Here is a 228,244-nt window from a genome sequence, read left to right on the forward strand (position 1 = left end):
GTCTTGGTACTTGCCGGCCCCCGTGCCCACCGCCCACGTGCCGCTGTAGCTGAAGCGGCTGTCGTCGTAGGTGGTCTGCGTCGGGTCCACCGGGCCGGGCGGCGGAGTGGTCTGGCCGGGGATGACATAGGCCTTGGTCATCGTCATCACCGGCGAGCCGGGGCCGTCGGCGCCGCCGCTGTAAGGGCTGCAGCCGTTGTCCGGCGTCGGTGACCAGCCCCAGTACTGCACCCCGGCCGCACCACGCGCCAGATAGGCGTCGTATTTTTGTTTCAGCGCATCCGCACGCGCCTGCGCGCTCATGCACTGCGACAAGCCGATGCCGGTCTCGCCGATGTACAAGGGCTTGTCGAGCGCCTGCATCTTGCCGATCACCGCGGTGAAATGGGGCGACACGATGGTGCGGCTGTCCTGGTAGGCATAGTCGTACTCGTGCACGCTCGCCACGTCGATGTTGGGCCCGCTGTGCACATAGCTGAAGTCGCTGGTGCCGTACACATACTGGGCCTGCGAGCCGGACGACACCAAGTGGTTCGGGTCGAGCGACTTGATCAACGCCGCGGTCTCGTCGAAGAAGGTTTTCATCACGCCGTCGGTCACCGCGGCGGTCAAGCCTTTCGGCTCGTTGGCGATCTCCCACATCGCAATCGCTGGCGAGTCCTTGTACTTGGGCACCACCGTCCTGATCCAGTCGAAGTAGGCGCCGCGGTAGCCACTGCGATACCACTCGTCGGTCTTCAGCGTGCCCTCGCCGCCGCTGCGGCCGTCGGTGTCGCCGCAAAAGCCGGCGCCATCGGTCAGCGCGAAGATGACCTTCTGGCCATACTTTTCGGCCGTCCTCACGACGCGCTCCACCCCCTCCTCGCCGAGCGAGCGGAAGGCCCAGGTGCGCGTGGTGCTCTGCGGGCGCAGCGACGAGAAATACGCATCCATGATGGCCTGGCTGTCGGGTGCGCCGGTGCGGCAGCCGGTCAAGCCGAAGGCGTTCACGCCGACAAACAGGTAGGGCCGGCCGTCGAGCATCAGCGTCTTGCCCTGGCGGTAGACGAAGCCGGGGCGGGCGGCGGCAGGCGACACGTCCGCTGCCGCTTGAAGGCGCCCATGCTGCGCGGCACCGTCCGCTGCGCCCTGTTGCTGCTGCGGGTCGTGCTGCTGCGAGGCAGCCGTTGCATGGCTTCGGTCATCGCCGCCGCCACAGGCGCCGAGCAGAGACAACATCATGAGAGCCGCGGTACGCCGCACGGCGAGCAATGGGTAGCGTTTCAACGGATAGACCTCCAAGAGATGACGGACGAGCGCGGCCGCTAGTCACCAGACGCCGGGACACCACGCCCCAAGCCGCCTGCGAGCAAGGCAGGGCACTTTACGTTGCCGTTCTTGCACGGCTGCTACGAGGCTCCGTAGGCTCGGTAACTCTTGGTTCTCGCGTGCAAGGCCGCTCGCGGCCCTAAGTGCGCGCTTCCATAACCTTTCGCCCATGCGAGATGTGTTCCATCGCGGCCGACACTTCGGGTTGCATCCACCCCCCGTTGTTGCACATGTTCACCGTGACATGGCCTCACTGCCGCGGGCGTCGGCCCCACCCCCTTGAGGGGGGTCGGCTTGACCCCTCCTCACTTGCCTCTAAGGTGTACAGGAGCAACCGCGGGCGCGGCCCTCGATGCGTTAAGCGCTGTCGGAGCGGAGGCGCCTCGCGGTCAGCGGTCTCAACCCTAAGAAGACAGTTCACGTTGGAACAATTAAGAGGAGCTCGAATGGCGAACATGGCAGCGGCACCCGATGGCAGCGAGGTCGCACGCTTGATCCGCGTGCTCGGCACATTGCAGCCGTTCTCGTATGCCAAGGTGAAGAGCCCGCCTGAGGCTTGGTTGGCGCGCTGGTTCACACGGCTGCTGGTCATCGGCGTGGTGGTCCTGGCCCTCGTCGCTGTCATGGCGCTGGTGCACCAGTACCGCAAGCTGCCGCCGGCCGCGATTCAGGTCGCCCTTGTCGCCGTGGCCGTCAGCCAGATCGCCGCCATCCTCGCGCTGTTCGCGCAAACAGGGTCTGGCGCGTGCAGCTTGCTCCATCCGCACCGCCGCCGCAGCGAGTTGCTGGAGCAGGCGTACCAGCACGACCATCAAAACGCTTTGTCGCTGCAGCAGTTCTCCGCCGCCGCCCTCGACGAGGCAGACCCCTGGCTGGAGAAGACGATGAAGCGGCTCGAACGCCGACCGGTGCGGTTCTTCGGCAGCTCCGACCAGCTGGCCTACCAGCGTGATGTGCTGGCTGCGGCACGTGCTTTGAAGCGGGCCTCGGCGCCGCTTGCCCCTGTTGGCATCAGAGGAGGTATCGCGCGAACGCTACCCGCTGCCGCGCTGCATTGCCCCCACTGGAACGCCGCGGCCTGACGGCCTGCCTCTTCCACGACCTGCGTGGCGATGAGAGGGAGGCAGCGGCTCACTGCCCCACCGGCGCCCCGTTGTCATCCCACACATTCCCCGACGCCTGCCACGGCCCATACAACACCATCGCACCGTACTTGGGGTAGCGCTCCCCGGTGGTCGGTGTCACGCCGCGTCCGAAGCGGTTGTTGACCACCCGGTTGTGGGTGCCGGTGCCGGCATCGGCGTTGATCACCCAGCCGCCGCCATACAGCCAGTTGCCCGAGATCAACCAGTTCGAGTTCGGCCCGCGCTCGATGCCCACCTGCAGCGAACTGCTGGGCGACCCGCCGTGGCCCCGGCCGCGGTCCACGATGTCGATGAAGTTGCCGCGCACCGTCACGTTGCTGCCGTTGCCGATCGTCTGCACACCGTCGGCATGGTCGCCGTTGCCCAGGTAGAGGTCGTGGATCCACGACGCTTCCAGCAGCACGTTCTGCTCGGCTTTGACGCCGTCGGCGGTGCCATGGATGTTGACGCGGCGCGCGGTGTAGTTGCCGAACGCAATGCCCGACGTGGCCTTGCCAGCCGACGAGCTGCCGTCGATCTCGCTGTCTTCGATGGTCAGGCTGGCGTTGTCGAACAACCGCACCGGGTAGTAAGAACCGCAGCGGATGCGGGTGCGGCGGATGACCACGCGCGGCGCCTTGACGTTGACACATCCCACCACGTCCAACCCGGTGATCACCTGGCCGGGGATGGTGAGCTGCAGCGGGCCGCTGGGGCGCAGCACGGTGCCGGCGGGCACGCCGGTGTTGTGGGGCCCGGGCCGTGCCAGGGACTGGGGCAGTTCGCGCAGGGACGCCGAGTCATCGGGTGCGCGGGTGCTGGGCGATGCTGCACCGCCGTCGGTGGCGGTGTCGCCGCTCGTGCCACTGTCGCCACCACCCCCACAGCCAGTGGTGACCGCGACCGCCAGGCACCACAGCACGGGCGACCGGCTCGGGCCTCGCGGCGTGGGAAGGCCGTGGGCCGACACGGCAGCAGGCAGGCTCTCAAACGCAGGCTTCATGGCAGTGCTCCTCATCGGGGTGATGGAGCATCACCTTGAGCCGCCGGCACCCGCCTGGCAACCCGGGTGAGCCGGCAACAGGGTGACCGCGCCGCCGTCCGGCGCCAAGGCGCACGTCCGGCTCGAGCCCGCCCTCGCCGCCTACGTTGACACGGCCGGCCGCAGCATCTCGATGTGCGGGATGCCGTCTTCCAGATACGGCTCGCCGACTGGCTGATATCCGAACGCGCAGTAAAACGCCTGCAAATGCGTTTGTGCGCTGATGCGGTTGGCGTGCCCTGGCCACAACCGGTCTAGCCCTGCGACTGCCTCGGCCACCAAGCGCCGCCCCAAGCCCAGGCCGCGCGCCGCAGCGTCGGTCACCACACGCCCGATCGACGGCTCGGCGTATTTGAGGCCCGGGTCGACCACCCGCAAATAGGCCAGCAGCCGCCCCGCCTCGTCACGCCCCAGCAAATGCCAGGCATGCTGATCGAGGCCGTCGGCATCAAGGTAAGGCCCCTGCTCGAGGATGAACACGCGCTGCCGGAGCGCCAGCACGTCGTACAGACCCTGCAAGCTCATGTCGTCGAAACGTTGCCACTGCCAGTGCAGCTGAAGGGGTTGAGCGCCCGGCGTGGTGGTGCCAGCGGCGCAGGGGGTGCGGGGATCGGGGGCGGTCATGCGGCGTGATACAGCTAGCCTGAGGAACCCAAAGCCGGGCGCTGCTGCGGCGCGGCCCTGGGGCCCGTCGCCGGCACAAGCCGCCTCGCCTTGGTTAAGACCTGAACGATACAAGAAAGCCGGCGTCCCTGGGCGGTGTCGCCCGCATGGACGTGACGACGGCCAAGACCAACCACACCGCGCCGTCGGTCTACGAATCCCTCGGCTGGGTACGCGACGAGGTGTTCTTTGCCTACAGCAAGCGAGTCGAGCCGAGCCGAACCTGACCAGCCACGCCGACCCCCAATGAAAACGGGAGCCTTGCGGCCCCCGTCGTGCTTCTCGTCTCAAGCCGCCCATCGGGCGGCTTTCCGTCTTACATCCGCAGCATCACCGGCTCCAGACCCAGCGTGATCTGGCGCGGGTTCGGCAGGATGCTCACCTTGCCTTGCAGCGTTTCGGCCCGGGTCACCTTCCAGCCCGGCAGCTGCACGCGCTGGCCTTCGACCGTCGACCACAGCACGTACCGGCTGTCGGTGCCGCGGGTCAGCTTGAACACGTAGATCTGCTTGTTCATCACGTAGGCGTCGGTCATGCGGGCACCGCGCATCCAGCGCACCATCGCAGCGTAGGCATTGCCGGCTTCGGTCTGGGTCTTGAAGTCGGATTCGACCAGCTTGGCCAGCGGCTCGCTGCTTTCCCAGATGTGGTAGTTGAAGTTGCTGACACCCTTGGCCCACATCATCATCAGCGCACGGGCCGTGGTCGAACGGATCTGCTTCTGGCTCGGCACGAAGCTGCTGCAGGTGGTCGTCAGCGCATCGCAACCGGGGGCGCCTTCGGTGTTCCACAGCGGCTTGTTGTCCACGCCGTAGGCCTTCATCAGATGGCGCACGTTGCTGATCAGCGGCACCAGGCCCTCAGGCGAGGCGTTGAAGTACCAGTGGTAGCCGATCACGTCCACGTGCTGGCCGCCGCCGGCCGCGAGGAAGTTGTTCAGGAAGTTCATGCCCTGGCCGCTGGTGACGCCGGGCGACACCAGCTTGTTGGCGGGGTCGGCGGCCTTCAGCTCTTCGTGCGCGATGCGGGCCAGCTTGACCATGTCCTGGATGCTGCCGTTGAAGTGCGGCTGGAAGTCAGGCTCGTTCCACAGCTCCCAGTACTGGATCTTGCCGGCGTAGCGGCGGGCCAGCGTCCGCACGTAGTTGCGCCAGTCGTCGAAGTTGGTCGGCACACCCGACGCGCCGTAGCCGTACAGGCCCTTCTCACCGGGGGTGCGGGACGCCCAGGTCGGGGTCTGGCCCAGCGTGTACAGGATGCTGGCCTTGGGGTCGTTGCGCTTGACGTAGTCGACGTACATGTCCAGGCGCTTGCCACCGTGGCCGGCCGTCCAGGTCCACACACCGCGGCTGGGTTCCAGGTCGCGCCAGGTGGTGCCGGTGTTCCACAGCCGCACCACGTGGTGGCCCAGCTGGGGGTAGTTCTGGTGACGGCCCAGCTTGTTGATGTGCATGCCGAACAGCGTGTCGGGGATCGGCGCGGTGCTGAACGGGGCCAGCTCGTTGTGCTCCAGCTGTTCGATCTTGACCTCGTCGATCCACAGCAGCGCGTCGGGCGTCGTCGTCGAGACGCGCAGCGTGCCGGCGACGTCGGCCGGGTAGGTGCCGGTGATCTCAACCTTCTGCCAGGTGGAGTTGACCTGGATGGTCTTGGTGCCGAAGGCGTCCCACGGCGGGGCCTCGCGACGCATCTGCACCGTCACTTGGGCCGGCTGGTGGCTGCGGACGTACAGCGTCGAGCGATAGGTCTTGCCCTTGCCGAAGGCATAGGGGTAGGTCAGGTGGGTCTTGGCGGTGTCGTGGCCGACGACGAAGAGCTGCGAAGCACCGCCGCGGAACACGTATTGGCTGCGGGTTTCACGCTGCAGCTTCCAGCTGGGGGCGCCAACGCCCCAGTAGTTGATCTTCCAGCCCGGCGCGGTGGCGGCGAAGGTGGTTTCCATCGACGACGAAGCGAGCACGGTGGTCTTGACCGCGCGGCCGCCGGATTCGGGCAAGGCCACGGTGGCGCTGGCCGCGGTCAGCATCTCGGTGGTCGCCGCCACTTCGGGCAGGGCGAGTTCAGGGCGCACGGCAAACGCGGAGGCGCGGCCGAACGATTCGGGGTCTTCGGACGAGAACACGGCCGGCTGGTCGGCCGCTTCACGCGACTCGTAGGCCGACAGGTCGGCGCTGTCGTCCGATTCGGGCGACTCGATCGCCTCCAGGGCCGCAGAGGGCTCGTACGACTCGGCCGCTTGCGCGGCCTCGGAGACCGCGGCCACCGACACTTCGGTGCTGCTAGCCGCTTGATCAGCAGTTTGGCCTTCGTCGCCACCGCCGCCACAGGCGGTCAACACAGCGGCGCACAAGGCGGAGAGAACGGGAACCCAACGTTGGGTGGTAGCAAACATCTTTTTGATTCCTGAGGAGCGTTTCGGGTGCTGCCCGGCGCGCGGTCATACGACCTCAGCACGCTGAGCGAGCAGTCGGAAAGCGGGGAGACGCATCTCAGGCGGCGATGGCATCGAAGCGAGTTCGATGCGACGTGGAACGTGGTGTCCTGCCTGTGCCCCACAAGGCGGGCGGCGACAGACTGGCGTCTGTGCGTTGTTAGCCCGTTGCGATAGGGAGAATTCTGGGCCCTCAGGCGGCCCAGAAACATCGGTGCGTCTCGGGGAAGAATGTCAGGACGAGGCTAGGCCGTGTCAGGTTTTTTTGGACATGACGACACAGGCAGAGGCTGAGGCCCGACGTATTGACAGCGCGCTTTTTGGCGGTAGATGCGCACAGATGCAGGCCTGAAGACGAAAGAGCATGTAACAGAGGCGCCTTGCTGAGGCGCCGCCGGCGGGCATCAGACGATGCGGCAGGGCATGCAGTTGGCGCGGCCCGCGTCCTCTTCGTGCAGCCGCGCCTTGACGCGGTCGGCGAACTGGTCGAGCGGGCTTACCAGCACATGGAAGCGCTCGTAAGGATCGGCGGCGTCCTGCTCGCTGCGCTTGCCTTTGAAGCGGCCATCGGCCAGCCAGAGATCGGGCTGGCTCAGGTCCATCTTCTCGTAGTTCCCGCCGCTGCCGGCCGGTGGATGGATACAACCGTTGTTGCTGCCGACCGCAAAGCCGTTGCCCAGGCTGACCATCGAGTGGCGCGAGTGCGGTGGTTGGTGGGCCGCCGTGGGCGCCTCGAAGCTGATCGCGAAGCCGGGCGGCAGGTTTTTGAAGTCGGTGGCGCTCGTAATGCGGGGGCTGTTGGCCGGCACCAGGTCACGCGCCTCGCTCTTGAAGCGGCCGTCGTGGCCCGGCAGCGATTGGTAGCGGTTCAGCTCGTTGCGGGTCAGCAGCCCGGCCGCCACCGTCATGTTGCGCGTGGCCTGCTTGCATTCGAGCGCGCCCTCCACCAGCGCGGCCTGGCCCTGCCGCACTCGCGCCTGGCCTCGCGCGTCAGGGGCCTCGCGCCGTTCGCCGACCGGGTTGTTCGGCGCGGCTTGGGACATCGCGATGTCATCGGCCAGCTGGGCGAGTCGCTGGCGGGCCTGGGCCGCGGCCGGCGGCTCGCCTTGTGTAAGGGCCTGCCAGGTGGCGGGCGGGGTGGTGGTGGCCATCGTGGTGGAAACCGGGTTTCCACCGGCAAGCGCAGAGGGCCCCGCCGCCGTCGAAACACCCGGCAACTGCCCGAGGCGCGGCGGCACGTCGAGCGCACCGGGCGACGCCGGGCGCCCAGGGGGCCGCGGCAAGCTCGCCATCGCGTGCTCGGATTGCGATGACCTGGGTCGTATGCCGCCGGGCGCGCCCTGCATTCCGTCCAAGGCGGAGCCCGCGCCTTCGTGCGTGCGCTGGCGTGCAATGGTGCTGGAGGTGGGGGCGGTGGAGTTCCAGGCCTTCATGACGTGATGAGGTGAGAGCGGTCGTCGTCGAGGGCTTCCAGCCCTCACCCTGCCGGCACGCGCTCAACGCGCGCCGCAGCGGCGCGGGTCTGCAAAAAGTCAGCCGGCGAGGCGGCCGCGCTTGGAGGTCCAGCATGCCGGCCGCGGCGCCGGGCCGGCGTCGCAAAACGGTCGTTGGCGTATGGCAATGCGAAGTGTCGCGCCCGGCCCCGGGCAGGGGCTCCAGCGGCGCGCGACGTCACCGCGCGTGGGCCAGCTCACCGTTGGTCTGCCGCTGCGTCGTCGCCGCCGCGACCTCGGTGCTCAACCAGTCCAGAAAGGCCCGCACCGGCGGATGCCGCTCGCGGCCCGGCACGCACAGCGCGTGGTAGCTCGCCCCCGGCACGCTGATGTCGGGGCGGCACGGCTGCAGCAATCCGACCGCGACGCTTTCCGACACGAGCAATGAGCTGAGCAGCGCCAGGCCCTGCCCGGCGATGGCGGCCTGCAGGGCGAAGCTCTCGTCTTCGTAATCGAGCAGGCGCACATGCTCGAGCCAGTCGACCCCCGCCGCCTCGCCCCATGCGGCCCACGCCTGCTGGTACAGCACCGAACCCGGCCAGCTCACGCTGATCAAGGTCGACGGCCGCCGGCCCGCCTGGCGTTGCAGCAGCGCCGGGGCACCATAGACGCTGAAGCGCTCCTGCAGCAGGCGCTGGCGGTGCAAGCTGGGTTCGTCGCCGCCGCCGTAGCGCAACACCAAGTCGATGCTGGCATCACGGTGCAGGTCGATGACCTGGCATTGCGGGTCGAGCCGCACGTTGATGTCGGGGTGGGCCGCATAAAACCGGCCGAGGCGAGGGATCAGCCACAGCGAGGCAAATGACGGTGTGGTGGACACCGTCAGCTGCCCGGCGCTGGGCCGGGGGCGCAACTGCCCCACGGTCTGCGCAATGTCGAGCAGCGCGGCATGGGTGCTGTCGAACAAGCGCTGGCCGCACTCGGTCAAGCGGACCTTGCGCGGCAGTCGCTCGAACAGCGGCACGCCCAGCCAGTGCTCGAGCGACTTGATCTGGTGCGACACCGCCGTCGGCGTCACCGCCAGTTCTTCGGCGGCCGCCTTGAAGCTCTGCAGGCGGGCCGATGCCTCGAAGGTGCGCAATGCGGTCATCGGCAGGTTTTCGAACATGGGGCGTCACATGAGTTCAATTCATCTTAGCTGACCAAATCTCGTTTGAGACAGGTCGCTCGCCTTCCTAGAGTAGCCGCTTGTCGTCAAGGAAGGAGAGTTTGAGATGAATCGGGTTCTGCTGGTTCATGGCAGTCCGCGCGGCGGACGTTCGCACTCGCGACGTTTGGCCGAAGCGTTCGTGCAGCGCTATCTCGACACCCATGCGGGTGCCACGGTGTGTCGACGTGAAGTGGGCCGGGCCACGGTGCCGGCCCTCACCGAAGCCTGGGTGGCCGCTGCTTTTCATCCGACGCCGGTGGCCCGCCCCTTGCACATGCAGGCCGACCTGGCGGTGAGCGACGAACTGGTCGACGAACTGCTGGGCCATGACCGGCTGGTGATCTCCACGCCGATGTACAACTTCGGCGTGCCCAGCGGGCTCAAGGCCTGGGTCGACCAGGTGGTGCGACCCCACCGCACTGTCAATGCCGTGAGGCAGAACGACGCGGTGACCTACCACCCCCTCGTGCACGGCATGCGCGCCCTGATCGTGACCACGCGCGGCGGCCACGGTTTCGGGCCGGGCGGCGACTACGAGTCGGCGAACCATGCCGACCGCTGGTTGCGCACGGCGCTCGGCTTCATCGGCATCGACGATGTGCAGGTGATCGCCGCCGAACGCGATGAAGACAGCCCCGAGGTGTTCGCCGTCGAGTACCGCATGGCCGAGGCGGAGCTGCAAGCGCTCGCCGGCACGTGGTAGGCCGCGAAGGCCAGGGGCTGACTCAGGTCGGCATCGCCTGCCAGACGCTGGAACGCGGCGCCTTGTAACGCGTGATGCACGCGTACGGGATCGGGGTCAGGAACGACACTTCGTCGCCCCGGCTCGAGATCGCCAGGGTCTGCGACGCGTCGATGGTGTCGCCGTCGAGCACCACAAGGGGGTTGATCGGCGACGTGCATTCCAGCGAAGGCGGGTTGGACGTCAGCACATTCCGAGTTGTCAGCGTGTTGAGCGAGGGGAACGTCATCTCGTAGATGTAGCCGTCGGCGTAACCGCCGCACTCCTCGGTCAGGTCGGTCGAGATGTGCACCGTGCTGCGGTTCTTCTCGATCTTGACCTGGCGCACCAGGTCGATCAAGGACATGGCCGCGTTGCTGCCGTTGATGGCATCCTGCAGGCCCTTGGCCTGACGCGGCAGGTCGACGCTGTCACGCGTGCCCATGAAACGCTTCAGCAGGGTACGCGCCTGCTCGGCGCTCAACGACGCCCAGGCCGTGAAACCATTGCGCAGCTCTTGCGGGGGACGGGTGTCGCCGCGGTAAAACTTGTAGCCGCCGGGCGCTGCCGCGGCCACCTCCGACGCGGCCTCGCCCAACGCGGGCTTGGCCACCAGCTTTGGCGGTTTGATCGGCACCGGCGGCTTGACCCGTTCGGGCACGACGGGTGCGGGCGCACCGAGGCGCGCGGGTTGGCCGGGCAGCGTGCTTGGGAGCACGGTGCCGGTGCCGCGCTCGCATTTCAAGCACTTGCGGCCGGAACCCGCCGGGCCGGGGCACCAGGCGGCATTGTTGGGACAGGGCATGAGGAAAACTCCTTGCAGCTTCTGATGATGTGACCGATGTCTGTGTGAGGAAACTCGCACACAGGCAGCGCCTGACCGCAGCCATCGGCCACCCGAAATGGTGGGTGTGGGCGCCGCGCCCACGCGGTTGCGCCCCGGCAATGCCGAGGTTCGCTCGGTGCGCAAATGCCGCACGCAAAGGGCGCGAAGGTGGCGACCATAGAAGCGAAGCGCGCGCGGCGGTACCCCTAACTTGTCGGTGCGCGCCGCCGCAACGCCCCCCTAACTCTTGGGAAGGAGTGCACGCGACGTCTGTCGTACGCTCGCGCGGCATGCGCGGCCGGCTTTGCGTCGGGCCGCCACACACTACAGACAGTCAGCCGCGAACAGGCGTTGCCGTCACCCACACGTCCGGCGCGAGACCTGGGTGCGCAGCACCGCCGGCCGGGGGGAACAGACCAATATGAATCAGAACCACGAGGGACACCCCGGGCGTCGCACCCGGCCCGCCACCACCTTGCTGCTGGCGCTGCTGGGCGGCCTCGGCCTGGCCAGCCTTGCCAGCTGCGGCGGCGGGGGCGGCAGCAACGAACGCGACAGCGGCCCCGAGCAGACCTACCTGAGCGTCGAAGCACAAGACGCCGACGGCGACACCTTGCGCTATCAATGGCGCGTGACCGGCGGCACGGTGGACAACCGCAACGCCAAAGAGACGGTCTGGACGCTGCCCGACGGCCCGGGGCTGCATTTCGCCTACGTCAGCGTGTCGGACGGCAAGGGCGGCCATGTCGAGCAGCAATACGCCGTGGCCAGCGACGCGCTCGACACCCCCGCCCCCACCCGCGCCCCGGTGCAACACGTGGCCCCGGCGGTGGCGGAGGTCGACGGCGGCACAGTGCGGCTCACCTTCCAGTCGGCCGACGCGACGCTGTTCACGCCGCCGCAAGGGGGTGCCGCGGCACGCCGTGCCGTCTACCTGCCCGACGTGCAGGTGGAGGTGCTCGACGCGTCCAACACCCAGGTGTATGCCGGTGCCAGCGACATCGGTGGCGAGCTGGGCCTGCCGCGCCTGGCGCAAGGCCAGACCTACCGCATCCAGTGCACCAGCACGCCGGGCACCGCCTTGCGCCGCTGTGGCGAGGTGACGCCCGGCGCCGGGTCGACCGCGCTCACGCTCGACCCCGCTGTGCCCGACAGCCGCAACCTGCGCCTTTACGGCCACGTGGCGCTGGCCGACGGCAGCGTGTGCGGCGTGCAGAACGAGTTCTTCGGCGTGCAATCGGCCGCCACCGTGCAGCTGCTGCAGCTCGACGGTGCGGCGCTGACGCCGCCCTTGCGCGTCAACCGCTATGGCGACTACGCGCTCGACGCGGCGGTGCCGCTCAACGGCAAGCTGCAGCTGCGCGTGGCCTGCGAGGGTGTGGTGCGCACACTCGACGTGCCGGCGCCCCGCAACGGCGGCTACCTCGCCAGCCAGCCGGTGGAGCTGTCGTATGCCGTGCCCAACACGCGGCCGCGCATCCGCAAGATGGTGGCCAACGGGCCCGACGGCAACGTGCGCGGCCAGATGATCGAGCCCGAGTCTGGCGCGTCGTCGAACGGCCTGCCGGGCAGCGAGCAGTTCCTGACCTACAAGGGCAAGGACACCAAGCTGAGCAGCTGCATGTACTACCGCTCGATTGGCGCGGTGGGCGGCTGCGACGCGCAGGGCAATTTGCAACAACCCATCTCGCTCGACGACTGGAAGCGCCAGCACAAGTTCAAGCCCTATGCCGCCGGCAACACCGAGGTCGAGGCCGTCTACATCAACAAGATGGACCTGAACCTGGTGCGCCGCATGGTGGCCACCGACGTCGCGGCCGACCACAAGGCCTTCTACGTCTGCAACCACCCGGGGCCGGAGGGCCGCACGCAACGCGAGGTGGAGGACGTGATCGCCACCGCGCTGGACGACGAGAAGCAGGTGGCCTGCGTCGCGATGGAGTGGTCGGTGACGCCGGGCACAAATGGCGATCGGCCGTTCACCAAGTTCCTGACCTTCGGGCCGGACGGCGCGCTGATGGCCTCGGTCAATCTCGACGGCCGCGGTGAAAAATACCTGCCGGGCGCCTGCGTGGCCTGCCATGGCGGCACGCAGTACAGCGGGCGCTTCCCCGAGAAGGGCAACCCCTCGCCCAACCTCGGCTCCAACTTCCTGCCCTTCGACACCGCCAACTATCTGTTCTCGACCAAGGGCGGGCTGACCGAGGCGGCGCAGAGCGACGCGCTGCACCGGCTCAATCAACTGGTAAAAGCCACCTCCCCGGCGCCGGCCACCGTCGCGCTGATTGACCACTGGTATGCCGGCGGCGGCACCACGCTGAACAAGGCGTATGTGCCCGACGTGTGGCTGCAGGCCGATGCGCAGCCGGCCACGGCTGGCGCGGCGACCTTCTACCGTGAGGTGATCGCCACCTCGTGCCGCACCTGCCACACGGCGATGCGCGAACCCTTCGACTGGGACTCGCGGCTGCCGCGCCCGGTCGGCGCGCCGCCGCTGCGCCATGTCTGCGGCGGCTCGGCCGACCTCGCGCTCAACGCCTCGATGCCCAATGCGCTGATCTCGCACGACCGCCTGCTGGACCGGGCGCGCAGCGACGCCAACCTGGCCGCGCTGATGCGCACCTTCCTCGGCTGCGAGGCACCGGCGGCCGACCCCGTTTATCCGAAACGCTGACACCTCACCGATCGACTGCCCCTCGCGCCGCCCAGCGTGCGGCGTCGGGCTGCAAGGAGTGTTGAATGAAGATCCGCCTGCCCAGACGTTTTTGCCTGGTCTCCCTCGCCGTGTCGCTGGCGCTGCTCGGCGCCTGCAGCAACGTCGGCCCGTCGGCCCCTGCCGTGACGGCGCCGCGCGCGGCCACGGCCCCGGCCCCCGTCGCCGCGGCCACGGCCAGCACCACCACCCCCACCAGCGTGCCACCGCTGCCGGAGGTCGCGTTGCCCGCCGACGCCCAACAACTGCCCGACGACAAGCTGCAGCCGGTCCGCTTCGAAGACGCGGTGGCGCGTGCGGGCGAGCAGCTGTTCCGTGAAGCCAAGCTGCGACTGGGCGGTGAGCAACGCACGCTGGTGATCGACCCGTTGATCGACGCCAACACCGGCGCGCAGACCACCAGCACGGTGCGCATGGGCGAGCAACTCGAGACCCTCGCCAAGTCGGGCAAGCCGGGCTGGCAGGTGCAGCCGCTGACGCGCAAGGCGCTGGCCACGCAGCCGCTGCTGCTGATCGGCACGGTGACGCCGATCAACACGCGCCGCAGCATCGACACGCAGCCCGACGCCTTCCGCATCTGGGTCACGTTGATCGACCTGCGCACCAAGCAGGTCATCGCCAAGCGGCTCGACCGCGCCAGCGTCGACAGCGTGAACGCCGAACCGGTTTCCTACTTCCGCGACAGCCCGACCTGGCACAAGGACAAGACGGTGCAGGGCTACATCAACTCGTGCCAGGTCAACACGCGCGTGGGTGACCTGGCCGACCCGGAGTACCTGGCCCGCCTGCCGGCCGCCGCAGTGCTGAACGAGGCCACGCTGGCCTACGGCCAGGGCGACATCCCGACCGCCAACGGTCTCTACAAGGAAGCCCGCACGCTGGCCGAACCGGGCGACCTGCGGGTGCTCAACGGCCTCTACCTGACCAGCTGGAAGCTGGGCCAGCGTGAAGCCGCCAAGGAGGCCTTCAACAGCCTGGTGGCGTCGGGCCTGGAGTCGAAGCGGCTGCCGATCAAGCTGCTGTTCCAGCCGGGCCGCACCAGCTTCATCGAGGTGGGCGACCTGATGCAGCAATACGAGGTGTGGCTGAGTTCGCTGTCGAGCACGGCCGGCGCGGTGCCGGCCTGCATCAACGTGGTGGGGCACACCAGCCGCACCGGCAGCGCACGTGTCAACGAAGAGCTGTCGCGCCGGCGGGCGGAGCAGGTGGTGCGGCTGCTGGAACAGCGCAACCGCAGCCTCGGAGCCCGGCTGAGCGCCAAGGGCGTGGGCTCGCGCGAGGCGCTGGTGGGCCTGGGCACCGACGATCTGCGCGATGCGCTCGACCGGCGGGTCGAGTTCCGCGTGGTCGATTGCGTGTGAGCAGAGGTCGGGGCGGGCCTGGTCGGGACTAAAAAGCCGCGGACCATCACGAGAGTCGAACCGACCCACACAAACCCATAAACAAACGGGCGCAACGATGAAGGCGGGAGGGGTGCACATGGGTGCCGAAGCATCAACGGTGGCGACAGGCGTCACCAGGGGCGCCCTGTGGCGCAAGGTCCGCGGTATGCGCGCCGGGCTGGCTGCGGCGGTGGCGCTCGCGGCTCAGGCGCTGGCGCCGCAGACGGCCCTCGCGCAGGCGGTGACGCTGCCGGACACGGCCTACAGGGCCAAGTGCATAGCGTGCCACGAGTATCCGGTCCGCGTGCTGAGCACGGGGGCGAGCCCGCTCGGCTACGGCAAGATCATCGGCAACGCCAAGATCGACGGCACGGTCGCGCAGATGCGCACCGCGATGCCGGCCGCCTACGCCTACAACCTGAGCCCGGAAGCGATCAGCGACGCGGAAGTGGCGCAGGTACAGTCGTTCCTGCGCATGGTGCGCGACCTGGTGGTGATCCCATCGGTGCCGGCCTTCCCGACCACCGTGGCCGGCACGACCAGCGGAGCCCCAGGCACTATCACGATCGCCAATGCGCGGGCCGCCGCGGTGCCCTACAGCTATAGCGTCACCGGCGCGAATGCCGGCGACTTCTCGGTGTCGGCCTCGTGCACCGGGGGCTCGGTGCCGGCCGACAACACCGACACGCCTTGCACGCTGACCGTGCAGTTCTCACCCAGCGCGGCGGGCGTCAGCGGCACGCGCAGTGCCACCCTGGTGCTGAGCTTCACCGGCACCAGCGGCGACCCGACACCGCCGACGCGCAACATTCCGCTGCAAGGCGACGCGCAGGTGCTGGCACCGCAGTTCAGCATCTCACCCACCGGCCTGACCTTCTCGGCGGTGGCGGGGGCCAGCACCACCGGCACCGCCACCATCACCAACGGCGGCAATGCCAACCTGGTGCTCGGCACGCTGAGTTTCAGCGGCGCGCAGGCCAGCGACTACTCGTTCGGCGCCGGCAACCAATGTGTGGCATCGGGTGTGTTGACGCCGGGCAGCAACTGCCAACTGGTGGTGCAGTTCGCCCCCCCGGCGGCCGGTGCCCGCAACGCCAGCCTCAGCATCACCCACAACGCCAGCGGCAGCCCGCAGGTGCTGACGCTGGCGGGCACCGCGACGCCGGCGCCGCAGCCCGCGATCGAACTGAGCGTGGCGTCGGTCGCGTTCGGCGACACCCAGCTGGGCAGCACGGCACAACGCTCGTTCACGGTGCGCAACAGCGGCCAGGCACCGCTCGGCTTCACCAGCTTCACGCTCGGTGGTGCGGCGGCCGGCGACTACACGCGCGGCGGCACCTGCACGACGGGCACGCCGCTGGCGGTCGGGGCCACCTGCAGCGTGACCCTCAGCTTCACGCCGGGCGCGCTCGGCTCGCGCTCCGCCACGTTGTCGATCGCCTCGAACGCGAGCAACGGCACCGCCAGCGTGCCGCTGAGCGGGTCGGGCGTGCCGGTGCCGGCTCCGGCCGTCAGCCTGTCGGCCGGCAGCCTCGACTTCGGCTCGCAGACCGTGGGGGGGATCTACCCGGCACGCAGCGTGACGCTGACCAACAGCGGCAACCAACCACTGGTGTTGACGTCGCTGGCGGCCAGCGGGGCCGGCTTTGCGCTGACCACCGGGTCGCCCTGCCCGGCGACACTGGCCGCGGGCGCGAGCTGCACCGTGTCGGTCGGCTTCACGCCCACCGCGGCCGGCACCGATTACGCCGGCGCCATCGACATCGTCAGCAACGCGCCGGGGTCGCCCCATCGTGTGGCGCTGGCCGGGCGCGGCACGGTGGACGCAGTGCCGGCGCTGGTGTGGTCGCCCGCGGTGGCCCGCATGAGTTTCGGCGACGTGTCGGTGGGCACGGTGTCGGCGGTGCAGTCCGCCACGCTGACCAACCAGGGCCCGGGCGGCGCGGTGCTGCACATCGCCAATGCGGTGGGTGTCGGCGCGTCGAGCTATTCGGTGACGCTGGCCGGTTGCACCGTCGGCCAAGTGATCTTCCAGGGCCAGAGCTGCCAGGTGAACGTGCAGTTCACACCCGACGGTGCCGGCGAGAAGACCGCGACGGTGCAGGTGGCCAGCTCGGGCAGCCACCCGCCGACCTTGACGCTGCAAGGCACCGGCCTGGCGGCACCGGGCGCCGGCCTGGCCGTGTCGGCCACCGCAGTGAGTTTCAGCGGCACACAACAGGGCAGCCGGTCGCTACCGTCGGAGCTGACGCTGAGCAGCCGCGGCACCGGCAGCCTGCGGGTGACCGGGCTCGAGGTGCAAGGCCCCTACAACGTGCAGAACAAGTCGTGCCCCACCCTGCCCTTCACGCTGCCGCCCGGCAGCGAATGCACGCTGAGCATCACCTTCGAACCCACCGGCACCGGCGCGGCCGGCGGTGTGCTGAGCATCACCAGCGACGCCAGTGCGACACCCCAACAGGTGACGTTGAGCGGCGAAGGCACGCCGGCCGCCGACACCTCGGGCGGCGGTTGCTCGCTGGTCGAGGGGGACACGCTGGTCGACCCGACCCTGTGGGCACTGCTGCTGGCAGCCGGCGGCGTGCTGGTTTGGCGCCGGCGCGAAGGAGCGGCCGACGCCCGCGCGTCGCGGCACGGCGGAGCGCGGACGTGATCGCACGCAGCCACGACTGGAGCGCTCCGTATGGCAGGGCCGCGGCTGCGCTGCTGCGTGCCAAGCCGCACGTGATGCAAGGCCGGCCGGGCCCGCGGCCGGCGTGGCCGGCCGCTGCTGCTGCGGCGGCGGTGTTGCTGGTCGCGATGACAGCCGCCTGGTCGACCGGGCAGCCGCCCTTGCGCGCGGCGTTGCTGGTCGCACTCGTGCCGCTGGCCGAGGAGATCGTGTTCCGCCGCGGTTTGCAGGAGACGCTGCTGCGCCGGGGAGCGTCGCCGATGGGGGCCAACCTGCTCACGGTGTTCGCCTTCGGCGCCGCCCATGCGGCGGTGCGCGGCGACCTCGCCGGTGCTGCCGTGGCGTTGCCGGCCTTGTGGATCGGCGCGCTCTATGGCCGCACCCGCCGCGTGGCCCCCTGCGCCGTGCTGCATGGCGGCCTCAACGCGCTGTGGCTGGCCGCGCCCGCCCTGCTCGCCCACGTCCCGGCGCTCGGCTGATGACCATGGGCATCCCACATCTTTCCATCCGGAGGGCCGTCTTCGTGCCTCATTTGTCCCGATCCGTTTGCGCCGCGTTGTGCGCATTGAGCCTGGCAGCCTTCAGCGGCGGCGCGCAGGCCCAGACCGATGTGTCGTTCCACGGTGTGCTCGATTTCTCTTACGGGCGCTTCGAACCCAGCGGCACGATCCGCGAGCACCGCTACAACAGCAATTCGATGACGGCCACCCATGTGGGCATGACCGCGAAGCACGGCTTCGACGGCGGCTGGACGCCGGGGGTGACGCTCGAGACCTTTGTGCGGTTGGAGAAGCTGCGCACCGGCCGCACCAACGACGACCCCTTCTTCTCGCGCAATGCCTACGCCTTTCTGGGCAGCGACTACGGCACGCTGCGCCTGGGCCGCCAGTTGACGCCGCTGTTCGACAGCACCACCCGCTTCAACGCGCTGGCCAACTCGGTGTCGTTCTCGCCGGCGGTGCGGCATCTGTTCGGCAGCGGCGCGCTGGAAGGTGCACAAGGCGACTTCTATTGGAACCGCGCGGTCGGCTATGTGTCGCCCAACCTCGACGGCCTGGTGGCCAACGTGATGTATGCGCGCGGCCCGTCCGAGCTGAAGGGCGATTACAGCGGCGGCAGCCTGGTGTACTCGCGCGGGCTGTGGGCGGTGTCGCTGGCGGCGCAGGACGTGCGGGTGCGTGACGACATCGACGATGGCATCGATGAACAGGTGTGGCAGTTGGGGGCGGCCTACAACTTCGGCTTCGCCAAGCTGTTCGGCCTGTACACGCAGACCCGCGACCGCGAACTGGAAGTGCGCAGCAAGATCGCCTCGACCGGCTTGTCGGTGCCGGTCGGGCCGGGCAGCGTGCTGGCGCAGGTGGCCTACACCACCGCCGAGGGGCCGGCCGTCGATCGCAAGCACACGACCACCAGCGCGGCTTACCTGTACGCCTATTCGAGCCTGACCGATTTGTATGTGGTGGGCATGGACGACCGCGTGCGAGGGCAGACCAAGGGGCAGTCGGTGGCGTTGGGGGTGCGGACGCGGTTTTGAGCGGCACGCCGTCCGGCGAACCGGGCAGCGTCGAGCCGCTCCTGCCGGTCGGCCGTTGACGGTTGTGGCGGGTCCCCGGAGGCAGTCATGCTGCAGGCGGTGCGCGAGCGTCGATTCCGTTCCATTTTCAGACACTTCCGAGCAATTACGTACGTACGTATAATTCGTCCGTAATCGTGGAGGATCCGATGGACCCGGCTTTGCCCTTCGTCTACCGGCGCACTGAGCTCGCCAAGGTCTACTGTGCCGCACTCGAGGGACGCGGCGTGCTCGACTTCACGTCCGGCCTCTTCCTGGCCGCGCCCCGACGCACCGGCAAGTCGACGTTTCTGCGGGAAGACCTGATCCCCGAGATGCGCGGCCTTGGCTGGGAACCGGTGTACGTCGATCTCTGGTCTGATCGCGCCCGCGACCCGGCGGAATTGATCACGGCCGCCGTGCGCGGGGCGCTCACGCGCCATGACGGGCCGGTGCTGAAAGCTGCGAAACGTGTCGGCCTCGACCGCCTGAACGTCATGGGCACTCTCTCGCTGGATCTTGCCAAGGTCGGCCAACCCGGCGGAGCCACCTTGGCCGACGCGTTGGAGCGCCTGCACCAGCAATCCGGCAAGCCTATCGCGCTGCTGATCGACGAGGCCCAGCACGCCTTGTCGACGGAGGCGGGCACGCAGACCATGTTCGCCCTCAAGGCGGCACGTGATCGCCTCAACCAGGGCACCGGAACCCGCGGCCTGCATCTGGTGATGACAGGCTCCAACCGCGACAAACTGGCCCATCTGGTGCTGCGCAAGAGCGAGCCGTTCTACGGCGCCGGCATCACGCGCTTTCCCTTGCTCGACCGCGGCTTCGTGGAAGCCTACGCGCAGTGGTTGAACCAGCAGTTCGCTGCGGGCATGCAGTTCGAGGTGGACGCCTTGGAGCGCGCGTTCGAGCTGGTGGGGCGCCGCCCCGAGATGCTCAAGCAGGTGGTCGGCGAAAGCGTGTCAGAGTTCGGCGGGGCCGCCGCGCTCTCGGCACAGGTCGCCTCCAACGCAAAGGAACTGCAGCGGCGTGCATGGCGCGATTTCGAGTCGGTGTACAACGGACTGCCGGACACGCAGAAAGCCGTCTTGGACGGTGTCGCCCGTTTGTCGCCGGACTACGAACCCTTTTCCGAGGACGCGCACCAGGCCTACCAAGCCGTGATGGGCAAGCGGCTGGCCGCGTCGACCGTGCAGGCCGCCCTCGACGCGCTGCGCGAAAAAGAGCTGTTGTGGCGTGCCGGGCGAGGCGCGTATGCCTTCGAGGACGACGGGCTGCGGGCTTGGTATCTGGAACAGCACCGGTCGCCTCCGCACATCGAAGGGCCCAGCGAAGGCTGACCTTCAAAGTGAGCGTCCTCTAACCGCGACCCGTCGCGAAAGGCCGATGGCCGACGTGTGCGGCAACCGCCGCACGACGAAGGCGGGCAGAAGCGCGTGGACCAAATCGCATCCATTCGTGGCACGGGTAAGACTTCGTTGCGGACCGCGTGGGATGTCGTCGCAACGCGGTCGGCGCGCGTTGAACGGTCGAACCTCTCCATGCAGCCTGAACGGGCCAAGATGACCACCTCCAACAGACGACGTTTTCTCTCGCTGTGCGCCGCCGGCGCGCTGTCCCTGTCATTGGCCGCGTGCGGCGGCGGCGGCGGTGACGACGACCATCATCACGACGACCCCGACGAGTCGCCCGTCTTCTATGCCGGCACCACGCTGGTGGTCGACGGGGTGAGCTATCCGCAGGAGCCGGCGCCGCCCTACAGCTACTTCGCTGGCACGGTGGTCGTCGAGGTCGACCATGAAGACGAGGACATCGCCGCCGACACGCTCGACTGGCTCGGCCTGCGGGTGCTCGAATACGACGACACAAACGGCCTGTGGGTCGTGGAGGTGCGGCAGGGCTTCGAGGTGCAATGGGCCCGCGCCCTCGCCGAACAGGACGGCATCCGCGAGGCCTACCTGAACGGCGCGCACTACCGCGCCCAGGCGGCCGCGAAACGCGCAGCGGCGAAGCGACTGGCGACCTGATCCGGCTGGGACCCGTCGCGGAACCTGTCCGCGACGGCCTCCTGTAAGGACACCTACCTCAACCGCCGGGCCCATCGAGGCCGGCGGTTCACACCTTATCGCCAGGGACGCAGCCGGTAGATGCCGTTGTCGCGGTCGGCGCTGAAGTAGACCGTGCCGTCGGCCGCCACGGCCACGCCGGTCGGCAGGTACGGTGCCGGCATACCGGGGCCGGGTTCGAACCCGATCGGCAGGTTCTCGGCCACACTGCGCTTGGCCCCGCTGACGGGGTCGATCTCGGTCAGGCGGCGGGCTGCCGTCTCGGCGACGATGAAGCTGCCCCACGGCGTTTGCGCCACCCCTTCGGGCATCGCCAAGCCGCTCGCCACCACCGTCTTCGCACCATCGGCGAGGTTCACACGCGTCAGCGTGCCGGCCGCCTCGGTCAGGTAGGCCGCGCCGTCCCGGCCGAGCAGCAGTTGCACCGGGCCCTGCAGTCCGGACACCACGACGCGGCGTTGCTGATAGTCGGAGCCGCTCATCTGCGTCAACGTGCCGGTGCCCAGTTCGACCACCAAAAGGCTGCCGTCGGGCAACACCACTGCGTCGGAAGGCGCCTTGAGTTTGTGGATCAGCGCCTTGGTCTTGTAGTTGGTGCGGTCGATCACGTGCACGGTGCCGGTGAACCAGGAGGTCAGCACGAACTGCTGGGCGGACAGCCCCAGCGAGAACGGGTACTCGAGGTCGGACGACTGCATGCGGAAGATGTCGCTGACGGCGCCGGTCATCAGGTCGACCTTGCGGAAGGCGAACAGGTCCGTCACGTAGAGGCTGTCGCCGTCGATCTCGAGGCCTCCGGGCACGGCCACCTTGCCGCTGGTCAGGGTGCGCAGCTGGCCGGTGGTGGGCTGGTAGGCCTGCACCGAGTTGTCAGCCATGTTGGCCACGTAGATGGTGCCGTCGGGCGCGATGGCGAGGTTGTCGACCGCCTTGTTGAGCTGCTGCACCACGGTCTTGCGGCCGGTCGTGAGGTCGACCGACGCCAGCTGGCCGTGGTAGGTGTCGACCACCCACAGCTTGCCCTTGCCGTCGAGGTTGGCCGCGGCCGGCACGGTGAACTCGCGGTTGATCGGCGTCACCTTGCCGTCGGCCGGGTCGAGCTTGACCACCTGGCCCTTGAACCACAGCGGCCCATACAGCAGGCCATCGGGGCCGACCTCGAAGCCGTTGAAACCGCCGACGTCCTTGGCGATCAGGCGAGGCGGCTTCTGGCCGGCCACGTCGATCTCCCACACCGCGTCGCCCAGAAACACCTGGCTCGCATAGAGCTTGCCGTTGCGTGGGTCGAAGGCAAGCGAGTTGAGGCCGGGCAGGCCGGAGGCCAGCACGCGGATCGGCGCGTCGTCGCGTTCGCGGTAGTGCAGCGCGCCTTGCAGATAGGCCGTCCAGGCCAGCTCGCCCTTGGGGCCGACGGCGATGTCGTCGGCCTGGCCCTGCGGTGCGCCGATGAAGACCTTGGCGGCGCCCGTGTTGCGGTCCACTTCCCAGATCGCATTGCCGACCACACTGCCGGCCAGCAGCCGCCCCTGGGCGTCGACCGCCAGGCCATGCACCCCCTTGAAGGCGGACGGCGCCACGAGCACTTCGGGTGTCGACCAGCCGTTGGGCCGGGAGGGGGGCGTGACGCTGCAGGCGCCGAGGCCGATTGCCAGCACCATCGCGGCCAGCAGGCCCGCACGTCGCCGGGGTGTCGTGGTCATGTCGTCTCCTGAGTTGAGGGGGCGGACCTGAATCTATGCGCCGAAAGACCGCTTACTGTCACCCACGTGACAAGCCCGGGGAAGCCCTAATCGGGTGGCGTGACGGGTGCGCAGCTTGCGACGTCGCGCCCTAGCCGGTCGAGCCCAGCATGGTGGCGGTGTGCGAGCCGTAGGCGCCACACGGCTTCGTGCGGGCTGTAGATGAACCGGTCGCCTTCCTGGCACAGGGCGAACACAATGGGGTGATCGACCTGCTCTGGACCATCGAGCGTGACGACGGGCAAGCGGCATGGCGCTTCAGCACCCCCTGCAACCTGATGCGCGGAGCCCTGGAGGTTGGGACGCCCAGGGCCGGCCGCGGCACGACAAGGAGACATGATGGACGACGCCGACCTGCAGAACTTCCAACCGCTGGACCGCGGCCGCATCAACCTGCTCGACCCGCTCGAGGTCCGCTATTGGTGCCGGCAGTTCGACTGCAAGCCCGAAGAGCTGAAAAAAGCCGTGGCGCTGGTCGGCGACCATGCGGCGGACGTGCGCGAGCACCTGAGCAAGTGACCGCGCTGTCGCCGCCACCCCCTGGCCGCTAAGCACGGGCCGGCGCGGTACGAGCAGTGCCCGCGACCCGCCCTGCCTCTCCTTCACCCCGATCACTCCCCGCGCGGCAACGCCGGCCCCCACCCCCCCACGTGTACCCACCAGATGGGGATGTGCCGGCGCCTGAAAAGGTCCACAGTGGTGCCGACGAACAGCCGAGCCGGCGCCCGACGGGCACGGCCCCCGGCACCTCCGGGCACAGAAGAACCCGGGCTCGCACCGCGGCCACCGACCGACAGTGGGCGAACGCCATCGCGTTGCCTGCGGGACGTGGTGAGGCCGCGTTGACGGCGTCGGCCCACCCTCGCGGCCCGCTGCTGCACCCGTTGCACTCGAACGAACCGCCAGGAGGTCGACCATGCCCCATCCCAACGCCATCGTCTCGGTGCCGCGCCGACTCGAGCCCACGCTCGACCAGGCGCCCGCCGACCTGCTGCGGCAAGCCCGCGGCCTCGCCGTCGAACTCGACGACGGCCGGCTGGTGCGCCTCGACCCGCGCAACCCGCGCTCACCCGGGTTTGCCCAGGTGCTCGACGGCTTGAGCCGGCAGCGGCTGCCAGCGTATCTGGAGCTGGACCCGGAAACCGGCAGCCTGGTGCGCCTGCTGATCCCCCATTACACCCGCGTGCAGGCGCTGCGCGACATCGGCGGCGGGTCGCTGGCCGTGGAACTCGAGCGTTCGCATGGTCGCCACCTGCTGGACCGCCATCACCCCGATTTCGCCTCGATGGAGGCGCTGCTGCTCGACGCGCTGGCAGACCGGTCTGCATTGGTCGTCACCGAAGACGATGCCCACCACATCCTCGACGTGCGCCGTGTCGCGCCCGGCCCGGACCAGACACCCTGGCCGAGCCTCAAGCCCGAGTGGCCGCCGCGTCGGCGAGAGCCGCTGGGCTGGCTGGACCGGCTTTGGCACCGCATCCGCCACTGGCTGATCTGGCGACGCTGGTGGTGGTGGTGGCGGTGCCTCTCCCCGAGGCGCGCACAGGAGGTGTTCGACCGCCTGGCGGCCACCACCTGCAACCCCTTGTCGGTGCCGCCGCCGTGCATCCCTTTTCTGTATCCCGACGACGGCTGCTGGGGCCGGGCGCATGAGATGTGCCGGCTGATGCTGGACATCGGCTTGTCGCCGCGCAAGGTGTGGATCGAGGGCAACCTGCGGGCGAGCACCCGCAACAACCCGAACTGCCAGGTGTTCTGGGGCTGGCATGTGGCCCCGACGCTGTGCGTGCGACGCGGCGGGTTCTGGTGGTTCCGCACGCGCCGCCTGGTGTTCGACCCGGCCCTCTTCACGACGCCGGTCACGCAGGAGACATGGAAGAGCGCACAGGGCGACCCCGGGTCAACCCTGACGGCGAGCGACGCCGAGATTTTCTACCTGTGGGGTATGGTGACCGACCCGAGTTATGTCGAGACCCAGGCGGTGCTGGCGACCTACCGGCTGCAGCTGCAGAACCGCTCGCTGACACAGGGGCCGCCGCCGTACGCACACTGTGGCTGAAGGGGAAGGCGGCGGCCGACCCGGCCTGGCCTGGCCGGCGCGTCGCAAAGCTCTGAAAGCTGCCGCCGGGAGGCGGGGGGTTCAGGCGGAGGGCTGCTGCCGCTGCAGTGTCAGGCCTCGCATCGGCACCCGCATCGCGCCGTCCGGCAGCAGGTCGACGTGCTCGCCGGTGGCCAGCTTGTATTCGGCCTCGCCAGTCGGCTCCCAGTGTTCGTTGCCGTCGGCCAGGCTGGGGTCGCGCACTAGGTGTTCGTAGCCGAGCACCTTGTACTGGGCGCCGTCGCTGCCTTCGGCGGTGAAGGTTTCGAGCAGGTGCAGCTTCTTGTCCATGGGATCTCCTCAGAGTTGAAGCAATCGAGATGAAGCGGGCCCGCGGGATCGCCTGGCCTCGGTCGATTCTGCGGCCTCACCCGCCGCGGCGCGGGCCCAGCCCCTGCCCTGCCCGGGGATTTGACGGGGCGGCGAGACCGCCCGTAGGTGCGCATGGTCAGTCGCGCAAACGCATCGAGCTCACCTGCCCGCTGCGCAGGTCGTAGCTGCACTCGAAACGGAACGGCCGCACCGCCCGCGCCGTGTGGTACTGGCCCGCGCCGCGCACGCCCACCTCGTCGTCGGAGACGCGGAACTCCTCGACCTCTCCGTCGAACAGTTCGACCCGGTCGACCCGGCCCCGCTCGTTGGCGATCGTCACGCTCAGCGCCTGGGTGCAGGCGGGCGTGGCGGGCGTCGGACCTGCTTCGCGCCCCCACCCGGGTGCCGGGAGAGGCGCGCGGTGCGCCTCGCGGTGGCGCCCGCTCACACGGCGGGCCGACGAGAGCGTGTCGTTGAGGCCATAAGGGCGCAGCGTCGGGTAGCTACCGGGCGACAACTCGATGCAGGTGCCGCTGTAGCCGGCGTCGCTGCACAGCTGCCACACACCACGGCGCACCACCACGGACGACACCTCGTCGTTCAAGCCGAAACGGTTGAGATCAGGCTCCCGGCTGTCGAGGCCGATGCTGCGGCCCTGGAAATCGGCGTGGCGGAACAGCACCAGGTCGCCGTTACGGTCGCCATGTCCGCGGTCGCCGCCGTGTCCAGCGGCGGGCCGGAGCGACGAGACGCGATCGTTGAAGTGCATCGGGTCCAGCGACGGATAACGGCCGGGGCCGAGCACGATGCAGGGGCCGTCGAAGCGGGCGTGGGTGCACAGCTCCCAATGGCCGCGCCGCACGATGACCGACGAGACGATGTCGTTGAAGCCGCGCGGGTGGAAGTCGCCGAGGGAACCGCTGGCCTGCAGCTGGCGTCCCTGGAAGTCGTCATGCTCGAACATGACGATGTCGGACGCCGAGGCGCCGTGGGCGGCGGCCATGCCGGCCAAGAGGCCTAGGGCGGCCCTGATCCATCGCTGCATAAAGAGTTCGCTTCCCTGATCGTGCGTGCGTGATTGTGGCGGAGCCGGGTCACGCCACGGCGACCCGCCGCCAGCACGGCCGCACACGTCTTCCGTACCGGACCCCACCCGGGTTCAACGCACGAAAACGAAAAACCGCATACCGCGCGGAGGCGGTATGCGGTGGAAGGGCCGGCGCCCCAGGGAGCGCCGGCGGTGGAGCTAAGCGGTATGCCGGCTCAGCGGGCCTTGCCGTTCTTCCACGCTTGCAGCAGCGTGTCGTAGGCGATCGTCTGGCCCTTCGGCTTTTCGTTCTCGAGCTTCTTCCAGGGCGCGCCCTTGTCGCTCAGGAACTTGGCCGGGTCGCCCTTCGGGTTCAGCTTCGGTGCGCAAGCGGCCATGCCGGCGCGCTCGAGGCGAGCCATCACCTGGTCCATCTCGTTGGCCAGGTTGTCCATCGCGGCCTGCGGCGTCTTCTCGCCGGTCACCGCGGTGGCCACGTTCTTCCACCACAGCTGGGCCAGCTTGGGGTAGTCGGGGACGTTGGTGCCGGTCGGCGTCCAGGCCACGCGGGCCGGGCTGCGGTAGAACTCGATCAGGCCGCCGTACTTGGGCGCGTTCTTGGTGAAGTACTCGTGACGGATGTCGCTGTCGCGGATGAAGGTCAGACCGTGGATCGACTTCTTCAGCGACACGCTCTTGCTGGTCACGAACTGGGCGTACAGCCAGGCAGCGGCGGTGCGGTTGGCGTCATGGTCCTTGAAGAAGGTCCACGAGCCGACGTCCTGGTAGCCGTTCTGCATGCCCTCTTTCCAGTACGGGCCGTTGGGGCCGGGCGCCATGCGCCACTTCGGCGTGCCGTCGGCATTGACGACCGGCAGGCCGGCCTTGGTCATGTCGGCGGTGAAGGCGGTGTACCAGAAGATCTGCTGGGCGATCTGGCCTTGCGCGGGCACCGGGCCGGATTCACCGAAGGTCATGCCCATGGCTTCCTTGGGCGCGTACTTCTTCATCCAGTCGATGTACTTGGTCAGCGCATAGACCGCCGCCGGCGAGTTGGTCGCGCCACCCCGCTCGACCGAGGCGCCCACCGGCGTGCACTTGTCGGCTGCGACGCGGATGCCCCACTCGTCGACCGGCATGCCGTTCGGGATGCCCTTGTCAGCAGTACCGGCCATCGACAGCCAGGCGTCGGTGAAACGCCAGCCCAGCGACGGGTCCTTCTTGCCGTAGTCCATGTGACCGTAGATCGGCTTGCCGTCGATCTGCTTCACGTCGTTGGTGAAGAACTCGGCGATGTCTTCATAGGCCGACCAGTTCAGCGGCACGCCCAGCTCGTAGCCGTACTTGGCCTTGAACTTCTCTTTCAGGTCGGCGCGCGCGAACAGGTCGGCGCGGAACCAGTAGAGGTTGGCGAACTGCTGGTCGGGCAGCTGGTAGAGCTTCTTGTCGGGCGCCGTCGTGAAGCTGGTGCCGATGAAGTCCTTCAGGTCGAGACCCGGGTTGGTGTAGTCCTTGCCGGCGCCGTTCATGTAGTCGGTCAGGGCCAGGATCTTGCCGTAGCGGTAGTGCGTGCCGATCAGGTCGGAGTCGGAGATCCAGCCGTCGTAGATCGAGCGGCCCGACTGCATCGAGGTCTGCAGCTTCTCGACCACGTCGCCTTCCTGGATCAGGTCGTGCTTGACCTTGATGCCGGTGATCTCGGTGAAGGCCTTGGCCAGGGTCTTGGCCTCGTACTCGTGCGTGGTGATGGTTTCGGACACGACCGAAACTTCCTTGACGCCGGCGGCTTGCAGCTTCTTGGCGGCTTCGATGAACCACTTCATCTCGGCCATCTGCTGCTCTTTGCTGAGGCTCGACGGCTGGAACTCGCTGTCGATCCACTTCTTGGCCTCGGGCTCACCGGCCCAGGCGCTCTGGCCGATCGCCAAAGCGGCTGCGGCAAACGCCACGGCACTCATGCGCTGCTTCATCAGGGTCTCCTCATTGCTCTTCTTCCCGGGTGCACTAGAACACAGGCCGCGGGAAGCACCGGCCCGAATTCTGAATATCGGTTCGACGACAGCTGCTGATCAGCCCTTGCGCATGATCAGCGCGAGCAGCAGCACCGAGACGACGAAGCTGATCCACACCGAGGGCTCTTGCTCGAGGGAGAACCAGCTGACCATCTTCTCGCCCAGGCCGACCCACGCGAGGTTGACATAGGCCGCAGTGAGCAGCCCGATGAAAAGGCGGTCGCCGCGCGTCGTCTCCATCGGCAGAAAACCTTTGCGGGTGTCGGTCGGGGACTTCAGCTCCCAGACCGTCATGCCGATCAGCATCAACACGATGCAGCTGAAGAATACGGCGACGGGCGTCGTCCAGACCATCCAGGCAAACATCTATAGCTCCTTCTTCACTCAAACGCCAGACAGTTCACGATGCCGATCAAACACGGCCCATCGCGAAACCCTTCGCGATGTAGTGACGCACAAACCAGATCACGATGGCGCCCGGCACGATGGTGAGCACCCCGGCCGCGGCCAGCAAGGCCCAGTCCATGCCCGAAGCCGACACCGTGCGCGTCATCGTCGCGACGATGGGCTTGGCGTTGACGCTCGTCAGCGTGCGCGCCAGCAGCAACTCGACCCAGCTGAACATGAAGCAGAAGAACGCGGCCACACCCACGCCCGCCTTGATCAGGGGCAAGAAGATCTTGAAGAAGAACTTCGGGAACGAATAGCCGTCGATGTAGGCCGTCTCGTCGATCTCGCGCGGGATGCCGCTCATGAAACCTTCCAGAATCCACACCGCCAGCGGCACGTTGAACACCAGGTGCGCCAGCGCCACCGCGAGGTGCGTGTCCATCAGGTTCAGCGTCGTGTAGAGCTGGAAGAACGGCAGCAGGAACACCGCGGGCGGTGTCATGCGGTTGGTCAACAGCCAGAAGAACACCTGGTGGTCGCCGAGGAAGCGGAAGCGCGAGAACGCATAGGCCGCCGGCAGCGCCACGGTGATCGAGATCACGGTGTTGATCGCGACGTAGATCAGCGAGTTGATATAGCCGTCGTACCACGACGGGTCGGTCAGGATGGTGCGGTAGTTGTCGAGCGTGGCCGCCTGCGGCCACAGCGAGAACCCGCCCAGGATCTCGGTGTTGGTCTTGAACGACATGTTGACCATCCAGTAGATCGGCAGGATGGCAAACAACAGGTAGGCGATCAGGAACAGCGACCGCTTCTGGAAGCGCTTCTTAACCATGGGAACCCTCGGCTTGGTCGACGGTGCCAAGACGCTGCATCCAGGTGTAGAGGATGAAGCTGACCAGCAGGATGATGAGGAAGTAGATCAGCGAGAACGCCGCCGCCGGGCCGAGGTCGAACTGGCCGACCGCCTTTTGCGTCAGGTACTGGCTGAGGAAGGTGGTGGCATTGCCGGGGCCGCCGCCGGTGAGCACGAAGGGCTCGGTGTAGATCATGAAGCTGTCCATGAAGCGCAGCAGCACCGCGATCATCAGCACGCCGCGCATCTTGGGCAGCTGGATGTAGCGGAACACCGCCAACTTGGATGCGCCGTCGATGCGGGCGGCCTGGTAGTAAGCGTCGGGGATCGAGCGCAGGCCGGCATAGGCGAGCAGTGCGACCAGCGGCGTCCAGTGCCACACGTCCATGATCAGGACGGTCAGCCAGGCGTGGGTGGCGTTGCCGGTGTAGCTGTAGTCGATGCCGAAGCGGGCCAGCGTGGCGCCCAGCAGGCCGATATCGGTGCGGCCGTAGATCTGCCAGATGGTGCCGACGACGTTCCAGGGGATCAGCAGCGACAGGGCCACCAGCACCAGCACCGCGGACGCCTTCCAGCCTTGTGCCGGCATGGTCAGCGCCAACGCGATGCCGAGCGGAATCTCCACCGCCAGCACCGCCAGCGAGAAGGTCAGCTGGCGCCACAGCGCCGCGTGCAGCTCCTCGTCGCGCATCACCATCGCGAACCATTCGGTGCCGACGAACACGCGCCGCTCGGGCGAGATGATGTCCTGCACCGAATAGTTGACGACGGTCATCAGCGGCAGGATGGCCGAGAAGGCCACGCAGATGAACACGGGCAGCACCAGCAGCCACGCTTTTTGATTGATCGGTTTCATGCTTGACTCGTCTCAGTGACCAGGATCGCGAGCAAACGGCTCATGCAATGCGCTCCTCGTTCTTGTAGAAGCAGGTGTGCGCGCCCACCACCGACCACCATTCGGTGGCGCCCACTTGCGGCGCCGCATGGTCAGGGCTCAAGCGCGCCTTCAACACCGGCGCGCCCTCGCCCTGGCCCACGCGGCCGGTCACCAGCCAGTAGGTGCCGATGTCCTGCACCTGGGTCACGTGCACCGGCAAGGCATGGTCGGCTTCAGGCGTGGCCGGCACGACGTATTCGGGACGCACGCCGAGCGTGATGTCCGGCGCCTGCTGCAGCGCGGCGACCTTGTCGATCGGCAGCGACAGCAAACGCGAGCCGATCTGCAGCTTGTTGTTGTGCACGCTGCCCTTCAGGAAGTTCATGCCGGGCGAGCCGATGAAGTTGCCGACGAAGGTGTGCGCGGGCCGCTCGAACAACTCGTCGGCCGAGCCCACCTGCACCGCGCGGCCACGCGTCATCACCACCACCTCGTCGGCGAAGGTGAGCGCCTCGACCTGGTCGTGCGTCACGTAGACCAGCGTCAGCTTCAGCTCGTGGTGGATCTGCTTGAGCTTGCGCCGCAGCTGCCACTTCAGGTGCGGGTCGATCACGGTCAGCGGCTCGTCGAACAGCACCGCCGACACGTCTTCACGCACCAGGCCGCGGCCCAGCGAGATCTTCTGCTTCGCGTCGGCCGACAGGCCGGCGGCACGCTGGTTGAGCTGGCCGCTCATCTCGAGCATTTCGGCGATCTTGCCGACACGCTGCTTGATCTTGTCTTCGGGCACACGCCGGTTGCGCAGCGGGAAGGCGAGGTTCTCGGCCACCGTCATGGTGTCGTAGATGACCGGGAACTGGAACACCTGGGCGATGTTGCGCTCCTGCGGACTGAGCTTGGTCATGTCGCGGCCGTCGAACTGGACGCTGCCGTGCGACGGTTGCAGCAGGCCGGAGATGATGTTCAGCAGCGTGGTCTTGCCGCAGCCGGACGGCCCCAGCAGCGCATAGGCGCCGCCGTCGCGGAAGGTCATCTTGAGTGGCAGCAGCGCATAGTCTTCGTCGCGCTGCGGGTTGGGGCGGTAGGCGTGGGCGAGGTCGAGGTCGATGCGGGCCATGTCAGCGGACTCCTGCAGCAGGCTGCGCGGCGCGGGAGGGCGCCAGCAGCAGACGACCGAGGTCGTCGAACACATACACCTGGGTGGGGTGCAGGTAGAGCGTGAGCGATGCACCGAGATCGAAGTAGTGCACGCCAGTGAGCTGGGCCACCAGCTCGCCGACCGGCGTGTCGACGTGCACGAAGGTGTCCGACCCCGAGATCTCGGCCAGCTCGACCTTGCCGGGCAGCGCCACGTCGCCGTCGCGGCGGGTCTCGCGCAAGGCGCTCGCGCGCACGCCCAGCGTCAGCTTGCGCGACCCGGTGCTGGGCAGCGGCACCGACACCTGCACGCCGGCGGGCAGCTGCACACCCAGCGACATCGCTTCGCCTTCGATGAGGTTCATCGGCGGGTCGCTGAAGGCACGCGCGACGCGGATCGACTGGGGCCGGTGGAACACCTCCGCGGTGGGGCCGTACTGCAGCAGCTCGCCGGCGTCCATCACGGCGGTGTAGCCGCCCAGCAGCAGCGCTTCGGTCGGTTCGGTGGTGGCGTAGACAACGGTCGAGTCACCGGTGGCGAACAGCTGCGACAGCTCTTCACGCAGCTCTTCGCGCAGCTTGTAGTCGAGGTTGACCAGGGGCTCGTCGAGCAGCATCAGGGGTGCCCGCTTGGCCAGCGCGCGGGCCAGCGCGACACGCTGCTGCTGGCCACCCGACAGCTCCGACGGCAAACGCTGCAGGAACTGCGCGATGTGCAGCTTCTCGGCCAGCTCCTTGACGCGAGCCTCGACGCCCGATTCATTGCGCAGCCGCAGCGGCGAGGCGATGTTGTCGAACACCTTCATCGACGGGTAGTTGATGAACTGCTGGTACACCATCGCGACGTTACGCTGGCGCACCGGCATGCCGGTCACGTCCTTGCCGTCGACGCGCACGATGCCCTTGCTGGGGGTGTCGAGCCCGGCCATCAGGCGCATCAACGTCGTCTTGCCGGCCTGGGTGGCACCGAGCAGCACGGTGACGGCACCGGGCTGCAGGGCCAGGTCCATCGGGTACAGGTGGGTCTGGGCGCCGACCTGTTTCTCGATGCGTTCAAGCATCAGTTGCATGTGATCTCCATCATCGTCTTCTCGTTCGTGCCCACAGGTGCGGTCTAACGTCTAGCGCATCGAGGCCAGCGTGGCGGGCTCGGTCGGCGCCGAGCCGCGCTCGAACCAGGTCGCCACCGCCTGACGCTGTTCGGGGGTCATGTGCAGCCCGAGCTTGGTGCGCCGCCACAGCACGTCGTCGGCCGAGCCGGCCCATTCGTGGTTGCAGAGGTAGCGCAGCTCGGCCTCGCGCAGGTGGGGCGCGACCTCTTCGCCCAGGTCGGACAGCTGCTGCGCGCGGCCCAGCACCAGGTCGACACGGCTGCCGTAGTTGCGCGCCAGGCGGCGCCGCAACGCCGGCGGCAGCCAGGGATGCCGGTCGGCCAGCGACTGGTCGAAACGCTCGAAGTCGGTGTCGGGCCGCTGGGCCGCGCCGATGTAGCTGCTCAGATCGCCACCGGGCAGGTGCTGGCCGCTCGTCCACGCGCCACCCTGGTGGCCGAGCGCCGGGCACAGGCGGTCGGCGGCTTCTTCGGCCAGCTTGCGGAAGGTGGTGATCTTGCCGCCCCACACCGACAGCAGCGGCGCTTCGCTGGTGTCGAGGTCGAGCAGGTAGTCGCGCGTGACGGCGGACGGGTCGCCCGATGCGTCGTCGAGCAGCGGGCGCACGCCGGCGTAGGTCCACACCACGTCGGCGCGGGTCACCGGCTTGGCGAAGTAGCGGCTGGCCTGTTCGCACAGATAGGCGATTTCGCTGTCGTCGATGCGGGCCTCGCCGATCGCGCCTTTGTGCTCGACATCGGTGGTGCCGATGAGCGTGTAATCCTGCTCATAGGGGATGGCGAAAATGATGCGCTTGTCGGGGTTCTGGAAGATGTAGGCCATCGGATGGTCGAACATCTTCTTCACGACGATATGGCTGCCTTTGACGAGGCGCAGACCCTTGGTGTCGCGCTGGTGTGCATGCTCGCGCAGGAACTGGCCCGCCCAGGGGCCCGCGGCGTTCACCACGGCACGCGCCGAGACCGTCACCGTCTCGCCGTCGCGCGACTGCAGCGTTGCATGCCAGCCGGTGGCGCTGCGACGCGCCTCGATGCAGCGCGTGCGCGTGTAGATGCGAGCGCCTCGCTGCTGCGCGTCGAGGGCGTTCAGCACCACCAGCCGGGCATCGTCGACCCAGCCGTCGGAGTAGACGAAGCCCTTGGTGTAGAACGGCTTCAGCGGTTGCCCCGCCTCGTGGTGGCGCAGGTTCACCGTGGTGGACGCCGGCAGCACCTCGCGCTTGGCCAGGTGGTCGTAGAGGAACAGGCCGGCGCGGATCATCCACACCGGGCGCAGCGAACGGTCGTGCGGCATCACGAACCGCAACGGCCACATGATGTGCGGCGCGCTGCGCAGCAGCACCTCGCGCTCGATCAAGGCCTTGCGCACCAGCGAGAACTCGTAGTACTCGAGGTAGCGCAGCCCGCCGTGGATCAGCTTGGTCGACGACGACGACGTGTGCTGCGCGAGGTCGTCCTTCTCGCACATCACGACGCGCAGGCCGCGGCCCGCCAGGTCGCGTGCGATGCCGGCGCCGTTGATGCCGCCACCGACGACGAGGACGTCGCAGCTGGTTTCGCGGCCGAGCGCCGACACCACAGGTGCCACGCCGGGCCGGCCTGCGGAAGACGTCGGGCCTTGGCGGCCGTGGTTGCCAGCGAGAGGCTCGCTCACCGCATGTCTCCTGTCATGTTGAGGGGTGACGCCGACGCTGCGTTCGCAGATCCGGGCCTGTAAGCTGTCGCAGGCTTCGTTCGCGATGTTCGCTTTCGTTCGTTTGCGTCCTTCTTTTTTCGTTTTATCGCAGAAACGAAACGAAAGCAACGCATCGCTAACCCTAATTCGTTTTCGTATCGCTTCGCTTATGGTTCGCGGCACCGAAAAACGAAAATTCCCCTTCAACCGATCGATCCCGGCGCCTTCACCGTGAGCGCCCACACACCCTATGACGCCCAACCCTCGCCAAGCCCAGTTACTCGAAGCCGTGCGTGCGCAAGGTGCGCTGTCGGTCGAAAGCCTGGCCGAGCGCTTCGGCGTCACGCTGCAAACCGTGCGCCGGGACGTCAAGCTGCTGTCGGAGGCCGGCCTGCTCGCGCGCTTTCACGGCGGGGTCAGGCTGCCCAGCTCGACCGTCGAGAACATTGCCTACCGGCAGCGCCAGACGCTCAACGCCGACGCCAAGCAGCGCATCGCCCGTGCAGTGGCAAAGGCGGTGCCCGAAGGCTGCTCGCTGATCCTCAACATCGGCACCACCACCGAAGCGGTCGCGCATGAGCTGATGCGCCACCGCGGCCTGCGCGTGATCACCAACAACCTCAACGTCGCGGCGATCCTGAGCGACAACCCGGATTGCGAGGTGATCGTCGCCGGCGGTGTGGTGCGCGCGCGCGACCGCGGCATCGTCGGCGAGGCGACGGTCGATTTCATCCGCCAGTTCAAGGTCGACATCGGCCTGATCGGCATCTCCGGCATCGAAGCCGACGGCACGCTGCGCGACTTCGACTACCGCGAAGTGAAGGTGTCGCGGGCCATCATGGAGCATTCGCGCGAGATCTGGCTGGCGGTCGATCACAGCAAGTTCAACCGGCCGGCCATGGTGGAGCTAGGCCACATCGGCCAGCTCGACATGCTGTTCACCGACGCGCCGCCCCCCGAGCCCTACCCCCGCTTGTTGGCCGAAGCCGGGGTGCAATGCGAGGTCGCGACCTGACCTGCCCCTGCCCGACCGCACAAGGAGCCACCCCATGACCTATTTGCTCGCCCTCGACCAGGGCACCTCCAGTTCGCGCAGCATCGTGTTCGACGCCGAAGGCAACATCGTTGCGATGGCGCAGCGCGAGTTTCGCCAGATCTATCCGCAGCCCGGCTGGGTGGAGCATGACCCGCGCGAGATCTGGAGCACGCAGCTGGCCACCGCCCGCGAGGTGCTGGGCAAGGCGGGGCTGCAGGCCAGTCAGATGGCGGCGCTGGGCATCACCAACCAGCGCGAGACCACACTGCTGTGGAACCGCAAGACCGGCGAGCCGGTCTACAACGCCATCGTCTGGCAGGACCGGCGCGCCGAGCCGCTGTGCACCCAGCTGCGCGAGCAGGGGCTCGAGCCCACCGTGCGCGCCAAGACCGGCCTCGTCATCGACGCGTATTTCTCGGGCACCAAGATCCAGTGGATCCTCGACAACGTGCCCGGCGTGCGAGCTGCGGCCGAGCGCGGCGAGCTGGCCTTCGGCACGGTGGATTCATGGCTGGTGTGGCAGCTCACCGGCGGCCGGCTGCATGTCACCGACGTCACCAACGCCTCGCGTTCGATGCTGTTCAACATCCATCGCAACGAGTGGGACGACGAGCTGCTGGACGCCTTGCGCATCCCGCGTTCGCTGCTGCCCGAGGTGCACCCGTCCTCGCACGTCTATGGCGAAACCGACGCGGGTGTGCTGGGCGCCTCGCTCAAGATCGGCGGCATCGCCGGCGACCAGCAGAGCGCGCTGTTCGGCCAGGCGTGCTTCCGCGCGGGTCTGGCCAAGAACACCTACGGCACTGGCTGCTTCATGCTGATGCACACCGGCGACCAGGGCGAGCCGTCGACCAACGGCCTGATCACCACTGCCGCGGCGCAGTGCAACGCAACCCCGCAATACGCGCACGAAGGCAGTGTCTTCATCGGCGGCGCCGTGGTGCAGTGGCTGCGCGACGGGCTGCGCGCGATCAAGGGCTCGGGCGAGGTGCAGGGGCTGGCCGAATCGGTGCCCGACTCGGGCGGCGTGATGTTCGTGCCGGCCTTCACCGGCCTCGGCGCGCCTTACTGGAAACCCAAGGCCAGCGGCGCCATCGTCGGCCTGACCCGCGGCAGCAGCGTCGCCCATATCGCCCGCGCGGCGCTCGAGTCCATCGCGTTCCAGAGCGCCGCGCTGCTGCAGGCGATGAGCCGCGATGCGCAGGCAGCCGGCGGCGCGGCGGTGGCCGAGTTGCGGGTCGACGGCGGTGCCTGCGTCAACAACCTGCTGATGCAGTTCCAGGCTGATCTGCTGGGCGTGCCGGTGGTGCGGCCCAAGGTCATCGAGACCACCGCGCTCGGCGCCGCGTACCTCGCGGGCCTGAGCTGCGGTGTCTACAAGGGCGTCGACGAGCTGTCGGCGCAGTGGCAGGTGGAGCGCCGCTTCATGCCCACCATGCCGCGCAGCCGCGCCGCAGAGCTGATGCAGCGCTGGGAGCATGCGGTGCGCCAGGCCACCCTCGAATAAACCAGCCGCCGGGCCGCGCCGGCACCGCGGCGCGGCGGCGCCGCCAGCGTCCGACGACTCCGCCATCAGAGCCGAGCAGAACAAGACAGCCGCGAAGCAAGACGGCCCGGGAGGACACGAGCACGCCCCGTCAGAAAGGCGGGGCGATGGCGCGTCGCGGACGACGCGCCCGATCGATGTCTAACGAGGAGAGGTTCATGAAGCAGTACTTGAGCGCCGCCGCCCTGGCCGCGCTGACCCTGGGCGCACCCGCGGTGCAGGCCGGCGAAGCCGAAGCGAAGAAGTGGATCGACACGGAGTTCCAGCCTTCCAGCCTCAATCCCAAGCAGCAGCTGATGGAGATGCAGTGGTTCATCGGCGCGGCGCAGAAGCTGCAGGCGCGTGGCATCAAGGAGGTGCACGTGGTGTCCGAGACCATCGCGACCCACGAGTACGAAGCCAAGACGCTGGCGCGTGCCTTCGAGGAGATCACCGGCATCAAGGTCAAGCACGACCTGATCCAGGAAGGCGACGTGGTCGAAAAGCTCCAGGCGTCGATGCAGTCGGGCAAATCGATCTACGACGGCTGGGTGTCGGACTCCGACCTGATCGGCACCCACTACCGCTATGGCGCCGTGATGCCGTTGAGCGACTACATGGACGGCGCCGGGCGCGAGTTCACCAACCCATGGCTGGACCTGACGGACTTCATCGGCACCCGCTTCACCCGTGCGCCGGACGGCAAGCTCTACCAGCTGCCCGACCAGCAGTTCGCCAACCTGTACTGGTTTCGGGCCGACCTGTTCGCGCGCGCCGACCTGAAGGAGAAGTTCAAGGCCAAGTACGGCTATGAACTGGGCGTGCCGTTGAACTGGTCGGCCTATGAAGACATCGCCGAGTTCTTCACCAACGACGTGAAGCAGATCGACGGCAAGCCGATCTACGGCCATATGGACTACGGCAAGAAAGACCCGTCGCTGGGCTGGCGTTTCACCGACGCGTGGCTGTCGATGGCCGGCACCGCCGACAAGGGGCTGCCCAACGGTTCGCCGATCGACGAGTGGGGCATTCGCGTCGCGATGGACCGTTGCACGCCGGTGGGCGCCTCGGTCGAGCGGGGCGGCGCGACCAATTCGCCGGCCGCCGTCTATGCGCTGACCAAATACATCGACTGGATGAAGAAGTATGCGCCGCGGGAAGCCACGGGCATGACCTTCGGCGAAGCCGGCCCGGTGCCCGCACAAGGCCAGATCGCGCAGCAGGTGTTCTGGTACACCGCCTTCACGGCCGACATGACCAAGCCGGGCCTGCCGGTGGTCAATGCCGACGGCACACCCAAGTGGCGCATGGCCCCCTCCCCGCACGGTGCCTACTGGAAGCCGGGCATGCAGAACGGCTACCAGGACGTCGGGGCGTGGACCTTTTTGAAGCAGCACCATCCCGACCGCACCGCGGCGGCCTGGCTGTATGCCCAGTTCGTGACCAGCAAGACGGTGTCGCTGAAGAAGTCGATCAAGGGCGTGACCTTCATCCGCGAGAGCGACATCCGCCACGACTACTTCACGCAGAACGCGGCCAAGTACGGGGGCCTGATCGAGTTTTACCGCAGCCCGGCACGGGTGGCGTGGACGCCGACCGGCACCAACGTGCCCGACTACCCCAAGCTGGCGCAGCTGTGGTGGAAGAACATCGCCACCGCCGTCAGCGGCGAGGTGACGCCGCAGGCGGCGATGGACACGCTGGCCGACGAGATGGACCAGGTGATGGCCCGCCTCGAGCGCGCCGGCATGGCGAATTGCCCGCCCAAGCTCAATCCGCGGCACGACGCGGTCCACCGCCTGGTGACCTACGCCGCACCGTGGAAGAAACTGGCGAACGAGAAGCCGGCGGGCGAGACCATCGGCTATGACCAGCTGCTGCAGGCGTGGAAGGCCGGGCGGGCGCGTTGACACCGGGCCGGCGCGGTGACGTGCGGTGCAAGGCCGCCGTCCCGGCCAGGACGAGGCGATCCACCTATAGAAACAGCCTGTGCCGCCTCCCGCAAGCACTGGCAAGGACGTTCGCGGGGCCGCGATTCGGCTGGCGGCACCCCCCTCTCGGCACTTTCGTGCCGAACTTGATAGGCGATCCCCCCACTGTCTCGCGGGCGACATTCGGCCGATACCGTCTCAGTAGTTTCGGAAGCCGGCGCGCGGATCGCGCGCCGGGATGTGTTGCGACGGCCCTCGTGCCGTCACGCAAGTCGACTCTGGAGGGTCGCATGAAGTGGTTCAACCGCATGTCGGTCGGGTCTCGCCTGACCATCGGCTTCGGCCTCGCCGTGGCGCTGCTGGTGGCCGTCGCCGCGGGCGCCTGGGGTGTGCTCAACTCGGTCAAGTCGGGTGTCGACGTCATCGTCAAGGAAAACAACCGCAAGACGGAACTGGCCTACCGCATGCGCGGCGAGCTGGAGACGGTGGCACGTGCGGTGCGCAACGTCATCATCTCGCGCAACCAGGAGGTGCAGGCGGCGCAGCAGGCGGTGCGCACCGAGGCGATGAAGAAGTTCGACGCCGCCTATGAAGAACTGGGCCAGCTGCTGGTGAGCGAGGAAGAGCGCAAGACCTACGCGGCCATCGACGAGTTCCGCAAACAGGTGCTGCCGCTGGTTCAGGAAGCGCTGGACCAGGCCTTGTCGGGACAGAAGGAAACCGCCGGTGAAACCTTGCTCGACAAGGTGCAGGGCCCGCAGACGCAGTGGTTCGATGCGCTGGCCACGATGATCGCGCTGCAGGCGGCCGACACGCAGCACAGTGTCGAAGGGGTCAACCGCGGCTATACCGCGGCCACCGTGGGCCTGCTGATCGGCGTGGCGCTGGCGGTGTCGCTGAGCACGACGCTGGCGCTGCTGATCGCGGCGTCGCTGATGCGCCAGCTCGGCGGCGAGCCCGAATACGCCCGCGCCGTGGTGCGCCAGATGGCGTCGGGCGACCTCAGCGGCACCATCACCCTGCGCTCCGGCGACACGCGCAGCCTGCTGTTCGCGATGAAAGAAATGCAAACCAGCCTGCGCGAAGTGGTGGAAGGCATCCAGGGGGCTGCCGAATCGGTGTCGACCGCCAGCGGCGAAATCGCGCAAGGCAACCACGACCTGAGCAGCCGCACCGAAATGCAGGCGAGCAACCTGCAGCAGACCTCGGCGTCGATGATGCAGCTGACCGGCACGGTGCAGAACAACACCGCCTCGGCCCGCCAGGCCACCCAGTTGGCCGACACCGCCTCGGGTGTGGCGGCCAAGGGCGGCCAGGTGGTCGGCGAAGTGGTGCACCGGATGGAAGAGATCCGCAGCTCCAGCCAGAAGATCACCGAGATCATTTCGGTGATCGACGCGATCGCCTTCCAGACCAACATCCTGGCGTTGAACGCCGCGGTCGAAGCGGCCCGCGCCGGCGAACAGGGCCGCGGTTTTGCAGTGGTGGCCGGCGAGGTGCGCAGTCTGGCCCAGCGCAGTGCCGAGGCCGCCAAAGAGATCAAGACGCTGATTTCCGACAGCGTCGAAAAGGTCGAGGGCGGCAGCCGGCTGGTGCAGGATGCCGGCACCACGATGTCGGAGATCGTCGACCAGGTGAAACACGTGGCGACGCTGATCGGCGAGATCAACCGTGCGTCGGTCGAACAGGAAAGCGGCATCACGCAGATCGGCAAGGCCGTCGAGCAACTCGACCACATGACGCAGCAGAACGCGGCACTGGTCGAGCAAAGCGCGGCAGCCGCCGAGAGCCTGCGCGAGCAAGCCGGCAAGCTGACCAAGACGGTCGGGGTGTTCCGCCTGGCCGCCTGACGTCCACCCGATGCGGCACGGGGGCGCTCCCAACAGGGCGCCCCCGTTTGCGTTTGGACCGCGCGGATGACGCGGCGGCTCGCGCAAGAACAAGACGAACCAGGGCTGACAGCCTCCTGCCACCACGGTGTCAGGAGGCTGTCGTCACCATGGGCTGCTGTTTCACTTCTACAGGAGAGCCTTCATGGAACAAAACATCCGTCACGCAGCGAACTGGTTCGAGATCCCTGTGCAAGACCTGCCGCGTGCCCAGCGCTTTTACGAGACCTTGCTCGGACACCCGCTGCGGCTCGAACAACTCGGGGCCTACAGCCTTGCCGTGTTCCCGAGCGATGCCGCGGGCGCGGGGGGCTGTTTGCTGCACGGTGGCGAGACACCCGCGCCGTCGACGCAAGGCACGCTGGTGTACCTGAACGCGATGCCGTCGCTCGACACCGTGGTGGCACGGGTCGAGGCGGCCGGCGGGAAGGTGAGCATGCCGCGCGTCGACCTCCCCGGCGATTTGGGCTGCTTTGCACATGTGCTGGACACCGAGGGCAACCGCATCGGTCTGCACGCGCTCGCCTGAGACGCCCGATTCTGGCGGTAGCATCGCGTATCGGCAGGTGAGGCTCACCCCGAGCCTCCCGCCGTTGCCGTTGCCACTGCCGAATGGGGCCAAGCCTTGCTGTTCTTCTGCGCCCTGGATCATGCCCTGCTCTCAGCGCCCGTCCTGCTTCGGCACCGGCGGGGCTGCGCCGGACCCCGAACGAAGGACTCGCGTGATGCGTCGCGCTGAACGCCTGTTCGAGCTGGTGCAGTTGATCCGCAGCCGCAGGCTCAGCACAGCGGCGTGGCTGGCCGAGCGGCTCGAGGTGTCCGAGCGCACCGTCTATCGCGACATCGTCGACCTGCAATCGCAAGGTGTGCCGATCGAAGGCGAGGCGGGCGTGGGCTACCGCATGCACGCGGGCTTCGACCTGCCGCCCCTGATGTTCACCAGCCTCGAAGCCCAGGCGATGGCCGCCGCCGTGCGGCTTGCGCAAGGTTGGCTCGACCCGGCACTGGCGCGCCAGGCCGAGACTGCGCTCGGCAAGATCATGTCGGTGCTGCCGGCGGCCGCACGCGTGGCCGCCGAAAGCCTGGCCCTCTATGCGCCGCAGGTGGGCGACCCGGCCACGCTCGAACGCCTCGCGCGCCTGCGCGAGGCCATCGAGGCGCGCATCAAGCTGCGCCTGGGCTACGAAGACCTGCGTGGCCAGCACAGCGAGCGGGTGGTGCGGCCGCTCGGCTGCTTCTACTGGGGCAAGGTGTGGACGCTGGGCGCATGGTGTGAGGTGCGGGCCGACTTCCGCAACTTCCGGGTCGACCGCATCCGGCAGATCACGCCGCTCAACGAACGCTACCAGGACGAACCCGGCAAGACACTGGCCGACCTGTTCCGTCAGGCCGAAGCCGAGATGGCCGAGCGCGATCGCGACATCGACGCTTGAGCGCTGCCCGAAGGCGCTTATCGCGCAGCGTGTCGCACGGCGGTTCTCCATGCGCGCCTGTCGCCCTGCAGCAGACCGAGTGCGACCGGCGACGCCCGGGCGGGCAGATGCGCCACTACGGTCACGAGCCCGTCAAGGCTGCCAGGCTGTACCTGGCCATGCGGTGGGCTATGTTGGATCGAAACATCAAGCAGCAAACAGCACAAGGCTGCAGCAGCTGTCGCAGGGTTGCCGCAGAGTTTCAGCAGATCGATGTGCGCAAGGGCCCGGGTCTGGAGCGCTGGAGGGTCGGGCGGCGTGACGCCGCTCCTGCCCCCCGCGCCCTGCGTGCGTGACCCGGTGCGGGCCTTTCCCACCGGTCTCTAGGAGACGCGCCATGACCATTGCGCCGCCCTTGCACTGGACTGCCCGGCCGCGCTGCGCCCCCTCTCGGCTGCCCCCGGCCGACGTTCAACCTCGGCAGTTCAAGCCCTACACCCGACACACCATTCACACCGCCCCCCAATGGCAAGGCCTGCCCGAGGCACTGCGCGAGGCCACGCAGGTGGTGTCGCGAGTGCTGCCGCTGCGCACCAATGCGCATGTGCTGGACGAGTTGATCGACTGGCAGCGCGTGCCCGACGACCCCATCTACCGGCTCACCTTTCCACATGCCGACATGCTGGCGGCGGAAGACTACCGCCGGCTGCGCGACCTGGTGCTGGTGCGTCGCGACGACGCTGCCATCGAACGTGAGGTGCGACGCCTGCGGCTTGCCATGAACCCGCATCCGGGCGGACAGATGAGCCACAACGTGCCCTTGCTGGACGGCAATCCCCTGGCCGGCGTACAGCACAAATACCACGACACGGTGCTGTTCTTTCCCACTGCCGGACAGACCTGCCACGCCTATTGCAGCTACTGCTTCCGCTGGGCTCAGTTCATCGGCGATCGTACGCAGCGCTTCGGCGCCGCCGACACCTCTGCGCTGGTGCGCTATCTGCAACTTCACCGTGAGGTCAGCGACGTGCTGGTCACCGGGGGCGACCCGCTGGTGATGGGGGCGCAGGCGCTGGCCACCTGTCTCGAGCCGCTGTTGGTGCCCGAACTTTCGCATGTGCAGAACATTCGCATCGGCACCAAGGCCCTGGCCTACTGGCCGCAGCGTTTTTTGTTCGATGCCGACGCCGATGCGCTGCTGCGCTTGTTCGGGCGCATCACCGCGGCCGGCCGCCATCTCGCGCTGATGGTGCACTTCAGCCATCCGGTGGAGCTGCGCCATCCGCTCACGCAGCAGGCGGTGCGGCGCTTGGCGAACACCGGCCTGACGATGCGACTGCAGGCGCCGCTGGTGCGCCATGTCAACGACGATGCGGCGGTGTGGGTGGAGCTGTGGAACGAAGCGGTGCGGCTCGGCATGGTGCCCTACTACCTGTTCATCGAACGCGACACCGGCGCGCACGATTACTTCTGCGTGCCACTGGCGCGGGCTTGCGATCTGTTCTCGGCGGCCTACCGCTCGGTCTCGGGCTTGGCGCGCACGGTGCGTGGGCCGGTGATGAGCACCTTCGAAGGCAAGGTGGTCATCGATGGTGTCGTCACCCTGGGGCCGGAGCGGGTGTTCGCGCTGCAGCTGCTGCGCGCCAGAAATCCGGACTGGGTGCGCCGCCCTTTCTACGCACGCTTCGACCCGCACGCCACCTGGTTCGACGAGTTGCTGCCGGCCTTCGACGCACCCCACTTCTTCTTCCAGCGTGTCGACGACGCCCACCGGCGCGCGCCGATGATTCCCATCACGCCTGTGCGGCACGGCCCCTCTGACGGCGGCTCGACAGCACCGGCCTGTCCCTAGGAGCGATCATGCAGGTCTTCATCGACGGCGCTTTCTATGGCGAAGACGACGCCAAGGTATCGATCTTCGATCACGGTTTCCTGTACGGCAACGGTGTGTTCACGACGCTGATGGCGATCGACGACATGCTGTGTTTCGTCGACGACCATCTCGACCGTCTGTTCGAGTCGGCCCGGCTGGTGCGCATCCCGATACCGTGGTCACGCGATCAGGTGCGCCACTGGCTCTATCAGACGCACGAGCGCAACCTCGAGCTGGCCGGTCGCAAACGCATCCGCCTCAACATCTCACGCGGGGTCGGGCCCGAGATCACGCTCGAACACGGGCGCTACTGCCGGCCGGTGCTCAGCATCATCGTTTCGCGCTACCCACAGCTTGCCCCCGAGGTCGCCGCGCGCGGCATGAGTGTGTGCTGCATCGAGGCGGAGCGGGTGCTGCCCAAGGCGAAGAGCTTCAACTTTCTGCCCAGCGTGCTGGCTTATGAAGAGGCGCGCGAGCGCGGCTACGACGATGCGCTGTTCGTCGACCGACACGGCGAGGTGACCGAAGCCACCAGCGGCAATGTGTTCTGCTTCCTCTCCGGCCGGCTGCGTACCCCGGCGCGCATGATGCTCGAAGGCGTGACACGCAAGCACGTGCTGGGTCTGGCGCGTGCCTCGGGACTGCCAGTGGTCGAAGCGGCGCTGAGCAGAACCGAGCTGGAGCGGGCCGACGAGATGTTCGTCACCGGCACCACCAAGCCGGTCGTGCCGGTGACCCGACTCGACGGCCGCCCGGTGGGACGCGGCCGCCCGGGCGCGTGCACGTTGGCCTTGCACGACCTGCTGACGCGCGAGATGGTGCGCCGCCACACGTGCGCGGCGTCGGCCACCGCGGCCGAAGACGGCCTGGACGCGTGGAGCCTGTGGCACACCCAGGGGGGCGCGGCGGTGTTCCCGGTGCCCTGCCGGCCAAGCTGAGCGGGCTCGAGGGAGCGGCCGGCCCGGGCGGGGTCGCTACACTCGATGGCGATCCAATCCAGGGCCACGCGCCCGCTGCCGGCATGCCTGTTCCTCACCTGCTCCTCGCGCTCGCCGTCGTGTTCGTCTGGGGTACCAACTTCGTCGTCATCAAGGTCGGCCTGGCCGAGTGGCCGCCGTTCTGGTTCGCCACGTTGCGCTTCGTGCTGTCGGCCTTCCCCTTCGTGCTGTTCGTCCAGCGGCCTGCGGTGGCCTGGGGCACGCTGGCGGCCTTCGGTGTGCTGCTGGGGGTGGGCCAGTTCGGGCTGCTCTTCTATGCCATGCGCACCGACATTTCGCCCGGCCTCGCGTCGCTGGTGATCCAGACGCAGGTGTTCTTCACCATCGGCCTGGCCCTGTTGCTCAGGGGCGAACGCGTGAAGCGGGCGCAGGCCGTCGCGCTGGGGTTTGCGGTGGCCGGCATGGTGCTGATCGCCGTGCGCATGGATGCGACCGTCACCGTCTCGGGCCTGGCCCTGGTGTTGTTGGCCGCGTTCTGCTGGGCCGGTGCCAACCTGGTGGCCAAGTCGGCCGGACGTGTCGACATGCTCGCCTTCATGGTCTGGTCCAGCGTGTTCGCGGTGCCGCCGCTGGCCGCCCTGAGCCTCGTCTTCGACGGCCCCGCCGCAATGCTGCAGTCCCTGCAGCAGGCCAGCGCGGTCGCCTGGGGCGCCGTGCTGTGGCAGGCGCTCGGCAACACGCTGTTCGGCTATGGCGTTTGGAACTGGCTGCTGGCGCGGCACCCGGCCGCCACGGTGACACCCTGCGCACTGCTGGTGCCGGTGTTCGGCATGGCGGCCTCGGCCTGGTGGTTGTCCGAAGCGCTGCCAGGCTGGAAACTCGGTGCCGCCGCCTTGGTGATGGCCGGGCTGGCGCTCAATGTGCTCGCCAGTCGTTGGACGCTGTCGCGGCCGGTCTCCTCGTCATGAGACTCGCGTTCCGTGCCCCGGTAGCGCCGCTTGGACGGTGGGTGCAAGCGCTGTGGCTGTACCAGGGCGACGGCAGCGTCGCCGCTGGCAGCCACTGGCGCGAACACGTGCTGCCGGACCGCGGGGTGCAGATCATCATCGACTTCGCGGCCGGCGGGCCCAGCCCCTCGGTGCCTGAAGGCGCCTTGGCGATCGGCCTGCAGACGTGCGCGTCACAGGTCGAGTTCCAGGCCGAGATGGTGCTGGCCGGCGTGCAGTTCCACCCCGGTGCCGCCGCGCCGTTTTTCGGCCTGCCGATCAGCGAACTGGCCGACCAGGAAGTGCCCTTGCGCCTGCTGTGGGGCGCCGGCATCGACGACCTGCGCGAACGCCTGCACCTCGCAGGCGGCGATGCTCAGCGTTTCGACGTGCTCGAACAGGCGCTGGCATACCAGTGGCGCTGCCGGGCCGGTGTGCGACACGCGCCCCGCCCGGCTCACCCCGCGGTCGCCTTTGCGCTGTCGGCATGGCGGCCAGAAGCGCTCGAGACGGACCTGCACTGGCCTTCGGTGGCAGAGCTGGTGGAGCGCAGCGGCTTGAGCGCGCGGCGTTTCATCGACGTGTTCTGTGCCGAGGTGGGGCAGACGCCCAAGCGCTACAGCCGGCTGTGCCGCTTCCAGGCCGCGGTGGCGCGCCTGCACGGCCAGCCCGATCTCGAGGCGACATCCCTCGCGCTGCACTGCGGCTACTACGACCAGGCGCACTTCATCCACGACTTCCGCGCCTTCGCGGGCTTCACGCCGGGGGACTACCGGGCGCGCCGTACCGCGCAGGCGAACCATGTGTCGGCACTGGGCTGAGGAGCGCCTGCTAGCGATGGTACTGGGCGTCGCTCCGACGCTCGTATGCAGGTCGCAGAGCGGAAGCGGTTGTAGCCCCGGAAGCGAACAGTACGTTTTGGCATACAAGCCTTAGTTGGCTTATTTTTAAGTTTATGGCAGGATAGGCTGTCCCATTACTGCTTCCCCGAGGTAATCCGATGACCGCCACGACACATCGGCGGGCCAGCCCGCGTCTCCCCTCAGCCCTCTTGCCCGCGGACGCTGCGGAGGAGCGGCCCAGCAAGTCGGCACCCGTCACGAGGACGAGTCCCTTCGAACTCGTTCGGCAGTTGCAAGCGCTCGAGGCCGAGCGCGCGTCGTTGGAGAAGGCCGTCATCGATGGGCTGGCTGCGGTCGACCCACAGTTTCTAGCGAAGGTCGAAGGGCAAGCCATTGGCGCGGAGCTTGCGGCCGAGCAGGCCCGCTACCGTGCGCAACTGACGGCAGATCTGATACGTGGGCTGGTGGACGTCGCGGTCGAGGCGGGGCTCCTCAGGCTCAAGCTGGAACAGACGGCGCAGAGCGTGACAGCACCGCCGAAGGAGCCCTACCTGGTAGAGGCGGATACCGATTCCCGCGCTGCGCTGTCGGCGAGCGATTTGGGCCGTGCGCTGGGTGGCTTGAGCGACGAAACCGTGAGGCAGCGGGAGCGCGCCGGCGAGTTGTTCTCCATCTTGCGTCCGGGGCGCAAGCGTGGCCGCGAGTATCCGGCGTTTCAGGCGTGGACCGGGATCGCCGGAGAGCCACTGAACAGGGTGTTGGCCGCACTGGGCCGGCCCAACGGGCCGAGCGCCTATCTGTTCTTCACGTCGCCCATCGACTTGTTGGGTGGGCTGACGCCGATCGAGGCGCTGCTGGGCCGCCTGCCCCTCGCACGCGATCTCGAGCCCGAAGCAGCGGACTTGCTCGGGCGGACGGCTGAGGAGCGGCTGAGCTCAGTTTTACGCGCAGCCGAAGCCGAAGCGGCAACCGGTGCGGCATGACGCCCTTCGCCTTTTCCGGGCGAGAGCTTGAGCTGGAGCTGCTCGAGCCGGGCAGCACGCTGGTGCGACTGTTCCGGCATCCTGGCGGCGAATGGGAGCCACCGCCGGCACGGTCACGCCTGCTGCGCGTCGACCCGCCTGACGGGCAGCAGGATGCGTACGCGGTGCTCTACACCGGCGAGACGTTGCTGACGGTTGCGATCGAGTGCGGGGTGCTCCGCGCGGACCTGCGCGACCGGTATTCGTGGCACATGCCCAAGGCGCGCGAGTACCGGGTCGTGCGCTATCGCGTCGGTGCCCCGGTTGTCTTCATTCCAATCGACGGACGCAACCGGCGCACGCTCGGCCTGGCGGGAAGCCAGCGCGAGTTTCTCGGCTACGCGCCGTACCGCGCAGTGGCCCACGAGCTGCATCATCGCTATGGTGCGGCGGTGCACGGATTGAGTTGGGAGAGTTTTCACCGCAACCAGCCGGGGCGCGTCTATGCCCTTTGGCATGAGCACAAGGCAACGGTGGAACTGAAGATCATTTCGCCCCCGCCCTACGAGCTGCTGATCGACGATGGTGAGTGGATCGCTTTCATCGAGAACACGCCGGACATCGAGGGTGTCGACGATCTGCCCTCGACGTAGACGAACGGGGCGAGAACACCTCGCCGCCCTCAGGTCCGCCCCTCCCCTTCACTTTTCTACAAGACCGCGCCGCCTCGCGGTCGAACAATTGGGCCACCCTTGCCTATGGAAGGACCCGAAATGAGCCACACCCCTGCCGATTTCCGCCCGCCCGGCTACACCGCCGTGTCCCCCTATTTGCTGGTCGAAGACGCCCCCGCGCTGATCGACTTCCTCACCTCGGCGCTGGGCGCGACGCTCGTGGCGCGCCACGACGCACCCGAGGGCGGCATCATGCATGCGTCGATGCGGCTGCACGACGCGATGATCGAGGTGTCGGATGCCTGCCCCGCATGGCCCTCACGCCAGGCGGCGGTGCATGTCTACGTGTCCGACGTCGACGCCGCCTGCCGGCGTGCCGTGCAGGCCGGGGCGACGCTGCTGCAGCCGGTGGAAGACAAGCCTTATGGCGAGCGCGCGTGTGCGCTGCAGGACCGCTGGGGCAACCACTGGTATGTGGCCACCGCGTTGCCGGTGCAGCCCGTGCGTGACACGCCTGCCTGACACGCCGCGTAGCGGTACGCGCCTCAGCCGGCGAAGCGCCCCGCCCAATGTTGCGCGAGCGGCGTCACCGCCCTGGCCCCATGGCGTTCGCCGAGCAAGGCGCGCCCCATGCCCCGATGGCCACCGCGCGCCGCCGCGGCGAGCAGCGTCTGGTCGATCAGATCACGCTGCGCGTGACTGCCGCCGATACGTTGCGACTGCGACCGTGCCTTCAGCAAAGTCTCCAGTGCCTGCGTGTCGTCGCCCTGCGCATGCTGCAGCAGCCCGCGCTGCAAGGTGAGGCCCACCGCGGCGGCCTCGTCGCGTTCACGCAAGCCGGCAGCCTGCCACTCGGCCGTGCCGCGCTCGACCTGCGCCAGCCAGGCTCGCGCCTGGTCGACCCGGTCGGCGCCGAGCAACGCCAGCATCACGTGCAGGTCGTTGAAGGGCGACCAGCCCGAATGTTCGGGCGCCGTGTCCCAGCCGCTCGCCAGCGTGGTGAAGCGTGGACCGGTGTCGACGCCGAGCAGGTGCAGACGCCACAGCAAGGCCGTGGCGTCGAGTCGCTGCAAGGCGATCTGCACCGCGTCGCCGCTCAGGTGTTCGTCGTACAGCCGCAAGGCCCCTTCGGTGTCGAGCCGCTCGAGCCGGAACAGCCCGAGATGCCACCACAGGTGGCCAGCGAAACCGCTGCCCTGCGACCATGCGGCCTGGTGCTGGCGCAGCCAGGCCGCACCTTCGTCGTAGCGGCCCTGCATCTCCATCACATGCGCCACCGCATGCACCGCCCACGGCACCACCACGCCGTGCGCGAGCGCACGCCGGCCGTGGTCTTCGGCCTCGCGGTGCAGGTGGTCTTCTTCGAAGCCGAACGCGAGCATGCCCAGCAGATAGGGATAGAGCGGGTCGTCTTCGGACCATTGCGGCAGCACCCGCGCGACGCGGCGCCGCAACTCGTAGGCGTCGCCGCGGTGGAAGTCGAACAAATGGGCCCAGATCAGGGCCAACCCGTCGCAGGGCCATCTGCGCAGCACCGTGTCCCAGCAGCGGCAAGCGCCTTCCCAGTCGCCTCGCCAGCCGAGCTGCACGCCCTGCAGCAGCAAACGCTCGCGTTCGTGTGCCGTGCCGGCCCGCTGTTCGGCAGCGGCGATCGCCGCTGCCGCATCGGCCTGCCAGCGGCGCTCGGTGAGGGTCAGCCAGAAGCCGGCCTTCATGATGTGCGGCAAGGCCCAGCCGGGGTCGCTGGCCGCAGCGGCGTCGAGGTCGGGCTGGGGGTCGCCGAAGAAGGAGATCAACCGCCACAAGGCGCGCTCGGCGTGTTCGAGCGCGACCGGCGACGTGGTGCTGGTCGGGTTGCCGCGAACGTCGTGCATCACGGCCTCACCTCGGCACCGTGGGCCACGGCCGCTGCGCCGGCCGCATCTGCTCCCAGGCATGCGCCATCTGCAGCACCCCCAGATCGTCGAAGCGCCGACCTGCGATCTGCAGCCCGATCGGCAGGCCCTCGCGGGTGTAGCCGCAGTTGATCGAGGCCGCCGGCTGCTCGCTCATGTTGTAGGCCAGCGTGAAGGCGATGTGGTCGAACGGGCGTGTCACGTCGTTGGTGGGGCACGGCAGTTCGGCCGCGAAGGCGGCCATCGGCGCGGTCGGCGACAGCACGTAGTCGTAAGGCTGCGTGGCGGCGACGGTGACGGCGCGCAGATGGAGCGTCTGGCTGTAGCCCTCGTACATCGCTTCGCCGCTCTGCCCGGCCCCGCCATCGGCCCACGCGCGGATGAACGGCAGGACGCGCTCACGGCGCTCGGGTGGCAGCTTGCGCATCTCGATGTGAAAGCGCGTGCGCCAGAACAAGTCCACCCCTTCGATCATGCGGCGCTCCGCCCACGGCGACACCGGTTCGACGATGGCGCCGGCCGCTTCGAAGGCGCGCGCCGCGGCCAACACCGCGTCGCGTACCTCGGGCTGCACCGGTGTGCCCCAGCCGGCGTCCATCAACAGCCCCAGCCGCAAGCCCTTGAGGTCGCGCGCGAGCTGCTGCCACTCGATGGCCTGGTAGGGCAGGCTCATGTGATCGCGCGGGTCGGGGCGCGACAGCGGGCCCATCATCAACGCGGCATCGGCGACGGTGCGAGTGAGCGGGCCTGCGACGCGAGCGGGGTACGGCGGGTCGATGGGGATGCGGCCGAGGCTGGGCTTGAGCCCGAACAGGCCACACCAGCCGGCCGGCAGCCGGATCGAGCCGCCGATGTCGGTGCCCAGGTGCAAGGGGCCGTAGCCCGCGGCCGCGGCGGCCGCGGAACCGGAGCTGGAGCCGCCCGGGTTCTTGCTCAGGTCCCAGGGGTTGCGGGTCAGCGGGTGAAAGCTGGACAGGCCGGACGACAGCATGCCGTAGTCGGGCATCGTGGTCTTGCCGAGCAACACCACGCCGGCCTCGCGCAAGCGGGCTGCCGGCGGCGCGTCCTGCGCCGCGGGCACCAGCTCGGTGGCGGCGGTGCCGAGCGGCACCGGCACACCGCGTGTGGCGATGTTCTCTTTCAGCATCGTCGGCACACCGTCGAGTGCACCGACCGGCTCGCCGCGCATCCAGCGCTGTTCCGATTGCCGCGCTGCCGCGAGGGCGGCCTCGGGGTCGAGCGCGTAGCAGGCCTGCAGCCGCGGCTCCCAGGCTTCGATGTGCGCCAGCACGGCCTGCGTCACCTCCACCGGTGAGACCACACGCTGCTGGTACAGCGCCAACAGCTCGCAGGCGCTCAAGTTGTGCAGTTCGTTCATGCTCGACCTTTCCACCCTGACACCGTCCGTGGCCGACGCACCGGGCCTCATTGCCACGACACCGACGCCATGTCGTTGACGAAGATCGGCGAGCTGGCCCACAAGCCTTTGAGGCGCTTCTGGCTGACGACGATCTGCGGCAGCTCGAACATGAACAGGTTGGCGGCGTCTTCGGCCAGAAACCGTTGGGCGTCGCCGATCAGTTGCAGGCGCTGCTTGGGGTTGATGCTGGCGTTGTACTGCTCCATCAACTTCCGGAAGCCCGGCGAGTCATAGCCGAAGTAGTACTGCGGGTTGGTGTAGATCATGATGTCGAGCGGCTCGACGTGGCTGATGATGGTCAGGTCGAAGTTGCCCTTGAAGGCCCCCGACAGCCATTGCGCCCATTCGACGTTCTCGATCTTGGCGTGGATGCCGACCTTGGCCAACTGCGCGGCCACCACCTCACCGCTGCGCCTGGCGTACTGGGGCGGCGGCAAGGTCAGCGTCACGTTGAGCGGCGTGCTCACGCCGGCTTCCTTCAGCAGGGCCCGGGCCTTCTCCGGGTTGTGCGGGTAGACGCCGGTCAGGTCCAGATAGCCGAGGTCGCTCGGCACCATGTGGCTGCCGATGGGCCGGCCATAGCCGTTCATCGCACCTTCGATGATGGCCTTGCGGTCGATCGCGTGCGACATCGCACGGCGCACGCGCACGTCGTTGAACGGCTTGCGGCGGTGGTTGATGCTGACGATGGTCTTGCCGTTGGAGCCGCCCACCGTGACGTTGAAGCGCGGGTCGCGCCGGAACTGCTCGACGCTCTCGAAGGCCTGAAAGCGCGGGATGGCGTCGACGTCGCCGGCCATCAGCGCCGCCACCTGGGCCGCGCCGTCGTTGATGAAGCGGAACTGCACCTTCTTCAGCTTGACGCTCTGCGGCGCGCGAAAGCCGCTCCAGGCGCTGAGCATCACGGCCGAGCCTTTGGCCCAGCTGTCGAACTTGAAGGGACCGGTGCCGATCGGGCGGGTCGCGGTGGTCGGCGCGCTCTTGGGGTCGAGGATCACCGCAGTGTTCTCGCCGAGCCGGAACAGCATCGTGCCGTCGGGCTGGTTCAAGGTCAGGATCACCGTGTGCGGGTCGGGCGTGTCGACGCGCGCGATGTTGTCGAACACCGCCTTCTTGGCCTTGTTGGTGCTGCCCTCGGCCTTGGCGCGCTCGAAGCTGAACTTCACGTCCGAGGCGTCGAAGGCCTCGCCGTCGTGGAACTTGACGCCCCGGCGCAGCTTGAAGGTGTAGCTCTTGCCGTCGGGCTCGACGTGCCAGCTCTCGGCCAGCAGCGGTGTGACGCTGCCGTCGGGCTGGATCTTGGTCAAGCCCTCCAGCACGTTGTAGTGGACGACCTCGCCGATCGCGGCGGCGGCGCCGGTGGTCGGGTCGAGCCCGGGCGGCTCGAGCGTGATGGCGAGCACCGCCGAGGTCTTGCCCGGCTGCGCCCCGGCCCCGCCGCAAGCGGCGAGCACGGCCAAGGCGACACACCAGACGCGTGACTGCTGGCAGACGGTCATGTCGAGACTCCTCCTGGTACGACAACCCGGGCCCGCCCCGGGTTCACGCGGCTCATTGCACCACGATTTCAGGGTGGATTTGCGCTGGCCGCCGCATGGGCCCGGCGCCGCCGGCCGGGTTCCACCCGCGGCACCGCGTCGAGCAAGGCCTGCGTGTAGGGATGGGCCGCCTGCTGGAACAATCGCGCTGGCGTGCCGCGTTCGACCACCCGGCCGCGCTGCATCACGATCACCTCGTCGCACAGGTGCTCGACCACCGCCAGGTCGTGGCTGATGAACAGCAGGCTGAGCCGCAGCTGGCGCTGCAGGTCTTGCAACAGGTTGAGCACCTGCGCCTGCACCGAGACGTCGAGCGCGCTGACCGGCTCGTCGGCCACCAGCAGACGCGGCCGCGTGACGATGGCGCGGGCGATCGCGATACGCTGACGCTGCCCGCCCGAGAATTCGTGCGGGTACTTCTCGACGTCGCTGGCGCGCAGGCCGACGGCATCGAGTGCGTCGGCCACGCGCTGCCGTGCCTCCTGCGACGCGAGCGGCCCCAGCGCCCGCAGCGGTTCGGCGACGATACGGCCGACACGGTGGCGTGGGTCGAGCGAACCGTAGGGGTCCTGGAACACCATCTGGAAATCGCGCCGCGCCCGCCGCAGCAGCGCCGGCGGCAGGCGCTGCAGGTCTTGCCCGAGCAGGCAGACCCGGCCGGCGCTGGGCGCTTCGAGCGCCATCACGAGGCGCGCCAGCGTCGACTTGCCCGAGCCCGATTCGCCCACGACACCCAGGCTCCCGCCCTCCTGCAGCTCGAAGCTGACGTCGTCGAGCGCCTGCACGACCGGCGCGGGGCCCCACCAGCGGCTGCGCGGCAGGCGGTAGTGGCGGCTGAGGTGGGACACCTGCAGCAGCGGCGGCCCCGGAGGGGACGTTGTCGCGCCGGGTGCAGCGGGTCTGGAGAGGCTCATACCCGGGCCGCTCCTTCCTTGTCAGCGCCGCTGCCCATGGGCAGCACCTCCGGCAGCCGGATACAACGTGCCCGGTGCTCGGGACCCACCTCGATCGGCGGCGGCAGCTGGGCCTGGCAGGCGTCGATCGCGTAGGGGCAGCGGTCGGAATAGGGGCAGCCGGGCGGCAGGTCGATCAGTTCCGGCACGCGCCCCGGTATCGCGTCCAGCCGATGGCCGCGCCCGCGGCCCAGGCGCGGGCGGGCCGCGAACAGGCCTTGCGTGTAGGGGTGGGCGAGGCGGGCGAAGACCTCGTCGGTCGGGCCCGATTCGACGATGTGCCCGCCGTACATCACCAGCATGCGCTCGGCGTATTCGGCCACCACGCCAAGGTCGTGCGAGATCAACAGCAAGGCCATGCCGGTGTCGTCGACCAGGTCGGCCAGCAGCTCGAGGATCTCGCGTTGCAGCCGCACGTCGAGGGCGGTGGTGGGTTCGTCGGCGATCAGCAGGTCGGGGCCGCAGGCCAGCGCCATGGCGATCATCACACGCTGGCGTTGGCCGCCCGACAGCTGGTGGGGATAGGCGTCGAGCCGGCGCCCGGCGTCGTCGAGATGCACACGCTCGAGCAGACGCTGCGCCTCGGCGCGTGCATCACGCTCGCCGAGGCCGCGGTGCAGCCGCAAGGGCTCGGCCACCTGGCGGCCGATCGGGTGCAAGGGGTTGAGCGCGGTCATCGGCTCCTGGAACACCATCGCGATGCGGTCGCCGCGCAACCGGCACCAGTCGTCCTCCGACTGGCCCAGCAGGTCTTGCCCGTCGAACACGATGCGGCCGGCCGCCTTGGCGGTGTCGGGCAGCAGCCCCATCAGCGCCAACGCGGTGAGCGATTTGCCGCTGCCCGATTCGCCGATCAGCCCGACCGTGTCGCCACGTTCGAGCGTGAAGTCGAGGCCCGCGAGCGCGACCGCCGGGCCACGCGCCGTCTGGAGCGTGACGCGGAGGTTTTCGACCTGCAGCAACGGCACCGCCCTCACCTCGCGCGCGCCAGCTTGGGGTCGAGCAGGTCGCGCAGACCGTCGCCCATCAGGTTGAGGCCCAGCACCGACAGCACGATGGCCAGGCCCGGCCAGATCGCCAGTTGCGGCGCCTGGAACATCTGCGCCTGCGCCTCGTTGAGCATGCGCCCCCACGACGGCTGCGGCGGCTGGGTGCCGAGCCCCAGGTAGGACAAGGCGGCCTCCGCCAGGATCGCGGTGGCGAACTGGATGGTGGCCTGCACGATCAGGGCCGCCGCGATGTTGGGCAGCACATGGTCGAGTGTGATGCGCAGCCCGCCCTTGCCGCAGGCGCGCGCGGCCAGCACGTACTCGCGCGCCCACACCACCCGTGCCGAGCCGCGCGTGACGCGGGCGAACACCGGCACGTTGAACAGCCCGATGGCGACGATGGCGGTCAGCAGCCCGGGGCCGTAGACGGCCGTCAGCATCAACGCCGACAACAAGGCCGGGAAGGCAAAGGCCAGGTCGGAAAAGCGCATCACGCATTCGTCCACCCAGCCCCGCGGGCGGCCGCGAGCGCGCCGAGCGCGACACCGGCCAGCACGCCGATGCCGACCGCGACCACCCCCGCCACCAGCGAGTTCTGCGCGCCCACCAGCAGCAAGGTGCCGATGTCGCGCCCCAGGCCGTCGGTGCCCAGCCAATGTGCCGCCGACGGGCCCTGCAGCTTCTGCGGCACGTCGATCTCGAGCGGCGGATACGGGGTCCAGACCAGCGACACCAGCGCCGCGGCCAGCATCGCCAGCACCAGCACGGCACCGATGACAAAACCGGGGTGCGCAGCGGCACGGCGCCAGAAACCGTCGGCGCGCGCGCCCGTGGTGCGCAGGGCCACAGCGGCGGATTGCGGCGCGCTCGGCTCAGCCACGGGCGCCCTTCAAGCGCGGGTCGATCACGGCATACAGCACATCGACCGCGAAGTTGATCAACACCACGGCGGCGGCCAGCAACATGATGACGTTGCGCACCACGATCAGGTCGCGATTGCTGATGGCCTGGAACACCAGCCGGCCCAGGCCGGGCAGGTAGAACACGTTCTCGACCACGATGGTGCCGGTCAGCAGATTGCCGAACTGCAGGCCCATGATGGTCAGCACCGGGATCATCGCGTTGCGCAACACATGCCGCCACAGCGTCGCGTGCCGGCTCAAGCCCTTGGCCCGTGCGGTGCGCACGAAGTCCTCGCGCAACACCTCGAGCACCGCCGAGCGCGTCACGCGGGTCAGCACCGCCGCCTGCACCACCGCCAGCGACACGGCTGGCAGCAGCAGCGCCTTCAGGCCGGCGCCGATACCCCCGCCGTCCTCGGCGGACCAGCCGGGGAAGCCGCCAGCCGAGAACCACTGCAGCTTCACCGAGAACAGCAGGATCAGCAGGATGGCAAACCAGAAATTGGGCACCGCGATGCCGAGCTGGCTCACCGCCATCACACCCAGGTCGGCCGGGCGCCGGTGGCGCGCGGCGGCATAGACCCCGAAGCCGAGGGCGAGCACGGTGGTGAGCGCCATCGCCATCAACGCCAGCGGCAAGCTCACCACCAGGCGCTCGGCCAGCAGGTCGGCCACCGGCGTGTCGTAGGCATGGCTGATGCCGAGGTCACCGCGCAGCAGGCCCACCACCCACTGCCCATAACGCTCGAGCACCGGGCGGTCGAGCCCGAGTTGCCGCCCCAGCGCCTCGACCGCCTCGGGCTCGGCAGTGGGGCCCAGCATCACCTGAGCGGCGTTGCCGGGCAGCACTTCGAGCACGCCGAAGATCAGGGCCGACGCGCACACCAGCGTGGCGACGAAGCTGAGGCAGCGCTTGACGAGAAACACCAGCATCGCAACAGCAGGCGGCGCCGGCCAGCACGGCCCGACGCCGCCGACCGGCCCTCAGGCCAACACGGCGGCCATCGCGACCGCGACCGGCTCGACGTTGTGCTGGTTCAGCCCGGCCACGCACATGCGGCCCGAGCGCACCAGGTAGACGGCGTGCTCCTCGCGCAGCCGGTCGACCTGCTCGGCACTCAGCCCGGTGTAGCTGAACATGCCGCGCTGGGTGAGGAAGTAGTCGAGCCGGCGCCCGGGCAGCTTGGCGCTGAGCACCGCGTGCAGGCGCTCGCGCATCTGCTTGATGCGCTCCCGCATGGCCCCCAGCTCGGCTTCCCAGCTGGCCCGCAGCGCGGGCGTCTGCAGCACGCGCGCGACGATCTGGCCGCCGTGGGTGGGCGGGCTGGAGTAGTTGCGCCGCACGGCCGCCTTGAGTTGGCCGAGCACCCGCTCGGCCTGCGCCGCGTCGGGGCACACCACGCTCAGGCCGCCGCAGCGCTCGCCATAAAGCGAGAAACTCTTGGAGAAGGAGTTGGCGACGAAAAAGCTGACGCCGGCCTCGGCGAGCGACCGCACCGCATGCGCGTCTTCGGCGATGCCGTCGCCGAAGCCCTGGTAGGCGATGTCGAGATAGGGGATCAGACGGCGCTCGCGGATCACCGGGATCAGCTCGGCCCACTGCTCGCGCGTCAGGTCCACGCCGGTGGGGTTGTGGCAGCAGGCGTGCAGCAACACGATGCTTTGCGCCGGCAGTGACTTGAGTGCGGTCAGCATCTGGTCGAACTTCAGGCCGCCGGTCTCGGCGTCGTAGTACGGATAGGTGTTGACCTTGAAACCGGCGCCTTCGAACATCGCGCGGTGGTTGTCCCAGGTCGGGTCGCTCACCCACACCTGCGACCCGCCGAAATAGCGCTGCAGGAAATCGCCACCGACCTTGAGGCCGCCCGAGCCGCCCAGCGTCTGCAGGGTCGCGATGCGGCCGCTCTTGACGGCCTCGTGGTCGGCGCCGAACAGCAGCTGCTGCACCGCGGTGCGGTAGTTGGCCGCGCCTTCCATCGGCTGGTAGGGCCGCTCGCCGAGTTGTTGCAGCAGTGTGGTTTCGGCTTCGCGCACCGCGCTCATCACCGGCAGCCGCCCGGCGTCGTCGAAATAGATGCCGATGCTCAGATTGACTTTGTTCGGGCGGGGATCCTTCTGGAAGTTCTCGTTCAGGGTCAGGATCGGGTCGCCGGCGTAGGCGTCGACATGCTGGAACATCGGGGGTCCTTGGGCGCAAAGGAAGAAGAAGCGACCATTATCGGGCGCCCGGCGAGCGCCGTCTTGTACGCGCCGGGCCTGGCCCGGCTCGGTCGACCGCACCGCGGCGCCGCTCGACGCCGGCACGACCTCAGCCCGCAGCGCCGAGGGCTTTTTCGATGTCGGCCTTGAGCGACTTGGGCGAGTCGGTCGGGGCGTAACGCTTGCGCACCTGACCGTCGCGGCCGACCAGAAACTTGGTGAAGTTCCATTTGATCGCGCGGGTGCCCAGCAGTCCCCGGGCTTCTTCGGTCAGCCAGCGGTAGAGCGGATGGGCTTGCGGGCCATTGACCTCGACCTTGCTCATCATCGGAAAGCTGACGCCGTAGTTGAGCGAGCAGAACGACGAGATGTCGCTGTCGCTACCCGGGTCCTGGGAGCCGAACTGGTTGCAGGGAAAGCCGACCACGACCAGCCCGCGCGGCCGGTATTCGGCCCACAGTTCCTCCAGACCAGCGAACTGGGGCGTGAAGCCGCACTTGCTCGCCGTGTTGACGATCAACAGGACCTTGCCTTCGTAATCACGCAAGGCCACCGGTTTGCCGTCGATGCCGACGGCGTCGAAGTCGTACACACTGTTCATCAAATGACCTCCGTGCTTCGCACTGCGGTGCGAGCGCTCCCTCAAGGTGGAGCCCGATGTTATCGCCCGGCGCTATCCGGGTCCCGACCGCTCCGCCTGTTCGCGCTTGCGCTGTCGCACGCGCATCCATCCCCGAGGTGCGGGCTTGACGCCCAGCGACTGCCCCTGCAAACATGCTGTTACGTCGGCTTCAGGGGGAAACAGCGCCCCCGAGGCAATAACAGGCAGGGAGCGGCCCCGAACCGGGCACGAGACAAAGAGGGTCAGGCCCCTGCCAGGAGCCAGCATCGGCGCGCTGGGTCGGCGAGCGGCAGGGAGCATTTCATGAGCATCCGTTACCGGGTGGCGGTCCAGGGTTTCAGCAGTTTCGAGCGGGCCACGTTCGAGGCGTTTTTTCGCCTGGCCGCGCGGCGCTCGCCTGCCTATGACTACGTCGCCGAACTGACGGGCTGCGACTATGTGGTGGCCGATGCCGATGCGCCCGAGACCCAACCGGCGGTGGTGGCGGCAGGCAAATGGGAGCGCGCCCTGTTCGTCGGCGCCGCGCAGGTGAACGCCGCCCTGGCGCAACTGCCCCGGCCCATCAATCTGATGCAGTTGCTGCGAGCCCTGGACGACATCGTGCGCCGCGACACGCCCGAGTCACCGCCGCCCGAAACGCCGGCACACGATCCCCTCTCGGCACCGTTGTTCGGCCACAGCCTGCGACGCGTACCGGCTCTGGGCAGGCCTTCCGACTTCCAGTCCAGTTCGAACTTCAGCAATGCGGTGTTGGTCGAAGGCGACGAGAAGTTCGAGCACATCCTGGTGGTCGATGACAACGATCTGGCCCTCCGTTTCATACAGTCACGCCTGAAACGATTTGGCTTTAAGGTGCATCTGGCGCGCAGCGGTGACGAGGCGATGCAGCGGCTCGACGAGCAGCCTTTCGATTTCGTCTTCCTCGATGTGATGACCGACGACATGGACGGCTACCACATCTGCCGCAACATCAAGCGGCGCCGCCCCGCGAACGGGCAGCAGGTGCCGGTGGTGGTGCTGCTGGGCAGCCGGGCCAATGCCATCGACAAGATCCGCGGCGCACTGGCGGGTTGCGACGCCTATCTGGCCAAGCCGCTGGTCGAGGACGAACTGGTGCGGGTGATCGGCAGCCACCATGAGGTGTTCCAGCGGGCTTTCGACAGCACGATGGCAAGCATCGCCGCCACCCGCCCCACCCCGGATGCCTGACGGGCGGCCCGGCGGCGGCGGCCGACGCGCGAAGGCACGCCGCTGAAACGCTTCTGATACATCTCGCCCCCTCGGGCAGGGGGCAGGGCCCGCGGCACGTGGCTCCCGGGGGCTTGGCACGCTCCGCGCGCGCCTACACTGCGCACTCCATCGAGACCCGAGACCTCGCCGTGCAGCCCGACGCGACCCCATCCCACCCTGGCCTTCACGAACCGACGGCCCTTGCCCAGGGCGTCACCTGCGGCCCATGGTGGCTGGCCTTTCCGTTCAGCTGGGCGCGCAGTGTCGTCGACGACTTCGAACTGACCGAGGTGCCCCACGCCCCGCCCTGGCTGGCAGGGGCTGCGAACGTCGACGGCCGGGTGATCCCGGTGTTCGACCTGGTGCGCTACCTCGACCCGACGCAGCCCCCGCCCACCGGGCCCGGCGCCCTGCTGCTGGTGGGCGGCGAAGGTGAGCACAGTGCGGCCATCCTGTTTCGCGGCCTGCCGGCGACCGCCCGGCCGATGGCCGGCCTGGCGCCGCCGGACACGCCGGCGGGCCTGGCTGAGTTCGTGATCGGGGCCGCGACGGACAACCGAGGCCAGGCCTGGGCGTTGGTCGATGCCGACGCCCTGATGGAAGCACTTTCCGCCGAACTGGCCCTCGCGTGAGCGCACAGCCGGGGGCCGCAGCGCCTCGCCGCGCCGCGAGCCTGCGTCGCAAGCTGCTGATCGGCGGCGCAGGGCTCGCCTTGTTCGGAGCGGTGGCAGGCGCCGTCGGCGTCTGGCAGGCCGCGCGCGCGACCGCGCAGGTCACCACCACCCAGGTCTTGCAGCAGCAGCTGGAACTGCAGCGCGACCAGCACCGGCAGGCGGTGCAGCGTGAGGTCATGCACCGGCTCGCCGGCCTGCGGCTGTTGGCGGGCCAGCGGGGCACGATCGACGCCCTCAAGCAGTTCAAGGCAGCCCTCCAGACGATGAACGCGCGGCCCGCCGGCGACCTCGACGCCGCCGCGGCCGTCGCCCCGATGGACGAAGAAATGCAGGCCTGGCTGGCGCAGCAGTTCCAGCCGGAGTGGCGGCGCCACAACCTCGCGCCGCTGCCGCCGCCGATCACCCTGCTGGGCCAGCGCTCGCCCCTCACCGCCGAACTGCAGCAGGACTTCATCGTCCGCAATCCCCAGCCGCCCGGCCACAAGCACCACCTGGTCTACCCCGACGCGCCGACGCCGTACGGGCAGGCGCATGCGCTGCACCAGCGGGCCTTCGACAAAGCGCGCACCCAGCTGGCCGTGCAGGACCTGCTGCTGATCGACACCGAGACCGACCGCATCGTCTACAGCGTTGCCAAAGACCTCGACTTCGCGGTCGGCCTCCAGGACACACCGCTGGCCGGCACGCCGCTGGCCGCCGTCTACGCCCAGGTGCGCCGGGCCAAGTCAGCCGACGCGCTGGCGCTGTCGGACGCGGCGGCCTACCTGCCGGCGGCCAACCGCATCGTGGTGTTCGCGGCCGTGCCGCTCTACGAGGGCGATCAGCAGATCGGCGTGCTGGCCTGGCGCGCCGGCATCGAGGACCTGACGGCGCCGCTCGCGCAGGCGACGGCGAGCGCCGGCGACACCTACCTCGTCGGGGCCGACAAGCGGCTGCGCAGCGACCCGCTGGCCCTGCGTGCCGACAAGGCCGGCTTTCTGGCCCGTCACGGCAGCGGGCTGAACGAAGCCGACCGCCAGCTGGTGCTGCACCGGGGCAGCGGGGTCGGCCAGTTGCCGCTCGACTCCCCTGCGGCCAACGCGGCGCTGGCGGGCCACACCGGCACCCTGGTACAGCCGCACATAGGCGCACCGGTGCCGGCCGCCTATGCCCCACTGCAATTGGAAGGGTTGCGCTGGGCCGTCATCACCGCGGCGCGACAAGCCGCGGCCGCGCCGCCGCTGCTGCCGTCGCAGCTCGGGCCGGTGGCGCTCGCCGCCTTGTTGTGCCTGCTGACCGGCGCCCTGGTCGGGGCCTTCGGGCTGCACGGCGTGCTGCGTCGGCTGGCGGCGCTGCGCGCGGCCCTTGCACGTGTCGAGGGTGGCGACCTGAAGGTGCGCACCCGGATGGCGCCCGACGACGAGGTCGGCGCACTCGGGCACCGCCTCGACCGTGTGCTCGACACCCGTGTCGCGCCGCTCGCCGTCGCGGCCCGCCAACACGACGCCCAAGGGGACGCGGCCGTGCACCTGCTGCAGACGCTGTTCCAGATGGCCAACAAAGATTTGAGCGTGCGCGCCGCCGAAAGCGCGGACCAGATCGGCTCGTTGGCGGCGGCCATCAACCAGCTCGGCGACGACATGAGCGCGACGCTGGCCGAGGTGCGCCAAGTGGCGCGCCGGCTGCACGAGGCGAGCGTGTCGGGCCGGCAACAAGCCGCGCGCGTCAGCGCCGCCACGCAGGACCAACGGGCGGCGCTGCAGGCCCTGGCCGGCCTGCTCCAGCGGGCCGCTGATCAGGTCGCGCAAATGGCGCTGCTCTCGACCCGCAGCCGCGAGGCCGCCACGCAGACCGCCAACGCGGCCGAAGCGGCCTGGCGAGCGGTCGACCTGGCGGTCGAGGGCAGCGAAGCCCTGCGCGGGGCGGGCGTCGAGCTGGAGAAGCGCTTCAAGCGGCTCGCCGAACGCAGCAGCGACACCACCGGCGCGGTCAACCTGATCACCTCGATCGCCGAGCGCACCCGGGTGCTGGCATCGAACGCGGCCGGGCCGGCCGCCGCCGCCGGCTCGGCCGGACAGGGGTTGGCGCAGGTGGCCGAAGCGGTGCAGCAACTGGCCGACGTGTCGCGCGACAGCGCGCGGCGGGTCCGCGTGCTGGTGCAGGCGGTGCAGGTGGAGACCGGCGACACGTTGCAGAGCATGAACCGGCTGATCGCCCAGATCGCCCGTCAGTCGGAACAGGCGCGTTTGGCAGGCACCGAGATGGCGGCCAGCCGTGAGACTACCCACCAGCTCGCCGCCCTGGTGCAGCAGATCGCCGCCTTCTCGGACCCACAGACCGCACTGGCCCGCGCGCTGCGCTCGAGTGTCGACCAGCTCGACCGCGGTTCGGCCCAGACCCTCGCCGCCAGCGAGCAACAAACCGCCTCGACCGCCCAGCTGGTCGAGCTGGCACGCCGGCTTTCGGAAGCCGTCGGCCCGTTCAAACTACCCGCGCCAGAGGAAGACTAGCCGTGACGACGCCGCTCAAGGAACTGTTGCAGGTGCTGCAGGAAGAGTTCACGCTGGCCGCGCCGGAGATCGACTCGGCCCTGATGCAGTGGCTGAGCATCGAGAGCAGCGGGCCGCAGCAGGCCGACAAGGCCGCCGCCGGTTATGCCCGCCTGGCCCAGGTCGCGCGCATGATCCAGCTCGAAGGCCTGGCCATCGTGCTGGAGCTGCTGCGCGATTGCGCGCCGGTGTTTGCCACCCTGGAAGGCGAAGACCTGCATGAAGCCTTGGGTTGGCTGCTGCGCTGGCACGGCCCGGTGGCCGGATATGTCGAACTGCCGGCCGAAAACGAGGCCGTGCGCGACCTCAACCGCTACATGGCCGAAGGCCCGCTGGGCCTGACCTTCGAGCAGCAGGACGAGTTGCAGAAGCTGCTGCGCAAGCCCCCCACGGTGCCGGCCGAGATGGAGGCCCACGCCCCCACCACCGCCCCTCAGCCGCTGGACGACCACGAGGTGTCGCTCGAGGTGCCCGACGACGTCGACCCGACGCTGCTCGATGCCTTCCTCGATGACGCGCCCGCGCAACTGCACGCCCTCACCGCCGGCGTGCGCGCCTTGTCCCACGGGCATGCGGAGCTGAGCGCGTTGCGGCAGGCGGCCCGCGCCGCCCACACCCTCAAGGGCAGCGCCCGTGTGGTCGGCATCCGCGGCATCGGGCGCCTGGCCCAGCGGCTCGCAGTGCTGCTCGACCATGCGGTGGACCGGCGCGGCGAGGTGCCGGTGGCGATGGCCCGCGACCTCGACCAGGGCGCGGCCTGTCTCGACCAGATGCTGCACGCGCTGCGCGGCCACGACGCCGCCCCCGACGAAGCGCTGGCATCGCTGGAGCGGCTCGGCGACTGGCTGCGCGCGGTGGATCAAGGCGGTGTCGAGCGGCTGGCGCTCGACACGCTGCCTTCGGCCCTCGGCGCGCCCGACCCGGCCACGGCGGCCCGGCCGGCGACGCCGGCGGCGGCCTCATCCTCGGCGGCCGCGCACTCGCAGCCGCCCAACCCCGCCCTCGCCACCTTGCGCATCGGCGTCGACCGGCTCGATCGTCTGGTGCACCAGGCGGCGCAGTCGTTGGTGTCGCACGCGCGGCTGGAAGAACATCTGCGCGTGATCGAAGACCGGCTCGAACAGCTGGAAGCCAGCAACGGCCAGCTGCGGCACCGGCTGCACCAGCTCGACGCGGTGCTCGACACCCACGCTGCGGCGGGCGGGAATGCAGCCGGCGGCATAACCCCGGGCGGGGTCGAGCCGCTTGCCGAGTTGCGCGCCGAACTGCGCGCCCTGTCGCGTTTTGCCACCGAGATGGGCGCCGACGAGCAGGAACACGGCCGCGCGGCCCGCGAGGAGATGCAGACCGCGTTGCAGACCTTGCGCCAGCAAGGCCAGACGCTGGTGGGCCAGCACCGCGAACTGATGGCGGCGCGCCTGGTGCCGGCCCGGCCGCTGGTGGCGCGCTTGCGCCGCGCGGTCGTGCAGACCGCCGCGGCCACCGGCAAGCAGGCCCATCTCGACGTGACCGGCGAGCAGGTACTGGTCGACGCCGACGTGCTCGAACGGCTGGCCGAGCCGTTGCTGCAACTGCTGCGCAACGCCGTCGACCACGGCATCGAGGCGCCGGCCGAACGCGCCGCTCGCGGCAAACCCCGCGCCGGCACGCTGCTGCTGCGCTTCACGCGCGAACAGCAGCTGCTGCGGGTCGAATGCCGTGACGACGGGCGTGGCCTCGACCTCGAGGCGATCCGCCGCCGGGCGCTGGACATGGGCTTGATCGACGCCGAGGCGTCGCTGGCCCCCGACGCGCTGGCCCGTTTGATCCTGCTGCCCGGCTTTTCGACCACCGCCGAGGTGACCGACCTGTCCGGCCGCGGCGCCGGGCTCGACCTGGTGGCCGACCAGCTGCGGGCGATGAAGGGCCGTCTCGAGATCGACAGCCAGCCGGGTCGAGGCACTAACTTCACGCTGCAGGTGCCGGCCAGCACCGGCCTGCAGCAGGCGCTGATCGTGCAGGTCGAGCAGCAGTCCTACGCCTTGCCCAGCGATTCGGTGGTGCTGGCCCTGCCGGCCGGCCAAGGCGCGGTGGCGATGACGGCCGCCGGCCCCGTGTTCCGCCACGCGGGGCGTGAATGGCCCTACCGCCAGCTGGCGCAGTGGCTGGGCGTGGCCGTCGGCGAGGCGGAAGACGGTTCGAAGCCGGTGGTGCTGGCGCGCGGCGCGCACGGCGAAGTGGCGCTGGAAGTCGACCGCCTCGACGGCACACGCGAGCTGTTGCTGCAGGACATCGGGCGCTTGCTGCGCCGGGTGCAGGGTATTGCCGGCGGCGCGTTCCGGCCCGACGGCCGGGTGCTGTTCCTGCTCGACATCGAGGCCCTCGAACGTGCCGCCGAGTCGCCAGTGCGCCGCGAAGCGGCGGCCCAGCTGCGCCAGCGGCTGAAGGTGCCGCGCCGCCATGTGCTGGTGGTCGACGACGCCATCTCGGTGCGCAAGACCATCGCCCAGCTGCTGCGCGGCGCCGGCTTCGAGGTGTCGACCGCACGCGACGGCTTCGACGCGCTCGACGTGCTGGTGCGACGCAAGGCCGACATCGTGCTGACCGACCTCGAGATGCCCAACCTCGACGGCCTGGAGCTGACGCGGCGGCTGCGCGAGTCGCGCCTGTGGAAGGGGCTGCCGGTGATGATGATCACGTCGCGCGCCACCCATCGGCACCTGCGCAACGCACAAGAGGCCGGGGTCGACGTGTTTTTGACCAAACCCTATGCCGACGACGAACTGCTGGCCGAAGTGCGCCGTTTGCTGCCGGCGCAGGCGGCCCGCTAACCGGCCCGCCAACCGGCCCGCCAACCCACGCGCCTCCCGGCGCTAACCGGGGCGCCGGCGCCCGCGCCCCCAGCGCGCCGGGCCGACCGCCGCCAGCAAGGCGGCGCCGACGATCAGCAGCGCCCCCAGCAGTGTCCGGCCGTCGGGCGCGGCGCCGCCCACGGCGATCGACGAGGCCGACGCGAACACGACTTCGGTGAGCATCACCACCGACGTGACGGACGCCGGCAGCCGCGCCGCGCCATATTGATACGCCAGGTTGGACAGCATGAAGGCGCCGGCCATCGCGACGGCCACCCAGGCCCAGCCGGCCTGCAGCGCCGGCGGCCACGGCGCCACACCGCCGGCCGACAGGGCGCTGGCGAGGACACCGGCGACCAGCACACAGCCGAACAGCATCGCGACCGCACGCCCTTCCTCCTGGGTGCGGGGCGCCAGCCGCCGCAGCATCACGCTGTTGAACGCGAACGCGAAACCGCCGAACAGCCCGAGCCAGTCGGCCAGCCCGCGCGGCAGCGGCCACGCCGCCCCTTCAGGCTTCAGCACGATGGCCGCGCCGGCCAGCGCGAGCCCCACGCGCAGCAGCGTGTGGGGCGTGAAATGCTCGTGCAGCACCACGCGGGCCAGCAGCACGCTCCACAGCGGCATCAGGTAGAACAACAGCACCACCCGGACCACATCGCCGATGCTGACCGCCCAGTTGAAGGCGGCGTTGGTGGCGCCCGAACCGAGCGCGAGCAGCCACAAGGCGGGCTGTCGCACGATCTGGGCCGCCGCGCCCGGCCGCCAGGCCAGGATCGCCAGCGCAGCCAGCCCATACACCACCACGGTCGCCCACAGCGGGTGCAGACCGTGGCCTTGCAAGACGCGGAACGGCCACCACGACAGCCCCCACACCAGCGCGTTCAGCAGCAGCGCGAGGACGGGCCACGGGGAGGTGGCGGCAGGCAGGACGGATGTGGCGGACATCACGACTTTCTCGGCCGGTCACGGCAACCCGCGGCGGGGACCGGACGGCGGGGGAGCGGGCGGGTCAGTGGTGGTCGGTGCGGGCCAGCGTCATCAGCTGCTCGACTTCTTCGGCGTGCTGGACGACGTTGTGCTCGTGCCAACGCTTGATCAGCCACATGATGCCGGCCACCACCAGGCCGAACAGCGTGATCGCGCCGAAGGCCGACAGCCCCAGCTTGGTCATGCCGCTGTAGAAAGCGCCCAGGCCCAGGATGCAGGCCTGTTCGTTGAAGTTCTGCACCGCGATCGAACGGCCGGCGCCCATCAGGTTGTGGCCGCGGTGCTGCAGCAGCGCGTTCATCGGCACCACCAGGTAGCCGCCGAGCGCGCCCAGCAGGATCAGGAAGGGGGCCGCCACCCAGACGTTGTGGATGAAATTCATCGCGATCACGAGCACGCCCATCGCGATGCCCAGCGGCATCACCCGGGTGGCCATGTGCAGCCGCACCTGCATCGACGCGACCACCGCACCAACCGCCGTGCCGACCGCGACCACGCCGACCAGCGCCGAGGCCGAGGTGGTGCCGTAGCCGAGGGCCGCGGCGGCCCAGGCCAGCACGATGTAGCGCAAATTGCCGGACACGCCCCAGAACAGCGTGGTGGTGGCCAGCGAGATCTGGCCCAGCTTGTCGCGCCACAGGCGGCGGTTGCAGGTGCGGAAGTCGCGCACCAGTTCGATCAAGGTGCCGGGCAGCGGCTGCAGCGGGGCTTCAGTGCGTGGGATGTAAAGATTGAACAGCGCTGCGACGACATACAGCACGATCAAGGCCGCAATCGCGCCTTCGGAGGCCGTGTTGATGCCGGTTTCGAAGCCCGGCACGTCGAGCGACAGCAGGTGGGGCGAGATCACCGGGCCGACCAGTTGGCCGCCGAGCAGCACGCCCAGGATGATGGACGCGATCGTGAGGCCTTCGATCCAGCCGTTCGCCTTGACCAGCTGCGATGGCGGCAGCAGCTCGGTCAGGATGCCGTATTTGGCCGGCGAGTACGCCGCGGCGCCCAGGCCCACGATGGCGTAGGACATCAGCGGATGGGTGCCGAACAGCATCATCAAACAGCCCCCGACCTTGATCGTGTTCGAGATGAACATGACCTTGCCTTTGGGGATGCAGTCGGCGAAGGCGCCGACGAAGGGGGCCAGCACCACATAGAACAGCGCGAACATCGGCACCAGCGCGGCACGCTGCCATTCGCCCGCGCCGCTGGTGCGCAGCAACTCGACGGCGGCGACGAAAAGCGCGTTGTCGGCCAGCGAGCTGAAGAACTGCGCCGACATGATGGTGTAGAAGCCTTTTTTCATTCAGTCACTGCTCGCACGCGGCTTCTCACGAGTGCCGTCAAGGTCCAGGCGGCTGCCCCCGGCGCCGGCTCTGCGCCTGCCCGCGCAGCGCGCCCGGGTTTATAGCACGCCCCCCGGGGCTCTCGCCGGCGGCGGGGGGCCCCCGAAGGGGGTGCGGTCAGACGGCGCGAGAACCGAAAAAGCCTCGGCAAAGCGGCTGGCACAATCATTTGATGCCGCGTCCGATACAAGCCCTGATCCATTCCGCCGCACTGGCCGACAACTTGCGCGTGGCACGCGCTGCCGCCCCGGATGCAAAGGTCTGGGCGATCGTGAAAGCCAATGCCTATGGCCATGGCATCGAGCGTGCCTACCCCGGGCTGCAGGGTGCCGACGGGTTCGCGCTGCTCGACCTGGCGGAGGCCGAAAAGGTGCGGGCGTTGGGCTGGCGCGGGCCGATCCTGTTGCTGGAAGGCGTGTTCGAGCCGCGCGACCTGGAGCTGTGCTCGCGCCTGAACCTGTGGCACGTCGTGCACCACGACGCGCAGATCGACTGGATCGCGACCCACAAGACCACGTGGCCGCATCGGGTGTTCCTGAAGCTCAATTCGGGCATGAACCGGCTCGGCTTCACGCCGGCGGCGTTCCGGCATGCCTGGATGCGGCTCAGCGGGCTGACGCAGGTGGACGACATTTCGCTGATGACGCACTTCGCCGACGCCGACGGCCCGCGCGGCATCGAGCACCAGCTGGCGGTGTTCGAGGCCGCCACCGAGGGCCTGCCGGGGGAACGCTCGCTCGCCAACAGCGCGGCGACGCTGATCCATGCCCGCACGCGCGCCGCCGTGCGCGGTGATTGGGTCCGGCCCGGCATTGCCGTGTACGGCTCGTCACCCGACTTCCCGCACCACGACATCGCCCACTGGGGGCTGCACCCGACGATGACCTTGCGTTCCAGGCTGATCGCGGTGCAGACGCTGGAGGCCGGGGCGACGGTGGGTTACGGCAGCGTGTTCCGCGCCGAGGCGCCGATGCGGGTCGGCGTGGTGGCGTGCGGCTATGCCGACGGTTACCCGCGGCACTGTCCCAACGGCACGCCGGTGCTGGTCGACGGAGTGCGCACCCGCCTGGTCGGGCGGGTCTCGATGGACATGATCACCGTCGACCTGACGCCGGTGCCGACCGCCGCGGTGGGCAGCGAAGTGACGCTGTGGGGCCAGGGCCCGAGCGGTGCCGTGCTGCCGATCGACGAAGTGGCGCGCGCGGCGGGCACCATCGGGTACGAACTGATGTGCGCGTTGGCACCCCGCGTCCCGGTCACCTCCGACGCGCCGGGTGACTGAAAGCGTCCCCGCGCCGCTGTCGCGGCCCGCGCCTCCCCGGCGCCTCAGATCGACGGTACCGGCGCGCGGGCGTCACGGTCGGTGCTGCTGTCGTGCCGCGTCCCTTTGCCGCCCGCGGCCGGGCCGCCTTGCGCCAGCTGCGTGACGATCTGGCCCAGCTTGCGCAAGGCAGCGTCGATCCGGGGTGACCACGGGTCGCCGTATTGCAGCCGGATGAAATGGTCGAAGCGGCGGCTGCAGCTGAAGGCGGCCCCGGGCGCGACGCCGATGTGTTCCAGCCGCGCCAGCATGAAGACCTCGCGCGAATCGACATGCCGGGGCAACTCGATCCACAGCATCAGCCCGCCCTGCGGCAGGCTCAAACGGCAGCCGGGCGGGAAATAGCGGGCCACCGCGTCGGCCATCTGGTGGGCCTGGGTCTTCAGCGCCGCCCGCAGCTTGCGCAAATGGTGGTCGTAGCCGCCGTCGCGGATGAACTGCGCCAGCACCTCCTGCTGCAGCATCGGGCAGGCGACCGACGTGCGCACCTTGAGCGTCTGCGTCTTCAAGAAGTGCCGCCCGGGGGCCACCCAGCCGATGCGGTAGCCGGGTGCGACGGTCTTGGTGAAGGCCGAGCACAGCACCACATCGCCCTCGGTGTCGAAGCTTTTCAGCACCGGCGGGCGCTGGTCACCGAAATACAGCTCGCCGTAGATGTCGCTCTCGATCAGCGTGATCTTGCGTTCGGCCATCATCCGCACCAGCCGCCGCTTGTGGCCGATCGGCATCAGGCTGCCCATCGGGTTGGGGAAATTCGGCATCAACACGCAGGCCTTCACGGCACCCGGCTGCTGCGTCGCGAAGTCGAGCGCCTCGAGCGAGATGCCGTGGCGCGGATGGCTCGGGATCTCGAGCGCCCGCATGCCCAGGCTCTCGATCGATTGCAGCAGGTGGAAATAGGTGGGCGACTCCAGCACGATGGTGTCGCCCGGCGACGCCACCGACTTCAGCGCCAGGTAAACAGCCTCCATGCCGCCATTGGTGATGACAATCTCGTCGGGCCGCAGGTGCACGCCCGAGCCCACGGCGCGCCGCGCGATCTCCTGCCGCAGCGCGGTGCTGCCGGCCATCTGGTATTTGGACGCGTATTCGGGGTGACGCCGGTTCACGCCGGCCAGCAGGCTCTGCAGCTTGGCCTCGGGCAGCAGCGCGCGGGCCGGTGCGGCGTTGAACGAGGGCGCTGCGAGCGGGTCGTCGACCATCAGCAAAAAGTCGTGCAGCACCTGGTCCATGCTGACGAAGGACGCCGCTTCGATGCTGAGGTCGACCTGGGGCTCGGGCATCGCCGGCGGGCGCGCGGTGACGAAATAGCCCGACTTGGGCTTCGCCAGCACCAACCCGCGGTTTTCGAGGCAGCGGTAGGCCTGCAAGGCCGTCGTCATGCTGACGGCGTGCTGCTGGCTGAGCTGGCGCACCGACGGCAGCCGGTCACCCGGGCGCAACGCGCCGCTGGTCACCGCACGCTCGATCTCGCTGGCAATGCGGTGATAGAGCGGCAGGGCAGACACGGGCGGGGCGGGGGGGCCGTCGGGCGCGTGAGCGGAGTCCATGCGGCATTGTGTGCGCCGCAGCGGGGCCATGACAGGTACAGAGGTGCCGATCTGTCGCCAGTACAGACACCAAAGTCGCCGTCTGTGCTGCTCCTTTTTGCAACGCGCTGCGTCTTTGCGGCGCGGCCGCCGGCTCGAATACTGCCGACATCCCCCGCCCACCTCGGAGAGCCGCGATGTCCACGCCCACGCCCAAGTCCCCGGTTTTGCTGCAACTCAAGGCCGGGCAGCACGTGCGCTGGCAGCCGGCCCGGGCCGCCACCGTGCAGGTGGTGGGCGGGCGCATCTGGCTCACACAGGCCAACGATCCGTACGACCACTTCGTCGACGCCGGTCAGAGCCTGAGGCTGCAGCCCGGTGTCGCCACCGTGCTCGGCGCGGAAGTCGACGCCCAGGTGTCGGTGGCCATGCAGCCCTCGCGCTTCGCACGCCTGGGCCAGTTGGCCGCGAGCCTGGCGCGCGCCGCGCGTCGTTCGACCCCAAGACGTGACGAAGCTGGCAGTCCGGCCGTGTCGCGGTGAAACGGCGCCGCCGCGCGCTGCGGGGCCGGGCCACAATCGGGCCCGTCGTGTTTCCTGGCGCCGCATCGGCCGCCACCCGCCCATGGACCTGCCCAGCCACCAACTTTCGATGACCGTCCTGATGACGCCCGACATGGCCAACTTCTCGGGCAACGTCCACGGCGGCACCATCCTCAAGCTGCTCGACCAGGTGGCGTATGCCTGCGCCGCGCGGTATGCCGGCCGTTACGTCGTCACGCTGTCGGTCGACCAGGTGATGTTCCGGCAGCCGATCCACGTCGGCGAGCTGGTGACGTTCCTGGCCTCGATCAATCACACCGGGACCTCGTCGATGGAGGTCGGCATCAAGGTGGTGGCCGAAAACATCCGCCAGCAGGTGGTGCGGCACGCCAACAGCTGCTTCTTCACGATGGTGGCCGTCGACGACGAAGGCAAACCCACGCCGGTGCCGCCGCTGCAACCCACCACGCCGGACGAAAAGCGCCGCAACGAAGCCGCCAGGGTTCGCAAGCAGCTGCGCCAGGAACTGGAGCAGCGCTACCAGGGCATCCGCTCGCAAGGGTGACGCCGGCGGCGCGGGCCGCCAGGGTCATGGCCGACAATCGCGCCATGGCCAAAGAAAAGACGCTCTACACCTGCTCCGAATGCGGCGGCACCAGCCCCAAATGGCTGGGCAAATGCCCGCAGTGCGGCGCCTGGAACACGCTCGAGGAGACCGTGGCCGAGAGTGGCACCCGACACCGTTTCCAGGCGCTGGCCAAGTCGGCGCCGGTCACCTCGCTGGCCGAGATCGAAGCGGTCGACGTCGCGCGCATGCCCACCGGCATCGACGAGCTGGACCGGGTGCTGGGCGGCGGCCTGGTGCCGGGCGGCGTGGTGCTGATCGGGGGCGATCCGGGCATCGGCAAGTCGACCTTGCTGCTGCAGGCGCTCGATGCGCTGTCGCAGCAGATGAAGGCGCTCTACGTGACCGGCGAAGAATCCGGCGCCCAGGTGGCGCTGCGCTCGCGCCGTCTCGGCCTCGACGGCTCCAAGGTGCTCGTGCAGGCGGAGATCCAGCTCGAGAAAATCCTGGCGACCATCGAAGCCGAGCGGCCGGCCGTGGCCGTGATCGACTCGATCCAGACCGTTTATTCCGAGCAGCTCACCTCGGCGCCCGGTTCGGTGGCCCAGGTGCGCGAGTGCTCGGCCCAGCTGACGCGTACCGCCAAGGCCACCGGCTGCTCGATGGTGCTGGTCGGCCACGTGACCAAGGAGGGCTCGCTCGCCGGGCCGCGCGTGCTGGAGCACATCGTCGACACCGTGCTGTACTTCGAGGGCGACACCCACAGCGCCTTCCGGCTGGTGCGCGCCTTCAAGAACCGGTTCGGCGCGGTCAACGAGATCGGCGTGTTCGCGATGACCGAGCGCGGCCTGAAGGGCGTGGCCAACCCGAGCGCCATCTTTTTGTCGACCCACGGCGAACCGGTGCCCGGCTCGTGCGTGCTGGTCACGCTGGAAGGCACGCGCCCGATGCTGGTCGAGGTGCAGGCACTGGTCGACAGCTCGCCCATCCCCAGCCCGCGCCGACTCAGCGTCGGCCTGGAGCAGAACCGGCTGGCGATGCTGCTGGCCGTGATGCACCGGCACGCCGGCATCGCCTGTTTCGACCAGGACGTGTTCGTCAATGCGGTCGGCGGCGTGCGCATCAGCGAGCCGGCCGCCGACCTGGCGGTGATGCTGGCGATCCAGAGTTCGCTGCGGGGCAAGCCGCTGCCGCGCGGTTTTCTGACCTTCGGCGAGGTGGGGCTGGCCGGCGAGGTGCGACCGGCGCCGCGTGGCCAGGAGCGCTTGAAAGAAGCGGCCAAGCTCGGCTTCTCGGTCGCCGTGGTGCCCAAGGCCAACCTGCCCAAGAAGCCCATCGAAGGGTTGGAGATCCACCCGGTCGAGCGGGTGGAGCAGGCCATCGACCTGGTCCGCACGCTGGGCGGCTAGGGCCGCGCGGGCATCCGCCTGTTGCGGCGTCGCATAAGGTTCTGCGCTGGCGCCCTCTCGTGTGGAACGGCCGCAGCCCCTACACTGCCGGCCATGAGTGCCGCCTTCGCCCATACACCCGAGCCGCCCTATTACGCGGTGATCTTCACGAGCCAACGCACCGAGACCGACGCCGGCTACGGCGACATGGCCGACCGCATGATGCAGCTGGCCGTCGACCAGCCCGGCTATCTCGGGGTCGAGAGCGCACGCGGTGCCGACGGTTTGGGCATCACCGTGTCGTACTGGCGTACGCTGGAAGACATCGCCGCCTGGAAGGCCCACACCGAGCACCTCGAGGCCCAGCGCCTCGGCCACCGGCAGTGGTATGCGGCCTTCGAGTTGCGCGTGGCCAAGGTCGAGAGTGCACGGCGCAAGGCCCCCGGCTGAAGCAGCCGGCCCGCAGGCGGCTGCTTCAGCCGAGATCGTCTGCCCTCCAGAAGGAAACGCCATGCTGATCGCCGCCCTCTCCGACATCCACGGCAACCTGCCGGCGCTCGAAGCCGTGCTGGACGACGTGACAAAGGCTGGGGTCGACGTCATCGTCAACCTCGGCGACATCGTGTCGGGCCCGCTGTGGCCTTGTGAAACCGCCGACCGCCTGATCGCACTCGGCTGGCCGACGATCCGTGGCAACCACGAGCGGCAGGTGCTGCGGCCGCTCGCCGGCATGGGCGCGTCGGACCGGCACGCCGCCGAGCGCCTGAACGCGTCGCAACGCGACTGGCTGGCGGCGCTGCCGGCGACGCTGCAACTGAGCGCCGAGGTGTTCTGTTGCCATGGCACGCCGGGCAGCGACCTGCAGTACTTCCTGGAAACGGTCTGCTCCGACTTCGGGCAGCACGGGTCGCGCGGCGTGCGTGCGGCGACGCAGGCCGAGGTGGCGACGCGGGCACGCGACGCCGCGGCCGAGCTGATCCTGTGCGGTCACACCCACATGCCCCGCGGCATGCGGCTCGACGACGGACGGCTGGTCGTCAACCCCGGCAGCGTCGGCCTGCCGGCCTACGACGACGGCCACCCGCATCGGCATCTGATGGAGACCGGCAGCCCGCACGCGCGTTATGCGCTGCTCGAGAAAAGCAGCCGCGGCTGGTCGGTGCAGTGGCGCGCCGTGGCCTACGACTGGGACGCCGCCGCCCGCCAGGCCGAGGCCAACGGCTTCGGGCACTGGGCCGACGCGCTGCGCACCGGCCGGGTGGGTCGGCTGGACGCGGACGTGCCGGCGCGCTGAGGGGACGCGGCGGGCAGCGACCCCGCCGCCCGCTCAACGGCTGGCGGTCGTCGCGGCCTTCGGATCGCCGAAACGGCTGCGCAGTTCACGCGCGATGCGTTGCGCCACCGCACCCACACCGACCTGAAAGCCCTCGGCCACTTCCTCCCGGTTGGCGATCATCGCGTCAAAGGTGGCGTAGCGGTACTTCGGGGCGCTCGGCAAGCTCCAGTACTGCTCGCCGCGGGCGTCCGCGCCGTAGTAATAGGTCTCGTGCAACAGCGGATCGTCGACCGCCTTCGCGTCGACGAGGTAGGCCGACACGTTCACCTGCGGCAGGTAGTTCGCCGAAAAGGCGGAGGAGTACATGCCCACATACTCGAACCACACATGCAGGATCGGCTTGGACGCCGGCAGCGTCGTGTAGTCGATCGCGCTGGGATCGTCCGCGGGCGGCGCCGGCGCGTCGAGCATCTCGACCTCGTAGCCCTGCGCGGTCAGCTCGTTCACCAGCACGCGGCGCATTTCCGGGCCCATCGCCTGACGGGTTTGCTCCATCGCGCTCGAGAAGGACTGGGTCTTCAGACGGTTGTCGATCGCGGTGACCCAGTGCGGCAAGGCCAGATTGCGGTTGCCACTGTAGAGCCCGGCCGGGCTGAGCACCGGCAGCAGCGCCACCTGCTGGACGGTGCGAACCGGCTCTGCCGGGGCTGCCTCGGCCGGCGCGCCGCCGGGGGAAGAGGCACAGCCGGACAGCACAACTGCCAGCGCGAGACAGGGAAAGGATGCGAGAGAAGACAGGTACTTCACGGGACAACTTCAGGTGGGAGACGGTGCCCGCGCGCCAGCGCGGAGGAAAACCAGGGACCAGGGACCAGGGACCAGGGACCAGGGACCAGCGGCAAGCGGCTCTGCCCGGCCCGCGGCTCCCTCGTCTTGGGTCGCCAGCCTAGTCCGCGTAACTGAACGCATCAATCCCCGATTTCCGGGCCCTCCCGCGCTCGATTCGCTGGCGGGGGCGCCAAAGATTCGGGCCGGAGGCGTTTCGGGTCCGCAGGCCGTTGCGGTCAACCACAATCTTCCGACCCGTCGCACCCCCTACCATCGCCGCATGAACCCTTGGATTGGATGGACCCTGGCCCTCGCCGCGCTCATGATCGGCTGGCGCACACAAGGCTGGCCCGGCGTGCTGCTGGCCGCCAGCATGGTGGTGTTCTGGCTGTTGCTGCAGTTCAACAAGGCGGTGCGCGTGATGCGCCAGGCCGGCAGCGCGCCGATCGGCTACATCGACAGCGCCGTGATGCTCAACGCCCGGCTGGAGCGCGGCATGCGCATGCTGCAGTTGGTGCTGATCACGCGCAGCCTCGGCGACAAGCTGGGGGACCAGCCCGAGCGGTACCGGTGGACCGACCCCGGCGGCTCGCACGTGACGGTCGAAGTGCGGCGCGGCCGGGTGGTCGAGTGGGCGCTGGAGCGCCCTGCTGCCCCGGGCGAGTCGACCTGAACCGTCGCCGCGGCCGCCACCGCGGCCCGTGCTTCGCCTCCCCCCTGCTCACCCGTGCGCGGCGGCGCCCCACCCATCGCCGCCCCGTCGCCGCCCCCCGCGGCCGCCACCGCTGCCCGCGCTCGCTACCAGGCGCTGCCGTCCGCGCCGCCCCCTTGGCCGGCTCCCGATAAACCCTCGGTCCCTGCCCTGGACCTTCCCAAACCATTGACGCTTCCTTATCACCAGCCTACATTTCCCTCCGCTGGTGAAAGCGCTTTCATTCGCGCTGCCAAGACCGGTGTACTGATGGAGGAGACAAGATGAACCTGCCTTTGCGCCCGCTGCTGGGTGTTGCCCTGGTGAGTTGCGCCGCCGGCGCTTTTGCTCAGCAGACCTTGACCGTGGCCTCGTTCCCGAGCTTCGACGAGCACGTCAAGGCCGCCATCCCGCTGTTCAAGAAGGTGCGGCCGGATGTGGAAATCAAGCTGGTGTCCCTGCAGTTCGGCGACTACCACAACGCGATGACCACTGCGCTCGCCACCGGCCAGAACTTGCCCGACGTGATGGGCATCGAGATCGGCTTCGTCGGCAAGTTTGCCGAATCGGGCGGGCTGGAAGACCTGGCCAAGCCGCCTTACAACGCGCTCCAGTACCGCGACCAGTTCTTCAAATTCACCTTCCCGCAGGCGATGAACAAGGGCGGTGGCCTGGCCGCCATGCCGGCCGACGTGGGCCCGGGCGCGCTGTTCTACCGCAAGGACCTGCTGGACAAGGCCGGCGTCACCGAAGCCCAGGTCACGCAGTCGTGGGAGAGCTTCATCGAGGCCGGCAAGCAGGTCAAGGCCAAGACCGGCGCCTACATGATCCCGCATGCCAACGCGCTGATGGGCATCTACATCCGGTCCAACCTGAAGGACGGTGAAGGTGTGTACTTCGGCAAGAACAACACCGTGCTGGTGAACACGCCACGCTTCGAAAAGGCCTTCCAGCTGGCCAAGCAGGCGCGCGTGGCCGGCATCGATGGCCGCGTGACGGCCTGGACCAACGAATGGGCCGAGAGCTTCAAGCGCGGCAGCGTCGCCACCGAAATGATGGGCGGTTGGCTGGCCGGCCACCTGGCCAACTGGCTGGCACCGGACACCAAGGGCCAGTGGCGTTCAGCCAACCTGCCCAACGGCGCTTATGCCGCCTGGGGCGGATCGTTCTATGCCATCCCGAAGAAGATCGGTGACGACAAGAAGAAGCTCGCCTGGGAGTTCATCAAGTTCATGACCTTGAACAAGGAGATGCAGATCGAGGCGCTGCGCAAGGTCGACTCCTTCCCGTCGCTGATCGCCGCCACCACCGACCCCTTCATCGACCAGCCGATCGAGTTCCTGGGCGGCCAGAAAGCGCGTCAGCAGTGGCGCACCAGCGCGACCAAGATCCCGGCCATCGAGGTCCACAAGCTCGATCCGATCGCCAACGAAGTGATCACGGCCGAACTGGACAAGGTGCTGCAGCAGAACAAGGACATCAAGAAGGCCTTGGCCGACGCGCAGCAGGCAATCCAGCGGCGTATCCGCTGACGCGCGAGCCGCAGCGGCAGCCCTTCGCGGCCGCCCTGCGCCCTGAGACGAGGGGTGGGCCAGGCCCACCCCTCGTCGTTTTTGCTCGGTCCGTGCGGCCTTGCGCATTCCGGCCCGGCATGACATAAGGCCGGACCACGGCGCCGCGCCAGGCGGTGCGGCGGCGCGAGAGCGCCCACAAACGTAAAATCGCCGGCTTCAAGACCCAATAGACTGAGGAGTCCCATCATGTCGATGGACGATCGCGACGGAAAGATTTGGATGGACGGCACCCTGGTGGACTGGCGCGACGCCAAGATCCATGTGCTGTCGCACACCCTGCACTATGGCTGCGGCGCCTTCGAAGGCGTGCGGGCCTACAAGACGGCCAAGGGCACCGCGATCTTCCGGCTGCGCGAGCACACCCAGCGTTTGTTCGACAGCGCCAAGATCCTGCGCATGAAGATCCCCTTCAGCTTCGAGCAAGTGATGGAGGCGCAGCGTGAAGTCGTGCGCGCCAACCAGCTCGAGAGCTGCTACCTGCGCCCGCTCACCTGGATCGGCTCCGAAAAGCTCGGCGTCAGCCCCAAGGGCAACAAGATCCACCTGATGATCGCGGCCTGGGCCTGGGGCGCCTACCTAGGTGAAGAGGGCCTGCAGCGCGGCATCCGTGTCAAGACCTCGAGCTACACCCGCCATCACGTCAACATCACGATGACGCAGGCCAAGTCGGTGAGCAACTACACCAACTCGATCCTGGCCAACATGGAAGCCACCGACGACGGCTACGACGAGGCACTGCTGCTCGACAGCGCCGGCTTCGTCAGCGAAGGCGCCGGCGAGAACCTGTTCGTGATCAAGAACGGCGTGGTCTACACGCCCGACCTGTCGGCCGGCGCGCTGAACGGCATCACGCGCAACACCATCTTCGCGATCTGCGCGGACCTGGGGATCAAGATCGTCGAAAAGCGCATCACCCGCGACGAGGTGTACATCTGTGACGAGGCCTTCTTCACCGGCACCGCGGCCGAAGTCACGCCGATCCGCGAACTCGACCGTTTGCCCATCGGCGCCGGCCAGCGTGGGCCGATCACCGAGAAAATCCAGTCCGCCTTCTTCGACATCGTCAACGGCCGCAACGCGAAGTACGCGGAGTGGCTGACCCTGGTCTGAGTCCCCAAGAGGCCCCCCGATGAGCGAATTCGTCAAGTCCGTCGTCGAAGTCACCGCCCAGGACCTCCAAGGCCCTGGCGTCGTCTTCTGCCCCAACCCGAAAATGCCGCTGTGGAGCAACCACCCGCGGGTGTTCCTCGACGTGGCCGCCGAAGGCTCGGCGCGCTGCCCCTATTGCGGCACGCTCTACCAGCTGAAGGCCGGCGAAAAGGTGCACGGACATTGAAGCCGCCACGCCGCCCCGCCCTGCTGCCGAGCGCGCCAACGCGTCGAGTGACGCAGGGACGGGCGACGTGAGCTTCTCGCGCATCAAGCTGCTGCTGCTGTCGCTGCGCGACCTGATCCCCGCCGCCGCCCCCTTCATCGTGCTGGCGGTGGCCCTGATGGCCGTCGCCTACTGGGTGCTCGACCCGACGCCACCGAAGAAGCTGGTGATGGCCACCGGCACCGAGCAAGGTGCTTACGAGGTGCTGGGCCGGCGTTACCGCGACCTGCTGGCGCCTTACGGCATCACGGTCGAGCTGCGGCCGTCGGCCGGGTCGGGCGACAACCTCGCGTCGCTGCAGCGCGACGACTCCGGCGTCGACATCGCCTTCGTGCAGGGCGGTACGGTGCGCCGGCAACCGGGCCAGGAGGCGCTGCCCGACCTCGGGCTGGTGTCGCTCGGCAGCCTGTTCTACGAGCCGGTGTGGCTGTTCTACCGCGAGGACAGCGCCAAGCGCTTGCTGCGCCGGCCGCGCTTGCAGTCGCTCAGCGAACTCAAGGGATGGCGCTTCAACGCCGGCTCGCCGGGCAGCGGCGTGCAGCTGCTGGCGGCCGAACTGCTCGAACTCAACCGCATCGACCCGCAAGAGCTGAAGCTCGCCCACCTGCCCAACACGCCGGCGGTGGTCGAGTTGCTCGAAGGCCGCAGCGACGCGATGCTGTTCGTGTCGGCGCCCGATTCGCCGCTGATCCAGATGCTGCTGCAAACGCCGGGCATCCGGCTTTTCAGCTTCTCGCAGTCGCAGGCCTATGCGCGCAAGCTGCCGCATCTGTCGGCCGTGACGTTGCCGCGCGGGGTGGTCGATCTCGGCCACAACCTGCCGGCCGAAGACGTGCAGCTGATCGCCCCCACTGCCACCTTGATGGCGCGCGAGGGGCTGCACCCGGCGTTGATCCAGCTGCTGATGCAGGCCGCCACGCACATCCACGGCGAAGCCGGTTGGTTCGCGCGCGCTGGCGAATTTCCGAACGCGCTGAACACCGACCTGCCGGTGGCGGCCGAGTCGCAACGCTACCTGCGCAACGGCGCACCGTGGCTGCAGCGCTACCTGCCGTTCTGGGTCTCCAACCTGATCGACCGCATGTGGGTGGCGCTGCTGTCCATCGTCGCGGCGCTGATCCCGCTGTCACGGCTGGTGCCGCCGCTGTACGAGTTTCGGGTGCGCTCGCGGGTGTTCCGCTGGTATGCGCGGCTGCGCGAGGTGGAAGAGGGGCTGGAGCGACCGGACGCCGACACCGACGTGTTGCTGCAGAAGCTCGACGACGTCGAGGCGCACGCGCTGCGCATCAGCCTGCCGCTGTCGTATGCCGACGAGTTGTACGCGCTGCGCCAACACATCGATCTGGTGCGCGGCAAGCTGCAGCTCACCCGGGCGCGCCAGCGTGGCGAAGGGGCGCCGGCCGGCTCGGTGGTGGGCTGACCGCACCACCGCCCCGGCACCGGCGGCCTTCGTCAGGGTGATACCGTGGCCTGGCCCAGCACGTTGCCACTTTCGGCGTCGCGCACCTCGACGCTCTGCCAACCGCCGGCCGGCAGCACGGCAAACACGCAGGGGCGCGACAAGGCGGTCGCCGCATAACCGCCGGGTGCCGGGCGTGTCACCTTCACCGGCATCACCAGCGTGTCGCCGCGCCGGGTGAGCGTGGTGCCGGCGACACTCACCTGGTAGCCCAGCGTGGGCTGGGTGTCCATCACATACGCCACCACCCGCTGCTGCGGCCAGCGCAACGCCCGTCCCCAGCCGGTGTCCCCGGCGGCGCCGGCCCCCTGGCGCCAGCTCTGCGCGTTGCTGAACAGGCTCACCGGGCTGCTCGGCTCATTCAACGGGCACTGTCGATACGGGTACTGCGCGGTGACCGGGACGGTGGTGTTTTCGGTGCGGCCCACCTTCGCGCCGGCACCGGCGCCGCCCGCGCCGCCGATGCTGCCGGGCGTCTCGCAGCCCGTCAGCACCACCGCAGCGGCAACGCCGGCCAATAGTGCTGCGGTATGCCGGGCCGCGCGCGGCGAAGCAGAGGGCCTCGTGCGGGATCCAAAGCTGCGGGACATGTCAGGCTCCTTCATGATCTGATCGAAATGCATGCGGCGCTTTATACGCGAGCCGCCACGGCCGGCGCCGCGACGCCACGCCACGGGTGTGTCGGCGGGTTACGCCCGGGTGGGGGGCTGCTGCCGCTGCCACCATCCTTACAATTCGCGCTACTGAAAGCAGCTCATGAACCCGTCGCAAGAATTCATCCTGACCCTGTCGTGCAAGGACGCCAAAGGCATCGTCTACGCCGTCTCCGGCCTGCTCTACCAGGCAGGCTGCAACATCATCGACTCGCAGCAGTTCGGCGATGTGCAGGACCCCGACGGCACCGGCCTGTTTTTCATGCGGGTGCATTTCGAGGCGCCGCCTCACCTGGCCGACGCGGCCACGCTCGACCGCTTGTTCGTCAACGTCAGCCAGCAGTTCGGCATGGAGGCGAAGTTCCATTCGCTGGCGCGCCGCCCGCGCCTGCTGATCATGGTCAGCAAGCACGGCCACTGTTTGAACGACCTGATGTTCCGCTGGCGCTCGGGGCAGTTGCCGGTGGACATCCCGGCGATCGTCTCCAACCATCCCGACTTCGCCGAACTGGCCGCCAGCTACGGTGTGCCCTTCCACCACCTGCCCTTGCCGACCGGCGCGTCGGCCGAGGCCAAGCGGGCACAGGAGCAGGAGGTCGAACGCTTGTTCGAGCAGCACGACATCGACCTGGTGGTGCTGGCGCGCTACATGCAGATCCTGAGCCCGGAGTTCTGCCGCTTTCTGCGCGGGCGCGCGATCAACATCCACCACAGCTTCCTGCCAAGCTTCAAGGGCGCCAAGCCGTACTACCAGGCGCACGAGCGCGGCGTGAAGCTGATTGGCGCGACGGCGCACTATGTCACGGCCGACCTGGACGAAGGGCCGATCATCGAGCAGGATGTCGAGCGCGTCGACCATTCGCTGAGCCCGGAAGACTTCACCGCTGTGGGCCGCGACGTCGAATGTGTCGTGCTGGCCCGCGCCGTGCGCTGGCATGTCGAACACCGGGTGTTGATGAACGGCCCCAAGACGGTCGTCTTCACCTGAGTTTGGGGGCTCGGCGAGCCGCCCCTGCCTCGAAGCGAGGCGGGCGGCCCCTGCCACGCGCCCTGCTTCAACCCGCCTCTTCGTGACATCAGGAACCCGCCATGTCCAAACCTGTCGCCCTGCTCGCCTCGCCCGACGACATCGAAGCGCAGTTCTATGAAGCGCTGCAGCAGGGCGACGTCGACAAGCTGATGGCCGTCTGGTCGGACGACGACGAGATCGTTTGCGTGCACCCGGGCGGCCCGCGCCTGGTCGGTGCGGCCGCCATTCGGACCGCCTTCGAAGAGATGTTCGCCAACGCCCGCGTGCAGGCACGCGCCGACAAGGTGCGCCGCGTGCAGACCCTGACCACCGCGGTGCACAGCGTGCTGGAGCAAGTCGAGGTGGCCACCTCCGACGGCGTGCGCACCGCGTGGGTGGTGGCCACCAACGTCTATGTCAAAACCCCGCTCGGCTGGCGCATGGTGTGCCACCACGCCAGCCCCGGCACCACGCGCGAACTGCAGGACGTGGCCAATGCGCCCGCGCTGCTGCACTGACACCGGCCGGGGGTTGCGGCGATGCTGAGCTACCGCGCGCCACGCTGGTTGAGCGGCTCCGGCCCGGTCGGCGGCAACGTCCAGACCATCTGGCCGGCCCTGTTCTCACGGCGCTTTCTCGGCCCGCCGCCGGCCTATTCGCGAGAACGCTGGCCCACGCCCGACGGTGATTTCGTCGACGTCGACCGGCTGCGCTACGACACCGCGCACGCGCCGGCCCCCGATGCGCCGCTGCTGGTGATGTTCCACGGCCTGGAAGGCTCGTCGCGCAGCCACTATGCCGAGGCGTTCGCGCATTTTGCCGACCGCCACCGCTGGCACTACGCGGTGCCGCACTTCCGCGGCTGTTCCGGCGAGTTGAACCTGGCGCCGCGCGCCTACCACTCGGGCGACTATGAAGAGGTCGGCTGGATCCTGGCGCGGCTGCGCACGGCCCACAGCGGGCCGATGCTGGCGGTGGGCGTCTCGCTCGGCGGCAACGCCTTGCTGCGCTGGGCGGAAGAGGCGGGCGACACGGCAGTTCCGGTCGTCAAGGCGGTCGCTGCGGTGAGTTCGCCGCTCGACCTGGCCGCCGGCGGCATGGCCATCGGGCGGGGCTTCAACCGGCTGGTCTACAGCCGCATGTTCCTCAACAGCCTGAAGCCGAAAGCCTTGCGCATGCTCGCCCGCCACCCCGGGCTGTTCGACCGCGAGCGCCTGTTGGCCGCCTCGGACCTGTACGAGTTCGACAATGTGTTCACAGCGCCCCTGCACGGCTTCAAGGACACCGACGACTACTGGGCGCGCGCCTCCAGCAAGCCGCATCTGCACCGCATCCGCGTGCCGGCCCTGGTGCTCAACGCGCTCAACGATCCCTTCGTCCCGGCCGACAGCCTGCCACGGCCCGACCAGGTGGGGTCGATGGTGACCTTGTGGCAGCCCAGGCACGGCGGCCACGTCGGCTTCCCCTCCGGCAGCTGGCCAGGACACGTCTTGACACTGCCCGAACAGGTGCTGAGCTGGATGCGCAACCGGCTTTGAGCGAGCATTGCGGTTTGCAGTGAACGAGGAAGTCTCGATGGACGACATCGTCAAGGCCGCGCTGAAGAAATGGCCCAACGTGCCGGCATGCCACGGCTGGCTGGCCCTCGACGCACGTGGCGACTGGTACATGCGCGACGACCGCATCCAGGCGGCCGGCCCCTTCCCCGAGGTGAAGGGCAGCCGCATCACCCACGACAAGCTGAAAGACTTCATCCACCGCAACTATGCGGCCGACGAACAAGGGGCCTGGTTCTTCCAGAACGGCCCGCAGCGCGTCTACGTCGAACTCGAAGCCGCGCCCTACGTCTGGCGGCTGCAAGCCGACCCGAGCGGCCCGGTCGTCATCTGGGCCCACACTGGCACGCCGGCGCACTTCGAATCGGCGGTGCTCGATGAACATGGGCGCTTGTTTCTGCACACCGACCTCGGCTTCGGTGTCGTGCACAGCCTCGACATGGAGGCGGCCGCGCAGGCGGTGGAAACCGGCTTGTGGCCGCTGCAGGAGCTGCGCTTTGCCGAACTGCCCGGCCGCTTCGGCTACCGTCTCAGCCCGCAGCGCGATCTGGCGCCCGGCTGAGCCTCAACGCTGCACTTCATTGCCGCGCGTCGACGTCTTGCATCGGGCCTCTGCGCACCCATGAAAAAGGCCGGTCTCGAGACCGGCCTCTTCGCTTCAGATGGAAGCTTCAGCTGAGAAGCACAACGCTCACTTCGACGCGCTCACTTCGAGGCGTTCACCATGTAGGTGACGACTTCCTTGATGTCGGCGTCGCTGGCGCTCATCGCGCCACCCTTCGGCGGCATCGCGCCCTTGCCCTTGATGGCGCTGGCGGTCAGCGCGTCCAGGCCTTGCGCGAGGCGCGGCGCCCAGCCGGCCTTGTCGCCGACCTTCGGCGCACCGGCGACACCGGCCCCATGGCAGACCTGGCACGCCTGCGCGTAGAGAGCCGGCACGGCCGCAGCGGCGGCAGGCGCGGCGGCGGCCGAGGTGACCGGCGCCGAAGCGGCCGCCTGGGTCCCCATGTTGGCGGCGGCCACTGCGGCGGCCGCGTTCTGGGCCGCCTGGTTGTCCTGAGGGGTCGAGCCCGTGGCGGTTGTCGCGGTGGTGGGCGCCGCCTCCGCGGTCGGTGCAGCCGCCGGGGCCTTGGGCTCTTCGAACTTGCCGCCCGAGCCGTTGGCCATGTAGACCACCGCACGGCCGATCTCGAGATCGCTGAAGTCGCCGCCGCCTTGCGGGCCCATGGCGCCCTTGCCCTTCAACGCCGACTGCAGCAGCGTGTCGTAGCCCTTGGGCAGGCGGTCGGACCACGCGGCGGCATCGCCGAGCTTCGGCGCACCCGCAGCACCGGTCGTGTGGCAGGCCGAGCACTGGGCCTTGAACACGTCTTCGCCACTCTTCAGCGTGGCGGGGTTGGACAGGTCTTTCAGCTCCACGGTGCCCACCGGCTGGATGCGCCGCGCGACCGACTCTTCGCTGAAGGCGTCGCTGCCGGCGCCGGCCCGCTTGTCGGCGACCACGAAGGTGACCAGCAGCAGGATGACGACGATGGGGATCAGAAACGAGAAGACGACGGCGACGATGAGTTGCTTGGGCGTCTTGATCGGGCCCTCGTGCGGACTGTCGTGATCGTCGTGGGCGTTTCGTTGTTCGCTCATGGGCTCTATCCTCGACTGCGGGAGCTTGTGTTGGGGGGGCGATCGTCGCGGTGCAAAACCTTGGGATTATACGGGCCGCCCCCTCCCGCCCCGAGCCCCGAGCGGGCCGTGAAGCGCAGCACTTGGCGAAGATCGGACGATGAACTTCTGAAGTGCGGTTAACATACGCATCTTTGCGCCCGTAGCTCAGTGGATAGAGTATTGGCCTCCGAAGCCAAGGGTCGCTGGTTCGATCCCAGCCGGGCGCGCCATCTTCAGCAGCCGCAGCAGACACCGTCGTCGTCCGTCCTGTCCACCGGGCAGCGCACCGGACCCAGGTCGTCGCGCTGCGCTCGCGGCGTCGATGGCCGGCGTCTCTTGCCTGCCGTCTCTTGCCTTCCCTTCCATGTCTTGCCGTCGCTGAGGGCCGCGCTCCGGGGCCCGACTTCCAGCTGGCGCCCCCTCCCCGCTGCCGTGCTCCGCCGCCCGATCGACGGCCGGCCAGCTTTCACCATCGGTAACTTCGAGCCGACGGCCGGCACGACTACCATTTGACGACCCGGACCCGCCCGACCCGATCGCGCTGCCCGGCTGCCGCCCCCGCAGCTCGCGTGATACAAGGCCTGCCTGCGGTCCTGCGCACCACCCGCGCGAACAGGCGACAGCCCGCTGCCGCGCCGCATCCGGCGCACGGCGTCCGCGCACCGGCAAGCCGAGCATCGCCACACGAGAGGCATCGATGATGTGCACGATCGACGACGTAACCTCCGACCCGGCGGCCGAGAACGACAGCCCGCCGCTCGCGCCGCCACCCGGCCCGCCGGCCGCGTCGACACCCGGCCCGGTCACCCAGCTGTTGCAAAGCTGGTCGGGCGGCGACCCGCGTGCCCTCGACCGACTGCTGCCGATGGTGTACGACGAGTTGCGCCGCCTGGCCCGGCGCCATCTGCGTCACGAGCGCGAAGGACACACGTTGGGCGGCACCGGGCTGGTTCACGAGGCCTATATCCGTCTGGCGCAACTCGGTCCGGTGCAGTGCGATTCGCGCGCCCAGTTCTTCGGCTGTGCCTCGGTGCTGATGCGCCACATCCTCGTCGATCACGCGCGCGCCCGGCGTGCTGCCAAGCGCGGCGGCGGGGTGCCGGTACAGAGCCTCGACGTGCTGCAGGACGAAGCCGACACCGGCCTGCCCTCTGCGCTGCGCCTAGCGGCAGCCGACAGCGGTGACGAGGCGCTCGACCTGCTCGCGCTCGACCAGGCCCTCAAACGCCTCGAGTCGCTCGACCCGCGCCAGAGCCGGGTGGTCGAGTTGCGCTTCTTCGGTGGGCTGAGCGTCACCGAAACGGCCGAGGCGATGCAGATTTCCGAGGCCACCGTGAAGCGCGAGTGGGCGACTGCCCGCGCCTGGCTGCTGCGCGAGCTGGGCCGCACCAACGTCGACCGTCAGCCGCCTGGCCGATCGTCCGGCCGCACCTGAGATCACGCCCGGCGTCCCCTGCTGCGTGAGCCCCCCACCATGTCGTTTTCGCTTTCCGATCTTTCGGACGGGACGCAGCGGCTGACCGCGGCGTTCGACGCCGCCGGGGCCCACGCCCGGCGATCCCGGGCAGAAGGAGGCGACGGCATGGACGCGCGACGCTGGCAGCAGGTCAAGGGCCTGCTCGCCCACTGCCTGGAATTGCCGCTGACCGAGCGCAGCGAAGCGGTCGAGCGGCTCAGCGGCGACGACGACTGGTTGCGCCAGGAACTGGCGTCGCTGCTGGCCGCGGCCACCGCGGACGATGACCGCCTCGATGCGATGCCGGCGACGCGCGCGCTCGAAGCCCTCGACGCCTTCCGGCGGCCGGGCTGGGTCGGCCGGCACCTGGGGCGCTGGCGCATCCTGGCCCCGATCGCCACCGGTGGCATGGGCGAGGTCTACCGTGCCGAACGCGCCGACGGCCAGTACGAGCAGCAGGTGGCGGTCAAGCTGATGCGACCCGACCTGCCGCCCGACTTGCTGCTCGAGCGGTTCAAGGCCGAACGGCAGATCCTCGCCGGCCTCGACCATCCCAACCTGGCCAAGCTGCTCGACGGCGGCGTCACCGACGACGGCCTGCCCTATTTCGTGATGGAGCTGGTGCACGGCGAGTCGTTGCTGGCCTACTGCGACCGGCTGCGGCTGTCGCTGCACGAGCGGCTGCACCTGTTTCGCGCGGTGTGCAAGGTGGTGCACTACGCGCATCAGCAGGGTGTGGTGCACCGCGACCTGAAGCCGAGCAACCTGCTGGTCACACGCGACGGCACCGTGAAGCTGGTGGACTTCGGCATCGCCAAGCAGACCTCGGCGTCGACCGGCCGCGGCGCCGAACACACGGCGACCCTGCAGCGTGCGCTGACGCCCGAGTTCGCCAGCCCAGAGCAGATGAGAGGCGAAAGCGCCACGCCGGCCAGCGACATCTATTCGCTGGGTGTCGTGCTGTACCGCCTGCTTGCGCACACCAGCCCCTACGGCAAGGCTTGCGAAGACCGCTACGCCTTGACGCGCGCCATCTGCGACCTCGAGCCCGTGCCCCCCAGCCAGGCGGTGGCGGACGAGACTCCCGACGCCCGCGGGCTGCGGCGTCAGCTGAAGGGCGACCTCGATGCCGTGGCGCTGATGGCGCTGCGCAAACAGCCGTCACGCCGCTACGCCTGCGCCGAGGCGATGGCAGACGACTTGTTCCGTCACCTCGAAGGGCTGCCGGTGGCCGCGCGCCGCGGCGCGTGGAGCTACCGCGCAGGCCGCTTCGTGTTGCGCCACCGGGCCGTCCTGGTGGCGGCGCTGTTCGCCAACCTGGCCCTGGTGGCCGGCACCATGGTCGCCAGCTACGCCGCCTACGAGGCGCACCAGCAGCGCCAGCGCGCCGAGCGACATTTCGCCAATGTGCGACAGCTCGCCAACATGCTGATGCTCGATGTGCACAAGGCCGTCGAGACCCTGCCCGGCGCCACCCGCGCACGCGAACTGATCGTCCGCAACGCCCTCACCTACCTGCAGCAGCTGGACGACGAAGCGCGGGGTGACCCGGCCCTGCAGCTCGAACTCGCCGCCGGCTACCGCAACATCGGCGACATCCAGGGTGTGGTGTTCAGCCCCACGCCGGCCGACGGCCCCGGCGCCTTGGCCAGCTACGACCGTGCCCTCTCGCTGGTGCAAGCCCTGGCGGACGGACAGGCCGCGGCCGACACGCCGCAGCAGCAACAGCAGGGTGTGGCCGAGCAGGCCAGGCTGCACCAGCGCCGGGCCGCGGTGCTGGCGTCGCTCGGCCGGTTTGCGCAGGCCGAGGCGGCCGCCCGAGCCGGCATTGCCGCCGCCGAGCGGCTGCAACCTTCGGCGGCCATCGGCAGCGACGCCCTGGCCCGGTTGCTCGCCGCCCAACATGCCCAATTGGCACAGGTGCACCGACTGGCCGGCGACACCACCGCCTTCCTGGAAAGCTCTGACACGGCAGCCGCGCAGTTCGAGGCTGTGCTCATGCGCCAGCCGGACGACATCGAGGCCTTGCTGAGCCTGTCCGGTGTTCACGGCGAGCGTGGGGCCCACTTGCTCGAACGCAATACCTCCCCCGAAAGCGCCCGGCTGGCGCTGGAGGCCATCCGCAAGGCCATTGCGGTGCAGCAGGTGGCCGACGAGAAGCGTCCCAACCAGAAGCTGCTGGCGCGCAACCTGGCGGCGCTGCACAACAACGCCGGCGTGGCACTGATGCGTTTGCAGCGCCCGCGCGACGCCGAGGCGGAGCACCGCCACGCGATCGCATGGCTGGCCCCGCTCGTGGCTCGAGACCCGGGCGATGCGGCGCTGCGCATCGAAGCGGGCGCGGCGTCGGCCCTGCTCAGCGATGCGCTGTTGGCGCTCGACGACGTCGGCGGCAGTGTCGCGGCGGCACGCGCCGCGGTGGACGATTTCGAGGCCCTGCCCGCCGCGACCCGCGCGGGTGTGCTCAGCGAGCACACCTGGGGGCTCGGCCACTACCGGCTGGCCAAGGCGCTGCAGGTGCGTGCTGCGCGCCCGGGCCTCTCGGCCGCAACCGCCCGCGACGATGCCGAAGGCGCATGCCGCCACTACCGCCTCAGCCTGGCCTTGCTCGAGGCCCACCGGCCGGGCCTGCCTGGCACCGGCAGCGCGACCGTCGTCACGCCGCAAACCGTTCGCGAGGCCCTGCAGAACTGCCCGCCCTGAAGGCCGTAAGGGGCGGCGCGGCCGGCTGCCGTGACGTATGTGACCGATCTGACGCGGCGGTATCCAACTGCAACGTCGCGAGCTGCGCCGGATCATTTCTACGCTTGAGTCGACATGGGCAACGTGATGCGACAAGAGCTGGGTGGGGCGGCAGCCATGTGGTACGACGCGGTGATGCCGCGCGCGGCGAACGGGGCGTCGCACGAGCGGTCGGCCCCGTTGCCCCGCGCTGCGCCGGCCTCGGCGCCGCCGGCGGTGATGCTGCACGACGAGCCGCCAGCGCGCCGCTTGCCGACCCGTGCGACGCCCGGCCACCCCTCGCTGCTGACCGCACTGATGGGGTCGGAGAGCCCCGCCGAACGGCAACGTACGGTGAGCGCGCTGGTTCGCACGCTGGGCTTCGAATGGCTCGGCTATTGGCGGATCACCCAGGTGGCCGACCAGGCGGTGGTGCCGCTGTCTTTCTGCACCACCTACGCCGACCGCACCTGGGCCGAACGCTACTTCGCGCAGGCCTACCACGAGATCGACCCGCGCCTTCAGCTGGCGCTGCGGTCCAGCCTGCCTGCCGTCTGGGCCCTCGACCAGTTGCAGGCCCAGGCGAACGGCGACCTGCAGGGCTCGCGGCTGCGCCGGTTCGTCGCCGACTTGGCCGCCACCGGCATGCGCTCGGGCGTGATGTTCGCGTTGCCGGTCGGCTCCAGCACCGAACGCCACGTTGTCAGCCTGCTGTCAGCCACCCCGGGAAACAGCTGGATCGGCGACGGGCTGCTCGGCCAGGTGTTGACGCTGGCCTTGTGCCTGCACGAGTTCTACACACGCTACAGCGCCCTGCCCCAGGTCGAGCCAGGTGGCACGCCGCGGCTCACACCGATCCAGCGCGAGATCCTCGCCTGCGTCTCACAAGGGCTGGGCGACAAAGAAATTGCGTCGCGCCTCGACCTGACACTGCACAACGTCGACTACCACATGCGGCAGCTCCGGCGCCGGTTCTCGGTGCGCAACCGCGTGCAGCTGATGCAGGCGGCGCAGAGCCTCGACTTGCGGTAGTTGTCCTGTCTCAGAAATACGCGGCACAGCCTGTGCCGCAACAGCGCGACCCTGCGCCACACGCTGCGGCCTGCACGGCCGGTTGCTGACGTCGGCCGGGTGGCGCCGTTCTCAGCGCCTCCCGGTCGGCCGTGAAACGCACGCGGGTTCAGGTCTCCTGCACCGCCTGCATCGCCGCCTTCACCAACTGCACGCGATTGCGCACCGAGAACCGGCGTCGCAGCTGCCGCATGTGGTAGTCCACCGTGTGGGCCGACAACTGCAGTTGGTAGGCGATCTCCTTGTCGCTCTGCCCCTGGATCAGAAAGTTCAGGATGTGCTGCTGCATCGGCGGCATCTCGGCACGCAGCCCCGCGTGGGTCTCAGGCAGGCGGCGGTGCTGCGACAGGTATTCGTGCACGCTCAGGGCCAGCGTCAAGGCCTGCCCGAGCACGCTGTCCATGATCCAGCGCCGGTTGGGCGCGCTCGACATCAGGCTGATCACCGTGCGCTCCTGCACCCGGGTCGGCGACGCGAGGCTGAAGAACACGCCGCTGCCTATGCCGCAGTCGGCCAGTTCGTCGAGAAAGCGGCGCTTGCGCCCCGCCATCGGCCCGCGGCCGTCGGACGCTTTCAGGTCATCGAGGTCCCAGACCAGCGGCAGGCTGGAGCAGGGCGCGTCGTGGTGGCGCGTGTCGAGGTCGTGGTAGCGCTGAGAAAAGTAGCGCTGGGTCCACTCGGGATGGGCATAGCTGGTGAAGAAGGTGAGCGGGGTCGCCTTGCCGTGCTGCTGCGCCACGCTGCCGTAGCCCAACCAGGCGAAACCGATCGCATGCAGCATGCCGCGCACCAGACGCTGCCGTTCTTCGCCGGTGCGGGCGGCGATCAAGTCGTTGACAACGCTCGGCATGCGAGGGCGCGGGCCGGCCTCGCCCGACGTCTCGAGGTCGTCTTCGCTATACAGCAGCGGCATGCCGGGGCCTTGCCAACCGGGGCCGGCGGTGGCAGAGCCGAGCGGGCCCGCATCGAACTCCGTGTGCCCCACGGAGTCTGCAAGAGTAAGGGTCATGATGATGAACTTTGATTGAAAACCGAAACGCGCTGCGATACGACCGACACCCCGTGGTCCGCCAGACTCAGGCTGACAGGAGCGCCGCAGCCGAGGGGTTGCTTCACGTCGGCCGAAACCACGAAGATCTCGCCCAGCAGGCTGCCCAGCGTGTACTCCATCACAGGGCCTACATATGTCTGCTTGATGACATGCGCGGGCAGGCCGGTGTGGGCCGCCGGACCGATCACCCAGGCCTCGGGCCGCACCGCCACTTTCACCGGCCCCGGTGACAAGGGCTGCGGCGTGGCCACGCTCAAGGTGCCGAGCCGCACGCGCCCGTCGTCGTCGCACACCGCGTCGAACAACATCGCCTCGCCCATGAAGCCGGCAACGAACTCGGACGTCGGCGCCTCGTAGAGCTGCCGCGGCGTGCCGCTCTGCGCAATGACACCCTGATCCATCACGATGATCTGGTCGCTCACCGCGAGCGCCTCGCTCTGGTCGTGCGTGACATAGGCCACCGTCAGCCCGAGCCGCTGCTGCAGTGCACGGATCTCCTCGCGCATCGAGCGGCGCAAGCGTGCGTCGAGGTTGGACAGCGGCTCGTCGAACAGCAGCACGGCCGGCTCCAGTGCCAACGCCCGGGCCAGTGCCACCCGCTGCTGCTGGCCGCCCGACAGCTCGCTCGGCATGCGGTCGTCGAGGCCGCGCAGGCCCACCGTTTCCAGCATCAGTGCCGCCTTCTCGCGCGCTTGCTGCACGGACTGGCCCGACATGCGCAAACCGTAGCACACGTTCTCGATCACTTTCATGTGTGGAAACAACGCGTAGCTCTGAAACACCAGGCTGACATTGCGCTGCGCCGGGCCGAGCGCGGTCACGTCGACACCGTCGATGAAGACGCGGCCGTGTGTCGGGCTCTCCAGCCCCGCGATCAGACGCAAGGTGGTGGTCTTGCCACAGCCCGATGGCCCGAGCAGCGTGGTCAGCGTGCCCTTGGGCACGCCGAAGCTCAGGTTGTCGACCACCAGCGGCGCGTCCGGCGCCTTGCCGTAGCGCTTGGAGACATTGCGAAATTCGATGCCGTACATGGTTGCGTGGGTCTCTCGATGAGCGGAAAACGGTGCGGCTCAGAGCGGTTGCGCCGGCGCCAGCCGAGGTGGTGGCGCCCGCGATGAGGACGGTGCCCCGGCCGAGCGGCGGCCGAGCTGGCGATCGCCCACCGAGCTGTGGATGGCGGCCGTCGCCAAGGCCATCAGGACGATCAGCGCGGTGCTGTAAGCCAGTGCCACGCCGTAGTCACCCTGCCCGACGCGGCCGATGATGAAGGTGGTGGCGAGTTCGGTCTCGGCGGTGACCAGGAAGATCACGGCCGACACGGTGGTCATCGCCCGCACGAAGCTGTAGATGAGCGAGGCGGCGACCGCGGGCTTCAGCAGCGGCAGCACCACGCCCCACAGGGTGCGCGCGGTCGACGCGCCCAGCATCAGCGAGGCCTCGTCGAGCGATTTGTCGAGTTGGCGGAACGCCGCCGCGCCGGCCCGCACGCCCACCGGCAGGTTGCGGAACATGAAACACGCGACGATGATGAGGCCGGTGCCGGTCAGCTCGAACGGTGGCACGTTGAAGGCGAGGATGTAGCTGACACCGAGCACCGTGCCCGGGATCGCGAAGGCCAGCAGCGCCGAAAACTCGAACAGGCCTTGCCCGCGGAACTGCACACGTGCCAGCAGCCACGCGATCAACAGCCCGACACCGGCGGTGACCGGCGCGGCCAGCGCGGCCAGCTTCACCGTCGTGAACAAGGAGTCCCAGGCCACGCCGGTCCAGTGCCAGCCGGCCGGCGTGACTTCGACACCGAAGGCAGTGCGAAAGTGCGCCAGCGTGAGGCTGTGGTCGCGCCCCCAGGTCTGCACGAAACCGCCGCTGAAGGCGAACAAATAGACCACCAGCGTGAAGGCGAGCCACGGCGTCGCCACTGCCAGCGCCAGCCGGCGCACGCGGCGCGGCAGCCGCATCGCGATGCCCGCATCGCCTTTGCCCGACACGGTGGTGAACTGCCGGCCTTTGAGCAGGCCGCGCTGCAGTGCGAACACCGCCAGCGCGAACAACGTCAACACCCACGCCAGCGCCGCGGCACGGCCCTGGTCGAACTGGGCGCCGACGATGGCGAAGAAGATCTCGGTCGACAACACCGAGAACTGCCCGCCGACGACGATGGGGTTGCCGAAGTCGGCGATGCTCTCGATGAAGCCGACCAGAAACGCATTCGCCAGGCCCGGCAGCATCAGCGGAAAGGTGACGTGGCGGAAGGTGCGCTCGTCGCTCGCGCGCAGCGTGCGCGACGCTTCTTCGAGCGACGGGCTGATGCCTTGCACCACACCGCGCACGATCAGGAAGGCGATCGGCGTGAACGCGAACGACTGTGCCAGCCAGACGCCGAAGCCGCCGTAGAACCAGCGGCTGGGCTCCACACCGAACGCCCATTCGAGGGCCTGGTTCACCAGCCCGGCCCGCCCGAACAGCAGGATCAGCCCCAGGCCGACGACGAAGGGCGGTGTGATGATGGGCAGCGGCGCCAGGAGGCGCAGCACCCAGCGCAAGCGCGAGTGGCTGCGGTCCTCGATCAGCGCCAGCAGCGTGCCGAGCAGTGTGGTGCTCAGGCCGGTCGCGATGCCGAGGAAAAGCGTGTTCCAGGCCACGCCGCAGCGGACCTCGGAGGTCCAGCAGCCCAGGCCCCAGATGCGGGCATCGGCGATGCGCGCCCAGGCCGCCGCCGGGTCCCACTGTCCCTGCGCGTCGAGCAACGCCGTCGCCAGCACCCGTGCCACCGGAAAGGCGACGAAGACCAGCAGCAGCGAAGCGCTGGCCACCACCGCGGCCGACACGAACAGGTCGCCCCGGAACGCGCCCAGGCGCGCGAGCCCGAAGGCGCCCAGCATCAGCAGGGCCGTGAGGGTCAGCACGGCACCCCAGCCGAAGCCGGGCTGGGTGGCACTCGTGGCACCCCACCACGCGGCCAGCGCCGCCACGCCGTGGTCGGCCAACCCGATCGCCGCGCCTTGCGCCAGCACCGCCACCACACCGAAGACGGCGCAGGCGGACAGGGCCAGCCCTTGCCGGCGCGACGGTGCCATCGTGCCGCAGCCGAGCGCGGCCAACAGCGCCAGGCCGCCCCACAGCAACCAGTGGCGACGGTGCAGCAGCACCTGCGCCAGGCCCGATGAACTGTCGTGGCCGCCCAGCAGCTCACCCAGCCCCTGCAAGCCGAGCAGGCCGTCCGGCAAGGCGTACCAGGGCAGCAGCGTGTAGGCGGCGAGCCCCAGTGCGGCCCAGGTCCACAAGACGCGGTTGTGTCGCGTGTCCATCGGTGTGTCCGTGCCTCAACGTGCCAGCGAGTTGACCTCGCGCTCCCAGCGCTCGATCAAGCGCTTGCGCTCGGCCGAACGTCCGTACTTGGCGTGGTCGTAAGGAATGAACTTGATCTGCCGGAAGTCGGGAATGCGCGGGTCCAGCGGCGTCTGACGATGTGAGGGCAGCTGGAACTGCTTGGCCGCCACCCCCAGTTGCTGGGCCGCCGGCGACAACGCCCATTCGTAGAACTTCTTGGCGTTGTCGAGGTTGCGCGCGCCCTTGACGATGGACATCGAGCCGATCTCGGCACCGGTGCCTTCACAAGGGGTGACGGTGGCGATCGGAAAGCCCTGCATCTGCTCGCCCGGCGCATCGTGGACAAAACTGATCGACACCGCGGTTTCGCCTCGCGCCGCGGCCTTGATGGGGCCGGCGCCGGAGCGGGCGTACTGGCTGATGTTGCGGTGCAGCCCCTTCAAATAGGCGTAGGCGGCGTCTTCGCCCATCAACTGCACGATGGTCGCGATCATCGTGTAGGCCGTCCCCGAACTCGCCGGGTTGGCCGCCTGTACCTCACCCCGCAGGGCCGGCGACAGCAGGTCTTTCCAGCACTTCGGCGGCGGCAGTTTCTTCTTGGCCAGCAGCTCGGTGTTGTAGGCAAAGCCCAGTGGCCCGGAGTAGAGGCCCACCGTACGCCAGCCCGATTGCTGCGCCTGCCGCTGGGCCCAGTCGTGCAGCTGCGGCAGCGTGGGCGACTTGTGTTCGAGCGTCAGCCCCTGCTCGGCCGCCTGCAGATGCGGGTCGCCGGTGCCACCGAACCACACATCGGTCTTGGGATTGGCCCGTTCGGCGATCAGCTGTGCCAATGCCTCGCCGGTGCCACGCTTGAGCAGGTTGACCTTGATGCCCGAGGTGCGCGCGAAGGTGGTGCTGATCAACGAGCACCACTCGTCCTGCACCGAACACAGCAGGTTGAGCTGGCCGGCCGCGGCCGCCGGCCCGTGCCAGGCCAGGCCACCGGCCAGCGCCAGGAAAACAGCAGAAGGAAGGAGCAGATGACGCATCGCGCAGCGTGTCGTATGAACAGCCAGGAGGATGCCGCGCCCGCCCGGCCGCAACGCCGGAGGGCGCCACGGCAGGTCGAGCCTGCGGCTGGAAAAACGGGGTGAGGTGCTACGGGCGGGCTCAGGGGCCCTGTCCCCAGGCCACCACCGCGTCGACGCCGATCACCTTGTCGTCCTCGACACGGTTGTAAAGGTTCATCGAGGCGCCCATCGCGTCGGCGATCTGGCGGCAGATCGACAACCCCAGACCCACGCCGCCCTTGGCGGCCGAGAACGGCTGGAACAAGCGCGGGCGCACCTGGTCGTCCACCCCCGGGCCTTCGTCCCACACCACCAGTTCGACCCGCGGGCCATAGGCACGCAGGACGATGCCCAAGCGTCCATTGGGCGGCGTGTGGTGGATGGCGTTGGCAAGCAGGTTGCGGACCAGCTCGCCCAACATCACGGCATCGGCCGGCGCCTGGCACGGTTCGCCCTCGAGCGCGAAGTCGAGCCGCTTGGCGGCGATCAAGGGTGACAGCTCCATCACCGCGTCGCGCGCGGCCAGCCGCAGATCGACGGCCTGCAGCTCACCGGCCCGCTTGATCTGCTCCAGCTTGGTCAGGCTGAGCAGCTGGTGCACCAGGCCGGCCGCACGGTCCACCGTGTGCAGCATCTGGGGCAGCACCTCGGCGGCTGGCGCGTCACCTGCGATGGCCGACTGCAGCTGCGTGCGCAGCACCGACATCGGTGTGCGCAGCTGGTGCGACGCGTCGGCCAGAAACCGCCGTTGCTGGTCCACCCATTCGCGCTGGCGCCGGTGCAACTGCTGCATACGCTCCACCGCCGGGCGCAACTCGGACGGGCCGTCATAGTCGCGCGGCTCGTCATGCTGGCCGCCGCCCAGCGCCACGCGTGCGCGCGCGAGCCAGCGCAAGGCAATCGCCACGCAGCCGATCACGAGCAGCGACATCGCGCCCGCCAGCGTATAGAGCCAGGCCAGGGTGTTCAGCGGCAGGTCGCGCCAGCCGGCCCAGCGCCGGCTCACCGGCTCGGCCGCCTGCACCAGCCGCAAGGTCTCGCCCGCCTCGCCCGGGACATGACGGGCCGCGGCCGCCACGCGCACCAGCGTGCCGCCGAGATGTCCGAAATACAGCTGCGGCACGCCAGCGGGCGACAAGGTGTCGCGCCACGGGAAAGCGGCGAGGCCCGGCTCGCCGGCCAGCCAGTCACCGTTCATCGTGCTCACCCGGTGGTAGGTCGGTGGTTGCAGGCCGGCGGGCGCAGGCAAACCCGCCAGCGGCACGCGCGACAGCGCCGCCTGCAGTCGCCGGTCTTGCGCCTCGGCGAGTTGCAGAGAAGTGTGCACATACAGTGCTGCCGTCATCAGCGCGACGATCAGCCACAGCCCACCCAGCAGCCCGACCAGCAGGAAGCTGCGCAGCGAGGCCGTGCGGAAGCGGCGTGTGCACCATGACCGCCTCACCGCGCACCGGAGCGCTGGGCCGCGCTGCTGCTCTCGTCGCACAGCAGATAGCCAACGCCGCGCAAGGTCAGGATCTCGGCGCTGGCACCCTGCAGCTTCTTGCGCAGCCGGTGCACCAGCACCTCGACCGCGTCGGGCTGGGCCGCATCATCGGCGCCGAACACCGCAAGGCGCAGCTCTTCCTTGGGCACCACATGGTCGACGCGCGACATCAATCGCTTGAGCAGCTCGCTTTCGCGCGGCGACAGGTCGAGCGGGCTCTGGTCGCGGTAGAAGGCCCGCGAGGTGGCCTCGTAGCGCACCTGGCCGCAACGCAGGTCACCGTCACGGCCGAGGCGGCGTGTCAGCGCGCGCAACCGCGCCACCAGTTCGTCGAGGTCGAAGGGTTTGGCGAGGTAATCGTCCGCGCCGGCTTCCAGGCCGACGATGCGCTCGCTGACGGCGCCGCGCGCGGTCAGCACCAGCACCGGCGTCTGATTGCCGTCGGCCCGCAGCCGCTGCAGCAGTTCCAGGCCGTCGAGCCGCGGCAGCGTCAGGTCGAGCACGACCACGTCGAAGCTGTTCTTGCGGGCCGCTGTCAAGGCCTCCAGGCCATCGCCGCAGCACAGGACTTCGAAGCCGCGCGTGCTGAGGCTGTGCCCCAGCACCCCGGCCAAATCGAAATCGTCCTCCACCAGCAGCAGCTTCATGCCTGCATGCTGCCACCGAGCATTTTGTTGCAAGGCCGGGCTTGCACGGACGGACGGCGAAAGCCAAACGAAAGGAGCCGTCGCTAAGAGCGGTGCGGGGCACCGTGACGGCTCATCGCAATCGTTTCATAACGCAGCCGCCGATGCAAGCTGTTGCGGTGCCCCGGCACAGGACCGGCTCAGGTCATGGCGGGGGTCCGATGTTGAGCCGGGTGCCGTTGTTCAAGGCATCGGGGTCGTCCAGCCGGGTCGGATGCACATAGCCGTCCATCTGCGATCGCTTGTATTGCGGGTTGAGGTTGAACAGCTGGTCGAGCGCCTGGTTGTAGCCGATGTCGTCGCGCCGCGCCTTGGCCTCGGCAATGCGCGTGAAGCTCGAGCGCGACTCGATGGCGCCGTCCACCGTCCAGTACTCGTCCTTGGGCGGCGGCCGCACTGGTTCGTCGTCGGGTCCGTCGGTCCGCGGCGGCTCGGGTTCGGGCTCCGTGCTCGGCGGGACGGTGGGCGTCGGTGTCGCCGAAGGTGTGGGGGTGGGCACGCTGCCCGACGGCGTGGGGGTCGGCCCGCCTCCGGGCCCGGCCGGCGGCTTGGGCTCCTTCTCGTCGCCGCTGTTGAGGGCGACATACAGGTTCAGCAGCGGCACCGTGGTGCCGGTCAGCAGCATGCGGATGCGACGGCGGTTGGCGGCGCCCTCGACGGTGGGGTCGAGCTTGAGCGCGCTGAACAGGTTGTCGGTGCGCGGCAAGCGGTTGGCGAGCGGCAGCCGGTCGAGCGACCAATTCAGGCCCTTCGCGGCGCTCTCGCCATAGCGGGTCGGCACTGCGTCGAGCAGTTGGTTGTAGCCGCGGCCCAGCCGGCGCCCCACCCCCAGGAAGCCGTTCCCGTCGTCCAGCGCGCGGGGGGCCATGCGCAACCCGTAGATCGTGCCGGTGCCCTGCTGTGCCCGCAGCCAGCCGCCGTTGGACACCAGGCCGTGGTAGGCCGTGATGGCTGCCAGGTACGGGTGGCCCGTGACCGCGCCGAGGGTGGCCATCGCGCCGTAACGGTACATGCTCGCGAGCGCCATGAAGTCGCCCGCGGTGTTCATCGACTTGGCCGCCAGCACACTCTCTTCTTTGGCCGCCTTGCGCATGGTGGCCGCATCTTTGGACTCCAGGGCCGTGTTCAGGGCGGTGACCCGGTCCTGGGCCTGCTGACGGCGCAGCAGCACGTGCTTCGAGAAGGTGCGGTTCTCCAGCGGCGGGGTCGTGCCCTCGGCCTCGGCGCGCACACGCGCCTGCGCATCCGCTTCGATCGAAAGGCGCGCCTTGTCGCGCACGCCCGCTGGTATGGCCCGCTCCAGCCCGCCCCACCAGTTCTTGTCGAGCCCCTGCATGCGATCGCGGCGCTGCTCGAGATACCGCACCACCTGCTCCTGCGTGACCTTCGCAGTGTCGGAGGTGTCGGAGAACCGGGTGCGGGTCATCAGGCCCTTGAGATAGCTCCACTGGATCGCGATGTTGGGCACGTTGCCGACCACCTCGCCGGACAGCCCGATGGTCTTCAACACATCCTTGGGTCCGGCGACGCTCGCGCCGACGATGAACTTGTAGGTCGCCGCGATGCCGGTGTTGGTGGCGAAGCCGAGGGCGCCGTACTTGAACAAGCGGCCGATGCGCGAGTCCATGTGCATGGTGCTGCCCAGCGCCCCCTGCACGCCCTTGGTGTCGATCAGATTGCCGGACGTGCGCACCGCGTCGCGTGCGCTCGTATAGGCGAGTTCGGCCTCGCGGGCCGCCACCGCACGCTGTTGCAGCTCGGGGCTGAGCCGGCGCAGCGCCGCCTCGGCATCCTTGACGCGACGCGGCAGCCGGGCCGGCAGCGGGTCGGCCAGCTGGATCATGTCCTGCACCTGGCGCGGCAAGCCCGCGTCCCAGTGCAGCCGTTGGCCGGTGAAGGCGGCGTCGATCACGGCCCGGTGCGGTTCCAGCGCGGCAACACGCTCAGGGTCGGCCGCGGCGTCGCGCAGGTGCTGCCGCACGGCGTCGGGCAGGTCGTGCCAGCGCTCGTGGGCCAGGCGGGTGCGGTGGGCGTCGACCGCCTGCGCCAGCGCCCGGTCGGTGGTCCGGCGCACGCCGGGGCCGCGCGGCACGCCGGCGTCCTGCAGCACCGCCTGCACCAGGTGGCCGTCGCGCAATGTGCCCATCGGCAGCGGGGCACCGGTCTTGAGTTCGGCCTCGCTCTGCAAGCGGATGCCATAGCGGCGCTGCAGCGGCCCCGGTAAGCTGGCGGCATCGGCCTGCTGGCGATAGACCGCGCTGGCCTCGCCGAAGCGGTACAGCTCCTGGATGGCCGGCTCCAGCTTCTTGTTCACCTCATCGGGTGACAGGCCGTAGCGACGGCGATGCTGCGCCATGTGCCGCAGCTGCTGCACCGCCGCGTCGGGCTGCCCGGTGCGCGCCAGCTCCAGCGCGTTCTCGAGGCCGCGTTTGCCGCGGAAGTAGGCGGCCCGCGTGCCGACACCGCGCACCTGGCTGACGAAGGCCTGCCCCGGCCCGCCCGTCACATGGTCGAAGGGCGCGCCGCGCGAGATGGCCGTGAAGCCGAGCGGGATGTCCCAGCCGGCCAGCTTGTTGGCGAGCGAAGCCGATTGCAGTGAGGCCACGCCGAGCAGCGCGTTGGTGGGGCCGCCCGCCACCCGTTCCCAGGCGGCACGCCAGCGGCCGCCGCGGGGCGTGCCCGCCGGGTCGGCGCCGGCCGGTGGCGCCGGGGGACCTTCGGGCGGCGGCACGACACCGCCGCCGCTGCGCACGTTGACGGTCTCACCCTCATCGCCGCGCGTGGTGCGCTGCGGCGCGGCCGGGACTGTCGGCGCCTCGTCGCCCACGACGACCGGCGCCCTGCGACCCGCCGACACCGAGGTGTCGCCGCCCGGTGCCCGGGTGCCGGCCGGCTCGATCGACAAGCCGGGTCGGAAGCGTGCATAGACCGGCGGGCCCAACACCGGGATGTCGTCGTAGACCACACGACCACCGCTGCGGATCTCGACGATGGGCAGCGAATGCAAGGGCTTCGCTTCCATCACGCCGCCGTTGTAGGAGGAGCCGGCGTCCAGCAGACTGAGGCCGTGCACGTAGTTGGGCGCATCAGGGCCCGGCGAGTGGCCCCTCGACCGCACCGATTGGGTCGCGGCGTAGACATCGGTGCCGAGCAGCGTCGCGAGCTGTTGTGCGAACGGCACCGCACCGTCGCCGCTCAGGCACGACAGCAGGAACACCGGCTGGCCGTGATAGCCGTCGTGTTCCGAAATCAGCCGTGCGAGGTCCGCCGGCGCGAGCGGCTGGCCATCGGGCCCCTCGACCCGACCTTCGAGGCCGTGCCCGTCCACCGCGAACACACCTTCGGGCAGCGGCACTTCCTCGCGCGTGGGCGAGCCGTCGGGGCGGCGCGGTCGCTCCCCGGGCGCAAACAGATCGAGATCGGCGACCCGGCGACGGAACACGTTGACGCCCATCTCACTGCGGCCCGGCGCCGTGTTCAGCAGGTCGATACGCTGGCCGTTCTCGGTGCGGATCAGCGGCAGCGCCGGGTCGTAGCCCTGGGGATACGCCACCCGCAGCGGCTGGCCGGTGGGCGTGATGGAGGCCACCCGGGCCGGCCCGCCGCTGCTGGGCACGTCGAGGCCGACGGTGGCGAGCACGGCGGACGGGGGCACGCTGCCGTCGGGCGCTATGGCCGAGTCGAGCACGATGGCGATCTCGTCGCGTGCGGTGTTCATGCCTTCCGGCTGTGCCGCTGCCCTGGCCTCGTCGAGGCTGGCATAGCGGTGCGGGCGCACGTGCCCAAAACTGCCTTGCCGCTCGGCCTGCGCATACACCGCAGCACGACGCTGCGGCGAGGCGGCGTCGAACGCCGGCCGCAGGCCTTGGCGCGCGACGTTCGGCAGCAGGCCGGTCACGTCGTCATAGGCCTTGGGGTAGAGGTAGTAGCTGGCCCCTTCGAGCTGCCCACCGGCGCGGTAGAGCGTCAGCAGCAGATCGGCCACTGCCGTATCGCCGACACGGTCGGCCGGCACCGACCAGCTGGTCGATGCCGCACTCGGCTCGTCCGTGCCCACGTTGCGGCCGGCGGCGGTGGGCGGCACGCCGTCCGGGCTGCCACCCGGTACGACCCGCGGTCTGCGGGCGGTGGAGGTGGGGCCGGTGGCCGCCGGTCCCGCCCGCAGCGTCGTCGGTGTCGCTGCCGGCGCGCGCGGTGCCGAGGCGGCGGTGCGCGGTGCGCCGGACCTGGCTTCCGGGACGACCCACCCGGTATGCGGCTTCGCACCCGCCACCGTGCCGGCCGGCAGCTTGCCCTCGCTTTCCCACATCCGAGCGGTGCGCAGTTCCACCGGCACGCCGCCGATGTCGATCGCCTTGCGCTCGGCAAAACCGCCGATGTGGCGCTGCTCGATGCTCACGTTGTCGAGCTGGTTGGAATAGGCGTCCTGCAACGCCAGGTGCTCGGGGGCTGCGGTGGCACCGCTGCCCAGCGACCAGTTGCTGGTGAGGTGGCCCGATTCGACATAGTCGCCGCCGATCAGGTTGTGGTGCTCGCGGGTGGGCGGCACCAGGAAGCGCATGCCCTTGCCGCTCGGCTTGGGCTCGATCAGGAAGCGCAGCAGGTGCGCGGGGTCGCGCGCGATCTCGCGCAAGGCCCAGCCGCGGAAACGTCGGCGCGCCGGCGTGGTGGGGTTGGACGGCGCACTCGAGGCGGGGGCCGCGGTGTGGGACCCGGAGCCCGCCGGCGAGCCGCCGGCTGTGCTGCCGGGGCGGCCCCCGGTGCGGGTGGTCGTGACCAGTTCACCGGACCAGATGTCGGCCGCGGGCGCGACCCGGAACGGCGCCAGCACATCGGGAACCGGCTCTGCCACAACGCTTTGGCGCGGGGATGCCGCTGGCTCACCAGCGGTGACACGCGGCGGCTGGGCGGCATCGGCAGGCGCCGTACTGCGGGGGGCGCCGGTGCGGGTCGGCGACTGCGGGTCTGTATGCGACAACGGCACGACGCGCGGCGGCGCGCCGCCGTCGCGTGCTGCGATGGAAGTCGGCAAGCCGGTCTGCGGGTCGACGGTGCCGGTCGTGCGCCCACCGGCCGGCACACCTTCGCCCGGCGCGCCAGGCTGGCGTGCGTTCCACGCCGTCTTGATCGTCTGGTGGGTGCGCACATAACCGCGCGCGAACACCGGCGAGGCGAACCCCGCCGCGTTCAGGCCCAACATGCCCAGCTGCTGGTTGCGCTCGGCCGGGGTCATGTGGTCCCAGTTCTCGAGCAGATAACGCCCACCCTCTTCGAAGGCATAGACGCTGCCGACCGCCAACGGGCGGCCCAGGCTCCGCGCCATCGTCTCGGCCGTGCCCGCGGCGCTCGCCGAGCGGTCGAGCAGCTGTTTGGCCTCGGCCAGGTGGCGCGCCTTGCCGGCCTCGTCGCCCACCCGGGCCGCGTCATCGGCCGCCTTCAGCGCGCGGTTCGCGCGCACGCCGAGCAAGGCCACCCGGGACGAACTGCCCACCACCGGCACGCTCAGCGCCGACAGGCCGAGGTTGAGCCAATCGAGGCGGGCCTGGGTGCTGGTCAACGGGTTGATGTCCTGCCCGTGGCTGTACTGCTTGTGCAGGCTCTCGGCCGAGGTGGCGATGCCGTAGCCGGCGGCCATCAGCGTCAGCGAGCCGGCCGCGAGCATCACGCCCGGCGCCGACAAGGTGCCGAGCGAGCCGACCGTCAGCACCACGCCGGCCACCAACCCGACACCGCCGACGATCAGGTCGAGCTTGGTTTCGCGGCGGAAGGTCTCCCAGCCGGTTTCGGTGCGGGCGTCGCCGACGAACAGCTTGACGTTGCCTTGGTCGTCGAGCGTGAAGTTGCCGTCTTCCGGCATCACGAGGTTGACACCTTCGACCGGCAGGTGGTTGTTGGCGCGGTAGTCGTCGAGGTCGTCGTACTCCCAGCCCTGTTCGTCGACATATTTGACCTGGCCGGGCTTGCCCTGCTGCTCGACCTCGAACAAGGCCGTCTTGACGATACCGCCCTGGTCGCTGTCGAGGCCGTAGACCACCGGCAACACCGTCACGCGCGCCTTGTCGCCGCCGGTCTCGATGATCTGGTCCACCGTCTTGCGCAGCACCTCCTTCTGCTCGTGGCTCAGGTTGGTGAACAGCGGCTGGGTGCGGCGCAGTTCGGCGTTGTGAGTCGGGGTGCCGGGGTCGAGCGGCCGGCTGGGCTGCCAGCCGAGCGCGAGCGCCACCTCGTTCTCGAGGTGGGTGCGCCCGGCCATCTGCATCGGCTCGCTGCCGTACTGCACATAGTGCTGGTTGATGACCGACTGCGCCATCACCTGCGGGTTCTGCATGAACAGCCGGTACAAGGCCCGCCGGTCGTCGTACTGGTCGGGCCTGAGGTTGTCGGACAGGAATTGCTGTTCGCGCGCCGCGGCGGTCTCGTTGCTCGCCACCTGGTAGCGTTTGGCGTCGTCGACCTTGCCGCGGGCCTGCTGCAGCGCGGCCCAGGTGTCGCTGCTGGTTTCGGCCAGCCCCGGATGTTCGCGTTTCCAGCGGTCGTGGGCGGCCTGCTTCAGGCCCAGGTCGCGCTCGGCCGACTGCGTGTGGTGCTGGTTGCGTGTATCGAGCCAGGTGGCGCGGGCGGTGATGGCCTTGTTGCGCAACTCCTCGGCGTGCTCACGCGGCGGCTTTGCGTAGCACATCGTCTGCGGGCGGCCGGCCCGCTCGTTGGCCTCGTAGAGTTGGCGGGCGCGGTTGGCCTCTTGCCATTCGAGGGCCGCCTGCACGGCGGCCTGCTCGTTGCGGGCGATCGTCTCCTCCGCGATGGCGTCGTCGAGCGCGTTTTTCAGTTGGGTGCGGTCGCCGGTGCCGTTGTCGTAGTTGCGCTGGGCCTGCTTGCGCAACTCGCCGAGGTCGAGCACCCGCTGGTCGACCGTCTGCTTGCGCTGCGTCAGGTCTTCGCCCAGGCGCAAGGTCGGCACCGGCTTGCCGTCGGGGCCGATCAGCGGTTGGGTGTTCTCGGGCGGCGGGCCGTCGGCCGCCGCCGCGCGCAAATCGTCCTCGACCTGTTTGCGGGCCGCACCGGCGCGCGCCAGCCGGCCATCCGAGCCGCCGGCGGTCTCCCACAGCCGAGCGGTCGCCGGGTGCATCTTGTAGCGCCCCTCCTGCACCACGTAGTTGGTGGTCAGGTCGGACTGGCGGCCGAGCACCTCCGAGTCTTTCTTGAAGGTGACGTACCACGTGTCGCAGACCCGCTCGACCTTCACATCGTCCGGCGAGATGCCGCGGGGCAAACCTTGCGCGCTGACCTTGCCGTTGGCGTCGGGCACGATGTTCCAGGTCGGGTCGTAGCCGTCCGGGTAGATGTCCATCGTCACGCCGTCGCCGTAGCGGCTGCCGCTGCGCTTCTCGGTGAACATCGACAGCTGCGGCTTGGCGAAGCCGGTGCGGTCGTACTGGTGGCGGGCCGCCAGTGCATCGCGGTCGGCGTCGATCAGCTCGAGCTGGGTCTCGTAGTCGCGCACCTTCAGCTGCAGGGCGTCGCGCTGGTTCAGTGCCAGCCGGCGTTCGTCTTCGGTGGCCTGGCTGCCCGGTGCCGTCAACCGGGTCACCGTCTCGTCCTGCGTGCGCAGCTGCTTGCGTGCGTCGGGCAGCAGCTTCTCGCGCATCTCCTTTTCTTGCTCGGGCGCGAGCTTGGGCCGCAGGTCCTCGGCCTTGCGCTGCGCGTCGCGCGCCTCGGTGCGCAGCGTGTCGATCTGCTTGGCATCGACCGGCTTGCCGCTGGCTTGGTCGCGCTCGGCATTGCGCAACGCCTGCATCGCTTTCAACGCATCGGCATCGGCCTGCGCGCTGCGCTGCTGCTGCAGGGCCCGGCCCAGTTCCTCGGGCGTGGTGGTGCTGGCCACGACCGGGCCGATGAAACCCGGCGGCCGCTGGGTCGAGAGGCCACGGTAGGCGGCGTCGACCGCGGCATTGGCGTCGGCCAGACGCTTGTTGATGCCGTCGGCATCGCCGAGGTAGCGCGAGGCGTCGAGCTTCGGGCCGCTGCCATCGGCACCGCCCAGCAGGTCTTCCTTCACGCCCTCCAGCACCTTGCCGGCGTTGGTCACGTCGGTGCGGGCGGCCTCGCGTTTGTCGTGTGCGGCCCACCAGCGGGCGGTGATGGGGTCCAGCTCCTGCTTGCCGTCGTCGGTGACGTAGTAGTACTTGTCGCCCTGCCGCTCGACGTGCTTGCCCTCTTCGCTGCCGGGGGTGGCCCAGAAGGCGGGGTCGTAGCCGTCGGGCTTGACGGTCTTGGTCTCGGTCTCGTTGCCGCGCCGCTCGGTGACAGTGTAGGGGGCCGGCCGGCTGCCCGACTCGGCTCGCCACGCGGCTTCGGCATCGGTGTATTCGGTCTCGCTGTCGCGCAGCTCCAGCTGCGCCTTCGCGTCGTCACGCAGCGCATGCAGCAGCCGCTGGGCGTCACGCGCGTCGTCGAGGGCCAGGCCGGCATCGGCGATCTTCTTCGCATCGCCACCGGCCAGCGCCTGCTGGTATTGGTCGGCCAACTGACCGACCTCGAGGTCGGCCACCTTGGCGTTGTAGTCGGCATTGACCCAACCGAGCACGTTGGTCTTCGGGTTGGTCGGGTCGTTGGGGTCACTGCGGCCGTAGGCCTTGACCAGCCCATCGAGCTTGGCCTCGGCCTGGTTGGCCAGGCCCCGCAGCCGCGCCGCCTCGGCGTCGGCCTGCTGGCGGGCGGTGGCGACGGTGTCGTTGCCGGCCGGGCCGGCGCCGAAACTGGCGGCGTAACGCTCGGCTTCGTCGGCCTTGGCGTCGGCGTCCTTCGCCGCCTGGGTCGCATCGGCCACCTGCTGCTTGCCGGTCTGGTTGACGTTGTACTGCTCGCTGCGCAGCTGCCGTGCCCCCGGGCTTTCGGCGAGCACGGCGTCGCGGCGTTGGTCGACGTGGGCGCCGAGCGCCGCGGGGTCGAACTCGCCGCCGCGGTCGACCGCCTGCTTGATCTTGTCGGCCTCGCTGCGGATCGCCGCGTTGGGGTCACGTCCTTCGGCCTGGGCCTTGAGGGCGGCGTTGCGCATGTCCTGCTGCGCCGCGTCGAGCCACTCGTTCACCGCGGTGTTGAGGGCGTCCTTCTGCTGCTGCGTGGGCTCGCGGCCCTGGGCCTGCGCGTCGAACACCGGCTTGGCGGCCGCGTGTGCCTTGTCGAGCAGTGTTTGCGTGCCCGCGCTCGGCGGGGCTTGCACGGGCGGTTGGCCCGGCACCGAGACCGGCTCGTACAGCGCAACGGTCTGGCGGGCCGCATTCACCTCGTTGGTCGCGGCGCGGGTGGCCTCGGACGGGTCGCCGGGGGAGCGTCGCTGGCGGACGTCGTCCAGCTTCGCGTCGGCCAGCGTCTTTTCTTTCTCGGCCAGGTTGGCCTTGGCGTCCTGCTTCAGGGCGTCCAGCTCGGCGGCCTTGGCCTCCTTGCTCAACCGGGCCGCCTCGTCGGCATCCGCCTTGGCCTTGGTCTTGGCGGCCTGCGCCTCGGCCGCCTCGGCGGCCTTGCGCGCTTCGTCGGCCTTGCGTTGCGCCTCGGCCGCGAGACGTCGCGCTTCCGCCGCCCGGCGCTGTGCTTCTTCCGCCGCTTTGCGTGCGGCTTCCTCGGCGGCACGGCGCGCCGCTTCCGCCGCGGCGAGCGCGGCAGCACGGTCCTGTGCCGCTTGGTTGGGCACACAAGAGTTGACGGGTCCTGTCATGGTGGTTTCCTGTGGCCGCCGGGCGGCGGCGTCGGTGTCTGCGGGCCCCTTTTTTGCGGACGCATCACGCCACTCCTTCGGAAGCCGGCTCGTGCGGGCGGCCGTCCAACGGACCCGGCGCCATGATGCGGGGGCTGCGTGTCTGGTTCGTGTCGGACCAGTCCTTCACTTCGCCTTCCCAGCCGTCCTTCAGCACGCCGGGGCCGGCGTCCTGGAAGGTGCGGAAGTAGTCCTGCAACGAGGTGGTGTTCTGCTCCAGCGCCGACGGCTGCGACAGCTCGTAGATGGCGAGCCCCGCGGCGGTCAACACGAAACCGGCGATGAAGAAGGGGCCGGCCGCGGCGCTGCCGCCGGCGAGGATGCCGAGTTCGGCCAGGCCGCCGGCCGTGAAGGCGACCGCGCCCAACGCCTCGGCACTGCCGGCGATGATGAAGCCGGTGTTGTCGGTCTTGATGCCCTGCTGGATCGTCTGGTAGGCGAAGTAGCCCGACAAGGGGCCGGCCGCCACGTCCAGCAGCGCAATCGCACCCTTCAACGGCACGCCGACGTAGCGCATGCCCCGGCCGGCATCGGACGCGGTGTGCGCGGCGCCGGGCGGACGCGACAAGGTGCCGAGCACCGCGGCGTCGCCGACCTTGCTGGCCGCCGACAAGCCGCGGCTATAGCCGGTCGGGGCCTGGCCATAGGTTTCGTTGAGCAGCTTTCCGTACACCTCGAAGCGATCGCCGCCGCGCACCGGGTTGCCCGACGTATGGGTGTTGGCGATCCGCTCGCTGATGAATTCGGCACTCTGCGCGCCGAAGCCTGCCGTCTTCAAGGCCTGCTGCACGGCCTTCGCGTCCGACAGGTCGACACCGACCAGGGCCTTCGACTGTTTGGCGATCGACTCGCCCAGCGGCGTGGTGCCCAGCTCGCCGGTCGTCATCGAGAGGAAGCCGAGCCGGGCGTCGGCGCTGTGCTTCAACGACGTGATCTCGGCCGGCGTCAACTTGAGGTCGCCGGCGGCCTGGCTGATCTTTTGCGCCAGCTTGTCGTTGTCGTAGACGATGCCGGCGAAGCGTGTGCGTTTGGCGTTCAGGTTGTCGTTGAGGGCTTTCTTGACGGCGGCCGGGTCGCTCAGGTCGACACCCTTGAGCGCGTCGCTCATCTCGCCCATGGTCGGCCGCAGCGACTCCCGCACGTCCGAGATCACGTCGGCGAAGTCGCCCTTGTAGAGGCCGATCGCCTTGGCCAGCGGCGACTCCGCCGGCACCTTGGACTGGGCGCGCGCCACCACGCGCAGGTAGTGCTCGCCATAGCTGAGGCCGATGTCGAGATGGTTGAGCGTGACCATCCACGTGTCCACGTCGCCCTGCATCAGCTTCTGCCGGAACTCGGCACTGTCGAGCTTGTCGTTGGCGACGCCGGCGTTGATCAGGCCCGCGAACGACGCCCAGCCGCCGGCCTTGTTGATGTTCTGCACGCGGGTCCAGGTGGTCTTGGCCTCGTCCGCCGTGATCTCGCCGGCGCTCTGCTGCCGCTGGATCTCTTTTTCGATCTGCTGGAGGTCGCCGGTGTTGCCGCCCTGGGCATCGACCTTCTTGACCAGCTTGAACAAGTCGCCGGCCGCCTTCCAGTTCTCGGCGTCGGTGCCGGCCAGCAGGCCGGTGGTGCGTATCGACCAGCGCAGCACGTTCCAGGCGGTGTAGGTGGCGGCCTGCCCCTTGTCGTCGTCGGTCTCGCTCGGCCGCACATCGGCGTAGGTGGTCTCGAAGATGCGGTTGCCGAGCTGGTCGGCGGTGCGCGTCGCGATGCCCGCATCGAAGGCCTGGATGTTGAGCAGGTCCTTGTGCACCTGGTCGTTCACCTGGTCGGACGGCAGCGACTCCAGGTACTTGAGGTAGTCGGGCGACGTCATGTAGTCGGCATACCGCTGCGCGATCGACTGCGGCGAGGTCTTGGCGTCGAGGCTGCCGTTCACCGCCTTCGTGAAGTCGTCGCTGCCCAAGGTGGCAAGCGCCGGGTTGGCCTTGGGGGGTGGTTGCTTGTGGTCCAGCGTCAGGCCGGGCACGTCGTCGAGCGAGCCGCGCATCGCGGTGGCGTTCTGCAGCGCTTTCCAGGCGTCCACGGCCGATTGCGGCGCGTCCTTCTTCAACGTGACGTACTGCGGCGGGTTCTGCGTGTACTTGGGGTCATACTGGTCGTTCCCTTCGAGCTTGACCTTGCGCACTTCCAGGTAGGGCGCGGCGGCCGCGGCGTACTGCTTCGCCTGGCGGTCCGAGATGCCCAACAACTCGTAGGTCTGGCCGATCACGTCGGCCCGCTGTTGCTCGTTCAGCTCGGGGTGGTCCGCGGCCAGCTTGGCGTCGAGCTTGGCCAGCGACACTTCATCGGGCTGGAGGGCCGGGAAGGCGGTGAAGCCGTTCTGGCCGCCGGACTGTCCGGCCCGTTGCTTCAGGTCCCCGAGCACCTGGTAGCTCAGGTCGCGCGTGATCGGGTCGACCACCGGCGCGCTGCCGGGCACGCTCTTCTGCACGTTCTGCAGCCACTGGCCGTCCGGCTTGCCGAAGAGGGGGTAGCCGCCGGCGGTGGGGCCGGCGGGCGGGGCGTAGCCGGGCACGGCCACGGTGGCGATCAGCGAGTTGCCCCGCGAGATGTCGCCCGCGGTGAAGCTGGGGCCACCCTGGCTGACCGGCAGGCCACCCGACCACAGCGGCCCGGTGCCGCCCAGGTCGCTCTGCTTGTAGGCCGGGTAGGCATTGCCTTCTCCGTGCGTGAGCCCTGCCCACAGCACGTTGCGGTTGTCCGACCCAGCGCCCTGGTTGGGAAAGAACTTCGGGAACTGCGCGTTCAGCTCCTTCTGGTAGTCGGCCGCCAACCGCTGCGCGAACTCGGGCTTGCCGGACAGCTTCTGCAGCTCGCTCGCCACCTTCTGCTTGTCGATGATGCCGCCGGTGACGACATCGACCGGCATGTCCTCGCGGTAGTTCTTGTCGTCCAGCTGCACGCCATTCTGGGTCGCGCCCTGCGCCCTCAGCAGCATCGCGAAGCGCCGCTGGTCGGAGCCGGCCGGCGCGTTCGCGTACTGCTCCAGCAGGCTGGCCATCGTGGCCTCGTGCAGCGTCTTGCCGTCGACCTTGTTGTGGTTGACGTCGAAGGCCGTCGGCAGGTCGGGTGCGCGCGGGCGCGCCACGGCCGGTGCTTCCAGTGCGTCGGGCTGCACGCGCAGCCACTCGTTCACTTCCAGCCCGTCGGCGTCGCGCTTGTGCGCCACGGGCGCCGGGCTGCCCGGCAGGCCGTTGGCGGTGGCCGGGTCGAACTGCGGGTTCAGGGCCAGCACCTGGTCACGCGTCAGGTGGTGGCGCCGGGCGAAGTCCTCGAGGCCTTCACCCCCGCGCACCTGGCCGAACTCGCGGTGGTCGATCGGCTGGGTCAGGACCGGCTGTTCCGGGTTTTCGTAGAAGGCCACCGACGCCCTCGCCTGCTCGACCTCGGTCTGCGCGGTGCGGGTGGCTTGCGACGGCACCGTCGGGCCGCGTCGCGTCAGGTCGTCGAGCTTGCTCTGCGCGAGCTTCTGCTCTTTCTCCTTCAGCACGGCCTGGGCCTGCAGCTTGGCGGCGGCCAGCTCCTTGTCGCGCGCCACGCCCTCGAGCCGTGTCGCCTCGGTCTGGTCTTCGGGCTTGCCGGTGTCGCGCGCCTTGTCGGCGGCCGCCTTGGCGTTCTTGCGTGCCAGCTCGGCCTGTTCGCGCGCCTGTTCGGCCTTGCGGCGTGCTTCTTCGGCTTGCCGCCGCGCCTCGGCTGCCGCGGCACGTGCGGCTTCCAGCGCCGCATTCAACTTCGCTGCCGGATCGCTCGGGTTGTGCAAGGGGGAGCCGGGGCCTACGGTCGGTGCTGTCATGGGTACTCCTGGTGGGCGGCGGCACAGCGAGATCGCCACGGCGCCGAAGTCGTGAAGGCTTTTATTGCAGCGGTGTGACGACCGCCGTGCAACCACGACTTCTCGGAATACCCGCGCCCTGCCCCCCGGGCTGCGAAGGCCACTAATCATGACCTTGTGCCCAGCGCAGCAGCTTGGCCACCGGCGCATACAAGGGTCTGGGAATGGCCTGGTCGACCGGCACCTCGTCGTGCAGGCGCTCGGCCAAGGCCGGCTCGAACTCCATCGGGATCAGCGCTTCGGCGGCGAGACGGCGGATCTGTGCCGCCACTTCCCCTTCGCCGCGCGCGATCACGCGCGGCAAATCGTGCTCGCCGAGGTATTGCAGCGCCACGGCGGCGCGTGCCGAGTGGATCACCGCGGACGCCATGCGCACGCGATCCGCCAGGCTGAAGTAAACCGCCTCGAAGTGGGCCGAGCGGCGGCGGCTGGCGTTGATCGGGTCGCCCTCGACTTCCTTGTGCTCCTGGCGCAGCTCTTCGATCGACATGCGCTGCTGCTTCATGAACTCGTAGTACTCGTGCGCGTAATCGACCATCGCCATCACGGCGTAGATCACCGCGGCCCAGGCGAAGCTGATGCCGATCATCTGCGCGCCGGCCATCAGGATGACCGAAGGCCGCGCATAGCCGAGCTTGAGCGAGGAATCGACGAACAGACGCACCACCACGAACATCAAGACGGCCAGCAGTGTCGTCTTGAGCACCATCTTGAGCAGGTTGACCAAATTGCGCGTCGAGAAGATGCGCTTCAGGCCTTCGGCCGGGTTCAAGCGCTTGGCGTCGGGCTTCAGGCGCTCCCACGCCGCCACGCCGCCGACCTGGAACAGCGAGCCGAGGATGCCGGCGATGGCGGCCACCAGCGTGATCGGCGCGGCGCCCCACACCAGCGTCTCGCCGGTGTGCAGCAGCAGTTCAGCAAAACGTTCGTCGGGCCGGGTCAGCAGCTCGGTGCTGGTGGCGTGCAGCCACAGCTCGTGCAGCAAGCCGAAATAGAACGCGCCGCCCAGCCACACACACGCGAGCACCACGATGAACACCACCGTCGACGCGACATCCGAGCTGAACACCACTTCGCCCCGCTTGCGCGCGTCGCGCAGGCGTTTGGGGCTGGGTTTCTGGTTCTTCTCGGACATCGCCGCTACAAGGCCGACCGCAAAAAGTCGAGCACGCCGTTCTCGGGCCGCAAAAAGCTTTGCAGCGACTCGTACACGAAGAACAGGAACAGCAGCATCATCAAATGCGCCAGCAGGCTCTTCAGCGGCTGCGAGAACACGAACACGTTGAGCTGCGGCGCGACGCGGCTGATCAGGCCCATGCCCAGCTCGACCAGCATCAGCACGAACACCACCGGAGCCGCCAGCTTGACGATCCACAGGAACAGCGTGTCGCCCTGGCGGATCGCGAACTGCTCCAGCACGAAGCCGACGTCGGGGAAGAACGAGCCGACCGGCCACAGGCGGTAGGAGTCGACCACCACGCCGAGCATCGCGAGCAGCCCGCCCGCGGCCACGAACAGCGTGATCACCATCCACCCAAGGAACTCGCCGGTGGGGCCGTTCTCATGCCCGGCCACCGGGTCGAAGAACGAGGCGTTGCCCGAGCCGGTCTGGAAGTCGATCAAGTCGCCGACGCTCTGGATGGCCCAGATGAAGATGCCAAAGCTCAGGCCGAGCAGCAAACCGATCAGGGCCTCCTTGCCGGCGATCAGCACCCAGGTGCCGACCGAGACGCTGGGCATCTCGCCCGCGACCGGCGAGATGAAGATCGCCAGGATCAGCAGCAGCCCGTTGCGGACGATGCCGGTGATCATGCCGCCCGACAGAAACGGCACCACCGCGAACACCGCGAACAAGCGCGGCATCGTCAACGCCACCGAGGCGAACAGGCGTTCGGCGGCGGCCAGCTCGAGACTGGATTCCATGGCGCTGCCCGCTACACCTTGCGCCGCGCGGCCCACGCCTGCGCCGCCACGTCTTCGGCCACGTCGTCCAGCCGGGCCTCCTGCAGCCGGCGCTGCTCGGACTGGCAGCGGCGGTGCATCTGCTGCGCCTTTTCGACATCGCCGCTTGCCGCCCGCAGCTGGCGCCGGCTGGCGTCGAGCACCTGCTGGCGCTGCAGGTGTGCGGCCTGTGCACGCGCCGCGCCACGGCCGGCTTCGACGATGCGGGCATCGAGTGCGCCACTCCAGGCGCCCGCGTGGCGCAACTCGGCCACGCTGCAATGGCCGTCTTGCAAGGCCCCGGCGGTGGCCTGCCAGTGCTGCGCCTTGGCCGCCATCTCCTGTTGCAGCCGGGCTTGCGCCTGGCGTGCGTCGGCCAGGCTGCGCTCGGCGGCTTCACGGTCGCGTGCGACGGTCTCCATCGCGGTGCGCTTCTGGCGCTCACGCACGTCGATCAGGCGTTTCCAGTCGATGTCCATCGCGGCCTCAAGACTCGAAACGCGCGAGCCGCGCCAGCGTCTGCTCGAACGGCTCGCGCACGCCCGGCGGCTGCGACAGGAATTCGAGCATCGCCGGGCGCAAGGCGATGGCACGGTCGGCCAGCGCGTCGCTGCCGGCGCGGTATTCGCCGATCTGCACCAGCAGCTCCAGCTCCTGGTATTTGGCGAGCAGGCTGCGGAACCGGGCGGCCGCGCTGCGGTGGCGCTCGTCGGCCACCAACGGCATCACACGGCTGATGCTGGCCAGGATGTCGATCGCCGGGTACTGGTTGGCGGCGGCGATCTTGCGTGACAGCACCACGTGGCCATCGAGGATGGAGCGCACCTCCTCGGCAATCGGGTCGTTGTCTTCGTCACCCTCGGTCAGCACCGAATAGACGGCGGTGATCGAACCGGTCTTGCCCTGCCCCGCCCGTTCGAGCAGCTGCGGCAGCATCGAAAAGATCGACGGCGGGTAGCTGCGCCGCGTCGGCGGCTCGCCGCTGGCCAGGCCGATCTCGCGCTGCGCACGGGCGAACCGTGTCAGCGAATCGACCAGCAGCAACACCTGCTTGCCCTGGTCGCGGAACTGCTCGGCGATGGTGGTCGCCACATAGGCCGACTTGATGCGCTCCATCGGCGGCCGGTCGGAGGTCGACACCACCATGACCGTCTTGGCCAGCCCTTCGGCGCCCAGGTTGTGCTCGATGAATTCCTTCACCTCGCGCCCGCGTTCGCCGATCAGCGCGATCACGTTGACGTCGGCGGTCGAGCCGCGCGCGAGCATGCCGAGCAAGGTGCTCTTGCCGATGCCCGGCGGCGAGAAGACGCCGAGACGCTGGCCTTCGCCCAGCGTCAGCAGGCCGTCGAGCGCGCGGATGCCGGTGACCAGCGGCCGCTCGATCATGCGGCGTGCCAACGGCGCCACCGGCTCGCGGTGCACCGGCAGCAGCGTGTGCGGCGGCAAGGGACCGCGCTCGTCGATGGGCCGGCCCATCGCGTCGAGCACACGGCCGAGCAGCTGCGCGCCGACCGGGCAAGTGTGGCCGCGGCCGGTGGGCAGCACCTCGGTGAGGGCCGAGATGCCGGTGGTGGGACCGAGTGGCGTGAGGATGGCGGTGTTGTGCTGGAAGCCGACCACCTCGGCCAGCAGCGGGGCTTCGCCGGGCGTGACCAGCTCGCACAGCTCGCCGACGTGGGCCTGGATGCCCGTTGCGTGGATCAGCAGCCCCACCGCCTGGCTGACCCGCCCGCGCATGCCCACCGGCGTGATGCGGCCGAACGCTTGCTCCAAGTCGGCGGCGATGCCCAGGGCGGCGTCGGACAGCCTGGCTTCGCTGGAGGTGGTCAGCGGCTCGAACTTCATTCGGCGGCTTTCGCGGGCGGTTGTTGCGCCATGCCGCTGCGCTCCACCGCGCGGCGGAAGGCTTCGAGCTGCGCCTCGACGCCGATCTCGAGCGTGCCCGACGCGGTCTGCACCACACAGGCGCCTTCCTGCAGCGACGGGTCGCTCGACAGCGACAGATTCATGCCCCAATGGGCCTCCTCGCGCAGTGTGGTCAGCACTTGGCGCATCGCCGCTTCCTGTGCGGGCGCGACCCGCACCGTGATGAAGGGCTCGGTGCGCAGCAGCGATTCGACCCGCAGCAAGGCCGCCTCGAACAGCTGGCGCGGATCGGCATCCGCGATGAACTGGCTGACGGCCTTGACGACCAGGTGGGCCATCGTGGAGCGCAACGATTGCAGCTGCCGCTCGGCGGCGATGCTCTCGGACACCAGCTGCTCGGCGTATTCGGCCTTGGCGCGCCGCAGCCCTTCTTCATAACCGGCACGCTGTGCCTCCTCGGCCTGCGAGGTGGCCTGCTGCACGATACGGCGGGCCTCGTTGCGAGCGGCACCGACCACCGCGGACGCGTCGAGCAGCGCCGAGTACTCGGCCTCCTTGAGCACCTTACGTTCGCTCAACAGCTGCAGGTTCTCGGTGGTGATCAGAAAAGCCAGTCCCATTGCGGCACCCTCTCAGGAACGATACAGAGCAGCAGCAGCTCGACGAGTTGTTGCTGCTGTTGGGCTTGCAACGCGGGCGCCGGCAGCAGCGAGACACGCCGGGGCAGCTTGTGCTGCAGACGCTGCAGCACCGCCTCGCCTTCCGACGCCACCAGGCTGCGCAACAGACGGTAGCCCCGGTTGACGATGACACGGCCGGCCGCGATCGGCCGCTCCTGCAGCGAGGTGCTGCTCATCTTGAGCGCGGTGAGCTGGGGCACCCGCTCGAGGACGAACTCGACCGCGTCGTCGTCGTAGCGGCGCGCCTGGCGCCGCAGCTGGTGGGCCAGGCCACCGCGCACCCGCAGCAGCGGCAGGTGGGCGCACAGGCCGCAATAGGCGGCCAGCCGGCGCAGCGACGCCGCGTCGAGCAGCACCAGCCGTTTCAGCCGCGAATCGAAGTTGTAGTCGACACCCTCGGGCTGGCGACGGCGCAGCAGTTCCGCCAGCACCGCCTGCCCGCCCGGGCCGTAGCGCTGCACCCGCCGGTGGCGCACCGGCCAGCTGGTGGGCAACCAGCTCGGATGCAGATCGAGTTCGGGGTGCAGGTTGAAACGCGTGACGAGGCGCACCAGGTCCATCGGGCCCGGTGCTGCGGGGGCCACGGCAGAAAGGGCCGGTGTCGCGCTGACCATGGGGCCCGCCTCAGCGGCGCATCACCTGCCGGCGCATCCAGGTGCGCCAGTCGAGGCCTTGCCGGCGCAGCAGGCCGGGCAGCACGGCCAGTGCGGCGGCGCCCAGCAGCAGCACGACCAGCACGATCACGCCGGTCTGTGTGGGCAACCCACCGAACAGCTGCGGTGCGGCACCGGCCGCGGGAGTGTTGCCGTCGACGACGGGCTTGCGCGCCTCGAACAAGGACAGCGACACCTGGTCATGCGTCAGGCCCTCGATGCTGTGGGCCACCATGTCCTTGACGGCCGGCGCCAGCAATCGCAGGTCGACGTCGGGACGGTGCTTGATGAAAACGGCGGCCGACGAGGGGCGGATCTTGTCGCTGAGCGGGTCGTTGGCGGGGATCACCACATGCACGCGGGCCGACACCACACCGTCGACGGTGCGCAGCGTCTGCGACAGTTCCTGCGACACCGCGTAGATGTAGCGCATGCGCTCTTCCGACGGCGTCGACACCAGGCCTTGCTTCTGGAACACGTCGCCCATGCTCACATAGCGGTCGTGCGGCAGGCCTTGGGCGCGCAGCACGTCGAGTGCGGTCGCCAATCGGCTCTCGTCGACCAGCACCTGCCAGCTGTTGCCTTCGACGCGCTCCTTGCTGGCGGCGATACCTTCGACCGACAACGCCGCGACGATCTCGTTGGCCTCTTGTTCGTTGAGGCTGGAATACAGGCCGACCTTGCAGCCGCTCAGCAACAGCGCCAGCACCAGGGCCGGGCCGAAGCGCCGCCAGGACGCGAGACGAAAGGCAAACAGGGCGCGTGTCACGGCAACCTCACTGCTGGTTCTTCAGCAAGGTGCCGAAGAGACTGGTGGCGGCACTGGCGAGGCCGGTGGAGATGTGCAGCTTGGCGAACATCGTGTGGGCCTGCATCGAATGGTCGGTCAGCACGAACATGGTCTTGACCGGGTCGGACAGGTCGATCGACTCGAGCATGCTGCGCCGCATTTCTTCATAGGAGCGGACGTTGCCGCTGAACTGCGCGGCGACGGCCTTGGCGGCATCGCCCAGCGCACTCGGGCCGGTGTTCGCCGACACCGGTGTCGTCGGCACACCTTGCATCATGTTGGCGAACAACTGCGTTTCCGCCGGATCGAAGCGCGTGGCCGGGGCCTGCGCGGCGCCATTCGTGGCGGCGATTTCAGCTGGCTTGGCGGCCAGCGAGGCGGCATCGGTCATGGTTCACCTCCACTTTGCGGTACAGGCCCGCGAGCGCGCGCCCGGTGCCTGAAAAAACGGGACATACATCATCAAAGGAAAAAAGCCGCGCGGCGCGGCCGCACCGCGCGGGCCTTGGGTCACGACGACTTGGCCGCTTGACGGATGTCGTTGCCGGTGGACTTGGCCACCTCGCCGCCGGCGGCGTTGGCGCCGTTGACGGTGTGGGCCGTCGAGGCCACGCCCTGGATGCTGGTGGACGCGGCCATGCTGGCTGCCATCAGACGGGCGTTGTCCGCCGCGGCTTGGTTCATCTTGTCGATCGAGCCATCAACTGAGCCTGCCATGTTTCTCTCCTGGTAGATATCAAGTGAATCTTGTGCCGCAGCGTGCGGCACACCGGGTCCCCGGCGCCGAAGGCGCCAAGGGGTTCCACGTACGGGCTTCGCCCGTACGTGAAATCTCGACAGACGCACCGGCGTCCAAGCCGTTGCGTGTTGCGTTCGGGTTCGTGTTCATCTCATCATTTCGCCTGCTGCCCGCTGCCCTGCGGCGGCTGGCCCACCACCAGGCCATCGGGCTCGATGCGCTTGATCTCGGCGCCCGAGCGCAGCACCGAGCCTTCGTAGTAGCGGCTGCCGTTGGACAGCTGGATGTGGCGCATGCCGTTGCCGTCGTCGGTGATGCTCACCATGCGGCCCGGCAACACGTTCTGCCACGCGTTCCACTGCATCTGCGCTTCCTTGTCGGACGCGGGCTTGGGGCGGTAGACGACACGGTCGGACACCAGCACGGTCGGGTGCAGGTCTTCGCCGAGGCGGCGGATCTTCTGGCGCACCGCTTCGTCTTCGACCGTGCCCGAGACCACCAGCCGGCCCTGGCCGGCATAGGTGACCGCGATGCCCGGGTCGCTGACGTAGCGGCGGGCCTGCTCGATCATGTCTTCGGCCGCATGCACGTTGACGCTCACCTGGCGGCCGAACGGCGCCATCGCCTGCTGCAGCGCCTGGCGCCGCTGGCGCGACTCGACATAGCCCTTGACGCTGAACATGCCGCCCGGCGCCGCGATCACTTCCACCTCCGGGAAGGGCTTGAGCGCGGCCTCCACCTGGGCCAGGTCGACGCTGGTACCACCGCCACGTTGGCCGTCACCGACCCCGCCCAGGCCCAGCGCGCCGAGTGCGATCACGGCCAGCAGCACCAGCACGCCGGCGACCCAGCGGTCGAGGCGTTGCGGCCTCGGGCCGGCAGTCGACACGGGCGTAGCGCTGTCACCCGGCTGCACCGCCTCGGGCGGCGCGAACATCGAGTCCTCATGCTCCTGCACGGGGTAGCTGCGGTCGAGCTGGAAGTCGATCTGCCCGAGCGACACGACGTCGCCGGCGACCACGCTCTTGCGCTGCAGCTTCATCTCCTCGCCGTTGAGCCGGGCCGACGCCGTGCCCACCCGCTGCATCGACACCACCAGCTCGCCGACCGTGAACACCAGATGGCGCGGCAGCACGTCGCCGCCGGGCAGCATCACCTCGCAATCACCGCCCGAGCCGAGCACGTTGACGCCAGGCTTGAGCGCGATCGTGCGGCCCTTCACCGCGCCGCTCAAGAATCGCAAACACCAGCCGGGTGAGGATGCGGCGTGCATGCTCAGTTTCCTCCGGGTGAGGTCGGCGCCCGTGCCGGTGCCGGTACCGGGGTCAGCTGCACGGGGGCCTGCTGCGCCGGGGCCAGCTGCGAGGTCGGCCCAGGGGTGGGAGCCGGCGTCGTGGCGGGCGCCGGGACCGCCGAGGTCGGGATCACCAGCCGCGGCGTCAACAGGTAAAACCGCTCCATGTTGGCCTGCTTCTTTTCGTTGTACTTGAACAGGTTGCCGACGATGGGCAGGTCGGACAGCACCGGCACACCCGAGGTCGCATTGACCTTTTCTTCCGACGAGTAGCCGGCGATCAGCAGGCTGTTGCCTTCGTCGACCAGCGCCTGCGTGTTGACGGTGCGGCGGCGCACGATGGGGATGCGGTCGACGATCTCGTTGCTGAGGTTGCCGTCGACGATGTCGATCGACAGCATCACGCCGCGGCCGTTGCGTTCGTCGACCACCAGCGGCGTGACCCGCACCGCGGTGCCGGCGGTGATGCTGAACAGGCTGGCATCCTGGAAACCGTCGACCCGCACGAAGAACTCGCTCAGGTTCTCGAGCACGGCCTCGGTGTTGTCCAGCGTCATCACCTTGGGCCGCGCGACGAAGTTGGCGTCGCCCTTGGTCTGCAGTGCGTTGACTCGCGCGAGCAGGTAGTTGCGCACGTCGTTGCCGATGGCCGCGGTGAACACGCCGCCCAGCGGCATGGTCGGCACACCGTTCGGGCCGGTCGAGACGATCTGGCCGCCTTCGCTGGTGGCGCCGTTCCAGGTCAGCGGCGGGCGGTCGCCGCGGCCGATCTGCGCATCGCCATGGCGGCCATGCAAACGCCAGTCGACACCCAGGCTGGTGAGCGTGTCGGTGCTGATGTCCATGATCGTCACTTCGATCTCGATCAGGCGCGGGCGCACGTCCATCGACTGGATCAGCCGCTCGTACTGGGCCATCTTGTCGGGCAGGTCGCGCACCAGCACGGCGTTCATGCGCGAGTCGGCCTGGAACTGCGGCAGCTCGCCGGCGTTGCCGAAGCTCGGCAGGCCATTGCCGTCGTCCGCATTGACGCTCGGCATTTCAACCTTGGGCGCGTTGACGGTCTCACCGGTGCTGAGTTGCAGCTGCCGGCTCGGCCCGACGCGAAACGGCGCGCTCGCGCCCCGGCCACCACCGCCCTGCTGGCTGCCACCCTTGCCATAGAGGCTGCGCAGCACGTTGGCGACACCGGGCACCACGGTTTCCTTGCCCGAGCGCGTGATCTTCAGGTCGGCCGCCCAGGCATACCGCAACGGGAACATGCGGATCTCGGCACCTTCTGACTGGGCCGCCCGCTGGTTCTGGTCGACCAGCTTGACCGCCTGGCGCACCATCTCGACATAACGGCGCGGGCCCGACACATAGAGGCTGCCCTGTTTCTCGCTGATCGAGAACGGATAGCGGTCGTCGGCGATGCGCATCCGCACCAGCGTCTCGGCGATCGCGGTGGCCTTGCTGCCGGCGATCGACAGCACTTCGCTCTTGGCCTCGCTGGCCAGGTCGATGAACAAGAAGGCGCCGTCGTAGTACCAGGTCAGCCCGTTGGTCGAGCACACGCTGTTCAGGATGGTCAGGGCCGGCCCGCTGAACTTGCCGCTGATGACACCCGCCACCTTGGGGTCGACCACGGCGGTGGTGCCTTGCGACGCCGCCAGCTCGCGCAGGAAGTCGGGCAACGGCTTCTCGTTCGCGATGATCTGGAACGGCCGGCCGCGCCACGGCAGCTCGGCCGCCTGGGCGTGGACGGCCAGCAGCAACAGCCCGGCCCACAGGCCGAGCAGCAGCACCAGCCACTGGCGTTGAACGGAAGGCAGAGGCCGGGCGGCCGGGCGGGTGCTCATGGCAACGTCGTCAAGGTGTGGAAGGCGCGTTCGGCGAACCGCATCACGTCGCGCCCCATCCAGCCGGCGGTGGCGATGATGGCGATCATCACGGCGATCAAACGGATCGACTGGCCGATGCTCTGGTCCTGGATTTGCGTCACGGCTTGCAGCACCGAGACGATGAGCGCGGTGAGCGTCGCCACCAGCACGATGGGCAGCGCCACCCACAGCACGATCAGCAAACCTTCGCGTGTGATGTCGAGGATGTTCTGCGGCGTCATGTACTTCTTCGGAGAGGCAGATTTGCGTTCATTGCGCCTGCGGATTGGTGACCCAGCCGACCGGCTGCAGCGCGACGTCTTCGTCGAGCTCCTGGTAGGACAGCACCGGCAGCTGCGGCGCGACCGGCTCGATGAGCGTCTTGACATAGCGGCGCACATCGGAGGAAACGATGGTGACGACACGGCCGGTGGTGGCACCGAGGATGCGGCGCACCTGTTCGCGGATGTCCTGGCTGACCGCCGGGCTCAGCAGCAACAGGTTGCCGCGTGGTGAACGTTCGACGGCCTTCTCGATGCGGGTGATCAGGCTGGACTCGAACAGGACGGCCTCCAGCTGGCGGTTCGCGCCGACGTAGCGGCTGGTGATGTAGCGGCCCATGTCGATGCGCACCAGCTCGGTCAGCGCAATGCCGTCCTGCTCCTTGGGCGCCCAGATCGCCAGGCTCTCGAAGATGGCGTGCAGGTTGCGGATCGGAATGCCTTCTTGCAGCAAGCGGCGCAACACTTCGGCGATACGCTGCGGGGTCGCGACCCGCGACACCTCGGCCGCCAGTTCGGGTGCGTCGCGCTGCACCACGTGCAGCAGCTTCTGCACCTCCTGCAGGCCGATCAACTGCTTGACGTTGCGTCGCACCGTGTGGTCGACATGCTGCCCCACGACGTCCTCGCAGGTCCATGCGCGGGCATTGGGGGGCACGTTCGGCACCCACACCACCCGAGTGAAGGGGCCGAAGGGTTCGGCGACTTCCGCGCCCGCGGGCGCCGCGGCGGCCTCGGCCGGATCGAGCAGCTGCCACCCCGGGCGCAAACGTCCCTCGGCGACGGCCACGTCCTGCACCAGCAGTTGGTACTGGTGTTCGGCCAGGCCGTCGGCATACCGCACCTGCAGCCGCGGGAACACCGGGCCGAGGTCGCTTTCGACGGCCAGCTTGACCGCGCTCAACTGCTGGTCGAGCGCATAACGGTCGATCCCGCCGCGCAGGCTGGCCGACAGCCGCACGGCGAGCGGCGCGGCAATCGCGGCGTCCTGTTCGTTCTCGGCGTCTTCGTCGGTGCCGCGGGCGCCGTGCGAGATCCAGGCCGGCGTACGGCGCTGCTGCCGCATCCGGTGCGTGGCGAGCCCGGCGAACAGGATCACGCCGGCCAGCAGCGCGAACACCCACTTGGGAAAGCCCGGCACGAGCAGAAAGCTCGCGACCGCGAGGCCGGCGATGAACAGCGCGCGCGGATGGGCCAGCAGCTGCTGGCCGATCTGGCCCGCCAGCTGCCGCTCGCGACCTTCGCCGGCGCTGACGCGGGTGATCACGATGCCGGCGGCGATCGACACCAGCAGCGAGGGGATCTGCGACACCATGCCGTCGCCGACGGTGAGGATGGCGTAGCGTTGCAACGCGCCGGCGACGCTCATGCCGTGCATCAGCGAGCCGATCGCGACCCCGGCCAAGATATTAACAAGTGCAATGATGATGCCGGCGATGGCGTCACCCTTGACGAATTTCATCGCCCCGTCCATCGCGCCGTGCAGCTGGCACTCCTGCTCGAGCACCTGGCGCCGCTTCTGGGCCTGCTGCGACGACAACGCACCGGCGCGCACGTCGGCGTCGATGCTCATCTGCTTGCCCGGCATCGCGTCGAGCGCGAAGCGCGCCGCGACCTCGGCGACCCGCTCGGAGCCCTTGGCGATCACGATGAACTGCACGATCGCGATGATCAGGAACACCACGCCGCCGACCACCACGTTGTTGCCGACGATCAGCTTGCCGAAGGTGTCGATGATGTGGCCGGCGTTGGCCTGCAGCAGGATCAGCTTGGTCGATGCGATGTTGAGCGCGAGGCGGAACAGCGTCGTGAACAGCAGCAGCGACGGGAAGGTGGACAGCGACAGCGCCGACGGCACGTACATCGCGACGATCAGCAGCACCAGGCTGATCGCGAGGTTGGTGGCGATCAGCAGATCGAGCAGCGGCGTCGGCAGCGGCAGCACGAACAGCGCGACGATGGCCACCAGCAATGCGGCCAACAGCAGGTCGTTGTGACGCCCTGCCGTGCCGAGCAGATCGCGTACGCCGGAGCCGTACTGGAAAGGTCGCGCCTGAGTGGCCATGGATGTTGGGGTAGGAGCCGAAACTCGTGCTGAAGCAGCCATGGCCGCATGAAGCGGCACCAGGGCCATGATGCGGCGGACTTTAAGTCTCGCGCCAGACGCGGAGCAACCACGAGTTCTCGTAGCGCGATGCACCGTTTGCCGAAGGCATGACTACGGTTTTGCGTACTTCCTTGCCAGACGCTCTTTCGATACGCTGCCCCAGCCGCAGAAGACACGGCAAGCATGGCTCTCCATTTGTGAGAGCCGTGACAGGACCACACAAATACAAATACCGACACTCCATCATTGCGTGGCACACCGAGCTTGTGAATGTTGACGCCTCCTGACCAGGCCGTGACGGAGCTGGGCGCGTCGAGCGTGCTGCCGCGCGCCGACGCCGCCGCTGCACGCGCACTCAACCGCTTGTATGGCGCGTCGCCGTCGTTCAGCTTCGAGGTACGCGGCCGCCGCCATACGCTGCGGTGGCACGCCGAAAAGAACGCCCTCGAGCGCAGCCCGCTCGACCTCTATCGCTTCAGGTTCGGCTCTCATGCGGGCCAGCTCGGACTGGACGCGCCCAGCGTGTCGGCCTTGCTGGACGAGCGCCGTGTCGACCTGCTGCCGCGCGAGCTGCGCTACCTGCTGCTGGCCGATGCGCTGCAGGGCGCCGTCGATGCGGCGGAACGTGCCCTGCGGCTGCACTTTGAATGGACACCGCCCGAGGATGACGCCGCGGTGGAGCCCTGCGACCCATTGCGCGCGGCGTTCTTCGTCGCCACACCCGCCGACGGCGGTGTACCGCTGCGCGGCTACCTGCAGTTCGAGGCCGGTGCGTCGTTCGACACCCTGGTGCCGACACTGCAACCAGAGGGTGCACCGGCCACGCGCGCCTTCGACCGGCTGCGCATGCCGGTCAACTTCCGTCTCGGCCACACCCAGATCACGCTGCGCGAGGTCGGCAGCATCCGGCCGGGCGACATCATCGGCATCGAGTCTTGGGCCTCGTCAGGGGCCGCGCTCGTCGTCACCGCCGAGTTGGGCGGCGCCGGGGGCCGCGAACTCGTCGGGCTCGCCGAAGGCTCGCGCATCACGCTCACGCAATCGAGAGACCGCACCATGAACCGAGACACCGCTGCACCCGCCGGCCCTGCCGACGACACCGCCAACCTGCCGATCGACCGGCTCGACGCGCTCGAGGTCAGCCTGCGCTTCGAGGTCGGCGACTTGTCGCTGTCGCTCGGCGAGCTTCGAGCCATCCGGGCCGGCCATGTGTTCGACCTGGGGCAGCCGCTGAACCGCAGCCCGGTGCGCATCCTGGCGCACGGCAATGTGCTCGGCAAAGGGTATCTGGTGGCGGTGGGCGACCGGCTCGGCGTGCGGGTGTCCGAATTCGCGCCGGGCGAGATCTGATGAACATGGCGGCGGTCAACGCGCGCGCCATGACCGCGCACGTGCCAGCGCACGCCACGACACACGAGGGAGACTGAAATGCAAGGAGGCTTGCCGGAACCGCTCACGCTGGTCGCCCTCATCGTCGCGTTCGGCCTGGCGCCTTTCGTCGCGCTGATGGTGACCAGCTACACCAAGCTCGTCATCGTGTTCGGCCTGTTACGCACGGCGCTGGGCCTGCAGCAGACGCCGCCGAACATGGTGCTCAACGGCATCGCCATCATCTTGTCGATCTACATCATGGCGCCCGTCGGCATGGACGTGGGCGATGCCTTGCGCGGGCGCCAGTTCGGCGAGAAGGGCGAGGGGCTCAACGACATCATGGCGGTGATCGACGCCGCCAAGGTGCCGGTGAAGGAGTTCTTGCAGAAGCACACACAAGAACGCGAACGCCAGTTTTTCCTGAAGTCGGCCGGCAACATCTGGCCCAAGGAACGGGCGGACAAGCTGCAGGCGGACGACTTCATGGTGCTGGTGCCGAGCTTCACGCTCAGTGAACTGACACGCGCCTTCCAGATCGGCTTCGTGATCTACCTGGTGTTCGTGGTGGTCGACCTGATCGTCGCGACAGTGCTGCTGGCGCTGGGCATGTCGATGATCTCGCCCACCACCATTTCGCTGCCGTTCAAGTTGCTGCTGTTCGTGATGCTCGATGGCTGGACGCGCTTGGTGCACGGGCTGGTGTTGTCCTACCGCTGACGCGCGGTGCCGGCGTCGCAACCGCGGGCCACAGCGGTAAAGGACGTTGCCGAACGTGAACGCTCGCGTCGCCGGCACCGAGGCCGCGGCACCTGGAACGGCGCGGCTTCGCCGCCGGCGCCACCACCGTCCGGGGGTGATGGGTCCACCCCAGGGGGGTGATGCGTCCACCCAACGGTGGCGTTGAAGCCAGGCGTGGGGGTCGGCTACCCTCGCGCCATGTTTGCCTTGTCTGCTCCCCTCCCGACCGCGCCGCGTCCGGTGCTGCGTCGCCTGGTGTGCGCCCTCACCGTCGGCACGGCCGTCGTGCTGGTGGGCTGCGCCTCCAAACCCGGCGCGCCGCGTCCTGACGACGACGGGCCGGGCCGCCCGCCGGCCGCGGTGGGGAACGTCCCCGACGCCGAGCCGCGCATCGAACCGCTGGCCCGCGGCAGCAACCGTCCTTACACGGTGCTCGGACGCTCCTATGTGCCCACCACCGCCGACCAGTCGTATCGGCAGCGCGGCATCGCCTCGTGGTACGGCCGCAAGTTCCACGGCCGGCGCACCTCGAGCGGCGAAACCTACGACATGTATGCGATGACGGCGGCGCACCCGACGTTGCCCATCCCGAGCTATGCGCGGGTGCGCCATGTCGCGTCCGGGCGTGAGGTGATCGTGCGCATCAACGACCGCGGGCCCTTTCACGGCAACCGCATCCTCGACCTGAGCTATGCGGCCGCCGCCAAGCTCGGCATCGTGCGCCGCGGCAGTGCCGAGGTGGAGGTCGAACGTATCACCCACGACGAGATCCGCGCCGGCACCTGGCGGCGCTCACCCGGCGACGAGGCTGCCGTGGTGCGGGTGGCCGAAGACGAAACCCGCAGCAGCACGGCCGCGCCCGAACGGTCGAGCCCCCGTGAAGATCGGCTCGACGCGCCGGCAGCGCCCGCCCCTCGCAGCGAACCCGCGCCGGGCACCTCGCCCGACGTGTCGACGCCTACGGCGGGAGCAGCGGTCGCGCCAGCCGAGGTGACGCCGGCCCTGGCCGCGACGGCGCCGGCGGCACCTGCCGTCGCAGCGCTCGCGCCGCCCGCGGCGACCGATGCCGCCACCGCCCGCAGCAGCCAGGCAGCCCCCGAGGGCTTCTGGGTGCAGCTGGGCGTGTTCCGCCAGCGGGCTGGCGCGGAGAGTTTCCACCGCCGGGTCAGCGACGAGCTGGACTGGTTGCGCCCGCTGCTGGCCATCTTCGACGACGCGTCGATGTTCCGCCTGCAGGCCGGCCCCTACCCGAGCCGCGCCGAAGCCGCATCGACGGCCTTGCGACTGCAAGACGCCTTGAAACTGGTGCCGGTGGTGGTCGAGCGCTGAGAGCGCAGGTGCGGGGGCGGCGCTGCCGGCGCCATCGCGCGGCGGCCGGCGCTCAGTCGTCCGACTGCTTCAACGCCAGCGCCCGCTCGTAGAGCGCGTTGCGCGGCGCGCCGGTGACCTGGGCTGCCAGGGCCACCGCTTGTTTCATCGGCAGGGCCTCGACCAGGGCGCGCAGCACGGGCTCCGCCTGGCCGAGCGCGTCGGCCGGCGCCGCGCCGCCGGGGCGCGCATGCAGCACCAGCACGAACTCGCCCTTGCGCCGCATCGGGTCGCCGTCGAGCCAGCCGGGCAGCTCGGCCGCCGGCAAGGTGGTGACACTTTCGAACTGCTTGGTCAGCTCCCGACACACCGTGACCGGGCGAGTGCCGCAGGCAGCCGCCAGCGCCCGGCCGAGCGCCTCGATGCGGTGCGGCGCTTCGAACACGACCTGCGCCTCGGCACGCCCGGCGATCTCACGCAGGGCCTGCTCGAGTTCGCGCGGCTTGGCCGGCAGGAAACCGACAAACCGGAAGCCGCCCGGCTCGGTGTCGCCCGCCACGCTCAGCGCGGCGGTGGCGCTGCTGACGCCCGGCACCGCGACGACCCGCCAGCCGGCCTCGCGTACCGCCGCCACCAGTCGCGCTCCCGGGTCGGACACCGCCGGCGTGCCGGCGTCGCTGACATAGGCCACCCGCTCACCGGACGCAAGGCGCGCCAACACACCTTGCGCCGCCTCGCGCTCGTTGTGTTCGTGCACGGCCAGCAGCGGGCGCTCGATCCCGTAGTGGCGCAGCAGCCCGGCGGTGTGGCGGGTGTCTTCGCAGGCCACGGCGTCGACCAGGCCGAGCACGTGCAGCGCGCGCAACGTGATGTCTGCCAGGTTGCCGATCGGCGTCGCGACGACATACAAGGCGCTGGCGGGATAGTGCTGGCCGCCGGCCGCCTGGGCCGCCGCCTGAAGCAAGGACAAAGCCTCGATGGTCACGACGAAGGGCAATCCGAAGAAGAAGCTGGGGGACGCGGCCGAGACGCGAGCGCTTGCTCACTTGTGCCAGGCCGGGCTGGTGATGGTGCGGCGCAATTATCGCGTGGCGCTCGGCCCCCACCGCCCCGCCGGCGAAGTCGACCTGATCCTGCGCGAGCGCGACGGCACGCTGGTGTTCGTCGAAGTGCGGCAGCGCGCGAACCTGCGCCACGGCGGCGCCGCGGCGAGCGTGACGGCGGCCAAGCGCGGGCGTATCGTGCTCGCGGCGCGCCATTTCCTGGCGCCGCTCGCCTCGCCGCCGCCGTGCCGCTTCGACGTGGTCGCGATCGACGGCGAGCACCTGGAGTGGCTCAAGGGGGCCTTCGACGCCGGCTGATCCAGCCCGATCGCCCCTGATACCGCACGGGGGCGCGAATTGTGCCGGGTCCGGAACCGATTCGGCGGCCGAGAATCCCATTACGGTGACTTATCATCAGCGGCCATGCTGGAACAACGTATTCAACAACAGTTTTTCGAAAGCGCCGACCTGAAATACCAGGCGGCCGACCTGCTCGCGCGGCCGATCGCCGATGCGGTGCAGGCGGTGCTGGGCTGTTTGACAGCCGGTGGCAAGGTGCTCGCTTGCGGCAACGGCGGTTCGGCCAGCGACGCGCAGCACTTCGCCGCCGAGTTCGTCGGCCGCTTCGAACGTGAGCGCCCGGGCCTTGCCGCCATCGCGCTGACCACCGACACCTCCATCCTGACCGCGATCGGCAACGACTACGACTTCGGCCAGGTGTTCTCGAAGCAGGTGCAGGCGCTGGGCCAGCCGGGCGACGTGCTGATCGCGATGTCGACCAGCGGCAATTCCGCCAACGTGCTGGCGGCGGTGCAGGCCGCGCACGACAAGGAAATGACGGTGGTGGCCCTGACCGGGCGGGGCGGCGGCAAGATGAAGGATCTGCTGGCCGAGACCGACGTGCACATCTGCGTGCCGCACGAGCGCACCGCCCGCATCCAGGAAGTTCACATTCTGGCGCTGCACTGCCTGTGCGACGCCATCGACACGCAATTGCTCGGAGAACAGGACCACGCATGAGCCCAAAGGGCCACCCCCACTGCACTGAGACGGCACAGACCGCCCCTCAAATTCCCCCCTCCCCCCGTGTTTCGTTGCGGCTGCGCGCCTGGCAGCGCCCAGTGCTGGCCGCTGTGGCAGCCGCCTCGCTTGCCACCGCTTTGGCCGGCTGCGCCCCGCTGATCGTCGGCGGCGCGATGGTCGGCGGCATGATGCTGGCGATCGACCGCCGCACCTCCGGCGCCCAGATCGAAGACCAGACCATCGAGTTGAAGGCCGTGAACCGCATCCGCGACGCCGTCGGCGAGCGTGCGCATGTCAACGTCACGAGCTACAACCGCATGCTGCTGCTGACCGGTGAAGCACCGACCGAGCAGGACCGCCAGGCGATCGAGCAGACGGTGTCGCGGGTCGAGAACGTGCGCTCGCTCGTCAACGAGGTGGCGGTGACGCCCAACAGTTCGCTCAGCTCGCGCTCGAACGACGTGATCCTGGCCGGCAAGGTCAAGGCCACGCTGGTCGACGCGCGCGACCTGCAGGCCAACGCCTTCAAGGTGATCACCGAACGCGGCACCGTCTACCTGATGGGCCGGGTGACCGAGCGCGAAGCCAACCGCGGCGCCGAAGTTGCGCGCAGCGTGGCCGGCGTGCAGCGGGTCGTCAAGGTGTTCGAGATCCTGACCGAAGACGAACTCGCCCGCATCGTGCCAGCCTCGTCGTCGAACAAGGGCGCCACGCAGGGCACCACGCAGGGCGGCGCGGCCCAGTGAACGGGGCCGCCCGTTCGGGCGCTCCTCGCTGAAAAAGGCTCCCACGGGAGCCTTTTTTGTTGTGCTGACAATACCCGCGCGGCGAGCGCGGCCGCACCCCGCCCAGCAGATCTGGCAGGTCGCACTCGCGGGGCCAGACACTCTCAGGCCTCACGCCGTGCTGCAGCATCAAGTTGCAGATACACATTCATGCGTCATGACAATGGCGCCGAGTTGCCTGACCGTGTATCAACCTCACGATGCCCCTCGCCGACCTACCGTCTCGCCCGCAGCCCGTAGCTGCCCTGACCACCGCTGAGAAAGCGCGGCCGACTGGCCCCGCGCGGCCTTCGCAGCGCCACGTCACCACTGCTGTTTGCTGGCTTGCGCTGTTGCACCCGACACCTGCGTGGAGCCAAGGGTCCGTGCGCCCGGTGGCCTATGGTGAAGCGCTGGAACAGGCCTACGGCGTGTCCGGCACGGTGCAGGGCGCGCGGCTCGACGCGCAGGCCAGGCACTTGCAGGCCGAGGCGGTGGCCCACCTGAGCCGCCCGTCGCTGAGCCTGATAGGTTTCACCGGGCGGGTGTCGACGTCGTTCAACCTTGACACCTCGCCATTGGCCGGCGCGGTCAATCCCGTGCTCGGCGGGGTGGGCGCGGTGCTGCCGGGTGTGCAGGTGCCACCGATACCGAACAGCGTGTCGACCGAGCGCATCTCCAACCTCAACTCCCTGTGGTTGAGCAGCCTGTGGCCGCTGTACACCGCCGGGCGGCTGGACGCCGTGCACGGGCTGGCCGCCGGGCGCGCGGCCGAAGCGGAAGCCGACCGGCTGGACGCCGAGGACCAACAGGCCGCCGTGGTCGCGCAACGCTATTTCGCGGTGCAACTGGCACGCCGCGCCGCCGAGGTGCGAGCTGCAGCGACCACCGGCATTGCCGAACACCAGCGCATGGCCAGCCGGCTCGAAGCGACCGGGCTCATCGCGCGCTCCGAGCGCCTGCGCGCCGATGTCGCGCTCGACGCCGCGCGGCGTGACGAAGCGAAGGCCCGCAGTGACCTCGAAATCGCCCAGGTGGCGCTGGACCGGCTGCTCGCTTCACCCGAACGGGTGCAACCCACCACGCCGCTGTTCGTGCACTCGCAGCCGGTCGGCTCGCTGCAATCTTTCATTGAATCGGGGCAGTCCTTGCACCCGGCCTGGAAAAAGATCGACAGCAAACGCGAGCAAGCCGCCCAGGCCTTGAAGCTGCAAGGCAGCGAACACGCGCCGACCGTGACCGGGGTGGCCAACTACAACTTCAACCAGAGCGACAACCAGACGGTGCGGCCGAACTGGTTCCTCGGGGTGCTCCTGCACGTGCCGCTGGTGTCACGCGTCGACCGCGGCAAGACGCTGGCAGCGTCGCGACTGGAGCAGCAGCGCGTGGAGGTGACGGCCCAACAGGCGAGCCGCGACATCCCCACGCAGATCGAAAAGCAGTGGCGTGTGATGGACCATGCTCGCATCCAGTTTCTGTCGATGGGCTCGACCGTCGAGCTGGCGCAGGAAGACCTGCGGCTGCAGAGCGCTTCGTTCCAGCAGGGCCAGGCCACATCGGTGGACGTGACCGATGCGCGACTGCAGCTGGCGCGCGCGGAAATCGAGCGCGTCCAGGCCGCCTACGACTACGTCACGGCACTGGCCCAGCTGCTCGAGGCGAGCGGCCAACCGCACCGCCTGACCGAGCTGGCCGCCAAGGCCGACATCGTCGTTTCATCCGACGCCCGCTGACATTGCCACCACCACCACCATGCCAAGCTCCAGATCGAAACGTAGCGCCGTCGCAGCGCTGGTCGCCCTTGCCGTCCTCGGCGTGCTCGCCTGGGGCCTGTGGAAGGCCTTCGCGCCGCAGTCCCTCCCGCTGCAGGGGCAGATCGAGGCACAGGAGGTGCATGTCTCGGCCAAGATCCCCGGGCGGGTCGGACAGCTGCATGTGCAGCTGGGGCAGCAACTCAAAGCCGGGGACCTGGTGTTCGAACTCGACAGCCCCGAGGTGCAGGCCAAGGTCGTACAGGCCCGCGCGGCCCAGGAAGCGGCGCAGGCGGTGGCGGCCAAGGCCGACGCCGGCGCGCGGCCGGAAGAGATCGAGATGGCGCGCTCGAATTGGGAGCGCGCCGGCACCGGCGCCCGACTCGCCCGCACCACCTACCAGCGGGTGCAGGCGATGTACGACGAAGGGGTGCTGGCGCGCCAGAAGCGCGACGAAGCGGAGGCCCAGTGGCGCGCCGCGGAACAACAAGAACAGGCGGCCCGCGCGCAGTACGTGCTGGCGCGCAAGGGCGCACGCCGCGAAGACCAACAGGCCGCAAACGCCCAAGTGCGCCAGGTGGCCGGCGTGGTGACGGAGGCCGAGGTGGGCCTCGCGGAGACCCACATCAAGGCGCCGGTCGGCGGCGAGGTGAGCAAGATCCAGATCCAACCGGGTGAGCTGGCGCCGCAGGGGTTCCCGGTCGTGACCCTGGTCAACCTGTCCGATCTGTGGGCGGTGCTGCAAGTGCGCGAGGACGAGATGGCCGCCTATGCGATGGGGAGCGTGCACAGCGCCGAAGTGCCGGCGTTGAAGACGCGGGTTTCGTTCAAGGTCAGCTCGATCTCGGCGCTGCCCGATTTCGCCACCTGGCGCGCCGCCCGTCCCGGTGGCACGGACCTGCGCACCTTCGAGGTCCGGCTGCGGCCGACCGCCCATGCCGCGGCGCTGCGGCCGGGCATGAGCGTGGTCTTCCCGGCGCTGCTGTGAGGGCAGGTCGGCGGTGACAGCTCCCCCTACCCCGCGGCCCGGGCTGCACGCCGTGGTGCGGCGCGAATGGCGGCGCCTGCGCGGCGACTTCTGGGATCTGGGCATGCTGACCTGGATTCCTTTGTCGGTCTGTGCGCTGTGCTGGTGGATCTTCTCCGCGGGCGTGGCCCGCGACGTGCCGATCGCGGTGATCGACCAGGACCGCTCGGCGTTGTCACGCTCGCTGGTGCGCATGCTCGATGAATCCCCCGGCATCGCGGTCGTCGCGCAGGCGCGCAGCCAGGCCGAGGCGATGCAGCTGTTGCGCGAGCGCCGCGCGTTCGGCACGCTGTGGATTCCCGACGACCTCCAGCAGCAGGCCGTCGCAGGGCGGTCGGCCACCGTGCATTGGTTCTACAACGGCCAGTTTTCGGCCCATGTCGGCGCCCTGACACGTGACGTGCGCACGGTGGTGACGGCCTTCTCGGGCGGCATCGAACTCGCCGCGCGCGAAAAGCGCGGCAGTTCGACACCGCAGGCGCGGCAGCAGTTCGAGCCCATCCGGCTGCAGCTGGCAACGCTGTTCAACGAAAACGCCAACTACGAGGCCTTCCTCGCCCTCGCGGTGATCCCGTCGATGCTGCAGATCTTCATCGCACTGGCCGCCGTGACGGCCATCGGGCGTGAACTAAAGGCGGGCAGCGTGCCGCAATGGCTGGCTGCGGCGGGCCAGCGCTGGAGCACCGCCGTGGCGGGCAAACTGCTGATCCCGGCGCTGGCCTTCTTCGCACAGTCGCTGCTGTTCGTGCTGTTCTTCGCCGGGGTGCGCGGCTGGGCCATCGAAGGGAGTGCCCTCGCGGTCCTGGTCGGCCTGCTGCTGCTCGTCGCCGCCTACCTCGGCGTCGGCACCCTGATGATTGCTGCCACGCTGTCACTGCGGGCGGCCTTGTCGGTTGCCGCCTTCGTCACCGCCCCGGCCTTCGCTTTCTCGGGCCAAGGGTTTCCGCTGCTGGCCATGCCACCGCTCGCGCGTGGCTGGGCCGAGGCCTTGCCGCTGACCCATTACCTGCAATTGCAGAGCCGCCACTGGCTGGCCGGTGCGCCTTTCGGCTATGGCTTCGGCGAGATGGCGGTGCTGGCCGGCACCACCGTGCTGACCGGCGGGTTGGGGCTGTGGCTGCTGCAACGCCGAGCGCCACGGGCCACCGCGTGGGGGCGCTTGTGAGCGGCCCGCTGCGGCGCTGCGCAACGGCCTTCGTGCAGACCTGGCGCGCCGTGCTGCACGACGCTGGCGCCCTCACGCTGCTGTTCGTTGCGACGCTCATCTACTCGTTCTTCTACCCGCTGCCCTACAGTGCCGAGCAGGTCCAGCGCGTCCCGGTGGTGGTGGTCGACCAGGACCGCAGCGCCTTGTCGCGGCAGATCACACGTTATGCGCAGGCCCACCCTTCGGTCTCGGTCATCGAGGTGACGCCCGACCTGGCGGAGGCGCAACACCGCCTCTGGCGCCATGAAAGCGCCGGCACGCTGTTCCTGCCCACCGGCCTGCAAAGCAAGGTGCAAAGCGGCCGGGAGGCCGAAGTCGAGGTGGCCGGCAACGGCGTCTACCTGTTGCTCAACAAGGCGGCGCTGAACGGGCTGGCCGACGCGGTGGGCACGGTGTCGGCGGGCATCGAGGTCAAGCGCTTGTCGGCTGCGTCACCGTCAGGCGCGCAGACCCTGGCGCAGCGCCAGCCGATCGGCCTGAACGCGGTGGCGCTGTTCAACGTGCGAGAAGGCTACGGTGCCTACATCGTGCCGGGCGTCGCGGTGCTGATCTTGCAGCAGACCCTGCTGCTGGCGATCGCGTTGATGTTCGGCACCTGGGCCGAACGGGGCGGCTTTCCGGTCAGCCGCGATGGCGCCGGCTATGCCGGCATGCTGCTCGCGTTCGCCTCGGTGGCGCTCATCAACAGCGCCTACTACTTCGGCTGGGTGCTCTGGTGGCAGGACTATCCGCGCGGCGGCAATTTCGCCGGCCTGCTGGTGTTCGCGGTGCTGTTCGCCCTGTGCCTGGCCGCCTTCGGCATGCTGCTGGGCAGCTGGTTCGTGACGCGCGAGCGCGGCGGCCAGCTGCTGCTGTGCGTTGCGATGCCGTCGATTTTCCTGTCGGGGCTGTCATGGCCGGTCGAGGCCATGCCCGAGCTGCTGCGCTGGGCGCGGTGGCTGATGCCGTCGACGGCCGGCATCGAAGGTTTCATCGCCCTCAACCAGCTCGGCGCTCGGCTGCCGGAGGTGCGCCTCGAGGCCGCGGCCCTGTTGGCGCTGCTGGCCGCTTGCGTCCCGCTGGGGCTGTGGCGATGGCGGCGGCTGGCCCGCCGCGCCCTCAACCGAGCAGACGCCGGATGAGGCTCGAGGTGTCCCAGCGGCCGCCGCCTTGCGCCTGCACGTCGGCATAAAACTGATCCACCAGCGCCGTCACCGGCAGGCGGGCGCCATTGCGGCGCGCCTCGTCGAGGCACAGCCCGAGGTCTTTGCGCATCCAGTCCACCGCGAAACCGAAGTCGAAGCGGTCCTCGACCATGGTCGGCCCGCGGTGCTCCAGCTGCCAGCTCTGCGCCGCCCCCTTGCCGATCACGCCCAGCACCGCGTTCATGTCGAGCCCCGCCTTCTGGCCGAAGGCGATGGCTTCGCTCAAGCCCTGCAGCAGCCCGGCGATGCAGATCTGGTTGACCATCTTGGCGAGCTGTCCGGCGCCACTCGCGCCGAGCAGGGTGACCGCCTTCGCGTAGGCCATGGCCACCGGCTGCACCTTGGCGAAGGCCTCGGCGTCGCCGCCGCACATGACGGTCAGCACACCGTTTTGAGCACCGAGGTTGCCGCCGGACACCGGCGCGTCGATGAACGACAGGCCGCGCGCCTGCGCCACCGCACTCAGCTCGCGTGCCACATCGGCCGACGCCGTCGTGTGGTCGACGAACACCGCACCGGGCTTCATGCCGGCCAAGGCGCCCTGCTCGCCCAGCACCACACTGCGCAGGTCGTCGTCGTTGCCGACGCAGGCGAACACGATGTCGGCGTCGCGGGCCGCCTGGGCCGGCGTGGCGGCGCGTTCGCCGCCGTACTGCTGCACCCACTGCACCGCCTTGGCCTCGCTGCGGTTGTACACCGTCACCCGGTGGCCCGCGCGGGCGAGATGGCCAGCCATCGGGTGGCCCATGACACCGAGGCCGAGGAAGGCGACACGATGCGGGGCGATGGGGGCGTAGGTTTTTGTCTGGGTCATGGCACGCTCAAAAGCAAAACCCCAAGCGTACTACTCGTGCGCTTGGGGTTTGAGTGCAGCAGCGACGCCTGGCGAGGCCAGCGCGTGCCGACGGTTCAGACGATGGTCAGGTGCTCGGTGCCGGCGGCCAGGTCGGAGCTGCGGGCGCGGTTGCTGTTGAGCTTGATCTGCAGCCGCAGGTCGTTGACCGAGTCGGCATTGCGCAACGCGTCTTCGTAGGTGACCTGGTTGCCTTCGTAGAGGTCGAACAGCGACTGGTCGAAGGTCTGCATGCCCAGCTCGCGGCTCTTCTTCATGATCTCCTTGATCTCGGCGACTTCGCCCTTGAAGATCAGCTCGGAGATCAGCGGCGTGTTGAGCAGGATCTCGACCGCAGCGACCCGGCCCTTGCCCTCCTGGCGCGGCAGCAGACGCTGCGACACCATGGACTTGAGGTTGAGCGACAAGTCCATCAACAGCTGCGCCCGGCGCTCTTCGGGGAAGAAGTTGATGATGCGGTCGAGCGCCTGGTTGGCGCTGTTGGCATGCAGCGTGGCCATGCACAGGTGACCGGTCTCGGCGAAGGCCACCGCATGTTCCATCGTCTCGCGGTCGCGGATCTCGCCCATCAGGATCACGTCGGGCGCCTGCCGCAGCGTGTTCTTGAGCGCCTGGCCCCAGCCTTCGGTGTCGAGCCCGACTTCACGCTGCGTCACGATGCAGTTCTTGTGCGGATGCACGAACTCGACCGGATCTTCGATGGTGATGATGTGGCCGTACGAGTTTTCGTTGCGGTAGTCGACCATCGCCGCCAGCGTGGTCGACTTGCCGGAGCCGGTCGCCCCGACCAGGATGACCAGGCCACGCTTGGTCATCGTGACTTCCTTGAGCACCTGCGGCAGGCCCATCGCATCGATGTTGGGCAGCGTCTGCGGGATCACCCGCATCACCAGCCCGACCTGCCCCTGCTGCACGAAGGCGTTGACGCGGAAGCGGCCGACACCTTGGGGCGCGACTGCGAAATTGCATTCCTTGGTGCGCTCGAATTCGGCCGCCTGCTTGTCGTTCATGATCGAACGTGCCAGGGCCAGCGTGTGCTGGCCGGTCAGGGGCTGCGGCGACACCTTGGTGACGCGGCCGTCGACCTTGATCGCCGGCGGAAATTCAGCGGTCAGGAACAAGTCCGACCCGTTGCGGCTGATCATCAGGCGCAACAAGTCGTTGATGAATTTTGAAGCCTGGTCTCTTTCCATGCGTCAGTCCGGTTGGGAGAGCGAGAGCGAGAGAAGAAGAAATGCGAAAGAAGCAGCGAGTGGCGCGGAGGTGGCGACGCTCGGCTCAGCCGCGCGAGAGCACGGCGCTCAGGCGTGCGCTGACCTGACGCAAACGCAGCGACAGCCGCCGTGCCAGCGAGGCCAGCAGCGCGAGGCCGAGACGGGGCTCGTGGGTGATCATCGCGTCGAGGCCTTCGGCATCGACCACGGCCAGCACGCAAGGCGTGAGCGTGGTGCAGGCCGAAAACCGCGAACCGGCGTCGAGCAGCGACATCTCGCCCAGCATGTCGCCGGCCCGTGCCTCGGCCAGGCGGGCACGCCCGCCCCACGGCTGCACGCGGTCGACCGCGATGGTGCCGTCGAGGACGATCAGCATGTAGTCGCCCTGCTCGTCCTGGCCGATCACTTCCTGGTTGGCCGCCACCTGCACGAAGTCGAGGTACTCGCTCATGCGGTCCAGCTCGGACTTGTCGAGCGTGGCCACATAGCGGTCGACACCCCACAGCGCCGCGAACATGTCACGTCCGATGTCGCGGTCGTAAGGCGTGGCGCCGATTTCCTGCGCGCGCGCCTGCCAGGTCTTGGCCTGCTGCGTGTCGTCGAGCCGCTCCTGGAACATGGTCGAGAAGAAGCCGGTATCGTCGGGCGCCGCGGCGTTTTCGCCGGCGCCCGGCTCGGGCGCTTGGCCACCCTTGAGCTTGTCGATCAGTTTCTTCATCGCATGTGAGGCGTTGCGGCCTTCGGTGGCGTGGCGTGGCGAGGCAGCAGTGCCGTCAGCCCGGGAAGTTCTCGGGGAACTTGGCCTTGGTACGCGCCTCGGAGGGCGAGATGACGTTACGTCGCACCAGGTCGGCCAGGTTCTGGTCGAGCGTCTGCATGCCCATGCTGTTGCCGGTCTGGATGGCCGAGTACATCTGGGCGATCTTGTTCTCGCGGATCAGGTTGCGCACCGCGGCCGTGCCGAGCATGACCTCGTGTGCAGCGACACGGCCCGAGCCGTCCTTCAGCTTGCACAGCGTCTGCGAGATGATCGCGACGACCGATTCGGACAGCATTGCGCGCACCATCTCTTTCTCGGCCGCCGGGAACACGTCGACCACCCGGTCGATGGTCTTGGCGGCACTCGAGGTGTGCAACGTGCCGAACACCAGGTGGCCGGTTTCGGCGGCGGTCAGGGCCAAACGGATGGTTTCGAGGTCGCGCATCTCGCCGACCAGGATCGCGTCCGGGTCCTCGCGCAGTGCGGAGCGCAAGGCATTGCTGAAGCTGAGCGTGTGCGGGCCGACTTCACGCTGGTTGATCAAGCACTTCTTCGACTCGTGCACGAACTCGATCGGGTCTTCGACCGTCAGCACGTGGCCGTACTCGCTCTCGTTCAAGTGGTTGACCATCGCGGCCAGCGTGGTCGACTTGCCCGAGCCGGTGGGCCCGGTGACCAGCACCAGGCCGCGCGGCTTGAGTGCCAGCTCGGCGAAGATCTTCGGCGTGTTGAGCTGCTCGAGCGTCAGGATCTTCGACGGGATGGTGCGGAACACCGCCCCCGCGCCGCGGTTCTGGTTGAACGCGTTGACGCGGAAACGGGCCAGGCCCTGGATCTCGAACGAGAAATCGCACTCGAGCGTCTCTTCGTAGGCCTTGCGCTGCGAGTCGTTCATGATGTCGTACACCATGTCGTGCACCTGCTTGTGCTCGAGCGGGTCGACATTGATGCGGCGCACGTCGCCATGGACGCGGATCATCGGCGGCAGCCCGGCCGACAGGTGCAAGTCGGAGGCTTTGTTTTTGACGGAGAACGCCAACAGCTGGGTGATGTCCATGTTCCTCTGGGGGGGCGCTGCAGGGCGGCAGAAGGGTTAAGCTCGTGCCATTATGGCGACGATTGCTGCGAACATACAACAAGTCCAAGACCGAATTGCGGCGTCCTGTCAAGAGGCCGGGCGTGCCGTGGAAAGCGTCACGCTGCTGGCGGTCAGCAAGACCTTCCCGGCCCCGGCGGTGCGCGAGGCGGTGGCCTGCGGACTCCACCGTTTCGGCGAGAACTATGTCCAGGAAGCGCTCGACAAGATGGAAGCGCTCGCCGACCTTCGCGACCGGCTCGAATGGCATCTGATCGGGCCGCTGCAGAGCAACAAGACCCGGGTGGTGGCCGAGCACTTCGATTGGGTGCACAGCGTGGACCGGCTGAAGATCGCCGAACGCCTGTCGGCGCAGCGCCCGTCGCACCTGCCCCCGCTGCAGATCTGTTTGCAGGTCAACATCAGCGGCGAGGCCAGCAAAAGCGGGCTGAACCCTGACGAGGTGGCGGCGACGGCGCAGGCTGTGGCCGCCCTGCCCGGCCTGCGGCTGCGCGGCCTGATGGCGATTCCGGAACCCGCCGAGACGCTGCCGGCACAGCGCCAACCCCATGCGGCGCTGCGCCGCTTGTTGGAGCAGTTGCGCGCTCAGGGACTGGCACTGGACACCTTGTCGATGGGCATGACGGCCGACCTCGAAGCCGCGGTGCTCGAGGGCGCGACCATCGTGCGTGTCGGGACGGCGATCTTCGGCAGCCGGCCGCCGGTGCCGCGAGGCTGACCAGGCGAACGGCGCCGGCTGCGGCGCCGCCCGGGCCGGCCTCAGATCGGCAGCAGATTGGTGTTCTTCACCTCTTCCATCACCGCATAGGTGTGGGTCTCGCGCACCCCCGGCAGCGACCAGATGACCGAGCCGATCAACTCGCGGTAGGCCTGCATGTCGGCCACCCGGGTCTTGATCAGGTAGTCGAAGCCGCCGGCCACCAGGTGGCATTCCAGGATCTCCGGGCGCGATTGCACGGCCGCCTTGAAGGCATTCATCACGTCGGGCGTGGTGCGGTCGAGCACCACTTCGACGAACACCATCATGCTGGCGCTCAGCTTCTGGGGATTGAGCCGGGCCTCGTAGCCGAGGATGTAGCCCTCGCGGGTGAGCCGCTTGACGCGTTCGAGCACGGCGGTCGGTGACAAATGCACCGCTTCGGCCAACTTGAGGTTGGCAATGCGCCCATCCTGCTGCAACACGCGCAATATCTTGCGGTCGATCTTGTCGAGATCGTTGAATTCCGCCGACCCGTTTTTCATGATTTATTTTCCTCTGTCTCCGTCTTTCTTATTGGTGAATGATGCTAGGGGAATCCTCATAACCTAGCAAGTCATGCAAAACCCTGAGGCATATTCGATGTCCACCCCTGTTCGCTTCACCGCGCCGCCCGAGCGCATGCGCCTGCCCGCCCCCGACCGTCCCGAGGCGGAGGTGGTCAAGCAGTTGCAGCAGCAGCCCGCCTTGCCGTGGGAGCAGGTGAAGGCGACAGCGGCGCCCTGGGTGAAAGCGGTGCGCGAGCGGCCGGCGCCGTTCTGGGCGATGGAATCGCTGCTGAAGGAGTACCCACTGTCGACCACCGAGGGCCTGGCGCTGATGCGATTGGCCGAGGCCTTGCTGCGGGTCCCCGATGTCGACACCGCGATGGCGCTGACGGCCGACCAGCTGGGGCGCGCCAGCTTCGACAAGGCCGGGGCCAGCGACCACCCGGTGCTGTCGAACCTGTCGGCCAACGTGATCGCCCTGAGCAAGAAACTGCTGCCCGGCGATGCCCAGAAGCAGCCGGGACTGCTGCAGCGACTGGGCGCCCAGACCGTGGTGGGCGCAGCGGTGCGGGCCCTGCAGCTGTTGGGACGCCAGTTCGTGCTGGGCCGCAACATCGCCGAGGCGCAGCGTGAAGCGCAATCGCAGCGACGCGAGCAGGCGACGCTGTGCTTCAGCTTCGACATGCTGGGCGAAGGCGCCCGCACCGAGCACGACGCCGAGCGGTATCTCGCGTCCTACCGCCACGCGATCGAGCAGATCGCGCGGGAACGCCGCACCGATGCCCGCCCCGAGACCGGCGACGGCATTTCGATCAAGCTGAGCGCCTTGTTCTCACGCTATGAAGCGTCGCAGCGCGAGCGGGTTTTCGCGGTGCTGTTGCCCCGCGTCTGGTCCTTGGTCGAGCTGGCGGCGCAGGCCCATCTCAACCTGACCATCGACGCCGAAGAAAGCGAGCGGCTCGAACTGTCGCTCGACGTGTTCGAGGCGTTGGCCGCGCAGATCGCGCAGCACCATCCGCAATGGCAGGGGTTCGGCCTTGCGGTGCAGGCCTACCAGACGCGCTCGCTCGCGGTGGTCGAGGAAGTCGCCCGCATCGGCCGCGAGCACGGCCTGCGGCTGATGGTGCGGCTGGTCAAGGGCGCCTACTGGGACGGCGAGATCAAACGGGCTCAGGAACTGGGCCTGGCCGGCTACCCGGTGTTCACCCGCAAGGAACACACCGACCTCGCCTATCTGGCCTGCGCCCAGGCGCTGCTGTCGCATGCGCCGGCCCTCTATCCGCAGTTCGCCACGCACAACGCCGGCACCGTTGCCGCCATCCTGCGCCTGGCCGCCGCGCGGCCGGTGCCGTTCGAAATGCAACGCCTGCACGGCATGGGCGAGAGCCTCTACCGCGAGGTGCTGCAGCACGAGCGTGTCACGCTGCGCGTCTATGCGCCGGTGGGCGAGCACCGCGACCTGCTGGCCTATCTTGTGCGGCGCCTGCTGGAGAACGGCGCCAACTCGTCCTTCGTGCACCAACTGGCCGACGAGCAGGTACCGATCGACACCCTGCTGGCATCGCCGCTGCACCCGCCGGCACGGCCCGGGCTGCCGCTGCCCTTGGCCCTCTATGGTGCCGAGCGCCGCAACTCGCGCGGTGTCGACCTCGCCTGCCAGGCCGAACGCGAACCCTTGTTCGCGGCGCTGCGCAGTGCGGCCGTGCCGCCGGTTGCCGAGGCCACGCCGGAACAGGTGGCGCAGGCGATGCAGCAACTGCACGCGCAGTGCGAACGCTGGGACGCGGTGCCGGTGACCGAGCGCGCCGCGGTGCTGCGACGTGCCGGCGACGCCCTCGAGTCGGCCCTGCCCGAGTTTTGCGGCCTGCTGGTGCGCGAGGCCCACAAGGTGATGGCGGATGCCGTCTCGGAGGTGCGCGAGACGGTGGACTTCCTGCGCTACTACGCGGCGCAAGCCGAGCAGCGTTTGGTGCCGTTGACCTTGCCGGGGCCCACCGGCGAGTCGAACCAGCTGCACCTGCGCGGCCGCGGTGTGTTCGTCTGCATCAGCCCGTGGAACTTCCCGCTCGCGATCTTCACCGGTCAGGTGGTGGCGGCGCTGGTCGCCGGCAACCCGGTGGCCGCCAAACCCGCGGAGCAGACACCGGCAGTGGCACGCCGTATGGTCGAGCTGCTGCACCAGGCCGGCATCCCGCGGGAAGTGCTGCAACTGCTGCACGGCCCGGGCGAGACCGTGGGCGCGGCCTTGGTACGCGATGCGCGCTGCGCGGGGGTCGCCTTCACCGGCTCGACGCAGGTGGCCAAGCTCATCCAGCGCAGCCTCGCCGAGAAGGACGGGCCGATCGTGCCGCTGATCGCCGAGACCGGCGGCATCAACGCGATGGTGGTCGACTCGACCGCCCTGCCCGAGCAAGTGGTCGACGCGGTGGTGCAAAGCGCCTTCCGCTCGGCCGGGCAGCGCTGCTCGGCACTGCGGCTGCTGTGTGTGCATGACCGCATCGCCGATGGCGTGCTCGAGATGCTCGGCGGCGCGATGCACGAGCTGGTGGTCGGCGACACGTCCGTCTGGGCCACGGATGTGGGGCCGGTGATCGATGCCGAAGCACACGAGGGCATCGGGCGGCAGCTGGTACGGCTGGACCGTGAAGCCCGGTTGATCGCCCGCACGCCGGTCCCGGAGGGGCTGAACGGCCACTACATCGCCCCGGTCGCCTACGAACTGCAGCGCATCGCCGACGTACGCCAGGAGATCTTCGGCCCGGTGCTGCACGTGGTGCGATGGGGCGGCGCTGAAGGGCCGACACTCGACGCCCTGATCCAGCAGATCAACACGCTCGGCTACGGCCTCACGCTGGGTGTGCAGACGCGCATCGACGGACGCGCCCACCAGATCGCCGAGCGCGCCCGCGTCGGCAACGTCTACGTCAACCGCAACATGATCGGTGCAGTGGTGGGCGTGCAGCCCTTCGGCGGCGAAGGCCTGAGCGGCACCGGCCCCAAAGCGGGCGGGCCGCACTATCTGCCGCGCTTCTGCGCCGAGCAGACGGTGACGATCAACACTGCGGCAGCCGGCGGCAATGCGACGTTGCTCGCAGGCGGCTTCTGACCTCGCGGCGGCATTCGTTCCGTACACTTCGGCCATGAACCGAACCGACAAGATCGCCTTCATCGGCGGGGGCAACATGGCCTCCGCCATCATCGGCGGGCTGCGCAGCAGCGGCCGCGACGCGGCCGACCTGCTGGTGGTCGAGCCCAGCGCCGAGCAGCGCCAACGCCTGGCCACCGAGCACGGCGTGCAGGCGGCCGAAGCGGCCACCGCCGCCCTCTCGGAGGCCACCGTGGTGGTGTGGGCCGTCAAGCCTCAGCTGTTCCAGACCGCCGCGGCGCCGTGCCGTGCTCATGTGGCGAACGCCCTGCAACTCAGCGTGATGGCCGGCATCCGCAGCGATGCGATGGCCACCGCCACCGGGAGCACGCGGGTGGTGCGGGCGATGCCCAACACGCCGGCGCTGATCGGGCGCGGCGTCTCGGGCCTGTACGCCCGGGCGGAGGTCAGCGCCGCTGAGCGCGAGGCGGTCGAGCGCCTGCTGGCCCCCACCGGCGCCACGGTGTGGGTGGCGCAGGAGTCCGATCTCGACGCGGTGACGGCGTTGTCGGGATCGGGGCCGGCCTATGTGTTCTATTTCATCGAGGCGATGATCGAGGCGGCGCAGTCGATGGGCCTGAGCGCCGAGCAAGGCCGCCAGCTGGCGCTGGCCACCTTTGGCGGGGCAACCGAACTGGCCCAACGCTCGAGCGACCCGCCCCAGGTGCTGCGCGACCGTGTCACGTCCAAGGGCGGCACCACCTACGCGGCGCTCACGTCACTCGAGCGCGACGATGTGAAGACGGCGTTCGTGCGCGCGATGGCCGCCGCACGACAACGCGCGCGTGAACTCGGCGACGAGTTCGGCGGCTGAAGAACCGCAACGCTGAACCGGTCGGGCCGCTGATGGGCCCGCAGACCTGCCGTCCCGCCGCCTTTTCAAACGTATCGACGCGGCGAGCGACCGTGGTCACCGGGCTGCACAGGCCCGGTGACCACGGCGGCTGCGCGCCTCCCTGTGTTGAAGAAGCAATGCACGTCGCCCGCCCGTCTGCGCGGATGATGCGAAGCGCACCGTGCGGCACCCGCGTGCCGCGGCGTGACAGCGTTCATTCCTTCAGTCGCGCAAGCGCCGGCGTGTGAGCGTCAGCACCATCATCAGGCCGGCCAGCAGCAGCGCGTAGGTCTGCGGCTCGGGCACGTTCGAGACGAGGGTGTACAGCCCGCCGGCGGCTGCGGCGGTGCCGCTCACGAGGTAGTAGTAAGAGCCGGCCGCGAGGCCGGCAAAGGTGTTGACGAGCGAACCGGTCGCGCCGCTGAAGTCGAACGAGCCGATGAACACGTCGGGACCCGCCCCATCCGAATAGAGCGACACCTTGCCGCCCGCGATGCCGAAGCTGGGTCCGATTTCGGTGCTGGCGGCCGAGGCGTACAAGGTCGTGGCGTCGGCCAGCGTGAACAGGAAGACATCGGCGAAATCGCCGCCGGCGAGTACTTGGCCGCCGGCCTCGAAGGTGTCGTGCGTGCCCCAGTCCCCGGGCGTGGGGATGGGAGCCGCGCCAGCCGACACGCTGGCCGCAACGCCGAAAGCGACGATCCACGGCTTGAACACACGTAGCAACTTCATCGTTGACTCCCTGGGGTAGTGGTTGAGGGCCGACGACTTACTGCAAGGCCTATGCCACAGGGTTTTCACCCATGTGAAGCCGATTTCCTCGTTGTGAAGCGCAATTGCGGGTCGTGATGGGCTGAAAAGCGTCCGATTTGCGCAATGATGGCCACCTTCCCCGGCACGGGGCCAGGCCAGCTTGGTGCAAATGCAGCACCAAGGAGCGGCGGGCGTCAGGTTCCGTGCGACGTCAGCCCCAGCACCATGCCCAGCCCGACCGCCAGGCCCACCCAGTGGTTCGCCCGGAAGGCGCGAAAGCACCCGTCGCGGTCGCGCTCCCGGATCAGCCGGTAGTGCCACAGCACCTGTGCCGCGCCCGCCATCAGGCCGATCGCGCAAGGCCAGCCCAGCCCGAGTTGCCAGCCGACATGGCCCCATATCGCCAGGTAGGCTGCGTAGAGCAGCATCACGGCGGCGACGTCGAAACGGCCGAAGGTGATGGCCGAGGTGCGGATGCCGATCTTCAGGTCGTCGTCGCGGTCGACCATCGCGTATTCGGTGTCGTACGCCACCACCCAGCACAGATTGCCCAGCAACAGCCACCAGGCGAGCGCCGGCACCTCCCCCTGGACGGCGGCGAAGGCCATCGGGATGCCGAAGCTGAAGGCCACGCCGAGCACCGCCTGCGGCATCGAGAAGAACCGTTTGGTGTACGGGTAGGCGATCGAGACGGCGAGCGCGCCGAACGACCACAACACGGTAACCGTGTTGGTGGTCAGCACCAGCACGAACGCGAGCAAGGCCAGCACGGCGGCCACCGCGAGGGCTTCGCGCGCCGGCAAGGCGCCGCTCGTCACCGGGCGTTGTGCCGTGCGTTTGACGTGTCGGTCGATGTCGCGGTCGGCCACGTCATTGACGGCGCATCCGGCCGAGCGCATCAGAAAGGTGCCGAGCGTGAACACGGCGATCAAATGCCAGCCGGGGAAACCGCCGGCCGCCAGCCACAAGGCCGCCAGCGTTGGCCACAGCAGCAGCAGCGTGCCGACCGGCTTGTCCCAGCGGATCAACTGCAGATATAGCGGGAACTTGAGGGCGACGTGGGTCATGGTGGCGTCAGTGTAGAAGGGCCGCGCCGATCGCTGGCCCAGTCGCCGCTTGGTGCACCGGCCCCAACCTGCAGGTGATGCGTGAGCAGGCGGCCGTCAGGCCAGGTCGCTCATGGCCTGGTGTGACGACTCATTCGACTGGCCGTGGGGATGATGCCCCGCGACGCGGGGCTCGTCGGAACAAACCACGCGTGAACCCGTGGCGGGCAGCCGCGGGCGGATCTTAATGCAGGCCCCCGCACTCGAGACGCGAGGGAGGCCGGGGGCCGACGCCAAGCGCCCCCTCCTTTCGGTGTCAGCTCGCGCGCTCCGTCGCCTGATGGCGCAGCTCGAGGTCCAGCATGTCGCGCCACCGTGGTAAGCCGATCACCCAACCCTTGCGCACCACCTCGGCCGGCTCGATCTTGTCGCCGGGGTGCAGTGCGAAATACCGCTCGCTGGCTTGGAGCAGATGTGCCGCCTCGGCGGGAAAGTGCGGCTGGACGACCAGCGCGGTCAGCCCGAACACATTGGCTTCACGCTGATCCAGCGCGGCCAGCACCTGGCCACGTGCGGCGGCGACACAACGGGCGAGCAGCCTGCTTTCCGTTTCTCTTGCCGTCATCCGCTCTCCTTTCATTCGCCGAACGGTTTTTGGGCGAATGCCGAAACTGTACGGCAGGTGGCCCAGAGGGCCGCCGGCCCGACACAGGGCGAGCGCGACGCCCTGACCCTCGCCGGCCTCCTTCGCCGCTCGGCCGTCAATCCTCCAGCAGGCTGCGCAACATCCACGCCGTCTTTTCGTGAATGTCCAGACGCTGCGTCAGCAAGTCGGCGGACGGTTCGTCCGACGCCTTCTCGACCACCGGGTAGAGGCCACGCGCGGTGCGTGCCACACCCTCGTGCCCTTGCACCAGGATGCGGATCATCTCCTCGGCCTTGGGCGGTTCGCTCGGCGCATCGTTGAGCGAGGTCAGCGCGCCATAGTCCTTGTAGGAGCCGGACGCGGTGTGCCCCAAGGCGCGGATGCGCTCGGCGATCGGGTCGACCGCGTTCCACAACTCGGTGTACTGCTCCATGAACATGTTGTGGAGCGTGTTGAACATCGGACCGGTGACGTTCCAGTGGAAGTTGTGGGTCGTCAGGTAGAGCGTGAAGGTGTCGGCCAGCAGCTTGTTGAGGCCAGCGGCGATCGCCGCGCGGTCGCCTTCGTCGATGCCGATGTTGACCGGCATCGGCGAGCTCTTGTGCTTGTCTTTGCTCATGCGGGGGTTCTCCTGAGTGAATGATGATCCGGCTCACCAGCAGCCGGCGTGCCGCTCACGACAGCTTCTGCACGCCTTGCAGTTCGCAGCCGTAGACCGCGTTGCGCAGCGCGGCGATCGCCTCGTATCGCGTGAAGGTGCGTCGCCAGGCCAGCACCACGCGGCGCGTGGGCACCGGGTCGTGGAACGGCACATAGGCGACGTGCGGCTGGGGATCGCGGGGCACGCTCAACTGGGGCACCACGGTGATGCCCATGCCGGAAGCCACCATGTGTTTGATGGTCTCGAGCGACGAGCCTTCGAAGCTTTTGCGTATGCCCTCGGCGTCGCTCGAGAAGCGCGCGAATTCGGGGCACACCTCGAGCACATGGTCGCGAAAGCAATGGCCGGTGCCGAGCAGCAGCATGGTCTCGCGCTTGACCTCCTCCGAGGTGACACTCTGCCGCTTGGCCAGCGCGTGCTGGCGCGGCACGGCCACCATGAAGGGCTCGTCGTAGAGCGGCGCGATCGCAAGGCCGGTGTCGGGAAAGGGCTCGGCCATGATGGCGCAATCGAGTTCTCCGGTGCGCAGCATCTCGAGCAGCTTGACGGTGAAGTTCTCTTGCAGCATCAAGGGCATCTGCGGCACCTGCTCGATGGTCTGCTTCACCAGGTCGGGCAACAGATAGGGCCCGATGGTGTAGATGATGCCCAGCCGCAGCGGCCCGGCCAGCGGGTCCTTGCCGCGCTTGGCGATTTCCTTGATGGCTGCGGCCTCGTCGAGCACCGCCTGGGCCTGTCGGACGATGTCTTCGCCCAGTGGAGTGACGCTCACTTCGCTGGCGCCGCGCTCGAAGATCTTGACGTCCAACTCGTCCTCGAGTTTCTTGATCGCCACGCTCAAGGTCGGCTGCGACACGAAACAGGCCTCGGCAGCGCGCCCGAAATGTCGCTCACGCGCGACAGCGACGATGTAGCGCAACTCGGTCAAGGTCATGGCAACAACTCCGGGGCACGTCGCACATCGTCTGCAGGCCTCCACCCGGCTCGCACAGCGAGGTGGAGGGCCATGCCACTGCCCGCGGGCCGCACGTTTTTGAAGCGGTGACCCACTTCGTGCGTCTCTGCGACACCGTCGTGGAAGGCGGCGCCGCGCGACCGGCGGAAGGCGACGTAAGAGAGAAAATCTATCGCACCCATCCGGCGATTGTGCTGCGCGAAGACAGCCGATGCCAGCCCCCGTCAGCAGCCACCCTGATGGGGACAGGCCCGTCACTCCCCCATCGCGGGGGGGAATCGAAATTGGGATAGAGAGGGGTCGAGCGGTAACAATGAGTGTCTGAACCCGGGGTGAGGGGCTGGTCGGGCTGCCCGGGTCAGTAGAGCAACACAATCGGTAGACACATCATGATGAAGAAGTTGGTTTTGGCTGCGCTCGGCGTCATCGCTTCGACCGCCGCGTCCGCAGAGGGTTATGCAGGCCTGCAATTCGGCACGTCGCGCGCGAACGAAAGCTGTGAAGGGACCCTCAGCTGCGACAAGAGCAGCTCCACCTACAAGCTGTTCGGCGGCTACAAGTTCACGCCGCAGCTGGCCGCCGAAGCCAGCTACACGCAGTACGGCAAGGTCACCGCCTCGGTCGACGTGCCGCCGGTTGTCGACCTCAGCATGAAGGCCAGCGGTTTCGGCTTCGGCCTCGCCCTGCACGGGGATCTGGCCCCGTCTTGGACCGCCGTGGCGCGCTTCGGCCTCGCCTTCAACAAGATGAAGGTGAATGCGACCGTTTACGACGAGAGCGGCAGCGACAGCGACAACACGACCACCGCCTACGTCGGCTTCGGCGTCGGCTACAAGCTGACCAAGGCGCTGCACCTGAACGCGACCTGGGACGTGTCGAACGCCGAATACGCCGGCGAGAGCCTGCGCTTCAACCTGTTCTCGTTGGGCGTGAGCTACGGTTTCTGAACGCCACGACCGTGCGAACCGGGGGCCGCCGATGCGGCCCCTTTTGCTTTTGCACGGTGCGAATCGAACGCTGCCGCCGCCCGCAGCGGCGCGCCCGCCTCAGGCCTTCAGGTATTCGGCCTTGCCACCCAGCCAGCGCTGCACATGCGCCTGCGCGGCGCCCACGTGGTGCTCGAGCATCAGCGCGGCCGCTCGCCTGGCGTGGCGGACCAAGCCGATGTCCTCTTCGAGATTCGCGAAACGCAGCAGCGGCGCGCCCGACTGACGTGCGCCGAGGAACTCCCCCGGGCCGCGTATCTCGAGGTCGCGCCGGGCGATCTCGAACCCGTCATGGGTTTCGGCCATGGCCTTCAGCCGCGCCTTGCCGGTGTCGGACAGCGGTGTGGTGTACAGCAGCACGCACACGCTCGCCACGGCCCCCCGGCCCACCCGTCCGCGCAACTGGTGCAGCTGGCTGAGCCCGAAGCGTTCGGCATGTTCGATCACCATCAGGCTGGCATTGGGCACATCGACGCCCACTTCGATCACCGTGGTGGCGACCAGCACCGCCATCTGCCCGCCGGCGAACAAGGACATCACGGCCGCCTTCTCGGCCGCCGGCATGCGCCCGTGCAGCAGCCCGACCATGTGACCCGGCAGTGCCTCGCCGAGCTGCTGGTGGGTGGCGGTGGCGTTCTGCAGGTCGAGCTTCTCCGACTCTTCGATCAGCGGGCACACCCAATACACCTGCCGCCCCTGCGCCACTTCATGCCGGATGCGCTCGATCACCGCCTCGCGGCGGGTGTCGGCGAACACCTTGGTGACGATGGGCGTGCGTCCGGGGGGCAGTTCGTCGATGGTCGAGACGTCGAGGTCAGCGTAGTAGGTCATCGCCAGCGTGCGCGGGATGGGCGTCGCGCTCATCATCAGCAGATGCGGTTCCTCGCCGGCACTGGGCTTCATCTTGCTGCGCAGCGCCAGGCGCTGCGCCACGCCGAAGCGGTGCTGCTCGTCGATGATGGCCAGCCCCAGCCGCGCGAACTCGACCTGGTCCTGGATCACCGCGTGGGTGCCGACCACGAGCTGCGCCTGCCCGTCGGCCACCTGCGCCATGCTCTCGCGACGCGCCTTGCCCTTCTGGCTGCCGGTGAGCCAGGCCGTGACGATGCCCAGCGGCTCGAGCCAGCCCACCAGCTTGCGGAAATGCTGCTCGGCCAGTATCTCCGTGGGCGCCATCAGCGCACACTGCCAGCCGGCCCCGATCGCGATCGCGGCCGCGAGTGCTGCCACCACGGTCTTGCCCGAGCCGACGTCACCTTGCAGCAACCGGTGCATCGGCTGCGGCCGCTGCAGGTCGTGTGCGATCTCTTCCACCACGCGGCGCTGCGCGCCGGTCAGCTGGAACGGCAGCGCCGCCAGCAATCGTTCGTGCAGGCCGCCGCGCTCGAGCGGCAGCGGCGGTGCACGCAATCGGGCACGCTCGCGCTGGGCCTGCAGCTGCGAGAGCTGCTGTGCCAGCAGCTCCTCGAACTTGAGCCGCTGCCAGGCGGGATGGGTGCGGTCTTCCAGCGTCAGCACCGACGTGGCGGGCGGCGGGTGGTGCAGGAACTGCAAGGCCTGCTGCAACGGCGGCAGGCCGGCGGGCAGCACCTCGGCCGGCAGGATCTCGTCGAGCCAGGCACGCGCGAGGCCCGAGGCGACCGCCTTGCGCAGATAGGCTTGAGGCAAACTGGCCGAGGTCGGATAGACCGGCGTCAACGAGGTGGCCAGCGGCGTGTGCTCGTCGACCGCCCTGAAGCTCGGGTGCACCATCTCGCGGCCCAGAAACCCGCCCCGCAGCTCCCCCCGTGCCCGGACGCGCTGGCCCACCGCGAGCGTCTTCTGGTGCGCAGGGTAGAAGCTGAAGAAGCGCAGGTGCACGGTGTCAGTGCCGTCGTCGAGCGTGACGACGAGCTGGCGGCGCGGCCGCAGCGTGATCTGGCTGTCGGTCACCACACCTTCGACCTGCACCGTGTCGCCGTGGCGCGCGTCGCCGAGGCGGGTGACACGGGTTTCGTCCTCGTAGCGCAGCGGCAGGTGCAACGCGAGATCGATGTCGCGCGCCAGGCCCATTTTCTCGAGCGCCTTCTGAGGGGCGGACTTGGCGACCTTGCCAGCGGGGCTGGAAGCGGAAGCAGAGGGCGAAGCGGCGGCCGGCGGCATGGGGGACAATTCTGCCTTTGCTTTGCATTCCATCGGCACGGGTCTGTCCGGCCCTCGCATCCATGCCCTCTTCCGATCCCCACTCGCCTGCCACGCCCGCCTCTGCTTCCCCCACCCCGGGCGCCTACACGCTCAGCGACTTCGACTTCGAGCTGCCGCCCGAGCTGATCGCGCAGCAACCGGCGCCCGAGCGCAGCGGCTCGCGCCTGCTCGACGGCCGCGGGCCCACCCCGGTGGACCGCATCTTTCGCGAACTGCCGGGCCTGCTGCAGCCGGGGGACTTGCTGGTCTTCAACGATACGCGCGTCATCAAGGCGCGGCTGTATGGCGCCAAGGCGAGCGGCGGGGCGATCGAGGCGCTGGTGGAGCGGGTGCTGCCCGGGCACGAGGTGCTGGCCCATCTGCGTGCCAGCAAGTCGCCCAAGGCCGGCACGGTGGTGCGCTTCGCGCAGGCCTTCGACGCCGAAGTGCTGGGCCGCGGCGGCCCGGACGGCGGTTTGTTCCACCTGCGCTTTCCCGAGGAGCCGCTGGCCTTGCTGGAGCGCCATGGGCATGTGCCGCTGCCGCCCTATATCACGCATGAAGACACCAGCGAAGACGCGCGTCGCTACCAGACGGTGTTCGCCGACAAGCCGGGCGCGGTGGCGGCGCCCACCGCGGCCCTGCACTTCGACGACGGTGTGCTGGCCGCCTTGGCCGAGCGTGGCATCACAACCGCGGGCGTGACGCTGCATGTCGGCGCCGGCACCTTCCAGCCGGTGCGCACCGAGAACCTGGCCGAGCACAAGATGCACAGCGAATGGTTCGAAGTGTCGGCGGCGACGGTCGCCGCCGTAGCTCAGGCCCGGGAACGCGGCGGTCGGGTGGTGGCGGTCGGCACCACCACCTTGCGAGCGCTCGAATCGGCGGCGCTTGGCGGCCGCCTGGTGGCCGGAGCGCGCGAGACAGACATCTTCATCACACCCGGCTTCGAGTTCCGGGTGGTCGATCGGCTGGTCACCAACTTCCACCTGCCCAAGAGCACGCTGATGATGCTGGTCAGCGCCTTTGCAGGGTATGCCCATGTGATGGCGCTGTATCGTCATGCGATCGCGCAGCGGTATCGGTTCTTCAGTTACGGCGACGCGATGTTGTTGGAGCGCCCCTTCTGACGTCGTTGGACTGCGACCGCAGCGAAATCCGCCTTACACCACGGTTCCCCATGGATCACCACACCCTCCCCAGCTCCGCTTCGGCTCGCATTCCCCTGCCCAGCGGCCTCCAGTTCGAAGTCCTCAAGACCGAGGGCCACGCGCGCCGGGGCCGATTGACCCTGAACCACGGTGTGGTCGAGACGCCGATCTTCATGCCGGTGGGCACCTATGGCACGGTGAAGGGCGTGATGCCGCGCTCGCTCGAAGAGATGGGCGCGCAGATCATCCTCGGCAACACCTTCCACCTGTGGCTGCGCCCCGGGATGGACGTGCTGCGCCCCTTCGGCGGGCTGCACCGCTTCGAAGGCTGGCACAAGCCCATCCTGACCGACAGCGGCGGCTTTCAGGTGTGGAGCCTGGGCGACATGCGCAAGATCAGCGAGGAAGGCGTGAAGTTCGCGTCGCCGGTCAACGGCGACAAGCTGTTCCTGACGCCCGAAGTCAGCATGCAGATCCAGCATGTGCTGAACAGCGACGTCGTGATGCAGTTCGACGAGTGCACGCCCTACATCATGGGCGACAAGGCGAGCGGGCGGCTGACCACCGAGAAGGAAGCGCGCTACTCGATGGAGCTGAGCCTGCGCTGGGCCAAGCGTTGCCAGCTCGAATTCGAGCGGCTGCAGAACCCGAATGCCTTGTTCGGCATCGTGCAGGGCGGCATGTTCACGCATCTGCGCGACGAGTCGCTCGCAGGGCTGGAGCTGCTGGACTTTCCCGGCCTGGCGGTGGGCGGCCTGAGCGTCGGCGAACCCAAGGCCGAGATGCTGCGGGTGCTCGAACACATCGGCCCGCGGCTGCCGGCCCACAAGCCGCACTACCTGATGGGGGTGGGCACGCCCGAAGACCTGGTGGACGGCGTCGCCAACGGCATCGACATGTTCGACTGCGTGATGCCCACCCGCAACGCGCGCAACGGCCATTTGTTCACCCGCTACGGCGACCTGCGCCTGCGCAACACGCGCTACAAGACCGACGAACGGCCGCTCGACGAGAGCTGCAGCTGCTACACCTGCACCAACTTCAGCCGCGCCTACCTGCACCACCTCGACCGCTGCGGCGAGATGCTGGGGCCGATGCTGACCAGTGTGCACAACCTGCACTACTACCTGGACCTGATGCGCGAGGTGCGCGAGTCCCTCGACGCGGGGGGCTTCGAGGCGTTTCGCCGCCAGTTCGCGACGGACCGGGCCCGCGGGGTTTGAGCGCTGCGGAGGCTGGAAGCGGGGACCCTGCGGGCAGAAAACGGCGGCATTCCGGCTGAAATGCCGCCTGGCGCCGACGTGTTGACAGGCACAAGATGTACATATAATGTACATAGACCGCTAACCGAGGAGGTGCACATGTCGGCTGCCATCGAACGGATCGTGGTTCAGGCCACACCGCAGGACAAAGAGGCGATCGCCGCCAAGGCGAAGGCCCTCGACCTGCCCATCTCCGAGTTGATGCGCCGCGGCGCCTTCGCCTACCGGGCCGACGAAACCGATGCCGAACTGAGTGCGCTGGCCGACGCGGCCCGCAGCGCCGCAGAACGTGCCGGTGAGGCGATCGACGACGCGCTGGCGTTTATCGAAGCCAGCAATCAGCGGATCGCGACGATGGAAGCCGAGGCGAAAGCAGCCCGGCCGGCACAGCGGAAGGCCGCCTGATGGGCGTCACCGACAGGGTCTGGGGTGCACTGACTTCGATGATCAAGCTCGAAGACAAGGTGAACCGACAGTCCGAGGCGATGAAGTCTCAGCAGCAGAAAATCGAAGACCTGACGGCGCGCGTCATCCGCCTGGAAGCGCAGCTGGAACTCCTCACCAGCGCGGCCATGGTCAGGCGGCTCACGGGCAACTGACGGTCCGTGTTGTGCGCGCGCCGAACACGGGCGCCGCCGGCTCCGACACCCACAGCGCCCCTGCCGCTCAATCCGTGCGCTGCTCCAGCAGATACGACGCGCCGTCGTACTGCGCCAGCGCCTCGGTCAGCCAGGGCAGCACATCGCGGAGCGTGTCGTGCAGCACCCAGGGCGGGTTGATCACGAACATGCCACTGCCCAGCAGGCCGAAGCCGCGCTGATCGGTCTTCTGCACCGTCATGCGCACGTGCAGCCAGCCCTTGGGCGCCAGCGATTTCAAACGCTGCGGCAGCTGCTGCGATTCGAGCCGCGGCAGCTGCGGGTACCAGACCATCATCACGCACTCGGCAAACCGCTTGAGGCCGTCGCGCACCGAGTTGACCACCAGGTTGTAATCGGCCTTGATCTCGTAGGGCGGGTCGATCAGCACCGCGGCGCGGCGCGAGGGCGGCGGCAGCTGCGCCTTGAGCGAGGAAAACCCGTCGGCATGGTGCACTTCGGTGTGCGGCTGCGAGCCGAAATGCGCCGCCAGCAAGCGGTGGTCGGTGGGGTGCAGCTCGAACAATCGCAGCCGGTCTTGCGGGCGCAGCACCTGCAAGGCCAGCGCCGGAGAGCCTGGGTAGTGCTTCAAGTCACCGCTGGCGTTGTGGGCCCGTACCAGCTCGACGTAATCGGCCACCGGCGGCGGCAGGTCGTCGCGCTGCCACAGCCGCGCGATGCCCTGCTCGAACTCGGCGTTCTGCTGCGCATAACGGCTGTGCAGCTTGTAGGCCCCGGCACCGGCGTGGGTGTCGATCAGCCAGTACGGCTTTTCCTTTTCACCCAGATAGCGCAGGACCTGCACCAGCACCAGGTGTTTGAGGACGTCGGCATGGTTGCCCGCGTGAAAAGCATGTCGATAGGCGAGCATGGAAAGAAGCGTCTCGGTAGCTGCGCGGCAAGCCGCGCCGAGGGCTCACTGTAGCGCGTTCGCCCGCCCGCCCTCAGCCCGCATCACCAGAACTGCCACTGCCCGGTGTGTACCACCCACACCCCCAGCACGCCGTTGGTGACCGCATGCGAGATGGTCGGCACCCACAGCTTGCCGGTGTGGCGGTACAACCAGGCATAGGCGAGGCCGGCGATGATGGCCGCCAGCCACAGCGTGTGCGCCAGCGCGAACACACCGGTCGACATGGCGATGGCCTTGAGGCCGACACGGCGCGGGTCGACCCCCTCGAACTGCGGCTGCTCGATCCAGCGCATCAAAAACGAACGCCAGAACAGCTCTTCCATCACCGGCACCAGCAGCGCCGCGCCGACCCAGCGCACCGCGATCAGCGGCCAGTCGAGGCGGCCCTGGTCGTCGACCGGCGTGAAGGCGGCGGTCGCCTCGCCCACCACCATCCACGGCAGGGTGAGGTTGATCCACAGGGCGAACACGGCGACGCCGACGGCGATCGCAAGCACCCACTCCTTGAGGTTGGGCCAGGTCCCGCGCGCCAGTTCGGTGTATTCGCGCCAGAAATAGGCGAGCAGCGCCCCCACCGCCACCACGCTGACCCCGTAGACCCAGCGCGCGTCGAGGCCCGCGTCGGCCGGGATGGCGCCGCGCACCGCCAACAGCACCATGAACAGCACGAACGGCGCAATACGCGCGACGGCGCCGCGCGACAACTGGAATGGCATCTGGAACCCCCTGAGACTCTTGGATTGAGACTGCAAATGGCCGCAAGGATGCCGCAGCTTGCCCACCGCGAAATTGACAATTCGTATCAGCAGTGATGCCAGTCTTGCACTTATGAAGATTTTCGATGGCGCTATCACGCCTGGGTGACAGCCCTATGACCGCCTTGCGCGCGGCGACCCGCGGTCAGCGGGACTGCAGCAGGTCGACGTAGGCCGGTGCCAGCAGCGCGTCGTCGGCGATCTGCAGCGCCTTGAGCAGCGCCCGGGCGGTCGCCTCGCCCTGCTCGATCGGCTCGCCCGACTGCAGCACCACCTCCAGCTCGACGAAACACCCCAGCTCGTCGACCTCGTCGAGGTGCACACGGGTGGCGCCCACCAGGTAGAGCGTGCGCCGTTTGCGCACCCGCCCGACGACGCCCAGCGCCTGCGTCAGCACCTCGCGCAAACGCGCTGGCTCGTCGGTCACGGTGATCTCGTAATGCGAGCATTTCGGCGCCAGTTGGTCGGCCCGGCGGTAGAAGATCAGCTCGCCGTGTCCGTCGCCGAAGTCGCGCAACTTCAGACGACCCTGGTCACAGCGGAAAAACGTGTCGTCCTGGTGCAGCTCGATGGGGCCCTGGTCGGCCAGCGGGCGCACCCGCGCTTCGACCGCCTGGAGGTCGGCCGCCCTCGCCTTGATTTCGACGTTGCGAGCCATCGGGTCAGGCCGCGAGCAACCGGCCGACCCGCTCACGCAAGCCGTCGAGCGACACGGTCTCGGCCGGCATCGCCGGACCGGCGACCACCCCCACACGGCTGAACACGCCGCGGCGGAACGGCCGCACCATCGCCGTGCCTTGCTCGACGCGCGAGAAGTAGGAGCCCCACAGGTTCTGCAGGGCGACCGGCACCACCGGCGCCGGCTGGGCCTGCAGGATCTTCATCAAGCCGCCCTTGAACTCCTGCAGCGTGCCGTCCCGCGTGATGGCGCCTTCGGGGAAGATGCCCAGCAGGTCACCCTCACGCAGCACGCGCTGCGCTTCCTGAAAGGCCCGCTCGTAGGTGGCCGGGTCTTCTTTCTGCGGCGCGATCGGGATCGCGCGCGCCAGCTTGAACAGCCAGCCGAGCACCGGGATCTTGAAGATGCGGTGGTCCATGATGAACACGATGGGCCGCGGGCTGGCCGCCATCAGCAAGATGGCGTCGACGAAGCTGACATGGTTGGCCGCGATGACGGCCGCACCGTGCGACGGGATGTGCTCGTCGCCGTGCACCTTGAAGCGGTAGATGCAGCGCGAGACGAGCAAGGCGACGAAACGCAGCAGGTATTCGGGCACCAGCATGAAGATGTAGAAGCCGACCAGGGCATTCAGCAGCCCGGTGACCAGGAACACCTGCGGCACGCTGAAGCCGGCTTGCAACAGGGCACCGGCGAGCACTGCGCTGGCGATCATGAACAGTGCGTTGAGGATGTTGTTGGCGGCAATGATGCGAGCCCGGTGGCTGGCCTGCGCGCGCATCTGGATCAGCGCATACATCGGCACGCTGTAGAGGCCGGCGCTGAGGCTGAGCAGCAGCAGGTCGAGCAACACGCGCACATGGCCGGGCTGCGCGACGAAGCTGCCCAGCGTGTAGGACACGGCCGGCTGGGGCAGCCCGCGCGACGCGAAGTACAGGTCGATCGCGAACACACTCATGCCCAGCGCGCCCACCGGCACCAGGCCGATCTCGACATGGCGCCGCGACAGCGTCTCGCACAGCAGCGAGCCGATGCCGATGCCGACCGAGAACACCACCAGCAGCAGCGACGCGACCTGCTCGTTGCCGTGCAGCACCTCCTTGGCGAACGACGGGAACTGGGACAAAAACACCGCCCCGAAGAACCACATCCACGAGATGCCGAGGATGGAGCGGAACACCGCGACGCTCTCGCGCGCGAGGCGCAGGTTGCGCAAGGTTTCGCTGAGCGGGTTCCAGTTGATCTGCAAGGCCGGGTCGGTGGCCGGCGAGACCGGCACACGCTGGGCCGTGACACGCCCCAACACCGCCAGGCCGAAGCAGGCCCACGCGACGTATTGCGCGCCGACCCCGGGCATTGCGATCAACAGGCCACCGGCGACGTTGCCGAGCAGGATCGCCACGAAGGTGCCCATTTCGACCATGCCGTTGCCGCCGGTGAGCTCGCGCTCGCTCAGGTGCTGCGGCAGGTAGGCGTACTTCACTGGGCCGAACAAGGTGGAGTGCAAGCCCATCAGGAACACGCACAGCAGCAGCACGGCCACCTGCTGGGTGACGAATCCGATCCCGGCGACGGCCATGATGGCGATCTCGAGCGACTTCACGAACCGGATCAAACGGGCCTTGTCGTACTTGTCCGCCAGCTGTCCGCTGGTCGCCGAGAACAGCAGGAAGGGCAGGATGAACAAGGCCCCGATGGCCAGGCCGGCGACCGCCGGCGGCAGCCAGGCCACCTGCACCTGGTAGGTGACGAGCACGGTGAAGGCGAACTTGAACAGGTTGTCGTTGCCGGCCCCCAGGAACTGGGTCCAGAAGAACGGCGCGAAACGGCGCTGCGTCAGCAGCGCGAACTGGCTGGTGTGGGACTGGCTCATCGTGTTGTCTTCTGGACCCTCGGCGTTGCCGCGATTTAACCACCCGGCACACAGCGCGGCGGCGCCCGGCGCGACAGGAATACCGCGCTGGCGCGCAGTACGCCGCATACCCGGCGTCAGTCGACCGTGGCCACGCGGGTGCCGAGGCCGGCGCGCGGCAGCCATTCGAACACCGAGTCGACGGTGACGGTTTCGATGCGACCGCTGTAGCGCTGCGACCCGGGATGGTCGTCGAACGCGATGTTGGCGCGGGTCGCGCGGGCACCGAGCCGTGTGAAGGTGCCCAGGCGCAGCTGCGTCGGTCGGTAGTCCTTCAGCCGCAGCCACGCCTGGGCGCGCTCGCGGCTGTCGGCCCCCGTGTCGGCCGCGAACGCCAGGGTTTCGATGGCCCACTGGTTGGACTGCTGGTAACGCCCCGACCAGGGGTAGGCAAGCATGTTGTAGGCCGGGGTGTGCAAACGGGCCAGCTGCGACGGGTCTTGCAGCAAGGGCAGCAGCCGCTCCTGCAAGGCCGGCGCCAACAGCACCACGCCGGCCTCGTACCGGTGCAGGTCGTCGAGGAAGAACTGCCCGAGCCCTTGGCGGTAGAGGTCGGCCTGGGCGCTGTCGCAATGGTTGAGCTTGTGCACCACGCGCCACACGCCGCTACCGGTCTCGCGGTAGGCAAAGCCGAGATGCGAGTAGCGCAGGCCGTAGCGGCTCAGGTCCTGTCCGGCCCGGGCCAGCACGGCCACGCGCGCGCCGGTGCTGTCGAGGTAGCGGGCGGTGCGCTGCGCCAGCTGCAGCCCACGGTCCAGGGTGTCGGTCGTGAGGGGCTTGCTGTCGCAGTCCCGGCCGGCATGTGCGGCCACGGCGGTCAGCGCGATCGCCACGGCGGCGCCGGCGCGTAGTGACAAGAGTCGGGTCATCGCGGTTCAGCGTGTCAGCCGTTGGTCGTACAACAACGCAGCGCCGATTTCATTTGGAATGAAGGCGATGGCCCGGCCGGCGGCCGACAACACCCAACCGGCGCTGAGCGCGACCACGGTGACCGCCGTGCCGACGGCCAGCGAGGCACCACCGGCGAGCTTGACGCTGGCCCGGGCACCATCTGACGCGCGCTCCAGCACCCAGACCGTGCCGGCGGCCGAGGCTTCGACGGCCACCACCGTGAGGGCGGCACCGGCCGACAAGACCACTGCCGGCGCTGCCACCGACACCGCCACCGGCAAGGCCGACAAGACGCTCGCGTCGGACGCGCCCGGGTGGGCTTGCGCCGGGCGCCAGGCGGCCAGTGCCGACACGAGCAGGAGCTGGGCAGCCAGCGCGGCCGCGAGGCGGCGGGACGAACACCGAACGGACATCTGCTTCACGGAGCATCTCCTTCCAAGGGTCGAGGGGTTCATCACGCGTTGTCAGCCGTCACCGCGGCGCGGCTGGCCGCGCCTTGCATGCGGGCTTCGGCGAGGTCGGCCTCGTGTGCGTCACGCAGCGTCTTGGCCAGCGTGAACACGGTCGAGATCAGAAACAGCCAGCTGACGCCGAGGTAGGCCTTGTAGGTCGGGTTGACGTCCATGCGCCACAAACCCCAGCCGGTCAGCGCCATCGCGAGCCCGAAACCGCCCCAGACCACCAGCTTCCACATCGGCGTGTCGGTCTGGCGCAGTTCGTTGTCGCGCACGAACTTGCTGAGCGCGAAGGCGGTCGAGAGGCAGAAGACGTAGCCCATCACCATGAAGGCCCGGTGGATGTCCTCGCCCGGCAGGTAGGCCAGGCCGGTCCCACACAAGGTCACGGCGGCACCGAAGGACACCCACACCTGGGTCTTCCAGGCCTTGGTGTCACGACGGATCAGGGGGACGGTACGCATGCAAGCCTCTGGGCTGTTGAACATGGCGTGCATCGTGCCGGCCGGCTGCCCCAAGGGCAACGAAACAGTACGGGGTGGCGCTGACGGAGGCAGGCAGTATCTTCAGGAGATACTTCAGGCCCTGAAGGAGCCCTGTAGATGAGCACCACCCTCGACCTCGTCGTCGCCCTGAAAGCCGAGCTGAAAACCGCCGGGCTCACCTATGCCGAGCTGGCGCCGCAGCTCGGCATGGCGGAGTCGAGCGTCAAGCGCATGTTCGCCAAGGCCGACATGCCGCTGTCGCGCATCGACGAGATCTGCCGCGTGCTGAAGCTCGACTTTGCCGACCTGGCACGCCAGGTCGCCGATGCACAACCGCTGCGGCGTGAGCTGACCCTGGAGCAGGAGAAGGCGGTGGTGGCCGACCGGCGTTTGATGCTGGTGGCGATCTGCTGCCTGAGCCTGTGGACCTGCGAGCAGATCGTCTCGACCTACACCTACAGCGAAGCCGACCTGGTGAAATGCCTCACCCAGCTCGACCGCCTGGGCATCATCGAGCTGAAGCCGATGAACCGCTACCGGCTGAAGCTGGCCAAGGGCTTTCGCTGGCGGCCACACGGACCGGTGATGCAGTTCTTTCGCGAGCAGGTGGTGGACGACTACTACAGCGGCGGCTTCGACGGCGACGGCGAGATGCTGACGCTGGTGCACGGCTCGATCGGCAAGAGCCTCGCCAACTTGTTCAACGAGCGGCTGCAGCGGGTGGCGCAGGACTTTGCCCAGCAGCACCTGGCCGACCAGAAGCTGCCGCCACAACAGCGCGCGCCCTACACGCTGGTGATCGGCATGCGCTCGTGGTTCTTCGCTGCCTTCCGTGACCTGAAGCGGCCCAACGGCGGCGGCAGCTGAGGCCGCTCAGACGACACCGCGCGCCCGCAACGCCTGCAGCTGTTCGGCCGTCACGCCGATCTCGCGCAGCACCGCCTCGGTGTCTTCTCCCAGCGCTGGCGCCCTGCGCGTGATGCGGCCGGGCGTGGCGCTCAGCTTGGGCACCACGCCCGGCACCTCGACCGCCAGGCCGGTGTCGCTCACGACCTGCTCGATCATGCCGCGGGCCCGGTAGTGCGGGTCTTCGGCGATGTCCTTGGCGGTGTAGATGCGCCCGGCCGGGACCTGGGCGCCGGTCAAGGCCTCGAGCACCTGTGCGACCTCGCGCGTTCGGGTCCAGTCGCCGATGGCGGCGTCGATGTCGTCCACCCGCGCCACGCGGCCGGTGTTGTGCGCGAGGGCCGGGTCTTGCGCCAGATCGTCGCGCCCGATCACCGCCATCAGGCGCTTGAAGATGGAATCGCCATTGCCTGCCACCAGCACATAACCGTCGCGGCAGGGATAGGCATTGCTCGGCGCGATGCCCGGCAGGGCCGAGCCCGCGGCTTCACGTACCACGCCGAACGCGCTGTACTCGGGCAGCAGGCTTTCCATGCAGTTGAACACCGCTTCGTACAGCGCGACGTCGACCACCTGGCCGCGACCGCTGCGCTGCCGATGCTGCAGCGCCAGCAGCACGCCGATGACACCGTGCAGCGAAGCCAGCGTGTCGCCGATGCTGACGCCCACGCGCACCGGTACCCGGCCGGGCTCGCCGCTCAGATGGCGCAGGCCGCCCATCGCCTCGGCCACCACGCCGAAGCCGGGGCGGTCCTTGTAGGGCCCGGTCTGGCCGTAGCCGCTGATGCGCAGCATCACCAGCCCCGGGTTGTCGGCGCTGAGCACCTCGTAGCCCAGCCCCCAGGCCTCCATCACACCCGGCTTGAAGTTCTCGACCACCACGTCGGCTTCGGCGATCAGGCGGCGCGCGATCTCGCGCGCTTCGGCCTGGCGCAGGTCGAGCGTCACGCTCTTCTTGTTGCGCGACTGCACCTGCCACCAGACGCTGGTGCCCTCGTGCAGCAAGCGCCACTGGCGCAACGGGTCGCCCTGCCCCGGCGGCTCGATCTTGAGGACGTCGGCGCCGAAGTCGGCCAAGGTCTTGGCGGCAAAGGGGCCGGCGATCAGCTGGCCGAGTTCGACCACCTTGAGGCCGGCGAGCGGCCCGCCGGGTGGGGGTGTGGTGTCGGGTGAGGTCATGAGGAAGCAGCTCCAGAGGCCGGAGGGGCGGCGGGCACGGCCTTCCGGCGTAAGGCGTCGCACGGGTCGCTCTTGGTCGGCGTGAGCCGTGCGGGACGTGTTTCGTCGAAACCGGTGCGGGTCTCGGCGCCGGCCGCGGCAAACACGATGGTGCGCACGACCAGGCCCGGCGCGACGTTGTCGAGTTGCAGCGGCACGCCGGTGCCGCGCGAGGCGTGCACCGCGCCGCTGAGCATCACGGTGACCCGGTCGCGGGCGGCGCCGGCGCTGGCATCGCGCAAGGTTTCCGCCAGGCTGCGGTCGCGTGCCAGTTGCATGCGCACCATGCCGGGCAGGTGCGCCTCGGGCAACAAGCCGCAATGTCCCTCCCGCACCGCCTCGATGAGGCGCGCATGGGCGGGCGGCGGCACGGCGCGGTCCCAATGCGTCTGGCCCATCGCCTCGCGCAGCGCCGGCCGTGGCAAGTCGCCACCGTAGACGGGCCGGCCGGCCTGCACGGCGTGCATCACCACGTCGCGGTACTGTGACCACGGCCAGGCCTTGTCGTGCCAGCCCAGCGCGTCGCGCACCTGCGCCTCGCTGCTGTGCTTGGGCAGTCCTGCGGTGTGGCGGCCGCGCTCGGCCATCTCGACCACCAGCGCGTGCAAACGCCCCTGTTGGGCCAAGCGTTGCACTTCGGCGGCCACCTGGCGCTGCTGGTCGAGCTGGTCGTGGCGCTCGCCGAACAGCCAGGCGGTCTGCGCCGCAGCGCACCCGCACAGCAGGCTCAGCAGCAACCCGGCCAGCCGCCGCGGAGCATGGCCGCGGAAGGCGCGTCGCGTGGAAAAGGCGTTCATGCTGCGATGCTACCGCTCGCCATCGGCGCCGCAGGCGGCCTCCAGGCGGCCCGCGCCGACGGCCCGCTGCGCAGGCCTTGCAGGTAGGCCTGCACCGCGGCGATCGCGTGGCGCACCTTGGCCGGCTGGGTGTCGCGGCGCGGCGTCACGACATACATCGGCAAGGGGGCCAGCCGCCACTCGGGCAGCAGCGGCACCAGCGCGCCGGAGACCAGCGACGCTTCGATGTCCTGCAGCGCCAGCACCGCAAGGCCGATCCCCGCCTCGCACAGCTGCTGCAACGACAGCTGGTTGTTGCTGGTGACCCGGGTGGCCGGCCGCAGCCGCTCGACCACCCCCTGCGGCCCGGTCAGTTCCAGCGCCGCGAGGCCCGGCCGCGCGTCGACGCGCAGCCACTCGTGGTGGGCGAGATCGGCCGGCAGCGTCGGCACCCCGCGGCGGGCCAGGTAGGCCGGCGAGGCGCACACCGCCAGTTCGAGCTCGGCCAGGCGCTGGGCGACCCAGCTCGAGTCCGGCAGGCGGCCGAAGCGCACGGCGAGGTCGATGCGCGCGTCGACCAGGTCGATCAGCGCGTCGTCGACCTGCAGGTGCAGGCTGAGCCCCGGGTTGGCGGACAGCAGCGGCGCCAGGGCCGGCCCGAGGTGGCGTGCAAAGCCGACCGGCGAGGCCACCCGCAGCTCGCCCACCGGCGCGTCACGCAGCTGCGCCAGTTGTTGCTCGGCGGACCGCGCCGCCGCGAGCATCGTCGCGCAGCCGCTGAAGAAGCGCTGGCCCGCCTCGGTCAGCTGCAACTTGCGGCTCGAGCGGTGCAGCAAGGTGACACCCATGCTGCGCTCCAGCTCGCGCAGCTGTTGGCTGACGGCCGAGGTGGTGGTGCCCAGCGTGCGGGCGGCGGCGCTCATCGAGCCGTGTTCGACCACTTCGGCAAACACGGCCATGCGCTTGAGCTGGTCGATCATGAAGTTTTTCTAAAGCAGAGTTGCCAAAAAGCGGGACTGGTGTAGCGCGGTTGAAGGTTCTATCGTCGCTCGGTCTTGTTGTTTCGTCCACTTCGAAAGGAATGTCATGCGACTCGCCCTGATCGGCGGCACCGGTTTCGTCGGTGCCGCCCTGCTCAACGAAGCCCTGCAGCGCGGCCACCAGGTGACCGCCCTGCAGCGCGACCCCAGCCGCTTGCCCGCGCGACCCGGCGTGGACGTGCGGCAAGCCGACGTGCTGCACGCCGCCCAGGTGAGCGACGCAGTGGCGGGCCACGACGCGGTGCTCAGCGCCTACAACGCGGGCTGGCAGAACCCCGACCTGTACGAGGAGTTCTTGCGCGGCAGCCGCGCCATCGCCGAAGGCACCCGCGCGGCGGGCGTCCAGCGGCTGCTGGTGGTGGGCGGCGCGGGCAGCTTGTACGTTGCCCCGGGCGTGCAGTTGGTCGACACGCCGGACTTCCCGGCGGAGTGGAAACAGGGCGCCCTGGCCGCGCGTGAGGCGCTCAACCTGCTGCGCCAGGAAACGGAATTGGCCTGGACCTTCGTCTCGCCGCCGGTGTTTCTCGACCCCGGCGCCAAGCGCGGCGGCTTCCGGCTGGGTGGGGACGAGGTGCTGATGGACGCCGGGCAGCCGGCGCGGGTGACGGTGGGCGACCTGGCCGTCGCAGTGCTCGACGAGGTCGAGCGGCCGGCGCACGTGCGGCGCCGTTTCACGTTGGGCTATTGAGCAGCGCGGGGCCCGGCCGGCGACGCCGCCGGCCGGGCGCGTTATCGTCCTTCGCCCGTTGCCTCTGCGCGGGTTCAGTGCAAGCGGTTATTGTTGTTGTCGACCCGGTTGGTATTGTTATTGTTATTGTTATTGCCGCTTGCACTCCCACCCTTATATTTCAGAATATCCGGTCTCCAAACGAAATACGGGCTGCCTTCAACCTTGATCGCCTCGGCGGTGCCGCGCACCTCGTCCGCCTTACCCTTTTCGGTCGACTTGGCGAGCTGATAGATCACACTGACGGCCGCCACATTTTTGCTTGAGCAGAAACGCAGAATATTTTCCTGGCATGACTTGCAGGGACCTTCGGAGCACAGCATCACAAATGTCTGCTGGCCCTTGTCGATGCCGCATTTCACCTGTTCGAGGATGTTTTGGGTGGCGACCAGACAGCCCACTTCTGCGTCGCCCAGCTTCGCGGCCTTGATGTTGGCCGCCAGCCGATTCACCCTGTCGTTGGCCGCTTGCGATGCCGCAACCCGCTGCCGTTCCAACTCCGCCCGTGACGGCTGCTTGGGCGTCGGCTGGTTCTTCATTGTCTTTTCGCGATCCGCTTTTGCCTGCTTTTCGCGGCGTTCTCTCCCGGCTTTTTCCTCCTTGGTTTCCTGCGAGAAAACCGGCGGCTCTCTGCCCTTTCCGCTGTAGCAGACCTGGGTCGTGGCACCGGCAACAAGCTGGCAGGTTTTGTTGTCGACCCAGCAGCCGATCGCGTCATTCTTCTCCGCTACCGACTTGCCCTTTTTCGCGCTTTCGAGGTGTCGGAGCGCCGCGTTCTCGGCAGCCGTGAGTTCCTTGTAGCTGACCTGAACCTCCAAGGCTGGCGCCTCGTTCTTCCCAGGTGGCCCGGAGGGCGGGATGGCGCGAAGTTTTTGGCCGGACGGGGGCTGAATTGAACCGCCCCCACCCGGCATGCCGTTGCCGTCGGGCCTCTTTTGCGGCTGTCGGTTGTCCATGAAGTCTCCCTGCAGATCGGACGCCCAGCGTAGGGTCGGCACAGCAGGGGCGAACAGAGGACAGTCACGCCTTGAAAAATCGACATGGCCCCGGCGGTACTGCTGCCGTCCGGGTCGGGCACCCGCTCCACGGCAGCCGAGCCGTGCCCCGCGAAATAAAAAAGGGGCCTGTTGAACTGACCCCAAGAAGTTGGACACTTTGGAAGCTATTGGCCCAAGGCCTGAGTTCGGTACTCCACCGGGCTCAGGCCTTGTAGCTTGAGCTTGAGCCGATGGTGGTTGTAGTAATGGATGTAGCGCCGCAAGCCCTGTCGTAGCTGTTCGACGCTGTTGTGATTGACCACCTGGCCGCTGCGGCCGAGCTCGGCCGCGATGCGCCGATAGCCATAACGCCCCTTGTGGCGCTCGTACACGGCGCTGATGCTGGCCTTCAGGTCGGCGTACCTATCGCCGGCCTGCAGTCCTTGGCCTGGTAGTAGAACGTGCTGCGCGACAGGCCTGCCGCTTGTAGCAGCATACGCAACGGGTAATTTGGCCTCAGCTCGAGGACGGCTTGCGCCCTTTGGGCGCAGCTTGCCGGTTGGTTCGAACCAAGGCCTCGAGTTTTTTTAGGTAGGCCACCTCCGCGCGCAGGGCTTCGTTCTCCTTGCGCAGTTCCTCCAGGGAGCGCGTGTCCTGCGCCTGAGGCGGCGGCAATTCTGTAGGTTTGGGCTTGGGCATCGTCTTCGGGCGGCCTCGGGGTTTGGGATGAAGCGCTTGCAGGCCGCCCTCATCGTACTGGCGCTGCCACGTCGCCACGACGCCGCCCCCGCCACGCAGCTCGAAGAGCACGGCCGCCTGCGTGTGCGACAACTCTTGACGCTTCACTTGGCGCAGCACGGACAGCTTGAATTCCGCACTGTAGTGGCTGAGCTTCTTGCGCAGCCCCTTCTCCCCATGCTCGCGATAGGCCGCTATCCAGCGGCGCACAGGCTCCCGGCCGATGCCGTACTCCGTAGCCAGGGCCTTGTAACCGACCGGTCCTGATAAATATCTTTGAACAACTTCGAGCTTCAAGCTCTCACTGTGTCTCGCCATGAAAAACACCCCATCGGTTGGATTGATGTCCAACCTTTGGGGTGCAGTTCAGTCGGCCCCTTTCGGTTCAGCTGCTAACGCAACCGGTTTCGGTCACTGCTCGGCAAACGCGCGTTCGATGACGTAGTCACCCGGCGTGTGGGTGTTGCCCTCGTGGAAGCCCCGCGAGTCGAGCAGATGCTTCAGGTCTTTCAGCATGTGCGGGCTGCCGCAGATCATCACGCGGTCGTGCGCGGGGTCGATCGCGGGCAGTTGCAGGTCGTCGAACAGCTTGCCGGACTCGATCAGCGTCGTGATACGGCCCTGGTTGCGGAACGGCTCGCGGGTGACGGTCGGGTAGTACAGCAGTTGCTGGGACGCCAGTTCGCCCAGGAACTCGTGGCCGGGCAGCTCTTCGGTGATCAGGTCCTGGTAGGCCAGTTCGGCGACTTCACGCGTGCCGTGCACCAGCACCACCTTCTCGAAGCGCTCGTAGGTGTGCGGATCGCGGATCACGCTCAGGAACGGCGCCAGGCCGGTGCCGGTCGCCAGCAGGTAGAGGCGCTTGCCGGGCTTGAGGTAGTCGAGCAGCAGCGTGCCGGTCGGCTTGCGGCCCACCAGGATGGTGTCGCCCTCTTTCAGGTGCTGCAGCCGCGAGGTCAGCGGGCCGTCAGGTACCTTGATGCTGAAAAACTCCAGGTGCTCTTCGTAGTTGGCGCTGGCCACGCTGTAGGCGCGCAGCAGCGGCTTGCCGTTGACCTTCAGGCCGATCATCGTGAAATGGCCGTTCTGGAAGCGGAACGCCTGATCGCGGGTGGTCGTGAAGCTGAACAGGCGGTCGGTCCAGTGGCGCACGCTCAGCACGCGTTCTTCGTTGAAGGCACTCATGGCAGGGTGTCAGAAAGCGGTGACAGGGAGAAACCGGAACCAAGATGATACAGATGATTCAGCAATAGATCACCCATACCGACATTACTTCTTGATCTAAGCCAGCTGGTGCGCGGTTTGTTCACGCTCGCCGGGGCCGGTCCCGGCATCCGCCGCGCCGGCCCGCTGTGCAGCACGGCGGGCGCGCCGCTTCTTCAGCCAGATGACCACCCCGGTGACCGAGAGCATCGCGACGACCAGGCCCAGCACGACGATCAGCAACCGCCACGGCAGGCCGAACACCTTGCCCATGTGCAGGGCCATGAGCCAGCTGGTGAAGGTGTTGCCGGGCGCGACGGTGGGGTGTTCGAAGGCAATCTCCTCGGCCTCCGGCGTGGCGGCCGAGAAATAGACGGCGGTGCGGCCGTGGTCGGAGGCGAAATCGTGGCTGCTGCGCACCGCATAACGCCACGCGCCGTGGTCGCGCTCGAGCATCAGCGAGTCCTCGTGCACCAGCTCGAAACCGTCGCGGCGGGCATGTTCGGCCATCAGCGCCCGGCCGCGCTCGCGGGCCTGGTGCCAGTCGAGCGCCGGTGTTTCCAGCGGGGTCGCCAGGTTGGGCAGGCGCTCGTGCACGTCGACGGTGGGCACGATGCGCTTGAGCACCGGCATGTACACCTCGTGCCCGAGGTTCAAGCAGATGCTGGACAGCGCGAACAGCAGCAGCAGCGCCCACACCCACAGGCTGGCCGCGCGGTGCAGGTCGAAGTTGAGGCGGTAGGCGCTGCCCGCCCATTTGACGCGCCATGACGGCTGCCAGCGGCTGAAGAAGCGCTGCCGACCGCGCGGCAAGGTCAGGTAGAAGCCGACAAAGCCGTCGAGCAGCCACACGAGCGAAATCGCGCCGAACAGCCACATGCCCCACGGGTAGGGCAGGCTGAGCGCGTAGTGCAGGTTGTAGATCAGCGGCATCAGGTGCGCGCGGTCGAGCACCCAAGCACCCCAGCGGCGCTCGCCGAGCACCTCGCCGGTGTAGGGGTCGGCGAAGACCTCGTAGAGGACCGGTGTTTGCTGCCCCGGCGGGCCCTCCATCCGGTTCACGTAGAGGCGCGCCGACTCCCCCGCGGGCCGGTGCAAGGCGTGGTAGTCGATGCGCGCCGCCGGCAGGGACCGCTCGACGCGCTCCCGCAGCACCAGCGGATCGAGGGGCGCTGCCCCCGGCCGCTCGGGCGCGAGGCGCAGCTCGGGCACCAACGCGATGTCCAGCTCGTCGAGGAAGGCGAGCAGGCTGCCGGTCAGGCCGGCGATCAGCAGAAAGCCGGCGATGGCGAGGCCGGCATAACGGTGCATCAGGACCCAGGTTTGGCGGTTCATGGCTGGCGGTGGCTGGCGGTTGATGACAGCGGACATGACCAAGGCTCCAGGACGGCTGGTTCTTGTTCGCCTTGCCTGGGCCTGGGCATCTGCGTGCCGTGGCCGTGGGTACCGACGTTTTGGAAGACGGGCAGGAATCGGACGGGGGCGCGGCCCGCAGGCCGGTGAACCGGCCGGCCCCTGCACACGACGAGTGCGTGCAAGGGCAACAGGTGCGCTACTTCTGCTCGGGCTCGCTGACGAAGCCGATCTTGCCCAGCCCCGCCTTGGAGGCGTCGGCCAGCGTCTCGGCGACGTAGCGGTACGGCACGTTCTGGTCGGCACGCAAGTGCACCTCGGGCTGCGGCTGCTTGGCGCCTTCGGCGGCGAAGCGTTCGGCCGCTTCGGCCCGGGTGATCACCTGACCGTTCCAGAAGCGCTGGCCGGACGCGTCGATCGCGAACTCGACCTTGTCGGGCTTGAGCTGGTTGGCCTCGGCCGACGCCTTGGGCAACTCGAGCTTGACCGCATGCGTCAGCAGCGGCGCGGTGACGATGAAAATCACCAGCAGCACCAGCATCACGTCGATCAACGGCACCATGTTGATCTCGGCCATCGGCGCGCCGGAGGACTTGTTGTCGAAACTGGCAAAGGCCATGTCGGGACTCCGGGGGTGACGTCAGGCGGCGTGCGCCGGGGAGGCCTTGCCGACGGGCCGGCTGCCGCTCGGCAGCGGGCGCACGTTGTCGCCCTTGAGCGACTGGCCGAGCGACAGGAAGGTGAACAGCTCGAAGGCAAACGCGTCGAGCTTGGCGGTCAGCACCCGGTTGCTGCGCGTGAGCCAGTTGTAGCCCATCACCGCGGGGATCGCGACGGCCAGGCCGATGCCGGTCATGATCAGCGCCTCGCCCACCGGGCCCGCCACTTTGTCGAGCGTGCCGGCACCGCTCATGCCGATGGCGACCAGCGCGTGGTAGACCCCCCACACGGTGCCGAACAGGCCGACGAAGGGCGCGGTGGCGCCGACCGTCGCGAGCACGGTGAGGCCGTTTTCGAGCCGCATCGTCTCTTCGTCGAGCACCTTCTTGATGGTGCGGGTCAGGAAGTCCTGCGCGGTGCCCGCCTCTTCGAGCTTGGCGGCACCGTATTTGGCATGGTGGGCCTGCGCATGCATTGCGTGCGCGGTGAGGTGCGCGAACGGGTCACGCACGCCATGGGTCGAGATCTCGTTGTGCACCGCGTCGAGCGAACTCGCGTTCCAGAAAAAGCGCAGAAACTCCTCGCTGCGCTTCTTGCGCACGAACTGCGTGATGCCCTTCATCACGATGAGGTACCACGACACCGCCGACATCAGCAGCAGGATCACGAGCAGCGCCTTGCCGACCACGTCGGCCTGCGCGATGAAATGGCCGAAGCCCAAAGAGGTCGAGGGGTTCACGATCAATTCTCCAGTTCAAAGAGGACCGGCATTTCTGCCCAGACGGCCTCGGGCTGGCCGTCTTTCATCTGTGGCTTGAAACGCATGCCCCGCATCGCGCGCTGCGCGGCGTCGTCGAGGCGGGCGTAGCCCGAAGATTTCTTGACCAGCACCTGCGCGGGCCGGCCGGTGGGGTCGATCAAGCAGCGCAGCACCACCTGGCCCGACTCGCCCAGCCGCTTGGACTGCGGCGGATAGTCGAGCGACATCGGCGTGACCACCTCCAGCTCGCTGGCCGACACGGTCCGCGGCGGCGCAGGAGGGGCCGGCGGTGCCGGGGGCGCGGGCGGCGCGGCGACCGGCTCGGGCGGTGCGGGCGGCGGTGGCTCCACTGGCGGCGGCGGTGCGACGAACGGGGCCGGTGCCGGGGTCGGCGCGGTCGACACCACGGGGGCCGGCGGCGGCGGTGCCTTGGGTTTGGGTTTGGGGGGCTCGGGCGGCGGTGGGGGTGGCGGCGCGGGGACCGGTGGCGCTGGCGCGGCCTGCACGAACTCGACGAACACGGGCCCGGTCTGCGGCAGCGGCGCCGGCTCGGTCACAAGCTGCATCAGCCCATAACCCGCCGCAAGGTGGGCCGCGACCACCGCGCCGAGCGCAGCGGCACGGCCCGGTCGCGACAGGGCGACACCGTCGCTGTCCTGCGGCACGCCCAGGTCGAGAGCGAGCAGTCGGCCAGGGGGCGGCGCTGAGGTCATAGTCGAGGCCAAGGTGATTGTTTTAAATGCGAACCATTCGCATTATAGGGGCAAGCTTCAGGGTTGTCCCGCACCTCGGCGGCGGCGGTCAGGCGCGGGGCGGGCCTTCGTTCAGGCGCAACTGCATCCAGGTGAGGTCCAACCAGCGTCCGAACTTGGTTCCGACCTCACGCATGCAACCACTCACTTCAAATCCGAGCCGCTGGTGCAGCCGAATGGAGGCGGTGTTGCCCGACTCGATCGCTGCGATCATCAGGTGCTTGCCCAATCCGCGCGCCTCGTCGATCAGCTGCGACATCAAGGCCTGCCCGATGCCCTGGCCCTGTCGCCCGGAGCGCACATAGACCGAGTGCTCGATGCTGTAGCGGTAGCCGTCGAAGGCGCGGAAATCGCCAAACGAGGCGTAGCCGGTCACCTCGTCGCCGTCCAGCGCGACCAGCACCGGGTAGCCGGCAGCGCGGCGCTGCGCCAGCCACGCGGCCCGGTTCGCCACATCGACCGTCTGCTCGTTCCAGATCGCGGTGGTGTGCACCACGGCATGGTTGTAGATGTCGGTGATGCCGGCCAAATGGTCGGCGGTGGCGTGGGTGAGGCTCAAACTCATGACGGAGGACTGCTTCGGTGGGGGGTGCTGCATGCTACCTGTCGGCCGCTTGAGCCGCGGCGAAGTGCTGCCCATACTACGTCGCATGCAGCCCTCGCCTCCCCCCGATGATGTCGTTGCCGCCCGTTTCCTCGTCAGCGGCGAGGTGCAAGGTGTCGGCTTTCGAGCGGCGACCCGGCGCCGCGCGGTCGGACTGGGACTGGCGGGTGTCGCGCGCAATCTGGACGACGGCCGCGTCGAGGTGCTGGCAGAAGGTGCGCCGGCCGCCGTGGAGGCTTTGGCCGCCTGGTTGCACCAGGGACCGCCGTCCGCCCGCGTGGCCACCGTGGAGCGGTCGGAGGCGCCGGCGAGCGGCTGGCGCGGCTTCGAGATCGATTGAGCCCACTGCAGCTCAGCGCCTAAGAAAAAGCCTGCCGCCCACATGAGCGGGCGGCAGGCAAGGCATTGCAACTGCAAATTGCGTTCGCAGTGTACTGTATTTGCATACAGTGGTCCCGGCCACCCTCGTTGCCGGCGGGGTGGACCCGGGAGCATCAGCGGATGCGGTAGACGTCCAAACGGAAGCGGTGCTGCGAGGTCCACTGGTGCAACTGCACCCGCACTTCATGCTCGCCGTCGAGACGGGCGTGCGCGAAGTGCAGGCCGCCCCTGTCGCCGGGGTGCAATCGCAGCGGCCGCCCGTCGACATTCACCTCGAAGGTCACGGGCAGTTCGAATTGAAAGCGGTAGACCCCAGGGTTGAAGCAGGCCAGGCCGGTCCATTGCGCCGTGCGCGGCGCAGTGGTGGGCGCAGTGGTGGACACCTCGGCATCGTCGGCCGGCAGTCCGTCGTGACACTGCGCCGGCTCCGGGCCATCGTCGAGCGACTGCCGGCACACCTGCAACCACACCGGCCGGCTCATCGAGGCCAAAGGGGCCAGCAGCTGGGCCGCGCACACCATCCGCACGGGCCCGTCCGCATGGTCTGCCGTCGGCAGCGACTCTTCCACCGCGTCTGCCGCCGTCTGCGCGCGCGGTGCGGCGTCGGCCGGCTGCACCACGCTGCCTGCCAGCACGCGCATGCGCAGCTTGTCGCGCAGCGCGGCGACGAACAAGCCATATTCCTGTGACCCGGTGACCACCAGAAAGCGCCGCAGCCGGGGCGTGAACGATTGCAGCGCGGCGGTATGACCGACACCGCTGAACGCCGGGGCGGTGGTGAAGCCAACCAAGGCACTGTTGCCGATGGCGGTCAGGCCCGGGGCACAGACGATGTGCTCGACGAAGCCGTCCAGCACTTCGGTGCTGCTGCCGACGTCGGCCGTCGCCTCTGCACCGCCGACCTCGAGGCCGACGATGCGCAGTTCGCGAGCCGCCACATGCAGCACCACCGGGGTGCCACGGTGTTGGGCGGTGCACAGCTGGTCGAGCAAGGCCTGGCCCACACAACGCTCGGGGATCTGCAGCTCGAGCAGGTATTGCCGCACATGCCCCTCGGCATCGAGCACCGTCACGGCCGCCGTGTCGCTCAACTCTGCCGTGGCCCCGGCCTGGTTGTGCGCGAACAGCGCGACGCCGACGACATGCACCGGCACCGCCTCGGTGGACTCCGACGACAGCAGCGCGTCGCGCGTGATGCGCGTGACCCGCTCCAGGTCGCGCGGGCCTTGCGGCGCCTCCTGTGCGTAATCGATCTCGATCGGCTCGGCGCGGCTGAGCGCATCGCGCAGCAAGGCCAGTTGAGCTGCCGCCTCACCGGCCCGCACCGAGTTCACCGCCAGGTCCGACAAGCGGTAGTCGGCTCGCGTGCCGTCGTCGTGCAGTACGGCGGCAACGGCACGACCGGCCCGCCCGACCTCGAGGCGTTCAACGAATCCGCGTAGTACTGGCATGGTCCGCTCCTCGACGCCGTGCGGCGTGTAGCGCGGCGCCTCCAGGGCACCGCCGGTGACTGACGGGGCGCGGCTCGCTCGATGCGACCCGCAGCGCCCATCTGCCGCAACCCGAAGGTGTCAGCAGGTGGGGGCAAGCGTGGGGGGACTGCGAAGGCTGGCGGGGTCGCCGCGATCAGAGCGGCTGCAGCGTCTGCGGCGTGCGTTTGGCACTGGCGGCCCGCTCTGCGGTGAGGCTCACGCGCCAGAAGGCCTGGGCCGGGCGGCTCGCGTATCGCGTCGTTTCGTGACGCACAGGGGCGCTGCTCGCCTCATGCGCTGCATCCGAAGGAACCGGAGCGACCAAACCACCCATCGCACCCTCCTTGCCGTGAGCCGCTGGGGCCTCACTTCGCCAGTGTGAAAAAAATATAGTGTCGGGCCGAGCGGCGGTCAAGCAGGGGCTGGCAGGGGCGGCTTCCCAGGAGGCCCTTCCATCACCGTGTCACCTGCCGCCAGGTGACAGCCCGTTCAACACCTGCTGCGGCAGCCGGCCCAGACGGCTACGCTGCGGAAAGCTGTCCACCTGCACCCGCGCCACCTCCCGCGCGCCGGCGTACTCGATGACCGAGACCGTGTGATCGCGGCTGTTGGACACGAAACAATGGGCCCCGTCAGGGCTGGTGGTGGCCCAGTAAGGCAGATTGCCGGAGGGCAACACGGCTTCGGTGCGCATCTCGGGAACCGAGACGATGGCGACATAGTTGTCGATCGTGCCCGCCAGGCACAGCCGCCGTTCATCACCCGAGATGGCCATGCCGTGGTGGGCCGAGTTCTGCGGGTAGTCGTCAGGGTGTGGGAAATGTGCTCGGGCCCAGGCGCTGTAGGGCAGTTCGACCTGCTGCAGGACCGACCCGGTGTGCATGTCCACCTTGGCATAGCCGTTGAGATAGGACAGCTGCGTGTACATCAACGCACCGTCACGCGTCACGACATTGGGCCGGATGCCGTAGGGCAAGCGGAACGACCTCACCACCTGCCAGCTGCCGGCATCGATCACCGTCAGCTGACGCCGGCCCTTCAAGGCATTCAGCGCGTGGGGCAGCAACACGTTGCCGATGCTGGTGTTGTAGACATGGCGCCCGTCGGCCGAATAGTCGTTGGCATGCGGGAAGTCGCCCGTCTCGACACGGGCCACCAGCGCGCCGCTGGTCGCATCAAGCACGAAGGCCGCCGCTACGCTCGAGGCCGACACGACGACGCGGCTGCCGTCGGGGGACAACGCCATGTGGTCGGCGTTCAGACCGGGCAGCGGGTAACGCCAGCGCACCGGATGGCCCGGTGCAGCGAGATCGAGGGCCACGACGTCGGCCAGCGAAGAACGCGAAACGTACAGCGTGCGGCCATCGGGCGATGCTGCAAGGTCGTCGATGTAGCGGTCGCCGCCCTTCTGCGCTTTCACGGTCTCGTAGACGATGCGCCGCAACGGGTCCATCTCGCGCAAGCGCTGCGCCAGGTCGGGCACGGCGTTGACCGAACCGAGGTTGGTGTACCCGGCGGTGTCGATCACGCTGACCGTGCCGGCCTCGGAGTTGCCGACCAGCAGCACGTCCTTCAGCGCCTCCTCAGCCGTTGCAGGCGCGCCGAGCCCGGCGGCCACCGCGATGCCCACCATGGCCCCCGCCCTGCCCAGCCAGGAGCGGCATCGCTGCGGCCACCGAGGTCGCGCGGGTCGACGCTGTGGGGGGCGAAATCGCAATGGGGTGAACATCTCGCATCTCCTTGGCAGAAAGCCGTCGCGGCGCGACGAAGGCGCCACGTCACCTGTTCAGGCGACACCGCCGCCGCAGCGCTTGGTCTACAGTCGCGCTGCGTCGCTCCAGGGTCCGCGGCGCTCGCCTTGGTTTATCGCCAGGCCGGCATGCCGCCGCAATGACGTGAGGCCCCAGGCAACACCGTCGGCAGCGGCAGCCCGATCACCGAAACAGGGGGGGCCGGGCGCGGGTCGGCCCCGGTCGATGGGCCGCCGGATCGGGCGACAATCGCGCACTCGCAGCGCCGGCTGCGCGAGGGCCCAGAGAACCGCCATGACTTCAGCACCTGAAGACGACCACGAGCAGACCGTCATCGGTTCGTCGCCACTCACCCAGCTCCAGCCGGCTGACGTCGCCGGCGGGCCCCTCAGCCATACGCTGCCGGTGGGGACGCGGCTGGGCGAGTTCGAGATCGTGGGCCTGATCGGCGAAGGCGGTTTCGGCATCGTCTACCTGGCCTACGACCCGTCGCTGGAACGCCAGGTGGCGCTGAAGGAGTACATGCCGTCGTCGCTGGCCTCGCGCTCCGTCACGACCGCGACGGTGGCGCCGAAGTCGGACCGCCATCTCGAGACCTTCCGGGTCGGCCTGCGCAGCTTCGTCAACGAAGCACGTTTGCTGGCGCGCTTCGACCATCCGGCGCTGGTGAAGGTGCACCGCTTCTGGGAGGCCAACGGCACCGCCTACATGGTGATGCCGTACTACAAGGGCCCCACGCTCAAGCGTGCGCTCGCCGACCGGGGTGGGCCGCCGGACGAGGCCACCTTGCGCGGCTGGCTCAACCCGCTGCTCGACGCGCTGGCCGTGATGCATGCCGAGCAGTGTTTTCACCGCGACATCGCGCCCGACAACATCCTGTTGACCGAGGGCGGCCCCTTGCTGCTCGACTTCGGCGCAGCCCGTCGTGTCGTCGGCGACATGACACATGCGTTGACCGTGGTGCTGAAGCCCGGCTACGCGCCGATCGAGCAGTACGGCGAAGTGCCCTCGATGACACAAGGCGCGTGGACCGACCTGTATGCGCTCGCCTGCGTCGTCTACTACGCGATCACCGGCAAGACGCCGATGTCGTCGGTCGAGCGGTTGATCTCGGACCGCCTGACGCCGATCAGCCAGATCGCCGCCGGACGCTACAGCGACTCGCTGCTGCGCGCGGTCGACGCGGCCCTGTCGGTCAAGCCACAGGACCGCCCCCAAGACGTGGCGCAATTCCGCCGCATGCTCGGTCCGGCCCCTGCTGCCGCAGCAGCAGCAACAGCAGCCAGCGCCGCTGCGTCGCCGACACGCAAGCGCCCGCTGCTGGCGGTCGGGGTTGCGGCAGTGGCTGTGCTGACGGTGGCGGCATCGGCCTGGATCTACCTGATCCGCGGCGACGACACACCGCGTGCCCCCGACCCTGCCCCCACGCCCGAGTTGCCGGCCGCGCTGCCGCCTGCGCCTGCGCCTGCGCCTGCACCGGCACCGGCACCGGCACCGGCACCGGCACCTACCCCTACGCCTGCACCGCCACCTGCGCCTGTCCCGCCCCCTGCTCCCAAGCCTGCCCAGCAAGACATGCGGCCGAGCGCGAAGGCGACAGAGCCCAAGCCGTCCAACCCATCACCGAGACCGCGTGCCGAGACGCCCGCGGCGGCACCGACACCCCCCTCAATGGGTGAGTCGCGCCCCCCTAGAACCACGGCGATCCAGTCACGGTGCAGTGATATTCTTCAAAAGGCTTCTTTGGAAGCCTTGAGTGCCGAGGAAACACAGTTCATGAAGAGGGAGTGCAGATGAAGTACGCTGCATCGAGGCATCCACGATGCCTCTTTTCGTTCCTGGGGGCCTTGCTGACGCTGGCCATCGCCGGCTGCGCCGCACCCCAGGCCACCACGCTGACACAAGAACTGCCGTTCGAGCAGGCGGTCGCGGAAGCCACCGACGGGCTGGTGTCACAGACGCAAAAGCTGCCGGCCTTCCTGGCCAAGGTCGAGTCGAAGCTCGCCAAACGCGCCGTCGTGGTCGACCCGATGCTCGATGCCGGCAGCGGCCAGCAGACACAAGCCACCGAGTTGCTCGAGAAGCGCGTCAGCGAGCGGCTGTCGTCCAAGTACGACCAGTTCGAGCTGCTGCCGTTCCAGTCGAACCATCTGGCCAAGGCACAGTACCTGTTGACCGGCACGATGACACGGGCGCCACGCTCCGGCAACAAGGCCGGCGGCCTGCACCTGAACCTCGCGCTGACCGATCTGCGCAGCGGCAACGTTGTCGCGCAGGCGTCGGCACTGGCGCAAGACAAGGGCCTGGATCACGACCCGCTGCCCTACTACCGTGACAGCCCGGTGCTGGTGAAAGACAAGGTCATCGAAGGTTATGTGCGCACCTCGACAACCGCCCCCGGGCAGCGCGCCGACGCCTTCTATCTCGAGCGCGTCAGCGCCGCATCGGTGATCAACGAAGCGACCGACCTCTACAACACCGGCCGCTACCAAGATGCGCTGGGCCGCTACCGCAGCGCGCTGGCGACGCCGGCCGGCGAGCAGTTGCGGGTGCTCAACGGCATCTACCTGACCAACGCCAAGCTGGGCCGTGCGAACGAAGCCGAGCAGGCCTTCGGACGGGTGGTGGCGATGGGCATCGCCTACAACGAACTGGGCGTGAAGTTTTTGTTCAACCCGGGCTCGACGGAGTTCTGGTCCGACCCCAAGGTCAGCGGCCCGTACGGCATGTGGCTGCGGCAGATCGCCCGCGAAAGCACTGCGGCGAAGGCCTGCATGCACATCGTCGGCCACACCAGTCGCACCGGCAGCGAGCAGACCAACGAGACCCTGTCGCTGCAGCGTGCCGGCTACATCAAGCAGCGCCTGACCACCGAGGCGGCCGAGCTGGGCCCGCGCACCAAGGCGGTCGGCATGGGCGCACGCGAGAACATCGTGGGCAGCGGCACCGACAACGCGGTCGACGCGCTCGACCGCCGGGTCGCGTTCAAGATCGTGCCCTGCACCTGAGTCGGCGCGACCGAAGAGAACGGCCACCTCCCGGTGGCCACGGACCCAAACAAAAACGCAGCCCGAGGGCTGCGTTTTTTCATGGTGGTGAGAGGGCCCGGCCCTCTCGGCCCGTCCTCAACGTGCCAGGTCGGGCAGCTCGATCTTGACTTCCAGCACCTCGAGGTTGTCCTGGCGCTCCAGGTGCACCTTGATGTCTTGCGGGCTGATCGACACGTATTTCGAGATCACCTCGACCAGCTCGCGCTGCAGCGCCGGCAGGTAGTCGGGCCCGACCGTACGGCCGGCCCGCTCGTGGGCCAGGATGATCTGCAAGCGCTCCTTGGCGACGGTGGCGGACTTCTTCTTCTCGCCCAGTAGGAAGGAGAGGAACGACATGCCTCACCTCCCGCGGAACAGACGCTTGAAGAAGCCGGGCTTGACGGCATCGACGAAGCGCATGGGTTTGTCTTCGCCGAGGAACCGGGCCACGACGTCCTTGTAGGCTTCGGACACGTCACTGTCCTTGAGGTGGATCGCCGGCACGCCCTGGTTGGACGCCTGCAGCACCGTCTCCGACTCGGGGATCACGCCGATCAGCGGGATGCGCAGGATCTCCTGGATGTCCTCGAGCGACAGCATCTGCCCGTCTTCGACCCGGTGCGGGTTGTAGCGCGTGATCAGCAGATGCTCCTTGACCGACTCCGCGCCGTCGATGGCGCGTTTGGTCTTCGAGCTGAGCATGCCGAGGATACGGTCCGAATCGCGCACCGACGACACCTCGGGGTTGGTGACCACCAGCGCCTCGTCGGCGAAATGCATCGCCAGCAAGGCGCCGGTCTCGATGCCCGCGGGTGAATCGCAGACGATGTATTCGAAGCCCATCTCGGCCAGGTCTTTCAGCACCCGCTCGACACCCTCCTTGGACAGTGCGTCCTTGTCGCGCGTCTGCGAGGCCGGCAGCACGAACAGGTTCTCGCACTGCTTGTCCTTGATCAAGGCCTGGTTCAGGTTGGCCTCGTTGTTGATCACGTTGATCAGGTCGTAGACCACGCGCCGTTCGCAGCCCATGATGAGGTCGAGATTGCGCAGGCCGACATCGAAGTCGATCACCGCAGTCTTGTGGCCTCTGAGTGCGAGGCCGGACGAGAAGCTCGCGCTGGTGGTGGTCTTGCCGACGCCTCCCTTGCCGGAGGTCACCACGATGATTTTGGCCATCAGTTGCGGGTCCTTTTATAGATTCTGGTTCTGCCGCCCCGGATGCAGGCGGCTGGCTCGTCAGGGTTTCAAGGCTTCCATCACCAGCTTCTCGCCGACCAGGCGGATCTGCGCCGCCTTGCCTGCCACCTCGGGCGGCAGCGCGGTTTCGGTGGTGCGGTAGATGCCGGCGATGGACACGAGTTCGGGTTCGAGGCAGGTGGTGAAGATGCGGGCGTCGGTATTGCCCCGCGCCCCTGCGATGGCCTTGCCACGCAAGGGGGCGTAGACGTGCACGTTGCCGTCGGCAATCACTTCGGCACCGAAGCTCACGGCGGCCAGCACCACCACATCGGCGCCGCGGGCATAGACCTGTTGCCCGGAGCGCAGCGGTCGGTCGACGATCACGGTGCCGTTGACGGCGGCCGGCACCGGCACCTCGCGAAACACTTCGACTTCTTTGACCACTTGCTGCACCACCGTCTCGGCCGGTGCCGGTGCCGGCGGCGCAGCGCCGGCGTCGGGGGCGTCGACCAGGCCGCGCTCGCGCGCGGCGGCAGTCTGCTCGGCGCTGCCGCCGCGCACGGCCATCGGCGCCATCTTGAAGCGGCGCAGCAGCGCCAGCAGCGCGTCGACATCGAGCGCGGGCTCGGCGTCCTGCACGCTGCCGAGGTCGATCACCACCGGGTCTTGATCGAACAACCCGGGGGAGTCGGCGAGTCGGGCTTCGAGCGCTTGCTCCAGCGCCTGCAAGTCGGATGACTTCAGCACCACGGCCAGCAGCGGCAGCGTGGCGCTTTTCAGATCAAAGATGGCAGGGGCGTTCCCTGGGGCAGCAAGGGCCATGGAGCAGCTAACACCTCGAAAGGTGTGGAGTTTACCGGCAGGCCAGCGGCCAAGGCCGTTGAGCCAGCCCGAAATCCCTCTATCCGTCCCTCTGTCAGGGCTTCGACGCCATGCGCCGCGCCGGCCACACCGGCGGCCGCGCCACTCGCGTACCCCGGATTTGCGTGATCCGCCGGTCGCCCATAGGATCTTTCCTGCCTCGACTCGGAGGCAGGGAGAGACGCATGCACAAGCATGGACCGGGCTTGTCGGTTTCATCGGGTGCGCCGGAACTCGGCATGGCCCCCCAGCATCGCGCCTGGGCGCTGCGTGCGCCGTGCCGGTGGCTGGGCGCGGTGGCGCCGCGGCTGCTCGGTCGTCTTGCCGCCGATGCCTTCAGCTACACCCGCAGCCGCCACACGCCCACGCGCGACGTGCCGCCACCCGGTGCCCAGCGCTTCGAGATCTACGGCGCGCCGGGTGTCGAGCACGGCTACCTGTGGCGCCGACGTGGCCCCGGCGCCTTGCTGGTGCACGACTGGGGCGCCGACAGCAGCAGCATGCGCGGCTTCGTGCGGCCGTTGCAGCAACTCGGGTTTCGCGTCGCCAGTTTCGACGCGCCGGCACACGGCATCTGGCCGGGCAACACCACCACCTTGCGCGACTTCAGTGCCAGCGTCGAGGCCGCGATCACCAGCCTGGGCGGCGTCTCGGTGGTGATCGCCCACTCGGTCGGCTGCATCGCCGCGGTGGCGGCGCTGGCCCGCGCCGGCGGCCTGCCCGAGCCCACCCGCTGCCTGGTGCTGCTGGCCCCGGCTGCCTCATGGCGGCGTGTGATCGACACCTGGGCGGCCGGCCCCGCGGCGGTGCCGCCCAAGGTGCTGCAGGAGATGCTGCGCGAGCTGCAGCGCCGCGAGGGCCTGCCGCTGCATCACTGGGATGTGGTGGCGCTCGGCCGCCAGCTCTGGGCGCCGACCCTGGTGCTGCACGACCCCGCCGACCCCGACGTGGCCTTTTGCCAAGCACAGCAGATCAGCCGCTGTTTCGTGTCGGCGCGCTTGCAGCCGGTGCCCGGCCTCGGCCATCACCGTCTGCTCGGGTCCGCCCATGTGCGCTCGGAAGTGGCACGCTTCGTCGCGGTCCACGCACGATTGCTCCCCAGCCTGCCACCCGGCATGCCGGCGCTGCGCCAGTGAGGCCGCCGCGACGAGGCGGCGTCAGCTGAGCGAGGCCAGTCGGCTCGCGACGTCGTAGGCGCGCGCGTCGATGTCGCGGACGTTCTGCATGCCGGCGGCCATGCGCAGCTCTTCCTGCGCGTCCTGCCAATCCTTCTGGCTCTTGTTGAGCGTCGAGGAGCCCAGCCGCGTGACGCGCCAATAACGTTCGCGCAAATCCTCGGCCCCGACCTCGCAGTCGACCAGGCCGGCGCGCTTCAGCGTCGCAAGGGTCCGGCTCAAGGTGGTCGAGTCCATCAACAGGCCCTTGGCCAGTTCGCCCGTGGTGACCCGTCCACGCTCCTTGACGACGGACAAGATCGTGAACTGCGTGATCTTGATGCCGTGCCGGCTGAGCTTGGCGTCGTAGACCTTGGTGATTGCGCGAACGGCCTGTCGGAGCGTTCCGCAATGGCACAGAAGTCGGATCGGGGTGTCGGACATGGCTAGCTTGTAATTTTGAGCCGCTGAACAAGAGGTATAGGCGAGGGCCCGTCAGCGCGATGCAGCGGGCCCTTCGTGCACGAACGATGCCCGTGCCGGCAGCGAATGGTAGAGCTTCCCAGTACAGTGAGTCGGACGATCGCGGGGTATCCATGTGTCGCCGTAGGGCATGCGACGCAACCGGTTGTGGCGCCGGGCGCAAGCGTGTCGCAGCCCGGCCATCGTCCAAGGCCCTTGCCGGGCCGCGCCTGTTCATATGTTGATCGCGGTCGCACCTCGCGCGCTTAGGAATATCCCGTAGCCTTTCGGGCCTGTTGTTTCACATCTTCGTAAACTGCTTTGCACCCGTGGGCGAACGTCCAACAGGTGAACCAGTGCGTGCACTCACCTGCCGCCGCCGGCGCACTCCAAGGAGAGCGACCAGGCCGAGCAGCATCAACCCCCATGTCGACGGTTCGGGTGCCGCGGTGACGGTCAGATCAAGATAGTCGCGTCCGTAGCGCGGCACCAGGTGGAACAGCGTCGGATCTGCGTTGCTGCCGAGCGACGCGAAGGTGCCGCTCAGGCCGCCCGCCGCCGTCAACACCCGGTAGGTGCCGGGCACCATCGCCGAGCCCATCTCGACCCACAGGTCGATGCCGCCCAACACCACCGCGCCATCGGCCGAGATGCGGTCGAAGCTGTCGGCTGTCTCGACCTCGATGTCGAGCACCCCGCCCGTCAACAGCACCCGCGTCGCCTGCAGCTGCGCGCGGCCCACCTGTCCCTTCAGGCCCGCGCCGAGGCTGCCGCCCTGGATCAACAGGTCCGACGCCTGCAGCGCGCCGGCCACCCACGTGGCCGCGGTGTCGTCTTGCTGGACATAGCGGCCTCGCCCGCGCTGCACACCGAGCCGACTGCCCTCGCCGACCTCGAGCACCCCGGCGTTGCGCAGCTCGGTGTCGAGAAGCAGCACGGCACCTTCTTGCAGGCGCAGTCGCCCGGTGTTGCGCTCCAGGCCGGCGAGTGCGTTGTGGTCGGCCCCCGTCGCGGGGTTGACCAGCTGCGCCTGCGGGCCTTCGAGCCACAGCGTCGCGGCGTTCTCGCGCAGGCCCACCGGCGTGCGGCCGTCGGCTTCGAGCCCCAGCCGCAACGCGATGCGCCCATCGCGCATCACGTAGTGCCCGCCTTGCAAGCGGCGGTGATCGGCGTCCCACTGCGCCAAAGGCGCGTCGACGTCGATGCGGGAGCGCACGGCCTCCAGCGTGCCGGTGTTGTCCAGCGGCCCGACGAAGCGCAGCCCTCCTTCACCTTGGCTGCCAACGGTGCCGCGGTTGCGGAACGGCGAGCGGATCTCGGTACGGCCCGGGCCGCTCTTGAGGTAGTGCCCGTCGTTGTCGAATCCGGCGAGCGCGATGCGCGTCGGTCGGCGCCCATCGCTCCCGTCGCGGCTCGGCGTGCCACTCGGGTTCGTGTCGCGGAAGATGGCGCTGCCACCGACGAGCACGCGACCGCTGCCGAACAGGTCGCCAGCGCCGTCCCATTGGTTGTCGCCGTCCAGCTGGAGTGTGGTGTCGAGCCGCTTGCCGAACACCGGTGCACCATCCTCGCCACGGTATTGCGCCTCGCCGCTCAACCACGCCCCCTCCAGCACGCGGATGCCTCCCGACGCATGCAGCCGCCCAGCCCCCCACTCGAGCGTGGTGAGCCGCAGCCGGCCGGCCACGTCGACGCTGCTGTAGGCCGTGCCGACCTGTGTCTCACTGCGGTAGAGGGTCCGGCTTTCCTCGACCTGCAAGGCCCCCGCCAGCAGATCGTCGGCCACCTCGAGCGACGCACCGCGCCGCACCTCGATGCGCCCGCCTCCACCCAGCCATGCGCCCGCGCGGAACACCGCTCGCGTCTCGTCCAGGATCAGCCGGCCTTCATTCAAAAAGGCGCCGGCGCTGAAGAGATGCGCATTGGCGGCCGGCGTGTCGGGGTCGGCGTCGGCGTCGGGGTCCGGTGTGGCGCGCAAATACACCGTGCCTTCGCGCGCGACGTTCCAGTCGCCGGTGCTGTTCAAGCCCGAGCCGAACGTGGTCAGCGAAAAGCGACCCAGGTCGACATTCAGCGTGCCGCTGTGCAGCACATCGGCACTGCGGTAGAGGCTGATGCCGTAATGGCCGCCTTGCACCGTCAAGGTCCCGGCATTGCGCCACGTCGTGCCCGGGCCACCGTCGACGTTGACCTGCCCTTGCAAGACGTTGAAGAAGCCGTGGTTCTCGAAGCTGGCGCCGGGCGCGCGCAACTCGACGTTGGTGCCGGCGATGCCGGTCTTCTGGTAGAGCCCGTGGTTGACGAAGCGGCCGCTGCCCAGCGTCAGTTGATGCTGGTTCTCATTCGCATGGTCCTGCCACCACCCGGCAGCACCGACGCGCAGCTCGCCGTCGACCGACAGCTGCGAGCCATCGTCGACCCACTGCGTGGGGCCACGCCACTCGACATCGGCCGACGCTTCGATATGACGCGTAGGGCCGCCTTCCAACCTCACCGCACCGGCCACGATGAAGCGCAGCGTGCCGCCCGGCGAGGCCTCGGGCGAGGTTCCCAACGCACCGCTCGCCCACAGCAAGCTGCGGGTGGTCAGCGCGCCGCCGCCTTGCAGGCGCCCGTCCCGCAGGCTGAGCGCCGCGAGCCAGGAGCCGTTGTCGGCGATGTGTAGCGACCCGCCTTCCATCGTGAGCCGGCCATTGCCCTGCACCCGTCGCAGGCGGAAGTCGCCTTCGCGCACGCTGGTGTCGTGGTCGCCCAGCTGCACGTCGACCGTGTCCGCGAGCGGCAGGCCCGCGGACCAGTTGTCGCTCAGGTCCCAGAACGACTGACCTTCGCCCGCACCGCCGGTCCACACGGTCTCGACGGCTGTTGCACTGCCGACGCAGAGCAGGAGGGGGAGCGCGCGCGACCAGCCAGACGCGGACAGCCGTTTGTGGACGGCGCACGCGGCACCCGGCGCAGGCCGGACGCGCACGGTAGAGGTGGTGCGCTTCATGTAGTTTGTCTCCTCGGCAGAAGGCGAATACTTCAGCATCGCGGTGGAGCGACGACGACCTGCGCGAGGGATGACCCGGGTACAGCGACGGGCGTGAGTGCGAGGCTGGAGGCCCGATACAGACGAGCAAAAAGGCTGCCGACCGCTTGGGGGGCAGCCTTGGGCGGGTCACCGGTGGGAGGGCGACACCGCGGCGTCGCCCGAGGCCGGGGCCTCAGAGCCCGGCGTTCTTGAGCCGGTTGGCGTGCGAGCGGTAGAACGCGACTGGATCGGACGCGAACCAGTTGCGCAGACCGAACACATGGTTGACCTCATCCATGTGGTTCCAGCCATAGTCGTCGCGTAGCACCTGACCCCAGCGCGACGAGCAGCGGCCGACCAGGCCGTCGTTGGCTTCGCCGTTGAAGACCAGCCCGGCCATGCCCAGCATGGCGTCGCCGACGTCGAGCACATTGGTCAGCGTGGACGTGCCACTGGCGGAGTAGTAGCGCACGCCGTTCACCGAGGCCGGCCCTTCGCCACATGCCGTGGTGGGCGCGCCGGCTGGAAAGCGTGCGTTGAAGCTGGCCGCCCCTTCGGTGGTCAGCGACAACATGGCCGCCTCGGAGTTTTGTGGGAGCGAGCCGCCACCGGACAGCACGTTGATCAGCTTGGCAAAGCCGTTCACGATGGCCGACACCAACGCGATGCTGCCGGTGGCATCCGTGCCGCGCTTGATGAGGTCGGCCACCGGGCTGCCCTGGTGCGGCGTGCCGACGGTGGTGACCGAGGCCACCAGGCCCGGGTCGACCGCGGCGACGTAGCGCACGCTCTGGCCACCATGGCTGTGCGCGATCAGGTTGAAGCGGGTGTGCCCGTAGGCGGCGCGCAGGCGACGCAGTTCGGCCAGCAGTTGCTCACCCCGCATTTCGGAGCTGTGAGCAGCCGACTCCTGACTGACGAAAACCTGGGCGCCGCCGGAACGCAGCGCCGACGGGATGCCGAACCAGTAGTCGGCGATGCCGACCGAATCGAAGCCGAAAACGCCGTGCACCAACACGATGGGGTATCGGGTGCGGGCATAGTCGTCGGCGTGGGCGGGGGTGGAAGCGAGCAACTGTGCGCCGGCGATCATGGCGGCGGCCACAAGAGAGCGTGCATGTCTGCAGGTCACGGAGAACTCCTGTCGAGGTTGCCGCGCTGCGTGCCGGGCGCGAGGCGACGGCCGCGGCAGAGCGCGGTGCTCGAATTGAAGGGGGACTGCCACGCTTGAGCGCCCAGGATTAACCCAGCGATGCGGCGCAGCAAAGTGATCAGGACGGCTGGAAGACCGGCACTGGCTCGCTGAACCGATCACGCCACCCCCCTATTCAGGGGGGATACAACGTCGCCTACATGACAGCCGGGCTCGCGCGAACACCGCACCCCGCGCGCCGCGCGCAGGTGGGGGATGTCGCCGCCCGTCCCAGCGAGACGTCGCGGCCCGACCTTTGGTTTGGTTACGTCACCCGGGCGGGCGCTGTCCGAAAGTTGCCTTGGCAGCAGATCCGCGAAGGGCAGTGGCTCGCGGGGCTGAAGGGGCGACCGCCCCTGCACATCCAACCCAGATCTTTTGGAGGAACCATGAGAACCAAAGCAGGTACCGAGGACCTCTGTGACGTGCTGCGCCGTATCGAGGCGCTCGAACTCGACGCGGTGAAACACCGCTTGATGCAGACCGAAGGGGGGGCCGACTGGGACGCGCAGCGGGCCGATGCCGCCGAGTTGGCCTACCGCCGCTATCTGGTGTTGCGGGCCAAATACCCCCGCCTGGACTTGAGCCCGACCGAAGAAGCGGACGCCTTCTGGCATGCGCACATCCTCGACACCCGAAAGTACGCGCGCGACTGCCGCTGGGTTTTCGGCCGCTATTTGCACCATGTCCCCAGCCAGCATGGGAACGACGTCGACGATGCGTCGCGACAGCGAGCCGCGGCGCGACGCATGGCCGAGTTGCACGAGCGGGAATTCGGGGTGCCGCCGATGCCGAAGACGCAGTGTCTGGCCGACCCGACCCGGGCGTGGGAGCCGCCGGACCTCGACGGGGACCGCGTCGGGTGCGACCCGATCGTCTGGGCCTCGCCACGCACGGCCGTACCTTCGCGCCGGAAGGACGCGCCGTGGGGCGCTGGCTCGCAGTCGATGGCCTATTGCATGTAGCGTGCGGCTGACCCGCCACTGGCCGCCGTCCGTGCCGCTCACCACCCCGGAGATGACGAAGATGACCCCACGCGCTACGTCGGTGAAAACCGCCGATGACTTCCGCTTGCTGGAGCGCTCACGCCTGCAGGCACTGGTCGAGTGCGACATGCCGCGCGCCCTGCCCTTGCATGCCGTCGACTTTCAGCTGATCACGCCGAGGGGCGCCAGCTACACACGCGACCAGTACCTGCAGGAAGTCGAGAGCGGCGGCCTGCGCTACTTGAAGTGGGACCCGGAAGACATCGCCGTGCATGCGTTCCCCGAAGTGGCCGTGCTGCGCTACCGCGCCCAGCTCGAAATGGACTCGGGTTCGGGCGCACCCGCCCGTTTCGTGTGCTGGCACACCGACACGTATGAGTTGCGCGAAGGCCTTTGGCAGGTGGTGTGGTCGCACGCCACGGCGGTGAAGTAGCTGCCGCAGCGGCTGGGGAGCGGCGCGACACCGGCCCTCCCCCTCTTGCCCGGTCGTGCCCCGCACAACGACCCTTCACAGCGTGACGCCTGCCCCCCCGGCGTGGGTCGAATACACCTTGGGCTGCGGCGCCGCGGTGAGCGGCGCCAGCGATTCGGCCAACAGCTCCAGCGGCACCGGCTTTTCCAGCACCTGCACGTTGCTCTCGCTGCCCCGCAAGGTGCGCGCATCGGCGGCGTCGCCGGTGATCAGGATGGTCAGCGCCTTCGGAAAGAGCTTGCGAGCGAACATCACGACGTCGAGCCCCGAACTCGCGGGCAAGCGGTAGTCGGCCAGCACGCCGTCCCAGTCGTGCCGGGCCGACTTCAACAACTTGATCGCCGTTTCGGCATCGCGTGCCACTTCGACCTCCAGCCCCCAGGAACGCAGCAGCTCGGCGGTCGTGTCGCCCACCAGCACATCGTCTTCGACCAGCAGCACCCGCCCGTGGAAAGACGGCGCGATACCGGCGATACGCACCGGTTCGGGCCGGGGTGCGAGCGGAATGCTGACCGTGAACGTGGTGCCCTCACCGGGCTGCGAAGCCAGCGTGAGCGGGTGCTGCAGCAAGGCGCTCATGCGTTTCACGATCGACAGGCCGAGGCCGAGGCCCAGCGCCGGGTTGCGCTGCGGATTGCCCAACTGGCGGAATTCCTCGAACACCACCTCCTGCTTGTCGAGCGGGATACCTTCGCCGGTGTCGGCGACGAGCACGCGGGCCTCGCCGTCGGCCTCCTGCACGGAGATGCGCACGCTGCCCCCGGCGCCGGTGTATTTGATGGCGTTGCTGACGAGATTGCGGAGCATGCGCCCGAGCAAGGCCTTGTCGCTGCGCACGGCGCAGCGACAGGCGTCGATGCTGAAGTCGAGTCGCTTTTGCTGGGCCGCGGCCGAAAACTCCTCGCCGATGGTCTGCAACAGCCCCTGCAGGTCGAACTCGGCATAGGTGGGCTGGATCAGGCCGGCGTCGAGCTGCGAGACATCGAGCAAGGCATTGAGCAGATCGACGAGGTTGGCAACCGATCGGCGCAGCCGCTCGATGGTTTCGGCATCGCCCCCGTGCTGGTGGCGCGCGGCCAGCAAGGCGATGTTGAGGTGCATGGCCTGCAGGGGCTGACGCAAGTCGTGGCTGGCGGCGGCCAGGAAATGCGTCTTCGACAAGCTGGCCTTGAGCGCCTCGTCGCGCGAACGCCGCATCTCCTCGGTGGCGTCGGACAGCTGATGTTGGCGCAAGGCCAGGTTCTCGGCCATCTGGTCGAGCGTGGCGCCCAGACCACTGAACTCGATGTCGTTGAGCCGGGCCAGGTCGGTGCGCGCGCCCAAGTCGCCTTCGCGCCAACGATTGGCCGTCTCGGTGAGCCGTGAAAGCGGCCCGTACAGACCTCTGCGCGCCACCATCCACGCCAGCGCGAGCGCCAGCGCCACGGCGCCCAGCACGGTGGCGGCGCGCCGGACCGCCATCTTCCACACCGGTGCGAGCACTTGCTCACGCGGGAAGGTCAGCGTGACCGCCATGCCCTGCAAGGCCGTGCTGGGCGGCACGTACCCGACGATACGCTCGGCCCCGCCCTCGCCGGGCAAGGCCGCGGCGCCGGGCTTCGCCTGGCCAAGCAAGCGTCGCAAGTCGGGGGAGACGGTGCTGCCCATCGCCCCGGTGTCCGGGAGTTCGATCAACACGGTGCCACGGCGGTCGGTGACGACCAGGTTGGCGCCCGGCGGCAAGGGGTTGTCGGCCAGGCGGCGCGACAAGCCGGTGAGGCTGATCGAGGCCCAGACGACACCGATCACGTGGTCGGCGTTGTCCTTGATCGGGTAGCTGTAATGGAACACCGGTTCCTGGGCCGCCTTGGCGTAGGCGTACTCGCCGACCGTGAACTCGCCGCTCAACACCGCCTGCTTGAAATACCAGCGGTCGGCGTTGTTGGCGGCCTTGAGATCCCGCACGTAGGGCACGCCGACACAGTAGACATTCCCCTCGGCATCCGAGGCGCCGACGGTGAAGGCGCTCTTGAAGCGCCGTTGCAGTGTTTCGAGATACGCGTAGCACGCGGCGGGGTCGCGGTTCTTCACGACCGGGGTGGCGGCCACCGCGACCAGCAGCTCGCGGTAGCCCGTCTCCAGCTGCTCCAGCTGGCGGCTGACGAGCTCGGCCTGACGCTGTGCCTCTTGGAAGGCGGCCTCCTCGTGCCGCTTGAACTGGTGAACCTGCTCGATCGTCTCCACGACCATCACGGGCGCCAGCGCAACCAGGACGAGGGCGACCAAACGCGTGCGTAGCTTCATTGCGGACAGAAGAGGACGAGGGGGTCGGGGCCGGCCCGGCTGTTCTTGCTTGTGCTGGGAGACGGCGTGGGGTGCGCCGCATGCCTCACGGGCCGGCCTAGCTCCGGCTGCCCGCAGTCACCACTCTAGCTTGCAATGCAGCGGGGGGCCATCGTCCTTCCCGCCGCATGTAAGACATTTGTCAGGTTTCACCTGAGAACGTCCACAGGCCTCTGGCAGGACGTGCGCCAGACGTGCCGGGCCGAAGGCCGGTCAGAGGGGCACCTGGCCAGCCCCCGAAGGGGCTCACACCCCAGGCGGTTGTCCAAGCAGCAGCACCAAAGGACAGCGTCAGGGGGCTGCGCCGAAGGGGGTGATGCGTCAGGCTTCGCGGCGCATGCGCGCCGCGAACAGCTCGGGGATCGACACCTCGCGCGGCCCCGGGATCAGCTCGAAGGGCTCGCCGGCGGCGATCTGCCCGGGCTCCCGCACCGCAAGGTAGAAGCCGCAGTAGCCCGATTGCGCCATCATCCGGGTGGCCTGCTTGAACCCCATCACAGCCTGGAACTTGAAACAGGGGAAGCGCGGTGCGCTGACCGCCAGCGTGCAGCCCGGAAAGCGCAGCACGTCGCCGACCCACACGCCGGACTCGAGCAGCCCTTCGAGGGTCAGGTTTTCGCCCAGCGCGCCCGGGGGCAGCGTTTCGGCGCCCCACGGCGCGAGGCCGGCCTGGGCCCGCACCGTGTTCCAGAACGCGTAGTGCTCGTGGGGATAGGCGTAGACCGCCTTGTCGAGGCCGCCATGCACGTCCGGATCGGCCTGCTCGTCACCTGCCAGGCCCAGGGGACGCACCCCGACGGGCCCGGTCGCCGGCTGTTTGACGTAGCCGGTCATCACCTCGCGCCCGGCGATGGTCATCGGTCGCACCAGCCCCACATTCACCGTCAACACCCGCGGCATGTCGTCTCCTCAAGCCGGGCGCGACACGCTGGCGCGGTAGCCACCGGGGGCGCTCTGCACCGCTCGACGGCCGTTCGGGCCGGTCAGCCACTGAACCAACAGCTTGGCCGCCGGGTGTCCGCCGCGGAAGGGGCGCATGGCATGGTAGACATCGTCCAGGCGCGGGTCGCCTTCCACGATCACGCCCAGTTGGCCGCGTCGGCGGGCGTCGGCATTCCAGGTCGGACGGTCGACCAACACGTAGGCGCGTTCGGCATTCGCCAACGCCAGCGTGTCGCCCATGCCGGCACTGCTGCGTACGTACCACCCGCCCGGCGCGGCCACACCGGCAGCCTTGAACAGGGCCGCGTCCTTCAGTTGTGCACCAGAACGGTCGGCGCCACCGACGAACTTGGCCTCGCCGCGCGCGCCGGCCTCGGCGACTGCGGCCAAGGCGCGCACCACGTCGCGCTGGCCCTTCAGCCCCAGCGGATCGCGGCCGCGCCCCTTGCCGCCCTGCAGCGGCCCGGCCAGCACGAAGTCGCACGCCGCCACCGGGCGCCGGTCGTGCACCAGCCCCTGCTTTTCCAGCGACGCTTCCAGTTCAGGGGCGTGCGTGAGGGCGGCGTCGAGTTCGCCGCGCTCGAGCAGGCCGAGCAGCTTGCCGCTGGCGCCCGGCACCAGTTGCACCGCCAGACCGGCGTCGTGCAGGAAACCTTGCTGCAGCCGTTTGGCCAAGCCGCCGTCGACCAGCGAAGTGGCGACCCCGAGCAACAGCGGCTCCTGCTGCGACCGGGGCGCTGCCCAGGTGGGGAGTGGGACGGCGGCGCCGAACAGGACGGGCAGGAAGTGGCGGCGGGGCAAGCGCATGGTGGAGACACCGGCAAACGACAAAACGGCAATGAACGCGGGCGGGCAGGCGGCGCGCGACGAGCGCGCATCTTAATCAGGAAGCCTGCCGGAACAGGCAGGAGCGCGTCCGCTGCCACACTTGTCCCGCCAGGCGGACCGGTGTCTCGCTTATGCATCGCCTCATTCCAGATACGCATAAGGGGGGGTCGGCGGCGGGTTACCCCAGGATTACACTCGGGCCTGGTCGCCTCGCCTGGGCGGCTTTGCGTCGCCACCCGCCGCAAAGCCGCATGCCGCCTCGACACAAGCCGCGCACGACGCTTGCTTATCCAGGTGCCGGCAGCTTCTGGCTGCCCCGACCCCGGACGTAACCCGCTGAAACCCAGCGGGCCGCGCGGCATCCGGAAAGCCACGTGACAGCAGCCGCCCGCTGCACCCGGTTTTCCGAATCCCGTGCTTTTATATGTTTGGAGAATCCATGAACCAGCCTGTCATGCAGGGGCTGCAGCTGAATGCGCCCCCCTATGTCAAGAACGCGAAGCTGCTCGCCTGGGTGGCCGAGGTGGCGGCGTTGACACAGCCCGACCGCCTGTACTGGTGCGACGGCAGTGAGGCCGAATACGACCGGCTGTGCCACGAATTGGTGCAAGCCGGCACCTTCAAGAAGCTGAACGAAGCCAAGCGCCCCAACAGCTACCTCGCCTGGAGCGATCCGAGCGACGTGGCGCGCGTCGAGGACCGCACCTTCATCTGCACGCAGAACAAGGAAGACGCCGGCCCGACCAACAACTGGGTGGCCCCGGCCGAGATGCGCGTGACGCTGCAGACCGGGCCCAACGCCCTGTTCAAGGGCTGCATGCGCGGCCGCACGATGTACGTGGTGCCGTTCTCGATGGGCCCGCTCGGCTCCCCGATCGCCCACATCGGCGTCGAGCTGTCGGACAGCCCGTATGTGGCCGTCAACATGCGCCTGATGACCCGCATGGGCCAGGCCGTGTATGACGTGCTGGGCGTCAACGGCGAGTTCGTGCCCTGCGTGCACACGGTCGGCGCGCCGTTGCAGCCGGGTCAGAAGGACGTGTCGTGGCCCTGCAACCCGACCAAATACATCGTCCACTACCCCGAAACCCGTGAAATCTGGAGCTACGGCTCGGGTTACGGCGGCAACGCGCTGCTCGGCAAGAAGTGCTTTGCGCTGCGCATCGCCTCGACCATGGGCCGCGACCAGGGGTGGCTGGCCGAACACATGCTGATCCTGGGCGTCACGTCGCCCGAGGGCAAGAAGCGCCACGTCGCCGCGGCCTTCCCCAGCGCCTGCGGCAAGACCAACTTCGCGATGCTGATCCCGCCGGCCGGCTTCGAGGGCTGGAAAGTGACGACCATCGGCGACGACATCGCCTGGATCAAGCCCGGTGCCGACGGGCGCCTGTACGCCATCAACCCGGAAGCCGGCTATTTCGGCGTCGCCCCGGGCACCAACGTCAAGACCAACCCGAACTGCATGGCCTCGCTCGGCCGTGACGTGATCTTCACCAACGTGGCGCTGACCGACGACGGCGACGTCTGGTGGGAAGGCATGACCGACACGCCGCCGGCCCACTGCATCGACTGGCAAGGCCAGGACTGGACGCCGGCGCTGGCCGCCGAGACCGGCCGCAAGGCGGCACATCCGAACGCCCGTTTCACGGTGGCTGCCACCAACAATCCGGCGCTTGATGCGCAGTGGGACGACCCGCGCGGTGTCGCGATCGACGCCTTCATCTTCGGCGGCCGCCGTTCGACCACCGTGCCGCTCGTCACCGAGGCGCGCAACTGGACCGAAGGTGTCTACATGGCCGCGACGATGGGCTCCGAGACCACCGCCGCCGCCGCCGGCCAGCAAGGTGTGGTGCGGCGCGACCCGTTCGCCATGCTGCCCTTCATGGGCTACCACATGGCCGACTACTTCCAGCACTGGCTCTCGCTCGGCCAGAAGCTCGAGGCGGGCGGGGCCCAGCTGCCCAAGATCTATTGCGTGAACTGGTTCCGCAAGGGCGACGACGGCAAATTCGTCTGGCCCGGCTTCGGCGACAACATGCGCGTGCTGAAGTGGATGCTCGACCGGGTCGAGGGCAAGGCCGAGGGCACCGAGCACGTGTTCGGCGTGTCGCCGCGCTACGAAGACCTCGAATGGAAGGGTTCGGGCTTCAGCCCCAAGCAGTACGAGCAGGTGGCGAGCATCGATTTGTCGGCATGGCAGCAGGAGTTCCGGCTGCACGATCAGCTGTTCGACCAGCTCGGCACCCGGGTGCCGGGCGCACTGCTCGCGGTGAAGCGCGAGTTCGAGGCGCGCGTCGGCTGACGACACCGCGGTCGGGAAGACCGCACTCGCATCAAGGCGACCCCACCGGGCCGCCGTCACAAGGGCACCTGCGGGTGCCCTTTTTCATGCGCCGCCCGCTTCAGGGCGGGGCGCCTGTGCCACATTTTTGGGCATTTGCCAGTCCTTTTATCAGGTCAGACGCACCAATTGGCAGATGGTCAAGATTAACATGTTCACAAACGTGTCCATCGCTTGTGAGCGCCTACTGCGAGCAATAGCATCGCGTGGCCATGCATCCCAGCCTCTACATCCGGAGGTCCCGGTGCAAGGCGCGGATAACGGTCCGCGCGGTGCCCGGCCTCCCACACGGAGGCACTTTGATGCCTGACGCCCGCTCCACCCGCGGGCGCCAGGGATCCTGAACGGCAGCCCGCGGCCACCGTCCGAACCCGGACGGCGCATCGTGGCCCATCGCCGGGGCCGAAGCCGATGCCGCTGCTGCTTTCATCTCGACTTGCGAGGTCTCTTCCGATGAACCGCCGACCCTCCCACCCTGCCCTCCGTCGTGCAGCCTGTGCCATCAGCCTGGCCGCTGCCACCGCTTGTTTGCTTGCGCCTCACGCCGCTTTCGCCGGCGGCCCTGCGCAGCCCACCGCCGGCACGCCGACCTTCGGCGCCGCCGCTGCCAACGGTGGCTCCGGGCCTGCCACCGACCAGCTGATCGTCAAATACCGCAGCAGCACCTCAGCCCCGCGTTTCGGTGCCACTGCAGCCCAGCAGCGGCCCCAGACCGGTGCCGCGCTGGCACGTTTCGGCGTGCAGATGCAGGTGCAGCGCCAGCTGGCACCCGACACCCAGGTGGTGAGGCTGTCCCGCAAGCTGGCCGCCTCGGAAGCTGCCGACCTGGCCCGTAGCCTGGCCGCCGACGATCCCAACGTCGAATACGCCGAACCCGACCGGATCATGACGATCCAGGCCACGCCGACCGACCCGCGCTACGGCGAGCAATGGCAGTACTTCGACCGCACCGGCGGCCTGAACCTGCCGGCCGCCTGGGACCGCGCCACCGGTTCGGGTGTCGTCGTCGCCGTGCTCGACACCGGCTTCCGCCCGCACGTCGACCTGAAAGCCAACCTGCTGCCCGGCTACGACTTCATCAACGACAGCTTCGTCGGCAACGACGGCAACGGCCGTGACGCCGACGCCAGCGACCCGGGCGACGCGATCCGCGCCGGCGAGTGCGGCGGCGGTCAGCCCTTCTTCGACCAGCCCAGCAGCTGGCACGGCACCCACGTCGCCGGCACGGTGGCGGCGGTGGCCAACAACAGCACCGGTGTCGTCGGCGTCGCCTTCAATGCCAAGGTGCTGCCGGTGCGGGTGCTGGGCAAGTGCGGCGGCTATACCTCCGACATCGCGCAGGCCATCATCTGGGCCTCGGGCGGCAGCGTCTCCGGCGTGCCCGCCAACCCGACGCCCGCACGCGTCATCAACCTGTCGCTCGGCGGCGGCGGCGCTTGCGACCGCACCACGCAAGACGCGATCAACACCGCACGCCAGCGCGGCACCGTCGTGGTGGTCGCCGCCGGCAACGAGAGCCAGGACGCGGCCAACTCCTCGCCGGCGAGCTGCCAGGGTGTCGTGACGGTGGCGGCCACCAACCGCAGCGGCGGGCGGGCCTCCTACTCCAACTTCGGCAGCACCGTCGAAGTGGCGGCACCGGGCGGCGATACGCGCAGCGGCGAGTCGGGCGGCATCTTGTCGACGCTCAACACCGGCTCCACCTCGCCCGGGTCCGACAGCTATGCCTACTACCAGGGCACCTCGATGGCCAGCCCGCACGTGGCCGGCGTCGTCGCCCTGGTCCTGGAGCGCAACCGTCAGCTGAACCCCGACCAGGTGTCGTCGCTGCTGGCCAGCACGGCCCGGGCCTTCCCCTCGTCCTGCAGCGGCTGCGGCCGAGGCCTGGTTGACGCCGCGGCGGCGGTGGCCGCGGCGGCCGGCGGCGGCGGCGGCGGTGGTGGTGGTGGCGAACAGCCCGGCACGGTGAGTGAATCCGAGCCGAACGACACGCTGCGCGAAGCCGACGTGATCAGCCAAAGCGGCAGCGTGGCCGTGGGCGCGATGGACCGTGCCGGCGACCGCGACTTCTACAGCGCGACCGTGCCGGCCGGCGGCACCCTGAACGTCAAGCTCGCCCCCGGCGCCACGGCCGACTACGACCTGTACGTCTGGAACGCCAGCGGTCGCCTGGTCGGCCGCAGCATCCGCGGCGCCGGCGAGCGTGACGAGGTGACCTTGGTCAACCGCGCAGGTGCGGTGCCGTATTACGTCGAAGTGCGCTACTACGACGGCGACACGGGCCGCGACGAAGGTCGCTACACGCTCGATTTCTCGTTCTGAGTTCTCGTTCTGTGGCGCGGCGGCGGCCCGATCGGGTCGCACGCCGCCGGGGCCTGGCGGCCCCATGTAAAAAGCCCGCAGCATCGGCTGCGGGCTTTTTGTTTTCCGGCGTGGCAGGCTTGTCGCCTGCGTGCGGTTCAGCGGTCGAAGTCGCCGTCGAAGCGGCAGGCGGCGGCGCGCAGATCGGCGGCGAACCCGGGCTGGCTGCGCTCGTAGTCGCGCGCCATCTCCAGGACCGCCTGGACCGACTCGTAGGGGCTGGGTTCACGGCGGAACACACGGCCGAGGGCGGAGACGCCCCGCTCGGCGCCGGTCAGCACGGCGGCGAACACATGGGCCAGGGCAGCCGCGCCACGCGGCGCGGTACGAGGGGCTGCGACATGCAGTTGAACAGTGGTGGCGGTCATGATGTTGTTCCTTTTTTCGGGGTCAGGTCAGCGGGCAAAAGCGGCAGCCAGGTAAGCCTGGGCTGCGGCCCGCAGTTCGGCCGCTTGGTGTGGCTGGGAGCCCTGGTAACGGGCGGCCAGGCAATTCAGGTCGTGGGCCACCCGCGCGGCATGCGGTCGCCCCGCCAGAGGCCGGAACGGGAGGCTTGCCAGGTGCAGGGCCCAGGCGGCGATCGTGGCGATCGCTGCGGCTCCGCGAGGCGCGACGTCGCGCGGGGCGACTTGCAGTTCGACGGTGGTGGGTTGCATGGTGAGGTCCTGTTCGGTTCTGGTACGGAACGAAGTATGGGGTTAACCCTAGGTATGCATCCAATGAATTGTGTGAATCTTCGACATTCACCAATCGCATAACTTCGATGAACTTCCGCACCCTCGACCTCAACCTGTTGCGCGTGTTCGACCAGGTGATGGCGGAGCAGAACCTGACGCGCGCCGCGGAGCGCCTGGCCATGACGCAGCCGGCCGTCAGCAATGCACTGCGCCGGTTGCGCGAGGCGGTCGGGGACGAGTTGCTGGTGCGCACCGCCTACGGCGTCAAGCCGACGGCGCGTGCCGAAGCGCTATGGCCGGAGGTGCGGGCCGCGTTGGGCCGTCTGCGCGAGGCGCTCGACCCGGAGACGTTCGACCCGACGGTCTCGGAAGCCACCTTCCGGCTCGCGATGGCCGATGCCACCGCGGCCACCTTGATGCCGCTGCTGGTGGCCGGCATCGAGCGCCTGCAGGCGCTGGCCAACGTGCGTGTGTTTCCGCTGACCACCCGCGACCCGCGCGCGCTGGTCGAGCGCGGCGAGGTGGATTTCGCGATCGGCTACTTTCCCGACGCCATCGCGGCCCTGACCGCACAGGGCAGCACGGCCTCCCTGCAGCACCAGCGTCTGTGGGACGGCGAGTATGTGTGCGTGATGCGCAAGGGCCATCCGCTGGCCGACGCGGCGCTGACGCTCGACACCTTCTGCGCCGCCCACCACCTGCTGGTGAGCTTTTCAGGGCGCGCCCATGGTTTCGTCGACCAGGCGCTGGCCACGCTGAACCGCACGCGCCGCATCGTGTTGACCGTCAATCAGTTCTTCACCGCCGGGCGCGTGGTGTTGCACTCCGACCTGCTCACCGTGCTGCCACGCGACTTCCTGCCCGCCACCGGCTTCGAGCGTGAACTGCTCGCCAAGCCACTGCCGCTGAATCTGCAACGGGTGCACGTGGAGGTGCTGTGGCACCGGCGGCATGAACACGACCCGGCACAGCGTTGGATGCGCGAGCAGATCTTGGCCGCCGGCGCCCAGCGCGACAGCCGAGGTCGCCCAAGCGACGCGCTGCTGGACGCCGGCTGAGCGGCGCTGGCCTCAGACCGCGACGCGCTGGCGCCCCTCGCCGGTCACGGCGCAGCCGGAGGTGCCCAGAAAGCCGAAGTCGAGCGCCGGCCGGCGGCCGCTGATCAGTTCTGCCACCGCCCGGCCGGAGCCGGCGCCATGGGTCCAGCCCAAGGTGCCGTGCCCTGCGTTGACCCACAGGTTGGGGAGCCGGGTGCGGCCGATGTAGGGAATGTTGGTGGGCGTGCTCGGCCGCAACCCGGTCCAGAAATTGGGCTCGCTGAGGTCGGCCACGCCAGGGAACACCTCGTCGTAGCGGCGCACCAGCGCATCGCAGCGCACCCGGGCGGTGGGTGTGTCGAGACGGGTGTCGTAGCCGGCGAGTTCGGCGGTACCGGCAATGCGGATGTAGTCGCCCAGGCGCGAGATCGCGATCTTGCGGGCGTCGTCGATCATGCTGACCACACTCGCCCGTTCGGGGTGCCGCAGCCGCAACGTGGCCGAATAGCCTTTGGCCGGATAGATGTTGAGCGCCACGCCGAGCGGACGCAGCAAGGGAGCGGTGTACGACCCGAGGGCCGCGACGAAGACGTCGCCTTGCAAGGTGGCCGGCACGCCGCTGACACGGTCGCGCACGCGCACGCGCTCCACCCGCCCCCCTTCCACGTCCAGGCCCAGGATGTCGTGCTGGTAGAGGAACTGCACCCCCGCCGCCTCGCAGCGACGCGCCAGGGCCTGCGTGAACACGCGGGCGTCGCCCGACTCGTCGCTGGGCGTGTAGGTGCCGCCGGCGATCTGCGGCGCGAAGCTGGCCAGCGCCGGTTCGATGGCCAACACCTGCTCACGGGTCAACACCTCGCGGTCGACGCCGTAGCGGCGCATCAGGTTCGCCGCGGCAGCGCCGGCGTCGAGGTCCTTCTGCGACGAGAAGAAATGCAGGATGCCGCGCTCCAGGCGCTGGTACTCGATGCCGGTCTGGGCCACCAGGGCCTTCAGCGACTCATGGCTGTAGCGACCCAGCGCCACCAACTGGCGCACGTTGCGCTCGAAGGCGCCGTCGTGGCACTGCATCAAGAAGCTGAGGCCCCAGCGCCACTGCTGCGGGTCGAGGCGGGGGCGAAACAGCAGCGGCGAGTCGTCGCGCGCCAGCCACTTCAGCACCTTCAACGGCGCTTCGGCGTTGGCCCACGGCTCGCAGAAACTGACGGAAATCTGGGCGCCATTGGCGAAGCTGGTCTCCTGCGCCGCGTCGCCCTGGCGGTCGATCACCACCACCTCGTGCCCCTCCTGCCGCAAATACCAGGCAGTGCAAACGCCGATGATGCCGGCGCCGAGGACAAAAACTCGCATGACAAGCTCCTTGTGAGTGCTTGGGTCGGTTCAGATTCTGATGGGCAGCACGAGCAGTTGCACGGCGGCCCAGGCCATGGCGACCGCGACACCCATGTCGATGGCCCGCCACACCCGCGGCTGGCGCAGCCAACGGGACGCAGCGGCAGCGCCATACCCGAGGGCCGAGAACCACAGCAGCGAGGCAAGCCCCGCGCCAGCGACGAAGGCCCCTTGCGCCGCGCCGGCGTGCTGGGCGCCGAGGCTGCCCATCAACACCACGGTGTCGAGGTAGACGTGGGGGTTCAGGTAGGTCATCGCAAGCGTGGCGACCAGCGTGGCGCCCAACGGTTGGGCGGCGCCACCGGCCTCGAGCACAGCGGTCCCCGGCGCCCAGGCCCGCCTCAGCGCCTGCACGGCATAGACTGCCAGAAAGGCGCCGCCTGCAAATCGACACACTTGTAACGCCATCGGTGAGGCGGCGATCAACCGGCCGAGGCCGAACACGCCGGCCGCGGTGAGCAGCCAATCGGAGAGGGTGCACACGGCGATCACGGTCCCGACATGTGTGCGCGCCAGCCCTTGCCGAAGAACCAACGCGTTCTGGGCACCGATGGCCACGATCAGGCCCGCCATCGTCAGCAGGCCCTGAAGGCCGGCAGCGGTGATCACGGCGACCGGGACTTTGTCGGACAGGGTGGCAGGCAACACGGCGTCGAGCATGACCGGGATTCTCGGCAGCGCCGCACCCGGCGTGAAGGAAGATGAATATTCTTCCTGTTACATTAGCTGTGCTTATGCATCACTTCGATCCCGCTGCCCTCGACTGCCTTGCCGCGCTGGTCGACGAAGGCAGTTTCGAGCGCGCCGCACAGCGGTTGTCGATCACGCAGTCGGCCGTGTCGCAACGCCTGCGCGCACTCGAACAAGAGGTGGGCCAGCTGCTCGTGGTGCGCGCCCGGCCGCTGCGGCTGACCGAGCCCGGCAAGGTGCTGCTGCGTTTCGCGCGGCAGTGGCAGGCGCTGCGGGCCGACGTCGCGCGCGAACTGGAGGAAGGCGCCAGGCCCGACGAGCGGTTGCCGATCGCGGTCAACGCCGACAGCCTCGCCACCTGGGTGCTGCCGGCGCTGGACCCGCTGGTGCAGCAAGGGGTGTCGCTGGAAATGGTCGTCGACGACCAGGACTTCACGCACGACTGGCTGCGCCAGGGCGCCGTGCTCGGTTGCGTGTCGACCGTACGCCAGGCCTTGCGCGGCTGCCGGGTGGTGCCGCTGGGGGTGATGCGCTACATCGCCGTCGCCAGCCCCGGCTTCGTGGCCCGCGAGTTGGGCGGCGGCCTCACCGGCGCCAACTTCGCGCAGGTGCCCTTCCTCGTGTTCAACCGCAAGGACGACATGCAGGCGCAATGGGTGTCGCATGCGTTCGGCGTGCGCAGTCCCCGTTTGCGCGAGCGTTTCGTGCCGTCTTCCGAAGCTTATGTGCGAGCCGTGTTGATGGGGTGGGGTGTCGGCGTGGTGCCCGAGTTGCAGGTGCGCGAGCAGCTGGCCGACGGCAGCCTGCTGCCCTTGCATCCGCAGGTGCAGGTGGAGGTGACGCTGCACTGGCATCAATGGAAGCTGGGCAGCGAGCAACGCCCTGCCGTGCGGGCGGCACTGCTCGACCGCATCGGCCAGGCCCTGCTCGACGGTGCCGCCGCCGCGCTGGCACCGCCCGCAGCGCAGTCCTTGGGGATCGGAGATGACGTCACGCCCTGACGACACCCTGGGCCCGGGCATTGCCGCCGGCCTCGCCGCGGGCGCCTTGTGGGGCCTGGTGTTCGTCCTGCCCCGGGCGGTCGACGCATATTCCGGCCTCGAAGTCAGCTTCGGCCGCTATGCCGCCTACGCCGCCCTCTCGATCGGGGCGCTGGCCTGGGGCTGGCGCGACATCCGGGTCCATCTGACGCCGAGGCGGGTGGGGGCTGCGCTGATGCTCGGCTGGGTGGGCAACAGCCTCTACTACCTGTTGGTCGTGAGGGCGGTGCGCTGGGCCGGCACCGCCCTCACCGGCCTGATCATCGGCACCTTGCCGCTGTGGCTGCTGTGCATCGGCCGCCCGGCCGGGCTGCGGCCGGCCCGGCTCGTGCCGGGCGCCGTCTGCACCGCTGCCGGCCTCGCGCTGATGTACTGGAGCACCACCGCCCAGGACGGCGCCGGCCCCCGCTTCACGGCAGGGGTGGCGTGCGCCACCGCGGCGCTCGCGTGCTGGACCGCTTATGCGATGCTCAACGCCCGCTGGCTCAAGCGCGAGCCGTCGCTCCCCAATGCGGTGTGGACCCATTTGCTGGGCGTCGCCACGCTGATCGGACTGCTGCCGCTGCTCGCGTTCAACGAAGCGCCCGCCGCCACACCGGCTATGCGCGAGGCGCAGGCCGGGCTGTATGCGGCGGTCTCGCTGACGATGGGGTTGGGTGCGTCCTGGCTCGCCACCTGGCTCTGGAACATCGCCAGCCGCCGCTTGCCGACCTCGCTGGCCGGCCAACTGATCGTCAGCGAAACCTTGTTCGCGCTCGCTTACGGCTATCTGTATGAGCAACGCTGGCCGCAGCCGGCTGAATGGGCTGCCGCGACGTTGTTCACGCTCGGCGTCGTGTGGGCCGTCCGCAGCCACCGTTGAGGGGGTCGGCGGGGGGCCGGGCAGAATGGAGGCCGGCTCGCCCTCGCCCGCCAGACCGCGACCGCGGGCTTGCTGGCCCGCCGCTTTCGTCTTTCGCCCTGTCTGTCCGCTGCGCTCCCTTGGCTGCTACCGACCGTCTTCCACCTGCTTGCGCTCCTGCCCGATGCACCGGCGCGCCACCCTGACCCGTTTGTCGCGATGGGCTGCCGCCCTCGCTTTGGGCAGCCTGTTCGGTTCCTCGCCCCACCGGCCGCCGCTGCAGAAGCCGGTGGCGCCGCGCTTCGGCGACGACCCCTTCAGGCTCGGCGTCGCCAGCGGCTGCCCGCGCCCCAGCTCGGTGGTGTTGTGGACCCGGCTCGCGCCGGCGCCTTACGAGCCGGGTGGCGGTCTCGCACCCCGGCCGGTGGCGGTGCGCTGGGAGCTGGCCCACGACGAACATTTCGCGCAACGGGTGCAAACGGGCGAGGTGTGGGCGCAGCCGCAACATGCCCACAGCGTGCACGTGCAGGTGACCGGGCTGGACAGCGACCGCCGCTATTTCTTTCGGTTCATCGCCGGCGGCGTCGCCAGCGGCGTCGGCCGCACCCGGACGGCGCCGCGCGAGGATGCAGCGGTCCAGCGGCTGCGCATCGCGCTGGCCTCGTGCCAGCACTATGAACAGGGCCGCTTCGCGGTGCACCGCGAGATCGCGTGGCGCGACCTCGACTTCGTGCTGTTTGTCGGCGACTACCTCTACGAGTCGTTCCATCCGCACTTCCAGGTGCGCCTGCACGAGGGACCGCCGCCGACACGCCTCGACGCCTTCCGCCGCCGCCACGCGACCTACAAGCTCGACCCCGACCTGCGCGCCGCCCATGCCGCCCACCCCTGGGTGCTCACCTGGGACGACCATGAGGTCGAGAACGACTATGCGAGCGACCGCTCCTGGTTGGGCGGTGACCCGCAGTCGTTTCTGCGCCGGCGCGCCGCTGCCTACAAGGCCTATTTCGAGCACCTGCCGATCGCACCCGACATGGCGCCGACCGGCGCCTTCATGCGCATCCACGATCGCTACACCTGGGGCCGGCTGGCCGAGCTGTGGACGCTGGACCCACGGCAGTTCCGCAGCGTGCAGGCGTGCTCGCTGGGGCGCCCGGTGGGGGGTGGCCGCGTGCTGATCGACTGCGACGAGATGGACGACGAGCGGCGCACGATCTTCGGTGCGGCGCAGGAACAGTGGCTCCAGGAAGGGCTGCCCGGCAGCACCCGCACCTGGAAGCTGCTGGGCCAGGGCAGCCAGATCAGTTCGTGGGGCGTCGACACGCCCTTCGGCCGCAGCGTGCACAGCGACAGTTGGGATGGCTATCCACAGGCCCGCGAGCGCTTGCTGCGCGGCATCGCCGACGCCCAGGTACACAACGTCATCGCGCTCGGCGGCGACGTACACCGGCATGTCGCCGCCCACCTTCGGCTGCGGCCCAACGACGACGAAACGCCCATCGTCGCCAGCGAATTCGTCACCAGCTCGATCACCACGCGCGGCATGCCGGGCGCCGCCATGGCCTTGATCCGCAGTGCCAACCCCGACCTGTTGCACGCCCGGGGCGACGAGCGCGGTTATGCGCTCGTCGAGCTGCGGCCCGATGTCGCGCGCTGCGAGTTCCGGGCCACCGCGTTCCCGGTGACCGAAGCGGCGCAGCTGCACACGCAGGCGGTGTACGCGGTGGAACGCGACCGGGCGGGCGTGCAACGGGAAGCGTGAGCACCTGCTCGGCCGCCTGAAGGGGGCTCGCGCCGCAGTGCCCACAAGATCACCGGCAAGCCTCGACCCAACCCTGCGTCTGTACCCCTTTCACCCTTGAGTTCGGGATATCGGCGGCGCGAGCAGACGCGCACACTGCAGGACATGAGGTGCGCTTGCAGGATGCGCGCCTCGCTGTCGAGAGGTTCGCAATGGGCAGTTTTCATCTCCCGGCCTGGCTGCAGCCATGGATGCGCCAACAGACCCCAGAGACCGTGCAGGACCCGGCCGACCTGGGCACCGAACTGGGCTTGGAGATCCACCTCGCCGCCCAGGCGCAGACCCAGCCGGTGCGTACCCCGGCAGCGACGGCCCCGGACCCTTGGCCGCGACTGCCGCTCGCATCTTCCGCACCGTCGGAAGACTGAAGCAGCCGCTGGCAACCCGCCATCGGCGAGCGCCGGCGGCTGCGTCGGGCCGCTCAGCGCACCAGCAGCACCGGCGTCTTGCAATTGGCCAGCACGTTGGTCGCCACCGACCCGAGCACCAGGTTGCCGAGCGCCGAATGGCCGTGCGACCCCATGACGACCAGATCGAAGCTGCCCGCCGCCGCCGTCTTCGAGATCACGTCGGCCGGATGGCCCACATGGAAGCTGGTCTCGGCCTTGAGACCCCGGCCCTCGAGGAAGGTCCGCACGGGCGCGAGGACCTTCTCGGCTTCGTCGGCGTAGTACTCCGTGAGCGTTTGCTTGTCGATCACCGCGGCCGCCCGGGCGGGCACCGCCGGCACCGCCGTCAAGACCGTGTATTGCTGCTGCGGCCCGAACAGTTCGCCGTGCGTCGTCAGGTAGCCCAACATACGTTGGGTGAATTCGCTTCCATCTACAGCAATCAAAATCTTCATCGAACGGCTCCTGTTGTCATCAGTGTGAACGGGTGGTGAGGATGTCACCGCGGCAGGCGTCCGGCCTTGACCGGCATCAAGAGGATAGGGCCGCCTCTGCCGCGCTGCCGAAGGCGCGGCGAATAACCGGCGGGGCCCGGCCGCGGGCATAAAAGTCGACGGCCAGCATGGGCTAAAAACCCATTTGTTGCCTGGGCTGGAAGTTCTCGAGTTTGCGTTACTTTCACTTGCGCTTATTTCACAGCGGAGTGTTCGGCGCTGCGGTTTCTCCCCTAGTTGAGGGATGTCGCCGCAGCGGGCGATCAGTACAGTTCTCTCCCAGCAAGCTGTCACACGGTTCTGGGATTCTTTCAATTCGGCACGCACGCCACAGGCGCCCCAGAGCGCCCGGCGCGACTAGACCAACGGCTCCCAACGACGTCCTTTTGAGGACTTCTGCAGCCCACCCGGGTTCCCGGGTGGGCTCTTTTTTTGGGCCTGCCGTCACAGCGGGAATCCGCCGCCCAACACCTCTCGCAGATGGCTCACCAGGCATTGCACTGCACGTGGCACCTGCGGGCTCCACGGCCGGATCGCAAACAAGCGCTCGCCGAAAAATCCGACCGGACGCCAGTCCGGCAGCAAGGCCGTCAGGCTGCCGTCGCGCAAGCCATGCGCAGCGCTGAAGTCGGGCAGTAGCGCAATGCCCAGGCCGCCGAGCACGGCCTGGCGCAGCACTTCGCTGTTGTTCGCCTTCAGCGGCCCGTTCACCTGCACCGTCACACGCTCGGTGCGGCGGCGGCCCGTCGGCCCTTCGAACGACCAACTGCTGGCGCCGGCATCCCGCAGGTAAAGCAGGCACCGATGGCGCGACAAGTCGGCAGGGTGGGCAGGCGTTCCGGCACGCTCGAGATAGTCGCGGTGCGCGACCAGCACCGAACGTGTGTCGCACAATGGCCAGGCCACGTGGGTGTCCGGTGCCGCCTGGCTGTGGCGTACGGCCAGGTCGAAACCCTCCTGTGCCAGATTGACGAAACGGTCGGACAGATCGAGTTCGAGACGGATCTCGGGGTAGCGGTGCAAAAAGGCCGGCAGGTGGGGGGCCAGCGCCTGCCGCCCGAGGGCCACCGGCGCGGTCACACGCACCAGGCCGCGGGGCATGCCGGCCAGGTCACGCACGCTGGCAAAGCTGTGCTGGATGTGCGCAAACGATGCCCGGGTGTCATCCACCAACTGCTGGCCGGCCTCGGTCAACCCCACCGAACGGGTCGTGCGGCGCACCAGCGGCACACCCGCAGCCCGCTCCAGCTCGCTGATGCGCATGCTGACCGACGCCTTCGACACACCGAGGCGCCGCGCCGCCTGGGTGAAGCTGCGGGTTTCGGCGAGCACGCCGAGCAGATGCAGGTCGGCGAGCACGGGAGCCACGCGGTCCATCTGGGCAGGCGACGACGGTCGGCCTCGTTGTTCAATGAGTTGAACAATGTACCCACCGCAGAAGCGTTTTCCAAGCCGGGGCAGGAGCTGCGCGTGCACCACAGGCCAGGTCCCGAGGAAGGGCCTTGTTTGCCATCGAGCCGCATGGCGCCCATGCAATTCCGAGCGCCGTTGTGCCTTGGGGGGCGCAAGGCGTACAGACAGATACGGAAAAAATTCCCTGGTGACATCCCGCCCGTCTTGTGTGCGCACTGCCCCGCACCCCGCTCGAGCCAGCTGGGAGGCGCTCCGGCGGTCGATTTCGGCGACTTTCAGCGACACCGCGCCCCTCCAGCCAGCCCCCCTCGCAGACGGCATGCCTCTTGCTGTTTAAGCAGTGCGACGAAGAGTCTGCGAGCGACCCGTGCTGTGAGGCGCCGCCGTCGTTGCCGAGTGTTGGCCAGTTTGAGTAGTACGGCGTGTCACGCGCAACCGGTCTCTCACGCTGCCGTTCGCCTTCGGGCCCGGCAGTGCCAGAACCGACTTCCGTGTGATGTGCCCTGAGCCGCAGCGATCGCGCATCGGCCGACTGCCACGCCCCGCCGACGGGTCAGGCTCGCGACTCTTCGTTTCGCCTTTGTCGTGTCATGTCCGTGGCGTCATCCGCTTCGCCTCCCTGCATCCTGAGCGACCTGCTTGCCGTGTGGCCGGCGCGCGCCGGGCTCGGCGAAGGCCTCAGCTGGTCGCCACGTCAGCAGGCCTTGTACTGGGTCGACATCGTGCGACAGCGCCTGTATCGCTACACGCCGGCCAACGGTCATCGCGAGCGCTGGTACTTCGACGAGCCCATTACCGCGGTCGCCGAGCGCCGCGACGGGCCCGGGCTGCTGGTCTCGCTGCGCAGCGGCTTTGCCTACTTCGAACCTGAGGCTCATGACGGATATGGCCGACTGCGGCGGCTGCACGAGCCGGAACCCGAGCGCCTGGGCAACCGCTTCAACGACGCAAAGTGCGACCCCCTCGGCCGGTACTGGGCCAGCACCATGGACGCCGCGGCGCACGCCGCCACCGGCGCCTTGTACCGCTACGACGGCGACGGCCGCTGCACCCGCCATCTCGACCGCCTCTTTGCGGTGGCCAACGGTCCCTGCTGGTCGCCCGACGGCACCACGCTGTACTTGAGCCACACCAGCGGTGGCGAGGTGTGGGCGTTCGACTTCGACCTGGAGCGCGGCGAGTTGTCGAGGCAGCGGGTCTGGTTGTCGCTCGCCGCCGGTGACGGGTTGCCCGACGGTCTGACCACCGATGTATTGGGACGGGTGTGGGTCGCGCGCTGGGGTGCCGCCTGTGTGACCTGCCACGCACCCGACGACGCACGCGAGTTGTTCCGGCTCGCGCTGCCGGCCAGCCAGGTGAGCAATGTCGCCTTCGGCGGGCCGACGCTGCAGACCCTGTTCATCACCACCGGGCGCTTCGGCTTGTCCGCAGAACAGTTGCAGGCCGAACCCCTGGCCGGGGCCTTGTTCGCGATCGAGACCGACACGACCGGCTTGCCGCCCACCCCTTACGCCGGTTGAGCGACCTCCGGCCCTCGAGAGCGGACCGTGCCGCGTCAGCTCGCGCGACTCAGGTGCCGATCACACCGCCGTCGAGCCGACGCACCACCACGGTCGCCGAACGAGGCCGGCCACCGTCGGGCCAGCGCGAATAACGACCGGGATCGGCCGGGTCACTGCGCTCGGAGGGTGTCTCGCCGGGATGCTGGATGTTGACGAACAGCGTGCGCAGGTCGGGCGACATGGTGGCGCCGGTCACCTCGCTGCCGGGCGGCGCGACGAGAAAGCGGCGGATCTCGCCGGTGCGCACGTCGGCGGCCAGCATCGCGTTCTGCGGCAGGCGCGCGTAATCGCCCTTGCCCATCTGCGTGCTCGACGCATCGGTGTCGATCCACAGCACGCCGCGCGGGTCGATCCACAGGCCGTCGGGGCTGCCGAAGGCGTCGCCCTTCACGTTGCCCTGCGCCTCGGCACGCGTGTTGGCCGGGTCACCCGCCAGCACGAAGTGATTCCAGGCGAAGGTGATGCCGTCGAAGTCACCGTCTTCCTGCCAGCGGATGATCTGCCCCATCGTGTTGTTGGCGCGCGGGTTGGCCGCGTCGGTCGCCGGCTGGCCCTCGGTGCCGCGGCTGGTGTTGTTGGTCAGCGTGCAATAGACCTCGCGGCGCTGCGGGTCGACGGCCAGCCACTCGGGCCGGTCCATCTTGGTGGCGCCTAGCGCGTCGCTGGCTTGCCGCGCCTTCACCAGCACTTCACCCTGGTCGGCAAAACCCTGCGCGGCCGTCAGCGGGCCCTGGCCCTGCACCAGCGGCAGCCAGCGGCCGCGGCCGTCGGCGTCGAAGCGCGCGACATACAGCGTGCCGTGGTCGAGCAGCTCACGGTTGGCCTTGGCACCGCCGGGGCGGATGGCATCGCGCGAGACGAATTTGTAGAGGTATTCGAAGCGCGCGTCCTCGCCCGAATAGACCACCGCCCGGCCGTCGCGTGTCACCGCGACCGTCGCGCCTTCATGCGTGCCGCGCCCGATGGCCGTGCGCTTGACCGGTGTCGACTCGGGGTCGCTCGGGTCGAACTCGACGATCCAGCCGAACCGGTTGGGCTCGTTCGGGTGGCGCGTGGCATCGAAACGTTCGTCGTGCTCATGCCAGCGATAGCCCCAGCCGTTGGGCCGCAAGCCCCATCGTTTGGCATGGGCGTCGGGTTGGGCCGGCCCATGGAAGTAGCCGAAGAAGTTCTCCTCGCCGGCCAGGTAGGTGCCCCAGGGTGTCTTGCCGCTGGCGCAGTTGTTCATCGTGCCGAGCACCCGCCGGCCGCCCGGGTCGGCGGCGGTGCGCAGCAAGGCATGGCCTGCGGCCGGCCCGCCCACCAGCATCGGCGTGTAGGCCGTGACGCGGCGGGCGTAGCGCGACGGGCGCACCACCTGCCAGCTGCCGTCGGTCTGCCGCGCGATCTCGATCACCGAAAAGCCGTGCGCCGCCTGTGCCTTGCGCACTTTCTCGGCCGACCACGTGGCCATGCCGTCGGGATGCAGCAGCCCGTCATCGGTGTATTCATGGTTCATCACGAGCAAGCCGCGGTGCGGGTCGCCCCCGAGCGGGTAGAAGTGCAGGCCGTCGTGATGCATGCCCATCTGCACCGCCTGCTCATCGGCCGTGTTGCTCGCATCGGGCTTGAAGGCCGGCATGTTGCCTGGCACCCCCACCGGCTCACCCCAAGGTGCCAGCACGCTGGCGACATAACCGCGCGGCACCGTGACCCGATCGCCCACGCTCATCGACACCGACTCGAAACCGAGCAACGGGCCCGTGCTGTCACCCGCGGGGGTCGCACATCCGGGCAGCAGCGGCGCGAGCACGCCGGTGACCGCTGCGGACAGGCCGCCCCAGACAAAACGGCGGCGCCGTGGATCGGAGAGGCTGTGGATGTCGGGGTTGCCGGACCGGTTCGAATCTTCCAGCGTGTCGTGGTCTTTGGCCATGGTCGGTGTGCAATCTCTCGTGGGAACGACGAGCGATTGTGCCGAGGCCCTGCCCCGGGCCGCAGGGGAAGTGTGACGCGGTGAAGCGGCGCGCACGCAGCGCTTCACCGCCCACGACGCAAAACGACCAGCGGCGGGTGTGGCCCGCCGGCCTTCAGAACGGCTCGTCCGCCGGACGCACCTCGATGCCGAGGGTCGACGCCAGGTTCAGCATCTCGGCGTCGTCCTCGCGCCGGGTGATCCAGCCGCCGTAGGCATCGCCCTCGGTGTTCCAGTTCCACAGCGTGAAGCCGGCCTGCTGCAACTGCTCGTGGGCCAACTGCATCAAGTCTTCGACGCTGGTGCTGTCGAGAAAGTCTTCATCTTCGGTGTCGTCGATGCCCCAGTCGATCTCCAGCCCGGCGGCCTGGGTGAGACGGTCGAGGCAGGCAATGAAAGACTGGGTGTCTTTCCAGTCGACGTAATAGCCCGACTCCCAATCGATGACGTCCTTCAGGGTCCACAGCAAGTCTGCGGGGTCGAGGACTTCTTCGTCGTCGGCGCCCATTTCTTCCGAGAAAGTGGCGAACTGCTCCTCGGCCACTTCCGCACTGGCGACATTGATCAACTCCAACAGACGCTTGACGGCGGCGCGCTGGTCTTGCGGCTCCTCGTAGCTCATAGCTGGCTCCTCCCTGGTGCCCGATGAGGTCGCAGAATAGCGGCGCGTGCACGCCATGTGAACCGCCCCTCAGACGGTCTCGCCTTTCAGGCAGCACTCAGGTCGGGTGGGCACTATGGCGCGCGGCCGCACGGGCCAACGTTGTGCCGAGGCCAGTCGCAGTGGGCGCAGCGGGCGCGTGAGCTCAATGCCGCGTCGCGTGTATCACCTCCTCGACGCTATGCGTCACATCGGTCGACGCGACCTCGGCGAAGTCCCCCCGCAGCACCTTCAGCGCATAACGCTCCCGGTTGATTTCGTCGGCGCTGCGGATGCCCAGACGGCGCAGCACCGGCAACGGCGGGCACCAGCCCTGCAGGGTGTGTTGCAACAAGAAACCGGCAACGGCAGCCGGCACCAGCAACCACTTGCGGTTGACCGTCAGGCCGAGGGCCATGCCGACCAGGCTGAACGACGCTGCGCCCGTCTCGAGGCAACGCTCCAGATCCCACTCACGGTCCAGCTCGCGCAGCCGGTACTCGATGTACTCCGGGCCGCGCTGCGCGGCATAGGCAATCTGCGCCTCGGTGTTGCGACGGATGCGCTCGTCGGCGTTTTCGCTGCTGACCGCGATGTGCCGCGCGGTGGTCTTGAGGGTCTCCATGCGCACTCCTTGTACTGATCACTGCACAGCCTTTCGAGCAACCGATGTACCCGGCAGACCCCGCTCCCCGGCGCCCGCCCGCTGCCGCACAATGTCCCCATGAGCACCTGCCCCATCACCCTCATCACCGGTGCCAGCCGCGGCATCGGAGCCGCCTGCGCCGTGTTGTGTGCCCGCCGCGGCCACCGTGTCGTCGTCAATTACGCCCGTGACGAGGCGGCCGCCGAGGACGTTGCGCGACAAGTGCAACAAGCCGGCGGGTCGTCGCTGTTGCTGCAAGCCGACGTGTCGGTCGAAAGCGACGTGATGAGGATGTTCGACAGCATCGACCGTCAGTGGGGCCGGCTGACCGGGCTGGTCAACAACGCCGGCATCGTCGACGTGAAGGCCCGCGTCGACGAGATGAGCCTCGAGCGGGTGCAGCGGATGTTCGCGATCAACGTGTTCGGCTCGTTCCTGTGCGCGCGCGAAGCGGTCAAGCGCATGAGCCGCCGCCATGGCGGCGACGGCGGGGCCATCGTCAATATCTCGTCGGTCGCGGCGCGTGCCGGCAGTGCCGGGCAATACGTCGACTACGCCGCGAGCAAAGGGGCGATCGACACTTTCACGATGGGACTGGCCAAGGAGGTGGCCGCCGAAGGCATCCGCGTCAATGCCGTGCGTCCCGGCATCACCGACACCGACATCCACGGCTCCGGCGGTGAACCGGACCGTGCGCGGCTGCTGGCCTCCCAGATCCCGCTGCAGCGGCCCGGCCGCCCGGAAGAGATCGCCGAGGCCGTCGTGTGGCTGCTGTCGGACGCGGCCAGCTACACCACCGGTGCCTTCCTCGATGTCGGCGGCGGGCGGTGAAGCATGGACTTGCTCAAGCCGTTGATCGCCTTGCTGGCCATCGTCAACCCGATCGGGGTGGTGCCGTTTTTCATCCACTTCACGCGCGGCTTCAACGCCGTACAGCGGCGCCACACGATCCGCGTCGCGTCGTTCAGTGCCTTCGTGGTGGTGGCGGTGAGTGCGGTGGCCGGCCTGCGGGTGATCGAGTTCTTCGGCATCTCGATCGCGTCGTTCCAGGTCGGCGGCGGCCTGCTGCTGCTGATCAGCGCGATGCAGATGCTGCAGGCACACCCTGCCGAGACCAGCGAGGACGATGTCAACGAGGGCGCGACCAAGGCCGACGCTGGCGCCAGCATCGCCGTCGTGCCCCTGACCATTCCGCTGCTCACCGGTCCTGCCACCATTTCGACGATGGTCATTTACGCGCAAAAGACGCAGCACTGGTGGGAGCTGGGGGTGTTGGTGGGCTACGGCGTCGTGATCGGCGCGGCGGCCTTTCTTGCGTTGTCGGCCTCCAGCCGCATCGCCAAGCTGCTGGGGCAGACCGGCATCAACGTGATGACCCGCTTGATGGGCTTGATCCTCGCGGCACTGGCGGTCGAGATCATGGCCGACGGGCTCGGCAAACTGTTTCCTGCATTGGGAGGATGACGTGATGATGAAGAACCCCTTGATCGACCGCCTCGGCATCCGCCATCCGGTGATGCTCGCGCCGATGGGTGGCGAAGCCGCCTGCGCCGAACTGGTGGCGGCCGTCAGCGAGGCTGGCGGTTTGGGCATCCTCGGCGCGGCCTACATGGCGCCGACGCGCATCACCGAGGTGATCGCGCAAATCCGTTCGCTGACTTCACAACCCTTCGGGGTCAACCTGTTCTGCCCGCAACGCTGGCAACCCGAGGAGGCCTTGACCCAAGGTTATGCACAACGCCTGGCGCGCTTCCATGCCGAGCTCGGGCTGCCCCCGGCCCAGGTGCCCGAACGCTTCGAGGAATCCTTCGACGCGCAATTCGACGCCGTGATGGCGGCCCGGGTGCCGCTGTTCAGCTACACCTTCGGTGACCTCGGCCTCGAACGCACCCGCGCCTTGCAGGCCCAGGGTGCGGTGGTGGTGGGCACCGCCACGCAGGTGCGCGAAGCGGTGCAACTGCAGGCCAGCGGTGCCGACGCGGTGGTGGCGCAAGGCGCCGAGGCCGGCGCGCACCGCGGCAGCTTTTTGGGCGAGCGCGACGAAGGGCTGGTCGGCACCATCGCTTTGGTGCCTCAGGTGGTCGATGCGGTCCAGATCCCGGTCATCGCAGCCGGTGGCATCGCTGACGCTCGTGGTGTACGCGCCGCTCAGGTGCTGGGCGCGAGCGCGGTGGCGGTGGGCACGGCCTTTCTGCTCGCCGACGAATGCCCGATCGCCCCGGCCTACCGGGACGCCTTGCGCTCGGCGCACGAGAGCGACACAGTGCTGACGCGGGCCTTCAGCGGCCGCTGGGCGCGCGGTATCGCCAACCGTTTCACGCGCGACATGGCGGCGGCGCCGCTGCCGCCCTTCCCCATCCCGAACGCCTTGACCCGGCCGCTGCGGCAAGCCGCCGCCCGCAGCGGGCAAGCCCAGTTCATGTCCTTGTGGGCCGGCCAGGCCGTCACGCTGGCGCGGCCGATGCCGGCGGCGCAGCTGGTCGCAGCCTTGGCCCAGGGGTGGCAGCCGGACGCCTGAGCGCGTCGCCGTTTCAGCCGTCCTCGCGCTCGGGGCTGTCGAGGATGAAGAAGTTGCTCTGGTTGCCGGCCTTCATCCGCTCCTGGAAGACGAACACCAGGTGGCGCTCCTCGAAGGTGCGCAGCCAGGCGTCCCACGAGATCTCCTGCAGGCCTTTGTCGTAATCGGGGAAATCGAAACGCAGCACACGCGGGCGCTTCGGATCGCCGTTGGCGGTGGTGGCGGGCCGGGCGCGCCGCTCTTGCGCCCAGTGACGGATCACCTCGGGATTGCGGGTGGCCAGCGTCTGGCCGTCACGGTCGGGCTGGTCTTCCAGCGAGTGGATCCATTTGGCCCGCTCGGTGCTGCGCGACAGCTCGCCGGCGTGTTCGGCGATGTACTGCTCGTCTTCTTCGGTGGTGTCGAGGCCGGTGTCTTCGGACGCCGCTTCGACCGCCTCGCTGTCGTCTTCGCCTTCGGCGTCGGCCGACACGGCTTCGGTCTCGACCTCTTCACCCGCCTCGGCGCTCATCGCGTTCCCGTCGACACCAGGGCCACCTGCGCGGCGGTCTTCCAGTTCGAGCCCCAGCGCTTCAAGGTCGACGCCGGTTTTCTCGACCTGCGGAAAGATCTCGCTTTCTTCTTCCTTCACGTGGTGCGCGACATATTCGCCCAACACCTTCACCATGGCATGGAAGCGCGGCGTGCCCGGTTGTTCTTCCTGCAACTTCGCCAGTAGATCTTTCGTGGTCTCGTGTTCGAGCGTGGCTTCTTCGAACAAGTCTTCGCGTGCGGTCGCCTCTCGCAGGTAGGGGTAGAACACCTCTTCCTCGATTTCGGCGTGGGTCTTCAACTCGTTGACGATTTCATCGCACAGTTCCCGCTGCTCGCTCTCGTCGTCGGTCTTTTCGAAACGGTGGAACAGCGTGAGGACTTTCTTGTGGTCGCGACGCAGAACGTCCAGCGCGTTGGGGGATCGGGGCATGTGCGGCTCCTTGGGCGTGGCGTTGATACCTCCCCTGCTGCAATCCCCGTTCCTGTGGCGCCGGCGACACGGGCGCCCGGCTTCAGTTCACGCGCACCTTCAACTGCAGTGCAAATGCGCCGTCGACCCGCTTGTCGACGCTCGGGATGTAAACCAGATTCGCGCCCAGGCGGCTGCCTTCGAGCGAGACCACCGGCACCAGCGTGGGGAAAAAACCGCCGTCCTTCACTTTCGGGTAACCGTTGACGACGCCGACGCTGGCGCCGACGCGCAGCTGCAGGCGTTCGCCCAGCGACACGCCCAGCGGGGTCCAGCCGGCTTGCAAGTAGGAGCTGCCGTGATCGAGCGAGTTGCGGTAGCGGCCCGCGTTCAGCTGCCAATGGCGCGGCAGATGCCACTCCACACCCAGGCCGTTGTTGGCGCGCCGATAGCGGCTGGCGTGCCGGGTGTGATAGGACAGAAAGCCGCTGGTGATCCACCACTTGTGGGCATCGTCCGCCTCTGCGCGGCGCGCCTCGCAAGGCACCGCACCTTCGCCCGCCGGCGTGGCGTCGCATGCGGCGTGTGCGGCACTGGCGGCGCCGAGCGCCAAGAGCGCCGCAACGCAGCAACGTGTGTAGAGGTGTGAGCGAGCCATCTGCTCCTCCGGGCGCGACAGCAGAGACGGAGGACGTCGAGAAGTGCTGCCGTTCGCCACTGCCGACGTGTAACACCTCGGCAGGGCTGCGAGAGCCCGCGCGACGGCGCCATGTCATGGCTATCGACGAAGTGACCGGGTGCTTGATAACGGCACGTGCCGCGCCTGTCACCACCGCGACATCGGTCACGAGAATGTGCAAGACGGCGCCGCCTGCCGCGGTCGCGCGCGGACCGCGAGCGTCAGCCGCCCGACGACGGTAACGAGCGTCCAGCGACGATGGGCACCGTCTCATCGCGCAGCTGGAGGTCGCTCGCGTCTTTCAGCGCCACGCCGGTGGCACCCAGCCGCCGCGCCTCGCGGGCCAGCCACAGCAGTTTGCGGGCGGCCTCGTCGTGGCTCAGCCCTTCCGGCCGCACATTCGACAAACAATTGCGCTCCGCGTCGGTGCGACCGACGCGCGGCGCCAGGGTCAGGTAGACGCCCAGGCTGTCGGGCGAGCTGAGGCCGGGGCGTTCGCCGATCAGCACCGCCACCAGATCGGCGCGCAACCGCTGGCCGATCTCGTCGCCGAGCGCGACCCGCGCCTGGGTCGCGACCACCACCGGGCCCAGGCGCCAGTCGGCCGGCCAGCGGGCCAGCACGCGCTCGATCAGTGGCACTGCCTGGCGCTCGATGGCCGCCGACGACAGCCCGTCGCCCACCACCAGCAGCAGATCGCAGCCGGGTGACGCCTGGGCCTCCAGCAGCGCGACGCTGGGCGCATCGAGCCGGCGCCCGAGGTCGGGCCGCAGCAGATAGGTGGCCCGGTCGGGCGCGGCGCTGTGCAGCGTCAGCACCGGCAAGCCCAACGCCTGCAGTCGGGCGGTGAGCGCCGCCACGTCCAGCGGCAGATGCACGGCATCGCGCGCCTGCGCGTGGGCGCAGCCGAAGGCGAGCAGTTGGTCGGTCGGCAGGCTCGCACCGACCCGCCCCAGCGCAATGCGTGCGGGTGTCAGGCTGCGCCACGCGGCCCAGCCGTCCGCTTGCACCGCGGGCGTGTCGGCGGGCGGTGCCGAGGTGGACTTCTTCATGCCAGCGACCCCGCCGCAAGGCCCAAGGGCCCGTTGGACAGCAGCGGACTGTTCGACGGCGCCGGCAACACCTCCCCCGCTTCGTCCGTGATGCCCATGCGCTGCAGCCAGGCCTCGAATTCGGGAGCGCGCTTGAGCCCCAGTACGCGGCGCAGGTACAGCGCGTCGTGAAACGAGGTGCTTTGGTAGTTGAGCATCACATCGTCGGCGCCGGGTACGCCCATCACGAAGCAGACCCCCGCGACGCCGAGCAAGGTCAGCAGGTTGTCCATGTCGTCCTGGTCGGCCTCGGCGTGATTGGTATAGCAAACGTCGCAGCCAATCGGCAGGCCCAGCAGCTTGCCGCAGAAATGATCCTCGAGCCCGGCGCGCGTGATCTGCTTGCCGTCGTACAGGTACTCGGGCCCGATGAAGCCGACCACCGTGTTGATCAGCAACGGGTCAAAGGCGCGCGCGACGGCATAAGCGCGTGCCTCGCAGGTCTGCTGGTCGACGCCATGGTGGGCATTGGCCGACAGGGCCGAGCCTTGTCCGGTCTCGAAATACATCACGTTGTGGCCGACAGAGCCGCGCCGCAATGACAGCGCGGCCTCGCGTGCCTCGCGCAGCAATGCCAGGTCGATGCCGAAGCTGCGGTTGGCCGCCTCGGTGCCGGCGATCGACTGGAACACCAGGTCCACCGGCGCGCCTCGCTCAATCGCCTGCACGGTGTTGGTGACGTGGGTCAGCACACAGGCCTGGGTCGGCACCTGGAAGCGCTGGATCACCTCGTTCAGCACTTCCATCAGGTCCATCAGGGCGGCCACGTTGTCGCTCGCCGGGTTGATGCCGATCACCGCATCGCCGGCGCCATAGAGCAGGCCGTCGAGCATCGACGCCGCGATGCCGCGCGGGTCGTCGACCGGGTGGTTGGGTTGCAGCCGCACCGCCATGTGGCCGGGCAAGCCCAGCGTGTTGCGGAAGCGGCTCACCACGTGGCATTTGCGCGCCACCGTGATCAAGTCCTGGTTGCGCATCAGCTTGGACACCGCCGCCGCCATCTCGGGCGTGATGCCCAGGCGCACCTGCTGCAACACCTCGGGGCCGGCCGCATCGCTCAACAACCAGTCGCGCAAACCGCCGACGGTCAGGTGGGCGATCGGGGCGAACGCGCGACGGTCGTGCGTGTCGACGATCAAGCGTGTCACTTCGTCGTCTTCGTAGGGCACGACCGCTTCTTCGAGAAAGCGCTGCAGGGGCAGGTCGGCGAGTGCCAGCCGTGCCGCCATACGTTCGGCCGCGCTCTGCGCCGCGATGCCGGCCAGTTGATCGCCCGAGCGCAGCGGCGTGGCGCAGGCCAGCAGCGCCTTCAGGTCGGCAAACTGCCAGCGCTGCAAGCCGACGGTGTGGTGGTAGCCCGCCATCGCAGCTGGCTCCTCACCCAGGGCCTGCCAGCCCCGGTCGTGCCAGCGCGACGGCCGCGCGCTGCACGGCGGTCAGGCGAAAGTAGCCGTAGGCCACCGCCATCAGCGCGGCGAACAACGCCGACACCAGCGGATTGAAATAGACCATCGTGAGCAGGCAGACGACGGCGAGCCCGAGCGCGATCGCCGGCACCACCGGATAGCCCAGTGCCGGGAACGGCCGCGGTAGCTGCGGCTCGCGGCGTCGCAACGCGAACAGGCTGGCCATCGAGACGATGTACATCACGATCGCACCGAGCACGGCCATCGTGACGATGTTGGCGGTCAGCGTTTGTCCGCCGAGGGTCACCCACTCGTCGCTGAAGATCGCCGCAATGCCGACCGCGCCACCGGCCAGCACCGCCACCCACGGTGTGCCGAAGCGGGGATGGATGGTCGCCAGGCCGGCCGGCAGATAACCTTCGCGGGCCAGCGCGAAGATTTGGCGCGAGTAGCCGAGGATGATGCCGTGGAAGGACGCGACCAGCCCGAACAATCCGATCCATACCAGCATGTGCAGCCAACCGCTCGAGGCGCCCACCACCGCCTTCATCGCCTGCGGCAGCGGATCGTTGATGTTGGACAGCTGCCGCCAGTCGCCCACGCCGCCGGCGAACACCATGACCCCCAGCGCCAGCAGCAGCAGCGTGACGATGCCGGCGATGTAGGCGATCGGCAGCGTGCGGCGCGGGTCGCGCGCTTCCTCTGCCGCCATCGCCACGCCTTCGATCGCCAGAAAGAACCAGATCGCGAACGGGATCGCCGCGAACATGCCGGGGATGGCCGCGGCCGAAAACTCATGCTGCCCGGCCCAGCCGTGGGCCGCGAAACGGGCGGCCGAGAAGCCGGGGGCCACCACCCCCATGAACACCAACAGCTCGAAGATGGCCAGCACCGTGACGAACAGCTCGAAGGTGGCCGCCGTGCGCACGCCGAGGATGTTGAGCGTCATGAACACCGCATAAGCCCCCACTGCCAGCAGCTTGGCGTCCAGTGCCGGGAACTGCACCTGGAGGTAGGCGCCGATGGCCAGCGCGATCGCCGGCGGCGCGAACACGAATTCGACCAGCGTCGCGTAGCCGGCCACGAAACCGCCGGTGGGCCCGAAGGCGCGTGCCGCATAAGCGAACGGCCCGCCGGCGTGCGGGATCGCGGTGGTGAGCTCGGTGAAGCTGAAGATGAAGGTGGTGTACATCGTCGCCACCAGCGCCGACGTGATCAGGAAGCCGAGCGTGCCGGCGCTGGCCCAACCGTAACTCCACCCGAAGTACTCGCCTGAGATCACCAGTCCGACCGCGAGGCCCCACAGATGCCAGGCGTTCAGGGTGGGCCTCAGCGCCCCGGGTTGGGGCGATGCGCTGGGCTGCCGAACATGCTGTTGACTCATGCCGTGCTCCGTTCGAGGTCGTGACAGGATCGACCATAGGCCGGCATCGGTCGCCCGGCTATGCCGTTTTCCGTTTTAGCAAGTCGCGTTCCAGGACGACGGCGCCCTCTTGCTTCTGCCCACTGGCACTGGTGGTGACACGGTTCCGATGCCCACGCTGCCATGCCCTCTCATCGGGCGCTCAGCGGCGGTCTGGTGGCGCTCGTTGCCCCTCAAGCGGTACCAGCGGAAGCACCCGTGGCCAGCCATGACAATGCGCCACGACCGGCCACCCTGCCGCTGGCGAAGCAGGCGGTGAGCAGATAGCCCCCGGTCGGCGCTTCCCAGTCGAGCATCTCGCCGGCACAAAAAACGCCCGGGAGGCGGCGCAGCATCAGCGTGGCGTCGAGCGCCTCGAAGCTGACGCCGCCCGCACTGCTGATCGCTTCCTCGACCGGACGGGGCGCCACCAGCCGCAAGGGCAGCGCCTTGATCGCCTCGGCCACCCGTCGTGCATCGGCATAGGCCTCGGCCCCGAGCACTTCACGCAGCAGGCCGACCTTCACGCCCTTCAGGTTAAGACGGCTTTGCAAATGGCTGGACAGCGAACGCGAGCCGCGCCCGCGCGTGACCTCGGCCAGCACCCGTGCGGCGGTCCAGTCCGGCAACAGGTCAAGTTCGATCTGGGCCTCGCCCTGATGGTCGATGTCGTCCCGCAAGCGGGCCGACACGGCGTAGACCAGGCTGCCTTCGATGCCGGTGGTCGTCACGACGAATTCACCACGGCGCCGGAACACCTCGCCGTCGGCGCTCGTGTGCTGCAGCACCACCGACTTCAGCGGCTCGCCGGCGTGGCGGCCGGCAAAGTGGGCACTCCAACCGAGGCTCGAGCCGTCCGGTCCAGCCACATCGAAGCCGCAGTTCGAGGGCCGCAGCGGTGTCACCTCGACCCCGCGCTCGCGCAGCAGCGGCACCCAGGCCGCGTCGGAACCCAGCCTCGGCCAGCTGGCCCCGCCGAGGGCCAGCACGACGGCATCGGCCGACACCACCCGCTCGCCGGCGGCCGTGTCGAAGCGCAACTCACCGCGCGCGTTCCAGCCCCGCCAGCGGTGCCGCATGTGGAAGCTCACGCCGGTCTCGCGCAGCCGCTGCAGCCAGCGCCGCAGCAGCGGAGCGGCCTTCATCTCGGCCGGAAAGACGCGCCCGGAGCTGCCTACGAAGGTGTCGACCCCCAGGCCATGCACCCAGGCCCGCAAGGCCTCGGGGCCGAAGCCCTCGAGCCAGCCCTGCACTTGCGCCTCGCGCGCACCATAGCGCGACAAGAAGGGCGCGGCCGGCTCGGAATGGGTCAGGTTCAGCCCGCCCTTGCCGGCCAGCAGGAACTTGCGGCCGACCGAAGGCATCGTGTCGTAGAGGTCGACGCGGTAGCCGGCTTGCGCGATCACTTCGGCAGCCATCAGGCCGGCCGGACCACCGCCGATGACCACCACAAGCGGGGGCAGCGAGGAGGCGGCCCGAAGCGGTGCGGGTGCGGGAACGGGAGGTGGCGTGGACATCGCGCGATTCTGCAGCACGCCCTCGTGTCATAGGCGCCCTGGTACGGCGAGCACTGCACTGCACCGCATCGCCGACGTCTCACCTCACGCCTTCAGATCGAAACAAAAGCCCGAGTAGTGCGGCACGTCGTAGGCCGGCTCGAACGGGATGCGCATGGCCTTGCCGGTGTTCTCCCATTCACCGCGCTTTTCGTAGCCCAGCGCGATCAGGCTGTCGACAAAGCTGTCGTGGGCCTGCACCCGATAGGGGCAGAACGCAGTGCCGATGCTGTTCAACGTGAAGAAGCTGCGGGTGGCGTGGATCGGGGTGGTGTTGATCACCAGCCGGCGCGGCAGACGCGGCAGATCGCTCAGCAGCTGCGACAGCGGCAGCGGCAGGTATTGCAGGCTGCCCGACGCATACAGCACATCGAAGCCGCTCGCCTCGGCGTAGCGGTCGGTGAAATGCAGCGCGCCTTCGGGCGCGCGCGCCAGCGCCAGCTCGCGCCCGCGCGCCACCACCGCGGGCACGTCGCAGACCGTCCAGATGAGGGCCTGGGGATACGACAGCGTGCGCCGGAAAGCGTAGTACTTGATGCCGACATGGCCGCCCAGGTCGAAGACCGAACGCAGGCCTTCGGAAAACGACTTGGCCAGCCAGAACATGGCCGGATAGTCGGACGGGAAGATGTTGCTCGCGTACAGGTCGGCGGACGCGCTGTTGTCATAACCGACCGGGCGGCTCTGGGGCGCGCTCGCTGCGGCCGCCTCGAAGCTGTCGAACACACCGAAAAAAAGGTTGGCGTCGCGGTTGCGCTCGAAGCGGCGGCGTGACGCGCGTCGGCCCGCCTGCTTCACGACCGGCACGGCCGCCAGCCAGTTCACCGCACCCTGCATCGCGTGGCTCAGATCCATTGCATGTCTCCCTGCAAGCTCGTTTCTCTACCTCGGTTGTCTGCCTCGGTTGTCTACATTCGCCCTGCTCGGCCGGCGGAGCCGCTGGCGCCGCTCTTGCGTGGTCGGTCGGGTTGGAAGCGACGCTGATCATCTCCGACACCGGGCGCGCTTGCCCCTGTCCTTTCTGACAGCCCACTCCCAAGATAGCGTGCACACACCTCTGTTGGTCCGGCCGCGCCTCCCGGGCCCTCGAACAGGGGGTGCGATGACACGGCACGCCAGGAGACACCCGCCAACCGCAGGTACGATCACGGGCGTCGGTCCACCGCGGTCCGCCGCGCATCTCCCTTGCGCCGGCCACTGCACGCGGCCCTCTTTTCCAGCTCAGATGACCCACACCCCGCCGCGCTTGTTGCTGCTCGAAGACGACCCCGCCATCGCGCGGACCGTGGCCTACGCCCTGCAGCGCGAAGGCCATACGGTCGAGCACGTGTTGTTGGTGCGCGATGCCCGCGCGCGGCTTGCGGCCGGGGCGGCCGACCTGGCGGTGCTCGACGTCGGGCTGCCCGACGGCAGCGGCCTCGACCTGTGCCGCGAGTTGCGCCAGCAGGGCTCCGGCCTGCCGATCGTGCTGCTGACCGCGCGCGGCGACGAGACCGACCGCGTGCTGGGCCTGGAGCTGGGCGCCGACGATTACGTCAGCAAGCCGTTCAGCCCGCGCGAACTGGTGGCCCGCGTGCGGGCCCTGTTGCGGCGCTCGAAACTCACGTCGGCCGAGCCGCCTGCGCCGCCGCCTTCGCCGCTGGGGCTGTTCGAGGTCGACGAGGCGGCGTCGCGCATCCGCTACTGCGGCCAGCCGCTGACGCTGACGCGCCGCGAGATGGGACTGCTGCGTTTGCTGCTGCGCTCACCCGGGCGCATCTACTCGCGTGAAGCCTTGCTCGACGCGGTGTGGGGCAGCGATGCGGACAGCACCGACCGCACCGTCGACACCCACATCAAGACGCTGCGCGCCAAGCTGCGCGAAGTGCGGCCCGACGCGGAGGTCATCACGACCCACCGCGGGCTCGGCTATTCGCTCGACCCCAAGTGACGCGCCGCAAGACGGCTTCTGCCCGCGCGGTGTCGCCTGACGCGCAAGGCGCGCCAAACCCGGAGCGACAGCAGCGATGAAGCTCGGCTTGCGGCTGTTCCTCGGTTTTTTCCTGATCGCCGGCATCGCCGCGTTTTTCGTGCTGCGTGTCTTCGTCGCCGAGGTCAAGCCGAGCGTGCGCGAGGTGATGGAAGACATCATGGTCGACACGGCCAACCTGCTGGCCGAGCAGGTGGCCGACGAGATGGCCGCGCTGCCGCCCGGTGCCACCCTCGCCTCCAGCCGCTTCGCCGAGCGGGTGCGCGCCTACGCCAGCCGTCCGATCGACGCCAAGATCTGGGGCCTGAGCAAGCAGACGCTCGACTTCGGGGTCTATGTGACCGACGCGAGCGGCACCGTGTTGTTCGATTCGCGGCCGGGCATGCCGCTCGGCCGGGACTACTCGCTCTGGAACGACGTTGCGCGCACCTTGCGAGGCGAGTACGGCGCACGCGCCACCCGCGAGGTCTATCTCGACGACCTGACCTCGGTGATGTACGTCGGCGCACCCGTGAAACACCAGGGACGCATCATCGGCGTGCTGACGGTGGCCAAGCCGCTCTCCACCGTGCAGAAGTTCGTCGCACGCGCCGAACGCAAGATCCTCGTCAGCGGTTTGTGGCTGCTGGCCCTGTCGCTCGCTGTCGGCGTCGCCGTCACCGGGTGGCTGGTGTGGTCGGTGCGCCGGCTGCGCCACTATGCGCAGCATGTGCAGGCGGGCCGGGCGCCCAAGGTGCCGCAGCTGTCCGGCGAGCTGGGCGACCTGGCGGTCGCGGTCGACGCGATGCGCGAACGGCTCGAAGACCGCGAACATCTCGAGCACGTGGTGCGGGCGCTGACGCACGAGTTGAAAAGCCCGCTGGCCGCCATCCACGGCGCTGCCGAGCTGCTGCAGGACGAATTGCCGGCGCCCGACCGCCACCAGTTCGCGCTGCAGATCACCGAACAGAGCGAGCGTTTGCGCCTGCTGGTCGATCGCATGCTGGAGCTGTCGAAGCTCGAGGGTCGGCGCGCGCTGGACCAGGCCACCAGCGTGTCGCTGCGCACGCTGGTCGAACGGGTGCTGGCCGATGAATCGCCCCAGCTGGCACGCCACGGGGTGACCCCTCGCTGGCTGTCGAGCGACGACCTGACGGTGCACGGCGATGCCGAACTGCTGCACCTGGCCTTGAGCAACATCGTCCAGAACGCCATCGACTTCGCACCGCCGGGCTCGACGCTCGACCTGTCGCTGCGCCGCGAAGGCGGCCATGCCGTGGTCGAGATCCGCGACCACGGGCCCGGCGTCGCCGACTATGCGCTACCCCATCTCGGCGAGCGCTTCTACTCCACCGTCAAACACGACGGCAAGAAGGGCAGCGGGCTGGGCCTGGCGATCGTGCGCCAGGTGGCCGAGCTGCACACCGGCGGGCTGGAACTGCTGGCGGCCGACCCCGGCCTGCGGGTGCGCATGCGCCTGCCGCTCCGCTCATACCGTTGAGCGCGCCACCCGTCGGACGGAGCGAGCGCTTACGTAACTCGACGTTCATCGGCCCAAGGCGGGGTTCTCGCCTTCCGCCCAGTCAGGTCCTTTCACACAGGGCGCAACACCTTCAAGCGCCGCGTTACACAACGACATCGTGTGTACAGCCCGCGTGGGACAGTGGCGGCGCCACCCGTCCTGTCGGCATGAAGAGGCTGCTTTCCTTGTGCCTGAACACCGGAGCCTGTTGAATATGAACTTGTTCGATATCTTTCGCGCCAGCCCGTCAGGGCCCCGCGATACACATGCACGCCGTGCCTGGCTCGCGGCCCTGCTGGTGTCGAGTCTCGGCGGCCTGCTACCCGCATCGCAGGCCAGCGCCGCGGCCGAGCCCCCTGCCTCGCCGACCCCGCAGGCGCGCCCGCTGCGCCCCTTCGTCCAGCTGCAGCTGCCCCAGCACCAGGTGCAGGGCCAGCGCGCCGTGCAACAGCTGGGGCCGCGACTGCACGAGATCGCCAGCCGGTACGGCCGCACGCCCGAACAGCTGCGCGAGTTGCTCACCACCGACCGCGCCGCCTGGCTGGACCGGCGCGGCCGCCTGTTTTTCGTCGAAGAGCCGAGCCCGCTGCCGACGTCGGCCGGCCTGCGGTCCGACCCGCTCGGCGCCGCCCGCCCCAGCCTCGCGCCGCTCGACCAGACCTTCGCGCTGCACAGCCGGCCCGGTGCGCGCCGCACCCTCTACCTCAACTTCCGCGGCGCCGATCTGAGCCAGAGCGTCTGGGGCGAGAACCGCGCCGGCCTCTATGCCGAGCCGTTCAGCGTCGACAGCGACCCGAACAGCTTCAGCACGCTGGAGCTGGAGCGCATCCAGTACGTGTGGCAACGCGTGGCAGAGGCGTACGCCGCCTTCGAGATCGACGTCACGACACAAGACCCCGGCCAGGATGCCTTGCGCCGCAACGATGCGAATGACGAGCGCTACGGCACCACCGCCGTCATCACGCGCGACACCTTCCTCAACTGCGGATGTGGTGGCATCGCCTACGTCGGTGTGTTCGACGCCGGCGACGACCACCTCAAGCCGGCGCTGGTGTTCTACAACGCGCTCGGTGGCGGCGACGAGAAGTCGGTAGCCGACGCGGCCGTGCACGAGGTGGGCCACAACCTCGGCCTGAGCCACGACGGCACCGCGACCCAGGGCTATTACCTCGGGCATGGCGAGGGCGCCACCGGCTGGGCGCCAGTGATGGGTGCCGGCTACTACAAACCGCTGGTGCAATGGAGCCGGGGCGAGTATGCGGGCGCCAACAACACCGAGGACGACTACGCGGTGATGGCGAACAACGGCTTGCCGCTGATGCGTGACGACCACGGCGCATCGCTGAACGACGCCACCCCCTTGCAGCCCGGCACGCAGGGCTACTCCGCCCGCGGTGTGGTCGAACACCCGGGCGATCGCGACGTGTTTCGCATCGTCGCGACGGCCGGCGCCTTCAGCTTCACGGTGCAACCAGCCGCACGCGGCGCCATGCTCGACGTGATGGCCTCGCTACACGATGCCAACGGCCAGCCCATCGCCTGGCACGACGCCCCCGGCAGCCTGGCCACGACCGTGTCAGCCACCCTGCCCTACAGCGGCACCTACTACCTGGTGGTGGACGGCAGCGGCCAGGGCGACCCGCGGGGCACAGGCTACAGCGACTATGGCTCGATCGGGCAGTACACGCTGAGCGCCGGCACACCGTCGGCCCAGACCTTGAGATCGGTGGCGCTGCCCGCGGCTACGGCACCAGCCACCAGCGGTCCTGTCCGCACCATGACGCGCCCTGCCTCCGCATCGCGCTGATCCCCGGGGGGGGACTTTCCAACAGCGCCTTCGGGCGCTTTTTTTGTGGCCGCTGCAACCTCAGCCGGTGCGACGCGAACCCGGACGGGCAGCCGGGCGGGTGCGCGCGCCGCCACTCGACATCACACCCAACTTCACACCCAACTTCACACTCGCTTCACACACTTCATCCTCACCTCACCTCCGCGCTTCACACTGCAGGCTGCTTCATGTTCTTCACATGGCCCAGAGGGGCACGGTCGCGAGAGCAGCGCGGTCGTGCCACAGAGAGTCACCTAGCGGTGAGCCTGCACACCAGAGGCTCGCCGATCCCCGGGGGGGGATTGCTTGAAAAGCGCCTGAGGGCGCTTTTTTTTTGGCCCACGGCCGCCCTGCCGGCACGCTGCGGCCGACTTCACGGCCGCTTCATCCACTTCATCCAGGCCTCACGGCCGACACTGAGACTGCGCCCGTTTTCATCTTCATCACCTGCCTTGCACATGAAAAACGGGTTCGTCACCAAGTCACTCTTCATCCTCGCCATCGCGCTGGCGCTCATGATCGCGCTATGGCGCGTCGAAGACATCGTCGATGAGCGCCACCTGCGCCAACAGGAGGCTCAGCAGAACGTCGAGAACAGCCAGGCCGGCGCCCAGGCCTGGGTCGGTCCGGTGCTGCACAGCAGTTGCACCGAAGAGTGGCAGGCGGTGCCGGCCGAGGGCCAGGACAAGGCCCCGCAGTTGCAGCGCCGCGAGTTCATGC

The 228,244-nt window shown here is 68.8% G+C and carries 198 protein-coding genes, 1 tRNA gene and 2 pseudogenes (2 of these 201 cut by a window edge); 90 read left to right on the plus strand and 111 right to left on the minus strand.

Annotation, left to right across the window (positions count from 1 at the left end; all coding sequences use genetic code 11):
- A protein-coding gene (locus AAW51_RS26370; protein WP_169788089.1) for a cellulase family glycosylhydrolase crosses the window boundary here: on the minus strand, nt 1-1,077 show its 5' portion. It extends 711 nt beyond the left edge of the window; the window shows 1,077 of its 1,788 coding nt (coding positions 1-1,077); its start codon is at nt 1,075-1,077; its stop codon lies beyond the left edge, outside the window.
- Between the two features lie 24 nt (nt 1,078-1,101).
- On the opposite strand from AAW51_RS26370, the gene AAW51_RS30550 reads away from it, so the two are divergent.
- Nucleotides 1,102-1,308, plus strand: coding sequence for a hypothetical protein (locus AAW51_RS30550; protein WP_169788090.1), 207 nt, complete (start codon nt 1,102-1,104; stop codon nt 1,306-1,308).
- A gap of 446 nt (nt 1,309-1,754) precedes the next feature.
- A complete protein-coding gene (locus AAW51_RS26375) occupies nt 1,755-2,390 on the plus strand; it encodes a hypothetical protein (protein WP_047196997.1) in 636 nt (211 codons plus the stop codon).
- A gap of 49 nt (nt 2,391-2,439) precedes the next feature.
- Here the strand turns inward: AAW51_RS26375 and AAW51_RS28625 are convergent, their stop codons facing one another.
- The 4 genes from AAW51_RS28625 to AAW51_RS26395 all read right to left on the minus strand — a co-directional run bounded on the left by AAW51_RS28625 (nt 2,440) and on the right by AAW51_RS26395 (nt 7,719).
- Nucleotides 2,440-3,435, minus strand: a complete 996-nt coding sequence (locus tag AAW51_RS28625) for a hypothetical protein (protein WP_053013934.1) — start codon at nt 3,433-3,435, stop codon at nt 2,440-2,442.
- 141 nt (nt 3,436-3,576) lie between these two features.
- On the minus strand, nt 3,577-3,999 hold the full coding sequence (locus AAW51_RS26385) for a GNAT family N-acetyltransferase (protein WP_047198344.1): 423 nt from the start codon (nt 3,997-3,999) through the stop codon (nt 3,577-3,579).
- Nucleotides 4,000-4,453: 454 nt separating this feature from the next.
- Nucleotides 4,454-6,529 carry a glycosyl hydrolase gene (locus AAW51_RS26390; RefSeq protein WP_157360074.1) on the minus strand — a complete coding sequence of 692 codons (2,076 nt, stop codon included), beginning with the start codon at nt 6,527-6,529 and terminating at the stop codon, nt 4,454-4,456.
- A gap of 443 nt (nt 6,530-6,972) precedes the next feature.
- Nucleotides 6,973-7,719 carry a hypothetical protein gene (locus AAW51_RS26395; RefSeq protein ID WP_047196999.1) on the minus strand — a complete coding sequence of 249 codons (747 nt, stop codon included), beginning with the start codon at nt 7,717-7,719 and terminating at the stop codon, nt 6,973-6,975.
- Between AAW51_RS26395 and AAW51_RS30305 the strand changes: the two genes are divergently transcribed.
- Nucleotides 7,706-8,008: a hypothetical protein gene (locus tag AAW51_RS30305; RefSeq protein ID WP_157360075.1), complete on the plus strand. Its 303-nt coding sequence runs from the start codon at nt 7,706-7,708 to the stop codon at nt 8,006-8,008. The two genes, AAW51_RS26395 and AAW51_RS30305, sit on opposite strands and share 14 nt — an antisense overlap.
- 231 nt (nt 8,009-8,239) lie before the next feature.
- On the opposite strand, the gene AAW51_RS26400 is transcribed toward AAW51_RS30305, so the two are convergent.
- Complete coding sequence (locus AAW51_RS26400) at nt 8,240-9,169, minus strand: LysR substrate-binding domain-containing protein (protein WP_047197000.1); 930 nt, start codon at nt 9,167-9,169, stop codon at nt 8,240-8,242.
- A 106-nt stretch (nt 9,170-9,275) separates the two neighbouring features.
- On the opposite strand from AAW51_RS26400, the gene AAW51_RS26405 reads away from it, so the two are divergent.
- The gene (locus tag AAW51_RS26405) at nt 9,276-9,914 is read left to right on the plus strand and encodes an FMN-dependent NADH-azoreductase (protein ID WP_047197001.1); all 639 of its coding nucleotides are present in this window, start codon (nt 9,276-9,278) and stop codon (nt 9,912-9,914) included.
- A 22-nt stretch (nt 9,915-9,936) separates the two neighbouring features.
- On the opposite strand, the gene AAW51_RS26410 is transcribed toward AAW51_RS26405, so the two are convergent.
- Nucleotides 9,937-10,737 carry a hypothetical protein gene (locus AAW51_RS26410; RefSeq protein WP_047197002.1) on the minus strand — a complete coding sequence of 267 codons (801 nt, stop codon included), beginning with the start codon at nt 10,735-10,737 and terminating at the stop codon, nt 9,937-9,939.
- A gap of 442 nt (nt 10,738-11,179) precedes the next feature.
- Between AAW51_RS26410 and AAW51_RS26415 the strand changes: the two genes are divergently transcribed.
- The 7 genes from AAW51_RS26415 (at nt 11,180) to AAW51_RS26445 (ending at nt 21,109) form a co-directional block, all read left to right on the plus strand.
- Complete coding sequence (locus AAW51_RS26415) at nt 11,180-13,432, plus strand: hypothetical protein (RefSeq protein WP_047197003.1); 2,253 nt, start codon at nt 11,180-11,182, stop codon at nt 13,430-13,432.
- 65 nt (nt 13,433-13,497) lie between these two features.
- Nucleotides 13,498-14,832, plus strand: a complete 1,335-nt coding sequence (locus AAW51_RS26420) for an OmpA family protein (protein WP_053013935.1) — start codon at nt 13,498-13,500, stop codon at nt 14,830-14,832.
- A 187-nt stretch (nt 14,833-15,019) separates the two neighbouring features.
- Nucleotides 15,020-17,506, plus strand: a complete 2,487-nt coding sequence (locus AAW51_RS26425; protein ID WP_157360076.1) for a choice-of-anchor D domain-containing protein — start codon at nt 15,020-15,022, stop codon at nt 17,504-17,506.
- Nucleotides 17,503-18,003: a JDVT-CTERM system glutamic-type intramembrane protease MrtJ gene (gene mrtJ / locus AAW51_RS30310; RefSeq protein WP_047197005.1), complete on the plus strand. Its 501-nt coding sequence runs from the start codon at nt 17,503-17,505 to the stop codon at nt 18,001-18,003. The genes AAW51_RS26425 and mrtJ overlap by 4 nt, the downstream gene beginning before the upstream one ends.
- Before the next feature lie 53 nt (nt 18,004-18,056).
- Complete coding sequence (locus tag AAW51_RS26435) at nt 18,057-19,061, plus strand: porin (protein WP_169788091.1); 1,005 nt, start codon at nt 18,057-18,059, stop codon at nt 19,059-19,061.
- A 188-nt stretch (nt 19,062-19,249) separates the two neighbouring features.
- Entirely contained in the window at nt 19,250-20,422 is a 1,173-nt protein-coding gene (locus tag AAW51_RS26440) for an ATP-binding protein (protein ID WP_047197007.1), read from the plus strand.
- 222 nt (nt 20,423-20,644) lie between these two features.
- Nucleotides 20,645-21,109: a hypothetical protein gene (locus tag AAW51_RS26445; RefSeq protein WP_157360077.1), complete on the plus strand. Its 465-nt coding sequence runs from the start codon at nt 20,645-20,647 to the stop codon at nt 21,107-21,109.
- A gap of 95 nt (nt 21,110-21,204) precedes the next feature.
- On the opposite strand, the gene AAW51_RS26450 is transcribed toward AAW51_RS26445, so the two are convergent.
- Nucleotides 21,205-22,848, minus strand: a complete 1,644-nt coding sequence (locus AAW51_RS26450) for an NHL repeat-containing protein (protein ID WP_083438610.1) — start codon at nt 22,846-22,848, stop codon at nt 21,205-21,207.
- Nucleotides 22,849-23,223: 375 nt separating this feature from the next.
- On the opposite strand from AAW51_RS26450, the gene AAW51_RS26455 reads away from it, so the two are divergent.
- A complete protein-coding gene (locus tag AAW51_RS26455) occupies nt 23,224-23,406 on the plus strand; it encodes a DUF3606 domain-containing protein (RefSeq protein WP_335337650.1) in 183 nt (60 codons plus the stop codon).
- A 397-nt stretch (nt 23,407-23,803) separates the two neighbouring features.
- Complete coding sequence (locus AAW51_RS26460; protein ID WP_047197010.1) at nt 23,804-24,946, plus strand: protein-glutamine glutaminase family protein; 1,143 nt, start codon at nt 23,804-23,806, stop codon at nt 24,944-24,946.
- A gap of 81 nt (nt 24,947-25,027) precedes the next feature.
- Here AAW51_RS26460 and AAW51_RS26465 read toward each other — a convergent pair whose 3' ends face one another.
- The 9 genes from AAW51_RS26465 to glpD all read right to left on the minus strand — a co-directional run bounded on the left by AAW51_RS26465 (nt 25,028) and on the right by glpD (nt 34,361).
- Entirely contained in the window at nt 25,028-25,276 is a 249-nt protein-coding gene (locus tag AAW51_RS26465) for a hypothetical protein (protein WP_047197011.1), read from the minus strand.
- 157 nt (nt 25,277-25,433) lie between these two features.
- Nucleotides 25,434-26,300, minus strand: coding sequence for a beta/gamma crystallin-related protein (locus AAW51_RS26470; RefSeq protein WP_169788092.1), 867 nt, complete (start codon nt 26,298-26,300; stop codon nt 25,434-25,436).
- 260 nt (nt 26,301-26,560) lie between these two features.
- The gene (locus tag AAW51_RS26475; RefSeq protein WP_047197013.1) at nt 26,561-28,294 is read right to left on the minus strand and encodes an ABC transporter substrate-binding protein; all 1,734 of its coding nucleotides are present in this window, start codon (nt 28,292-28,294) and stop codon (nt 26,561-26,563) included.
- A 99-nt stretch (nt 28,295-28,393) separates the two neighbouring features.
- Nucleotides 28,394-28,702 carry a DUF2160 domain-containing protein gene (locus AAW51_RS26480; protein ID WP_047197014.1) on the minus strand — a complete coding sequence of 103 codons (309 nt, stop codon included), beginning with the start codon at nt 28,700-28,702 and terminating at the stop codon, nt 28,394-28,396.
- Between the two features lie 46 nt (nt 28,703-28,748).
- A complete protein-coding gene (locus tag AAW51_RS26485) occupies nt 28,749-29,561 on the minus strand; it encodes a carbohydrate ABC transporter permease (RefSeq protein ID WP_047197015.1) in 813 nt (270 codons plus the stop codon).
- Entirely contained in the window at nt 29,554-30,438 is an 885-nt protein-coding gene (locus AAW51_RS26490; protein WP_047197016.1) for a carbohydrate ABC transporter permease, read from the minus strand. The genes AAW51_RS26485 and AAW51_RS26490 overlap by 8 nt, the downstream gene beginning before the upstream one ends.
- Nucleotides 30,439-30,478: 40 nt before the next feature.
- Nucleotides 30,479-31,576: an ABC transporter ATP-binding protein gene (locus tag AAW51_RS26495; RefSeq protein WP_047197017.1), complete on the minus strand. Its 1,098-nt coding sequence runs from the start codon at nt 31,574-31,576 to the stop codon at nt 30,479-30,481.
- 1 nt (nt 31,577) lies between these two features.
- Nucleotides 31,578-32,666, minus strand: coding sequence for an ABC transporter ATP-binding protein (locus tag AAW51_RS26500; protein ID WP_047197018.1), 1,089 nt, complete (start codon nt 32,664-32,666; stop codon nt 31,578-31,580).
- Nucleotides 32,667-32,717: 51 nt separating this feature from the next.
- Nucleotides 32,718-34,361: a glycerol-3-phosphate dehydrogenase gene (glpD, locus tag AAW51_RS26505; protein ID WP_083438612.1), complete on the minus strand. Its 1,644-nt coding sequence runs from the start codon at nt 34,359-34,361 to the stop codon at nt 32,718-32,720.
- A 271-nt stretch (nt 34,362-34,632) separates the two neighbouring features.
- Between glpD and AAW51_RS26510 the strand changes: the two genes are divergently transcribed.
- The 13 genes from AAW51_RS26510 (at nt 34,633) to AAW51_RS26575 (ending at nt 48,972) form a co-directional block, all read left to right on the plus strand.
- Nucleotides 34,633-35,397 carry a DeoR/GlpR family DNA-binding transcription regulator gene (locus tag AAW51_RS26510; RefSeq protein ID WP_047197019.1) on the plus strand — a complete coding sequence of 255 codons (765 nt, stop codon included), beginning with the start codon at nt 34,633-34,635 and terminating at the stop codon, nt 35,395-35,397.
- Nucleotides 35,398-35,431: 34 nt separating this feature from the next.
- A complete protein-coding gene (glpK, locus tag AAW51_RS26515) occupies nt 35,432-36,925 on the plus strand; it encodes a glycerol kinase GlpK (RefSeq protein WP_047197020.1) in 1,494 nt (497 codons plus the stop codon).
- A gap of 197 nt (nt 36,926-37,122) precedes the next feature.
- Nucleotides 37,123-38,853 (plus strand): ABC transporter substrate-binding protein, encoded by a 1,731-nt coding sequence (locus AAW51_RS26520; RefSeq protein ID WP_047197021.1) that lies wholly within the window; start codon nt 37,123-37,125, stop codon nt 38,851-38,853.
- Between the two features lie 311 nt (nt 38,854-39,164).
- Nucleotides 39,165-40,724, plus strand: coding sequence for a methyl-accepting chemotaxis protein (locus tag AAW51_RS31220; protein WP_053013936.1), 1,560 nt, complete (start codon nt 39,165-39,167; stop codon nt 40,722-40,724).
- A gap of 184 nt (nt 40,725-40,908) precedes the next feature.
- On the plus strand, nt 40,909-41,292 hold the full coding sequence (locus AAW51_RS26530; RefSeq protein ID WP_238947700.1) for a VOC family protein: 384 nt from the start codon (nt 40,909-40,911) through the stop codon (nt 41,290-41,292).
- 196 nt (nt 41,293-41,488) lie between these two features.
- Nucleotides 41,489-42,196 carry a helix-turn-helix transcriptional regulator gene (locus AAW51_RS26535; RefSeq protein WP_047197022.1) on the plus strand — a complete coding sequence of 236 codons (708 nt, stop codon included), beginning with the start codon at nt 41,489-41,491 and terminating at the stop codon, nt 42,194-42,196.
- Between the two features lie 376 nt (nt 42,197-42,572).
- Nucleotides 42,573-44,027 carry a KamA family radical SAM protein gene (locus tag AAW51_RS26545; RefSeq protein ID WP_053013937.1) on the plus strand — a complete coding sequence of 485 codons (1,455 nt, stop codon included), beginning with the start codon at nt 42,573-42,575 and terminating at the stop codon, nt 44,025-44,027.
- Nucleotides 44,028-44,035: 8 nt separating this feature from the next.
- On the plus strand, nt 44,036-44,986 hold the full coding sequence (locus AAW51_RS26550; RefSeq protein ID WP_047197024.1) for an aminotransferase class IV: 951 nt from the start codon (nt 44,036-44,038) through the stop codon (nt 44,984-44,986).
- An 83-nt stretch (nt 44,987-45,069) separates the two neighbouring features.
- Nucleotides 45,070-45,954 carry an EamA family transporter gene (locus tag AAW51_RS26555; protein ID WP_047197025.1) on the plus strand — a complete coding sequence of 295 codons (885 nt, stop codon included), beginning with the start codon at nt 45,070-45,072 and terminating at the stop codon, nt 45,952-45,954.
- Nucleotides 45,951-46,793, plus strand: coding sequence for a helix-turn-helix domain-containing protein (locus tag AAW51_RS26560; RefSeq protein WP_083438613.1), 843 nt, complete (start codon nt 45,951-45,953; stop codon nt 46,791-46,793). Before AAW51_RS26555 ends, AAW51_RS26560 begins: the two co-directional genes overlap by 4 nt.
- Before the next feature lie 311 nt (nt 46,794-47,104).
- Nucleotides 47,105-47,797, plus strand: a complete 693-nt coding sequence (locus AAW51_RS26565) for a hypothetical protein (RefSeq protein WP_157360078.1) — start codon at nt 47,105-47,107, stop codon at nt 47,795-47,797.
- A complete protein-coding gene (locus tag AAW51_RS26570; RefSeq protein ID WP_047197027.1) occupies nt 47,794-48,429 on the plus strand; it encodes an RES domain-containing protein in 636 nt (211 codons plus the stop codon). Before AAW51_RS26565 ends, AAW51_RS26570 begins: the two co-directional genes overlap by 4 nt.
- A gap of 120 nt (nt 48,430-48,549) precedes the next feature.
- Nucleotides 48,550-48,972, plus strand: a complete 423-nt coding sequence (locus AAW51_RS26575) for a VOC family protein (protein WP_053013939.1) — start codon at nt 48,550-48,552, stop codon at nt 48,970-48,972.
- 23 nt (nt 48,973-48,995) lie between these two features.
- Here AAW51_RS26575 and AAW51_RS26580 read toward each other — a convergent pair whose 3' ends face one another.
- From AAW51_RS26580 to AAW51_RS26620, 9 genes and pseudogenes are all read right to left on the minus strand, one after another.
- On the minus strand, nt 48,996-50,324 hold the full coding sequence (locus tag AAW51_RS26580) for a tetratricopeptide repeat protein (RefSeq protein ID WP_047197029.1): 1,329 nt from the start codon (nt 50,322-50,324) through the stop codon (nt 48,996-48,998).
- Between the two features lie 7 nt (nt 50,325-50,331).
- Nucleotides 50,332-51,723 (minus strand): amidase, encoded by a 1,392-nt coding sequence (locus AAW51_RS26585; protein WP_047197030.1) that lies wholly within the window; start codon nt 51,721-51,723, stop codon nt 50,332-50,334.
- Nucleotides 51,724-51,770: 47 nt separating this feature from the next.
- Nucleotides 51,771-53,264 carry an ABC transporter substrate-binding protein gene (locus tag AAW51_RS26590; RefSeq protein ID WP_053013940.1) on the minus strand — a complete coding sequence of 498 codons (1,494 nt, stop codon included), beginning with the start codon at nt 53,262-53,264 and terminating at the stop codon, nt 51,771-51,773.
- 68 nt (nt 53,265-53,332) lie between these two features.
- Nucleotides 53,333-54,217, minus strand: a complete 885-nt coding sequence (locus tag AAW51_RS26595) for an ATP-binding cassette domain-containing protein (protein WP_047197031.1) — start codon at nt 54,215-54,217, stop codon at nt 53,333-53,335.
- Nucleotides 54,214-55,224, minus strand: a complete 1,011-nt coding sequence (locus AAW51_RS26600) for an ABC transporter ATP-binding protein (protein WP_047198353.1) — start codon at nt 55,222-55,224, stop codon at nt 54,214-54,216. Before AAW51_RS26600 ends, AAW51_RS26595 begins: the two co-directional genes overlap by 4 nt.
- A gap of 5 nt (nt 55,225-55,229) precedes the next feature.
- A pseudogene (locus AAW51_RS26605) lies at nt 55,230-55,996 on the minus strand (ABC transporter permease).
- A gap of 121 nt (nt 55,997-56,117) precedes the next feature.
- Nucleotides 56,118-57,080 carry an ABC transporter permease gene (locus tag AAW51_RS26610; protein WP_047197032.1) on the minus strand — a complete coding sequence of 321 codons (963 nt, stop codon included), beginning with the start codon at nt 57,078-57,080 and terminating at the stop codon, nt 56,118-56,120.
- Between the two features lie 51 nt (nt 57,081-57,131).
- The gene (locus AAW51_RS26615) at nt 57,132-58,325 is read right to left on the minus strand and encodes an amino acid aminotransferase (RefSeq protein WP_047197033.1); all 1,194 of its coding nucleotides are present in this window, start codon (nt 58,323-58,325) and stop codon (nt 57,132-57,134) included.
- A gap of 130 nt (nt 58,326-58,455) precedes the next feature.
- A complete protein-coding gene (locus tag AAW51_RS26620) occupies nt 58,456-58,947 on the minus strand; it encodes a glutathione peroxidase (RefSeq protein ID WP_047197034.1) in 492 nt (163 codons plus the stop codon).
- A gap of 324 nt (nt 58,948-59,271) precedes the next feature.
- Here AAW51_RS26620 and AAW51_RS28630 point away from each other — a divergent pair, with 324 nt between their 5' ends.
- The 4 genes from AAW51_RS28630 to AAW51_RS26640 all read left to right on the plus strand — a co-directional run bounded on the left by AAW51_RS28630 (nt 59,272) and on the right by AAW51_RS26640 (nt 66,210).
- On the plus strand, nt 59,272-60,177 hold the full coding sequence (locus AAW51_RS28630) for a response regulator (RefSeq protein ID WP_053013941.1): 906 nt from the start codon (nt 59,272-59,274) through the stop codon (nt 60,175-60,177).
- A 113-nt stretch (nt 60,178-60,290) separates the two neighbouring features.
- Entirely contained in the window at nt 60,291-60,830 is a 540-nt protein-coding gene (locus AAW51_RS26630) for a chemotaxis protein CheW (RefSeq protein ID WP_047197035.1), read from the plus strand.
- Nucleotides 60,827-63,361, plus strand: a complete 2,535-nt coding sequence (locus tag AAW51_RS26635) for a methyl-accepting chemotaxis protein (protein WP_047197036.1) — start codon at nt 60,827-60,829, stop codon at nt 63,359-63,361. The genes AAW51_RS26630 and AAW51_RS26635 overlap by 4 nt, the downstream gene beginning before the upstream one ends.
- A gap of 2 nt (nt 63,362-63,363) precedes the next feature.
- A complete protein-coding gene (locus tag AAW51_RS26640) occupies nt 63,364-66,210 on the plus strand; it encodes a hybrid sensor histidine kinase/response regulator (protein WP_047197037.1) in 2,847 nt (948 codons plus the stop codon).
- Nucleotides 66,211-66,252: 42 nt separating this feature from the next.
- On the opposite strand, the gene AAW51_RS26645 is transcribed toward AAW51_RS26640, so the two are convergent.
- Together AAW51_RS26645 and lplT are read right to left on the minus strand one after the other, a co-directional pair.
- Complete coding sequence (locus AAW51_RS26645) at nt 66,253-67,179, minus strand: DMT family transporter (RefSeq protein ID WP_047197038.1); 927 nt, start codon at nt 67,177-67,179, stop codon at nt 66,253-66,255.
- 64 nt (nt 67,180-67,243) lie between these two features.
- Complete coding sequence (gene lplT / locus AAW51_RS26650; protein ID WP_047197039.1) at nt 67,244-68,521, minus strand: lysophospholipid transporter LplT; 1,278 nt, start codon at nt 68,519-68,521, stop codon at nt 67,244-67,246.
- Nucleotides 68,522-68,733: 212 nt separating this feature from the next.
- Between lplT and alr the strand changes: the two genes are divergently transcribed.
- A complete protein-coding gene (alr, locus tag AAW51_RS26655; RefSeq protein WP_047197040.1) occupies nt 68,734-69,843 on the plus strand; it encodes an alanine racemase in 1,110 nt (369 codons plus the stop codon).
- 44 nt (nt 69,844-69,887) lie between these two features.
- On the opposite strand, the gene AAW51_RS26660 is transcribed toward alr, so the two are convergent.
- The gene (locus AAW51_RS26660; protein ID WP_169788093.1) at nt 69,888-71,432 is read right to left on the minus strand and encodes an aminotransferase-like domain-containing protein; all 1,545 of its coding nucleotides are present in this window, start codon (nt 71,430-71,432) and stop codon (nt 69,888-69,890) included.
- 176 nt (nt 71,433-71,608) lie between these two features.
- Here AAW51_RS26660 and AAW51_RS26665 point away from each other — a divergent pair, with 176 nt between their 5' ends.
- The 5 genes from AAW51_RS26665 (at nt 71,609) to AAW51_RS26685 (ending at nt 75,200) form a co-directional block, all read left to right on the plus strand.
- Nucleotides 71,609-71,953 (plus strand): DUF2917 domain-containing protein, encoded by a 345-nt coding sequence (locus AAW51_RS26665; RefSeq protein ID WP_047197041.1) that lies wholly within the window; start codon nt 71,609-71,611, stop codon nt 71,951-71,953.
- 82 nt (nt 71,954-72,035) lie between these two features.
- Complete coding sequence (locus tag AAW51_RS26670) at nt 72,036-72,518, plus strand: acyl-CoA thioesterase (protein ID WP_047197042.1); 483 nt, start codon at nt 72,036-72,038, stop codon at nt 72,516-72,518.
- 44 nt (nt 72,519-72,562) lie between these two features.
- Nucleotides 72,563-73,927: a DNA repair protein RadA gene (gene radA, locus AAW51_RS26675; RefSeq protein WP_047198356.1), complete on the plus strand. Its 1,365-nt coding sequence runs from the start codon at nt 72,563-72,565 to the stop codon at nt 73,925-73,927.
- Nucleotides 73,928-74,020: 93 nt separating this feature from the next.
- Nucleotides 74,021-74,356 carry an antibiotic biosynthesis monooxygenase family protein gene (locus AAW51_RS26680; RefSeq protein ID WP_047197043.1) on the plus strand — a complete coding sequence of 112 codons (336 nt, stop codon included), beginning with the start codon at nt 74,021-74,023 and terminating at the stop codon, nt 74,354-74,356.
- 61 nt (nt 74,357-74,417) lie between these two features.
- Entirely contained in the window at nt 74,418-75,200 is a 783-nt protein-coding gene (locus tag AAW51_RS26685; protein ID WP_047197044.1) for a metallophosphoesterase family protein, read from the plus strand.
- Between the two features lie 33 nt (nt 75,201-75,233).
- Here the strand turns inward: AAW51_RS26685 and AAW51_RS26690 are convergent, their stop codons facing one another.
- Entirely contained in the window at nt 75,234-75,989 is a 756-nt protein-coding gene (locus AAW51_RS26690; RefSeq protein ID WP_157360079.1) for a hypothetical protein, read from the minus strand.
- A gap of 301 nt (nt 75,990-76,290) precedes the next feature.
- Here AAW51_RS26690 and AAW51_RS26695 point away from each other — a divergent pair, with 301 nt between their 5' ends.
- The 5 genes from AAW51_RS26695 to AAW51_RS26715 all read left to right on the plus strand — a co-directional run bounded on the left by AAW51_RS26695 (nt 76,291) and on the right by AAW51_RS26715 (nt 81,070).
- Entirely contained in the window at nt 76,291-76,683 is a 393-nt protein-coding gene (locus AAW51_RS26695; protein ID WP_047197046.1) for a hypothetical protein, read from the plus strand.
- 302 nt (nt 76,684-76,985) lie between these two features.
- Nucleotides 76,986-78,233 carry an ABC transporter substrate-binding protein gene (locus AAW51_RS26700; RefSeq protein ID WP_047197047.1) on the plus strand — a complete coding sequence of 416 codons (1,248 nt, stop codon included), beginning with the start codon at nt 76,986-76,988 and terminating at the stop codon, nt 78,231-78,233.
- A gap of 228 nt (nt 78,234-78,461) precedes the next feature.
- On the plus strand, nt 78,462-79,385 hold the full coding sequence (locus AAW51_RS26705; protein WP_047197048.1) for a branched-chain amino acid transaminase: 924 nt from the start codon (nt 78,462-78,464) through the stop codon (nt 79,383-79,385).
- Nucleotides 79,386-79,404: 19 nt separating this feature from the next.
- Entirely contained in the window at nt 79,405-79,611 is a 207-nt protein-coding gene (locus AAW51_RS26710) for a zinc-finger domain-containing protein (protein WP_047197049.1), read from the plus strand.
- Nucleotides 79,612-79,678: 67 nt separating this feature from the next.
- The gene (locus AAW51_RS26715) at nt 79,679-81,070 is read left to right on the plus strand and encodes a TAXI family TRAP transporter solute-binding subunit (protein WP_047197050.1); all 1,392 of its coding nucleotides are present in this window, start codon (nt 79,679-79,681) and stop codon (nt 81,068-81,070) included.
- 32 nt (nt 81,071-81,102) lie between these two features.
- Here AAW51_RS26715 and AAW51_RS26720 read toward each other — a convergent pair whose 3' ends face one another.
- A complete protein-coding gene (locus AAW51_RS26720) occupies nt 81,103-81,699 on the minus strand; it encodes a protease complex subunit PrcB family protein (protein ID WP_169788094.1) in 597 nt (198 codons plus the stop codon).
- A 166-nt stretch (nt 81,700-81,865) separates the two neighbouring features.
- On the opposite strand from AAW51_RS26720, the gene purU reads away from it, so the two are divergent.
- The 4 genes from purU (at nt 81,866) to AAW51_RS26740 (ending at nt 84,889) form a co-directional block, all read left to right on the plus strand.
- Nucleotides 81,866-82,750, plus strand: a complete 885-nt coding sequence (gene purU / locus AAW51_RS26725) for a formyltetrahydrofolate deformylase (RefSeq protein ID WP_047197052.1) — start codon at nt 81,866-81,868, stop codon at nt 82,748-82,750.
- Between the two features lie 101 nt (nt 82,751-82,851).
- The gene (locus tag AAW51_RS26730; RefSeq protein ID WP_047197053.1) at nt 82,852-83,289 is read left to right on the plus strand and encodes a YybH family protein; all 438 of its coding nucleotides are present in this window, start codon (nt 82,852-82,854) and stop codon (nt 83,287-83,289) included.
- A 21-nt stretch (nt 83,290-83,310) separates the two neighbouring features.
- Entirely contained in the window at nt 83,311-84,309 is a 999-nt protein-coding gene (locus AAW51_RS26735) for a YheT family hydrolase (RefSeq protein ID WP_047197054.1), read from the plus strand.
- A 37-nt stretch (nt 84,310-84,346) separates the two neighbouring features.
- On the plus strand, nt 84,347-84,889 hold the full coding sequence (locus AAW51_RS26740) for a DUF2946 family protein (RefSeq protein WP_047197055.1): 543 nt from the start codon (nt 84,347-84,349) through the stop codon (nt 84,887-84,889).
- Nucleotides 84,890-85,032: 143 nt separating this feature from the next.
- Here the strand turns inward: AAW51_RS26740 and AAW51_RS26745 are convergent, their stop codons facing one another.
- Nucleotides 85,033-85,968 carry a c-type cytochrome gene (locus AAW51_RS26745; protein WP_047197056.1) on the minus strand — a complete coding sequence of 312 codons (936 nt, stop codon included), beginning with the start codon at nt 85,966-85,968 and terminating at the stop codon, nt 85,033-85,035.
- Between the two features lie 175 nt (nt 85,969-86,143).
- Here AAW51_RS26745 and AAW51_RS26750 point away from each other — a divergent pair.
- The 4 genes from AAW51_RS26750 to AAW51_RS26765 all read left to right on the plus strand — a co-directional run bounded on the left by AAW51_RS26750 (nt 86,144) and on the right by AAW51_RS26765 (nt 91,198).
- Nucleotides 86,144-86,219 (plus strand) — tRNA-Arg (locus tag AAW51_RS26750).
- Nucleotides 86,220-86,686: 467 nt separating this feature from the next.
- Nucleotides 86,687-87,424, plus strand: coding sequence for an ECF-type sigma factor (locus tag AAW51_RS26755; RefSeq protein ID WP_238947701.1), 738 nt, complete (start codon nt 86,687-86,689; stop codon nt 87,422-87,424).
- A gap of 147 nt (nt 87,425-87,571) precedes the next feature.
- Nucleotides 87,572-90,148: a serine/threonine-protein kinase gene (locus AAW51_RS26760; RefSeq protein WP_047197057.1), complete on the plus strand. Its 2,577-nt coding sequence runs from the start codon at nt 87,572-87,574 to the stop codon at nt 90,146-90,148.
- Between the two features lie 114 nt (nt 90,149-90,262).
- Nucleotides 90,263-91,198 (plus strand): helix-turn-helix transcriptional regulator, encoded by a 936-nt coding sequence (locus tag AAW51_RS26765; RefSeq protein WP_053013943.1) that lies wholly within the window; start codon nt 90,263-90,265, stop codon nt 91,196-91,198.
- A gap of 148 nt (nt 91,199-91,346) precedes the next feature.
- On the opposite strand, the gene AAW51_RS26770 is transcribed toward AAW51_RS26765, so the two are convergent.
- From AAW51_RS26770 to sctV, 21 genes are all read right to left on the minus strand, one after another.
- Entirely contained in the window at nt 91,347-92,246 is a 900-nt protein-coding gene (locus tag AAW51_RS26770) for a LuxR family transcriptional regulator (RefSeq protein WP_083438619.1), read from the minus strand.
- Nucleotides 92,243-93,319, minus strand: coding sequence for an ABC transporter ATP-binding protein (locus tag AAW51_RS26775; protein WP_047197058.1), 1,077 nt, complete (start codon nt 93,317-93,319; stop codon nt 92,243-92,245). Before AAW51_RS26775 ends, AAW51_RS26770 begins: the two co-directional genes overlap by 4 nt.
- A gap of 39 nt (nt 93,320-93,358) precedes the next feature.
- The gene (locus tag AAW51_RS26780; protein ID WP_047197059.1) at nt 93,359-95,596 is read right to left on the minus strand and encodes an ABC transporter permease; all 2,238 of its coding nucleotides are present in this window, start codon (nt 95,594-95,596) and stop codon (nt 93,359-93,361) included.
- Between the two features lie 15 nt (nt 95,597-95,611).
- A complete protein-coding gene (locus AAW51_RS26785; RefSeq protein ID WP_047197060.1) occupies nt 95,612-96,646 on the minus strand; it encodes an ABC transporter substrate-binding protein in 1,035 nt (344 codons plus the stop codon).
- Between the two features lie 121 nt (nt 96,647-96,767).
- Nucleotides 96,768-98,111 (minus strand): sensor histidine kinase, encoded by a 1,344-nt coding sequence (locus AAW51_RS26790; protein ID WP_047197061.1) that lies wholly within the window; start codon nt 98,109-98,111, stop codon nt 96,768-96,770.
- Nucleotides 98,108-98,800, minus strand: a complete 693-nt coding sequence (locus AAW51_RS26795; RefSeq protein WP_047197062.1) for a response regulator transcription factor — start codon at nt 98,798-98,800, stop codon at nt 98,108-98,110. Before AAW51_RS26795 ends, AAW51_RS26790 begins: the two co-directional genes overlap by 4 nt.
- 184 nt (nt 98,801-98,984) lie before the next feature.
- A complete protein-coding gene (locus AAW51_RS26800) occupies nt 98,985-108,551 on the minus strand; it encodes a polymorphic toxin type 5 domain-containing protein (RefSeq protein ID WP_157360081.1) in 9,567 nt (3,188 codons plus the stop codon).
- Nucleotides 108,552-108,615: 64 nt separating this feature from the next.
- Nucleotides 108,616-112,428, minus strand: coding sequence for a hypothetical protein (locus tag AAW51_RS28635; protein ID WP_157360082.1), 3,813 nt, complete (start codon nt 112,426-112,428; stop codon nt 108,616-108,618).
- Between the two features lie 142 nt (nt 112,429-112,570).
- Complete coding sequence (locus AAW51_RS26810) at nt 112,571-113,602, minus strand: EscU/YscU/HrcU family type III secretion system export apparatus switch protein (RefSeq protein WP_047197064.1); 1,032 nt, start codon at nt 113,600-113,602, stop codon at nt 112,571-112,573.
- A 5-nt stretch (nt 113,603-113,607) separates the two neighbouring features.
- Complete coding sequence (gene sctT, locus AAW51_RS26815) at nt 113,608-114,390, minus strand: type III secretion system export apparatus subunit SctT (protein ID WP_047197065.1); 783 nt, start codon at nt 114,388-114,390, stop codon at nt 113,608-113,610.
- An 11-nt stretch (nt 114,391-114,401) separates the two neighbouring features.
- Nucleotides 114,402-114,887: a serine kinase gene (locus AAW51_RS26820; protein ID WP_047197066.1), complete on the minus strand. Its 486-nt coding sequence runs from the start codon at nt 114,885-114,887 to the stop codon at nt 114,402-114,404.
- Between the two features lie 7 nt (nt 114,888-114,894).
- Nucleotides 114,895-116,253, minus strand: a complete 1,359-nt coding sequence (locus tag AAW51_RS26825; protein WP_053013946.1) for a FliI/YscN family ATPase — start codon at nt 116,251-116,253, stop codon at nt 114,895-114,897.
- Entirely contained in the window at nt 116,250-116,894 is a 645-nt protein-coding gene (gene sctL, locus AAW51_RS26830) for a type III secretion system stator protein SctL (RefSeq protein ID WP_047197067.1), read from the minus strand. The genes AAW51_RS26825 and sctL overlap by 4 nt, the downstream gene beginning before the upstream one ends.
- On the minus strand, nt 116,876-117,514 hold the full coding sequence (locus AAW51_RS26835; RefSeq protein WP_238947702.1) for a SctK family type III secretion system sorting platform protein: 639 nt from the start codon (nt 117,512-117,514) through the stop codon (nt 116,876-116,878). Before AAW51_RS26835 ends, sctL begins: the two co-directional genes overlap by 19 nt.
- 64 nt (nt 117,515-117,578) lie before the next feature.
- Entirely contained in the window at nt 117,579-118,376 is a 798-nt protein-coding gene (sctJ, locus tag AAW51_RS26840; protein ID WP_047197069.1) for a type III secretion system inner membrane ring lipoprotein SctJ, read from the minus strand.
- A gap of 7 nt (nt 118,377-118,383) precedes the next feature.
- A complete protein-coding gene (locus AAW51_RS26845; protein ID WP_047197070.1) occupies nt 118,384-118,788 on the minus strand; it encodes a hypothetical protein in 405 nt (134 codons plus the stop codon).
- Nucleotides 118,789-118,907: 119 nt separating this feature from the next.
- Entirely contained in the window at nt 118,908-119,114 is a 207-nt protein-coding gene (locus AAW51_RS26850; protein ID WP_047197071.1) for a hypothetical protein, read from the minus strand.
- A 176-nt stretch (nt 119,115-119,290) separates the two neighbouring features.
- The gene (locus tag AAW51_RS26855) at nt 119,291-120,409 is read right to left on the minus strand and encodes an FHA domain-containing protein (RefSeq protein WP_047197072.1); all 1,119 of its coding nucleotides are present in this window, start codon (nt 120,407-120,409) and stop codon (nt 119,291-119,293) included.
- Nucleotides 120,410-120,411: 2 nt separating this feature from the next.
- Nucleotides 120,412-122,271: a type III secretion system outer membrane ring subunit SctC gene (sctC, locus tag AAW51_RS26860; protein ID WP_083438620.1), complete on the minus strand. Its 1,860-nt coding sequence runs from the start codon at nt 122,269-122,271 to the stop codon at nt 120,412-120,414.
- Nucleotides 122,268-122,534, minus strand: a complete 267-nt coding sequence (gene sctS / locus AAW51_RS26865; protein ID WP_047197073.1) for a type III secretion system export apparatus subunit SctS — start codon at nt 122,532-122,534, stop codon at nt 122,268-122,270. Before sctS ends, sctC begins: the two co-directional genes overlap by 4 nt.
- 28 nt (nt 122,535-122,562) lie before the next feature.
- Nucleotides 122,563-124,638 (minus strand): type III secretion system export apparatus subunit SctV, encoded by a 2,076-nt coding sequence (gene sctV / locus AAW51_RS26870; protein ID WP_047197074.1) that lies wholly within the window; start codon nt 124,636-124,638, stop codon nt 122,563-122,565.
- 312 nt (nt 124,639-124,950) lie between these two features.
- On the opposite strand from sctV, the gene sctQ reads away from it, so the two are divergent.
- From sctQ to AAW51_RS26885, 3 genes are all read left to right on the plus strand, one after another.
- The gene (gene sctQ / locus AAW51_RS26875) at nt 124,951-126,030 is read left to right on the plus strand and encodes a type III secretion system cytoplasmic ring protein SctQ (RefSeq protein ID WP_047197075.1); all 1,080 of its coding nucleotides are present in this window, start codon (nt 124,951-124,953) and stop codon (nt 126,028-126,030) included.
- 78 nt (nt 126,031-126,108) lie between these two features.
- Nucleotides 126,109-126,768, plus strand: coding sequence for a type III secretion system export apparatus subunit SctR (gene sctR / locus AAW51_RS26880; RefSeq protein ID WP_047197076.1), 660 nt, complete (start codon nt 126,109-126,111; stop codon nt 126,766-126,768).
- A gap of 228 nt (nt 126,769-126,996) precedes the next feature.
- Nucleotides 126,997-128,118 carry a septal ring lytic transglycosylase RlpA family protein gene (locus tag AAW51_RS26885; RefSeq protein ID WP_238947703.1) on the plus strand — a complete coding sequence of 374 codons (1,122 nt, stop codon included), beginning with the start codon at nt 126,997-126,999 and terminating at the stop codon, nt 128,116-128,118.
- Nucleotides 128,119-128,170: 52 nt separating this feature from the next.
- Here AAW51_RS26885 and rsmI read toward each other — a convergent pair whose 3' ends face one another.
- On the minus strand, nt 128,171-129,082 hold the full coding sequence (gene rsmI, locus AAW51_RS26890; protein ID WP_047197077.1) for a 16S rRNA (cytidine(1402)-2'-O)-methyltransferase: 912 nt from the start codon (nt 129,080-129,082) through the stop codon (nt 128,171-128,173).
- On the opposite strand from rsmI, the gene AAW51_RS26895 reads away from it, so the two are divergent.
- From AAW51_RS26895 to AAW51_RS26925, 7 genes are all read left to right on the plus strand, one after another.
- Nucleotides 129,075-129,458 (plus strand): YraN family protein, encoded by a 384-nt coding sequence (locus AAW51_RS26895; RefSeq protein ID WP_047197078.1) that lies wholly within the window; start codon nt 129,075-129,077, stop codon nt 129,456-129,458. The genes rsmI and AAW51_RS26895 overlap by 8 nt on opposite strands.
- A gap of 105 nt (nt 129,459-129,563) precedes the next feature.
- The gene (locus AAW51_RS26900; RefSeq protein ID WP_047197079.1) at nt 129,564-130,160 is read left to right on the plus strand and encodes a phosphoheptose isomerase; all 597 of its coding nucleotides are present in this window, start codon (nt 129,564-129,566) and stop codon (nt 130,158-130,160) included.
- Between the two features lie 101 nt (nt 130,161-130,261).
- Entirely contained in the window at nt 130,262-130,909 is a 648-nt protein-coding gene (locus tag AAW51_RS26905; protein WP_238947704.1) for a BON domain-containing protein, read from the plus strand.
- Nucleotides 130,910-131,313: 404 nt separating this feature from the next.
- Nucleotides 131,314-132,660, plus strand: coding sequence for a TolC family protein (locus AAW51_RS26910; protein WP_238947705.1), 1,347 nt, complete (start codon nt 131,314-131,316; stop codon nt 132,658-132,660).
- A gap of 19 nt (nt 132,661-132,679) precedes the next feature.
- Nucleotides 132,680-133,666: an HlyD family secretion protein gene (locus tag AAW51_RS26915; protein WP_047197081.1), complete on the plus strand. Its 987-nt coding sequence runs from the start codon at nt 132,680-132,682 to the stop codon at nt 133,664-133,666.
- 13 nt (nt 133,667-133,679) lie between these two features.
- Entirely contained in the window at nt 133,680-134,870 is a 1,191-nt protein-coding gene (locus tag AAW51_RS26920; RefSeq protein WP_238947706.1) for an ABC transporter permease, read from the plus strand.
- Nucleotides 134,867-136,033 (plus strand): ABC transporter permease, encoded by a 1,167-nt coding sequence (locus AAW51_RS26925; RefSeq protein WP_053014065.1) that lies wholly within the window; start codon nt 134,867-134,869, stop codon nt 136,031-136,033. Before AAW51_RS26920 ends, AAW51_RS26925 begins: the two co-directional genes overlap by 4 nt.
- On the opposite strand, the gene AAW51_RS26930 is transcribed toward AAW51_RS26925, so the two are convergent.
- The 4 genes from AAW51_RS26930 to AAW51_RS26945 form a co-directional block, all read right to left on the minus strand.
- Complete coding sequence (locus AAW51_RS26930; protein ID WP_047197082.1) at nt 136,011-136,910, minus strand: NAD(P)-dependent oxidoreductase; 900 nt, start codon at nt 136,908-136,910, stop codon at nt 136,011-136,013. The genes AAW51_RS26925 and AAW51_RS26930 overlap by 23 nt on opposite strands.
- Before the next feature lie 95 nt (nt 136,911-137,005).
- Nucleotides 137,006-138,142, minus strand: coding sequence for a PilT/PilU family type 4a pilus ATPase (locus AAW51_RS26935; RefSeq protein WP_047197083.1), 1,137 nt, complete (start codon nt 138,140-138,142; stop codon nt 137,006-137,008).
- Nucleotides 138,143-138,227: 85 nt separating this feature from the next.
- Nucleotides 138,228-138,881, minus strand: coding sequence for a cyclic nucleotide-binding domain-containing protein (locus AAW51_RS26940; RefSeq protein ID WP_047197084.1), 654 nt, complete (start codon nt 138,879-138,881; stop codon nt 138,228-138,230).
- Between the two features lie 55 nt (nt 138,882-138,936).
- Nucleotides 138,937-139,980 carry a type IV pilus twitching motility protein PilT gene (locus AAW51_RS26945; protein WP_047197085.1) on the minus strand — a complete coding sequence of 348 codons (1,044 nt, stop codon included), beginning with the start codon at nt 139,978-139,980 and terminating at the stop codon, nt 138,937-138,939.
- Between the two features lie 52 nt (nt 139,981-140,032).
- On the opposite strand from AAW51_RS26945, the gene AAW51_RS26950 reads away from it, so the two are divergent.
- Nucleotides 140,033-140,737, plus strand: a complete 705-nt coding sequence (locus AAW51_RS26950; RefSeq protein WP_047197086.1) for a YggS family pyridoxal phosphate-dependent enzyme — start codon at nt 140,033-140,035, stop codon at nt 140,735-140,737.
- Nucleotides 140,738-140,778: 41 nt separating this feature from the next.
- On the opposite strand, the gene AAW51_RS26955 is transcribed toward AAW51_RS26950, so the two are convergent.
- Nucleotides 140,779-141,261: an Lrp/AsnC ligand binding domain-containing protein gene (locus AAW51_RS26955; RefSeq protein ID WP_047197087.1), complete on the minus strand. Its 483-nt coding sequence runs from the start codon at nt 141,259-141,261 to the stop codon at nt 140,779-140,781.
- A gap of 97 nt (nt 141,262-141,358) precedes the next feature.
- Here AAW51_RS26955 and AAW51_RS26960 point away from each other — a divergent pair, with 97 nt between their 5' ends.
- Together AAW51_RS26960 and proC are read left to right on the plus strand one after the other, a co-directional pair.
- Complete coding sequence (locus AAW51_RS26960) at nt 141,359-144,370, plus strand: L-glutamate gamma-semialdehyde dehydrogenase (RefSeq protein WP_238947707.1); 3,012 nt, start codon at nt 141,359-141,361, stop codon at nt 144,368-144,370.
- 34 nt (nt 144,371-144,404) lie between these two features.
- Nucleotides 144,405-145,223, plus strand: coding sequence for a pyrroline-5-carboxylate reductase (proC, locus tag AAW51_RS26965; protein WP_047197088.1), 819 nt, complete (start codon nt 144,405-144,407; stop codon nt 145,221-145,223).
- Nucleotides 145,224-145,466: 243 nt separating this feature from the next.
- Here proC and AAW51_RS26970 read toward each other — a convergent pair whose 3' ends face one another.
- From AAW51_RS26970 to AAW51_RS26990, 5 genes are all read right to left on the minus strand, one after another.
- Nucleotides 145,467-145,976, minus strand: a complete 510-nt coding sequence (locus AAW51_RS26970) for an FxDxF family PEP-CTERM protein (protein ID WP_083438624.1) — start codon at nt 145,974-145,976, stop codon at nt 145,467-145,469.
- 215 nt (nt 145,977-146,191) lie between these two features.
- A complete protein-coding gene (gene ubiA / locus AAW51_RS26975) occupies nt 146,192-147,064 on the minus strand; it encodes a 4-hydroxybenzoate octaprenyltransferase (protein WP_047197090.1) in 873 nt (290 codons plus the stop codon).
- A gap of 295 nt (nt 147,065-147,359) precedes the next feature.
- Nucleotides 147,360-147,668, minus strand: coding sequence for a hypothetical protein (locus tag AAW51_RS26980; protein ID WP_047197091.1), 309 nt, complete (start codon nt 147,666-147,668; stop codon nt 147,360-147,362).
- A gap of 136 nt (nt 147,669-147,804) precedes the next feature.
- Complete coding sequence (locus AAW51_RS26985) at nt 147,805-148,308, minus strand: Dps family protein (protein WP_047197092.1); 504 nt, start codon at nt 148,306-148,308, stop codon at nt 147,805-147,807.
- A gap of 55 nt (nt 148,309-148,363) precedes the next feature.
- Entirely contained in the window at nt 148,364-149,284 is a 921-nt protein-coding gene (locus tag AAW51_RS26990; RefSeq protein ID WP_047197093.1) for a LysR substrate-binding domain-containing protein, read from the minus strand.
- Between the two features lie 410 nt (nt 149,285-149,694).
- Between AAW51_RS26990 and AAW51_RS26995 the strand changes: the two genes are divergently transcribed.
- On the plus strand, nt 149,695-150,252 hold the full coding sequence (locus AAW51_RS26995; protein ID WP_047197094.1) for a porin family protein: 558 nt from the start codon (nt 149,695-149,697) through the stop codon (nt 150,250-150,252).
- A gap of 99 nt (nt 150,253-150,351) precedes the next feature.
- On the opposite strand, the gene recG is transcribed toward AAW51_RS26995, so the two are convergent.
- Nucleotides 150,352-152,433: an ATP-dependent DNA helicase RecG gene (recG, locus tag AAW51_RS27000; protein WP_047197095.1), complete on the minus strand. Its 2,082-nt coding sequence runs from the start codon at nt 152,431-152,433 to the stop codon at nt 150,352-150,354.
- Nucleotides 152,434-152,495: 62 nt separating this feature from the next.
- Here recG and queA point away from each other — a divergent pair, with 62 nt between their 5' ends.
- The 4 genes from queA to AAW51_RS27020 all read left to right on the plus strand — a co-directional run bounded on the left by queA (nt 152,496) and on the right by AAW51_RS27020 (nt 155,466).
- Nucleotides 152,496-153,584 carry a tRNA preQ1(34) S-adenosylmethionine ribosyltransferase-isomerase QueA gene (gene queA / locus AAW51_RS27005; protein WP_047197096.1) on the plus strand — a complete coding sequence of 363 codons (1,089 nt, stop codon included), beginning with the start codon at nt 152,496-152,498 and terminating at the stop codon, nt 153,582-153,584.
- 50 nt (nt 153,585-153,634) lie between these two features.
- Nucleotides 153,635-154,828, plus strand: coding sequence for a tRNA guanosine(34) transglycosylase Tgt (gene tgt, locus AAW51_RS27010; protein WP_047197097.1), 1,194 nt, complete (start codon nt 153,635-153,637; stop codon nt 154,826-154,828).
- A gap of 138 nt (nt 154,829-154,966) precedes the next feature.
- The gene (locus AAW51_RS27015; protein WP_047197098.1) at nt 154,967-155,272 is read left to right on the plus strand and encodes a hypothetical protein; all 306 of its coding nucleotides are present in this window, start codon (nt 154,967-154,969) and stop codon (nt 155,270-155,272) included.
- Entirely contained in the window at nt 155,272-155,466 is a 195-nt protein-coding gene (locus tag AAW51_RS27020) for a hypothetical protein (RefSeq protein WP_047197099.1), read from the plus strand. Before AAW51_RS27015 ends, AAW51_RS27020 begins: the two co-directional genes overlap by 1 nt.
- 67 nt (nt 155,467-155,533) lie before the next feature.
- On the opposite strand, the gene AAW51_RS27025 is transcribed toward AAW51_RS27020, so the two are convergent.
- The 7 genes from AAW51_RS27025 to AAW51_RS27055 form a co-directional block, all read right to left on the minus strand.
- Entirely contained in the window at nt 155,534-156,376 is an 843-nt protein-coding gene (locus tag AAW51_RS27025) for a 23S rRNA (adenine(2030)-N(6))-methyltransferase RlmJ (RefSeq protein ID WP_047197100.1), read from the minus strand.
- A gap of 83 nt (nt 156,377-156,459) precedes the next feature.
- The gene (locus AAW51_RS27030) at nt 156,460-157,134 is read right to left on the minus strand and encodes a CAAX prenyl protease-related protein (RefSeq protein WP_047197101.1); all 675 of its coding nucleotides are present in this window, start codon (nt 157,132-157,134) and stop codon (nt 156,460-156,462) included.
- Between the two features lie 184 nt (nt 157,135-157,318).
- Nucleotides 157,319-157,831, minus strand: coding sequence for a class IV adenylate cyclase (locus tag AAW51_RS27035; protein WP_047197102.1), 513 nt, complete (start codon nt 157,829-157,831; stop codon nt 157,319-157,321).
- Nucleotides 157,832-157,835: 4 nt separating this feature from the next.
- Nucleotides 157,836-159,725, minus strand: a complete 1,890-nt coding sequence (locus tag AAW51_RS27040; protein ID WP_047197103.1) for an MFS transporter — start codon at nt 159,723-159,725, stop codon at nt 157,836-157,838.
- A 116-nt stretch (nt 159,726-159,841) separates the two neighbouring features.
- Complete coding sequence (locus tag AAW51_RS27045) at nt 159,842-160,633, minus strand: DUF2145 domain-containing protein (RefSeq protein WP_047197104.1); 792 nt, start codon at nt 160,631-160,633, stop codon at nt 159,842-159,844.
- 6 nt (nt 160,634-160,639) lie between these two features.
- Complete coding sequence (locus tag AAW51_RS27050) at nt 160,640-161,068, minus strand: hypothetical protein (RefSeq protein ID WP_047198368.1); 429 nt, start codon at nt 161,066-161,068, stop codon at nt 160,640-160,642.
- Between the two features lie 41 nt (nt 161,069-161,109).
- Complete coding sequence (locus AAW51_RS27055; protein WP_047198369.1) at nt 161,110-161,574, minus strand: YiaA/YiaB family inner membrane protein; 465 nt, start codon at nt 161,572-161,574, stop codon at nt 161,110-161,112.
- 138 nt (nt 161,575-161,712) lie between these two features.
- On the opposite strand from AAW51_RS27055, the gene AAW51_RS27060 reads away from it, so the two are divergent.
- Nucleotides 161,713-162,462: a helix-turn-helix domain-containing protein gene (locus tag AAW51_RS27060; RefSeq protein WP_047197105.1), complete on the plus strand. Its 750-nt coding sequence runs from the start codon at nt 161,713-161,715 to the stop codon at nt 162,460-162,462.
- Nucleotides 162,463-162,468: 6 nt separating this feature from the next.
- Here the strand turns inward: AAW51_RS27060 and AAW51_RS27065 are convergent, their stop codons facing one another.
- From AAW51_RS27065 to AAW51_RS27075, 3 genes are read right to left on the minus strand one after another with little or no spacing between them, the layout of a single operon-like run.
- The gene (locus tag AAW51_RS27065; RefSeq protein WP_047197106.1) at nt 162,469-163,680 is read right to left on the minus strand and encodes a CaiB/BaiF CoA transferase family protein; all 1,212 of its coding nucleotides are present in this window, start codon (nt 163,678-163,680) and stop codon (nt 162,469-162,471) included.
- On the minus strand, nt 163,677-164,516 hold the full coding sequence (locus tag AAW51_RS27070) for a ChaN family lipoprotein (RefSeq protein ID WP_047197107.1): 840 nt from the start codon (nt 164,514-164,516) through the stop codon (nt 163,677-163,679). Before AAW51_RS27070 ends, AAW51_RS27065 begins: the two co-directional genes overlap by 4 nt.
- Entirely contained in the window at nt 164,513-165,472 is a 960-nt protein-coding gene (locus AAW51_RS27075) for a LysR family transcriptional regulator (protein ID WP_047198370.1), read from the minus strand. The genes AAW51_RS27070 and AAW51_RS27075 overlap by 4 nt, the downstream gene beginning before the upstream one ends.
- Before the next feature lie 109 nt (nt 165,473-165,581).
- Here AAW51_RS27075 and AAW51_RS27080 point away from each other — a divergent pair, with 109 nt between their 5' ends.
- Nucleotides 165,582-166,223 carry an NAD(P)-dependent oxidoreductase gene (locus AAW51_RS27080; protein ID WP_047197108.1) on the plus strand — a complete coding sequence of 214 codons (642 nt, stop codon included), beginning with the start codon at nt 165,582-165,584 and terminating at the stop codon, nt 166,221-166,223.
- 74 nt (nt 166,224-166,297) lie between these two features.
- Here AAW51_RS27080 and AAW51_RS27085 read toward each other — a convergent pair whose 3' ends face one another.
- From AAW51_RS27085 to AAW51_RS27125, 9 genes and pseudogenes are all read right to left on the minus strand, one after another.
- The gene (locus tag AAW51_RS27085) at nt 166,298-167,218 is read right to left on the minus strand and encodes a hypothetical protein (protein ID WP_157360084.1); all 921 of its coding nucleotides are present in this window, start codon (nt 167,216-167,218) and stop codon (nt 166,298-166,300) included.
- Between the two features lie 206 nt (nt 167,219-167,424).
- A pseudogene (locus AAW51_RS31465) lies at nt 167,425-167,535 on the minus strand (IS3 family transposase); the annotation flags it as partial.
- Nucleotides 167,536-167,755: 220 nt separating this feature from the next.
- Nucleotides 167,756-168,274: a transposase gene (locus tag AAW51_RS31470; RefSeq protein ID WP_417903589.1), complete on the minus strand. Its 519-nt coding sequence runs from the start codon at nt 168,272-168,274 to the stop codon at nt 167,756-167,758.
- Nucleotides 168,275-168,388: 114 nt separating this feature from the next.
- The gene (locus tag AAW51_RS27100) at nt 168,389-169,162 is read right to left on the minus strand and encodes a ferredoxin--NADP reductase (protein ID WP_047197110.1); all 774 of its coding nucleotides are present in this window, start codon (nt 169,160-169,162) and stop codon (nt 168,389-168,391) included.
- Nucleotides 169,163-169,258: 96 nt separating this feature from the next.
- Nucleotides 169,259-170,551, minus strand: a complete 1,293-nt coding sequence (locus AAW51_RS27105; protein WP_053013948.1) for a PepSY-associated TM helix domain-containing protein — start codon at nt 170,549-170,551, stop codon at nt 169,259-169,261.
- Nucleotides 170,552-170,732: 181 nt separating this feature from the next.
- Nucleotides 170,733-171,152, minus strand: a complete 420-nt coding sequence (locus AAW51_RS27110; RefSeq protein WP_047197111.1) for an ExbD/TolR family protein — start codon at nt 171,150-171,152, stop codon at nt 170,733-170,735.
- A 21-nt stretch (nt 171,153-171,173) separates the two neighbouring features.
- Nucleotides 171,174-171,938 carry a MotA/TolQ/ExbB proton channel family protein gene (locus AAW51_RS27115; RefSeq protein WP_053013949.1) on the minus strand — a complete coding sequence of 255 codons (765 nt, stop codon included), beginning with the start codon at nt 171,936-171,938 and terminating at the stop codon, nt 171,174-171,176.
- Complete coding sequence (locus AAW51_RS27120; RefSeq protein ID WP_053013950.1) at nt 171,935-172,666, minus strand: energy transducer TonB; 732 nt, start codon at nt 172,664-172,666, stop codon at nt 171,935-171,937. Before AAW51_RS27120 ends, AAW51_RS27115 begins: the two co-directional genes overlap by 4 nt.
- An 88-nt stretch (nt 172,667-172,754) precedes the next feature.
- Entirely contained in the window at nt 172,755-173,270 is a 516-nt protein-coding gene (locus AAW51_RS27125) for a GNAT family N-acetyltransferase (RefSeq protein WP_047197112.1), read from the minus strand.
- Between the two features lie 85 nt (nt 173,271-173,355).
- Between AAW51_RS27125 and yccX the strand changes: the two genes are divergently transcribed.
- A complete protein-coding gene (gene yccX / locus AAW51_RS27130; protein ID WP_047197113.1) occupies nt 173,356-173,649 on the plus strand; it encodes an acylphosphatase in 294 nt (97 codons plus the stop codon).
- A 154-nt stretch (nt 173,650-173,803) separates the two neighbouring features.
- On the opposite strand, the gene AAW51_RS27135 is transcribed toward yccX, so the two are convergent.
- Both AAW51_RS27135 and AAW51_RS27145 read right to left on the minus strand, forming a co-directional pair.
- Entirely contained in the window at nt 173,804-175,141 is a 1,338-nt protein-coding gene (locus AAW51_RS27135) for a hypothetical protein (RefSeq protein WP_047197114.1), read from the minus strand.
- Between the two features lie 484 nt (nt 175,142-175,625).
- A complete protein-coding gene (locus tag AAW51_RS27145) occupies nt 175,626-176,795 on the minus strand; it encodes a YncE family protein (RefSeq protein ID WP_157360085.1) in 1,170 nt (389 codons plus the stop codon).
- A gap of 412 nt (nt 176,796-177,207) precedes the next feature.
- Between AAW51_RS27145 and AAW51_RS27150 the strand changes: the two genes are divergently transcribed.
- Nucleotides 177,208-178,710, plus strand: coding sequence for a serine/threonine protein kinase (locus AAW51_RS27150; RefSeq protein ID WP_053013951.1), 1,503 nt, complete (start codon nt 177,208-177,210; stop codon nt 178,708-178,710).
- On the plus strand, nt 178,707-179,921 hold the full coding sequence (locus AAW51_RS27155) for an OmpA family protein (RefSeq protein ID WP_083438626.1): 1,215 nt from the start codon (nt 178,707-178,709) through the stop codon (nt 179,919-179,921). The genes AAW51_RS27150 and AAW51_RS27155 overlap by 4 nt, the downstream gene beginning before the upstream one ends.
- A gap of 117 nt (nt 179,922-180,038) precedes the next feature.
- On the opposite strand, the gene minE is transcribed toward AAW51_RS27155, so the two are convergent.
- From minE to minC, 3 genes are read right to left on the minus strand one after another with little or no spacing between them, the layout of a single operon-like run.
- Entirely contained in the window at nt 180,039-180,299 is a 261-nt protein-coding gene (gene minE / locus AAW51_RS27160) for a cell division topological specificity factor MinE (RefSeq protein ID WP_047197117.1), read from the minus strand.
- A gap of 3 nt (nt 180,300-180,302) precedes the next feature.
- Nucleotides 180,303-181,118, minus strand: coding sequence for a septum site-determining protein MinD (gene minD, locus AAW51_RS27165; RefSeq protein ID WP_047197118.1), 816 nt, complete (start codon nt 181,116-181,118; stop codon nt 180,303-180,305).
- A 60-nt stretch (nt 181,119-181,178) separates the two neighbouring features.
- The gene (minC, locus tag AAW51_RS27170; protein ID WP_047197119.1) at nt 181,179-181,943 is read right to left on the minus strand and encodes a septum site-determining protein MinC; all 765 of its coding nucleotides are present in this window, start codon (nt 181,941-181,943) and stop codon (nt 181,179-181,181) included.
- 278 nt (nt 181,944-182,221) lie between these two features.
- On the opposite strand from minC, the gene AAW51_RS27175 reads away from it, so the two are divergent.
- Nucleotides 182,222-183,118 (plus strand): alpha/beta fold hydrolase, encoded by an 897-nt coding sequence (locus AAW51_RS27175; RefSeq protein WP_047197120.1) that lies wholly within the window; start codon nt 182,222-182,224, stop codon nt 183,116-183,118.
- A gap of 21 nt (nt 183,119-183,139) precedes the next feature.
- Here the strand turns inward: AAW51_RS27175 and AAW51_RS27180 are convergent, their stop codons facing one another.
- From AAW51_RS27180 to AAW51_RS27190, 3 genes are all read right to left on the minus strand, one after another.
- The gene (locus AAW51_RS27180) at nt 183,140-183,580 is read right to left on the minus strand and encodes a MarR family winged helix-turn-helix transcriptional regulator (RefSeq protein WP_053013952.1); all 441 of its coding nucleotides are present in this window, start codon (nt 183,578-183,580) and stop codon (nt 183,140-183,142) included.
- A 319-nt stretch (nt 183,581-183,899) separates the two neighbouring features.
- Nucleotides 183,900-186,590 carry a PEP-CTERM sorting domain-containing protein gene (locus AAW51_RS27185; protein WP_047197121.1) on the minus strand — a complete coding sequence of 897 codons (2,691 nt, stop codon included), beginning with the start codon at nt 186,588-186,590 and terminating at the stop codon, nt 183,900-183,902.
- A 214-nt stretch (nt 186,591-186,804) separates the two neighbouring features.
- Entirely contained in the window at nt 186,805-187,743 is a 939-nt protein-coding gene (locus tag AAW51_RS27190) for an esterase/lipase family protein (protein WP_417903590.1), read from the minus strand.
- A gap of 449 nt (nt 187,744-188,192) precedes the next feature.
- Here AAW51_RS27190 and AAW51_RS28640 point away from each other — a divergent pair, with 449 nt between their 5' ends.
- The gene (locus AAW51_RS28640) at nt 188,193-188,768 is read left to right on the plus strand and encodes a glycine-rich domain-containing protein (RefSeq protein ID WP_157360087.1); all 576 of its coding nucleotides are present in this window, start codon (nt 188,193-188,195) and stop codon (nt 188,766-188,768) included.
- Nucleotides 188,769-188,829: 61 nt separating this feature from the next.
- Complete coding sequence (locus AAW51_RS27200) at nt 188,830-189,222, plus strand: nuclear transport factor 2 family protein (RefSeq protein WP_238947708.1); 393 nt, start codon at nt 188,830-188,832, stop codon at nt 189,220-189,222.
- Nucleotides 189,223-189,297: 75 nt separating this feature from the next.
- Here the strand turns inward: AAW51_RS27200 and AAW51_RS28645 are convergent, their stop codons facing one another.
- The 3 genes from AAW51_RS28645 to AAW51_RS28650 form a co-directional block, all read right to left on the minus strand.
- Nucleotides 189,298-191,544, minus strand: coding sequence for a hybrid sensor histidine kinase/response regulator (locus AAW51_RS28645; RefSeq protein WP_083438628.1), 2,247 nt, complete (start codon nt 191,542-191,544; stop codon nt 189,298-189,300).
- A 360-nt stretch (nt 191,545-191,904) separates the two neighbouring features.
- Nucleotides 191,905-192,483, minus strand: a complete 579-nt coding sequence (locus AAW51_RS27210) for an MOSC domain-containing protein (protein WP_047197122.1) — start codon at nt 192,481-192,483, stop codon at nt 191,905-191,907.
- Nucleotides 192,484-192,492: 9 nt separating this feature from the next.
- Entirely contained in the window at nt 192,493-193,332 is an 840-nt protein-coding gene (locus tag AAW51_RS28650) for a substrate-binding domain-containing protein (protein WP_053013955.1), read from the minus strand.
- A 460-nt stretch (nt 193,333-193,792) separates the two neighbouring features.
- Between AAW51_RS28650 and AAW51_RS27220 the strand changes: the two genes are divergently transcribed.
- Nucleotides 193,793-195,655 carry a phosphoenolpyruvate carboxykinase (GTP) gene (locus AAW51_RS27220; protein WP_047197123.1) on the plus strand — a complete coding sequence of 621 codons (1,863 nt, stop codon included), beginning with the start codon at nt 193,793-193,795 and terminating at the stop codon, nt 195,653-195,655.
- A 492-nt stretch (nt 195,656-196,147) separates the two neighbouring features.
- Nucleotides 196,148-198,016: a S8 family peptidase gene (locus AAW51_RS27225; RefSeq protein ID WP_047197124.1), complete on the plus strand. Its 1,869-nt coding sequence runs from the start codon at nt 196,148-196,150 to the stop codon at nt 198,014-198,016.
- 137 nt (nt 198,017-198,153) lie between these two features.
- Here the strand turns inward: AAW51_RS27225 and AAW51_RS27230 are convergent, their stop codons facing one another.
- Nucleotides 198,154-198,423, minus strand: coding sequence for a hypothetical protein (locus AAW51_RS27230; RefSeq protein WP_047197125.1), 270 nt, complete (start codon nt 198,421-198,423; stop codon nt 198,154-198,156).
- A gap of 27 nt (nt 198,424-198,450) precedes the next feature.
- Entirely contained in the window at nt 198,451-198,711 is a 261-nt protein-coding gene (locus AAW51_RS27235; protein WP_047197126.1) for a hypothetical protein, read from the minus strand.
- A gap of 107 nt (nt 198,712-198,818) precedes the next feature.
- On the opposite strand from AAW51_RS27235, the gene AAW51_RS27240 reads away from it, so the two are divergent.
- Nucleotides 198,819-199,790 carry a LysR family transcriptional regulator gene (locus AAW51_RS27240; protein ID WP_047197127.1) on the plus strand — a complete coding sequence of 324 codons (972 nt, stop codon included), beginning with the start codon at nt 198,819-198,821 and terminating at the stop codon, nt 199,788-199,790.
- Between the two features lie 12 nt (nt 199,791-199,802).
- Here AAW51_RS27240 and AAW51_RS27245 read toward each other — a convergent pair whose 3' ends face one another.
- Both AAW51_RS27245 and AAW51_RS27250 read right to left on the minus strand, forming a co-directional pair.
- Nucleotides 199,803-201,119 (minus strand): D-amino acid dehydrogenase, encoded by a 1,317-nt coding sequence (locus AAW51_RS27245; protein WP_047197128.1) that lies wholly within the window; start codon nt 201,117-201,119, stop codon nt 199,803-199,805.
- Nucleotides 201,120-201,149: 30 nt separating this feature from the next.
- A complete protein-coding gene (locus tag AAW51_RS27250) occupies nt 201,150-201,821 on the minus strand; it encodes a LysE/ArgO family amino acid transporter (protein ID WP_169788095.1) in 672 nt (223 codons plus the stop codon).
- A 74-nt stretch (nt 201,822-201,895) separates the two neighbouring features.
- On the opposite strand from AAW51_RS27250, the gene AAW51_RS27255 reads away from it, so the two are divergent.
- The 4 genes from AAW51_RS27255 (at nt 201,896) to AAW51_RS27270 (ending at nt 205,901) form a co-directional block, all read left to right on the plus strand.
- Nucleotides 201,896-202,852 (plus strand): LysR family transcriptional regulator ArgP, encoded by a 957-nt coding sequence (locus tag AAW51_RS27255; protein WP_047197129.1) that lies wholly within the window; start codon nt 201,896-201,898, stop codon nt 202,850-202,852.
- Nucleotides 202,836-203,753, plus strand: coding sequence for a DMT family transporter (locus AAW51_RS27260; RefSeq protein ID WP_047197130.1), 918 nt, complete (start codon nt 202,836-202,838; stop codon nt 203,751-203,753). Before AAW51_RS27255 ends, AAW51_RS27260 begins: the two co-directional genes overlap by 17 nt.
- 163 nt (nt 203,754-203,916) lie before the next feature.
- A complete protein-coding gene (locus AAW51_RS27265; RefSeq protein WP_047197131.1) occupies nt 203,917-205,494 on the plus strand; it encodes an alkaline phosphatase D family protein in 1,578 nt (525 codons plus the stop codon).
- Between the two features lie 230 nt (nt 205,495-205,724).
- A complete protein-coding gene (locus AAW51_RS27270; protein WP_157360088.1) occupies nt 205,725-205,901 on the plus strand; it encodes a hypothetical protein in 177 nt (58 codons plus the stop codon).
- Between the two features lie 53 nt (nt 205,902-205,954).
- On the opposite strand, the gene AAW51_RS27275 is transcribed toward AAW51_RS27270, so the two are convergent.
- Both AAW51_RS27275 and AAW51_RS27280 read right to left on the minus strand, forming a co-directional pair.
- Nucleotides 205,955-206,377, minus strand: a complete 423-nt coding sequence (locus tag AAW51_RS27275; protein ID WP_047197133.1) for a universal stress protein — start codon at nt 206,375-206,377, stop codon at nt 205,955-205,957.
- A gap of 483 nt (nt 206,378-206,860) precedes the next feature.
- Nucleotides 206,861-207,793 carry a LysR family transcriptional regulator gene (locus tag AAW51_RS27280; RefSeq protein ID WP_047197134.1) on the minus strand — a complete coding sequence of 311 codons (933 nt, stop codon included), beginning with the start codon at nt 207,791-207,793 and terminating at the stop codon, nt 206,861-206,863.
- 626 nt (nt 207,794-208,419) lie between these two features.
- Here AAW51_RS27280 and AAW51_RS27285 point away from each other — a divergent pair.
- On the plus strand, nt 208,420-209,349 hold the full coding sequence (locus tag AAW51_RS27285) for an SMP-30/gluconolactonase/LRE family protein (RefSeq protein WP_047197135.1): 930 nt from the start codon (nt 208,420-208,422) through the stop codon (nt 209,347-209,349).
- Between the two features lie 49 nt (nt 209,350-209,398).
- On the opposite strand, the gene AAW51_RS27290 is transcribed toward AAW51_RS27285, so the two are convergent.
- From AAW51_RS27290 to AAW51_RS27300, 3 genes are all read right to left on the minus strand, one after another.
- The gene (locus AAW51_RS27290; RefSeq protein ID WP_047197136.1) at nt 209,399-211,306 is read right to left on the minus strand and encodes a PhoX family protein; all 1,908 of its coding nucleotides are present in this window, start codon (nt 211,304-211,306) and stop codon (nt 209,399-209,401) included.
- A gap of 154 nt (nt 211,307-211,460) precedes the next feature.
- Nucleotides 211,461-211,967 carry a DUF6630 family protein gene (locus tag AAW51_RS27295; protein ID WP_047197137.1) on the minus strand — a complete coding sequence of 169 codons (507 nt, stop codon included), beginning with the start codon at nt 211,965-211,967 and terminating at the stop codon, nt 211,461-211,463.
- A 184-nt stretch (nt 211,968-212,151) separates the two neighbouring features.
- The gene (locus AAW51_RS27300; RefSeq protein ID WP_047197138.1) at nt 212,152-212,610 is read right to left on the minus strand and encodes a hypothetical protein; all 459 of its coding nucleotides are present in this window, start codon (nt 212,608-212,610) and stop codon (nt 212,152-212,154) included.
- Between the two features lie 99 nt (nt 212,611-212,709).
- Between AAW51_RS27300 and AAW51_RS27305 the strand changes: the two genes are divergently transcribed.
- The 3 genes from AAW51_RS27305 to AAW51_RS27315 are packed head-to-tail and all read left to right on the plus strand — an operon-like array spanning nt 212,710 to nt 215,149.
- The gene (locus AAW51_RS27305; protein ID WP_047197139.1) at nt 212,710-213,462 is read left to right on the plus strand and encodes an SDR family oxidoreductase; all 753 of its coding nucleotides are present in this window, start codon (nt 212,710-212,712) and stop codon (nt 213,460-213,462) included.
- 3 nt (nt 213,463-213,465) lie between these two features.
- A complete protein-coding gene (locus AAW51_RS27310) occupies nt 213,466-214,095 on the plus strand; it encodes a MarC family protein (protein ID WP_047197140.1) in 630 nt (209 codons plus the stop codon).
- 4 nt (nt 214,096-214,099) lie between these two features.
- On the plus strand, nt 214,100-215,149 hold the full coding sequence (locus AAW51_RS27315; protein WP_047197141.1) for an NAD(P)H-dependent flavin oxidoreductase: 1,050 nt from the start codon (nt 214,100-214,102) through the stop codon (nt 215,147-215,149).
- 13 nt (nt 215,150-215,162) lie between these two features.
- Here the strand turns inward: AAW51_RS27315 and AAW51_RS28655 are convergent, their stop codons facing one another.
- The 7 genes from AAW51_RS28655 to AAW51_RS27350 all read right to left on the minus strand — a co-directional run bounded on the left by AAW51_RS28655 (nt 215,163) and on the right by AAW51_RS27350 (nt 223,081).
- Nucleotides 215,163-216,113 (minus strand): hemerythrin domain-containing protein, encoded by a 951-nt coding sequence (locus tag AAW51_RS28655; RefSeq protein WP_053013956.1) that lies wholly within the window; start codon nt 216,111-216,113, stop codon nt 215,163-215,165.
- A gap of 82 nt (nt 216,114-216,195) precedes the next feature.
- Nucleotides 216,196-216,750, minus strand: a complete 555-nt coding sequence (locus tag AAW51_RS27325) for a hypothetical protein (RefSeq protein WP_157360089.1) — start codon at nt 216,748-216,750, stop codon at nt 216,196-216,198.
- Between the two features lie 242 nt (nt 216,751-216,992).
- Entirely contained in the window at nt 216,993-217,823 is an 831-nt protein-coding gene (gene eutC, locus AAW51_RS27330; RefSeq protein ID WP_047197142.1) for an ethanolamine ammonia-lyase subunit EutC, read from the minus strand.
- Nucleotides 217,820-219,226, minus strand: a complete 1,407-nt coding sequence (locus tag AAW51_RS27335) for an ethanolamine ammonia-lyase subunit EutB (protein ID WP_047197143.1) — start codon at nt 219,224-219,226, stop codon at nt 217,820-217,822. The genes eutC and AAW51_RS27335 overlap by 4 nt, the downstream gene beginning before the upstream one ends.
- Nucleotides 219,227-219,239: 13 nt before the next feature.
- Nucleotides 219,240-220,652 carry an ethanolamine permease gene (gene eat, locus AAW51_RS27340; RefSeq protein ID WP_047197144.1) on the minus strand — a complete coding sequence of 471 codons (1,413 nt, stop codon included), beginning with the start codon at nt 220,650-220,652 and terminating at the stop codon, nt 219,240-219,242.
- 212 nt (nt 220,653-220,864) lie between these two features.
- Nucleotides 220,865-222,187, minus strand: a complete 1,323-nt coding sequence (locus AAW51_RS27345; protein WP_083438754.1) for a BaiN/RdsA family NAD(P)/FAD-dependent oxidoreductase — start codon at nt 222,185-222,187, stop codon at nt 220,865-220,867.
- Nucleotides 222,188-222,271: 84 nt separating this feature from the next.
- Nucleotides 222,272-223,081: a TIGR04325 family methyltransferase gene (locus AAW51_RS27350; protein ID WP_047197145.1), complete on the minus strand. Its 810-nt coding sequence runs from the start codon at nt 223,079-223,081 to the stop codon at nt 222,272-222,274.
- 370 nt (nt 223,082-223,451) lie between these two features.
- On the opposite strand from AAW51_RS27350, the gene creB reads away from it, so the two are divergent.
- The 4 genes from creB to creD form a co-directional block, all read left to right on the plus strand.
- On the plus strand, nt 223,452-224,156 hold the full coding sequence (creB, locus tag AAW51_RS27355; protein WP_047197146.1) for a two-component system response regulator CreB: 705 nt from the start codon (nt 223,452-223,454) through the stop codon (nt 224,154-224,156).
- 76 nt (nt 224,157-224,232) lie between these two features.
- Entirely contained in the window at nt 224,233-225,675 is a 1,443-nt protein-coding gene (gene creC / locus AAW51_RS27360) for a two-component system sensor histidine kinase CreC (RefSeq protein ID WP_047197147.1), read from the plus strand.
- A 235-nt stretch (nt 225,676-225,910) separates the two neighbouring features.
- The gene (locus AAW51_RS27365) at nt 225,911-227,503 is read left to right on the plus strand and encodes a zinc-dependent metalloprotease family protein (RefSeq protein WP_053013958.1); all 1,593 of its coding nucleotides are present in this window, start codon (nt 225,911-225,913) and stop codon (nt 227,501-227,503) included.
- 479 nt (nt 227,504-227,982) lie between these two features.
- On the plus strand, nt 227,983-228,244 hold the beginning of the coding sequence (gene creD / locus AAW51_RS27370; RefSeq protein WP_047198389.1) for a cell envelope integrity protein CreD. It continues 1,163 nt past the right edge of the window; the window shows 262 of its 1,425 coding nt (coding positions 1-262); the start codon lies at nt 227,983-227,985; its stop codon lies beyond the right edge, outside the window.

It is taken from the genome of Caldimonas brevitalea, assembly GCF_001017435.1.
In the GTDB taxonomy this organism is placed as follows: Bacteria; Pseudomonadota; Gammaproteobacteria; order Burkholderiales; family Burkholderiaceae_C; genus Caldimonas; species Caldimonas brevitalea.

Excerpts from the sequence above, each read along its gene's own strand:
- AAW51_RS26440 (WP_047197007.1), top strand. The coding sequence starts at position 19,250 with ATGGACCCGGCTTTGCCCTTCGTCTACCGGCGCACTGAGCTCGCCAAG.
- AAW51_RS26490 (WP_047197016.1), bottom strand. The coding sequence starts at position 30,438 with ATGAAACCGATCAATCAAAAAGCGTGGCTGCTGGTGCTGCCCGTGTTC.
- AAW51_RS26950 (WP_047197086.1), top strand. The coding sequence starts at position 140,033 with ATGGCGACGATTGCTGCGAACATACAACAAGTCCAAGACCGAATTGCG.
- AAW51_RS26825 (WP_053013946.1), bottom strand. The coding sequence starts at position 116,253 with ATGAAGTTCGAGCCGCTGACCACCTCCAGCGAAGCCAGGCTGTCCGAC.
- AAW51_RS26500 (WP_047197018.1), bottom strand. The coding sequence starts at position 32,666 with ATGCAACTGATGCTTGAACGCATCGAGAAACAGGTCGGCGCCCAGACC.
- AAW51_RS27045 (WP_047197104.1), bottom strand. The coding sequence starts at position 160,633 with ATGACCCGACTCTTGTCACTACGCGCCGGCGCCGCCGTGGCGATCGCG.
- AAW51_RS27210 (WP_047197122.1), bottom strand. The coding sequence starts at position 192,483 with ATGCCGCGGGTGTTGACGGTGAATGTGGGGCTGGTGCGACCGATGACC.
- AAW51_RS26645 (WP_047197038.1), bottom strand. The coding sequence starts at position 67,179 with ATGTCCGCCACATCCGTCCTGCCTGCCGCCACCTCCCCGTGGCCCGTC.
- AAW51_RS26695 (WP_047197046.1), top strand. The coding sequence starts at position 76,291 with ATGAACCCTTGGATTGGATGGACCCTGGCCCTCGCCGCGCTCATGATC.
- AAW51_RS26850 (WP_047197071.1), bottom strand. The coding sequence starts at position 119,114 with ATGGCAGGCTCAGTTGATGGCTCGATCGACAAGATGAACCAAGCCGCG.
- eat (WP_047197144.1), bottom strand. The coding sequence starts at position 220,652 with ATGAGTCAACAGCATGTTCGGCAGCCCAGCGCATCGCCCCAACCCGGG.
- AAW51_RS26660 (WP_169788093.1), bottom strand. The coding sequence starts at position 71,432 with ATGGACTCCGCTCACGCGCCCGACGGCCCCCCCGCCCCGCCCGTGTCT.
- eutC (WP_047197142.1), bottom strand. The coding sequence starts at position 217,823 with ATGAAGAAGTCCACCTCGGCACCGCCCGCCGACACGCCCGCGGTGCAA.
- AAW51_RS27310 (WP_047197140.1), top strand. The coding sequence starts at position 213,466 with ATGGACTTGCTCAAGCCGTTGATCGCCTTGCTGGCCATCGTCAACCCG.
- AAW51_RS26680 (WP_047197043.1), top strand. The coding sequence starts at position 74,021 with ATGAGTGCCGCCTTCGCCCATACACCCGAGCCGCCCTATTACGCGGTG.
- sctV (WP_047197074.1), bottom strand. The coding sequence starts at position 124,638 with ATGGCCACTCAGGCGCGACCTTTCCAGTACGGCTCCGGCGTACGCGAT.
- AAW51_RS26480 (WP_047197014.1), bottom strand. The coding sequence starts at position 28,702 with ATGTTTGCCTGGATGGTCTGGACGACGCCCGTCGCCGTATTCTTCAGC.
- sctT (WP_047197065.1), bottom strand. The coding sequence starts at position 114,390 with ATGGAATCCAGTCTCGAGCTGGCCGCCGCCGAACGCCTGTTCGCCTCG.
- AAW51_RS26915 (WP_047197081.1), top strand. The coding sequence starts at position 132,680 with ATGCCAAGCTCCAGATCGAAACGTAGCGCCGTCGCAGCGCTGGTCGCC.
- AAW51_RS28645 (WP_083438628.1), bottom strand. The coding sequence starts at position 191,544 with ATGAAGCTACGCACGCGTTTGGTCGCCCTCGTCCTGGTTGCGCTGGCG.
- AAW51_RS26855 (WP_047197072.1), bottom strand. The coding sequence starts at position 120,409 with ATGCACGCCGCATCCTCACCCGGCTGGTGTTTGCGATTCTTGAGCGGC.
- AAW51_RS26555 (WP_047197025.1), top strand. The coding sequence starts at position 45,070 with ATGCCTGTTCCTCACCTGCTCCTCGCGCTCGCCGTCGTGTTCGTCTGG.
- sctC (WP_083438620.1), bottom strand. The coding sequence starts at position 122,271 with ATGAGCACCCGCCCGGCCGCCCGGCCTCTGCCTTCCGTTCAACGCCAG.
- recG (WP_047197095.1), bottom strand. The coding sequence starts at position 152,433 with ATGCCGCCGGCCGCCGCTTCGCCCTCTGCTTCCGCTTCCAGCCCCGCT.
- AAW51_RS30550 (WP_169788090.1), top strand. The coding sequence starts at position 1,102 with ATGCTGCGCGGCACCGTCCGCTGCGCCCTGTTGCTGCTGCGGGTCGTG.
- AAW51_RS27230 (WP_047197125.1), bottom strand. The coding sequence starts at position 198,423 with ATGACCGCCACCACTGTTCAACTGCATGTCGCAGCCCCTCGTACCGCG.
- AAW51_RS27105 (WP_053013948.1), bottom strand. The coding sequence starts at position 170,551 with ATGTCCGCTGTCATCAACCGCCAGCCACCGCCAGCCATGAACCGCCAA.
- AAW51_RS26545 (WP_053013937.1), top strand. The coding sequence starts at position 42,573 with ATGACCATTGCGCCGCCCTTGCACTGGACTGCCCGGCCGCGCTGCGCC.
- AAW51_RS26720 (WP_169788094.1), bottom strand. The coding sequence starts at position 81,699 with ATGTCCCGCAGCTTTGGATCCCGCACGAGGCCCTCTGCTTCGCCGCGC.
- AAW51_RS26390 (WP_157360074.1), bottom strand. The coding sequence starts at position 6,529 with ATGTTTGCTACCACCCAACGTTGGGTTCCCGTTCTCTCCGCCTTGTGC.
- AAW51_RS27200 (WP_238947708.1), top strand. The coding sequence starts at position 188,830 with ATGACCCCACGCGCTACGTCGGTGAAAACCGCCGATGACTTCCGCTTG.
- AAW51_RS28635 (WP_157360082.1), bottom strand. The coding sequence starts at position 112,428 with ATGACAGCACCGACCGTAGGCCCCGGCTCCCCCTTGCACAACCCGAGC.
- AAW51_RS26385 (WP_047198344.1), bottom strand. The coding sequence starts at position 3,999 with ATGAGCTTGCAGGGTCTGTACGACGTGCTGGCGCTCCGGCAGCGCGTG.
- AAW51_RS26945 (WP_047197085.1), bottom strand. The coding sequence starts at position 139,980 with ATGGACATCACCCAGCTGTTGGCGTTCTCCGTCAAAAACAAAGCCTCC.
- AAW51_RS26615 (WP_047197033.1), bottom strand. The coding sequence starts at position 58,325 with ATGTTCCAGCATGTCGACGCCTACGCCGGCGACCCGATCCTGACCCTG.
- AAW51_RS27120 (WP_053013950.1), bottom strand. The coding sequence starts at position 172,666 with ATGACCTCAGCGCCGCCCCCTGGCCGACTGCTCGCTCTCGACCTGGGC.
- AAW51_RS27085 (WP_157360084.1), bottom strand. The coding sequence starts at position 167,218 with ATGGACAACCGACAGCCGCAAAAGAGGCCCGACGGCAACGGCATGCCG.
- AAW51_RS27295 (WP_047197137.1), bottom strand. The coding sequence starts at position 211,967 with ATGAGCTACGAGGAGCCGCAAGACCAGCGCGCCGCCGTCAAGCGTCTG.
- AAW51_RS26990 (WP_047197093.1), bottom strand. The coding sequence starts at position 149,284 with ATGACCTTGACCGAGTTGCGCTACATCGTCGCTGTCGCGCGTGAGCGA.
- AAW51_RS26455 (WP_335337650.1), top strand. The coding sequence starts at position 23,224 with ATGATGGACGACGCCGACCTGCAGAACTTCCAACCGCTGGACCGCGGC.
- AAW51_RS26465 (WP_047197011.1), bottom strand. The coding sequence starts at position 25,276 with ATGGACAAGAAGCTGCACCTGCTCGAAACCTTCACCGCCGAAGGCAGC.
- AAW51_RS26530 (WP_238947700.1), top strand. The coding sequence starts at position 40,909 with ATGGAACAAAACATCCGTCACGCAGCGAACTGGTTCGAGATCCCTGTG.
- AAW51_RS26585 (WP_047197030.1), bottom strand. The coding sequence starts at position 51,723 with ATGAACGAACTGCACAACTTGAGCGCCTGCGAGCTGTTGGCGCTGTAC.
- AAW51_RS27260 (WP_047197130.1), top strand. The coding sequence starts at position 202,836 with ATGACGTCACGCCCTGACGACACCCTGGGCCCGGGCATTGCCGCCGGC.
- ubiA (WP_047197090.1), bottom strand. The coding sequence starts at position 147,064 with ATGACCCACGTCGCCCTCAAGTTCCCGCTATATCTGCAGTTGATCCGC.
- AAW51_RS27185 (WP_047197121.1), bottom strand. The coding sequence starts at position 186,590 with ATGAAGCGCACCACCTCTACCGTGCGCGTCCGGCCTGCGCCGGGTGCC.
- AAW51_RS26590 (WP_053013940.1), bottom strand. The coding sequence starts at position 53,264 with ATGACCGTCTGCCAGCAGTCACGCGTCTGGTGTGTCGCCTTGGCCGTG.
- AAW51_RS27050 (WP_047198368.1), bottom strand. The coding sequence starts at position 161,068 with ATGTCCGTTCGGTGTTCGTCCCGCCGCCTCGCGGCCGCGCTGGCTGCC.
- AAW51_RS26955 (WP_047197087.1), bottom strand. The coding sequence starts at position 141,261 with ATGAAAAACGGGTCGGCGGAATTCAACGATCTCGACAAGATCGACCGC.
- AAW51_RS26755 (WP_238947701.1), top strand. The coding sequence starts at position 86,687 with ATGATGTGCACGATCGACGACGTAACCTCCGACCCGGCGGCCGAGAAC.
- AAW51_RS26575 (WP_053013939.1), top strand. The coding sequence starts at position 48,550 with ATGAGCCACACCCCTGCCGATTTCCGCCCGCCCGGCTACACCGCCGTG.
- AAW51_RS26475 (WP_047197013.1), bottom strand. The coding sequence starts at position 28,294 with ATGAAGCAGCGCATGAGTGCCGTGGCGTTTGCCGCAGCCGCTTTGGCG.
- queA (WP_047197096.1), top strand. The coding sequence starts at position 152,496 with ATGCCCTCTTCCGATCCCCACTCGCCTGCCACGCCCGCCTCTGCTTCC.
- AAW51_RS26735 (WP_047197054.1), top strand. The coding sequence starts at position 83,311 with ATGCTGAGCTACCGCGCGCCACGCTGGTTGAGCGGCTCCGGCCCGGTC.
- sctQ (WP_047197075.1), top strand. The coding sequence starts at position 124,951 with ATGTTGACGCCTCCTGACCAGGCCGTGACGGAGCTGGGCGCGTCGAGC.
- AAW51_RS26460 (WP_047197010.1), top strand. The coding sequence starts at position 23,804 with ATGCCCCATCCCAACGCCATCGTCTCGGTGCCGCGCCGACTCGAGCCC.
- AAW51_RS27275 (WP_047197133.1), bottom strand. The coding sequence starts at position 206,377 with ATGAAGATTTTGATTGCTGTAGATGGAAGCGAATTCACCCAACGTATG.
- AAW51_RS26535 (WP_047197022.1), top strand. The coding sequence starts at position 41,489 with ATGCGTCGCGCTGAACGCCTGTTCGAGCTGGTGCAGTTGATCCGCAGC.
- AAW51_RS27325 (WP_157360089.1), bottom strand. The coding sequence starts at position 216,750 with ATGGCTCGCTCACACCTCTACACACGTTGCTGCGTTGCGGCGCTCTTG.
- AAW51_RS26495 (WP_047197017.1), bottom strand. The coding sequence starts at position 31,576 with ATGGCCCGCATCGACCTCGACCTCGCCCACGCCTACCGCCCCAACCCG.
- AAW51_RS27150 (WP_053013951.1), top strand. The coding sequence starts at position 177,208 with ATGACTTCAGCACCTGAAGACGACCACGAGCAGACCGTCATCGGTTCG.
- AAW51_RS27315 (WP_047197141.1), top strand. The coding sequence starts at position 214,100 with ATGATGAAGAACCCCTTGATCGACCGCCTCGGCATCCGCCATCCGGTG.
- creB (WP_047197146.1), top strand. The coding sequence starts at position 223,452 with ATGACCCACACCCCGCCGCGCTTGTTGCTGCTCGAAGACGACCCCGCC.
- creC (WP_047197147.1), top strand. The coding sequence starts at position 224,233 with ATGAAGCTCGGCTTGCGGCTGTTCCTCGGTTTTTTCCTGATCGCCGGC.
- AAW51_RS26995 (WP_047197094.1), top strand. The coding sequence starts at position 149,695 with ATGATGAAGAAGTTGGTTTTGGCTGCGCTCGGCGTCATCGCTTCGACC.
- AAW51_RS26450 (WP_083438610.1), bottom strand. The coding sequence starts at position 22,848 with ATGACCACGACACCCCGGCGACGTGCGGGCCTGCTGGCCGCGATGGTG.
- AAW51_RS26470 (WP_169788092.1), bottom strand. The coding sequence starts at position 26,300 with ATGGCCGCCGCCCACGGCGCCTCGGCGTCCGACATCGTCATGTTCGAG.
- AAW51_RS26785 (WP_047197060.1), bottom strand. The coding sequence starts at position 96,646 with ATGCGTCATCTGCTCCTTCCTTCTGCTGTTTTCCTGGCGCTGGCCGGT.
- AAW51_RS26960 (WP_238947707.1), top strand. The coding sequence starts at position 141,359 with ATGTCCACCCCTGTTCGCTTCACCGCGCCGCCCGAGCGCATGCGCCTG.
- AAW51_RS27070 (WP_047197107.1), bottom strand. The coding sequence starts at position 164,516 with ATGAACGCCTTTTCCACGCGACGCGCCTTCCGCGGCCATGCTCCGCGG.
- AAW51_RS26560 (WP_083438613.1), top strand. The coding sequence starts at position 45,951 with ATGAGACTCGCGTTCCGTGCCCCGGTAGCGCCGCTTGGACGGTGGGTG.
- AAW51_RS28630 (WP_053013941.1), top strand. The coding sequence starts at position 59,272 with ATGAGCATCCGTTACCGGGTGGCGGTCCAGGGTTTCAGCAGTTTCGAG.
- AAW51_RS26580 (WP_047197029.1), bottom strand. The coding sequence starts at position 50,324 with ATGCACGACGTTCGCGGCAACCCGACCAGCACCACGTCGCCGGTCGCG.
- AAW51_RS27080 (WP_047197108.1), top strand. The coding sequence starts at position 165,582 with ATGCGACTCGCCCTGATCGGCGGCACCGGTTTCGTCGGTGCCGCCCTG.
- sctS (WP_047197073.1), bottom strand. The coding sequence starts at position 122,534 with ATGACGCCGCAGAACATCCTCGACATCACACGCGAAGGTTTGCTGATC.
- AAW51_RS26485 (WP_047197015.1), bottom strand. The coding sequence starts at position 29,561 with ATGGTTAAGAAGCGCTTCCAGAAGCGGTCGCTGTTCCTGATCGCCTAC.
- AAW51_RS27040 (WP_047197103.1), bottom strand. The coding sequence starts at position 159,725 with ATGAGCCAGTCCCACACCAGCCAGTTCGCGCTGCTGACGCAGCGCCGT.
- AAW51_RS26710 (WP_047197049.1), top strand. The coding sequence starts at position 79,405 with ATGAGCGAATTCGTCAAGTCCGTCGTCGAAGTCACCGCCCAGGACCTC.
- AAW51_RS26705 (WP_047197048.1), top strand. The coding sequence starts at position 78,462 with ATGTCGATGGACGATCGCGACGGAAAGATTTGGATGGACGGCACCCTG.
- AAW51_RS27345 (WP_083438754.1), bottom strand. The coding sequence starts at position 222,187 with ATGTCCACGCCACCTCCCGTTCCCGCACCCGCACCGCTTCGGGCCGCC.
- AAW51_RS26665 (WP_047197041.1), top strand. The coding sequence starts at position 71,609 with ATGTCCACGCCCACGCCCAAGTCCCCGGTTTTGCTGCAACTCAAGGCC.
- AAW51_RS27285 (WP_047197135.1), top strand. The coding sequence starts at position 208,420 with ATGTCCGTGGCGTCATCCGCTTCGCCTCCCTGCATCCTGAGCGACCTG.
- AAW51_RS26415 (WP_047197003.1), top strand. The coding sequence starts at position 11,180 with ATGAATCAGAACCACGAGGGACACCCCGGGCGTCGCACCCGGCCCGCC.
- AAW51_RS27030 (WP_047197101.1), bottom strand. The coding sequence starts at position 157,134 with ATGCCATTCCAGTTGTCGCGCGGCGCCGTCGCGCGTATTGCGCCGTTC.
- sctL (WP_047197067.1), bottom strand. The coding sequence starts at position 116,894 with ATGGGACTGGCTTTTCTGATCACCACCGAGAACCTGCAGCTGTTGAGC.
- proC (WP_047197088.1), top strand. The coding sequence starts at position 144,405 with ATGAACCGAACCGACAAGATCGCCTTCATCGGCGGGGGCAACATGGCC.
- AAW51_RS26770 (WP_083438619.1), bottom strand. The coding sequence starts at position 92,246 with ATGACCCTTACTCTTGCAGACTCCGTGGGGCACACGGAGTTCGATGCG.
- AAW51_RS26970 (WP_083438624.1), bottom strand. The coding sequence starts at position 145,976 with ATGAAGTTGCTACGTGTGTTCAAGCCGTGGATCGTCGCTTTCGGCGTT.
- AAW51_RS28625 (WP_053013934.1), bottom strand. The coding sequence starts at position 3,435 with ATGAAGCCTGCGTTTGAGAGCCTGCCTGCTGCCGTGTCGGCCCACGGC.
- AAW51_RS27175 (WP_047197120.1), top strand. The coding sequence starts at position 182,222 with ATGGCCCCCCAGCATCGCGCCTGGGCGCTGCGTGCGCCGTGCCGGTGG.
- AAW51_RS26895 (WP_047197078.1), top strand. The coding sequence starts at position 129,075 with ATGGTCACGACGAAGGGCAATCCGAAGAAGAAGCTGGGGGACGCGGCC.
- AAW51_RS27365 (WP_053013958.1), top strand. The coding sequence starts at position 225,911 with ATGAACTTGTTCGATATCTTTCGCGCCAGCCCGTCAGGGCCCCGCGAT.
- AAW51_RS28640 (WP_157360087.1), top strand. The coding sequence starts at position 188,193 with ATGAGAACCAAAGCAGGTACCGAGGACCTCTGTGACGTGCTGCGCCGT.
- minE (WP_047197117.1), bottom strand. The coding sequence starts at position 180,299 with ATGTCGTTCCTCTCCTTCCTACTGGGCGAGAAGAAGAAGTCCGCCACC.
- AAW51_RS27060 (WP_047197105.1), top strand. The coding sequence starts at position 161,713 with ATGAGCACCACCCTCGACCTCGTCGTCGCCCTGAAAGCCGAGCTGAAA.
- AAW51_RS27265 (WP_047197131.1), top strand. The coding sequence starts at position 203,917 with ATGCACCGGCGCGCCACCCTGACCCGTTTGTCGCGATGGGCTGCCGCC.
- AAW51_RS27135 (WP_047197114.1), bottom strand. The coding sequence starts at position 175,141 with ATGCCAGTACTACGCGGATTCGTTGAACGCCTCGAGGTCGGGCGGGCC.
- AAW51_RS26550 (WP_047197024.1), top strand. The coding sequence starts at position 44,036 with ATGCAGGTCTTCATCGACGGCGCTTTCTATGGCGAAGACGACGCCAAG.
- AAW51_RS26670 (WP_047197042.1), top strand. The coding sequence starts at position 72,036 with ATGGACCTGCCCAGCCACCAACTTTCGATGACCGTCCTGATGACGCCC.
- AAW51_RS31220 (WP_053013936.1), top strand. The coding sequence starts at position 39,165 with ATGAAGTGGTTCAACCGCATGTCGGTCGGGTCTCGCCTGACCATCGGC.
- AAW51_RS28650 (WP_053013955.1), bottom strand. The coding sequence starts at position 193,332 with ATGCGCTTGCCCCGCCGCCACTTCCTGCCCGTCCTGTTCGGCGCCGCC.
- AAW51_RS26610 (WP_047197032.1), bottom strand. The coding sequence starts at position 57,080 with ATGCTGGTGTTTCTCGTCAAGCGCTGCCTCAGCTTCGTCGCCACGCTG.
- AAW51_RS27125 (WP_047197112.1), bottom strand. The coding sequence starts at position 173,270 with ATGAGTTTGAGCCTCACCCACGCCACCGCCGACCATTTGGCCGGCATC.
- AAW51_RS26820 (WP_047197066.1), bottom strand. The coding sequence starts at position 114,887 with ATGGACATCGACTGGAAACGCCTGATCGACGTGCGTGAGCGCCAGAAG.
- AAW51_RS26760 (WP_047197057.1), top strand. The coding sequence starts at position 87,572 with ATGGACGCGCGACGCTGGCAGCAGGTCAAGGGCCTGCTCGCCCACTGC.
- AAW51_RS26445 (WP_157360077.1), top strand. The coding sequence starts at position 20,645 with ATGACCACCTCCAACAGACGACGTTTTCTCTCGCTGTGCGCCGCCGGC.
- AAW51_RS26595 (WP_047197031.1), bottom strand. The coding sequence starts at position 54,217 with ATGAGCCTCTCCAGACCCGCTGCACCCGGCGCGACAACGTCCCCTCCG.
- yccX (WP_047197113.1), top strand. The coding sequence starts at position 173,356 with ATGCAGCCCTCGCCTCCCCCCGATGATGTCGTTGCCGCCCGTTTCCTC.
- AAW51_RS26845 (WP_047197070.1), bottom strand. The coding sequence starts at position 118,788 with ATGACCGATGCCGCCTCGCTGGCCGCCAAGCCAGCTGAAATCGCCGCC.
- AAW51_RS27065 (WP_047197106.1), bottom strand. The coding sequence starts at position 163,680 with ATGACCTCACCCGACACCACACCCCCACCCGGCGGGCCGCTCGCCGGC.
- AAW51_RS27100 (WP_047197110.1), bottom strand. The coding sequence starts at position 169,162 with ATGAGTGCCTTCAACGAAGAACGCGTGCTGAGCGTGCGCCACTGGACC.
- AAW51_RS26740 (WP_047197055.1), top strand. The coding sequence starts at position 84,347 with ATGGACGACATCGTCAAGGCCGCGCTGAAGAAATGGCCCAACGTGCCG.
- AAW51_RS26935 (WP_047197083.1), bottom strand. The coding sequence starts at position 138,142 with ATGGAAAGAGACCAGGCTTCAAAATTCATCAACGACTTGTTGCGCCTG.
- AAW51_RS26985 (WP_047197092.1), bottom strand. The coding sequence starts at position 148,308 with ATGAGCAAAGACAAGCACAAGAGCTCGCCGATGCCGGTCAACATCGGC.
- AAW51_RS27235 (WP_047197126.1), bottom strand. The coding sequence starts at position 198,711 with ATGCAACCCACCACCGTCGAACTGCAAGTCGCCCCGCGCGACGTCGCG.
- minC (WP_047197119.1), bottom strand. The coding sequence starts at position 181,943 with ATGGCCCTTGCTGCCCCAGGGAACGCCCCTGCCATCTTTGATCTGAAA.
- AAW51_RS27055 (WP_047198369.1), bottom strand. The coding sequence starts at position 161,574 with ATGCGTACCGTCCCCCTGATCCGTCGTGACACCAAGGCCTGGAAGACC.
- AAW51_RS27245 (WP_047197128.1), bottom strand. The coding sequence starts at position 201,119 with ATGCGAGTTTTTGTCCTCGGCGCCGGCATCATCGGCGTTTGCACTGCC.
- AAW51_RS26940 (WP_047197084.1), bottom strand. The coding sequence starts at position 138,881 with ATGAAGAAACTGATCGACAAGCTCAAGGGTGGCCAAGCGCCCGAGCCG.
- AAW51_RS26520 (WP_047197021.1), top strand. The coding sequence starts at position 37,123 with ATGAAGCAGTACTTGAGCGCCGCCGCCCTGGCCGCGCTGACCCTGGGC.
- AAW51_RS26765 (WP_053013943.1), top strand. The coding sequence starts at position 90,263 with ATGGGCAACGTGATGCGACAAGAGCTGGGTGGGGCGGCAGCCATGTGG.
- AAW51_RS27300 (WP_047197138.1), bottom strand. The coding sequence starts at position 212,610 with ATGGAGACCCTCAAGACCACCGCGCGGCACATCGCGGTCAGCAGCGAA.
- AAW51_RS26745 (WP_047197056.1), bottom strand. The coding sequence starts at position 85,968 with ATGAGCGAACAACGAAACGCCCACGACGATCACGACAGTCCGCACGAG.
- AAW51_RS26685 (WP_047197044.1), top strand. The coding sequence starts at position 74,418 with ATGCTGATCGCCGCCCTCTCCGACATCCACGGCAACCTGCCGGCGCTC.
- AAW51_RS26980 (WP_047197091.1), bottom strand. The coding sequence starts at position 147,668 with ATGACGGCAAGAGAAACGGAAAGCAGGCTGCTCGCCCGTTGTGTCGCC.
- AAW51_RS27020 (WP_047197099.1), top strand. The coding sequence starts at position 155,272 with ATGGGCGTCACCGACAGGGTCTGGGGTGCACTGACTTCGATGATCAAG.
- AAW51_RS26395 (WP_047196999.1), bottom strand. The coding sequence starts at position 7,719 with ATGGCCACCACCACCCCGCCCGCCACCTGGCAGGCCCTTACACAAGGC.
- AAW51_RS26835 (WP_238947702.1), bottom strand. The coding sequence starts at position 117,514 with ATGGACCTGGTGCGCCTCGTCACGCGTTTCAACCTGCACCCCGAACTC.
- AAW51_RS27180 (WP_053013952.1), bottom strand. The coding sequence starts at position 183,580 with ATGTCCGACACCCCGATCCGACTTCTGTGCCATTGCGGAACGCTCCGA.
- AAW51_RS27350 (WP_047197145.1), bottom strand. The coding sequence starts at position 223,081 with ATGGATCTGAGCCACGCGATGCAGGGTGCGGTGAACTGGCTGGCGGCC.
- AAW51_RS27025 (WP_047197100.1), bottom strand. The coding sequence starts at position 156,376 with ATGCTCGCCTATCGACATGCTTTTCACGCGGGCAACCATGCCGACGTC.
- tgt (WP_047197097.1), top strand. The coding sequence starts at position 153,635 with ATGGATCACCACACCCTCCCCAGCTCCGCTTCGGCTCGCATTCCCCTG.
- AAW51_RS26400 (WP_047197000.1), bottom strand. The coding sequence starts at position 9,169 with ATGTTCGAAAACCTGCCGATGACCGCATTGCGCACCTTCGAGGCATCG.
- AAW51_RS28655 (WP_053013956.1), bottom strand. The coding sequence starts at position 216,113 with ATGCCCCGATCCCCCAACGCGCTGGACGTTCTGCGTCGCGACCACAAG.
- alr (WP_047197040.1), top strand. The coding sequence starts at position 68,734 with ATGCCGCGTCCGATACAAGCCCTGATCCATTCCGCCGCACTGGCCGAC.
- glpK (WP_047197020.1), top strand. The coding sequence starts at position 35,432 with ATGACCTATTTGCTCGCCCTCGACCAGGGCACCTCCAGTTCGCGCAGC.
- AAW51_RS26930 (WP_047197082.1), bottom strand. The coding sequence starts at position 136,910 with ATGACCCAGACAAAAACCTACGCCCCCATCGCCCCGCATCGTGTCGCC.
- radA (WP_047198356.1), top strand. The coding sequence starts at position 72,563 with ATGGCCAAAGAAAAGACGCTCTACACCTGCTCCGAATGCGGCGGCACC.
- AAW51_RS26405 (WP_047197001.1), top strand. The coding sequence starts at position 9,276 with ATGAATCGGGTTCTGCTGGTTCATGGCAGTCCGCGCGGCGGACGTTCG.
- AAW51_RS27015 (WP_047197098.1), top strand. The coding sequence starts at position 154,967 with ATGTCGGCTGCCATCGAACGGATCGTGGTTCAGGCCACACCGCAGGAC.
- AAW51_RS26570 (WP_047197027.1), top strand. The coding sequence starts at position 47,794 with ATGACGCCCTTCGCCTTTTCCGGGCGAGAGCTTGAGCTGGAGCTGCTC.
- AAW51_RS27220 (WP_047197123.1), top strand. The coding sequence starts at position 193,793 with ATGAACCAGCCTGTCATGCAGGGGCTGCAGCTGAATGCGCCCCCCTAT.
- AAW51_RS26620 (WP_047197034.1), bottom strand. The coding sequence starts at position 58,947 with ATGAACAGTGTGTACGACTTCGACGCCGTCGGCATCGACGGCAAACCG.
- AAW51_RS27290 (WP_047197136.1), bottom strand. The coding sequence starts at position 211,306 with ATGGCCAAAGACCACGACACGCTGGAAGATTCGAACCGGTCCGGCAAC.
- AAW51_RS27240 (WP_047197127.1), top strand. The coding sequence starts at position 198,819 with ATGAACTTCCGCACCCTCGACCTCAACCTGTTGCGCGTGTTCGACCAG.
- AAW51_RS26425 (WP_157360076.1), top strand. The coding sequence starts at position 15,020 with ATGCGCGCCGGGCTGGCTGCGGCGGTGGCGCTCGCGGCTCAGGCGCTG.
- AAW51_RS27255 (WP_047197129.1), top strand. The coding sequence starts at position 201,896 with ATGCATCACTTCGATCCCGCTGCCCTCGACTGCCTTGCCGCGCTGGTC.
- AAW51_RS26700 (WP_047197047.1), top strand. The coding sequence starts at position 76,986 with ATGAACCTGCCTTTGCGCCCGCTGCTGGGTGTTGCCCTGGTGAGTTGC.
- AAW51_RS26775 (WP_047197058.1), bottom strand. The coding sequence starts at position 93,319 with ATGTACGGCATCGAATTTCGCAATGTCTCCAAGCGCTACGGCAAGGCG.
- AAW51_RS26780 (WP_047197059.1), bottom strand. The coding sequence starts at position 95,596 with ATGGACACGCGACACAACCGCGTCTTGTGGACCTGGGCCGCACTGGGG.
- AAW51_RS26730 (WP_047197053.1), top strand. The coding sequence starts at position 82,852 with ATGTCCAAACCTGTCGCCCTGCTCGCCTCGCCCGACGACATCGAAGCG.
- AAW51_RS26410 (WP_047197002.1), bottom strand. The coding sequence starts at position 10,737 with ATGCCCTGTCCCAACAATGCCGCCTGGTGCCCCGGCCCGGCGGGTTCC.
- AAW51_RS27035 (WP_047197102.1), bottom strand. The coding sequence starts at position 157,831 with ATGGCTCGCAACGTCGAAATCAAGGCGAGGGCGGCCGACCTCCAGGCG.
- AAW51_RS27225 (WP_047197124.1), top strand. The coding sequence starts at position 196,148 with ATGAACCGCCGACCCTCCCACCCTGCCCTCCGTCGTGCAGCCTGTGCC.
- AAW51_RS26800 (WP_157360081.1), bottom strand. The coding sequence starts at position 108,551 with ATGACAGGACCCGTCAACTCTTGTGTGCCCAACCAAGCGGCACAGGAC.
- AAW51_RS27110 (WP_047197111.1), bottom strand. The coding sequence starts at position 171,152 with ATGGCCTTTGCCAGTTTCGACAACAAGTCCTCCGGCGCGCCGATGGCC.
- AAW51_RS27250 (WP_169788095.1), bottom strand. The coding sequence starts at position 201,821 with ATGCTCGACGCCGTGTTGCCTGCCACCCTGTCCGACAAAGTCCCGGTC.
- sctR (WP_047197076.1), top strand. The coding sequence starts at position 126,109 with ATGCAAGGAGGCTTGCCGGAACCGCTCACGCTGGTCGCCCTCATCGTC.
- lplT (WP_047197039.1), bottom strand. The coding sequence starts at position 68,521 with ATGAAAAAAGGCTTCTACACCATCATGTCGGCGCAGTTCTTCAGCTCG.
- AAW51_RS26510 (WP_047197019.1), top strand. The coding sequence starts at position 34,633 with ATGACGCCCAACCCTCGCCAAGCCCAGTTACTCGAAGCCGTGCGTGCG.
- AAW51_RS27335 (WP_047197143.1), bottom strand. The coding sequence starts at position 219,226 with ATGGCGGGCTACCACCACACCGTCGGCTTGCAGCGCTGGCAGTTTGCC.
- purU (WP_047197052.1), top strand. The coding sequence starts at position 81,866 with ATGAACCCGTCGCAAGAATTCATCCTGACCCTGTCGTGCAAGGACGCC.
- AAW51_RS26795 (WP_047197062.1), bottom strand. The coding sequence starts at position 98,800 with ATGAAGCTGCTGCTGGTGGAGGACGATTTCGATTTGGCCGGGGTGCTG.
- AAW51_RS26375 (WP_047196997.1), top strand. The coding sequence starts at position 1,755 with ATGGCGAACATGGCAGCGGCACCCGATGGCAGCGAGGTCGCACGCTTG.
- minD (WP_047197118.1), bottom strand. The coding sequence starts at position 181,118 with ATGGCCAAAATCATCGTGGTGACCTCCGGCAAGGGAGGCGTCGGCAAG.
- AAW51_RS26420 (WP_053013935.1), top strand. The coding sequence starts at position 13,498 with ATGAAGATCCGCCTGCCCAGACGTTTTTGCCTGGTCTCCCTCGCCGTG.
- AAW51_RS26810 (WP_047197064.1), bottom strand. The coding sequence starts at position 113,602 with ATGTCCGAGAAGAACCAGAAACCCAGCCCCAAACGCCTGCGCGACGCG.
- AAW51_RS27280 (WP_047197134.1), bottom strand. The coding sequence starts at position 207,793 with ATGGACCGCGTGGCTCCCGTGCTCGCCGACCTGCATCTGCTCGGCGTG.
- AAW51_RS26900 (WP_047197079.1), top strand. The coding sequence starts at position 129,564 with ATGCTGGAACAACGTATTCAACAACAGTTTTTCGAAAGCGCCGACCTG.
- AAW51_RS27145 (WP_157360085.1), bottom strand. The coding sequence starts at position 176,795 with ATGGTGGGCATCGCGGTGGCCGCCGGGCTCGGCGCGCCTGCAACGGCT.
- AAW51_RS27155 (WP_083438626.1), top strand. The coding sequence starts at position 178,707 with ATGAAGTACGCTGCATCGAGGCATCCACGATGCCTCTTTTCGTTCCTG.
- AAW51_RS27305 (WP_047197139.1), top strand. The coding sequence starts at position 212,710 with ATGAGCACCTGCCCCATCACCCTCATCACCGGTGCCAGCCGCGGCATC.
- AAW51_RS27270 (WP_157360088.1), top strand. The coding sequence starts at position 205,725 with ATGCGCCAACAGACCCCAGAGACCGTGCAGGACCCGGCCGACCTGGGC.